Origin of the sequence: Micromonospora globbae, from assembly GCF_036184225.1 — a bacterium.
GTDB classification, from domain to species: domain Bacteria; phylum Actinomycetota; class Actinomycetes; order Mycobacteriales; family Micromonosporaceae; genus Micromonospora; species Micromonospora globbae.
The window spans coordinates 344071-574756 of record NZ_CP108084.1 but is presented as its reverse complement, the minus strand read 5'-3'; the positions used below and the strand labels follow the sequence as shown (position 1 = coordinate 574756).

Below are 230686 nucleotides of genomic sequence, written 5' to 3'. Positions count from 1 at the left end.
TACGTCGAGTCGGTGCCGACCACGATCTTGCCGTCCGCCTTGATCGCGTCCGGCACCTTGTCGGCCAGGGAGGTGTCCGCCGAGGCGCTGACCGTGGGCCCGGTGCCGGTCGCCTCGCCGCCCTCCTCCTCACCGCAGGCGGCGAGGGAGAGCAGCAGCGCGGCCGCCCCGGCGGCGCCGAGCACGGCCCGGCGCCGACCAGTGATGTTGAACATGTCGTGCACTCCTTGCGATGAGGGGTGGCGGCCGGTCAGGCGACGCCGAGGTAGGCGTCCTTGACCGACGGGTCGTGCAGGAGTTCCTGGCCGGTGCCGCTCTTGACGATCCGGCCGGTCTCCAGCACGTACGCCCGGTGCGCCCGGGCCAGTGCCTGCTGCGCGTTCTGCTCCACCAGCAGGATGGTGGTGCCCTGCTCGTTGATCTCCGTGATGATGTTGAAGATCTGCTGGATCAGCATCGGAGCCAGCCCCATCGATGGCTCATCCAGCAGCAGCAGCTTGGGACGGCTCATCAGCGCACGGCCGACGGCCAGCATCTGCTGCTCGCCGCCGGAGAGCGTACCGCCATGCTGCTTACGCCGTTCCGCCAGCCGCGGGAACAGGGTGAGCACCCGGTCGAGGTCCTGGGCGACACCCGCCCGGTCCCGGCGGGTGTAGGCCCCCATGTCCAGGTTCTCCAGCACCGTCATGCCCGGGAAGATGCCCCGGCCCTCGGGCGCCTGGCAGAGCCCCCGGCGCACCCGCAGGTCCGCCCGCAGCTTCGTGATGTCCTCACCGTCGAACCGGATCCGGCCGCTGGCGACCGGCCGGATGCCGGAGATCGCGCGCATCGTGGTCGTCTTGCCGGCGCCGTTCGCGCCGATCAGGGCCACGATCTCGCCCTCACCCACGGTCAGGCTGATGCCGTGCAGCGCCTGGATCCGCCCGTACAGCAGGCTCACGTCTTCGATCTCAAGCAGCATCGTCCGGCACCCCCAGGTACGCCGCGATCACCTTCGGGTCCTCCCGCACCTCGCCCGGCAGGCCCTCGGCGATCTTCTTTCCGAACTCCAGCACCACGATCCGGTCCGTGACGCCCATGACCAGGCGCATGTCGTGCTCGATCAGCAGGACGGTCACGCCCGTGTCCCGGATCTGCCGGATGAGCTGGAGCAGCTCCTCCTTCTCGGCCGGGTTGAAGCCCGCGGCCGGCTCGTCCAGGCACAGCAGCACCGGGTCGGTGGCCAGCGCCCGGGCGATCTCCAGCCGGCGCTGCTCGCCGTAGGAGAGGTTGCGGGCGAACTCGTGCATCCGGTGCCGGATGCCGACGAACTCCAGGAGGCGCTCGGCCTTCTCCCGGCCCTCGCGCTCCTCGCGCCAGTGCCGGGGCAGCCGCAGCAGCGCCGAGATCACGCTGGTCTTGTGGTGCGCGTCCGCGCCCACCAGCACGTTCTCCTGCGCGGTCATCTCGGGGAAGAGGCGGATGTTCTGGAACGTCCGCGCCATGCCCATCCGGGTGATCTGGTGGCGCTTCTTGCCACTGATCTTCTGCCCCCGGAACCGGATCTCCCCCTCGGTGGGCTGGTAGATGCCGGTCATCGCGTTGAAGCAGGTGGTCTTGCCGGCGCCGTTCGGGCCGATGAGACCGAGGATCTCCCCCTTGTACAGGGTGAAGTCCACCTGGTTGAGCGCGACCACGCCGCCGAAGCGCAGCGTGACGTTGTCCACCTCCAGCAGCGGCTCCCGCTCGGACACCGCCTCGACGGCCGGGGCGGGCGCCTGCGCCGGAACGGCCGGCTTCTGCTCCGTCTCACTCACCGACGGTCACCTCCTTGCGACGGTCCTTGAACTCCGCCGCCCGTCGCCGGTTCGGGATGAGGCCCTGCGGCCGGAAGATCATCATCACCACGAGGACCACGCCGAAGAAGAGGAACCGGAACTCGTACAGCTCGATGCCGAACAGCTCGATGCCGCGGAACCGCTCGATCATGTACGCCACGAGGCCGCCGCCGACGATCGCGCCGACGATGTTGCCCGAGCCGCCGAAGATGACCGCGGCAAGGATGATGATCGAGTTGAGCAGCTCGAAGTTCTGGGAGTTCACGAAGTTCTGCTTGCCCGCGAAGAGCGCACCGGCGAGACCCGCGATGGCCGCGCCCGCCGCGAACGCCCACAGCTTGAACTTGAACGTCGGCACACCCATCAGCTGGGCCGCGTCCTCGTCCTCGCGGATCGAGATCCAGGCCCGGCCGACCCGGCTGTGGGTCAGGTTCCGCACCCCGATGACGACCAGGATGATCAGCGTGAGCACCAGCCAGTAGTACGGGCGGGCGTCGAGCACACCGAAGACCGGCCGGCCGTCGGCGTACTGGCCCGGCGGGTGCGGGATCTGGTTGAAGCCCCGCTGCCCCTTCAGGAACTCCGAGCTGACCGCCGCGATCCGGATCATCTCGGCGAAGCCGAGGGTCACCAGCGCGAGGTAGTCACCGCGCAGCCGCAGCGTCGGCGTACCGAGCATGACGCCGGAGACCATGGTCAGCGCGATCGCGATCGGCACCACCACCAGCCACGGCCAGAGCGTCTTGATGTCGCTGCTCGGCGACGTCAGCACCGCCACGGTGTACGCGCCGACGGCGAAGAAGCCGAAGTAGCCCAGGTCGAGCAGGCCGGCGAAGCCGACCACGATGTTCAACCCGACCGCCATCAGCACGTAGATGGAGACGGTGAACAGCACCTGCGTGAAGTTCGCGCCGGGCGTCGGGATCGGCCCGAGGTACTGGTAGAACTCCTTGTTCGGCAGCGCGTAGAAGAACACGATCACCGCTGCCAGCAGCGCCCAGCGCACCCAGCGCGGCGCGTGGTGCCACCGCTCGGAGATCGCCTCGCGTCCGTGCCGCAGCCGCGTCGTGAACGCTTCCCGCTGCTCCGGGCTCGGCCCGTTAACGGTCGTCGTCATGCCCGTGCCCTCCCGAGCGACTCGCCCAGCAGGCCGGTGGGCCGGAACATCAGGAGCACCACCAGCACCGCGAAGGCGGCGAAGTCCTTCCACTGCGTGCCGAACAGGCCCGACGCGTAGTTCTCGATCACACCCAGCAGCAGACCACCCAGCAGCGCGCCGCGCAGGTTGCCGATGCCGCCGAGCACCGCGGCCGTGAAGGCCTTGAGGCCGAGCAGGAAGCCGACGCTGTAGGTCAGCGTCTGGATCCGTACGTCGTAGAGCAGGCCGGCCACGCCCGCCATGGCGCCACCCGCGATGAAGACCATCAGGATGATGCGGTCCTTGTTCACGCCCATCAGCGCGGCGGTGTTGGCGTCCTGGGCGACCGCCCGGATGCCGCGGCCGGTACGGCTGCGGTTGATGAACAGGTCCAGCGCGATCATCATGACCAGCGCGGCGCCGATGGTGAGCAGCTGCACCCCGTCGATGGGCACGCCCGCGATGTGGAACAGCGGCTTCGTGCCGACCAGGATCGGGGCGCCCTCGGGCAGGCGGCGGGTGTAGACGCCGAACGCCTCCGAGATGGCGATGGACGCGCCGATCGCGGTGATCAGGAACGCCAGCGGCGGCGCGTTGCGCTTACGCAGCGGCCGGTACGCCACCCGCTCGATGACGGTGGCCGTGCCGGCGGAGGCGATCGCCGCGACGATCATCGCCACCAACAGGTAGAACATGATCGATCCAACGCCGCTGACCTGCGAGTTCTGGTCGAGACCGAACCCGTTCCAGGTCCAGATCGCGGCGAACGCGCCGGCGATGAACACCTCGGAGTGGGCGAAGTTGATGAGTCGGAGCACGCCGTAGACCAGCGTGTACCCCAGCGCGACCAGGGCGTAGATAGAGCCCTGTGTCAGGCCGGTCGTGGTGAGTTCCCCGAAGTTGGAGAACAGGCCGTCGAAGTTCAAGGGTGGGACGCTCCATCGGGTCTGGAGAGATAAAAGGGGTGCGGCCGGGAGCGAGCTCCCGGCCGCACCCGCGATCACAACTCAATCGCTCTAGCAGCGACCGACGTCAGGCCTTCGGGATCTCCTGGTCCGGGACGACCTTGCCGCCCTGCACCTTGTAGGCCCAGATCTTGACCTGCGCCGGGTCCAGCTCGCCGCCCTCCACGAACTTGTAGCTGGCCGCGACACCCTCACCGCTGTAGCCCTTCACGAACTCCAGCAGGCCCTCGCGGGTGGTCTTGCCCGCCTTGATGCCGGCGAGCAGGATGTTGGCCGCGTCGTAGGCGGTGTCGCTGTACGTGCCCGGGTCGGTGCCGTTGAGCGCCTTGAACTCCTCGACGAACGTGCCGCGGGCCTCCGTGGCCGGCTGGCACGGGCAGGTGAGGATGGTGCCCTCGGCCGCCGCCGCACCCGCGGAGGTGATGTAGGCGGGGTCGTTGACGCCGTCACCGGCGACCAGCGGCGCGGTGACGCCGGCAGCGGTGAGCTGCTTACGGATCAGGCCGGCCTCCTGGTAGTAGCCGCCGTAGAAGATCGCCTTCACGTTGGCGGCCTTGACCTTGGTGACCACGGCGGAGAACTCGGTCTGCTTGCCCTCGCCCTGGACCTTGTCGGTGCCGACGACCGCCGGGCCGAGGATCTTCTTGACCTCGTCGGCCAGGCCGGCGCCGTACGCGGACTGGTCGTCGATGACGAAGACCCGGTCGGCCTTCATCACGTTCTTGATGTAGGTGCCGGCGGCCGGGCCCTGGCTGAGGTCGTTGCCGACCACGCGGAAGAACGTCTTCCAGCCCTGCTCGGCGAGGCTGGGACGGGTCGCGGAGGCGGTGATGGCCACCAGACCGGCCTCGTGGAACAGCGGGCCGGCGGCCTCCGACTCACCCGAGTAGGCCGGGCCGACGATGCCGAGGATCTTCGGGTCGTCGATGGCCTTCTGCGCCAGCTGCGGGGCCTGGTCCGGGCTGCCCTGCGAGTCCAGCTCGACCAGCTCGACCTTGCAGTCGGCGTTCTCCTTGTTGTACTTGTCGACGGCCAGCTTGACGCCGTTGTTCTCGTTGATGCCGAGCGCCGCCGAGCTGCCGGTCAGCGCGCCGAAGAACGCGATCTTGTTGCCGCACTTGTCGCCGCCGGACGCGGCGTCGTCACCGCCGCTGGAGCAAGCGGCGCCACCGGCGACGAGCGCCAGCATGGCGACTCCACCGAGCACACGCGTGAGCTTCTGCCTCAAGGCCCGAACCCTCCTCCGTCCCATGGTTCGAACCACCCGCTGGCCATTGGCCCTTGCGGAGCGTACGAACCAGACCGTCGTCTCCGGTCTGGGGCCGGACGTTATCCCACCGCTGAGGTGTGACGTAAGCCCCAAGCGACCGGGTTGACCGAACCGTTACACGCCGTGGCGGATCGGAAACGATCGCTGTAAGAAGCCTGGATCCGGAAGACTCTTTACGCCCGTCCGTTCGGTAACGAGCGACACCGGGATCGCCCGCTACCGATCGACCGCCGACACCGGCGCCCACCAGGCACGGGATCCTCGACCGTCGTCGGCGGACACCAGCAGACGCCCCCCATGGGCAACCACCGACACCGCCGCGTCACCCCTGTCCGGCACCTCGGCCGGCATGACCACCGGCGACCACGAACCACCCGAATCCGCCGAGCACCACAGTGCGTGACCCTCACCGTCAGCGACCGCCGCCACCAGGACCCGATCCACCCCCGCCAACCCGGCCACCGACGCCACCCCCGACCCCGCCGCCGGGAACCCACCGACCCGCCGCCAGGACCCCGCCGCCCCGGCCGCCACCGACGCCCGCCACGCCGCGAACCCGTCACCCACCGGACCCACCGCCATCACCGAGCCGGCCACCGCCACCACCCGCTGCGCCTGCCCCCGCCCGCCCGGCGCCGGCAGCTCCACCCGCCGCCACCCCACGCCGTCCGCCGACGTCCACGCCACCGGCGCCAGCACCGTCCCCCCGGCCGGCAGCACCGCACCCACCACCAACCACCCCGACCCCAGGGCCGACCCGTCGTACGCCGACGTCCGGCCGCGCCCGTCGCCGGCCAGCTCCGGCAGACCCTCGCGCAGCGTGAACCCACCACCGTCCACAGAGGTCCACACCGCCGCCCCGTCGGCCCGCGCGCCGACGATCAGCCAACCGGCCGGACCGCCCACCACCCGCGCCGCGCTCACCGCCCGCGGCCCACCGAACCGCTCGAACGGCGCCGGCACCTCCCGCAACGCGCCGCCCGACGCCTGGATCCAGCTGCTCGTCCGCGGATTCCCGTGCACGCCACCGGTCGCCGCCCCGAGCGCCGCCAACCGCGCCTCCCGGCACGCCGCCGCGTACAGCAGCTGCTGCCGACCGTAGAAGCTCGACGGTGACACCGGCAGCGCCGACCACACCAGCCCGTCACCGCTCGACCAGGCGGCCGGCCGGATCGCACCGGACCCGTCGGCCACCCCACCCACCAGATACCAGTGGCCGGCGCACACGGCCGCGTCGCGCACCATCGGGCGACCCGGGGCGCCGGGCGGCGCCGGCAGTGTCACCGATCGCCACGCCGGACGCACCGGCGGCGGATCGTCGCCGTCGACCGCCGTGCCGCGCCCACAGCCGGCCACCACCAGCACGGCGAGCACACCGCACACCGCGAGCACGCGCCGGACGGACACGGATCCGATGCTATCGATCGGCAGGCCCCCGACGGCTCCCCCGCACGGCCGACCGCCGATGTCCCCACGCCGCCCCGCGCGCGGTGCCCCACGGGCGGGCGAGCGCGCCCGGTCCCCCGGCCGCCGTCGCCGGCCCGTCACACTCCGGTCAGGAGGCGGGGCGCGGCGCCTCCCCGCCGGCGGTCTCCACGAGGATCCGCTCGGCGACCTCCTTCATGGTCATCCGGTGGTCCATAGCCGTCCGCTGGATCCACTTGAACGCCTGCGGCTCGGTCATCCCGTACGTCGTCATCAGCGCGCCCTTGGCGCGCTCCACCGTCTTGCGGACCTCCAGGCGGTCCGTCAGGCCGGCCACCTCCGCCTCCAGGGCGGCGATCTCCGAGTAGCGGGAGAGGGCGATCTCCACGGCCGGCACCAGGTCGCTCTTCTGGAAGGGCTTCACGAGGTACGCCATCGCCCCCGCCGCCCGGGCCCGCTCGACCAGGTCCCGCTGGCTGAACGCGGTCAGGATGATCACCGGGGCGATCCGGGCGCCGGCGATGCGCTCGGCGGCGGCCAGCCCGTCCATGATCGGCATCTTGATGTCGAGGATGACCAGGTCGGGCTTGAGCTCCTCGGCGAGCCGGACGGCGGTCTCACCGTCGCCGGCCTCCCCCACCACCTCGTAGCCCTCTTCGACCAGCATCTCGGCGAGGTCCAGCCGGATGAGCGCCTCGTCCTCGGCGATCAGCACCCGCCTGCGCTCGGTGTCCGTCTGCGTCTCCGCCACGAGCCCTACCCCCACCATTGATCTCGGCACGGTTACCACCCATGCTCTCGCATGAGCCTAGTCGGGTACAGTGAGCCACACCCCCTCCAGGGTGACGCCGGGATGATGGAATCGGCAGACATGAATGCCTCAAAAGCATTTGCCCGACAGGGCGTGCGGGTTCGAGTCCCGCTCCCGGCACTTTTGTCATACATGCGTTCGAAGATGCCTGCGTGCACTCCCTCGACATTCGCGCTCGCGCTCGTCGGCAGTACCTCGCCGGCAGCACGGTGGCGGAGGTAGCCCGCCAGTTCGGCCTTCCGTACCCGACCGTTCGCCACTGGTGCAGAGACCGCCCAGAGCCGAAGCAACTCGGCACGGAGTCGCGGTGCTTCCGATGCCGGAGCGACGTCGACAATCCGACAGACCCAGCCGCCTACGCCTACCTGGTCGGCCTCTACCTCGGTGACGGCCACCTGGTCACCAGTGCCCGGGTTCCGGTTCTGCGGATCTACTGCGCCGACGCCTGGCCAGGCCTCGTCGATGCCTGCGAGCAGGCCATGAAGGCCGTGCTGGCCCTATCGGTGCAACGGGTCCGGCACGAGGGCTGCGTCAAGGTGCAGAGCTACGGCAAGCACTGGCCGTGCCTGTTGCCTCAGCACGGGCCGGGCAGGAAGCACGAGCGCCCCATCGTCCTCGCCGACTGGCAGCGGGAGATCGTCAGCGCCCACCCCGGTGACTTCCTGCGCGGCCTGTTCCACTCCGACGGCTGCCGGGCGAGCAACCGGGTGACGGTCCGCGGCAGGGAGTACGTCTACCCGCGCTACCTGTTCACCAACGAGTCGGCCGACATCATGGGGCTCTGCCAGTGGGCGCTGGACCTGCTCGGCATCTCGTGGCGGATGAACCGGCGCAACTCGCTCTCGGTGGCCCGCCGGGCGGCAGTGGCGGCCCTGGACCGGCACGTCGGCCCGAAGTCGTGAGGCGGCCCGCCCCCGGTCCGGCGCGGGCCGGCCCGAGGCCGGGAAGGCCGCCCCCGGTCGGCCGGAGGTGGTCAGGCGATGCGGGCGAGCGCCTGGTCGAGGTCCGCGCGGAGGTCCTCCGGGTCCTCCAGGCCGACGGAGATCCGCAGCAGCCCGCCGGCGGGCTTCGCGTCGCCCTCGACGGGGCGGTGGGTGAGCGACGCCGGGTGCTGGATGAGGGTGTCCACCCCGCCGAGGGAGACGGCGTGGGTGATGAGGCGGCAGGCGCCGGCGACGGTCGCGGCGGCCGGGGCGCCGCCGCGTACCTCGACGGCGAGGAGGCTGCCGGTGCCGGTCATCTGCCGGCCGACGAGGCCGGCGGGGTCGTGCGCGGACGGGTGGTGCACGCGTACGACGGCGGGGTGGCCGGCGAGCCAGCCGGCGAGCTTCTCGGCGGTGGCCTGTTGGGCGCGGACCCGGACGGGCAGGGTCTGCAGGCCGCGGTGCAGGAGGTACGCCCCGAGTGGGTGCAGGATCGCGCCGGTGACGGCGCGGACCTGCCGGAGCCGGGCGGCCCAGTCGGTGTCGCAGGCGACGACCCCGGCGAGGACGTCGCCGTGCCCGCCGATGCTCTTGGTGGCGCTGTGCAGCACGAGGGCGGCGCCGTGGCGGGCCGGCTGCTGGAGCACCGGGGTGGCGACGGTGTTGTCGACGAGCAGCGGTACGGGCCCGGCCGCGTCGGCGAGGGCGGCGATGTCGACCAGTTCGAGGGTGGGGTTGGCGGGGGTCTCGACGACGACGAGTGCGGTGTCCGGCCGGACGGCGTCGGCGACCTGGTCGGGGCGGGCCCAGGTGACGGTGGTGCCGAGCAGGCCGGTGGCGAGGACGTGGTCCGTGCCGCCGTAGAGGGGCCGCACGGCGACGACGTGGCGGCGGCCGTCGCGGGTGGCGGCGAGGACGGTGGCGGTGAGGGCGGCCATGCCGCTGGCGAAGGCGACGGACGCGGCGGTGCCTTCGAGGTCGGCGAGGGCGTTCTCGAAGCGGGCGACGGTGGGGTTCCAGAGCCGCTGGTAGACGGCGCTGTCGCCGGGGGTGAGGGGGTTGCCGCCGGCGAGGTTCTCGTAGGCGTCGCCGCCGGCGTCGACCGAGGGCAGGGGGTTGGTGGTGGAGAGGTCGATGGGCGGCACGTGGACGCCGAGCGCGGTGAGGTCGTCGCGGCCGGCGTGCACCGCCCGGGTGTCCACGGACGTCGTCATGGGCCGAAGCGTCGAACATCAGGCCGGTATATGGCAATGGATCCGAAGATGATTCTGTGAAATGTCTTTGTGACTTCCTTGGATTCGGTGGAGGATGTGCGCATGGCCCCTCCCCCGAATGATGTGCGGCGCTTCGCGGCGCTGGACGACGTCGACCGCGCGATCCTCACGGAGCTGGCCGCGGACGGGCGGCTGCCGAACAACGCCCTCGCCGACCGGGTGGGTGTGGCGCCGTCGACGTGCCTGGCGCGGACGCGCGCGTTGCGGGAGAGCGGCGCGATCCGCGGGTTCCACGCGGAGATCGACCCGGCCGCGCTGGGGCTGCCGCTGCAGGCGCTGGTGTCGGTGCGGTTGAAGGCGCACGAGCGGCCGGCGGTGGACGCGTTCCGGGCGCGGTCGGTGCGGCTGCCCGGGGTGGTGTCGGTGTTCCACGTCGCGGGGGCGGACGACTACGTGCTGCACGTGCGGGCGGCCTCGGCGGACACGCTTCGGGACTTCGTGCTGGACCATCTCGCGGTGGACCCGGCGGTGCAGCACACGCAGACGAGTCTCATCTTCGAGCAGGCGCGGGGCGTGGGATGAATCGCGTCGGGGAACAAATCCGGCGCGTGCGGGGTTGGCGAGGCGTGTGATCGACGTACCGCTCTCCGTTCTCGACCTTGCCCCCGTCGCGGCCGGCGCCTCCGCCGGCGAGGCCCTGCGCCACACGACCGAGCTGGCCCGGCGTACCGAGGAGCTGGGCTACCACCGGTTCTGGGTGGCCGAGCACCACAACATGCCGGCGATCGCCAGTTCGGCGCCGGCCGTGCTCATCGCGCACCTGGCCGCGGCGACCTCGACGATCCGGCTCGGGTCGGGTGGCGTCATGCTGCCCAACCACGCGCCGCTGGTGGTGGCCGAGCAGTTCGGCACCCTGGAGGCGCTGCATCCGGGCCGGATCGACCTGGGCATCGGCCGGGCGCCGGGCACCGACCAGGTGACGGCGCTGGCGCTGCGCCGCACGATGGAGGGGTTGTCGGCCGAGGGTTTCCCCCGGGAGCTGGCCGACCTCATGAACTACTTCAGCGGCGAGCGGCCGGGGCCGATCACGGCCACTCCGGGTAGGGGCCTTCAGCCGGCGATCTGGTTGCTGGGGTCGAGCGGCTTCAGCGCCCAGCTCGCCGGTCTGCTCGGGTTGCCGTTCTCGTTCGCGCACCACTTCAGTGCGCAGAACACCCTGCCCGCGCTGACGCTGTACCGGCAGCACTTCCGGCCGTCGCGCTGGCTGGACGAGCCGTACGCCATGGTGGCGGTGAACGTCGTCTGCGCGGAGACCGACGAGCGGGCGCGGTGGCTGGCGGGGCCGAGCGGGTTGTCGTTCCTGCGGTTGCGCTCGGGGCGGCCGGAGCCGCTGGCCACGCCGGAGGAGGCGGCCGCGTACCCGTACACGGAGGTGGAGCGGGAGTTCGTGGCGGCGCGCTGGGAGGGGCAGGCGATCGGGTCGCCGGAGACGGTTCGCCGGCAGCTCGCCGACCTGCGGGAGCGCACCGGCGCGGACGAGCTGATGCTCACCACGATGGTGTACGACGTGGCCGACCGGGTCCGTTCGTTCGAGCTGGTGGCGGAGGAGGTCGCCGGCGGGTTGCGCCGGGACGCCTGAAACACGATCTTCACGCCGGCGTCACCCCCGCGACCCGGACGGCGCCTAGTTTGGAAGCCGGTGGTGGTACGGCGTTCCCGGTCGGGACGGGTCGGGGACGCCGCGGTGTGGCGCACCGGGCCGTGGCTGTGCGGATTCCGCGGTCACGGCCCGGTGCCTGCCTCCGGCGCCGGGGTCGTGATGCGGTTCCCCCTTGCCACCCGGCCGGTTTGTTGATCGACTCGACTCGTGGCTGAGCACATGGACCCCGAGGAGTTCCGGCGCGCCGGGTACGCCGTGGTGGACTGGATCGCCGACTACTGGTCGACGCTCGGGAAGCGTCCCGTGGTCTCGTCGGATCCGCCCGGCGCGGTGGCCGCCGCCCTGCCCGACGGCCCGACGGCGCAGGGCGAGCCCGTCGAGGCGGTCCTCGCCGACCTGGACGCGCTGGTCGCGCCTCGCCTCACGCACTGGCAGCACCCGGGCTTCTTCGGGTACTTCCCGGCCAACACGTCAGGGCCCAGCGTGCTGGGTGACCTGGTCAGCGCCGGTCTGGGCGTGCAGGGCATGCTCTGGGCCACCAGTCCCGCCTGCACGGAGCTGGAGACGGCGATGATGGACTGGCTCGCCGGGCTGCTCGACCTGCCGGAGAAGTTCCGGTCGCACACCCGCGGCGGCGGCGTCATCCAGGACTCGGCCTCCTCGGCGACGCTGGTGGCCACCCTCGCGGCGCTGCACCGGGCCGGTGGCGGCCGCTGGCGGGACGCCGGGGTGGACCGCCGGTACCGGGTGTACACGTCGACGCACGGGCACTCGTCGATCGAGAAGGCGGCGCGGATCGCGGGGCTGGGAGCCGACGGCGTCCGCGTGGTGGCGGTGGATCCGCGGACCCAGGCGATGCGTCCGGACGCGCTGCGGGCGGCGATCGAGGCGGACCGGGCCGCCGGGGACGTGCCGGCGATCGTCGTGGCCACCATCGGGACGACGTCCACCACGGCGGTCGACCCGGTGCCGGAGATCGGGGCGATCTGCGCCGAGTTCGGGGTCTGGCTGCACGTGGACGCCGCGTACGCCGGTTCGGCCGCCGTCTGCCCGGAGCTGCGCTGGTCGCACGCGGGGCTGGAGTACGCCGACTCGTACTGCTTCGACCCGCACAAGTGGCTGCTCACCGGCTTCGACTGCGACGCGTTCTGGGTGGCCGACCGGGGTGAGCTGGTCGAGGCGCTCACGGTGATGCCGGAGTACCTGCGCAACGCCGCCACCGAGTCCGACGCGGTGATCGACTATCGGGACTGGCAGGTGCCGCTGGGTCGCCGGTTCCGGGCGTTGAAGCTCTGGTTCGTGCTGCGCTGGTACGGCGTCGAGGGGTTGCGGGCGCACATCCGTCGCGGGGTGGCCCTCGCGGCCCGCTTCGCCGACCGGGTCGCCGCCGACGAGCGGTTCGAGGTGACCGCGCCGCACCCGTTCTCGCTGGTCTGCTTCCGGCTGCGGGCCGACGACGAGACCAACAGCGCGCTGCTGGCCCGGGTCAACGCCACCGGCCGGGTGCATCTCACGCACACGCGGGTCGACGGCCGCTACACGCTGCGGCTGGCGGTCGGTTCGCCGTACACGACCGAGGCGCACGTCGACGAGGCGTGGGACCTGCTCCGCGCGGCGGCCGACGAGCTCGGGGCCGGCTGAGGCCCGGACCGGCCGGCGGACGCCCGCGCCGGCGGGCGACCGGCGGGCGTCGCGGACCGGGCCGCGGTCGGTCAGGTCCAGGCGCGCGGGTCGGCCGCCAGCTCGGTGATCCGTGCGGGCAGGCTGCCGTTGGCCACGTCGGCGACCGTCACCAGTTCGAGGATCTCCCGCTCGCTGGCCCGCAGCGCGATCCAGACCTCCTGCAACGCGCGGGCCGCGCCGTGGTAGCCGAGCTGCTCGGGGCGCTGCCCCCGCACGTGGGCGAGAGGGCCGTCGATGATCCGGATGACCTCGGCGAGGGAGATCTCCTCGCCGGGGCGGGCCAGCCAGTAGCCGCCCTCCGGCCCCCGCTGCGCCTGCACGATGCCGCCGCGGCGCAGCTGGAGCAGGATGCTCTCCAGGAACTTGGGCGGGATCTCCTGGGCCCGGGCGATCTGGTCGGCGGTGACGGGCCGGCCCCGTCCGGGCCCGCTGGCCGTCGCCGCCAGCTCGGCCACCGCGCGGAGGGCGTAGTCGACCCGGGCGGAGAGACGCATGCCGGACAGGTTATCGGGCTGGTCGGCCGCCCGGCCCGCCGGCCCCGGGGCCGGTCAGGCCGTCACTCGCCGACGCGGCGCAGCAGGCCCTCCTGCACGGCGCTGGCGATCTGCCGGCCGTCCACGGTGAACATGCGGCCGGTGGCCAGGCCACGGGCGTCGGACGCCGACGGGCTCCAGCAGTCGTAGAGGAACCACTCGTCGGCGCGGAACGGCCGGTGGAACCACAGCGCGTGGTCGAGGCTCGCGCCGACCACGCCGCCGGGCCCCCACACCTCGCCGTGCACCGAGAGCACCGAGTCGAGGAGGGTCAGGTCCGAGGCGTACGTGAGCGCGCAGGCGTGCAACAGCGGGTCGTCCGGCAGCTTGCCGTCGATGCGCATCCAGACCCGCTGGTGGGGGTTGGCGGGCCGGTCGCCGGGGCGGACCCAGCCGGGCTCGCCGACGTAGCGGACGTCGATGGGGCGGGGGATCTGGGCCCAGATGCCGAGCCGCTCGGGATAGCGGGACAGGCGGTCGGTCATCGTGGGCACCTCGTCCGGCCCGGGCACGTCGGGCGGGGCCGGCGCCTGGTGGTCCAGCCCCTCCTCGGCCCGGTGGAACGACGCCGACATGAAGAAGATCGGCTTGTCGTGCTGGAGCGCGACCGAGCGGCGTACCGAGAAGGAGCGGCCGTCGCGGACGTCCTCCACCTGGTACTCGATCGGCTCGGTCGGGTCGCCGGGGCGGACGAAGTAGCCGTGCAGCGAGTGCACGAGCCGCTCCGGGTCGACCGTGCGTCCCGCGGCCACGAGGGCCTGGCCGGCGACCTGGCCGCCGTACACCCGCTGCGGCCCGACCGGCGGGCTCATGCCCCGGAAGGTCATGTCGCCGGTCTGCTCTAGGTCGAGGACCTCGAGCAGCTGGTCGACCGCGGCCTGGCCGACCGCGACCTGCGGGCCGGTCACTGCAGCGCCCGCGCGGACGCCGCGTCGACCAGCGAGCCGAGCTGGTGGACGCGCAGGGTGTTCGTGGAGCCGGGGGTGCCGGGCGGGCTGCCCGCCACGATCACCACGTAGTCGCCGGGGTTTGCCCGGTTGAGGCCGAGCAGCGCCTGGTCGACCTGGCGGAACATGTCGTCGGTGTGCTCGACGAACGGCATGAGGAACGTCTCGACGCCCCAGGAGAGGGCGAGCTGGTTGCGCACCTCGGGCACGGGCGTGAACGCCAGCAGCGGCAGGTCGCAGTGCAGGCGGCTGAGCCGCCGCACGGTGTCGCCGGTCTGGGAGAAGGCGACCAGCGCCTTCGCGCCGATCGCGCGGGCGATCGAGGAGGCGGCGATGGTGAGGGCGCCGCCGTGCGTACGCGGGTCGTGCTGGAGCCGGGGCACGGCGATGGAGCCGGACTCGGTCGTCGTCACGATCTTGGCCATGGTGCTGACCGTGAGCACCGGGTACTTGCCGACGCTCGTCTCGCCGGAGAGCATCACCGCGTCCGCGCCGTCGAGGACGGCGTTCGCCACGTCCGAGGCCTCCGCCCGGGTGGGGCGCGAGTTCTCGATCATCGAGTCGAGCATCTGGGTGGCCACGATGACCGGCTTGGCGTTCTCCCGGCAGAGCTGCACGGCGCGCTTCTGCACCAGCGGCACCTGGTCGAGCGGGAGTTCGACGCCGAGGTCGCCGCGGGCGACCATGACGCCGTCGAAGGCCAGCACGATGGCCTCCAGGTGGTCCACCGCCTCCGGCTTCTCGACCTTGGCGAGCACCGGCCGCTGCACCCCGACCTCGTTCATGACGGCGTGCACGAGCTTGATGTCGTCGGCCGAGCGGACGAACGACAGGGCGATCATGTCGACGCCCAGACCCAGGGCGAAGCGCAGGTCCTCGGCGTCCTTCTCGGAGAGGGCGGGGACGCTGACCGCCACGTTCGGCAGGGAGACGCCCTTGTTGTTGGAGACCGGGCCGCCCTCGGTGACGAGGACCCGGATGTCGTTGCCCTGCACGTCGGTGACCTCGACGGCGACCCGGCCGTCGTCGATCAGCAGCCGGTCGCCGGGCTTCACCTCCTGCGGGAGCTTGCGGTAGGTGCAGGAGACGCGGTCCTTGGTGCCGAGGACGTCGTCACCGGTGATCACGACGGAGTCGCCGGTGCGCCACTCGTAGGGGCCGTCCGCGAACTTGCCCAGGCGGATCTTGGGGCCCTGGAGGTCGGCGAGGACCGCCACGGGCCGGCCCGCCGCCTCGGCCGCCTCCCGGACCAGCCGGTAGACCGCCTCGTGGTCGGCGTGGCTGCCGTGACTGAAGTTGAGCCTCGCCACGTTCATCCCGGCCTCGACGAGGCCCCGGATGCGCTCCGGAGACGAGGTGGCGGGACCGAGTGTGCAGACGATCTTCGCGCGGCGTGTCACGCCCATCAGGCTAGTCCCTCCTCCGGGTCGGGCTGTCCGCCGACCCCTTGCGGGCTGCGGATCAATTGTCCACCGTCGTGCGGCGCCCGCATGAGGGGGCGGGCGCAACCGCACCGGGGCGGTGGTGGCTGGCGGGCAACGGCGACCGCGCGCCGGGAATCGTACGCCTCCCGTCCGCGCCGGCCGGCGCGGTCCTCCCGCAGCCCGAAGGCCGGACGGCGCCGGCCGGCGGCGCCCGCGCGGCGCGGGCGCGTCCGGGACGGCGGTCCGGCCGGTGGAGGTCGTGGCCGTGCCCCTCGGGTCCGGGCGGCGCGAGCCGGCACGGGCCGCGGGCGCCCGCACGGGCCGCGCGAGCATTGGACCGGTCGCGCGAGCCGGCACGGCAAGGTTCGCCCCGCACGCCCGCCGGCGGCTCAGCTCTGCGCCTTGGCCAGCGGAAACTCCAGCGAGCCGGCGGGGCACAGGAACGTCATGACGTCCACCCGGTAGAGCCCGGCCTGCACCGCCGGGTCGGCCTCCATCACGCTGCGCACGTCCTCGACCGAGCCGGTGCGGGCCAGCCCGAAGCCGATCGGCGGTGCCGGGTTGCGGGCCGGGCCGTCCACCGAACCGGCGACCAGGACGATGCCGCGGCGCTGCAACGCCTGCATGTGCTCGGCGTGCTCGGCCTGGAGCCGCTGGATCGTCTCGGCGGGCAGCGCCCGCCCGGCCGCACCGGGATACAGCACGATGCACTCGTACGTGTCGAGCGCGAAGTCCACCTGCGGCGCTCCCGCCATTGGCTGCCTCCTCCCGCCGTGGCGCCGCCGACCTGGGCGGGGTCGACGCCGCGGGCACGGGCCCAGCGTCGCACGGGCCGTGGCGGCGTATCCGACGCTCGGCCATTCCGGCGGGCCGTCCCGTTCCGACCCGGATCGGCGTCGCCCGCCCCGGCTGTCACCGTCTGGGCGGTAGCACTGGCGGTGGACGGCAGGCCGGGTGGGCCGGGCGCGGCGCGGGCCGGCGTATGGGGTGGGCCAGCGCGGCGCGGGCCGGCGCGCGGGTGGGCCGGCGTGGTGACCGGCCCACCCCGCCGGCTCACAGGGCGAGGCAGTTGGGCTGGACCGGGGCGCCGGCCAGCACGGCGCGGATCACCGTGTACGTCGTACCGTCGAGCACCAGGCCGAGGTGGCCCACGACGCGCAGCGGGCAGTACGCCTGGATCAGCACGTTCGTCGCCCCGTCGGCGAGCGTCGCGTTGTCCACCGGCCGGACGAGTTCGTCCTGGAGGGTGCGTACGGCCGTGTAGCGCACGGCGCCCGGGGTGTCGTCACCGGCGTTCAGGTCGGCCAGGAACGCCGATCCGATCGACATCTGCTGGCAGGCGACGACGCCCGCGCAGCTGCCGAGGCCGAGGAACTTCAGGATGTTGGCCACGTAGGTGCCGTACTGCGGGGTGCCGAGGCTGACGTAGCGGCCGACGGCGGCCGTCCCGCCCAGCCGCTTGAGGTAGTAGCGGGAGACGAGACCCCCCTCGGAGTGGCCGACCACGTCGACGGTGGCCGCTCCGGTCGCGGCCCGGACCTGGTCGACGTAGCCGGCGAACGAGCGGGCGGAGGCGGTGATGTCACCGAGGCCCAGCCCGGGCAGCTGGTAGATGAAGACGCGGTAGCCGTCGGCGCGCAGCCGGGCGGCGAGCGGTTCGTACGCGACGGCGACGCCGCTGAGCCCGCCGACGACGATGACCGGTCGCCCCGCGGTGGCGGCGACCGGTGCGCTGTGGACGGTGGCGGCGACCGGTGCGCTGTGGACGGTGGCGGCGGTCGTGCCGGCGGGGGCGCTCGCCGGCGATGCGGCGGTGCCCTGCGCGGCGGGCGTTGCGGCGGTGGCCCGTGCCGGCGGGGCGGGCGTTTCCGCGCTGGCGCGTGTCGGCGCGGCGGGCGTTTCCGCGTTGGCGCGTGTCGGCGCGGCGGGCGTTTCCGCGCTGGCGTGTTCCGGCGCGGCGCCGGCGGTGGCGGGTGCGAGGAGGACGGCGGCGGTCGTGAGCGCGAGGGTGAGCGCGGTCTTTCGGAGCAGCACGGCTGCACCTCCGGTGGGAGGCACCCGGCGAACCGGGAGAACGGATGGGGGGTGTCCGATCGACCGTGAGACGATGATGCGCGTAACAATTCAGAAACGTCAATGACAAGTTACGCGACGGTAACCTAATGTTCCGGCCGGCGCGCGATCCGGCAAATCGGATGGGTCGGCGGCACGGCCGGGCGGGCCCTCAGCCCGTCCGACAGGCCCCCGACGGTGGCAGGCCGCAGTCGGCGGCGCCGGCCCGATGAGCGGGCGCTCAGCCCGGGTCGGAGGCGCGCTCAGCCCGGGTCGGGGGCGCGGTCAGCCCGGGGCGCCTGGTCAGCCGGGGTCGGGCACGACGCCCCGGCGCGCGGTCAGCCCGGGCCGACACGCGGTCAGCCCGGGTCGGCAGGCCGGCGGGCCGGTGCGGCGGTCAGCCGATCGCGGGCGGGTAGCGCAACCCGTCGAGGGCGATGGCCAGGACCCGGTCCCGCTGACCCTCCTCGGGGAACTGGAACGCCACGATGCCGCTGATGAGGCGAAGCACGTCGTCGAAGCTCGCGTCCGAGCGGACGGCCGCGGCCTCCTGGGCGCGTCGCAGCATCGGCGCGCCCGCGGCGTAGATCTCGCTCCGGCAGCGGCGGAACACCTCGGAGTCGTGCGCCAGCTCCTCGGCGAGCGCCCGCTTCGTCGCGGCGTACGCCACGAAGCGGTTCAGCCAGGCGACCAGCGACTCCCACGGCGGCAGGTGCGCGAGGTCGCCGGCGGAGCGGCTGAGGGCCTGGACCTCGTCGACGTAGACCGCCTCGAACAGCTCCCGCCGGCTCGGGAAGTTCCGGTAGAGGGTGCCGATGCCCACCCCGGCGCGCCGGGCGATCTCCTCCAGCGAGGTGCTCACGCCGTTCTCCGCGAATGCCTCCCGGGCGGCGGCGACCAGCGCGTCGTAGTTCCGCTGCGCGTCGGCCCGCCGGGGACGCCTCGCGAGGTATTCCCCCAGCTGGTCCCCGCTGGCCATGACGGACGTCACCTCTCCTCGCTTGCAACCGGAGGCAGCCCTCCGCTAGCTTAGTGGAGGCACCCCTCCGGAACTGACCGGAGCCGCGCCTCCGGATAGCGTACTCCGGACCTTCCGACCGGTCCCACCGCGACCGGAAACACCAGACCTTCGGACCAGGAGCCCCGTCATGCCCGCAGTCCGGCTCGACACCGGGGGCTCCCACCGCCGCGGGACCGCCGCCCCGCCCGCGCGGGTCGCCGCCCGGTCCCCGCGAGCGGCCGCCGCGGTCCCCGCACCTCCCGGCGACTGACGTCGCCCACCCAGACATCCGCTCCACACGTCAATGGGAGTTCCCTTCCGATGACCCAGCCCATCCGACGCGGCTCGCGTCGGCTCACCTTCCTCGTCCTCGCGGCGGGCGCCGGCTTCTTCGCGATGCTCCAGTCGCTGATCACCCCGGTCCTGCCCACCATCCAGCACGACCTGCACACCTCGCAGAACACCGTGACCTGGGTCCTGACCGCCTACCTGCTCTCCGCGTCGATCTTCACGCCGATCCTCGGCCGGGTCGGCGACATGGTCGGCAAGGAGCGGATGCTGGTGGTCTCCCTCGTCGCGCTGGCGCTGGGCTGCCTGCTGGCGGCCGTCGCACCGAGCATCGGCGTACTCATCCTCGCCCGGGTCGTCCAGGGGATCGGCGGCGCCGTCTTCCCGCTGTCGTTCGGGATCATCCGCGACGAGTTCCCCGCCGCGCGGGTCAGCTCGGCCGTCGCCACCATCTCGGCGATCATCGCGGCCGGCGGCGGCCTCGGCGTCGTCCTGGCCGGTCCGATCGTGGCCGCCCTCGGCTACCGCTGGCTGTTCTGGATCCCGATGGCCGTCGTCGGCCTCACCGCGCTCGCCGCGCACCGGTTGGTGCCCGAGTCGCCGGTCCGTACGCCCGGACGGATCAACTGGGCCGCCACCGTGCTGCTCTCCGGCTGGCTCGTGGCGCTGCTGCTGCCCATCAGCAAGGGCGCGACCTGGGGCTGGACGTCCGGCCGGGTCCTCGGCCTGCTGGGGCTCGCCGTCGTGCTGCTGCTGGCCTGGCTGGTGGCCGAGGTGCGCTCCGCGAACCCGCTGATCGACATGCGGATGATGCGCCTGCCCGGGGTCTGGACGACCAACCTGGTCGCCCTGCTCTACGGCGGTTCGATGTTCGCGATCTACGCCTTCCTGCCGCAGTTCGTGCAGACCCCGACCAGCGCCGGCTACGGCTTCGGGGCGAGCGTCACCCAGGCCGGGCTGCTCATGCTCCCGATGCTCGTCGGCATGTTCGTGGCCGGCCTCGCGGCCGGCCGGCTGGAGGCCCGGTTCAGCGCCAAGGCGCAGCTCGCCACCGGGGCGGCGTTCAACGTCCTCGCCGCGGCCATGCTCACCGTCGCGCACGACACGCGCTGGCAGGTCGGCGTGGCCGGCGCCCTCGTGGGCGTCGGCATCGGGCTCGCGTTCGCCTCGATGGCCAACCTCATCGTGGCCACCGTGCCGCCGGGCCAGACCGGCGTGGCGACCGGCATGAACGCCAACATCCGCACGATCGGCGGCGCGATCGGCGCCGCGGTGGTCAGCAGCGTCGTCACCGCCCACCCGCAGGCCGGCGGCATTCCCCGCGAGGCCGGCTTCACGACCGGCTTCCTGCTGCTGACCGGCATCGCCGTGGCCGCCGCGCTGGCCGCCCTGCTCGTGCCCTCCGGGCGCCGGGCGGCGGGCCGTCGCGGGCGTGCGCGAGCGACCGGGGCGGAGCTCGCCACCGAGCTGGCGCCCGCGGCCCGCTGAGGCCGGCGCGGCCGCGGGGCGGGGAGCGTTCCCCACCCCGCGGTCGCGCGGCCGACCCGGACCCCCGGACCGGCCCCCGCCCGCCGCCGCGACGATCGCGGCGGGCGGGGGCGGCCGGCATGCCGTCTCCACCGGCCGGGCGGGGCCGGACGGCAGTGCCGTCCGCGCCGGCCGGGCGGGCCTCCCGGGACGACGCCCCGCGGCACTCCGCCCCGCCGACGCGGCACAACCTCCATCGGTTCCATTGATGTACATATTTCGATAGCATTACCGCCTGGTAACAACCCAGCCTGGCCACGCGCGCGGTCACGGATCCCACCACCCCTGCCCTGTGGAGGTCCGTCATGCCCCACCGCCCGCTGGCCCGCGCCCTCACGGCGCTGGCCGCCCTGCTCGCCACCACGATCGGGGCGGCGCTCGCCGTTCCCGGCGCCGCCCAGGCCGCCACTGTCAACTACGTCGCCCTCGGCGACTCGTACTCCTCCGGCGTGGGCGCCGGCCCGTACGACTGGTCCACCTGCCTGCGCAGCCAGAAGTCGTACGCCCCGCTGTGGGCCGCCGCGCACGGCGTGACCAGCTTCGCGTTCCCCGCCTGCGGCGGCGCGGTCACCGCCGACGTCATCAACAGCCAGGTCAACGCGCTCAGCGCCAGCACCACCATGGTCACGATCACGATCGGCGGCAACGACGCCGGTTTCGCCGACGTGATCACCAGCTGCCGGTTCGGGAGCACCTCGACCTGCACCGAGGCCGTCAACGAGTCACGGGCGTTCGCGACCAGCACGCTGCCCGGCCGGTTGGACGCCACGTACGCGGCCATCCGGAACCGGGCCCCCAACGCCCGCCTCATCGTGCTCGGCTACCCGCGCCTGTTCGAGCTGAACTCCTGCGGATGGCTCGCGATGAGCGTCTACAAGCGGACGATCCTCAACGACGCCGCCGACCTGCTCGCCACGGTCATCGCCGGGCGGGCCGCCGCGGCCGGCGCCACGTTCGTCGACACCCGGCCGTACTTCGCCGGGCACGGCGTCTGCGGCAGCGACCCGTGGATCAACGACATCAGCGGCATCGTCGAGGCGTACCACCCGGACGCCGACGGCTACCGCTACGGCTACCTGCCCGCGTTGACGGCCGTCACCGGCTGACGCCGACGGAGCCGGCGGTCCGGGCGGACCGCCGGCCGCCGTCGGGTACGGCGACCGGCACGGCGCCGGTCCCCACCGGCACGTCGGCGGCGCGGGGAGCCGGAACGACCGGACGGGCCGGCCGCGCCGGGGCGACCGGCTGCGCGGGGCGGGCCGCGGGACGCACGGCCCGGACCGCGGTCGACGCCGCCCGGCGCACCGGACGCCGCACCACCGGGACCGCCAGCGCGCCGGCCAGCCGGTGGCGCAGCACGCGACCCCGGAGGCCGTCCAGGGCGACGGCCGCCACGACGGTGGCGACGGCGGCCGTCGCGCCGGCCAGCACGAGGGTCTGCCGGGGGCCGGCGTGCTCGGAGAGCCAGCCGAGCAGCGGGGCGCCGACCGCCGCCGAGATCGACCCGGTGACCGCCAGCGCGGCCAGCACCCGGCCCCGCATGAGGTAGTCGGTGTCGAGCTGGGCGCGCGTACCGACGGTCGTGTCGACGACCACCGCGGCGGCGGCGATCGGCAGGATCACCGCGGCGAAGCTCAGGGTGCCCGGCGCCAGGCCGGCCACGATCTGCAACGCGCTGGCCAGCAGCCCGGCCCCGACCAGGACGCCGTAGCCCAGGTCGCGCCGGCGGGCCGCCACGAGCGCGCCGAGCACGGTGCCGACGGCGAAGACGGTGGACAGGAAGCCGTAGCCGCCGGCGCCCCCGCCGAGCGGTCCGTCGCTCATCGCCGCCATGGTGACCTGGTAGTTGCGGCCGAGGCTGCCGAGGACGAACGACAGCGCCAGCGCCACGAGCACGACCGGCTGGCGCAGCAGGTAGCGGAAGCCGGCCCGGACACCCCCGTCGGAGCGTTCCGCGCCCGCCGCCGGCTCGCCGGCGTACCGCTCGCGCTCGCGGACGAGCAGCAGCGCGGCCACCACCGCGACGAAGCTCACGGCGTTGCTGGCGAACAGCAGCGCCGGGCCGACGGCGGCGACCACGACGGCACCCACGCTCATGCCGAGGATCCGGCCGGCGGAGTTGGTGAGCGAGCCGAGCGCCAGCGCGTTGCCGAGGCTCTCCCGGTCCACCAGCGTGGAGGCCCAGCGCCCCATCACCGGCCCCTCGATCGCCGAGACCGCGCCGGCGACCAGGGAGATCGCGTAGACGGCCGGCAGGCCACCGGCCCCGGTGAGGGCCACCAGCGCGAGGCCGGCCGCCAACGCCGCGTGCGCCGCCTGCGCGGCGATCAGCAGCGGGCGGCCGGGCAGCCGGTCGGCCAGCGCGCCGCCCCAGACGCTGAGCAGCAGCGTGGGGAGGGCCTGGAGGAGCACGGCGAACCCCATCGACGTCGCCGAGCCGGTCCGCGCCAGGACGTACCAGTTGACGCCGAGGACCTGCATCCACGTGCCGATCACGGACACGAAGCCGGCGATCGCCCAGATCCGGTAGTTCCGGTGGCGCAACGCGGCGAACGTGGCACCGAAGGCCACGACAACCTCCCCGACCCGACGGTCATGACGACAGGGCCGGATCGCACGGCGGTTCGGCCGTCGCCAAGTGTGGCGACGGTTAGCCCGATTTGCCGGTCTTCGTGAGCGGGTTCACGCCGTCCCGGCCTCGTGCCAGGCCGGGGCGGCGGTGGCCGCGGGTCGGCGCGCCGCGAGCGGCGGGTCGCGGGTGGCCGGGAGCGGGCGCCCGCGACCCGCGCGTGGGTCAGCGCGCCGCGAGCGGCTGGGCGCCCGGGTCGACCGGCGCGGGCAGCGTCCCGCCGCCCCCGAGGTACGCGTGGATGGCGGCGGCCGCCGCCCGGCCCTCGGCGATCGCCCACACGATCAGGGAGGCGCCCCGGTGCATGTCGCCGGCCACGAACACCCCGTCGGTCTCGGTCTGCCAGTCCGGCCGGGCGTCCACCGCGCCGCGGGTGTTGCGCCGCACCCCGAGCTGGTCCAGCAGCGGCTGCTCCTCGGTGCCCTCGAAGCCGATGGCGAGCAGCACCAGGTCGGCCGGCAGCTCCCGCTCGGTGCCGGGCAGCGCCGTGACGATCCGCCGCCCGTCCCGCTTCTCCACGGTCACCTCGGCGATGCGGACGGCCCGCACGTTGCCGGCGCCGTCGTCGACGAACTCCTGCACGGCGACCGCGAAGACCCGCTCGCCGCCCTCCTCGTGCGCCGGGTAGCTGCGCAGGATCCACGGCCACGTCGGCCACGGGTCGCGGGCCTCGTCCCGGGCCAGCGGCGGCTGCGGGTAGAGGTCCAGCTGGTGTACGCCGGCGGCGCCCTGCCGGTGGGCCACCCCGAGGCAGTCCGCGGCGGTGTCACCGCCACCGATGATCACGACGTGCCTGCCGGCCGCGTCGATCGGCGTCCCGTCGGGGAGCACGGCCGGCGCCGGACGGCCGCCTCCGGCCGCCGCGACGGCCCGGTTCGCGGCCACCAGGTGCTCCATGGCCTGGTGCACCCCGCGCAGCCGCCGTCCCGGGGTCTGTGGGGTGTCCCGGCCGGCCAGGGCCCCGCAGGCCAGCAGCACCGCGTCGTGCCGGGCGCGCAGCTGCTCGGCGGTGACGTCGACGCCGACGTTCACCCCGGTGCGGAACTCGACGCCCTCGGCGGCGAGCTGGGCCAGCCGGCGGTCGATGTGGTGCTTCTCCAGCTTGAAGTCGGGGATGCCGTAGCGGAGCAGGCCGCCCGGCGCGTCGTCCCGCTCGTAGACGGTGACGGCGTGCCCCGCGCGGGCGAGCTGCTGCGCGGCGGCCAGGCCCGCGGGCCCGGAGCCCACGACGGCCACCGACCGGCCGGTCGGTGGCGGCACCGCGCGGGGCCGCAGTCCGCCCCGGGCCACGGCCGCGTCGGCGATCTCCACCTCGACCTGCTTGATCGTGACCGGGTCGCCCCCGCCGATGCCGAGCACGCACGCGGCCTCACACGGCGCTGGGCAGAGCCGGCCGGTGAACTCCGGGAAGTTGTTGGTGGCGTGCAGCGACGCCACGGCGGCGTCCCAGTTGCCGGTGCGGACCAGGTCGTTCCAGTCCGGGATCCGGTTGCCGAGCGGGCAACCGTCGTGGCAGAACGGGATGCCGCAGTCCATGCACCGGGTGGCCTGCTCGCGGATCAGCTCCTCGCCGGCCGGCGGGTAGACCTCCCGCCAGTCGGTGATCCGCACCGGCACCGGCCGCCGGGCCGGCAGCCGCCGCGGGTGACGCAGGAAACCGTTCGGGTCAGGCACGGGCCACCTCCTGGCTGGCCGCCCGCGGGGCGGGCGGCACCGGCACGGACGGGTCGGGCGACGCCGGGGCCGACGCCGGCGGTGCCGCCAGCGCCGCCATCACGGCCTCGTCGACGTCGCGGCCGGCGGCTTCGGCGGCGCGCATGATCTCCAGCACCCGGCGGTAGTCCCGGGGCACCACGGCGGTGAACTCCTCGACCGCCTCCGGCCAGCGCTTGAGCAGCTGGGCGGCGACCGCCGAGTCGGTCTCGGCGAAGTGCCGCTGCACTAGCTCGTGCAGCACGGCCTGCTCCTCCTCGCGCAGCGGCGCGAGGTCGACCAGTTCGGTGTTGACGCGGGCCCGGTCGAGCCGGTGGACGAACGCCGTGCCACCGGACATCCCGGCGGCGAAGTTGCGCCCGGTCGGCCCGAGCACGACGACCGTCCCTCCGGTCATGTACTCGCAGCCGTGGTCACCGACGCCCTCGACGACGGCCACGGCGCCGGAGTTGCGCACCGCGAACCGCTCGCCCACCCGGCCGCGCAGGAACAGCTCGCCGGCGGTGGCGCCGTACAGGATGGTGTTGCCGGCGATGATCTGGTCCTCGGCCCGCTGCCCGGGCACGGCGTCCGGGTCCACGAACGGCGCGGCCGGGTCGGGCCGGACGATGATCCGCCCGCCGGAGAGCCCCTTGCCGACGTAGTCGTTGGCGTCGCCGTGCAGGCGCAGGGTCACCCCGCGCGGCAGGAACGCGCCGAACGACTGCCCGGCCGTGCCGTGCAGCACGACCTCCACCGTGTCGGGGGGCAGGCCGTCGCCGCCGTGGCGGCGCACCACCTCGCCGCCCAGCATCGCACCGACGCTGCGGTGGTCGTTGCGGACGGCGAGTTCGATCCGGACCGGTGTCCCGCCCCGCAGCGCCGGCTCGGCGCGCGCGATCAGCTCGTTGTCCAGCGCCCGTTCCAGGCCGTGGTCCTGGGCCCGTACGCCGCGGCGCGCGGCGTCCGGCGCCAGCTCGGGCAGGTGCAGCACGGGCGTGAGGTCGAGACCCTGCGCCTTCCAGTGCGTCACCGCGGGGGCGACGTCGAGCAGCTCGGCGTGCCCGATCGCCTCCTCGATCGACCGGAAGCCCAGCTGGGCGAGATAGCCGCGGACCTCCTCGGCGAGGAAGAGGAAGAAGTTCTCCACGAACTCCGGGGTGCCGGTGAACCGCTCCCGCAGCACCGGGTTCTGGGTGGCGATGCCGACGGGACAGGTGTCCAGGTGACAGACGCGCATCATCACGCAGCCGGCGACGATGAGCGGCGCCGTGGCGAAGCCGAACTCCTCGGCGCCGAGCAGCGCCGCGACGAGCACGTCCCGCCCGGTCTTGAGCTGGCCGTCGACCTGCACGGTGACCCGGTCGCGGAGGTTGTTCAGCAGCAGCGTCTGCTGGGCCTCCGCGAGCCCCAGCTCCCAGGGCGTACCGGCGTGCTTGAGCGAGTTCAGCGGGGAGGCGCCGGTGCCGCCGTCGTGGCCGGAGATCAGGATGACGTCCGCCTTGAGCTTCGCCACGCCCGCCGCCACGGTGCCGACACCGACCTCGCTGACGAGCTTGACGTGCACCCGCGCGGCCGGGTTGACGCACTTCAGGTCGTGCACGAGCTGGGCGAGGTCCTCGATCGAGTAGATGTCGTGGTGCGGCGGCGGCGAGATCAGGCCCACGCCCGGGGTCGCGTGCCGGGTCCGGGCGATCCACGGCCACACCTTGTTGCCCGGCAGCTGGCCGCCCTCGCCGGGCTTCGCGCCCTGGGCCATCTTGATCTGGAGGTCGTCGGCGTTGACCAGGTACTCGGTGGTGACGCCGAACCGCCCGCTGGCGATCTGCTTCACCGCCGAGCGGCGGGCCGGGTCGTGCAGCCGCGCGACGTCCTCGCCGCCCTCGCCGGTGTTGGACTTGCCGCCGAGCCGGTTCATGGCGATCGCGAGGGTCTCGTGCGCCTCGGCCGAGATCGACCCGTACGACATGGCGCCGGTGGCGAACCTCTTGACGATCTCGGTGGCCGGCTCGACCTCCTCGATCGGCACCGGCGGGCGTACGCCGGTGCGCAGCGTGAACAGCCCGCGCAGCGAGCCCGCCCGCGCGGCCAGCTCGTCGACGGTGCGGGTGTAGCGCTTGAAGATCTCGTACTGCCGGCTGCGGGTGGCGTGCTGGAGCAGGAAGACCGTCTCCGGGTTGAACAGGTGCAGCTCGCCCTCGCGGCGCCACTGGTACTCGCCGCCGACCTCCAGCCGGTCGGTGCCGGGCGTGCCGGCCGGGGGCCACGCCCGGGCGTGCCGGGCCGCGACCTCGGCGTGGATGCCGGCCAGGCCGACCCCGCCGATCCGGCTGGGTGTGCCGCGGAAGTACCGCTCGACCAGGCGGGCGTCCAGGCCGACGGCCTCGAAGACCTGCGCGCCGCAGTACGACGAGACGGTCGAGATGCCCATCTTGGACATGATCTTCAGGACGCCCTTGCCGAGCGCCTTCACGTAGTTGCGCACGGCGGTGGCCGGCTCGACCCCGGTCAGCGCGCCCGTGGAGATCATGTCCTCCACCGACTCGAAGGCCAGGTACGGGTTGACGGCGGCCGCGCCGTAGCCGATGAGCACGGCCGCGTGGTGCACCTCGCGGCAGTCGCCCGACTCGACGACGAGCGCCACCTGGGTGCGGGTCTGCTCGCGGACGAGGTGCTGGTGCACCGCCGCGGTGAGCAGCAGCGACGGGATCGGGGCGAGGTCGGCGTTGGAGTCGCGGTCGGAGAGCACGAGGATGCGTACGCCGTCCTCGATGGCCTCCGACACGTGCCGGCAGATCTCGGTGAGCCGGGCCTTGATCCCGGCGGCGCCCTCGCGCACCCGGTAGAGACCGGACACCCGCACCGCCTTGAAGCCGGGCAGGTCGCCGTCCTCGTCGATCGAGAGGATCTTGGCAAGCTCGTCGTTGTCGATCACCGGGTACGGCAGCACGATCTGGCGGCAGCTCGCCGGGCCCGGGTCGAGCAGGTTGCCCTCCGGCCCGATGGTGGAGCTGAGGCTCGTCACCAGCTCCTCGCGGATCGCGTCCAGCGGCGGGTTGGTGACCTGGGCGAAGAGCTGGTGGAAGTAGTCGTACAGCAGCCGCGGCCGGGTGGACAGCGGCGCGATCGGCGTGTCGGTGCCCATCGAGCCGATCGGCTCGGCACCGGTGCGCGCCATCGGGGCCAGCAGGATCTTCAGCTCCTCCTCGGTGTAGCCGAAGGTCTGCTGGCGGCGGCGCACCGAGTCGTGGGTGTAGACGATGTGCTCGCGGGGCGGCAGGTCGGTGAGCTCGATCAGGCCGGCGTGCAGCCACTCGCCGTACGGCTCGGCGGCGGCCAGCTCGGCCTTGATCTCGTCGTCGTGCACGATCCGGCCGGCGGTCGTGTCGACGAGGAACATCCGGCCCGGCTGGAGCCGGCCCTTGGCGACCACGCGGGCCGGGTCGAGGTCGAGCACGCCCGCCTCGCTGCCGAGCACCACCAGCCCGTCGTCCGTACGCCACCAGCGCCCGGGGCGCAGCCCGTTGCGGTCCAGCACGGCGCCGACGATCTCCCCGTCGGTGAAGGCGACGGAGGCCGGCCCGTCCCACGGCTCCATGAGGCTCGCGTGGAAGCGGTAGAAGTCCCGCTTGTCCGGGCGCATGCCCGGGTCGTTCTCCCACGCCTCGGGGATCATCATGAGCACCGCGTGCGGCAGGCTCCGGCCGGCCAGGTGCAGGAGTTCCAGGACCTCGTCGAAGTTGGCCGAGTCCGAGGCGCCCGGCGTGCAGATCGGGAAGATCCGCCGGATGTTGCCGGGCACGTTCGGGCTGCGCAGCAGGGCCTCCCGGGCCTGCATCCAGTTCCGGTTGCCGCGGATGGTGTTGATCTCGCCGTTGTGGGCGATGAACCGGTACGGGTGGGCGAGCGGCCAGGACGGGAAGGTGTTGGTCGAGAAGCGGGAGTGCACGAGCGCGATGGCGCTGGCCACCCGCTCGTCGGTCAGCTCCGGGTAGAACGCGGGCAGCTGGTCGGGGGTGAGCATCCCCTTCCACACCATCGTGCGGGCCGACAGCGACGGGAAGTACGCGGGCGCGCCCCGCTCGGCGCTCTCCCGCTCGGCCTGCTTGCGCAGGCAGAACGCGACCCGGTCCAGGTCGATGCCCCGCAGCGGCGACCCCGCCGGGCCGGCCGGAGAGTCGGTCAGCCGGCGGGCGGCCAGGAAGAGCTGGCGGACGCGCGGCATCGCGGCGAGGGCCGTCTCGCCGAGCCCGCTCGGGTCCACGGGCACGTCCCGCCAGCCCAGCACCACGGCACCCTCGACGAGGGCGTACTTCTCGACGACCCGGCGGGCCACGGCCTCGGCCGCGTCGTCGTCGGGGAGGAAGACCAGGCCGGTGGCGTACTCGCCGGCGGGCGGCAGCGGGAAGTCCACGACCGTGCGCAGGAACGCATCCGGCACCTGGATCATGATGCCCGCGCCGTCGCCGGTGTTCGGCTCCGCGCCGCGGGCGCCCCGGTGGTCCAGCCGGCACAACGCGGCGAGACCGTTCGCGACGACCGTGTGCGAGCGGCGGCCGTGCAGGTCGGCGACGAAGGCCACGCCGCAGGCGTCGTGCTCGAAGGCGGGGTCGTAGAGCCCGGCCGAGGGCGCTGCGGGGCCGAACGGCGGGACCGGCTGCGGCTGCTGCGGGTACGGAAAGGCCACCGGGCCTCCTGTCGTCACTCAGGTTGGATCATGGTCGGGACGACGTCGGCCCTTGTGGGTTTATTGAGTCTACGTTAGGGCGCGGGCACCGGGGCCAGTCCGGATTGATCACACCTTCCAGACTCTGGGACAGGTAGTCTCGCGCGGTGGATCCCGCGCACAAGGACCTCTTCCGCCGGCTCGAGCGCTTCTACGACGCGGTGCCCCGGGACGCCGCCCGCGTCGAGGAGTACGGCGATCTGGTGCTCTTCGTCCGCGACGGGGCCGGATTCCCGTTCTACGCCCGGCCCCGGATCGGGGCGTCGCAGCCGCCGTCGCTGGCCGACCTCGGCGCGGTCCGCGAGCGGCAGCGGGAGCTGGGCCTCCCGGAGGCCTTCGAGTGGGTGCACGAGACGACACCGGGACTCCTCCCGGTGGCCCGGTCGGCGGGGCTGGCCGTGCTGGAGGCGCCGCTGATGGTGCTCGACCCCGAGGCGCTGCCCGACCCCGCGTCCCTCAGCGACGTGCCGGTCCGGGTGCTCGACCCCGACGCACCCGACTTCGCCGCCGCGGTGGCCGCCCGCCGGGCGGTCGCGGCGGTCGCGTTCGCGGCCGCGGGCACCGGGCGGGGCGAGGCCGGTCCGGCGGAGCGGGACGCGGCCGTGCGGGCGCTGGAGGCCGCCGCGCTCGACGAGGAGCGGGTCCGGGTCGTCGACGGCCGGCGGATCTCGGCGCTGGCCGCCACGCCGGCCGAGGGAGCGCTGGCCAGCGGGATGGCGATGCGGGTCGACGACGTGGCGGAGATCGCCGGGGTGGGGACGCTGCCCGTCGCCCGCCGCCGAGGGCTGGGGGCAGCCGTCACCGCGACCCTGGCCCGCGAGCTGCTCGCCGCCGGCACCGACCTCGTGTTCCTGTCGGCGGGCAGCGAGGAGATCGCCCGGGTGTACCTGCGCGTCGGCTTCCGCCGGGTCGGCACGGCCTGCATCGCCGAACCCACCCCTGTCATCCCCTGACCGCGGGCGCCATCCGCCGCCCACGCCGTCGATCATGGTGCCGGGCCGGTGCCGTTCCGCGGCCTTCGTCCGCATGGCCCTGGGGCGACCCGCGGGCCCGGTCGCCCCGGGGGGCAGCCGGGCGCGGAGCGTCAGGACGGAGGGCGCCACTGGGCGGCGGAGGCCGCCGCCGTGTTGAGCAGCCGGGGCGTGAGCGTGCCCAGCGCCGCGTCGCGGGCCCGCAGCGCCAACCGGCCCCGGGCCTGGAGCACCGCCGACATCCGGCGGGCCTGCCGCACCATCGTCGCCGCGCGGGGGCGGCGCACCCGGTCGTACGCGGTGACGGCGTCCGGCAGCCGTGACTCGCGCAGCAGCGCGGCGAGGGTGGCCGCGTCCTCGAACGCGAGGCAGGCGCCCTGCCCGAGGTGCGGCGGCATGGCGTGGGCCGCGTCGCCGAGGAGCACCACCCCGCCCGGCCCGGCCGGGTAGCCGTACGCGCGGGGCAGCGGCCGCAGCTCGCGGATCTCCTGCTGCACCAGGTCGGCCGGGTCGGTGGCGTCGAGCAGCTCGCCGATCGGGGCGGGCCAGCCCGCGTACCAGCGGCGGAGCAGGGCGAGCTGCGTTCGCGGCGGCTCGGGTCGGGCCGCCCCGGCCGCGGTGGCCACCCAGTAGATGCCGCCGCGCGCGGAGCCGCCCGCGGACCCGCGGTCGCCCAGCGAGGCGGAGACGAAGCGGTAGCCGGCGCCGAGGACCTCGCCGCCCACGGTCTGGCCGTCCGGCAGTTGCGGGGCCCGGTACCACGGGATGACGGCCCGCCACGCCGCCGAGCCGGAGCTGACCACGCTCGCCTCGGGCGCGAGCCGCCGGCGGATCCGGCTGTCGACGCCGTCCGCGGCGACCACGAGGTCGGCCTCGATGGTCTGCCGGCCGTCGCTCACCGCCGGCCGCTCCCCCGCCTCGGCGTGCACCGTCTCGACGGTCACCCCGGTACGCAGCTCGACCCGCTCGCCGAGCCCGGCGATCAGCGCGTCGTGCAGGTCCTCCCGGTGCACCACGACCGGCATCCGGTCGGCGGGCAGCGCACGGGGCTGCACGAGCCAGTGCCCGTCGGGACGGCGTACGCCGCCGTCGGGCAGCGGGGTCGCGATCGCCTCCAGCCCGGCGCCCAGCCCGAGCGCGCGCAGCGCGCGCACCCCGTTGGGCCACAGCACCACCGCGGTCGGCTCGGGACGCACCCGGTCGGCCCGCTCCAGCAGGGTCACCGCCCAGCCGGAACGGGCCAGCGCGCCGGCGACCGAGAGACCGGCGATGCCCGCGCCGACCACCACCGCGCTACGCATGGCGCCGGTCCCCCGTCAGCTCTCGCGGTCGGCCGTGCCGGTGCCGGTCGCACCCGCCCGGTCGTCCCGCGCCGGCTCGGTGTCGCCGCTCGCCGCGTCGGCGTCGGCCCGGTCGGCCGCCGCGGCGGTCTCCGGGGCGTCGGCGGCCGGCTCGGCGGGGAGCACACCGGTCTCGCGGTACGCGCGGAACTGCTCCTCGTCGACGACCCGGTAGCCCTCCGGCACGGCGGGGCGAGCCCCGGCCTCGCGGGCGGACAGGTCGACCTGGGACACGTCGGACTCGGCCGGGGCGGCCGGAGCGGCCGGGGCCTCGGCGGCCAGCGGGACCACGTACTCGCGGGGGCCGCGCACGCGCAGGAAGTAGACGAGCGCGCCGAGGAAGACCAGTCCGGCCGTCCACACGTTGAGCCGTACGCCGAGGATCGTGTTCGCCTCGTCGGTGCGCATCAGCTCGATCCAGAACCGGCCCGCCGTGTAGCCCATGACGTAGAGCGCGAAGGCCCGGCCCCGGCCGAAGCGCAGCTTACGGTCGAGCACGAAGACCAGCGCCGCGACGCCGATGTTCCACAGCGCCTCGTACGCGAACGTCGGGTGGTAGAGGCCCGGTTCGAGGATCGGCTGGCCGGTGTCGTCGCGCAGGGCGTGGCCCGGGTTGTCCGGGTCCATCCGGTGGATCTCCAGGCCCCACGGCAGGGTGGTCCGGCCGCCGAACAGCTCGTTGTTGAACCAGTTGCCCAGCCGGCCGATGGCCTGCGCGAGCGGCAGCCCCGGCGCCAGCGCGTCGGCCACCACCGTGAGCGGGATGCCGAGCTGCCGGGCGCCCAGCCACGCGCCGAGCGCGCCGCCGGCGACCGCGCCCCAGATGCCGAGACCGCCCTCCCAGATGGCGAACGCCTTCATCGGGTCGCCCCCGGTGCCGAAGTACTTCTCCGGTGAGGTGACCACGTGGTAGATCCGGGCGCCGATGATGCCGGCCGGCACCGCCCAGACGGCGAGGTCGAGGACCGCGCCGGGTGCGACCCCGCGCTGGCGCAGGCGGTACTCGGTCACCAGGCAGGCCACCACGATGCCGACGATGATGCAGATTGCGTACGCCCGGACCGGCAACGGCCCGAGCTGCCAGACGGCGGTGGTGGGACTGGGCAGGGCCGCCTGGGGGGACAGCGAGGCGAGAGTCACGGTTGCACACGCTACCGCCGACGGGCCGGTCGGCGGCACCCCGGCCCGGCGCGCGGGCCGGCGCGGTGACTTCTGGTTTGCACCGCCGTACGCTCTTTGTCCATGGGCGCGCTCACCTGGGCGGTGGCCGCGGTCGTCACCGACGACGCCGGCCGGGTGCTGCTCTGCCGGCAGGGCCGCGGCGAGCGCCGCTACGCGCTGCCCGGGGGCCGGCTGCGCCGGGCGGAGAGCCCGCTACCGGCCGCGCTGCGGGACATCCGCGCCGAGACCGGCTGGGAGGTCGAGGTCGTCGACCTGGTCGGCCTGTACCACCTGAGCGGTCCGGCGCCGGCGGCCGTGCCGCCGCCCGGGCGGGTCGGGCCGCTGCCCGACGTCCTGGTGCACGTCTTCCGGGCCCGGGCACACGGTTCTGCGCCGGCGGGGGCGCCGGTGGGCGGCTGCCGGCTCTCCTGGCACGACCCGGCCGCGCTGCCCGGCGCGCTCACGCCGACCACCCGGGCGGCCCTCGCCGACGCGCTGTCCGGCCGCTCGGGCGTGCTGCGCACCGTGGCGCCAAGTCCTCGCCCGCCGGAACAACGCGCCGACCCGCCCACCCCCCACAGCGCCCCGAAACCCTGACCCGCACCACAGTTCTCCGCGATCTTGCACTTTCCGCCCGGACGACTATGGGCAAAAGCCGCGTCTCGGGGGCCAGAAGTGCAAGATCGCGGGGGTGGGGGCCGGGGCGCGGGGGCCCGGGCGGGTCTAGGCCGGGGCGCGGGGGTCTGAGGGCCGGGCGCGGGGGTCTGGGGCCGGGGTGGGGGTCAGGGGCGGGGGGTGCGGACGCCCTCGGCCAGCTCCGCGCTCAGGGTGCGCAGGGCGGCCAGGCCGGCGGCCTCGTTCGGCGCGTCGAGCACGCAGCGGACGAGCGCACTGCCCACGATCACGCCGTCGGCGTACCCGCCGACCGTGCCGGCCTGCGCGCCGGTGCCGACGCCGAGCCCGACGCCGACCGGCAGGTCGGTGACCGCCCGGACCCGGGAGACCAGGACGGGGGCCGCGTCGGAGGTGCGCTCACGCGCCCCGGTGACGCCCATGATCGCGGTGGCGTAGACGAACCCCCGGCAGTGCTCGACGGTCATGGCCAGCCGCGCGTCGGTCGAGGACGGGGCGACCAGGAACGTCCGGTCCAGCCCGTACGCGTCCGAGGCGGCGAGCCACTCGTCGGCCTCCTCGGGGATGAGGTCGGGAGTGATGAGGCCGGTGCCCCCGGCGGCGTCCAGGTCACGCGCGAACGCGTCGACCCCGTACCGCTCGATCGGGTTCCAGTAGGTCATGGTGACCACCGGCGCGCCGGTGACCGCGACCGCCTCGATGATGCGCAGCGTGTCGGCCGTGCGGACGCCGCCGGCCAGCGCGATGTCGCTGGCCTTCTGGATGACCGGCCCGTCCATGACCGGGTCGGAGTACGGGATCTCCACCTCGATCACGTCGACCCCGGCCTCGACCATGGCGGTCATCGCCGCGATGCTGCCCTCGACCGTGGGGAAACCGGCCGGCATGCAGCCCACCAGCAGCGCCCGCCCCTCCGCGCGCGCCTTGTCGAAGGCGACCCCGATCCGGCTCATCACTGCTCCCTGTCGAGGATCCCGAAGTACCGGCCGGCGGTGTGCACGTCCTTGTCACCCCGGCCGGAGAGGTTGACGACGATGGTGGGCTCCCGACCCAGCTCGGCGGCGAGCTTCGGGGCGATCGCGGCGGCCCCGGCGAGCGCGTGGGAGCTCTCGATGGCCGGGATGATGCCCTCGGTGCGGCACAGCAGTTCGAACGCGGCCATCGCCTCGTCATCGGTGACCGGCAGGTACGTCGCCCGGCCGGTGTCGTGCAGCCAGGAGTGCTCCGGCCCGACGCCCGGATAGTCCAGGCCCGCGGAGATCGAGTGCGACTCGACCGTCTGCCCGTCGGCGTCCTGGAGCACGTACGTCCGGGTGCCGTGCAGCACGCCCACCGACCCGCCGGTGATGCTGGCCGCGTGCCGGCCCGTCGCCACGCCGTCGCCGCCGGCCTCGAAGCCGTACAGCCGCACGTCCGGGTCGCCGACGAAGGCGTGGAAGATGCCCAGCGCGTTGGAGCCGCCGCCGACGCACGCGGCCACGGCGTCGGGCAGGGCGCCGGTCAGGTCGAGGCACTGCTGGCGGGCCTCGTCGCCGATGCCCCGGACGAAGTCGCGCACCATGGCCGGGAACGGGTGCGGCCCGGCGGCGGTGCCGATCAGGTAGTGGGTGTCGCCGACGTTGGCGACCCAGTCCCGCATCGCCTCGTTCATGGCGTCCTTGAGCGTGCGGGAGCCGGTGGTCACCGGGACGACGGTGGCGCCCAGCATCCGCATGCGGGCCACGTTCAGCGCCTGCCGCTGCGTGTCCACCTCGCCCATGTACACCACGCACTCGAGGTCGAACAGCGCGGCCGCGGTGGCGGCGGCCACCCCGTGCTGCCCGGCGCCGGTCTCCGCGATGACCCGGGTCTTGCCCATCCGCTTGGTGAGCAGCGCCTGGCCGAGCACGTTGCGCACCTTGTGCGCGCCCGTGTGGTTCAGGTCCTCCCGCTTGAGCAGCACCCGCGCGCCGAGCTTCGCGGAGAGCCGCTGCGCCGGGTAGAGCATCGAGGGGGTGCCGGCGTAGTCGCGCAGCAGGGCCTCGAACTCGGCCCGGAACGACTCGTCGGCCATGGCGGTGCGGTGCGCCTCGGACAGCTCGTCGAGCGCGGCCACGAGCGCCTCGGGCACGAACCGCCCGCCGAAGCGGCCGAAGTGACCGGCGGCGTCGGGCTGGAGGCCGGTGGGGGCCGGCGCGTCGCTCATCGGGGAAGTCCTCTCGCTGCTGGCGGGCCGGCGCGGGGTCAGCGCACCGGACGGGGCGTCGCCGGGTGGTTGCCGGCGTTGACCAGCTCGGCCACCGCCTCCCGGGGACTCTTCTGGGTGACCAGTCCCTCGCCGACCAGGACCGCGTCGGCCCCGGCGGAGGCGTACCGGATGAGGTCGTGCGGGCCGCGCACGCCGGACTCGGCGATCTTCACGACGCTGCTGGGCAGGCCGGGCGCGATCCGCTCGAACACCGAGCGGTCGACCTCAAGGGTACGCAGGTCGCGGGCGTTGACGCCGATGACCTGGGCGCCGGCCTCCAGGGCCCGGTCGGCCTCCTCCTCGTCGTGCACCTCGACCAGCGCGGTCATGCCGAGCGACTCGATGCGCTCCAGCAGCCCGACGAGCGCGTTCTGCTCCAGCGCGGCGACGATCAGCAGCACCAGGTCGGCGCCGTGCGCCCGCGCCTCGTGGACCTGGTAGCTGGAGACCACGAAGTCCTTGCGCAGCACGGGCACCCGCACCGCGGCGCGCACCGCGGCCAGGTCGTCCAGCGACCCGCCGAACCAGCGCCCCTCGGTCAGTACGCTGATCGCCCGCGCGCCACCGGCCGCGTACTCGCCGGCCAGGTCGGCGGGGTCGGCGATCTCCGCGAGGCGGCCCTTCGACGGCGAGGAACGCTTCACCTCGGCGATCACCGCGACGCCGGGCCGGCGCAGGGCCGCGTACGCGTCCAGGGGCGGCGGCGCGGCGGCGGCCAGCTCCCGGATCCGCTCCAGCGGAACCTGCTCCTGCCGGCGGGCGACGTCCTCGCGCACCCCGGCCAGGATCTCGTCGAGCACGCTTGCGGGTGCCGCCGAAGCGGCCTCGTCCCCCTCCGCGTGCGCATGCTCAGCAGTCACCAACGGACTCCCCTCTCCGGGTGTCATGGGCCGATGCTAGGTGGCGCCACCCGACGCCAGGTGGTGGGGGTATGGCGCTGCTCACGAAACGGCCTGCGGCATAATGGCCGACCTGCCGTGAAGAGGACGTCACGCAGCGCCACCTCCCGCCCGGGCGGGCACCCGGCGAACCCGCCCGGACCGCACCGGCGTCGACCGCCGGAACACCTCCAATGATGCTCGTCGATGCTGTGAGCAAGCTCAAGGACTGACGGCCCTGCCCTGGTGCCGGCCGTCGCGGCAGCGTTGATGCGACGGACACCACGGCGAAACGTGAGTCGGCGAGCATCGACGTCGGGCAGACTCGATGACGCGCCTGCCCACCATCGCCAACCTCCTCGTGCGGAGTGAGCCATGAGCACAGCCGGTCCGAACCCGAGCATCGGCCTGACGACCATCTCGCGCACCGTCGCCTCCCTCGCCGTCGGCGTGGTGCACACGGTCGAGCGCGCGGTCGTCGGCGAGGCACGGATGCGCACGGCGCGCGGCAACGCCTGGGAGGCGGTCTGCGCCGACCGGGCCCGCGCCGACCGGCGCGCCGAGCTGGACCGCCTGGTCGCCGAACTCGCCGCGGCCCGGCGACAGCGGGAGCGGCAGCCGGTCAGCTGACCGTCGGGTCCTCGCCCCGGTCCAGCGCGTCCCACGCCTCGGTGGTGCGCCGGCCGTCCACCGGGCCGCCCGCGGGCTCCCCGGTGGGCGCCCCGGTCCGGGCCGGCCGCTCGTACCGCGCTCCCATCCCGGGCCAGCCGCGTCCCCGCAGCGCCGTCAGCAGCCCGCCCGCCGCGGCGAGCACGCCGCCGGCCAGGCACACCGCCGGCCACTGCCGGCTCACGGCGCCCCCGAAATCCGCCACGAGGCCGTAGCCGCCGCCGGCCGCCACCGCCAGCCCCAGCAGCGCGAGCAGCGCGCCGAGGACCTGGCGCACCCGCCCACGGGTGGCCAGCACCGCGCCGCCGCCGGCCAGGCCCACCAGGGCCAGCGCCGGCAGCCACGGCAGCAGGGCGGCGCCGCTGCGGGTCGTCCGCTCCGGGGGCAACGGCGCCGGGCGTACGGCCAGCTCCACCGACCAGCTCCGGGTCGCCGCCCAGAGCGCCAGGCCCGCGCCGGCGAGGCTGAGCAGCACGGCGTACGTCAACTGCCGCCGCCCCGCGACGGCCGGGCCCGCCTCCCGCTCGCCGCGGCGCGGCTCGGCGGCGCTGCGCTCCTCGCTCACCCCGCCCGCCTCTCGTCCGCGGCGGCGCGGCTCGCCTGCGCGCTCACCGGGCCGCCCTCAGCGTCTCGGCCGCGGCGATGGCCGCCAGCACCGCGGCGGCCTTGTTGCGGGTCTCCTGGTCCTCGGCGTGCGGGTCGGAGTCGGCCACCACCCCCGCTCCGGCCTGCACGTACGCCCGGCCCTCGCGGATCAGCGCGGTCCGGATGGCGATGGCCATGTCGAGGTCCCCGCCGAAGCCGAAGTAGCCCACCGTGCCGCCGTAGATGCCCCGCCGCACCGGCTCCAGCTCCTCGATGATCTCCATGGCGCGCACCTTCGGGGCGCCGGAGAGGGTGCCGGCCGGGAACGTCGCGGCCAGCGCGTCGAACGCGGTGCGGTCCTCCCGCAGCGTGCCGACCACCGTCGAGACGATGTGCATGACGTGGCTGTACCGCTCGATGGTGGCGAACTCCGGCACCTCGACGGTGCCCGGCCGGCAGACCCGGCCCAGGTCGTTGCGGCCCAGGTCGACGAGCATGACGTGCTCGGCGCGCTCCTTCGGGTCGGCCAGCAGTTCGGCCGCGAGGCGGGCGTCGGCCGCCGGGGTGCCGCCACGCGGGCGGGTGCCGGCGATGGGGTGCAGCAGCGCGCGCCGCCGGCCGTCCCCCTCGGTGGTCACCTTCAGGTGCGCCTCGGGCGAGGATCCGACGATGTCGAAGCCGTCGAACCGCAGCAGGTACATGTACGGGCTCGGGTTGGTGGTGCGCAGCACCCGGTAGACGTCCAGCGGGTCGGCGTGGGTGGGCCGCTCGAAGCGCTGGGACAGCACGATCTGGAAGCACTCGCCGGCCCGGATCGCCTCCTTGGCCGCCTCCACCGCCTTCGGGTAGCCCCCCTCCGGCGTACGCCCGACCACCTCGCCGGCCGGCGGCCGGTCCACCGTCGAGATCATCGGCGGGATGGGCCGGGACAACGCGGTGGTCATGGCGTCGAGCCGGCCGACCGCGTGGTGGTACGCGGCGGCGACGCGCGCGGCCCGGTCGGGCTCGTCGAGCGGAGGCAGGACGGCGTTGGCCACCAGGATCGCCGAGCCGTCGTAGTGGTCGAGCACCACCAGGTCGGTGGCGAGCATCATGCCCAGCTCGGGCACGCCGAGGTCGTCCTCGGTCAGCTCGGGCAGCCGCTCGAAACGGCGTACCAGGTCGTAGCCGAGGTAGCCGACCATGCCCCCGGTCAGCGGCGGCATCCCGCTGGCCGGATCCCAGGCCGGGCCGGCGAGGGCGGCCACCGTCTCACGCAGCGCCTCGACCGGGTCACCGCCGGTGGGCAGCCCGGCCGGGGGCTGCCCGAGCCAGGCGGCGGCGCCGTCCCGTTCGACGAGGGTGGCGCTGCTGCGGACGCCGATGAACGAGTAGCGCGACCACGCCATCCCGGTCGCCCCGGCGCCCTGCTCGGCCGACTCCAGCAGGAACGTGCCGGGGCCGCCGGCCAGCTTGCGGTAGACGCCGACCGGCGTCTCCGCGTCGGCGAGCAGCCGCCGCGTCACGGGCACCACCCGCCAGCGGCCGGCCAGCTCCGTGAAGGTCGCCGGGTCCGGGCTCACCGTGCCGTCGGTCATGACCACCCCCGCCGCGCGCTCACGGCGCGTCCGCGCCGGTGACCGGCAGCTCGTCGAAGAAGCAGGTGCGGTGGCCGGTGTGGCAGGCGGCGCCGACCTGGTCGACGCTCACGAGCACCGCGTCACCGTCGCAGTCCAGGGCGACCGAGCGGACGTACTGGTGGTGCCCCGAGGTGGCCCCCTTCACCCAGTACTCCTGCCGGCTGCGGGACCAGTAGGTGGCCCGGCCGGTGGTGAGCGTACGGTGCAGCGCCTCGTCGTCCATCCAGGCGACCATGAGCACCTCGCCGGAGTCGTGCTGGCGTACGACGGCCGCCACCAGGCCGTCGGCGGTGCGCCGCAACCGGGCCGCGATGGCCGGGTCGAGCCGGGACGGGCGGGCCGGGCCGGAGACCGGCGGCTCGCCCGCGGAGGTGGGGGCGCCGGTCATCGGCGCGTCAGGTACGGGCACAGTGAGCCATTCTCCCGCACGCGGTGCGGGCACCGGAGACGGCTCCCGCCGCGGGCCCGGTGGGGCGGTTGGCGGCCCGGCGAGCTGGGCGACGTAGCGGTCCAGCCGCCCGTCGAGCAGCGCCTCGGCCAGGTCTGACCCGGCGGTGCCGGCGACCTCGGCGGCGTACGGGCGGATGAGCGGCAGCGTGCCGGTGACCAGCCGCACGGCCGCGGCCCAGAGCTGGCCCGGGGCGCCGGGGCGCAGGCCGAGGCAGAGCAGCATGTCCTCCCGGTAGCCGGGCGGGGCGACCGGCAGGTTCAGCGCGGCGGCGAAGGCCGCCCGGCGGGAGGCCACCCGCACCGACGGGTTGGCCAGCCGCAGCACGGACGGGCACAGCCGGGCCAGGTCGGCGGCGGCGAGACGGACGCCGAGGTGGTCATCGGCCGCCCGCGCCCCGGCGGTCTTGCCGAGGGTGGCGATCAGCTCCTCCAGTTGCGGTTCGCCGGCCGGCTGGCAGAGCACCGGCAGGTCGATCCGCGGCCGCCAGTGCGCGTCGGCCCACAGCAGCCGGGCCGGCGCCAGGACGGGCAGACCGAACGCCCAGTCGGCCGGCTCGCCCAGGTGCGCCACCCACGAGTGGACGTCGCGGGCCGCCACCGACACGTGGGTCAGCCGGCCGGGGGTGCGGGCCAGGTACGCCCGCCGCGCCGCGTACGGCGCACCGCCCACCAGCACGTCGAGGTCCACGTCGCTGTGCGCGGTGGCGGCCCGGCGTGCGTGGCTGCCGCGCAGCATGATGCCGACGACGGGCCGGTCGGCGAACTCACGCAGCCGGGCGGCCCAGTCGTCGAGGAATCCGGCGTCCGGTAGCGGAGCGTGACTCACGACCCCATCGTGCCGTACGCCCCGATCAAGGGGCAATGTCCGATGATTGACCGACTGTCCGGTCAGCGGCTACTGCCCGAACCATCGCATTCGCCGCCCTCAGCACCGCGCTCCTGGCCCTCCGCTGTTGCGCCGGGGCGGAGAACTCAACTAGCGTTGAGTTCAACGGGTGTTGAGTTCGAGGAGGGGCGATGGACGACGCGATCGTGCTCCGCGACCTGGTCGTCGATCGGGGGCGGCGACGTGTGCTGCACGGCGTCAGCTGCGCCGTGCCGCGCGGCGTGGTCGCCGGGCTGCTCGGGCCCAGCGGCAGCGGCAAGACCACGCTCATGCGGGCCGTCGTCGGCGTGCAGACCGTCAACGGCGGCACGGTCACCGTGCTGGGTCGCCCGGCCGGCACGCCCGAGCTGCGCCGCCGGGTCGGCTACCTGACCCAGGCGCCCAGCGTCTACGCCGATCTCACCGTGCGGGAGAACGCGCGCTACTTCGCCGCCCTCCACGGACGCAGCCGGGCCGACGCCGACCGCGCGGTGGCCGACGTGGGGCTGCGCGAGGCGGCGGGGCAGCTCGTCGGCACCCTCTCCGGCGGCCAGCGCAGCCGCGCCTCGCTGGCCTGCGCGCTGGTCGGCGAGCCGGAGCTGATCGTGCTCGACGAGCCGACCGTGGGGCAGGACCCGGTGCTGCGGGCCGACCTGTGGGCCCGCTTCCACGAGCTGGCGGCGTCCGGTGCGACGCTGCTGGTGTCGAGCCACGTGATGGACGAGGCGGCCCGGTGCGACCGGCTCCTGCTCATCCGCGAGGGACGGCTCGTCGCCGACGACACCCCGGCCGCGATCCGCGCCGCCGCCGGGGTGGCCGACCTCGACGAGGCGTTCCTGCGCCTCATCCGGGCGAGCGAGACGGGCGGCGCGGTGGCGACCGGCACGGGCGGCCCGGCGGGCGCCGCCGGAGGGGAGACGTCGTGAACCCGAGGATCCTGGCGGTCACCACCGGCCGCATCCTGCGCCAGCTGCGGCACGACCGGCGCACCGTGGCCCTGCTGCTGGTGGTGCCCACGCTGCTGCTCACGCTGGTCTACTACATGTACGCCGACCAGCCCGCCCCGCCCGGCGGGCCGTCCACGTTCGACCGCATCGCGCTCGTGATGCTCGGCTTCTTCCCGTTCATCGTGATGTTCCTGGTCACCAGCATCGCGATGCTGCGCGAGCGCACCACCGGCACCCTGGAACGCCTGCTCACCACGCCGCTGGCCAAGGCCGACCTGCTGTTCGGGTACGGCATCGCGTTCGGACTGGCCGGCGCCGTGCAGGCCACCGTGGCGGCCGGCGTGGCGTACTGGGTCTTCGACCTGGACACGGCCGGCGGCAGCGGGCTCGTCATCCTGATCGCCGCGCTGAACGCCGTGCTGGCGGTCGCCCTCGGGCTGTTCTGCAGCGCCTTCGCCCGCACCGAGTTCCAGGCCGTACAGTTCATGCCGGTCGTGGTGGCCCCGCAACTGCTGCTCTGCGGGCTGTTCGTGCCCCGCGGCGAGATGGCCGGCTGGCTCCAGGCGGTCAGCGACGTGCTGCCGCTGTCGTACGCCGTCGAGGCGTTGCAGGAGGTCGGCGCGCACGCCGAGCCGACCGGCACGATGTGGCGCGACGTCGCGGTGGTCGCCGGGGCGGCGGTGCTCGCGCTGGTGCTCGCCGCGGCCACGCTGCGGCGACGCAGCGGCTGACCCGGACGGGGCCGGCCCGGATCGGAGACCGGGCCGGGACGGTGGAGCACGAGCGAAGGGCGGCGATGGCGCGGCGGACCGGCCGGCGACCCGGCAACCCGGGCACCCGGGAGGCGATCCTCGACGCGGCGCGGGCCGCGTTCGCCGAACGGGGGTTCGACGCCGCCTCCATCCGGGCCATCGCCGGGACGGCCGGCGTGGACCCGGCGCTGGTGCACCACTACTTCGGCAGCAAGGACCAGCTCTTCCTGGCGGCCATGCAGGCGCCCGTCGACCCCCGGGAGCTGCTGCCGACCGTGCTCGCCGGTGACCCCGGGGGCATCGGCGAACGGCTGGTCCGCACCTTCCTCGCGGTCTGGGACTCCCCCGCCGGCACGGCCGGTGTGGCGCTGCTGCGCTCGGCGGTCAGCAACGAGTGGACGGCCCGGCTGCTGCGCGAGTTCGTCGTGACCCAGGTGCTGCGCCGCGTGCTGAACCACCTCGACGTCGCCCCGGCCGAGCTGCCGCTCCGCGGTTCGCTCGTGGCCACCCAGCTGATCGGGCTGGCGATGATCCGGTACGTCGTCCGGCTGGAGCCGGTCGCCTCCGCCGCCCCGGAGACGCTGGTGGCGAGCGTGGGCCCGACGATCCAGCGGTACATCACGGGGGACCTGCCGCCGCAGCGTGATTCCGCCGGTTCCTGACGTCAGGCGGGACCGCCCGGGCCGGCGGCGGCGCGCGGGCAGATCATCGGGTGCAGCAGGCGGGCCAGCTCGGCGTGGTCGGCCACCGGGGCCGGGAAGGCCAGCCGGATCCGGCGCCGGGCGCCCGGCCGGCCGTACGCGACGACGAGGCCGTGCCGGTCGATCCGGACCACCCGCGGCGCGCCGGCGGGGTCGTCGCCGGTCAGGCCGAGCTGCCGGCGCAGGTAGGCGGTCACCTCGTCGCCGTGGTGGTCGGCGAGGTCGGCCAGCAGCGCCGGCTCCAGGGCGTGCAGCGGATCCGGCGCGGCCTCGGCGTACGCCTCGGGGTCGACGCGGCGGACGGTGTCGCCGCGTTCCCAGCGCGCCTCGACCACCTCGAAGCGGAACATCCGGAACCGGGTGCCGAGGTCGAGCAGGTCGCCGGTCGGGTCGACGGCCGCGAAGTCCTGCGCCGCCGCGCGGGCCTCGTCACCGCGCAGCTCGCCGGCCCAGCCGGAGACCCAGGCGCGGCCGAGGCTGGGCGCGCCGGCCGCGGGTGGGAGGTCGAGCACGTCGAGGACGACCGCCACGTCCTCCTCCCCCGGCCCGGGACGCAGCGCCGCGGCGAGGTCGCTGACCACCGGCACGAGCAGCAGCACCCGCCCGTCCGGGTCGGTGACGTGCCGCACGTGGTGCGGGCCGGGCCGGTGCGTCAGGTGGACGAGGCCGGGGAGCCGGCCCGCGACGAGGGTGCGGACGGTCTCCGCGGGGCTGGGTCGCATGGCACGACCTCCTCAGTAGGTTAGGCTTACCTAAGTAGCACCCTAGAGCACCGGAACGGAGAGGTCCACGTGAACCACGCCCGGCCCAAGGCCCGGCTCTCCCGCGCCCTCGGCATCCCACTGACCGCCAAGTGCGTGCGGTACGTCGAGCGCCGCCCCTACCCGCCGGGCGTGCACGGGCGGCAGCGCCGCAAGACGTCGGACTACCAGGTGCGGCTGCTGGAGAAGCAGCGCCTGCGCCACCAGTACAACGTCAGCGAGACCCAGCTCCGTCGCGCCTTCGACGAGGCGGCCCGGGGCACCGGCAAGACCGGCGAGCGCCTGGTCGCGCTCCTCGAACGGCGCCTCGACGCCGTGGTGCACCGCGCCGGCCTGGCCCGCAGCATCTACCAGGCCCGCCAGCTGGTCGCGCACGGCCACATCACGGTCGACGGGCGCAAGGTCGACCGGCCGTCGTACCGGCTGAGCCCCGGCCAGGTCGTCGGGGTGCGCGAGCGCAGCCGCGAACGGCTGCCCTTCCAGCTCGCCGCCGCCGGCGCCCAGCGGGGTGAGGGGCCCGGCCAGCCGTACCTGTCGGTCGACCTGACCGGCCTGCGCGCCACCCTGCTGCGCGAGCCGGCCCGCGACGAGGTGCCGGTCATCTGCGACGAGCAGCTCGTCGTGGAGTTCTACTCCCGCTGACGCCCCCGCGCGGAGCCGGCCTCCGCGCCGATCTTGCAGTTTGTGCCCTCGATTCGCGGCGTTCGGGGCTTTTGCCGGGGCACAAACTGCAAGATCGCGGGGGGGTCAGCGGGTCTGTTCCAGCCAGGACGCGTAGAGCAGGCCGTAGGTCGACTCCGGGTCGCGGACCAGTTCGTCGTGCGGCCCGCGCTGCACGATCCGGCCCCGGTCGACCACGATCACCTCTTCGGCGGCCTGGGCCGTGGAGAGCCGGTGGGCGATGGCCAGCGTCGTCCGGCCCCGGGTGACGGCGTCCAGGGTGCGTTGCAGGCGCACCTCGGTGGCCGGGTCGACCGCGCTGGTCGCCTCGTCGAGCACCAGCAGGTCCGGATCCGCCACGTACGCCCGCGCCAGCGCCACGAGCTGCCGCTCCCCCACGCTCAGCGCCTCGCCCCGCTCCCCCACCGGGGTGTCGAGCCCCGCGGGCAGCCCGTCGAGCCAGTCGGCGAGCCCCAGCTCGGTGAACGCCGTCACGAGCTGCTCGTCGGTCAGCTCCGGGCGGGCGAACCGGACGTTCTCCCCCACCGTGGCGTCGAACAGGAAGCCGTCCTGCGGCACCATCACCACCCGCGCGCGCAACGACGCGAAGCGGACCTGATCCAGCGGCACACCGGAGAGCAGCACCGTGCCGGCCGTCGGGTCCATGAGCCGGGTGAGCAGCTTCGCGAACGTCGTCTTGCCGCTGCCCGTCTCGCCGACCACCGCCACCCGGCTCTTCGCCGGGATCTCCACGTCGATGTCGTGCAGCACCGGCGGGCCACCCGGGTAGGCGAAGGTCACCCCGGCGAACCGGATGTCCAGCGGGCCGGGCGGCAGGTCCCGACCCTGCTCACCCGGGTCGGCCACGTCGGGCGCCACGTCCAGCACGTCCAGCACCCGGCGCCAGCCCGCGATGGCGTTCTGCGCCTCGTTGAGCACCTCGGTGGCGATCTGCACCGGCTGGATGAACAGGGTGACCAGGAAGAGGAACGCGGTCAGCTGGCCGATGCTGAGGGTCCCGTCGACACCGAGGACCACCCCGAGCACCACCACGCCGGCCAACGCCAGACCCGCCGCCAGCTCCCCCACCGAGCTGCCCATGATGCTGATGCGGATCGCCCGCTGCTGCGCCAGGCGCTGCCCGTCGATCGCCTCGTCGAGCCGCCGCGCCGTACGCCCCGCGATCCCGTACGCCCGGATCACCGGCGCGCCCACGACGCTCTCGGCGATCGCGCCGAGCAGGGCGCCGGTGCGCTGGCGGACCGCGCCGTAGGCCGCGCCGAGGCGGCGTTGCAGCCACCGGATCACGAACACGGCGGGCAGGAAGGCCGCGAAGACCATGAGCGTGAGCTGCCAGGAGTACGCGAGCATCACGAGCGTCGTGACGACCAGCTGGCCGAGGTTGACCAGCAGGATCACGCCGCCCCACTGGAGGAACTGGGTGATCTGGTCGACGTCGCTGGTCACCCGGGACACCAGCGAGCCCCGCCGCTCGGACTGCTGGTGCAGCATCGACAGGTCGTGCACGTGCCGGAACGCCCGGATGCGGACACCGGCCAGCGCCGTCTCGCTCACCGTGAACAGCCGGCGCATCATCAGGTAGCCGCAGAGCGTGGTCACCACGAGGATCGCCGCCGCGGCGGCCACCACCGTCCAGACCACGCCCAGGTCGAGGCCACCGACGATGCCGTTGTCGATGCCCTGCTGGACGGCGACCGGCACGGCCACCCGGCCGACCATGTAGACCAGCGCCAGGCCGAGCGTGCCGATGAGGCCGGTCCGCAGCTCCGGCGAGAGCGCGAGGCCGCGCCGCAGCGTCCGCCAGGTGCTCTCCGACTCCTCCGGTCGCGGCGTGTCCCGCTCCGCGGTCGCACTCACCGGTCCACCTCCATTTCGAGGCCCGAGTGCAGCGGATCCGCCTCGGCGTCGTACGGCTGTTCCTGGGCGCGTTCCACCTCGGCCTGCTCGTACGCGGTGACGAGGTCCGCGTAGCCGGGAACGGTGGCGAGCAGCTCCGCGTGGGTGCCCCGGGCCACCACGCGCCCCTGCTCGATGTAGATCACCTCGTCGGCCAGCGCGATGGTCGCCCGCCGGTACGCCACCACGAGGATCGACGCGGGCGGCGTGCCGGGCCGGTCGGCCGCGCGCAGGCCGGCCAGGATGGCGGCCTCCACCCGGGGGTCGACCGCGCTGGTCGCGTCGTCGAGCACCAGCAGCCGGGGCCGGCCGGCCAGCGCGCGGGCCAGCGTGAGCCGCTGCCGCTGCCCGCCGGAGAGGGAGGTGCCGCGCTCACCGACCATGGTGTCCAGCCCGTCGGGCAGGGCCGCCACGAAGCCGTCCGCCTCGGCCAGCCGCAGCGCCGCCCACACGTCGTCGTCGCTGATGCCCGGCCGGTCCAGGGTGATGTTGGCGCGGACGGTGTCGTCGAAGACGAACGGCACCTGGGCGACGAGGGCCGCCGTCCGGGCCAGCGAGGCGGCCGTCAGGTCGCGCACGTCCACCCCGTCGAGCGTCACCGTCCCCGAGCGCGGGTCGACGAGCCGGACGGCCAGGGACGCGATCGTCGACTTGCCGGCGCCGGTGGGCCCGACCAGCGCGACCGTCCGGCCCGCCGGCACCGTGAAGGAGACCTCGCCGAGCACCTCGGTGCCGGGCAGGTGCGCCTCCGCCGGCTCGTACGCGAAGCAGACGTCGCGGAAGGCGAGCGTGGCGGGGGTCGGCGTGGCCGGGTCGAGCTCCCGGTCTCCGTACGGCATCTCGCCGGTGGCGTCGAGCACCCGCCGGACCCGGTCCCAGCCGGCGACGCTGCGCGGCAGTTCGGCGAGCACCCAGCCGATCGCGCGCACCGGGAACGCCAGCACGGTGAACAGGAACGCCACGCTCACCAGGTCGGCGACGCCGATCGCGCCCTGCCGCAGCCGGAACGTGCCGACCACGAGCACGGCGAGCGTGCCGAGGCTCGGCAGGGTCTCCAGCATCGGGTCGAAGACGCCGCGCAGCCGCCCGACCGAGATGAGCGCGTCCCGCAGCTCACCGGCACGGCCGGCGAACCGGGCGGTCTCCTGCGCCTCCCGACCCATGGTCTTGACGACGAGCGCGCCGTCGAAGCTCTCGTGGGCGATGCCGCTGACCTCGGCCCGCAGCCGCTGGGCGCGGGCCTGCCGGGGCGCCATCCGGCGGGAGTAGACGACGTTCAGCGCGAACAGGGCCGGGAAGACGGCCAGCCCGACGAGCGCCAGCGCCCAGTCGGTGACGAAGAGCGAGGCGACGGCGCCGACCAGCATGACCAGCGTTCCGACCGCGAACGGCAGCGGCGCGATCGGGTACCAGGCGGCCTCCACGTCGGAGTTCGCGTTGGACAGCAGGGTGCCGGTGGCGTTGCGGTGGTGCCAGGCCAGCGGCAGCTCCAGGTAACGGCGGGTGACCCGCCGGCGGTACGCGGCCTGGAGCCGGTACTGCATGTAGCCGGCCCCGAGCCGGCGGCCGAAGATGCCGACCACCCGCAGCACGCTGATCCCGAACAGGGCCGTCGCGGCCAGCACGAGCGTGCCCGTCGCGACGGAGCCGCGTTCGATCGCGGGGACGACCACGTCGCCCACGACGGCGCCCACCACGTAGGCGCTCGCGATCACCATGAGCCCGAACAGCACGCTGCCGGTCACCGCGACCGCGAAGATGCGTGGCTGTTCCCGGATCGCCCGCCCGAGGACCGCCAACCCCCGACCGAGCACGTCCCGATTCGTTCCGCTCGCCACGCTCTCCCCCGCCGTAAGCGCAAATTATCTCCCCCATCCTTACCGGTCGGGGCCCGCCCCCGCCGTCCGGCGGCATATGTCGGCGGTCACGCGGACACCGCGGGCGGCGCGCGGGCCGCGTCCCCGCCGCGCCGGGCCTACCCTGGGGCCATGCCGCGGTACGCCCGAGCCGAGCGCGAGGCGCTGGCCGATCTCCTGCTGACCCTCGGACCGGACGCGCCGACCGTGGCGGAGGGCTGGTCGACCCGGGACCTGGCGGCGCACCTCGTGGTGCGGGAGCGCCGCCCGGACGCCGCCGGCGGCATCGTGCTCCCGCCGCTGCGCGGGTACGCCGAGCGCGTCCGCCGGCGGATCGCCGCCCGTCCGTTCGCCGATCTGGTCGCCCAGGTGCGCCGGCCGCCCGTGTGGAGCCCGGTGAGCAACCCGCTCACCGACGAGCTGGCCAACACGATGGAGTTCTTCGTCCACCACGAGGACGTCCGGCGGGGCCGGCCGGGCTGGTCGCCCCGGGACCTGGCCGCCGGGCTGCAGGCGGCGCTCTGGCGGCGGGCCGCCCCGCTGGCGCGGCTCGCGTTGCGCCGGTTCCCCGCCGACGTGTACGTGCAGGCGCCCGGGCACGGGCAGCTCTCCGTCGGCCGGGGCGGCGAGCCGCTGCGACTGGTCGCGGCACCCGGCGAACTCGTGCTGTTCCTCTCCGGCCGTCAGCGGGTAGCCCGCGTCCAGCTCGACGGGCCCGCGGCGTTGGCCCAACGGCTGCGCACCGCCGACCTGGGCCTATAACTGACTGTACGCAAACGGTCACTCAACGACCGTCCTGCATGTTGCACCCAGCGATTGGCACCGATCCCTTCTCCCGTACGCTTTCCCGGATCGTCCCGCACGGGAACGGCGCGACTGGGGGCACCATGCGGACCTTCGCGGTCTCGGCGCTGCGGGAACCCCCCTTCCCCGCACGACGCCACGACAGCACCGATCTGGTGGCAGGGGAGAGTACCGCCTGGGTGCAGGACTTCGGGCTGATCGGTTCCGGACACCGGTTGAGCCGGTTGCGCCGGGCCGACGCGGCGGGGCTCGCCGGACGCGCCATCCCGGACGGGCCGGTCGACCGCGTACGCCTGCTCGCCGACCTGATCTCGTGGCTGTTCGTGATGGACGACGCCTGCGACGACGACGGTCTGGGCGGCGCGCCGACCCGGCTGGCGCCCGTGGTGGCCGGCCTGCTCGACGTGCTGGACCGGCACGGCGAGGGCGCGTCCGCGCCGGAGTCCGGCGGGGCGCTCGGCGCCGCGCTGCACGACCTCTGCCGCCGGGTGCGGGCCCACGGGCGGTCGGCCCTGCTGCTGCGTTTCGTCAGCCGGGTGCGCGACTACCTGCTCGCCCTGCTGTGGGAGGCGACCAACCGGGAGCACGGCCGGGTGCCCGCGGTGGCCGAGTACGTCCAGATGCGCCGGCACACGGGGGCCGTGCACCCGAGCCTCGCCCTGACCGATCTGGCGCTGGACGGGCTGCCGGGCGCCGCGGTGCGGTCGGACCCAGCACTGCTCGCCGTGGACACGCTGGCGGCCGACCTCGTCTGCTGGTGCAACGACGTCTTCTCCTACGGCAAGGAGCGCGCGGCGCCGGACGGGCACAACCTGGTCACGGTGATCGCCCGGGAGTCCGGCCACGACGAGGACGCGGCGCTACGCGCGGCGGCCGACCGGTTCAACGACACGCTGTCGGCGTACCTGGTGGCCGAGCAGCGCCTGCTCGCCCTCGACGACCCGACGGCGCGGACCGTCGTCACCGCCCGGCGCAACTGGATCCGGGCGACCTACGACTGGTCGCTCGTCGCCGCGCGGTACGCCTGAGAGCGGGCCGATCCGGCACGCCGGACGGGCCCGTCGGACGATCACCGGGGGTAGCCGAGGCCCGATGGCAGGCAATACTCTTCGGTAACCACCATGACGTGACGACCGTCACGCCACACCCCCGAAGGCGGCACAGCGATGGCTCTCGATGTACCGTACCGTTCCATTCCCGACATGTTCCTCAAGCGCGTGGCGGCGACCCCCGACCGCCACGCTTTCGCCCACCCCGCGGCCGACGACTCGGGCCCCGTCTGGCTGACCTGGGCGCAGGTGGGCCGGCGGGCCAGGGCGATCGCCGCCGGGCTGCACGGCCTCGGCGTCGGTCTGGAGGACCGCGTGGCGATCCTGGCCAACACGCGGCTGGAGTGGGTGCTCGCGGACTTCGGCATCATGTGCGCCGGCGGCGCCACCACGACCGTCTACCCGACCACCGAGCCGGAGGACGCGACCTTCATCGTCGCCGACTCGGGCTCGCGGGTGCTCGTCGCGGAGAACCCCACCCAGGCCGCCAAGATCGCCGGCGCCGACCTGCCGGCGCTGACCCACGTGGTGCTCATGGACGGGGCCCCCGACCCGTCCGCCGCCGTCCCGCAGCTCACCCTCGCCGAGCTGGAGGAGCGCGGCGAGCGCGCGCTGGCCGCCGAGCCCGACCTCATCGACATGATCGTCGCCGGCATCGGCCCCGACCACCTGGCCACGCTCATCTACACCTCCGGCACCACCGGCCGCCCGAAGGGCGTCGAGCTGCTGCACGGCGGCTGGTGCTGGGAGGGCGTGGCGCAGGCCAACCTGGGGCTGCTGCGCGAGGACGACCTCCAGTACCTCTGGCTGCCCCTGTCGCACTCGTTCGGCAAGACGCTGCTCTGCGGCGCGACCCACGTGGGCCTGCCCACGTACGTCGACGGCCGGGTCGACAAGCTCGTCACCATGCTGAGCGTGATCCGGCCGACCCTGATGTGCGGGGCGCCCCGCATCTTCGAGAAGGTCTACAACGCCGCGGTGACCAACGCGCAGTCCGGTGGCGGCGCGAAGGCCAAGATCTTCGCCTGGGCCGTACGCGTCGGCAAGGAGAAGGTCGCCCTGGAGCAGGCCGGCAAGCCGGTCCCGGCCGGGCTGAGGTTGCGGTACCGGCTGGCCGAGAAGCTCGTGTTCAGCAAGCTCCAGGCGCGCCTCGGCGGCCGGATCCGGGTGCTCGTCTCCGGCGCGGCGCCGCTCAGCCCGGAGATCGCCACCTTCTTCGCGGCCGCGAACCTGCCGATCTCCGAGGGGTACGGGCTCACCGAGACGAGCGCCGGCAACTTCGTCAACCCGCCGGACGGGCTGCGCATCGGCACGGTCGGCAAGGCGATGGGCGACCTGGAGTGCCGGATCGACGCCGACGGCGAGATCCTGGTCCGCGGCCGGCCGGTCATGCGCGGCTACCACAACCTGCCCGAGGAGACGGCGGCGGCGTTCACCGAGGACGGCTTCTTCCGCACCGGTGACATCGGCACGCTCGACGAGCAGGGCTACCTGCGGATCACCGACCGGAAGAAGGACCTGGTCAAGACGTCCGGCGGCAAGTACATCGCGCCCTCGCACATCGAGGGCATGTTCAAGGCGATCTGCCCGTACACCTCGCAGGCGATCGTCATCGGCCAGGCCCGCAACTACTGCACGATGCTGGTCACCCTCGACCCGGACGCGATCAAGGGCTGGGCCGCCGGCACGGACCTGGAGGGCCGCGACTACGCCGAGATCGTGGCCTCGCCGCAGGCCCAGGCGATGGTCGAGGAGTACGTGGCCGAGCTCAACAGCCGGCTCAACCGGTGGGAGACGATCAAGAAGGTGACGATCCTGCCGCGCGACCTCGCCATCGAGCACGGCGAGATCACCCCTTCGCTGAAGATCAAGCGCCGCGGTGTGGAGACCAACTTCGCCGCCGAGATCGACAGGATGTACGAGGGGACGCTCGCCGAGCTCTGACGGCGTGCCGGGCGGGGACGGCCCCTCAGAGGTGCCGTCCCCGCCAGACGGTCTGCTCCACCTCGGAGGCCACCTGCTCCTCCAGCGCCACCTGACGGACGTGGCGGCGCAGCGGCGCGTCGACGACCGTCTGCACCACCGTGGCCGCCACCGTGGCCAGTGCCAGCAGGCCGAAGGTGACCAGCTCCGGGAGGCCGGCGGCGACCGGGATCAGGACGGCCAGCAGGCCGACCGCCCCGACCGACGGCCACCGGGTCCGGGCGAGCACCCGGCGCGACAGCGCGACGAGGCTGGCCAGGTAGAGCGCGACGCCGCCGTAGAGGGCGAGCAGGTCGAACCCGGGCAACGGCACCCGTTGTCGCGGCAGGGCCGGGTCGGTGCCCTCGGCGAGCAGGCCCTTCAGCCCGAGGGCGAACAGGATGATGCCGGCGACCAGCGGCAGGTGGAGATAGGTGTACGCGTCCCGCGCCAGCGTGAGGCGCGTCGCGCTCCCGCGTCCGGTGCAGCGTCTGCTCCATGGCCAGGGAGAGGGTGTCGAAGTACGTCCACCAGAGCCCGGCGACGACCGCGATGCCGAAGATCGCCGCCACGACGACCGACCAGGTCAGCGGCAGACCGGCGACGAAGCCGGGCCCGAGACCCAACGCGATGATCGACTCGCCGAGCGCCACCAGGACGATCAGCGCGTGCCGTTCGGCCCAGTGGCCGGCCGAGACCACGGTCCACCCGGTGCCCCGCAGCACGACGCCCAGCCCGTACTCGACGGCCAGCGCGGCGGTCCACAGCCCCAGCCGGACGCCGACCGTGACCTGGACGCCGAGGGCGTTCTGCGGCAGCAGCGCCGCCGCGATGATCAGCCCCGTGGCGACGACCACCGGAACGGCCAGCACCAGCCACCGGCGGCGCAGGGCCGGGTCGTGGCGGGACACCCAGCCGAAGATCCCGACCTGGGACGCGCGGACGAGGAAGTAGCACACGGCGAACACCAGCGGCCCCGACAGGCCACCGGGCCGGTCCACGAAGGCCTGCGGCAGGGCCACCGCGAGCAGGAACGCGGCGCCCACGGTCGCGAACCCGAGCAGCGGCACGACGCCCTGGTCGGTGCGGACGACGTTGCCGAGCGCCGCGAAGCCCGTCCAGCACCACCACAGGAGCGCGAGCACCACCAAGCACTGGGCCAGCCCGCGCGGGGTGGGGTTGCCCGCCGTCACCGTGGTGACGTTGAGGAACGCGAAGACGAAGACCAGGTCGTAGAAGAGCTCCAGGCGCGTGGCCCGGGAGCCGGGAGCGCTCGGCTGGATGGCACGCGACCACCGGGGCCCGCCCACGCTCTCCACGCCGGCAGTGTCCCAGCGAACCGGGTTCCGGCAGGCCGGAACCGGCCAACGCCGGCGGCCCGTACGCGATCAGGCGATGACCGCCGGCTCCCGCCACTGCGGCCGCGCGGCCCGGTCGAGGCCGTAGCGCACCGCCGCGATCCGGTCGACGGCCTCGACGAGGTCGGCGGCCGGCAGCGTGAAGGGCAGCCGGAGGAAGCGTTCGAGGGTGCCGTCGAGGCCGAACCGGGGTCCCGGCGCCAGCCGTACGCCGACCTCCTCGGCCGCCCGCGCGAGCGCGCTGGAGATCGGGCCGTCGAGTTCGGCCCAGAGCGTCACCCCGCCGCGGGGCACGCACACCCGCCAGTCGGGCAGCCGGGTGGCGAGCGCGCCGAGCAGGGCGTCGCGCTGCGCGGTGAGCTGGGCCCGGCGGTCCGCGACGATGGCCGGCGCCTCGGCCAGCAGGTGCACCGCCACGAGCTGGTCCAGCACGGGGCTGGACATGTCCACGCCGACGCGCGCCGCCGCGAGGCGCTGCACCTGCGGGGCGGAGGCGCGCACCCACCCGATCCGCAGGCCGCCCCAGTAGGGCTTGCTCATCCCGCCGATCGAGATCACCCGGGAGTGCCGGTCGAAGGACGCGACGGCCGGCGGCACCGGCGTGGCGTCCAGCGGCAGGTCGACGAAGGACTCGTCGACCACCAGGTCGGTGCCGGCGGCGTGGGCGGCGGCCACCACCCGCTCGCGCAGGTCGGCCGGCATGAGGTGGCCGGTGGGGTTCTGGAAGTCGGGGATCAGGTACGCGAGCTTCGGCCGGCCCTGGCGGATGCTGCCGAGCAGCAGCTCGGCGTCCCACCCGGCGCCGTCGAGGGCCAGGCCGTGGGTGGTGATGCGGGCACGGCGGGCGGCGAGTGCCGCGAGCGCGTTCGGGTAGGTCGGCGACTCGACCAGCACGCTGGCGCCGGGCGCCAGGGCCAGCCGGAGCACCAGGTCCAGTGCGTGCTGGGTGCCGCTGGTGACCATGATCTGGTCGGCCGAGGTGGGCAGGCCACGGGCGGTGTACGCCTCGGCCACCGCCTCGCGCAGCTCGACGATGCCGGTCGGGTGGTAGCCGGCGCCGCCCAGGTAGCGGGGCAGGTCCTCGGTGGCGGCGCGGGCGGCTGACAGCAGCTGCGGCGGCGCGGACAGGGCGGCCACACCGAGGTCGATCATGTCGAGGTCGTCGAGCGGGGTCCACAGCCCGGAGCTGGTCACCCGGTGGGTGCCGGGCAGCATGGTCCAGCTGCCCGCACCGCGGCGGCTGGCCAGGTGGCCGCTCTCGCGCAGCTGGCGGTACGCGGCCGTCACCGTGGTGCGGCTGATCCGCAGCGCCTGGGCCAGTTCCCGCTCGGCCGGCAGGCGTACGCCCAGGGGCAGGCGGCCGTCGGCCAGTAGCCCGCGGACCGCGGACGCGAGCGCCGCGTAGTCGGGGCTGCGCCGGCGACCCGGAAGTGAGTGCCACTGCCCGAGCAGCCGGGCCAATTGGGCTCCCCGCACCTGACTCGTCATGGCCACTCCCCCACGATTGGCTCTATTGCTTGACGAATTGGCCCCTAGGGTGGCATGCATGGCAGCCATTGGCAATCTCCGGCACCGGCCGGTCCGCAGGCTGACCCAGCTCTACCTGGGCCTGGCCCTCTACGGGATCAGCATGGCCCTGATGATCCGGTCCGGGCTGGGCCTCAACCCGTGGGACGTCTTCCACCAGGGCCTCTCCGAACGCACCGGCCTCTCCTTCGGCACGGTGACCATCGCCGTCGGCGCGGTCGTGCTGCTGCTCTGGATTCCGCTGCGGCAGCGGCCCGGCCTCGGCACGGTCAGCAACGTGGTGGTCATCGGCCTGGTCGTCGACGCGACGCTGGCGCTGCTGCCCGCCGGCGGTCCGCTCTGGGCCCGGGCCGGGCTGCTGGTCACCGGCATCCTGGCCAACGGCGCGGCCACCGGGCTCTACCTCGGCGCGGATCTCGGCCCCGGCCCGCGCGACGGGCTGATGACCGGGTACGTGGCCCGCCGCCCGCACCGCTCGATCCGGCTCGTCCGCACCGTGATCGAGGTCGGCGTCCTGGCCCTCGGCTGGCTGCTCGGCGGCACGGTCGGCGTCGGCACCGTGGCGTACGCGCTCGCCATCGGCCCCCTCGCCCAGCTGTTCGTGCCGATGTTCACCGTCGCACCGCCGGACGTCGCCGGCGGCGGACGGGTGGCGCCCCAGCCGGCCGGCTGACCCCCTCACCCACCGTCCGGGCGCCGCCACGGGCAGCCGACGGCGGCGGTGCGCCGGGGCGGCCGGTGTTCCCTTCCGCGATCCACCCCGGCATCATCACTGCATGGGGGAGAACGGATGGCGCTGGAGCGACGCCTGGATCTTCGTGTCGTTGGTCATCGCGAGCGGCGCCGGGCGGCACCGCCGGTCCCCGTCCAGCCGGCGCCCCGAGGGCGTACGCCTGGCCGACGTGCTCTCCACCGCCGACCACCTCAACCGGGCCATCCCGCAGCGGCAGGAGGTCGAGGCGGCGGTCCGCCGGTTGGTGGGAGCCGGGCTGGTGAGTGTGAGCGACGGCTGGTTCCGGATCACGGCCGAGGGTGAGCGGCTCTGGCGCAGCCGGCCCAGCGCCCGGATGTCGACAACGGTGGACACCGTGCAGGGCGTGCTGAGCCGGCGGCACACGCCCGGCACCGCCGACTGGACGCTCGACGAGGCCGACCACGCGGCGGCCGTGCAGGAGTACCTGGTCCGCTCGATTCCCAGCCCGCGCCGCTCTCCCGAGGGGCAGTCCGGTCGGGACTGAGGCGGCCGGGGCCGTCAGCGGACGGGGTGGCCCTCGCGGCGCAGGGCGTCCTTGACGTCGGCGACGGTCAGCTCACCGAAGTGGAAGACGCTCGCGGCGAGCACCGCGTCCGCGCCGGCGCCGATGGCCGGCGGGAAGTGCGCGACCTGCCCGGCGCCGCCGCTGGCCACCACCGGCACGTCCACCACCTCGCGGACCGCCCGGATCAGCTCCAGGTCGAACCCGGCCTTGGTGCCGTCGGCGTCCATGGAGTTGACCAGCAGCTCACCGGCGCCCAGCTCGGCGCCGCGGCGCGCCCACTCGACGGCGTCGATGCCGGTGCCCCGCCGGCCGCCGTGGGTGGTCACCTCGAAGCCGCTGGACGTCGTGCCGGCGGGCGCGCGGCGCACGTCCAGCGAGAGCACCAGCACCTGCCGGCCGAACCGGTCGGCGATCTCGGCGATCAGCTCCGGCCGGGCGATCGCCGCCGTGTTGACCCCGACCTTGTCGGCGCCCGCACGCAGCAGCGTGTCCACGTCGGCGACGCTGCGGACGCCGCCCCCGACGGTGAGCGGGATGAAGACCGACTCGGCGGTGCGCCGCACCACGTCGAGCATCGTCCCGCGGTCGCTGCTGGACGCGGTGACGTCGAGGAACGTCAGCTCGTCCGCGCCGGCCCGGTCGTACGCCGCGGCCAGCTCCACCGGGTCGCCGGCGTCGCGCAGGTCGAGGAAGTTGACGCCCTTGACCACGCGCCCCGCGTCCACGTCCAGGCAGGGGATCACCCGTACCGCCACCGTCATGCCGCCGAGCCTATCCCGCCGCTCGCGCCACCCGCCCCGCCGAGAGAGGGGTCACAGGCGGACGAGCATCTTGCCGAGGTTCTCGCCGCGGAGCAGGCCGAGGAACGCCGCCGGGGCGTTCTCGATGCCGTCCACCACGGTCTCGTCGTACGACACCCGCCCCTCGCGCAGCCAGCCCGACATCTCCCGGACGAACTCGCCCCGGAGCGCCTCGTGGTCGCCGACGAGGAAACCGCGCAGCGTGAGCCGCTTGCCGATCACGAGCGACAGGTTGCGCGGCGCGGCCGGCGGTGCGGTGTCGTTGTACTGGGCGATCATCCCGCAGACCGCCACCCGGCCGTGCGTGCGCATCGCCGAGAGGGCCGCCTCCAGGTGGTCGCCGCCCACGTTGTCGAAGTAGACGTCGATGCCGTCCGGCGCGGCGGCCTTCAGGGACTCGCGGACCGGGCCGTCGTGGTAGTCGAACGCCGCGTCGAAACCGAGCGCGGCCAACCGCGCCACCTTCGCCGGGGAGCCGGCGCTGCCGATCACGCGGGCGGCGCCCCGCAGCTTGGCGATCTGCCCGACGAGGCTGCCCACCGCACCGGCCGCCGCCGAGACGAAGACCGTCTCGCCCGGCCGCATCCCGGCCACGTCCAGCAACCCGGCGTACGCGGTCAGGCCGGTCATGCCGAGCACGTGCAGGTACGTGGTCACCGGCGCCAGGTCGGGGTCGACGATCCGGGCGGAGCGGGCCTCGACCAGCGCGTACTCCCGCCAGCCCAGCCCGTGCAGCACCACGTCGCCCGGGGCGAACCCGTCGGCCTCGCTGGCCACCACCTCGCCGACCGCTCCCCCGTCGAGCGGCGCGTCGAGCCGGAACGGCGGCGCGTACGACTTCACGTCGTCCATCCGTCCCCGCATGTACGGGTCCACCGACATGTACCGGTTGCGGACCAGGAGCTGCCCCGGGCCGGGCTTGGGCACCTCGGTCTCGACCAGCCGGAAGTTCTCCTCGGTCGGCCAGCCGTGCGGGCGCGACGCCAGGTGGATCTCCCGGTTCACCGGCGCGCCCATCACGCCGCCGTCCGGACGGTCGGCACGACGTCGATGTTGCCGCGGGTGGCGTTGGAGTACGGGCAGACCTGGTGCGCCTGCGCCACCAGCTGCTCGGCGGCGGCCCGCTCGACGGCGGGCAGGTCGACGACGAGCGTGACGGCCAGCGCGTAACCGCCGGCGCCGTTGGGGCCGATCCCGACCTGCGCCTCCACGACCGAGTCGGTCACGTCCGCTCCCGCCCGCCGTGCCACCACCCGCAGCGCCGAGTGGAAGCAGGCGGCGTACCCCGCGGCGAAGAGCTGCTCGGGGTTGGCCGCGCCGCCGTTGCCGCCCATCTCCTTGGGGACCGCCAGGTCGAGGTCCAGCGTGCCGTCGGAGGTCTGGACGTGGCCGTCGCGGCCGTCGCCGGTGGCCCGGGCGGACGCGGTGTAGAGCACCTGCATGGCGGTCACTGCTCCTTCTGTCGGTGGATCGTCTCGGTGACCCGGGTGAGCGTGTCGCGGAGGGCGACGAGGTCCGCCTCGGTGAGCCCGGTGGACACGGCGACACGCGCCGGCACGTCCGCCAGGCGGTCCCGCAGGGCCCGGCCGGCGTCGGTCAGCTCCACCTCGACCCGCCGCTCGTCGCGGGTCGAGCGCCGCCGGCGCACGAACCCGGCCTCCTCCAGCCGCTTGAGCAGCGGGGAGAGGGTGCCGGAGTCGAGGCGCAGCTCGGCGCCGATCTCGGAGACGGCGGGGGCGGCGCCGTCGCGCTCCCAGAGCACGAGCAGCACCAGGTACTGCGGGTAGGTGAGCCCCACGGCGTCGAGGAGGGGCCGGTAGACGTCCGTGAGGGCCCGCGACGCCGCGTAGAGCGCGAAGCACACCTGGCGGCGCAACACCAGGCCGTCGGTCACCCGAGAAAGGTAGCGCACAATTGAATTGCGCGCTACTCATCACCGAGGGAGCACGGTCACATGCGTCCGGCCACCGTACGGGCGATCTGCTCCAGGGGCTTCCGGTTCTCCGCCGGGTCGTTGAGCCGCACCAGGCGTACCGACACCCACCGGCCGGACCGGAGGATGAAGACGGCCTCGTGCGTCGCGTACGCCTCCTCGCCGAGGCCGGCCAGCGGGCGCAGCTCATGGCCGAGGTCGCGCTCGATGTCGAGGAACTTCTTCGCGCCGTCGCCCACGAAGACCTCCACCTGGCCGGTCGGCCCCGTGGGCGGCGCGGTGTAGGTGCACGCCTCGGGCGCCGGCACGGCGTCCTGCAACCGGGTGCCGGCGAGCTTCTCGGCCTCGTCCTTCGTCACCAGCGCGCAGGGGTCCACGGCGGCGGGCACCGCCGAGGTGGGCGGAGCCTCCTCGGTGGCCGGAGCGTCCTCGGCCGGCGCCTCCTCGGCGGGCGCCTCGACGGCGGCCGGCGGCGGGTCGTCCTGCCCGGACCCGCAGCCGGCCACCGGGCCGGCCAGCAGCGGGAGCAGGCCGGCGAGCAGCAGCGCGGCCCGGCGCGGGTGACGGCGGACGTGTCTCATGGGGACCTCCGAGAGCGGTCGGTCGTGGGTGGGCCGGTGGGAAGGGGCGGTCGGCACGCGGACGGGGCGGCGGTGTCCGGCGTCCCGGTGTCCGGTCACGGTCCGCCTCCCGGTCCCGTCACCGCCGGCGCGTCCGGCGCCGCGATCCACTCGGCCGGTCCCAGCCGGTCGACCCGCCAGCCGGCGGCGGCGGCCACCGCGGCCACCGTCTCCGCGTCGGGCCCCTCGACCAGCGCGAGGACCACGTCGTCCGCCGGGATCCGCAGGGCGCCGCGCAGGCGGGTGGTGCTCGTGGTGAGCCCGCCCACCGGGCTGTCCGCGCACTCCCCCGGAACGCGGTCGTAGCGTTCGAGGACGAAGAGTCGAGTGGACATGCGTCGACGCTAGGGCCGCCGGGCCGCCCGGTAATCGGGTGTTTCCCTATCCTTCGACGGCCGCCGCCGGACCGGCCCCGCGCGTGCCGGCCGCTACCCGTCGGCTCCCGCGCCGCGGGCCATCGCGGCGCCCAGCTCCGCGCGGCTGGTCACACCGAGCTTCCGGTAGACCCGGGCCAGGTTGGCCTCGACCGTCTTCGGGCTGATGAAGAGGGTGTCGGCGATGACCCGGTTGGTCCGGCCCGCCGCGGCGAGACGCGCCACCTCCAGCTCCGTGCCGGTGAGCTGGCGGGGCGCCGCACGCCCGCCCGTGCGCTCCGCCTCGGCGCGGGCCCGGGCCGCCAACGCCGCCGCCCCGAGCGCCTCGAACTCGCCGGCCGCGGCGGTCAGCGCGTCCCGCGCCTCGCGTCGCCGCCGCACCCGCCGGTACGCCAGGCCGGCCACGAGCAGGCACCGGGCCCGGTCCAGGGGAAGCACGTCGGCCGGCACCGCGGCCCGGGCGGCGTCCAGCTCGGCCAGGGCCTCGGACGGGTCCCGGCCGAGGGCGCCGGCGAGCAGCACCCGGCTGCGGGCCAGGGCCAACGTCGCCCACGGCCGCGGCAACCGCCGGTGCCGCGCCGCCAGCCGCTCCAGCACGGCCTCGGCCGTGGTCAGGTCACCGGCCCCGACGCAGGCCTCCAGCCAGTCCGGTTCGGTGCGCTGGGCGATCGGCTCGACCAGCCCCAGCCCGTCCATGGCCGCCGCCAGCACGCCGTAGTGGCGCGCCGCCTCCGGCATCCGGCCGGCCATCAGCGCCGCGTAGCCGGCGAGCTGGGTGTGGATCCGCAGCCGCCACGCGTCGTCCAGTTCGGCCGCCCGGCGCAGGCCGTCCTCGGCGATCCGGGTCGCCTCCGCCAGCCGCCCCCGGTGCGCGAACAGCAGCCCCTCCAGCCAGTCCACGCCGGCCGAGTCGGCCCCGTACTGCTCACCCAGCTCGCGGGCGGCGGCCAGGTGCGCGGCGGCGTCCGCCCAGCGTCCCGCGAGCAGCTCGGTCTCCCCGAGATGGCACAGCAGCTCGTGCTGGAACGGCTCGTCGCCGCGGACGACCGCCCGGTCGAGCATGCGGTGCAGCCGCTCGCGCGCCCGGCCGTGCTCGTCGAACGACTTCCACAGGATCGCCGGAACGGTGCCGGCCAGCCACGACGGCTCCTCACCCTCCAGGGCGAGCGCCCGCTCCAGCAGCTCGGCCCGAACCGGCAGCCCGGCCCGGACCTCGTGATAGAGCAGGAGCAGCAGCGCCCCGGCGAGCACCGGCCCGTCCTCCGGGCTCCCCGCGAGCAGCACGACCGCCCGCTCGGCGTGCCACCGGCCCGGGTCCGGCGCGTCCCGGAACATGCTCAGGTGGGCGTGGATCCGCCCGGCCAGCGCCGACCCGGCCGGCGCGGCGGCCAGCGCGCGTTCGGCGGTCGCCACGATCGTCTCCGCCGCCTCGTCGGCACTCCAGCCGACGACGGCCCGTAGCAGCAGCGCCTCGACGCGCGCCGGACCGGTCAGCTCCTCGGCCACCCGCTCGGCGGCGGCCCGCGCGGCCGGGTAGTCGCCGCTGTCGTACCGGCACTGCGCGGCGGCCAGCCGCCACCGCGCGTACTCCCCGGCGGCCTCGGGTGGTGCGAGACGCGCCGCCGTCTCGTACAGCCCGGCCGCGATCTCGGGGGCGCCGAGGGCCCGCTGCCGGGCCGCCGCCGCGGCGATCTCGGCGGCCGCCGCGGCGTCCGGCGCGTCCACGCAGCGGGCCAGCTGGCGGGCCCGCTCGTCCGGGTCGCGCGCGGTGTCGGCGAGGAGCCGGTGCAGCCGGCGGCGCACCCCGGGCGGCACGTCGCCGCGGACCGCGGCCGCGTACACCGGGTGCGCGAACGTCACCTCCTCGCCGGTGACCGCCACCAGACCGGCCTCCTCCGCGGCGTCGAGATCCTCCGGAGCGACGCCGGCACGGGCCAGCCCGGACAGGGTCGGTCCGCCGGAGAGCGCGGCGAGCCGGATGGCCTGGCGGGTCGCCGGCGGCAGGGCGGCCAGCCGCTCGGCGACCAGGTGCCGCAGCGACGGGGCGGCCGGCAGGTCGGCTCCGGGCGCCGGAAGCTGCGGGAGCCGCAGCACCGCCCGGGCCAGCTCGATGGCGAGCAGCGGGTTGCCGCCGGAGTCCTCGGCGATGCGGACCAGCAACGGGCGGGGCAGCGTCGCGCCGGTCTCCGCCCGCAGCACGTGGTGCAGCGCCCCCACGCCGAGCGGGCCGAGCGGCACCCGCTCCAGCAGCGCGCCCGTGGCGCCCTGGTCGAGGCCGAGCGGCGTCTCGCGCGGCCGATCGGACCGGGCCGTCACCAGCACGGCGACCCGCGGCACCACGCGACGCAGCGCGAACCGCAGCGCCCGCTCGCTGGGCGGGTCCAGCCACGGGGCGTCGTCCACCGCCACCAGCACCCGGGGCGTGTCGGCGACGGCCGCCTCCAGCACCGCGCGGGTCGCCGCCCCGACGGCCCGTTCGTCGACCGGCCCGGTCACCTCGCCGGTGAGCAGCACCCCGCCCAGCGCCGCGCGCTGCGGCGGCGAGAGCTGCGCCGCCCGGTCGGCCAGCGGCGCGAGCACGTCGGCGAGCGCCGCGAACGGCAGCGACTGCTCGATCTCCGTGGGGGCGCAGGCCAGCACCAGCCAACCGTCCCGGGCGGCGGCGTCCAGCAGCGTCCGGTGCACGGCCGTCTTGCCGATGCCGGCCGGCCCCTCCAGGAGCACCGGACGGCCCTCGTCCAGGCAGCACCGCGCCCGGTCCACCAGCGTGTCCCGACCGACGACCGCCACGCCCACGGAGTCAGTCTCGCAAGCACCGGCCGGGCCGGTCGAGAACCGTACGGCGGGTCGGCGCGCGCCGTACGGTCAGCCGCGCTCGGCGCGCCACCCCCGCCCGCGGGTGGGTCGTGTCGGCTTCTGTTCGCCGGCGTCAGGCCCGGGCGAGGGTCTCGAGCGCCTCGGCGACGGTGAACGCGCCCGCGTAGAGCGCCTTGCCGGCGATCACGCCCTCCACGCCGAGCGGCTCCAGCGCGGCCAGCGCCCGCAGGTCGTCCAGGGTGGACACCCCGCCGGAGGCGATGACCGGTGCCTCGGTACGGGCGCACACCTCGCGCAGCAGGTCCAGGTTCGGCCCGCGCATGGTGCCGTCCTTCGTGATGTCGGTGACCACGTACCGGGCGGCGCCCGCCTTGTCGAGCCGCTCCAGCACCTCGAACAGGTCACCGCCCTCACGGGTCCAGCCGCGGGCGGCCAGGGTACGGCCGCGCACGTCCAGCCCGATGGCGACCCGGTCGCCGTACTCGCCGACGATCCGGTCGCACCACACCGGGTCCTCCAGCGCGGCGGTGCCGATGTTCACGCGGGCCGCCCCCGTGCCGAGCGCGGCGAGCAGGGACTCGTCGTCCCGGATGCCGCCGGAGAGCTCGACGTTGACGTCGAGCTGCCGCACCACCTCGGCGAGCAGGTGCGCGTTGGTGCCGCGACCGAACGCGGCGTCGAGGTCGACGAGGTGGATCCACTCCGCGCCGTCCCGCTGCCAGGTCAGCGCCGCCTCCAGCGGGTCGCCGTAGCTGGTCTCGCTGCCGGCGGCGCCCTGCACGAGCCGGACGGCCCGTCCGTCGGCGACGTCCACGGCGGGTAACAGGGTGAGGCTCAACGTCTTCTCCTCGCGTCAGGTGCGGCGGTCCAGGGCGATCACCACGATCGCCGGCAGTACGAGCAGCAGGAGCACGACCAGCGCGATCCGCAGCGCCAGGTCGTCCACCAGCGACCAGATCAGGATCAGTGCCGCCACGGTGAGCAGCACGATGGCGGCCCGTTCGGTACGCGTGTGCCGGGCCAGCCGGCCGGTGCCGCGCCGGCGCCAGCGGGGCGTGAGACGGCGTACCAGCAGGCGGCGGCGTTCCCGGCGGGCCACCCGGCGGCGGCGCGCGGCGCGTTCCCGGGCCAGCTCGGCCTCGCGCGCCGCCCGGCGGCGGGCCCGTTCCTTGCTCACGCGGCCGCCTCGCGGCCGGCGCCGGCACGCCGGGCGGTCCGTGCCGCCGTCGCCGACCGGTCCCGCCCACCGCGCCCGGTGGCCCGCGCCCTCCGGCCGCCCGCCCCGGGGGCGACCGGCGTCCCCGCCGCGGTCACAGTGCGGCCAGCCAGTTGCGCAGCAACCGGGCGCCGGTGTCGGCCGACTTCTCGGGGTGGAACTGGGCGGCCGAGAGCGGGCCCCGCTCGACGGCGGCCACGAAGTCCGCGCCGTGGTGGGCGGTGGTGACCGTGGCGCCGGCGGCGGCCAGCGCCTCCGGGTCGGTGACCGCGTACGAGTGGACGAAGTAGAACCGGCTCGTGTCGGGCAGGCCGGCGAAGAGGACCGACGAGGACGGCGCCTGGACCGTGTTCCATCCCATGTGGGGCAGCCGCGTCGCAGGGAGGCGGGTGACGCCGCCCGGCAGCAGGCCCAGCCCCTTGGTGACGACGCCGTGCTCCTCGCCGTGCGCGAAGAGCACCTGCATGCCCACGCAGATGCCGAGCACGGGGCGACCGGCGGCCACCCGGTCGGCGATCACGGGGCCCGCCCCGAGGGCCTCGATCCCGGCCATGCACGCGGCGAACGCGCCGACGCCGGGCACCACGAGGCCGTCCGCCGTGGCGGCGGCCCTCAGGTCGTCGGTGACCCGCACGTCGGCGCCGGCGGCGGCGAGGGCCCGCTCGGCGGACCGCAGGTTGCCCGACCCGTAGTCGAGCACCACCACGTCGGGGCGGCTCATGACCCCGCCTCCGGGATCAGCCAGAGCACCCCGCCGACGGTGGCGAGGACCGCCAGCAGGGCGGTGACCAGCACCGCGCCGCGCGGCGCACCCTGCCGGTGCAGGGACAGCACACCGCCCACGAGCACGCCGGCGAGTACCAGCAGCAGGACCGGCAGCACCGCACCCATCACAGCGCTCCCTTCGTGCTGGGCACGGCGCCCGCGGCCCGCGGGTCGATGGCCGTGGCCTCGCGCAGCGCCCGGGCGACCGCCTTGAACTGCGCCTCCACGACGTGGTGGGCGTCGGGGTGACCGCCGGGGCGGGCCGCCCGCAGCACGTCCACGTGCAGGGTGATCCGGGCCGCCTGGCCGAAGGACTCCCAGATGTGCCGGGTCATGCTGGTCGGGTAGACCGGCCCGATGTACGGCGCGAGCGGCGGCTCGTCGTGCAGCACGTACGGCCGGCCGGAGAGGTCCACCGCGGCCCGGACCAGCACCTCGTCCATCGGCACGGTGGCCGAGCCGTACCGCCGGATGCCGGCCTTCTCCCCCAGCGCGCGGTCGAACGCGGCGCCCAGGGCGAGCGCCGTGTCCTCCATCGTGTGGTGGGCGTCGATCTCCAGGTCGCCGACGGTCTGCACGGTCAGGTCGAAGCCGCCGTGGCGGGCGATCTGGTGCAGCATGTGGTCGTAGAAGCCGACGCCGGTGCTGATGTCGGCGGCGCCGGTGCCGTCGAGGTCGATCTCGACGAGGACCTTGGTCTCCTTGGTGGTCCGCTCGACCCGTGCGGTGCGGCTCATTGCTCGCCTCTCGATCGCGGGGCTTGCGTGCCCGTCAGCTTGTCCATGGCGGTGAGGAAGGCGTCGGTCTCGGCGGGGGTGCCGGCGGTGACGCGCAGCCAGCCGGGCAGGCCGACGTCGCGGACCAGCACACCGGCGTCGAGAAGGGTGCGCCAGGCCGCGGACTGGTCGCCGCCGACCTCGAAGAGCACGAAGTTGGCGTCGCTGTCGGCGGCGCGCAGCCCGCGAGCGCGCAGCTCGGCGACGATCCGGTCGCGCTGCTCCTTGATGGCCGCGACGGTGCCGAGCAGGGCGTCCCGGTGCGCCAGCGCCGCGCGGGCGGCCGCCTGGGTGAGCGCCGACAGGTGGTACGGCAACCGGACGAGCTGCACGGCCTGCACCACCGCCGGGTCGGCGGCGAGGTAGCCCAGCCGCCCGCCGGCGAACCCGAACGCCTTGCTCATCGTGCGGGTCACCACGAGCCGGGGGTGGCCGGGCAGCACCGCGAGGGCGCTCACCGTGCCGGGCCGGGCGAACTCGGCGTACGCCTCGTCGACCACGACCATCCCCGGCGCCACGTCGAGCACGGCCGTGACCACGGCCGGGTCCAGCGCGGTGCCCGTGGGGTTGTTCGGCGAGCAGAGGAACACCACGTCGGGCCGGTGCTCGCGGACCTGGGCCACCGCCTCCTCGGCCGTCAGCCCGAAGTCGGCGCCGCGCCGGCCGGGCACCCACCGGGTGCAGGTGCCGAGCGCCAGCAGCGGATGCATCGAGTACGCCGGGACGAACCCGAGCGCGCTGCGCCCCGGGCCGCCGAACGCCTGGAGCAGCTGCTGCTGGACCTCGTTGGAGCCGTTGGCCGCCCACACCTGGTCCACGGTGAGCCCGTGGCCGAGGTAGCCGGCCAGGTCGGCGCGGAGCGCCACGGCGTCCCGGTCCGGGTAGCGGTTGAGGTCACGCAGCTCGGCGGCGAGGGCCTTGCCGATCGCCTCGACCACCGGCTCCGGCACCGGGTAGGAGTTCTCGTTGGTGTTGAGCCGCACCGGCACGTCCAGCTGCGGGGCGCCGTACGGCGTCCGGCCGCGCAGGTCGTCGCGGATCGGCAGGTCGTCGAGGGTGGTCATGCCGCCACCTCCGGCCGGCGTGCGCGTCCGGTCACGACGACGCCCCCGGGAAGCGCGCGCGGACCGCCTGGCCGTGCGCGGGCAGGTCCTCCACCCCGGCGAGGGTCACCACGTGGGGCGCCACCTCGCGCAGCGCGTCCTGCGTGTACTCCACCAGGTGGATGCCGCGCAGGAAGGTCTGCACCGACAGCCCGGAGGAGTGCCGGGCGCAGCCACCGGTGGGGAGCACGTGGTTGGAGCCGGCGCAGTAGTCGCCGAGCGACACCGGCGACCAGGCGCCCACGAAGACCGCGCCCGCGTTGCGGACCCGCAGCGCCCACTCGCGGGCGTCCCGGGTCTGGATCTCCAGGTGCTCGGCGGCGTACGCGTCGACGACCCGCAGCCCCGCCTCCAGGTCGTCCACCAGCACCACGCCGCTCTGCTCGCCGGTCAGGGCGGTGGTGACCCGCTCGGCGTGCTTGGTGGCGGGCACCTGCCGGGCCAGTTCCCGCTCGACCGCCTCGACCAGCGCCACCGAGGGGGTGACCAGCACGCTCGCCGCGAGCGGGTCGTGCTCGGCCTGGCTGATCAGGTCGGCCGCGACGTGCGCCGGGTCGGCGGTGTCGTCGGCCAGGATGGCGATCTCGGTCGGGCCGGCCTCGGCGTCGATGCCGACGACGCCGCGCAGCAGCCGCTTGGCGGCCGTGACCCAGATGTTGCCCGGTCCGGTGATCATGTCGACGGGGTCGCAGTGGTCCGTGCCCTCGGCGTCCACGGCGGCGCCGTACGCGAGCATGGCCACCGCCTGGGCGCCGCCCACGGCGTAGACCTCGTCCACGCCGAGCAGCGCGCACGCGGCGAGCACCCGCGGGTCGGGCAGGCCGCCGTTGTCCTTCTGCGGCGGGCTGACCACCACGAGCGAGCGGACGCCGGCCGCCTGGGCCGGCACGACGTTCATCACCACGGTCGACGGGTACATCGCCAGGCCGCCGGGGACGTAGAGACCGACCCGGTCGACCGGCACCCAGCGCTCGGTGACGGTGCCGCCCGGCACCACCTGCGTGGTGTGGTCGCTGCGCCGCTGGTCGGCGTGCACCCGCCGGGCCCGGCGGATCGACTCCGACAGCGCCGCGCGGACCTCCGGATCGAGGGTGCCCTCCGCCGCGGCGATCGCCTCGGCCGGCACGCGCAGCACCTCGGGGGACACGCCGTCGAACCGCTCGCTCGCCTCCCGGATCGCCGGGTAGCCATGCTCCCGCACCGCCTCCACGAGGGGGCGGATCCGCTCGACGGCCACCGACACGTCGAGCTGGGCACGGGGCAGCAGGCGGCGCGGGTCACGGACGCCACCGCGCAGGTCGATCCGGTTCAACACCCTTGCGAGTCTAGGCGGCCGGCCGGCGGGCCGGCCCGCGCCGCCCGCACGGCGGGACGGTGAGCCGGGACACGCCACGGTCGGCGGAGCGGACTAGGCTCGACGGCGTGACTGCGCGGTTGCCGGTGTTCCCGCTCGGAACGGTGCTCTTCCCCGGTCTGGTGCTGCCGCTGCACATCTTCGAGGAGCGCTACCGCGCCCTGGTCCGGCACCTGGTGGCGTTGCCCGAGGACGCCCCGCGCGAGTTCGGCGTGGTGGCCATCCAGGCGGGCTGGGAGGTGGCGCCCACCGGGCCCGGCGGCCGGCCGCTGCCCGGCGCCGGGGACGTGACCCTGCACGAGGTGGGCTGCACCGCGGAGCTGCGCCAGGTCACCGAGCTGGCCGACGGCGGCTTCGACATCGTCACGGTCGGCCGGCGCCGGTTCCGCATCGCGGAGGTGGACCGGCGCTCGGCCCCCTACCTCACGGCGGAGGTCGAGTGGCTGCCCGAGCCGGGCGGCACGGACGAGACCGCCGAGCTGCTCGCCGCCCGGGTGATCTCCGTGTTCCGGCAGTACCTCGGGCTGATCCGGCCGGACCCGCAGGACATCACCGAACAGCTGCCCGAGGATCCGACCGTGCTGTCGCACCTGGTCGCCGCCGCGGCGGCGCTCACGGTCGACGACCGGCAGCGGCTGCTCGCCATCGACGACACGGCGGCCCGGCTCCGGGCCGAGCTGCGGCTGCTCAACCGCGAGGCGGCTCTCCTGCGCCAGGTGCGGGCGGTTCCGGTGCCGCTGGCGGAGCTGGCGTCGCCACCGACGCCCAACTGAGACCGGGCGCGTCGGGCACCGGCTCGGGGCGCAGCGACGGCCAGCGGGACCAGCCCGCCAGCAGGGTGTACGTCACGGCGGCGCCGAACGCCGGCAGCAGCAGGTTGCCGTGCGGCACCGGCACCACGCCGAGGAGCCAGTCGATCCCGCCCGCGCGCAGGTCGGCCGGCTTCGTGAAGGCCTGCCCCTCCGGGGCGGTGGCGAGCAGCCGGTCGAACGTCCCCAGCCCGACCCGGCGGCCCACCTGCCAGGCCACCACGGCCGCCGCGAACGCCCCGAGCACGGCGGTGCCCAGCCCGACCGGGCCACGCCGCCGGCGCAGCAGGAACCAGACGGCGAGCGCGGCCAGCACACCGAAGCCGAGTCCCAGCAGGCTGAACCAGCCGTCCGCCGCGATCGGCTGCTCCGGTTGCGGCTCGGCGTAGACGGCGCCGGCGGCCGCCTTCACGACCGGGGTGTCCGGTGCGACGGCCGCCCAGAGCAGCCCGAGCGGCACGCCGAGCGCGGCCAGCGCCGCACCGGTGCCCACGGCGCCTCTCCAGGCCCGCCGCCGGTCGGCGCCGTCGACCAGGGGGTGAACGGGGCCGGGTGCCGGGTGCGCGGCCAGCGGGCCGTCGCCGGCCGCGGGACCGGAGCCCGGGGCGTCACCGGCGGTCGGGGCGAGGCTGGCGTCGCCGGCGTGGGGGCCGGGGTCCTGGGCGGGGCCGGCCGGGCCGGTGGTCCCGGCGGGGCCGGCGTCAGCGGCGGGCGACGCCGGTCCGGTGGCGTGTGCCGGCGGGGCGGTGCGGTCGGCCTCGCCGGAGCGGACGGGCCGGGCGGGGTCGGGGGTGTCCGGGCTCACCGGATGATCCTCTCAGGCCGACGGAGGAACGGGAGCGCCGGAGGCGGCACACCCCCTCACCGGGCGAACGGCTCCAGCATGACGGCGGCGGCACGCAACCAGGCCTGCCGTGTCTCCGGCTGGAGCTGGTGGTACTCGATCGAGGACCCGGTCTCCAGCGCCGGGTCGTACGGCACCACGGCCACGGCCCGGGTACGGCTCGCGAAGTGCCGCTCCAGGTCGTCCTGCAACGCCGACCGGCCGGGGGTGGGGCACGAGATCAGGGTGACCGCGTTCTCCGCCAGCTCACCCATGCCCACCTCGTGCAGCAGGTCGAGCATCCAGTCCGCGCTGAACGCGGCGTCCTCGCGCGGGACGGTGGTGACGACCAGCTGGTCGGCGGCCTGCATCACGGTGCGCCAGTTCGCGCTCTCCACGTTGTTGCCGGTGTCCACGCAGATCACCTCGTGGGTACGCCGCAGCAGCTCCAGCACCCGGCGGACGGTGAACTGGTCGAGCCGGTGGGCGAAGCGGGGGCTCTCCTCGCCGGCCAGCACGTCGTACGACCCGTCGGAGGCGTGCCGCAGGTAGTCGTCGAGGCGTTCGAGCAGCCGGCCGCCCTCGAGGATCTCGATCTGGGCGAGGTCGGTGATCAGGTGGCGGATCGTCCGGGCGTGCCGGGCGCTGCCGGCGCGCAGCCCCAGCGTGCCGCGCAGCTCGTTGTCGTCCCACGCGACCACGCCCCGGCCGCGGACGCTGCCGACGGTCGCCGCGGCGAGCACCGTGGCCGTGGTCTTGTGCACCCCGCCCTTGGGGTTGGCGAAGGCGAACACGCGCGGGCCGCCGAGTTCGCGGCGCAGCACGGAGGCGGCCCGCTCCAGTTCCGGGTCCGGCGGCGGCGGACGCCACTCGACGCGGGCCGGGTAGCCCCGGTCCGGGGCGACCGGTGGCGGCGCGACCGGTGGTGGTGGCGCGACCGGCGGGGGCGCGACCGGTGGTGGGGCCATCGGTGGGCCGGCGGCCACGGGCGGCGCCGCGTAGCCGGCCTCGGGTCGGTAGCCGTTGTCCAGCAGCGCGTAGCGGGACTCCACCGGAGGCGGCTCGTGCCGGTAGCCGTTGTCGAGCAGCGCGTACCGCGAGGCGGGCGGCTCCGGCGGCTCGGGCCGCCGCTGCTCCGGCACGCGGTACGCCGGCTCGCCCGGATAGCCGGGGTCGGTCCGGTACGCCGGGTCGACCCGGTAGGTGGCCTCCGCCCGGTATCCGGGATCGGGCCCGTACGGCGGCTCGCCGGGCGGGTGCACGGCCGCGGCCCGGCCCGCGTACCCGTTGGGCGTCGCGCGGCGCGGCAGCGGCTCGGGCGGGAGCGGCCCCGGCGGGGACAGCGGACGGGCCGGTGGCAGCGGCTCCTCGACGCGCCGGTCCGTCTCGGGCTGCTCGGCGCCCCGGCCGGCGTGGCGGGCACGGTCGAGCAGCGCCCGCCACCGCGGCGCCGGTTCGGCCGGCCGGCCCCAGCCGGTCTCGCTGCCCTCCACGGCTCGCCCTCCCCAGCGCGATCGATGTCCGCCTGACAGGCTACGGAGGAAACCCTATTCGGACCACACCACCCCGCGCACACCTCCCCGACCCGGAGCGCCACCGGCGGGCCGGCGGCCGGTTCAGTCGCGCAGGATCCGTAGGGCGCGTTCCAGGTCGTCCGGATAATCGCTGACGAAGCGGACCTCGTCACCGGTCCGGGGGTGCAGGAAGCTCAGCTCGCGGGCGTGCAGCCACTGCCGGTCCAGCCCGAGCCGGGCGGCCAGGGTCGGGTCCGCGCCGTAGGTGAGATCGCCCACGCACGGGTGACGCAACGTGGAGAAGTGCACCCGGATCTGATGGGTCCGCCCCGTCTCGAGGCGGACGTCGAGCAGGCTCGCGGCCGGGAACGCCTCGAGCGTGTCGTAGTGGGTGACGCTCGGCTTGCCGCCGGAGACCACCGCCCACCGGTAGTCGTGGGTGGGATGCCGGTCGATGGGGGCGTCGATGGTCCCCCGCAGCGGGTCCAGGTGGCCCTGCACCACGGCGTGGTAGCGCTTCTCCACCTCGCGGTACTTGAACGCCCGCTTCAACGCCGTGTACGCCTGCTCGCTCTTCGCCACCACCATGACGCCGGTGGTGCCCACGTCGAGCCGGTGCACCACGCCCTGCCGCTCCGCGGCCCCGCTCGTGGAGATGCGGTGGCCGATGGCGGCCAGCGCGCCGATGACGGTCGGGCCGGTCCAGCCGGGGCTGGGGTGGGCCGCCACCCCCACCGGCTTGTCCACCACCACGATGTCGTCGTCGGCGTAGATGACGCGCAGGCCGGGCACCGCCTGCGGGACCACGGTCGGCGGGGCGGCGGGCGCCGGCAGGGTCACCTCGAGCCACGACCCGGCCTTGACCCGGTGGGAGTTGGGGCGTACGGCGCCGTCGACCAGCGCGTCCCCGGCGTCGACCAGGGCCGCGGCGGCGGTGCGGGAGAGACCGAAGAGGCGGGACACCGCCTGGTCGAGCCGCATGCCGTCGAGGCCGTCGGGCACCGGCAGGGACCGGTGGTCGCCGCCCGTCGCGAACGCCGAGGTCACGTCCGCTCCCGCTGCTCGACGGGCACGGTCGCGGGGTCGTCGACCGGGCGGCCGTCGCGGCCCAGCCGCGACCCGTCGCGCTGGCGGCCGGTGAGTTCCAGCACGACGGCGAGCACCACGCCGCAGACCAGCGAGCTGTCGGCGAGGTTGAACACCGGGAAGTACTCGCCGAACGGGCCGAAGACGCTGATCATGTCGACCACGTGACCGACGAAGTGGCCGGGGGCCCGGAAGATGCGGTCCATCAGGTTGCCGAGCGCCCCGCCGAGCACGAGGCCGAGCGAGATCGCCCAGGGGATCGAGCGCAGCCGCAGCGTCATCCAGACGATCCACCCGATCACCGCGGTGGTGACCAGCGGGAAGACCCAGGTGTGGTCGGAGCCGATGCTCCACGCGGCCCCGCTGTTGCGGACGAGGTTCAGGTAGATGAGGCCGCCGAGCAGCCGCACCGGCTCGCGGTCGGTGAGGGCCGCGAGGGCAAGGTGCTTGGTGACCAGATCGATCAGGAGGGCGACCAGCGCGGTGCCGGCCAGGATCGCGACGGCCCTCGGTCGCGCTCGGCGGACGGCCGGCTCAGCGCTGCCGGATCCGGCGGGCGGTGCTGCGCTCATCTGCTCCCCATCGACACTCGGCGGTGATCGCTCACCGTCTTCCTCGCCGCCGGGGAGCGGACCTCAGCGCCGCTCCTCCAGCTGCTTGCAGGTCACGCAGAGGGTGGCCGACGGGAAGGCGGCGAGCCGCTCCACCGGGATCGGGTTGCCGCACCGCTCGCACCAGCCGTAGTTGCCCTCGTCGAGGCGCTCCAACGCCCGCTCGACCTGCGTGATCCGCTCCAGGATGCTGTTGGCGAGGGAGATCTCCTGCTCCCGCTCGAACGTCTTGGTGCCCGTGTCGGCCTGGTCGTCCCCGGCCGAGTCGGTCAGACGGTCGCGCTGAAGCTCGGTGATCTCGCTCAGCGTCTGATCGTACTCGGCGCGGAGTTCGTCCCGCCGCGCCGCCAGCGCCGCACGGATCTTCTCGGTCTCGGCCGCGCTGCGGGTCGGCTTCGCCACCGCCTTGCGGCCGGCGGTCCTGGTGTCGGCTGGCTTCGCCATCGTCGCTCCCTCGGCCGGAAAGCCGCGGCGGTCCGCGGCACCTGGACAGGGGGAGCCGAACACGGGCGTCCCCCAGGTACGAAAAGGGGCGCGCGGCGACGACCGCCGCGCACTCCAGAGGTTGGCAAGAATACGGAACGTACAGGCGTCCGACAACGTGCCGCACCGACGCACCGCTATTCAGCCCCAAGCCCCACCTAACTGGGGCAAAAGGAACGCTAGCAGATCAACCGTCCCGATCATCGCCGTACTCGCCAAACCACCGGGCCAGGCGGCCCCGCCGGCTGACCGCCCGCAACCGCCGCTCCGCCTCGTCGCGGGCGCCACCGGTGGCCACGATGAGCAGGTTGTCGCCGGTCTTCAGCCGGGTGTCCGGGCCCGGCACGAACCCGACCCCGTCGCGCAGCACCAGCGTGACCACCGCCCCCTGCGGCAGTCGCAGCTCGTCGACGTGCACCCCGGCCAGCCGGGACCCGGCCGGCACCTCGAGCTGGAGCAGGTCCGCCCGCATCCGCTCCAACGGCGCCGTCTCGACGTGCACCTCCGCGGCCTCGGCCGGCGCGGTCACGCCGAGCCGCCGGGCCACGGGCGCGAGCGTCGTCGTCTGGACCAGCGTGAAGATCACCACCAGTACGAACACCGCGTCGAAGAGCCGGTCGGCGCCGGGCACCCGCTCGGACAGCGGGATGGTGGCCAGCACGATCGGCACCGCGCCGCGCAGCCCGGCCCACGAGAGGAACGCCTGTTCCCGCGGGCCGACCGCGAACGGCAGCGCGGAGACCGCCACCGACAGGGGACGCGCCGCGAGCACGAGCGCCAACCCGGTCACCACCGCCGGGACGACCGCCGCGTCCAGCCGGCCGGGCGAGGCCAGCAGCCCGAGCAGCACGAACAGGCCGATCTGGGCCAGCCAGGCCAGCCCGTCGGCGAAACCGAGGATCGCGCGCCGGTGCGGCAGCCGCGCGTTGCCGAGCAGCACCCCGGCGACGTAGACCGCGAGGAAGCCCGAGGCGTGCAGCACGGCCCCGGCGGCGTACGCCAGCACGGTGAAGCCGACGACCGCGATCGGGTACAGCCCCGCCGACGGCAGCGCCGCCCGGCGCAGCGCCCAGCGGCCCGCGACGCCGGCGACGGCGCCGACCGCGGCGCCGAGCGTCAGTTCGTAGCCGACCAGCAGCACCTCGTACCACCACGGGTGCCCGGCGCCGTGCCGGGAGAGCAGCACGACGAGCAGCACCACGGGGGCGTCGTTCATGCCGGACTCGGCCTCCAGGGTGGCCACGAGCCGGGGCGGCAGGCGCAGCCGGCGGAGCGTGGCGAACACCGCCGCCGCGTCGGTCGACGAGAGCACCGCGCCGTACAGGAGGGCCAGCCGCCAGTCCAGGCCGAGCAGGAGGTGGACGGCGACGCCGACCACGACGATGCTCACCACCACGCCGACGGTGGCGAGCGCGGCCGAGAGCCCGAGCACCGGACGCAGCGTGCTCCACCGCGCCGTGAGCCCGCCCTCGGCGATGATCACGATGAGCGCGCAGAAGCCCAGCGTGCGGGTGAGGTCGGCGTCGTCGAAGTCGATTCCCAGCCCGGCCTCGCCGATCGCCACGCCGAGGGCCAGGTAGACGAGGAGGCTGGGCACGCCGAGCCGGGTCGAGAGCCGGACGGCGCCGACGGCCACCAGCAGCACGGCCGCGCCGACCAGCAGCGCGAGATCCAGCCCGGGCGTCATGGATGCCTGGCCCGGGCAGTCCTCACTCGCCGGATCCGTCGCGCAGCCGGCGCAGCGCCGCGGACACCTCGGGACCGGGCCGCTCGATGAGGAAGAGCTTGTCGCGGCTGGCGGCGCCGGACCGCAGGGAGACCGCGGCCGGCCGGACGCCGAGCGCGCCCGCGAGCGCCCGCCGGGCGGCCTCGGTGGCCCGCCCGTCGACGGCCGGCGCGTTCACGGCGACGACCAGCGCCGGCCCGTGCGGGCCGTCGAAGCGGCCACCGACCCGGGCCCGGGCGGAGCCCGGCTTCACCCGGACCGCCACCGTGAGTGTGTCGTCCGTGGACACCGCGACCCCGCTCAATCCGGGCGCGCGTCGGTGAGCAGGGCCGTGGCCGGCGCGCACCGCGCGCAGGGAGTGAAGCCCAACTCGACCGCCTCGGCCACCGGCAGTGGTTCGTGCTCCCGCCCCACGAGGTGGGGGCAGCTGGCCAGGTGGTAGCGGGGACGACCGTCCACCACCCGGACCTCGTCCGGCAGGTCGGCCACCCGCAGCGCCTCCGCGGGCGTCACCGACTGCGCGCCGGGCTCGTCGTCGTACGCCTCCGCGGCCCCTCCCGTCGACGGGGCCGACCCGTCGCCGGCGGGCGGACCCGACTCGTCCGCGGCCGACGGGGCGGGCGGTTGCCGCCACCCGCCACCGGTGCCGACGGTCGGTGGAACGTGCTGGACCGGGATGTCGGGCTCGGCCAACGGCGGGCCGTACGCGGCCCCGGCCGGGTCGGCGATGGGGACGTCGTCCGGCTTCCGCTGCCCGGGCCGGCCGGTGCCCGCCGTCGCCCGGCCGGCGGCCGCCTGGCGGGCGCCCACCACCAACGCGACGGCGGCCAGCAGACTGGCCGCGATGGAGATGACCAACATGAGGCTGGAGCCGCCGGCCAGGCCGAGCACCAGCAGCACCACGGCGACGAGGATGAGCAGGAGACTGGCGACTAGCACGGCTCACCCCCGCCGCGTCGGACCGTCCAGGGGGCGGTCGGCGACCGTCTGTCGAGCGACGGCCGCCGACCGGAGATCAGCGACCGGACTCGAGGGCGCCGGAGCGACCGCCACCGTAGGAGCCGGCGAGACCGGCGGTGGCCAGACCGTTGCCACCGGCGACCCGGCCGGCCTCGGACCGGCTCATCTCGGCCTCCAGGCCCTGGCCGCGGCCGTCGAGGTCGCGCAGCTGGCTCTCCAGGTACGCCTTGAGCCGGGTGCGGTACTCCCGCTCGAACTGCTTGAGCTCCTCGATGTGCTTCTGCAGCGCGGTGCGCTTGGCGTCGAGACCGCCCATGGCCTCCTGGTGCCGCTGCCGGGCGTCCCGCTCCAGCGCGTCGGCCTTCGCCCGCGCCTCGCGGGTGACCTCCTCGGCCTTGGAGCGGGCCTCGGCGAGCAGCTGGTCGGCCTCCCGCCGGGCGTCGGACACGTGGTCGTCGGCGGTGCGCTGGGCCATCATCAGCACCCGCAGCGCCTGCTGCTCGCCGTCACCGGCGACGGCGGCGCCACCGGCGGCGCGGACCTGCTCCAGCTCGGCCTGCATCGCGCGGGCGGCCTGCTCGGCCGCGGCCTTGTCGCGCTGGACCCGGTCGAGCTGGGCCTTGAGGTCGTTGAGCTCCGCCGCGAGGCGGGCGTCACCGCCGGGGCCGGCGGGGGCACCGCCACGGCCGCCGCGCTCCACCTGGGCGCGCAGCTCGTTGTTCTCCTCGATGAGACGGGCGAGCTCGCGCTCGACCTCGTCCAGGAAGGCGTCGACCTCCTCCTCGTCATACCCCCGCTTGCCGATCGGCGGCTTTTTGAAGGCGACGTTGTGGACGTCGGCCGGGGTCAGCGGCATCGAAACTCCTCGGGTCAGTTGCGGCCGCGAAAGCGCGCTGGTCAGGCAAAGGCCAGGATCAGGCGCCTAAACACGAACTCCATCAGCACGAACAGGATAACCAGGAGCACAAGCGAGGCCAGGTCGACGCTCACGGTACCAATTCGCAGTGGTGGGATCACACGCCTCAACGCGCGCAGGGGCGGATCAGTGACGCTCCACACGACTTCGAGTCCGGCCGAGGCGCCCCGCCCCGGTTGCCAGCGCCGACCGTAGGCCAGGACCGCGCTGAGGACAAATCGGGCCAGCAGGGCGAGCAGGAACACGTAGAGGACCAGGTAGACCACCTGGAGCACGATCGACAACACGACAGGCGACGTCCCTCGGTCGGGCGGGTCAACTCAGACTGAAAAAGCCGCCCTCAGCGATCTTGGCCTTGTCCTCCGCGGTGACCTGGACGTTGGCCGGTGAGAGCAGGAACACCCGATTGGTCACGCGCTCGATCGTACCCCGCAGCCCGAACGCCAGCCCGGCGGCGAAGTCGACAAGACGACGGGCGTCCGCCTCGTCCATCTCCGTGAGGTTGATGATCACCGGCACGCCGTCCCGGAAGTGCTCACCGATGGTCCGCGCCTCGCGGTACGTGGTCGGGTGCAGCGTCGTGATCTGGTAGCGCTGCTCCTCGTCGGCGGCGACCGTACGCTCCCGCGGCGGCGCCTGCGGCGCGAGGGCGAGGTTGTCGCGCGTGTGGTAGGTCAGCGCGCCCGACGGCTCACCGGTCGAACGGGTGATCGACCGGACGCTGGAGCGCTCCGTGCGCTCCGACCGCTCCGGCTCGGCCCGCTCCGTGTCCGCGGCGCGGCTGCTCGTACGCTCACCGAGCCGGCCGCGCTCCCCCAGCCGGGGCCGCGGCGCCGGCGCCTCCTCGGCGTCGTCCTCGTCGTCGGCGAACTCCTCGGCGTACCGGCTCTGCCGGTACCGCGAGTCCCGGTAGCCACCCTTGTCGTAGCCACCGTCCTCGTAGGCCCGCTCGTCGTCCTCTTCGACCAGACCGAGCCAGACCCCCGCCTTGCGCAGTGCACCCATCCCGCGCCCTTCCATCCGCCGTGCGGCACGCGCCCCCGTGAAGTGTCGCCTGTCGCGAGTGGACTCTTTCTGCCCACCGGACCGGAACGGCAATCCACCCGGCACGCGATTCGCGTCGCGCGCCACGACCCCCGACGCCGGGATGCCGTTCCTGAAACAACACCGATGTGATTCGCTTCTTCCGCGGTCAGGCTACCGCAGCGTGGGGCGCATTCCGAGCAACGCGCTACCGACGCGGACATGTGTCGCGCCGTATCTGATCGCGATCTCCAGATCGCCGCTCATTCCCGCGGAGAGCGCCGTCGCGTCGGGATGGGCGGCGCGGACCCGCGCGGCCATCTCGGCCAGCCGGGCGAAGGCCCGCTCCGGTTCCCAGCCCAGCGGCGCCACCGCCATGAGGCCCGCCAGCCGCAGCGCGGGCGCCGCCGCGACCGCCTCGGCCACCGGGTCCAGCCCCACGTCCGGATCGGACGAGTCGGGCAACGCACCGCCCCGCGCCGGGTCGCCGTCGATGCTCACCTGCACCAGCGCCGTGAGCGGCCGGTCCCGGCCGGCCGCCGCGGCGTCCAGGGCCCGCGCCAGACGGACGCTGTCCACCGAGTGCACGGCGTCGGCGTAGCGCACCACGGAACGGGCCTTGTTGCGCTGGAGGCGCCCGATGAAGTGCCAGCGCGGCGTCACCCCGGCCGCCGCCACCTCCGCGGCCTTCCCGGCCGCCTCCTGGTCGCGGTTCTCCCCCACGTCGGTCACACCGAGGTCGGCGAGCGCCACCACGTCGGAGGCCGGGTACGTCTTCGTGACCGCGATCATGGTGACCTCGGCGCGGTCCCGCCCGGCCGCGGCGCAGGCGTCCGCGATCCGGGCGCGGACCCGGGCCAGGCCCGCCGCGAGTTCGGCACGGCGGTCCGGCCGTACCGTGGTCGAGCTGTCGGTCATCGGCGGCGCTCAGGACCCGTTCTTGAGGAAGTCGGGCACGTCGACGTCGTCGAAGAGCACGCGCCGGGGCGACTGCTGCGGCGGCGGCATCGTCGCCGGCGGGGTGACCGGCGGGTTCTGCGGCGTCGGCTGGTTCTGGTTGGTCTTGCGCGCCGGCTCGGCCGCCTTGTACGCGGGCGCCCCGCCGTCGAAGCCCGCCGCGATCACCGTGACCCGCACCTCGTCGCCGAGTGCGTCGTCGATGACCGCGCCGAAGATGATGTTCGCGTCCGGGTGGGCCGCGTCGGTGACCAGCTGGGCCGCGTCGTTGATCTCGAACAGGCCGAGGTCCGATCCGCCGGCGATGGAGAGCAGCACGCCGCGCGCGCCGTCCATGCTCTGCTCCAGCAGGGGGCTGGAGATGGCCGCCTCGGCCGCCTCCACGGCGCGGTTCTCGCCCCGAGCGCTGCCGATGCCCATGAGCGCGCTGCCCGCCCCGCTCATGACGCTCTTCACGTCGGCGAAGTCCAGGTTGATCAGACCGGGCGTGGTGATCAGGTCGGTGATGCCCTGGACACCGGAGAGGAGCACCTGGTCGGCGGTGCGGAACGCGTCCATCATGCTGATGTTGCGGTCGCCGAGCGCCAGCAGCCGGTCGTTGGGGATGACGATCAGCGTGTCGCACTGGTTGCGCAGCTCGTCGATCCCGGCCTCCGCCTGCACCTGGCGGCGCTTGCCCTCGAACGAGAACGGCCGGGTCACCACACCGATGGTCAGCGCGCCGAGCTTGCGGGCGATGTTCGCCACCACGGGCGCGCCGCCGGTGCCGGTGCCGCCGCCCTCGCCGCAGGTCACGAAGACCATGTCGGCGCCCTTGAGCACCTCCTCGATCTCGTCGCGGTGGTCCTCGGCGGCGTTCTTGCCGACGTCCGGGTTGGCGCCGGCGCCGAGCCCGCGGGTCAGCTCCCGGCCGACGTCGAGCTTGACGTCGGCGTCGCTCATCAGCAGCGCCTGCGCATCGGTGTTGATCGCGATGAACTCGACGCCCTTGAGCCCAACCTCGATCATGCGGTTGACGGCGTTCACGCCGCCGCCACCGATGCCGACGACCTTGATGACCGCCAGGTAGTTGTGCGGAGGTGTCATCTGAAGGTCCTTTCCCCCTCGAGATTGGCATGGGCCGGCCCCACACGGCTTGGCCAGGTCAGCGGTCGACGTGGACTGTGTCCGCGAGGACGAGGGACGAACCCTCACCCTCTACTAGAGGCTTACAGTTATGTCAACCACTGATCCTCTTCGGGGCAACGTAAGCGCCGCCGCCCCATGAGCCAAGGACCTACCCGGCGTGTCGCCGCCCGGAGCGGGACGGCTCACGTCGCGCGGGCCGGCGACAGCGCCCCGTCACCGGAACGTCACGACGTCCGGGGCGCTCACGTCGATCGTCCTGGCCCGCTCCCCGAGCAGCGCCGTCGCCACCCGGGCCTTGTCCTCGCCCCGCGACGAGTCGCCCCAGACGACCGTCCGGTCACCACGCAGCCGCAGCTTGACCAGGGCCAGACTCTCCACGCTCACGTCGAGCAGGGCGGAACGCAGCTCCGGGGTGAGGGCGTCGAGCACCGCCACGGCGGCGCGGGTGCCCGGGTCGTCCGGGCCGGGCCGGTCCACCCGCACCAGCGGAAGGTCGTCCGGTCGCTGGTCCAGGGTGCGGAAGACGGTGCCGCTCGCGTCGATCACGACGAACTGCTCGCCCCGCGGCACGACGGCCACCGGCGTACGCTCCACCACCCGGACCACCAGCGCGTCCGGCCAGTCGCGCGTCACCGTGGCCCGCTCCACCGGCGCCAGCCGGCCGATCCGCCGGGCCGTGTCGGCCAGGTCCACCTTGGCCAGCGGGATCCCGTCCGGCACCCCGGCGGCGTCGCGCACCTCCACCGGCGTCACCAGCTCGGCGCCCTCCACCCGCACCTCGCGCACCCCGAACAGCCCGGTGCCCAGGACGACCCAGGCGACCAGCCCCGCGAGAACGAGGATCCCGGCCGCGACCGCCCAGGGCAGCGCGGCCCGCATCCGGCGCTGACGGGCCCGGCGCATGAACCGCCGGGTGGAGGCGGGCACCGCGTCGCTGCCCGCCCGGACCAGCTGCCAGCGGCGGGCGACCGGCCCGCGCCGGCCGGCCGCCTCGGCGCCGGTGGTCCGTCCGCGCGCGGGGCCCGGGCTCATCCGGCCGCGGGTGCCGTGCCGTCCGGGGTCACGGCGCCACCACCGGCCGGGACGCCGGCACCGGTGGCGCCCTCCGCCCGGGCCAGCAGGGCGTCGAGCAGTTGGTCACCCATCAGCGAGATCGGCGGAGCGCCCATCGTCACCACCACGTCGCCGGGCCGCGCCCGCCGGGCCACCTCCACGGGCGCCGCGTCCCAGGAGTCGACGAAGACCTTCCGGTCGGCGGGCAGCGGCACGGCCTCGACGAGCGCGGCCGAGCCCTCGCCGGGCTGGCGGAGCTCGCCCGGGCCGAAGACCTCCAGCAGCACCAGCTCGTCGGCGATCGCCAGCGCCTCCGCGATCTCCGCCTGCAGGTCCCGCGTGCGGTAGAGCCGGTAGGGCTGGAACACCACGATGAGCCGGCCGTCGCCGGCCACCTCGCGCAGCGTCCGCAGCGCGAGCGTCATCGAGGTCGGGTGGTAGGCGTACTCGTCGTAGACCAGCACGTCGTCGGCGACGCCCTTGCGCTCGAAGCGCCGGCGTACGCCGGGGAACGCGGCCAGCGCGGCCTCCGCCGCCTCCAGCGGCAGGTCCAGCAGGTACGCGGCGAGCACCGCCGAGGCGCTGTTGAGCCCCATGTGCCGCCCCGGCACCGGGAGGCGGAACTCGCCCAGCGACCGCCCGTCGATGGCGGCGAGGTACCGCACGCCCTGCGCCGACGAGGTGATCTCGGTGAGCCGCAGGTCGGCGTCGGCGGACTCGCCGTACGTGTGGACGCGGCGGCCCTCGGCCCGCAGCGTCTCGGCCAGCCGCCGCCCACCCGCGTCGTCGGCGCAGGTGATGATGAACCCGTCCGGGTCGGTGAGGCGGGCGAACTCGGCGAAGGTGGCCTCCAGGTTGGCCAGGTCGCCGTAGGTGTTGAGGTGGTCCGCCTCGATGTTCGTGATGATCGAGACGTAGGGGCGGTAGATCAGGAACGAGCGGTCGCTCTCGTCGGCCTCCACCACGAAGTACTCGCCGGTGCCGTGGTGGGCGCCCGAGCCGACCTCGGAGATCTCACCGCCGATCACGAACGACGGGTCGGTGCCGGCCTGCTGGAGCACCATGGTCACCATCGAGGTGGTCGTGGTCTTGCCGTGGGTGCCCGCGACCGCCACCGTCCGGCGGCCGGTCATCGCCGCGGCGAGTGCCTCGGAGCGGTGCAGCACCCGTAGGCCACGGCGGCGCGCCTCGACCATCTCCAGGTGGTCCTGCGGAATGGCCGACGAGTAGACCACGGTGTCCACGCCGTCGAGGTTGGTTGCCTCGTGGCTCATGTGGATCGTGCCGCCGAGCGCGCGCAGCCCGGCCAGCGACGGCCACTCGCGCAGCTCGCTGCCGGAGACCGGCAGGCCCCGCGTGAGGAAGAGGCGGGCGAGCCCGCTCATGCCGACGCCGCCCACCCCGATGAGGTGGATGGTGCCGAGGTCCTCGGCGGTGAGGGTGCCGGCCGGGGTGAACTGCGCGGTCATCGGGCCACCGCCTCGTAGACGAAGTTCAGCAGCGCCACGTCGCCGTCGCGCCGCCCGTACGCGGCCGCGGCCGCCCCCATGGCGGCCAGCCGGTGCGGGTCGCGGATGAGCGGGATGACGGTCTGTTCGACCCAGGCCGGGGTCAGCTCGGAGTCGTCGACGAGCAGCCCGCCACCGGCCTCCACGACGGGCAGCGCGTTGCGCTTCTGCTCCTGGTTGCTGTGCGGGTACGGCACGTAGATGGTGGGCAGCCCGATGGCGGCCACCTCGGCGCAGGTCATCGCGCCGCCCCGGCCGACCATGAGGTCCGCGGCGGCGTAGCCCAGCTCCATCTCGGACAGGTACGGCAGGGTCACGTACGGCACGGGCAGGTCGGTGGGGACCGGCACGGGCTCGTTGCGGGCGCCCATCACGTGCAGCACCTGCACGCCGTTGCGGGCCAGCTCCTTGGCCGCGCCGGCCACGGCGAGGTTGATGGAGCGGGCGCCCTGCGAGCCGCCGGCCACGAAGAGCACGGGCAGGTCGGGGCGGAGCCCGAAGCGGGCGCGGGCGGCGTCGCGCATCGCGGCCCGGTCGAGCCCGGCGATGCCGCGCCGCAGCGGCACGCCCACCACCCGGGCGTCGCGCAGCGCCTCGGCCTGCGTCGGCTGGTGCGGGAAGCCCACCGCCACGTGCTTGGTGAACTTCATCCCGAGCCGGTTCGCCACGCCCGGCGGCACGTTCACCTCGTGGATCACGATGGGCAGCTCCCGCCGCCACGCGGCGAGGTAGGCCGGCACCGAGACGTACCCCCCGAAGCCGACCACCACGTCGGCCCGCACCTCGTCGATCACCTTGCCGGCGGCGCGGGCCGCCGTCCACATCCGGCCCGGCGTGCGGATCAGGTTCATGTTGATCGAGCGGGGCAGCTGGTAGGCGGGGATCTGCCGCAGGTCGTAGCCCTGCGGCGGGATCAGCTCGTTCTCCAGCCCGCGGGGTGTGCCGAGACAGGTGATCCGGACGCCGGGGTCGTGTCGGCGCAGGCAGTCGGCGAAGGCGAGCAAAGGGTAGATGTGTCCCCCGGTGCCACCTCCCGCGAGCACCACCGAACGCAGCGGACCCATCAGCGTCTCCTCTCGCTCGCCGTCCCGCCCCGCGCCCGGGTCTGCCGGGCGCCGCGGGGTGCGGCCTGGCCGTCCTCCCGCCGCTCCCGCGCCCGGGGCACGGGGCCCTGGGCGCCCGCGGGCGCCGCCGCGCGGCGGCGCCGCCCGGGAAGCGGCGGCAACGGGGCCCAGAGTAGTCGGACCCACCGGGCCGGCGGACGGGCATGCAGCGCTCTGGCCGCATCGGGTTCGGCCCGCGCGAAGGAGGCCAGCATGCCGACCGCCGCGAGCGTGACGACCAGGGCGCTTCCGCCGTCGGAGATGAACGGCAGCGGCAGGCCGGTGATCGGCAGCAGGCCGACGACGCCACCGATGTTGATCACAGCCTGGCTGACGAGCCAGGTGGTCACGGCGGCGGCCGCGAGCCGGCGGAACGGGTCCTCGACCCGGCGGGCGATCCGCAGCCCGCTGTACGCGAGCACGGCGAACAGCGTGAGCACCACGGCGCAGCCGACCACCCCCAGCTCCTCGGCGATGATCGCGAAGATGAAGTCGTTGTGCGCCTCGGGCAGCCAGTTCCACTTGAGGCTGCTCTTGCCGAGCCCCACTCCGAACCAGCCCCCGTGCTCGATGGCCAGCCGCCCCTGGTAGAGCTGCCAGCAGGGATCACCGCACTGGTCGGGCGGCGACGGGTTCAGGAAGTTGGTGAGCCGGGCGAGTCGGTAGTTCTCCGCGTCCTTCTCGCCGGAGCCGGCGCCGATCGAGGCGACCGCGATGAGCAGGCCGATGCCGGCCAGCCCGGCGACCGAGAGCGCGCCGAACACCCGCATCCGCACGCCGGCCGCCCAGAGCAGCCCCACCACGAGCGCCAGCATGCAGATCATGGTGCCGAGGTCGTTGTAGCCGACCAGCACGAACAGCAGGCCGACCACGGGGAACAGCGGGGTCGCCAGCTCGCGCCACCAGCCGAGCGCCGCGCCCTTGCGGGCGATCACGTGGGCGCCCCACAGCACCAGCGCGAACTTGGCCAGCTCGGAGGGCTGCACCTGGATCCCGCCGATGAACAGCCACAGCAGCCGCGCCTCGACCGGCCCGATCCGCGCCGACTCCTCCCCGGTCACGCGGGCCCACGCCACCAGCAGGTTGAGCACGAGCAGCAGCGCGATGGCGACGAGCATCAGCGGCCGGCCCAGGGCCCGGTAGGTGCGGGCGGGCAGCCGCTGGCAGGCCCAGAACGCGATGACGCCGATCACCGCGAAGATCGCCTGCTTGACCACCGACGCGGTGGCGTCGCCGTCCTCGGCGTAGTCCCGCACGCTGGTCGCCGAGAAGACCATGGTGAGGCCGATCAGCAGCAGCAGGCCGGCGCTGGACAGCAGCAGGTAGTAGGAGGCCAGCGGGCGGTCCAGCAGGCCGCGCAGCGCCGCCAGCCCGCCGGCCGCGTCCAGACCGCGCAGCGGCGTCCCCGGCACGCCCGGATCGTCCGGCGCGCGCGGCGGCGCGCCCGCCTCGGGCGTACGACCACCGCCCGGCGTCCGCCGGGGCCGGGTCCGGATGGTGCCGTCGGTTCCTCGTCCCTCCCCCACCCGGACATCATGGCGGCTGCGCCGGCCGCCCGCCCCGGCAACCGCCCCCTCGGCGTGTCGCCGCCCCACACCCCGTCGATCTTGCACTTCCCGCCCCGACGAAACACCCGTACCAGGGCATACCGGGGGCCGAAAGTGCAAGATCGACGGGGCGACGGGGGGGGTCGGGTTAGGTGACGTTGGCGAGGAACTCGCTGTAGAAGAGGCCCAGGGCGATGGCGACGCCGATCCCCGCGATGATCCAGAACCGGACCACGATGTTGACCTCGCTCCACCCCGCGAGTTCGAAGTGGTGCTGCAACGGCGACATCCGGAAGACCCGCTTGCCGGTGGTCCGGAACGAAATGATCTGGATCACCACGGACATCGTGATGATCACGAAGAGACCGCCGATGATCGGCAGCAGCAGGATGGTCCGGGTGGACATCGCCATGCCGGCGATCAGGCCGCCGAGGCCGAGCGCTCCGGTGTCACCCATGAAGATCCGCGCCGGCGAGGTGTTCCACCACAGGAAGCCCACACAGGCGCCGGCCGCCGCACCGGCGATCAGCGCGATCTCCAACGGGTCCCGGACGGTGTAGCAGTAGGCCTGCGTGTAGTCCGGGTCGGCGCACCAGTGCCGGTACTGCCAGAAGGCGATCAGCGCGTACGCCGCGAGGACCATCACCGAGGCGCCGGTGGCCAGGCCGTCCAGACCGTCGGTGAGGTTCACGCCGTTGGTCGCGGCCATCACCACGAAGATGAAGAGGACCACCGCGCCGACCTTGGTGAGATCCAGCGCCGGGATGTCCCGGATGAAGCTCAGCGTGGTGCTGCCGACGGTCTCGGTGTTGGTCGCCTGCCCCTGCGCGTCGGTCATGGTGCTCGGGAAGTAGAGCGCGATGACGCCGAAGACCGCGCCGACCAGGATCTGGCCGAGCAGCTTGCCCCGCTTGTTGAGGCCGCCGCTGTGCCGCTTGCGCACCTTCAGGAAGTCGTCGATGAAGCCGACCGCGCCGGAGAACACCATGAGCCCCAGCAGCACCAGCGCCGTGATGGTCGGCTCGACCTGCGCGATCTGCTTGTCCGGCAGCGTGGTCAGGGCCAGGTGGCCGGCGACGTACGCGATGACCGTGGCGAGGATGAACACCACGCCGCCCATCGTCGGCGTGCCCTTCTTGCCCTGGTGCATGGCCGGGCCCTCGGCGCGGATGGGCTGACCGGCCTTGAGGCGCGTGAAGACCTTGATCGCGATCGGGGTGCAGAAGAGCGAGATGAGGAACGCCACCCCGACGGCGACGATCACCGCCCTCATGCGGCCCCGCCCTCGCTCGCCTCCGCACCGCCGTCCGCGCGCAGCGCGTCGGCCACCTCCCAGGTGCGGTAACGGGAGCCCTTGACCAGGACGACGTCGCCCGGCCGTAGCTCGCCCCGCAGCACCTCGACGGCTGCCGCCTGATCGGTGAGCAGCACCGATTCTCCTCCCCAGTTGCCTACCGCTGTCGCGCCCTCGTGGATGGGCGCGGCCGGCTCGCCCACCACGAGCAGCCGGTCGACGCCGAGTTCGGCGGCCAACCGGCCGACCTCGGCGTGCCCGTCGCGCTCGTACGGGCCCAGCTCGGCCATGTAGCCCAGCACGGCGACGGTACGCCGCCCCCGGCCGAGGGCGGCCAGCGCCTTCAGCGCGACGGCCATCGAGCCGGGGTTGGCGTTGTACGAGTCGTCGATGACGGTCACCCCGTCGGGGCGGTCGAAGACGTCCATCCGCCGCGTGGAGATCAGCCGCAGCTCACCCAGCGCCTCCGCCAGCTCGGCCAGCGGCATGCCCAGCTCCCGGGCGACCGCCGCCGCGGCGAGCGTGTTGGAGACCTGGTGGCGGCCGGTCAGCGCGAGCCGCACGGGCACGCGCCCCTCCGGGGTGACGAGGGTGTACGCGGGCCGCCCCCGCTCGTCGAGCGTCACGTCCTCGGCCCGCACGTCGGCGTCGGCCGCCTCGCCGTAGCGGACCACGCGGGCGGACGTGCGGGACGCCATGGCGGACACGAGGTCGTCGTCGGCGTTGAGCACCGCCAGCCCGTCGGGCGGCAGCGCCTCGACCAGCTCCCCCTTGGCCTGGGCGATCGCCTCCCGGGAGCCGAACTCGCCGATGTGCGAGGTCCCCACGTTGAGCACCACCGAGATCCGGGGCGGCACCAGCTCGCAGAGGTAGCGCACGTGCCCCACGCCGCGGGCGCCCTTCTCCATGACGAGGTAGCGGGTGTCCGGTCCGGCCTTCAACGCCGTGTACGGGTGCCCCAGCTCGTTGTTGAACGAGCCGGGCGGCGCGACCGTGGCCCCGAGCCGCGCGGTGAGCTGCGCGACGAGGTCCTTGGTGGTGGTCTTGCCCGACGATCCGGTGAGCCCGATGACGGTGAGCTGCGGCAGCCGGTCGACCACGGCGCGGGCCAGCCGGCCCATGGCGGCCCGGGCGTCGGCGACCAGCACCATGGGCACCCCGGGCACCTCCCGGCTGCCGAGCACGGCGACCGCGCCGGCCTCGACGGCGCCGGCCGCGTAGTCGTGCCCGTCGACCTTCTCCCCGGGGAAGGCCACGAAGAGGCCGCCGGCCTCGACCTTGCGCGAGTCGAACTCGACCGGGCCGGTGACGCGCGCGTCCGGATCGGCGCCGACGAGCCGGCCGTCGACGGCGGCGGCCACCTCGGCCAGCGTGAGCGGGATCACCGGTGACCCGCCAGGTCGCCGAAGCGTGCGCGCAGGGCGTCGGCCAATTCGGTGTGGTCGTCGAACGGCAGTACCTCGCCGGCCACCTCCTGCCCGCGTTCGTGTCCCTTGCCGAGGACCGCGATCACGTCGCCCGGCTCGGCGAGCCGTACCGCCTCGTCGATGGCCGCCCGCCGGCCGGCCACCTCCTCGATCCGGGCCGTCGTACCGGCCTGCCGCGCCCCGGCGAGCACCTCGGCGCGGATCGCGGCCGGGTCCTCGGTCCGCGGGTTGTCGTCGGTCACCAGCACCACGTCGGCTCCCTCCGCCGCGGCGGCGCCCATCACCGGCCGCTTGCCCCGGTCCCGGTCCCCGCCGGCGCCGATCACGCAGATCAGCCGGCCGGCGCTCAACTCGCGCAGCGCGGCCAGCGCGGCCACGATCGCGTCCGGCTTGTGCGCGTAGTCGACCACCCCGCGCACCGGGGCGTCCGCGGGGGTGACCAGCTCCAGCCGGCCCGGGACGCCGCCGCACGCGGCCACCCCGGCCACCGCGGTGCCGGGCTCCACCCCGACCGCCACGAGCGCGGCGATCGCGAGCAGCGCGTTGGCCACGTTGTGCCGGCCGGGCAGCGCCACGCTGCCGGGCACGACGAGACCGTCCGGGCCGTGCACGGTGAACCGCTGCGCGTACCCCTCGCCGCCGACGCCGTCGGCCCACCAGGTGGCCGCCGGGTCGCCGGCCGCCGAGTAGCTGACCGTGGCCGGCTTGAACAGCGGCCGCAGCGCCGGGTCGTCGTGGTTGAGCACCTCGACGGCGCAGCGCCCGTCGAACAGCCGGGCCTTCGCCGCGAAGTACTCGGCCGAGTCGGCGTGGAAGTCGAGGTGGTCGGAGCCGAAGTTGGTGTAGCCGCCGACGGTGAACCGGACGCCCCCGACCCGGCCCATCGCGAGCGCGTGGCTGGACACCTCCATGACCACCGCGGTCACCCCGCGCTCCCGCGCGGCCGCGAGCATGGCGTGCAGGTCGGTCGCCTCGGGCGTGGTCCGCACGCTGTCGATCGTCACGTCGCCGAGGCGGGTCTCCACGGTGCCGATCAACCCGGTCGTGTGGCCGGCGGCCCGCAGCCCGGACTCGATGAGGTAGGCGGTGGAGGTCTTGCCGGCGGTGCCGGTCACCCCGATGACGGTCAGGTCGGCGGTCGGGTCGCCGTACACCGCGGCGGCGAGCCCACCGAGGGCCTCCCGGGGGTCGGCCACGACGATCGCCGGCAGGCCGGCCGCGGCCACCAGCGGGGCGCCGGCCGGGTCGGTGAGGGCGGCCACCGCGCCGGCCCCGGCCGCCGCGGCGGCGAACTCGGCGCCGTGCCTGCGGGCGCCGGGCAGCGCCGCGTACAGGTCGCCGGGGCGGACCTCCTGACTCGCGTGGGTGACGCCGGTGACCAGCACGTCGGCGGCGTCGGCGGGCGGCTCGACGGCGAGCCGGGCCGCGAGGTCGCCGAGCCGGGTGCCGGTGACGGTACGGGGGCGAGGATTGCCGGGCACGGCGTCAGACCCTACCCGGTCGTCCGGCGCCGGCCGCACCGCCGCCCCGGTGGTTCGTCCGCACTCACCGATGATGTCCCGCCATGGCTGGTCAGCGCGGATAGACGACGAACTTGGGCGGTTTGCTCGTGGTCGACGGCGGCACCTTGTAGTGACGGAGAGTGAACTGCATCATCTCCTTGAACGCCGGATTGGCGATCGCGGCGCCCCCGCCCTGGGGCGCGTAGACGAAGACGGCGATCACGTAGCGGGGCTTCTCGGCCGGTGCCATCCCGATGAACGAGTTGACCTCGCCGGGCTGCTTCCTCCCGTCCACGAGCCGCCACCCCGTGCCGGTCTTGCCGGCGACCCGGAAGCCGGGAACGGCGGCGGTGGTGCCGGTGGCGCCCTCGACGGTGGTGACCGCCTCCAGCAGGGTGCGCAGCGCCGCCGCGTTCGCCGGGCTGAGCACCGGGCGGGTGACCGGGGGCTTGGCCGGCGTACGGGTGCCGTCCGGGCCGATCACCTCCTTGACGAGGTGCGGCTGGACGTACGTCCCGTCGTTGGCGATGGCGGCGTACGCGGCGGCCATCTGCAGCGGCGTGGCGTCCACGCTGTGCCCGATCGGCACCGACCCGTACGACGACTCGCTCCACTCCTCGGCGGGCAGCAGCCGGCCGCTGGCCTCGCCCGGCATGCCCTCCCCGGTGGGCTGGCCCAGCCCGAACCGGCGCTGGTAGTCGATCAGCCGGTCCTGGCCCAGCTCGTCGGCGATCTTGATGGTGCCGACGTTCGAGGAGTACGCGAGCATCCCCGCGACGCTCATCCTCCGCCCGTTGGCCGGGTGGGTGTCGGAGAACCAGGTGTCGCCCTTCTTGACGCTGTTCTCGATCGGCAGGGCGGTGTCCGGCGTGATGACCCCCTCCTGGAGCGCCGCGCCGAACGTGATCGCCTTGTGCACCGAGCCGGGGTCGACCACGAAGCTGGTGGCGGCGTCCTCCCGGGCCACGGGGTCGCTGGGGAGCGGCTTCGCCGCGTTGTACGTGGGGTGGCTGGCCTGGGCCAGCACCTCGCCGGTGGTCGGGTCCATCACGACGGCGGCGGCCGTGCCGCCCTTGGCCCGCGCCATGTGCCGGCTGAGGATCACCTGGGTCATGTACTGGAGGTCGCGGTCGATGGTGAGCTGCAACGAGCTGCCCGGCTTGGGCGGCGTCGTGCGGCTGTAGCCGCCGGGGATCGGGGCGGCCAGGTCGCCCTGGCCGGCCTCGTAGACCCGCTTGCCGTCCTCGCCGCGCAGCAGGTCGTCGTAGCGGGCCTCCAGCCCCTCCAGGCCGTTCATGTCCTCGCTCGTGAAGCCGATGAGGTTGGCGGCCAGGTCGTCGCCGGGCACCTCGCGCCGCTCGTCGCGGTGCACGCCGATGCCGGGCAGCTCCAGCGCCTGCACCTGCCGGGCCGTGGCGACCTCGACGCCCCGGGCGAGGTACTCGAAGCGCGACGGGTTGCCGTTCTCCAACCGGCGCGGCTGCATGAGCTTGGTCAGCTTGGACGCCGAGATGCCCAGCAGCGGGGAGAGCGCCCGCGCGGTGGCCGCCGGGTCCTCGATCAGCGTGGGGTCGGCGAAGACGTACCGGGCCTCCACGCTGTGCGCCAGCGGGGCACCGGTGCGGTCGTAGATCGCGCCGCGGGGCGCCGGCAGGTCCACCGTGCGGGTCCGGTCGGTCACCCCGCCACCGGCGTACGCGGGCGCGTCGACGGCCTGGAGGACGACCAGCCGGATGCCGATGGTGGCGAAGAGCGCCAGGGTGAGCACGGTGCCCAGGCGCAGCCGCCGCCGCGGGTCGGCGAGCTTCGGCGGCCGGGGCGGCTTGCGCGAGGGCCGGCGGGCCGCCGGCCGGTCCGACCGGCGCGGGGCGCGGGGGACGGTCCGGCGCCGCGGCCCGGGCGGCTCGTCCCCGGCACCGCCCGGCGTACGTGCCTGGACGGTCCGGACGACGCCGGAGCGGCCGGTGGCGGGCGCGCCGCGACGGGTGGCCCGGGTGGCGCCGGCGCGACCGCCGTCGAGGACCTGCAACGCGGGCCGGAACGGGTCACCCGAGCGGCTGCTGCGGGGGGTGCGCCGCTGCTCGGCGCCGCCGCGGGGCAGACCGGCGCGCTCCTCGCGGATCGTGCGCCCGCGCGGGGTGTACGCCCGGGCGCCGGAGATGCCTCCGACGCCCGGCTCGCCGGAGCCCCGGCCGGTGTTCTCCCGGGACGAGCCGCGCCGGGAGCCCGTGGCGTCCCGGCGCGGGTCCTCCGACCTCGGTGGCACGGTTCAGCGTCCCGCGCCCTGCTGGCTGGTCACCGACGGCTCGCCGGTGGCCGGCTGCGGCACGCCGATGGTCTGGCCGTCGGGCAGCCGGATGTACCCCGGCTCGCCCGACTCGACCAGCCCGAGCCGGCGGGCCTCGGCGACCAGGTTGCCCGGCGCCTCGGCCTTGGCGATCTGCTTGTTCAGCTGCTGCTGCTCCAGGTCCAGCCGGGCCTGCTGCTGCTCGAGCTTCTCCAGCTTGAACGCGTTCTCGTTGATCTTGGTGTTGACCAGCAGGATGCCGAGCACCCCGCCGACCACGAGCACCACGATCAGCGCCGCGAACGGCGCCCGCGGCACCTTCACCGGCGGCGGCGGCGCCACCCGCAGCCGCGGCGGGCGCGCGGCGGTGGCGCCACCCCGCTCGGCCGGCCGCAGCGCCGCGGTGCCCTGCACCGGGAACTCGCGCGCCCCCCGCGCGCGGGACTCCCCCTGCCGGTTCACCCGGTCGATGCGTGACGTACCGTTACCCGCGCGGGTGGCCCGCTCCACCGCGGTCCGGCCCCCCGACCGCGGTGCGCGCTGCCCGACGCCGGCGAAGTCCCGGCGCTCGCGCCTGTCAACGTTCATGTCCCTCCCCCTCTACGTCCGTCCCACTGTCGTCCTCCGGCGGCCGCCGATCCCCCACCGGTCCGCCGGACCCTGTGCCCGGTTGGTGCATCGCCCTGACCCGGCGGCGGGACCGTTCGCGGTCGGTCCGCCGCTGCCGTTCGGCATCCGGGTCGATGCGTTCCGCGGCCCGCAGCCGCACGGAGGCGGCGCGCGGGTTCGCGGCGACCTCGAGCTCCCCGGGCAGCTCCGCGCCCCGGCTCAACAGCCGGAACGTCGGGCCCGTGCCGGGCAGCTCGACCGGGAGGTCGATCGGGCCGGTGCTGCGCACCCGATCGGCGAGCGCCGCCTTGGTGAGCCGGTCCTCCAGCGAGTGGTAGGACAGGACCACCATGCGACCGCCGACGTTGAGCGCGTCGAGCGCGGCCGGCAGCGCCGTCTCCAGCGCGGCCAGTTCCCGATTTACCTCGATCCGCAAAGCCTGAAACGTTCTCTTTGCCGGGTGTCCCCCGGTTCGTCGGGCTGGTGCCGGAATGGCCTCCCGTACCAGCTCCGCGAGCCGGGCCGACGAGGTGATCCGGGCGCGTTCCCGCTCCCGGACGATCGCCGAGGCGATCCGCCCGGCGAACCTCTCCTCGCCGTACACCCGCAGCACCCGGGCCAGCTCCGGGTGGCTGTAGGTGTTGACCACCTCCTCGGCGGTCACCCCCCGGGTCTGGTCCATGCGCATGTCGAGCGGTGCGTCCTGCGCGTAGGCGAACCCGCGGTCGGGCGCGTCCAGTTGCAGCGACGAGACCCCCAGGTCGAAAAGGATCCCGTCCACGCCCGGGTAACCGAGCCGGTCGAGCACGTCGGGCAACTCGTCGTAGACCGCGTGCTCGAGGTGGATCCGGTCGGCGAAACGGGCCAGCCGCACCCGCGCGTGCGCGAGGGCCTCGGTGTCCCGGTCGAGCCCGACGAGGACCGTCCGCGGGTGCGCCTCGAGCACCGCCTCGGCGTGCCCGCCCAGGCCCAGCGTGGCGTCGACGTACACCGTCCGGTCGCCCCGGTCCAGCGCGGGGGCGAGCAGCTCGAGACACCTCTCGAGCAGCACCGGCACGTGCGTGCCGCGTAGCTCCCCCATGTCGACCCCCACTGCTGGTAACCGTTCGTCCGCTCTCGCGCCCCGCGTCGGACGGCGCCGTCGCCGTACCGCCAGATCCCCATCCGCTCCCGTCCGCCGCGAGGCCGCGGGCCCCCCGTGGATCGTGCGCCTGGCACCGGGGAAGGGGTGCCAGGAACTCGAAAGCGGCTGGAGATCTCGCAGTACGCCGAGCGCCGTTCCGCCCTACAGACCGCCGGGCAGCACCCCCTCCTCGATGTCGGCGAACTCGTCTTCGCTCTCGGCGAGGTAGGACTCCCAGGCGGCCTTGTCCCAGATCTCCACCCGCGTGCTCGCGCCGATCACGACCAGATCGCGGTCGAGCGCCGCGTACTCCCGCAGGTGGGCCGGGATCGTCACCCGGCCCTGCTTGTCCGGCACCTCGTCGTGCGCGCTGGCGAAGAAGACCCGGCTGTAGGCCCGGGCCGCCTTGCTCGTCATCGGTTGGGCGCGCAACTGCTCCGCGATCCGCTGGAACTCGGGCATCGGGAAGACGTAGAGGCAGCGCTCCTGCCCTTTCGTGATCACGACACCCCCCGCCAGCTCATCCCGGAACTTCGCCGGAAGGATCAACCGGCCTTTGTCGTCCAGGCGCGGAGTGTGGGTGCCGAGGAACACGGCCCAACCCCCTCGCCCTTGAGCGGCGTTCGCGGCGCCGCTGACCCCCCGGGCCGGTGGGCCCTCCCGGCCTCACCATTGGGCCCCACTCTACTCCACTTCCCTCCACCTGCAACCGGAAACGCCCGCGTGGCGCGCCCGATCTCCGCGCAAAACAGCACGTCACAGGGGGTGGAGCCGAGTGGAGGGCCGTGGCGCCCCGCCGGCGGCGTCCGTTTCCCGACATAGATCGACTCCGTCCGGCCGAGGCGAAACCGGCCACCCGCCCGGGCTCCCCGGCCGAACGGTTCGCCGTCGGCGGCGATCTGGCGGAGCCGAGGGTCCGGTAACCTCGCTCGCGTGACGGACGCGAAGATGCCCCTGCGGGCGAAGGTGGCCAGCTCCGTGTCCCGGACGGCCGCGGCGCTGTCGCGGGCCGCCGGCCGGGGTGACGGTTCGGTGATCGGCGGATGGATCGGCCTCAAGATCGACCCCGACCTGCTCGCGCACCTCGCCGCCGGACGCGCGATCGCGCTCATCTCCGGCACCAACGGCAAGACGACCACGACCCGGCTGGCCGCCGCCGCGGTCGGCGTGCTCGGCAAGGTCGCCACCAACTCGTTCGGCGCCAACATGCCCACCGGCCACACCTCGGCGCTGGCCAAGGCGGGCAGCACGCCGTACGCGGTGCTCGAGGTCGACGAGCACTACCTCGCCCAGGTCCTGGAGGCCACCGACCCGCACGTGGTGGCACTGCTCAACCTCTCCCGCGACCAGCTCGACCGCGCCAAGGAGGTCGCCATGATGGCGCAGCTCTGGCGCGCGGCGCTGGTGCGGCACCCCGACGTGCGGGTGGTCGCCAACGCCGACGACCCGATGGTCGTCTGGGCCGCGTCCCCCCCGCCCACCCACGACCACCGGATCAAGCCGCCCACGGTCACCTGGTTCAGCGCCGGCCAGCGGTGGCACGACGACTCCTGGGTGTGCCCCGAGTGCGGCTCCACCATCCAGCGCTCGGGCGACCAGTGGTGGTGCAGCGGGTGCCCGCTGCGCCGCCCGCAGCCGCACTGGGTCGTCGAGGACGACGGCGTGCTGGACCCGACCGGCGCGTGGCACAAGGTCTCCCTCCAACTGCCCGGCAAGGTCAACATCGGTAACGCGGCCACGGCGCTCGCGGTGGCCGCCGAGTTCGGCGTCCGACCGGTCGACGCGGTGTCGCGGCTCGCGAGCGTCACCTCGGTGGCCGGCCGCTACGCGCAGGTCGAGCGGGAGGGGCGCCTCATCCGGCTGCTGCTGGCCAAGAACCCGGCCAGCTGGCTGGAGGCGTTCGACATGGCCGATCTGGCGCCGACACTGTTGTCGATCAACGCGCGGGACCCGGACGGGCTGGACACGTCATGGCTCTTCGACGTGGACTTCGCCCCGCTGCGCGGCCGGCAGGTGCTCATCACCGGCGACCGGGCGTACGACCTCGCCGTCCGGCTCGACGTCAACGACGTGCCGTTCCAGCACGTCCGGACGTTCACCGACGCGATCCGCGCGGTGCCACCGGGGCGCCTCGAGGTCATCGCCAACTACACCGCGTTCCAGGACATCCGAGCGGAGTTGGACCGTGTCAACTGAGAGCCTGCGCATCGTCTGGGTCTACCCCGACCTGCTCTCCACGTACGGCGACCGGGGCAACGCCCTGATCCTGGCCCGGCGCGCGCGCCAGCGCGGGATGCCCGTCGAGGTGCTGGAGGTCCGCTCCGACCAGCGGCTGCCCGCCACGGCCGACATCTACCTCATCGGCGGCGGCGAGGACGGCCCGCAGGCGCTCGGCGCGCAGCGGTTGATCGCCGACGGCGGGCTGCACCGGGCCGTGGCCCAGGGCTCCGTGGTCTTCGGCGTCTGCGCCGGCTACCAGCTCCTCGGCAACTCCTTCTTCGCCAAGGGCACGAGGTACGCGGGGCTCGAACTGCTCGACATCACCTCCGACCGGGGCGAGAGCCGGGCCGTGGGCGAGCTGGCCGGCGACGTCGACGGGCGCCTGGGGCTGCCCCCGCTCAGCGGATTCGAGAACCACGGCGGGCGTACGCACCTCGGGCCCGGTGTGGCGCCGCTGGCCCGGGTCACCGCGGGCGTCGGCAACGACGGCGCCACCGAGGGCGCCTGGCGCGGGAAGCTGCTCGGCACGTACTCGCACGGCCCGGCGCTGGCCCGCAACCCCGCGCTGGCCGACCTGCTGCTGCGGTGGGCCACCGGGGTGCACCAGCTCCCGCCGGTGGACGACACCTGGCCCGAGCGGCTCCGCGCCGAGCGACGCGCCGCGGTGGCCGCCGCGCGCGGATGACGCCCGCCGTCCGGCGGCTGCTGCGCCAGCCGTCGGCCGTCCGGTTCGCGTTCCTGCTGCTCATCGTGGCGGCGTGTGGCGCGCTGCTGCTCGTGGTGCCCCTGCCGGACCCGTCCGAGCTGCCCCGGCTCGCCGACCGGCTCGGCGGGCTCGCACCGGTGGCGGCCGTCCTCGCCGGCGCGCTGCTGCTCGTCGCCCTGGTGCCGCGCACCTTCATCACCCTCGCCTCCGGGGCGATCTTCGGTCCGCTGGAGGGCGCCGGGTACGCGCTGACCGCCGCGCTCCTGGCCGCCGCGGTGGGGTTCGCGGTCGGCCGGCTGCTGGGCCGGCAGTTCGTCGCCGAGCGCGTCCGCGGCCGGCTGGCCCGCCTCGACGGCTGGTTCGCCCGGCAGAGCGTGCTCGGCGTCGTGACCGTCCGGCTCGTGCCCATCGCCGGGTACGGCCTGGTCAGCTACGGCTACGGCACCACCGGGGCGCGGCTGCTGCCGTTCCTCGCCGGCAGCGTGATCGCCGCCGTGCCGAGCGCGTTCGGGTACGCCGCGGTCGGCGCGGCGGTCACCTCGCCGGCCGACGTCAACTGGTTCGCCGTGGCTCCCGCCGGGCTCGGCCTCGTCGCGGGCGCCGTGCTGGTCCGTCGGCTGTGGCGGGCCGAGCGCCGCCGCCGCACCGCGCAGGGCTGACGGTGCCCGACGCCGAGGTGCGGGCCCCGGGCCCGCCGGAGCGCCTGCCCGGCGGGTTCGTCGCCGAGGTGGTCCGGGTCGGGGACACCGTCCGCCGCACGTCGCCGGCCCGCGACGCGTACGTGGCCGGGCTCCTGACCCACCTCCACCGCGTGGGCGCGGACCTCGCACCGCGCCACCTCGGCCGCGACGCTCACGGCCGGCAGGTGCTCAGCTACGTCGAGGGCCGGGTGCCGTGGCGGGACCGGGAGGATCCGGCCTACTTCGCCGACGCGGCGCTGATCGGGCTGGGCGGGCTGATCCGGCGGCTGCACGACGCGTGCGCCGGCAGCCCGCTGGCCGCCGGAGCCGAGACGGTCTGCCACGGTGACCTGTCGCCGAAGAACACGGTCTACCGGGACACGTCGGACGGGCTGCTGCCCGTCGCGTTCGTCGACTGGGACCGGGCCGCGCCCGGACGCCGGATCGAGGACGTGGCGTTCGCGTGCTGGCACTGGGCGGAGTCCGGTACGGGCGCGGACCCGGTCGAGTTCGCCCGCCGGTGCCGGCTCGTCTGCGACGGGTACGACGCGGCCGGGGCCGCAGCGCACGCGGCCGGCACCGCACCGCACCCGCCCGGGGCCCGGCCCCTCGCGGCCGGGACCGGCCCGCTCCCGGCCGGGCGCCGCTCCCCCGATCCGGTGACGCTCCCCCGCCGGGAACTCGTCGACGTGATGCTCGACCAGATGGAGGGCACCTGGCGCGGGATCGCGGCCGGCGCCGAGCGTGACGAGCCCGGCATGCGCCGCCTGCGGGCGGCCGGCGTCGTGGAGATGGTCCGCGGCTGGCACGCCTGGTTGCGACGGCACCGCCCGGCCGTGCGGGCGGCGCTCGCCGGCTGACCGGCCGCCCGGGCGGGCGGCCGGTCGGCCGTGGCGGTGGTCGTCAGACGACGACCGAGACCATCCGGCCCGCGACGACGATGACCTTGCGGGGCTCCCGGCCGCCCAGGTTGCCGGCGACCGCCTCCAGGGCGGCGGCCCGCACGGCCTCCTCGGACGCGTCGGCGGGCACCTCGACCCGGCCGCGGACCTTGCCGTTGACCTGCACGGGGTAGGTCACCGACTCGGCCACCAGCAGCGCCGGGTCGGCCGTCGGGAAGTCCGCGTACGTCAGGGACGTCCCGTGCCCCAGCCGCCGCCACAGCTCCTCGGCGATGTGCGGCGCGAACGGGGCCAGCATCAGCACCAGGGGCTCGGCCACCTCGCGCGGCGTGGTCGACAGCCGGGTCAGCGCGTTGGTCAGCTCGATCAGCTTGGCGATCGCCGTGTTGAACCGGATCGCCTCCATGTCGCCGCGGACGCCGTCGATCACCCGGTGCAGCAGCCGCCGGGTCGCCTCGTCGGCCGGGTCGTCGGTCACCCGCAGCTCGCCGGTCTGCTCGTCGACGACGGCCCGCCAGACCCGCTGCAGGAACCGGTACGAGCCGACCACGGCACGGGTCTCCCAGGGGCGGGACACCTCCAGCGGGCCCATCGACATCTCGTAGACCCGGAACGTGTCCGCGCCGTACGCCGCGCACATGTCGTCGGGCGTGACGACGTTCTTCAGGGACTTGCCCATCTTGCCGTACTCGCGGTTGACCTCGGTCTCGCCGTGGAAGTACCGGCCGCCGACCTCGACGACCTCCTCGGCCTGCACGTAGCTGCCCCGCGAGTCGGTGTACGCGTACGCCTGGATCATGCCCTGGTTGAACAGCTTGCGGAACGGCTCGAAGCTCGAGACGTGGCCCAGGTCGTACAGCACCTTGTGCCAGAACCGGGCGTACAGCAGGTGCAGCACGGCGTGCTCGGCGCCGCCGACGTACAGGTCGGTGCCGCCGCAGTCGCCCTCGCCGCGCGGCCCCATCCAGTACCGCTCGTTCTCCGCGTCCACGAACCGCTGCGCGTTGGTCGGGTCCAGGTAGCGCAGCTCGTACCAGCAGGAGCCGGCCCACTGCGGCATCACGTTGGTCTCCCGCGTGTACCGCTTCGGCCCGTCACCCAGGTCCAGCTCGACCTCCACCCAGTCGCGGGCCCGCGACAGCGGGGTCTCCGGGGTCGAGTCGGCGTCGTCGGGGTCGTACGTCTTCGGCGAGAAGTCGTCCACCTCCGGCAGCTCGACCGGCAGCATCTCCTCGGGCAGCGCGATCGCCGCGCCCGTCTCGTCGTAGACGATCGGGAACGGCTCGCCCCAGTAGCGCTGGCGGCTGAACAGCCAGTCCCGCAGCCGGTAGGTGACCGCGCCGCGGCCGTGCCCGTTGGCCTCCAGCCACTCGATGACGCGGGCCTTGGCGTCGGCGACGCCCAGGCCGTCCAGGTCCAGGCCGCGGTCGGGCGCGGCGCTGTTGATGGCCGGGCCGTCCCCGGTGTACGCCTTGCCGTCGAAGCCCTCGGCCGGCTGCACCGTCCGGACGATGGGCAGGTCGAAGACCTCGGCGAACTCCCAGTCCCGCTCGTCCTGGGCCGGCACCGCCATGATCGCGCCGGTGCCGTAGCCGGCCAGCACGTAGTCGGCGATGAAGATCGGGATCTGGGCGTCGTTGACCGGGTTGGTGGCGTACGCCCCGATGAAGACGCCGGTCTTCTCCTTCGTCTCGGCCTGCCGCTCGACGTCCGTCTTGGCCGCCGCCGCCTTGCGGTACGCCTCGACCGCCTCGCGGGGGCTGGCGTGCCCGCCCGTCCAGGCGTCCTTCGTCCCCTCCGGCCAGGCCGCCGGCACCAGCGCGTCGACCAGCTCGTGCTCCGGCGCCAGCACCATGTAGGTGGCCCCGAAGATCGTGTCCGGCCGGGTCGTGAACACCCGGATCGGCTCCGCGCCCGTCGGGAAGTCGATGTGGGCGCCCTGCGACCGGCCGATCCAGTTGCGCTGCATCAGCTTGATCGCCTCGGGCCAGTCCAGCTTGTCCAGGTCCTCCAGCAGCCGGTCACCGTACGCGGTGATCCGCATCATCCACTGCTTCAGGTTGCGCTTGAAGACCGGGAAGTTGCCCCGCTCGGAGCGGCCGTCGGCGGTGACCTCCTCGTTGGCCAGGACGGTGCCCAGCCCCGGGCACCAGTTCACCGGCGCCTCCGAGACGTACGCCAGCCGGTGGTCGTCGACGACGCGCCGGCGCTCGGCCACCGACAGCTCGGCCCAGGGGCGGCCGTCCGGGGTGGGCCGGGTGCCCCCCTCGAACTCGGCGATCAGCTCGGCGATCGGCCGGGCCCGGCGGGCGTCCGGGTCGTACCAGGAGTTGAAGATCTGCAGGAAGATCCACTGGGTCCAGCGGTAGAAGTCCGTGTCGATCGTGGCGACCGAGCGGCGCTCGTCGTGGGCCAGGCCCAGCCGGCGCAGCTGGGCGCGGTACCGCTCGATGTTCGCCTCGGTGGTCGTCCGCGGGTGCGTGCCGGTCTGCACCGCGTACTGCTCGGCGGGCAGGCCGAACGCGTCGAAGCCCATGGCGTGCAGCACGTTGCGGCCGGCCATCCGCTGGTAGCGGGCGAAGCAGTCGGTGCCGATGTAGCCCAGCGGGTGCCCGACGTGCAGGCCGGCACCGGACGGGTAGGGGAACATGTCCAGCACGTAGAGCTTCTCGGCGCCGGCCCGGGGGTGGTCGGGGTCGGCCAGCGGCCCGGTCGGGTTGGGGGCGTGGAAGGTGCCCTCGCGCTCCCAGTGGTCCTGCCAACGGTGCTCGATCTCGTTGGCCAGGGCCGCGGTGTACCGGAACGGGGGGATGTCGCCCGCCGGTGCGGCTGCCTCACTCATCGCGTCTCCTCGCGTCGCTCGGCGCGGTCGTCTCGTGGGGTCTGTGCTCACCCGGCTCGCCGTGCTCTCCGGCTCGGGCTCACCGGTGCTCGCGCCCGTCGCCGGCCGACGGGCGACGGGCACAAAAAAGCCCCTCGCGCAGGAGGGGCCGCCGTGCTGTCGCGCGTGTCAGCGCATCAGCACGGCCCGGTAAGAAGCAGGAAGACTCCGGCCATGACCGCAGTGTACCCCCAGTCCCCGACCGGCCGGTGGACCGCTACCACTGCTCGGGACGGTCCGCGCCGCTCAGCCCGCCCCCGCCGGGTACGGGTCGGGCGCGGCGAACCGCTCGGTGGTGGTGACGAACCCCCAGCACTGCTTGGCGTTGAAGATCACCGCGTCCTTGCAGTAGGCGGGGCTGGAGGTGGCCGTGGCGTCGGCGAGCAGGACGGCACCGTAGTCGCGGAAGTAGGCGTCCTCCATGGTCGTGCTGACGCACTGGTCGACGTTCACCCCGGCCAGGAAGAGCGTGCGGACCCCCTGCGTACGCAGCACCTGGTCGAGCTGGGTGCCGTGGAAGCCGTTCATGCGGAACTTCGGCACCCGGATGTCGTCCGCGTCGACCAGCTCCGCCAGCTCGTCGACGAGGCTGGCGCCCCACGACCCCTCGGTGAGCACCCGGCCCCGGTCCAGCTCCTCGCCGATGCCCGCCTGGTCCGTTCGGTGCTTGAAGGACCAGAGCGTGGGCGCGCCGAGGTTGCGCAGGTCGAGCCGGTTGTGCCAGTAGATCCAGATGACCCGCATGCCGTGCCGGCGGGCCGCCTCGACCGCCCGTACGGCCCCCGGGACGGCCGCCCGGCAGGCGGTGTGGTCCAGGCCGGAGCGGTCCGTCCAGCCGCCGGGGGAGCAGAAGTCGTTCTGCATGTCGATGACCGCCAGGGCGCAGGCGTCCAGGTCCTCGACGAACGGCAGCAGCTCGGCCTCGAAGCGGGCCAGCCGGCCGCCGGTGTGGTGCGGCGTGAGGTGCACGTGGTCGTCGTACAGGTGCCACCGCGCCGCCCCGCCGCCGAGCCGGACCCCGCCGTCGCCGGTGTCGCCGTACGTCTCCAGTACCACCCGCACCGCCCCCGCCCGCCGCCGTCGTGGGTCCGACCGGGTGAACTACCCCGTTCCGGCAGGCCCAGTCGTCCCCCGGTCCGGCGAATATTCCGGGCGTAAGCCGCCGACCGGCTGCGGGGGTCGGCGACGGCGAGAAACATGGTTAGCCTGAGAGGCCAGTGAGATGTGTGCGGCAGACGAGGCTCGGCGTCGCGAACCCAACGGCGGGTCCAGCTGCTCTTCACAGAGCTGCCGTTCCGGCGACGAGGAGGAGGCCCGTGACACAACAGACCTGGGACGAGGTGGGCGGTCTGCTGCCGCACGACGAGTTCCGCGCCGCCAGCGAGGCCATCGTGGCCAACATCGAGCAGGTCATCGAGGGCAAGACGGCCACCGTACGCCTCGCCCTGGCCGTCCTGCTCGCCGAGGGCCACCTCCTCATCGAGGACGTCCCCGGTGTCGGCAAGACGAAGCTCGCCAAGGCCCTCGCGCGGTCCATCGACTGTTCCGTCCGGCGCATCCAGTTCACGCCCGACCTGCTCCCCAGCGACGTCACGGGCGTCAGCGTCTACAACCAGGAGACGCACGACTTCGAGTTCCGGCCCGGCGCGGTCTTCGCCAACCTCGTCGTCGGCGACGAGATCAACCGGGCCTCGCCGAAGACCCAGTCGGCGCTGCTGGAGTGCATGGAGGAGCGGCAGGTCACCGTCGACGGCGTGACCTACCAGCTGCAGACCCCCTTCATGGTCATCGCCACGCAGAACCCGATCGAGATGGAGGGCACCTACCCGCTGCCCGAGGCCCAGCGCGACCGGTTCACCGCGCGCATCGCCATGGGCTACCCCGACGCGGGCGCCGAGCTCGCGATGCTCGACGGGCACGGCGCCACCGACCCGCTCGACGGCCTGCACCCCGTCTCCGACGCCGCCACGGTCCGGCAGCTCATCGCCACCGTGCGCCAGGTGCACGTGGCCGACGCCGTGAAGCAGTACGCCATCGACCTGGTCACCGCCACCCGTGAGGCTCCCGACCTGCGGCTGGGCGCGTCCCCCCGGGCCACCCTCCAGCTGCTGCGCACCGCCCGCGCGGTGGCCGCCCTCGAGGGTCGCGACTACGTCCTCCCCGACGACCTCCAGGTGCTGGCCGTGCCGGTGCTCGCGCACCGCATCATCCCGACCGCCGACGCGCAGCTGGCCCGGCGCACCACCGACGCGATCGTCTCCGAGCTGGTGCACCGCCTGCCGCTCCCGCACGACCGCAAGCGCTCGCCGTACGACACCCGACCGGCGGCGCCGGGCCAGGGCCGCGGGCCGTACGAGCCGCGGAGGCCGTGAGGTGCGCGAAGGGCTCCGCGGGCTGACCACCCGGGGCCGCTCGTTCCTGGCGGCCGCCGTGGCCGCGGCGATCTCGGCCGGGATCCTCGGCGAGAAGGACTTGCTCCGGGTGGCCGTGCTGCTGGCCGTGCTGCCGCTGCTCGCCGCCGCCTACGTGGGCCGCAGCCGGTACAAGCTGGCCTGCAACCGCTCGCTGGATCCGCACCGGGCGCCCGTCGGGGCCAGCTCGCGGGTGGTGCTGCGGCTGCAGAACCTGTCCCGCCTGCCCACCGGGACGCTGCTGCTGGAGGACCGCCTGCCGTACGCGCTGGGCAGCCGGCCGCGCGTGGTGCTGGAACGGTTGGGGGCGCACCAGGCCAGCTCGGTGGCGTACACGGTGCGGGCCGACGTGCGGGGCCGCTACGAGGTGGGCCCCCTCGTGGTGCGGCTGACCGACCCGTTCGGCCTGTGCGAACTCAGCCGCGCCTTCCCGAGCGTCGACCACCTCACGGTGATCCCGCAGGTCACTCCCCTGCCGCCGGTCCGGTTGCCGGGCGAGTACGCCGGCAGCGGCGACAGCCGGGCCCGTTCGGTGGCCGTGCACGGTGAGGACGACGCGGCCACGCGGGAGTACCGGATGGGCGACGACCTGCGCCGGGTGCACTGGAAGTCGACCGCCCGCACGGGCGAGCTGATGGTGCGCCGGGAGGAGCAGCCCTGGGAGAGCCGGGCGACCGTGGTGCTGGACACCCGGGCGTACGGCCACCGCGGCGAGGGCCCGACGGCCAGCTTCGAGTGGGCGGTCTCCGCCGCCGCGAGCATCGCCGTGCACCTGCGCCAGTCCGGCTACAAGCTGCGTCTCGTCACCGGCTCCGGCGCGGACGTGGACGCCTCCGAGGCGGCCGGCGACGGGCTGCTGCTCGACCAGCTCGCCGAGGTGCGCCTGGACCAGCGCGTCGAGGTGGGCGGGCTCGTGCAGCGGGTCCGGCAACGGTCCGACGGCGGGCTCATCATCGGCCTGTTCGGGTCGCTCAGCACCGCCGAGGCGGAACTGCTCGCCGGGCTGCGCGCCAACGGCGCGACCTGCGTCGGTTTCGTGATCAACAGCTCCACCTGGCTGAGCCTGCCGGAGAAGGCGCGGGCCGAGGCGGAGCGCACGCACGCGGCCGCCGCGCTGGCGCTGCTCCAGAGCGGGTGGCGCGTCATCGGCGTCGACCACGGCAGCCAGTTGCCGGGGCTGTGGCCGCAGGCGGCCCGGGGCTCGCAGGGGTTCGCGCTGCGCGCCGCGCTGGCCGAGACGGTGGCCGGAGGCATGCGGTGAGCCGGCGGGCGGGCCGGCGCGGAGGGCCGCAGGCATCGCGGAGCAACGGCATGAGGGGAGGGATGGCGTCATGACCGGCCGTCGGCACCTCGGCCTGGTGGCCGCCGGGGCGACCCTGCTCGCGGCGGCGCCGCTGTCGGCCATCTTCGAACGCTGGACCTGGCTCATCGACGCGGCCATCGCGGTCGCCGTGGTGGCCGGGGCGGCCGCGCTGGCCCGCGCGCTGCGGGCACCGCTCTGGGCGCAGGTGCTCGGCATGCTGGCCGGGCTGGCGCTCGCGCTGACCTGGCTCTTCCCCTCCGGCAGCGAGCTGCTCGCCATCGTCCCGACGCCGACCACGTTCGCGCACTTCGGCGAGCTGCTGGGCGGCTCGGTGCAGGACATGCGCTCGTACGGCGTGGAGGTGCCCGACACCGACCCGCTGCTGTTCATCACGACGCTCGGTGTCGGGTCGGTGGCCGTGGTCGTCGACCTGCTCGCCGTGGGCCTGCGCCGGCCGGCGCTCGCCGGCCTGCCGATGCTCGCCATCTACTCGGTCCCGGTCGCCGTCTACGTCGACAGCGTCCCGCCCGTGCCGTTCGTGATCGGTGCGGCCGGCTACCTGTGGCTGCTGGTCGCCGACAACGTCGACCGGGTCCGCCGGTTCGGCCGCCGGTTCACCGGCGACGGGCGCGACGTCGACGTGTGGGAGGCGTCTCCGCTGGCCGCCGCCGGCCGGCGGCTGGCGGTCCTCGGCGTGGCCGTGGCCGTGCTGCTGCCGCTCGTACCCGTCCCGGGTATGAACGGCAGTCTCCTCGACAACCTGGGTGGCGGCGGGGGCGGCGGCAACGGCAACGGACGGGCCGGCCAGGGCGGCAACCCCGGGCGGATCGACCTGTTCGCCGCGCTCAGCGGCCGGCTCAACGAGTCCGAGGTGGTCGACCTCGTCAAGGTCACCACGAACGAGCCCAGCCCTTTCTACCTGCGCTTCGGCGTGGCCGACGAGCTGCGGTCCGACGGCTTCCGGGTGACCAACCCGAGCGGGAAGCCGGTCCGTGACCTGCCCGACCCCGCGGAGCGGGTGGGCCCCGGCATCGAGCAACGCCGGTACCAGGCCACCGTCGAGACCAGCCGGGACCTCGCGATGCCGCTGCTGCCGTTCTACAGCGAGCCGGCGAACGTCGAGGACCTGAACGCGAACTGGTACTACGACAACGACCGGCAGATCGTCTTCTCCAACCGCGAGAACTCGCGCGGCAAGCGGTACTCATTCGAGTACGTCCGCTCGACGTACACGCCGGCGGCGCTGCGGAACTCCCGGAAACTGCCGGCCGACCACCCGCTGAAGCGTCGCCAGCAGACCGCGACCCCGCCGGTGCCCGAGGTGACCGAGCTGGTGACGCGGCTCATCCGCGGCAAGACCACCGAGTACGACAAGGTCCGCGCCATCTACGACTACTTCTCGGCGGACAACGGGTTCAGCTACCGGCTGAGCACCGAGACCGGCACCAGCGGGCAGGACATCGTCGACTTCCTCACCAACAAGGTCGGCTTCTGCCAGCAGTACGCGGCCGCCATGGCGTGGCTGGTCCGGGCGGCCAACATCCCGGCCCGGGTGGCGTTCGGCTTCACCAACGGCAGCAACCGCAACGGCGACACGTACACGCTCACCAACCGCAACCTGCACGCCTGGACGGAGGTCTACTTCGACGAGATCGGCTGGGTGCCCTTCGACGCCACCCCGGCGTACGGCGTGGCCGGCTCCACCCGTTCGGCCTGGGCGCCGGACACGGACGCGCCGGACCCGATCACCGAGAGCCCCGGCGGGGTGGACCCGCCGGTCGACCCGGACGCGTCCCCCGGCGCGGTGGGCTCGGACAAGGCCGACGAGGACACCGACACCGGTCTCTCCATCGGCTCGGACACCCCCACCGAGCAGGCTCCGGTCTGGCCCTGGTGGGCCGCCGGCGCGCTGGCCCTCCTGCTGCTGCTCGCCGTGCCGGCGCTGCGCCGCGTCGCGTTGCGCCGCCGCCGGGGCGGCCGGGCACCCGCCTCCGCCGCGGCCACCGTCGAGGACGTCGGCGTCGGCCCGGCGGGCGGCACCCGGATGGTCGTGGTGGGCGGGGACGCCGACCGCGCCCGGGCGGACGCGCACGCCGCCTGGGACGAGCTGCTCGACACGCTCGTGGACTACCGGGTGCGGATCGACCGGACGGAGACCCCGCGGGCGACGGCCGACCGCCTCGTGCAGGACGCGCTGAGCAGCCACGCCGAGGCGGTCACCGCGATGCGGCTGCTCGGCCGGGCCGAGGAACGGGCCCGGTACGCACGGGACCCGCTCACGGGCGAGCCGCTCGCCCCGGCGCTGCGGGCGGTCCGCGGCGCGCTGGCCGCGGACGCCGACCGGCGGACCCGCCTGCTCGCCGCCGTGCTGCCGCCGTCGGTGCTGCTGCGGTGGCGGATCGCCATGGCGGACACCTCGGCCCGTCTCGTGGCGGTCGTCGGGCAGGCCCGCCACCGGCTACTGCGGTGGAACCCCCGCCGCGTGATCGCCGGCCGAACGGCGCACTGACGCCACGGCGCGCGTGTGTCACCGGGGTGGCCCGAGAAAGGTCGCCCCGGTGACTCGGCGCCGGCTGACGACGAACGTGGGAACAGCCACGGCCCGCCGCGAACGGCGGTGGCCCGGCCCGCGTCGGCGGGACGGGTCGGTGTCCGCCCGGGGACGGGCGGGGCGGCGGCTCAGCGGCGGGCCGGCGTCAGCGGTGCCCCTCCGGGCGCTGGCGCCACCGGTCCTCCATGCGGTCGATGAACGACAGCCGTCGACCGGAGCGACCACGACCGCGGCGGCGGCTCGTCGTGCCGCCGACCACGTGGAGGTCGGGTGACTGGGCCCGGCGGTGCGACTGGACCGCCAAGGCGGCCGACGCCAGCATGACGACGAAACCCGCCACCGCCAGCGGTGGGGTATTGATCACCGCGCCATAGACCAGCAGGGCCAGGCCAGCGATGATGACGCCGGCAGCGACGAGCAGACGACGCCGCGCGTGGAAACGCGGATCGCTGGCGCGCACGGCCGAGGCGAATTTGGGGTCCTCGGCAAGCGACCGCTCGATCTGCTCGAACAGCCGCTGCTCGTGCTCCGAGAGCGGCACGGCACTCCTCCCCGGTCACGTTGGTCGGCCCGTTCGGGCCGACAGACCGTGGCAGCCAACCGGCTGCTTACCCGCCAGTCTACGAGGGGGGTCGCGCGTCGGAAAGCGGGACGACCTATGGCCGGGGTGGATTTTCGATTCGGTGCGGATCACGGTTGCCGAGCAGACTGGCCGGACCTATGACGGACCGCCCGAATCGGGCAGCAGCGGCGTCCGCGGCGGCTTCCGCCTCCCGCCAGCCCCGTTCCGGGGCACCGAGGGCGAGCTGGCGCGGCGTGTCGCCCGCGGCGGCGAGCCCCTCGGCCCGTACGCCGACCAGCCGGACCGGCTCGGCCGGCGCCAGCGCCGCGTAGAGCGCCCAGACCGTGTCGAACATCTCCCGGGCCGTGTCGGTGGGCACCGGCAGGGTGCGTGAGCGGGTGACCGTGCGGAAGTCGGCCAGCCGCACCTTCAGCGAGATCGTCCGACCCACCTGGCCGGCCCGGCGCAGCCGGGTGCCGACCTTGTCGGCCAGCCCGAGCAGGGCGCGGCGGATCTCCTCCGGCTCGGTCACGTCGACGTCGAAGGTGACCTCCGCCCCGATCGACTTCTCCACCTGCTCCGGGCTCACCGCCCGCGGGTCGCGCCCCCACGCCAGGTCGTGCAGGTGCGCGGCGGCGGCCTCGCCGAGCGCCTTGCGCAGCATCGCGTACGGCGCCTCGGCCAGGTCGCCGATGGTGGCCAGGCCGAGCCGGCGCAGCGTCTGCGCGGTGCGCTCCCCCACCCCCCACAGCGCGTCGACCGGCAGCGGGTGGAGGAAGTCGAGCACCCGGGCCGCCGGCACCACCAGCAGCCCGTCGGGCTTGGCCCGGGTCGAGCCGAGCTTGGCCACGAACTTGCTGGGCGCCACCCCCACCGAGCAGGTCAGGCCCTGCTCCCGCGCCACCCGGGCCCGGATCTGGCGGGCGATCGCGGCCGGTGACCCGAAGAGCCGGCGAGCGCCGGACACGTCGAGGAACGCCTCGTCGAGGGAGAGCGGCTCGACCAGCGGGGTGACGTCCCGGAAGATCTGCATCACCGCGCGGGAGGCGTCGCTGTAGGCGGTGAAGTCGGGCGGGAGGTAGACCGCGTGCGGGCAGAGCGCCCGCGCGCGCATCGTCGGCATGGCGCTGCGTACGCCGTAGCGGCGCGCCTCGTAGCTGGCCGAACTGACCACTCCGCGCGGGCCGAGGCCGCCCACCACGACGGGACGGCCCCGCAGCTCGGGCCGGCGCCGCACCTCCACCGAGGCGAAGAAGGCGTCCATGTCGACGTGCAGGACGGGGCAGCCGGAGTCGTCGGCGTCCGGCCCGAAGCGCGGATCACCGCCCCGGGGCAACGACTGGCTGCGGCCCATGTGCGCAGGCTAACGCCCGGGTACGACGGGGCGCCTCAGCCCCGCACCACCAGCAGCGGGATGGTCATCTCGGCGGCCGTGTCCGATCCGTGGTACGCCACGAGCCGCGACGCGAACGGGTTCTCCGACCGGGTGGCCAGCACCGCGTACGTGCCGTTGCAGGTCACCACCACGTCGCCGATGCGCGCCAGGTGCTCCTCGGGGACCGGGCCGAACCAGCCGGACGCGACCGCCTCCTCCCGCGTACGGACGCGGGCCGCGTCGCCGAGCACCGCCGACCAGGCGGCCACCACGTCGTCGACCGCCCCCGGCGTGACGTGCAGGTAGCGCACCCGGGGCTCGCCGGCGACGACCTCGATCCCGGCTCGGAGCCGCGGATCGGTGTCGAGGTCGAACCGGTGCGCCGCGGGCACGTCGAGCTGGCCGTGGTCGGCCGTGACGAGCAGCGCGCCGTCCGGCGGCAGGCCGTCGACGAGCCGGGCGAGCAACGCGTCCACCTCCGCCGCCGCGACCCGCCACGGCGCCGAGTCGACCCCGGTGAGGTGGCCGTGTCGGTCCAGGTCGGGGTGGTAGCCGGAGACCAGGGTGGGGCCGGTTCCGGCGGTCAGCGCGGCCAGCATCGTGGTGGCGAGCGCGTCGACCCCGGCCGCGCCCCGGTAGTCCCCGCCCCGGTTGGCGGCCACGGTCAGGCCGCTGCCACCGAACTCGGGGCGGCTCACCACGGTCACGGCCACCCCGGCCGCGCGGGCCCGCTCCAGCTGGGTCGGCACCGGCTGCCAGCGCATCGGATCCGGGTCGGCGGCCCACTCGATGTGGGTGAGCACCCGCTCCGTGCCGGGGACCCGCACCGTGAAGCCGAGCACACCGTGGGCGCCGGGCGCCGCACCGGTGCCGAGCGTCACCAGGCTCGTCGGGGTGGTCGAGGGGAAGCCGGAGGTCAGCGGCCGGCCCGCGGTGGCGGCGAGCCCGGCGAGCGTCGGCGCGTACGGGGCGGCCGTGGGGATCTGGTGCCAGCCGAGGCCGTCGACGAGCAGGACGGCGATGCGGCGTACGCCGGCCAGCCGCCCGCTCAGCCCGAGGCGGTCGGTCGCCCCGGGCACCCCGAGCACGGCGAGCGCGCTGGGCAGCACGTCGGCGAGGCTGCCGTCGCCGTACCGGGGCGTGACCCGGGCGAACGGGTCCCGCTCGGGCGGGATGCCGGCGTCGGGAGTGGCCGAACCCCGGGGGCGCGGCGTGGCGGCGTCCGTCATGCCGGCCGGCGGGCGAACAGGTGCAGCTGGGCGGCGAGGTCCCGGTAGGGCGGCCGGCCGGCCAGCGTCCGCTCCAACTCGACGAGGAGTCCCGGCTGGCCGTCGGCGACCGGGGCGGGCAGCAGGTCGGCGAGGACGCGTACGCCGTGGATCTCCTCGACCTCCAGCCCGGCGGCGCGCAGCAGCGCGGCGGCGCCGTCGGCGTCGTAGCGCCGGCGCAGCGTGTCGCGGGGGCCGGCGCTGCCGGCCGGGTCCGCCGCCAGGGTGGCCGCCACCTCCAGGTGGCCGGTCATCGCGCGGGCGAGCACGGCGGCGGCACGGCCGGCCACCAGCACGCTCGCCGCGCCGCCCGGCCGCAGCGCGGTGGCGAGCGCGGCCACCACCGGCGTCGGGTCGTCGACCACCTCGAGCACGGCGTGGCAGAGCACCAGGTCGGCGCTGGCCGGTTCGACGAGGCCGGCGAGGGCGTCGCCGTCGCCCTGGAGGGCGACCACCCGGTCGGCGACGCCGGCCTCGGCGGCGCGGCGGGTCAGCGCGGCGAGGGCGTCCGGGCTGGCGTCGACCACGGTCACCCGGTGCCCGGCCCGGGCCAGCGGCACGGCGAAGCCGCCGGTGCCGCCGCCCACGTCGAGCACGGTGAGTTCGGCGTCACCCCGCCGGTCCAGCTCGGCACGCAGCACCGACCAGATCACGGCGGTACGGGGGGTCAGCGGCGGCCCGGCGAACGGGCCTCGGGGGGTCTCCTCCACCCGGTCGAGCCTAGTCACGCCGTGCGGTGCCGGCAGTGGGCCCTCCGCCGCCGGAACGGTCGGCGCGCGCCCGCCCGCTCAGCCCTTGCGGCCGCCGGTGGCGATGCCCTCGATGAAGTGCCGCTGGGCGAGGAAGAACAGGATGATCATGGGTACGGTGGAGATGACGCTGCCGGCCAGCACCACCTCCCACTGCTGCTCGCCGCCGTAGCCGAACCGGTCGAGCACCACCTTGAGCCCCCGCGGCAGCGTGTAGAGGTGCTCGTCGCGCAGGTAGATGAGCGGCTTGAGCAGGTCGGTCCAGCTCGCCTTGAACTCGAAGACGAACGCCACGAGCAGGGCCGGGCGGATCAGCGGGAAGGCGAGCTTCCAGAACAGCTGCGGGTAGCTGGCCCCGTCCATCCGGGCCGCCTCGAAGTACTCGCGGGGCAGCGACAGCAGGAACTGCCGCAGCAGGAAGATGTAGAACGCCGAGCCGAACAGGTTGCCCGCCCAGAGCGGCACCTGGGTGTCGGTCAGCCGCAGCTCCGACCAGATCAGGTACGTCGGGATCATGGTGACCGCGAACGGCAGCATCATGGTGGCGAGCACCAGCCCGAAGAGCAGGTTCCGCCCGGGGAACCGGAAGTACGCGAAGCCGAACGCCACCCAGGCGCTGGAGAGGGTGACGGCCGCCGCGGCGGCCACCCCGACGACCAGGCTGTTGAGCAGCCACGTGACCAGGGGCACCGCCCGCCACGCCTCGGCGTAGTTCTCCGGCGCGAAGGGGACCGGCAGGAAGCCGGGGGCGAAGACGTACTCGCGGGGGCGCAGCGAGGCGCTGATCAGCCACACGAACGGCAGCATGAAGATCACCGCCGCGCCGACCAGTGCGGCCACGAAGAGCACCCGCTGCCACAGCGGCCGGCGCGCCTCCCGCTCCGCCGGCCGGCGGAGCGCCGCGCCGGCCGGCTCGACGCCGGCCGGTGCGACGACGCTCCGCTCGACCGCGGCGGTCACGACTCGGCCCCCGCCGCCGGGTCGCGCTCCACCCGGGAGCGCCGGGCGTTGGCGACCGGGCCGTCGGTCACCTCGTACTCGCGGGGCTCGGTGTGGTGCTCCGGCGCCCAGCCGGCCCCGAGCCGGATCCGCCGCGCGTTGGCCACGCCGTTGTGACCGTTCATCCCCGTCACTGGTCTTCTCCTTCGTAGTACACGAACCGTTTGCTGAGCTTCACCTGCACCAGCGTTATTCCCATGATGATCAGGAAGAGCAGCCAGGCCATCGCCGAGGCGTAGCCCATGTGCAGGAACTGGAACGCCTCCTGGAACAGGTGGATGACGTAGAAGGTCGCGGCGTCGCTGTTGAAGCTGGTCTGGGTCTGCCGGTTGCCGAAGTACATGGTGTAGACCTCGGTGAACATCTGCAGCGACGCGATCGTGTTGACGACCAGCGTGAAGAACAGCGCTCCCGAGATCATCGGCAACGTCACGTGCCGGAACCTGGCCCAGGCGCCCGCGCCGTCGATGCTCGCCGCCTCGTACAGGTCGCGAGGCACGTTCTGGAGTGCCGCCAGGTAGATGATCACCGTGGAGCCGAGGCTCCAGAGGCTCATCAGCACGATGCCGGGCATCACCCAGTCCGGGTCGGTGGTCCAGCTCGGGCCGTCGATCCCGACCAGCGCGAGGCCCCGGTTGATGAGGCCGTCCTGGGTGTTGAGCAGGAGCAGGAAGAGGATGCCGACGGCCACCGCCGGGGTCATGACCGGTAGGTAGAAGACGGTCCGGAAGAACCCCTGCAACCGGCCCACCCGCTTGAGCAGCAGCGCCAGGCCGAGCGAGATCAGCATCACCAGCGGTACGTGCAGCGCCGTGTAGTACACCGTGTTGCCGAGGCTGCGGGCGACCTGCGGGTCGGCCATCAGCTCCCGGTAGTTGTCCAGCCCGGTGTACTCCGGCGGGTTGATCACGTCGTACTCGGTGAGGCTCAGCCACGCGCTCGCGATCATCGGGCCGGCCTGGAACGCCAGGAACCCGACGATCCACGGCGCCAGGAACAGCCAGGCCCAGCGGGCCTCGCGCCGGGCCAGCGGCGTACGACGCCGCCGGCCCGGGACGGCGGCGCCCGGCGCGGGAGGGCTGACGGTGGTGGTGGCCATCAGCGGCCTACTTCGCGGCCTTGTCCAGCGCGGCGGTCGCCTCCCGCTGGGCGCGCGCCAGGGCCGGCGCCGGCTGCTCCTGGCCGGCGAGCACCCGGTTCACGGCGTCGTACCAGGCCTTGTCGAACTCCGCGCCGGCCGGCGACGCCGGCATGGCGAACGCCACGTCCTGCGCGGCGCGGATGGTCGCCACGGCGTCGTCGAACCGCTTGTTGCCGGTCGGCTGGTACAGCTCGTCGAAGATCTTCTTGTCGGCGTTCAGGTTGCCCGTCCACACCCCCGTGAAGGGCTGGCCGGCGGCCTTGCGGGCGTCGGCGCGCGCCTTCGCGGCCGCGAACCAGGTGTCGGTGGCCGTCATCTGCTTCACGAAGGCGCAGGCGGCGTCCGGGTTCTTGGCGCCCTTGGTGATGACCCAGGCCTGCCCGGAGGACATGGTCAGCGGCTTGCCCTGCCGGTCGACGAACGGCTTGACCACCAGCTCCGCCTTCGGGCTGTTCTTGGCCGCCTGGTTGAGGAACCACTCCTCCATGGGCCAGGCGACGATCTGGTTCTTCACCAGAGGGTTCTGCGCGCCGAAGAAGTCGAAGGTGTCGCGGAACGACTTGAACCGGCCGAACCCGCCCTGGTCCTGGATCAGCCTGAGGCCGGTGGTCAGCGCCTCGACGACCCGCGGGTCGTCGAGCTTCGCCGTCCGCCCGTCCGGACTGATCATGTCCACGCCGTTGGCCTTGGCCCACATCGGAAGGAACTCGGGGATCTTCGGGTCGATTCCGATCCGGGTGAGCTTCCCGCCGGAGACCTTGGCGAGCTTCGCGTTGAGCGCCGGCAGCCCGGCCCAGTCGGCGAGGTCGACGTCGTCGGCGGTCATCCCGGCCTGCTTCAGCAGCGCCTCGTTGAGGTAGAGCACGCGCACCTGGGAGAACTCGGGGATCCCGTAGACCGTGCCGTCCAGGGTGACCTGGTCCCGGGCGGCCTGCCGGTACTGCCCCATGTCGATGCCCTGCTCGTCGACGCAGTCGGTGAGCGGCTGGATGGAACCCCGCGTGGCGTACGTGCCGATGAGCTTGCGGTCCATGTAGACCAGGTCCGGCGGGTTGCCGGCGGCCACCGCGGACAGGAACTGCTGCTCGTCGAAGGCGCCCTCGGTGATCTTCAGCTCCACGTCGGGGTGGTCCCGCTTGAAGGCGTCCACCCGGGTCGTGGCGATCTCGTCGGAGAGGCCGAAGCCCATCGTGGTGAGCGTCCCCCTGGTGGCGGTGCCACCGGCTTCGTCGTCGCCGCCGCCGACTCCCCCGCAGCCGCTGACGGCCAGGGCGAGCACCCCGGCGAGCGCGGTCGCCCGCAGTTTCCGTGACATGGCATCCTCCCGAGATCGCGCGTGCCACCCTGCCCGCGCGGACCAGCACTTCTCCGGTTCCCCGGAATTTCAAACCCCGCCCCCGGGAGACCGGGCCGGAGAGGCGGTGTGGCGGGGCTCTCATCGGACACGGGAGGCTGCCGCACCCGCCGGCGGCGTCGTCAGGCTCGACGGGTGACCCTGCTGCTCGCCGCGTTCGGCATCGTGCTGCTCGGCGCCGTCGCCCAGGCGGTCAGCGGCTTCGGCTTCGCGCTGGTGACCGTCCCGTTGCTGGCCGCGCTCATCGACCCGCGGGGCGCCGTGGTGGTCTCCGCGCTGACCGGCTTCGGACTCACCGTGGTCGCCGCCGTCCGGGAACGCGCGTACGCCCGCTGGCCGGTGGCGGCGGCGCTGGCCGGGACCGCGCTGCTCGGCCTGCCGATCGGTCTGCTGGTGCTCGCCCGGGCGCCGGAGCGGGCGCTCAACGCGACGATCGCCGTGGTGGTGCTCGGCTGCGTCGCCCTGGTCTGGTCCGGCGCGCGGATCCGCACCGGCCGCGTCGGGCTCGGCGCCGTCGGCGTGCTCGTCGGGGTGCTGACCGCCGCCACCGGCACGAACGGGCCGCCGCTGGTCGCCGCGTTCCACTCGCTCGGGTACGACCCGCGCACCTTCCGGGCCACCCACGCCGCGACGTTCGCCGGCACAGGCGTCATGGGGCTGGTCGGGTTCGCGGCGACCGGCCAGGTGCACGTCGACACGGTGCGGACCGCCCTGGTCGCGCTGCCGGCCGTACCCCTGGGCTGGTGGCTGGGCAACCGGCTGTTCCACCGCGTCGACCCGGCCGTGTTCCGGCGGATCGTGCTGGTCGGGCTGCTCGGCAGCGCCGGCACGGCGCTCGCCGGCCTGGCGAGCTGAGCCGGCCGGACCGGGGTGCGCCCGGCGGCGCGGGGGTCGCTCGGCCGCGCGGGCCGGGGCGGGGTAGCCCGGCGGCGCGGGGTGCGGCCGGGGCGGGTAGCCGGCGGCGCGCGGGATGCGCCCGCGATGCGCCCGGGCGGCGCGGACCGGGTCAGCGGAAGTCGCGGGAGGCCGGGCTGACCGGCGGCTCGATCGCGTCGAGCCGGTCGGCCACCAGGGTGACCACCCCCTCGTGCCGTTGCAGCCGGCCCCGGACCACCAGCCCGGCGCTCGTGCGGGCCACCTGCTGGTAGCGCTGCCACAGCCCCGGTGAGCAGGTCACGTTGAGCATGCCGGTCTCGTCCTCCAGGTTGAGGAACGTGACCCCGCCGGCGGTCGCCGGCCGCTGCCGGTGGGTGACGATGCCGCCGACCCGGATCCGCTGGCCGGGCTCCACCCGGCCGAGCCGGGCGATCGGCACGGCGCCCAGTTCGTCGAGGCGGGGCCGGATGAACCGGGCCGGATGGCTCTCCGGCGACAGCCCGGTGGCCCAGACGTCGGCCACCAGCCGGTCGACCGCCTCCATGCCGGGCAGGGTCGGGGCGCTCGCGCCGGTCACCGTGCCGGGCAGCCGGCCCGGCCGGTCCTGCGCCGCCGCGCCGGCGGCCCAGAGGGCCTGCCGCCGGGTCAGCCCGAAGCAGGCGAACGCGTCCGCGGTGGCCAACGCCTCCAGCTGCGCGGCCGTGAGGCCGACCCGCCGGGCCAGGTCCGGCATGTCCCGGTACGGCCCGTTGGCCGTCCGCTCGGCCTCGATGCGCTCGGCCACCTCGTCGCCGAGGGTACGCACGCTGGACAGCCCGAGCCGGACGGCCGGGCCGCCCAGCCCCCAGGCGTGCGGCGGCTCCCCCGGCACGCTGCCCCAGCGGGTGTCCGGGGTGGACTCCAGCACCGCCAGGGCGCCGCTGGCGTTGACGTCCGGCCGGCGTACCTCCACCCCGTGCCGGCGGGCGTCGTCGACCAGGGTCTGCGGCGAGTAGAAGCCCATCGGCTGGGCGTTGAGCAGCGCGGCGAGGAACGGCCCCGGGTGGTAGCGCTTGAGCCACGAGCTGGCGTAGACCAGGTAGGCGAAGCTCATGGCGTGGCTCTCGGGGAAGCCGTAGCTGGCGAACGCGGTGAGCTTGCGGTAGACGTCGTCGGCCAGCTCGCCGGTGATGCCCCGCTCGGCCATGCCGGCGTAGAGCCGGTCGGCGATGCGGGCCATCCGCTCGACCGAGCGCTTGGCGCCCATCGCCCGGCGCAGCTGGTCGGCCTCGGCCGCGTCGAAGCCGGCCAGGTCGATGGCGAGCTGCATGAGCTGCTCCTGGAACAGCGGCACGCCGAGGGTCTTCTCCAGCGCGTTGCGCATCAGCGGGTGCGGGTAGGTCACCGGTTCCTGGCCGTTGCGGCGCCGGATGTACGGATGCACCGAGCCGCCCTGGATCGGGCCGGGCCGGATCAGCGCCACCTCGACCACCAGGTCGTAGAACTCGCGGGGCTTGAGCCGGGGCAGGGTGGCCATCTGCGCCCGGCTCTCCACCTGGAACACCCCGACCGAGTCGGCCCGGCAGAGCATGTCGTAGACCTCCGGGTCGTCCAGCGTCATGTCGCCGAGGTCCAGGCTCATCCCGATCATGTCGTAGCCGTAGTGCAGCGCGGAGAGCATGCCGAGGCCGAGCAGGTCGAACTTGACCAGGCCGACGGCGGCGCAGTCGTCCTTGTCCCACTGGAGCACGCTGCGGCCGGGCATCCGGCCCCACTCCACCGGGCAGACCTCGATCACCGGCCGGTCGCAGATCACCATCCCGCCGGAGTGGATGCCCAGGTGCCGGGGGAACGTCTGCAGCTCGTTGGCGTACTCGACGACCTGCTCGGGGATGTCCTCGACGTCGACCGTCGCGACCGCGCCCCACCGGTCGATCTGCTTGCTCCAGGCGTCCTGCTGCCCGGGCGAGTAGCCGAACGCCTTGGCCACGTCCCGCACCGCCGAGCGCGGCCGGTACGAGATGACGTTGGCCACCTGCGCGGTGTGTTCCCGGCCGTAGCGGGCGTAGACGTGCTGGATCACCTCCTCCCGGCGGTCGGACTCGATGTCCACGTCGATGTCGGGCGGGCCGTCCCGCTCCGGCGCGAGGAACCGCTCGAAGAGCAGCCGGTGCCGCACCGCGTCGACGTTCGTGATGCGCAGCGCGTAGCAGACCGCCGAGTTCGCCGCCGAACCCCGGCCCTGGCAGTAGATGTCCTGCTCACGGCAGAACGTGACGATGTCGTAGACCACCAGGAAGTAGCCCGGGAAGCCCAACGTCTCGATCATGTCGAGCTCGTGGTCGAGCTGCGCGTACGCCGTCGGGTGCGCCTCCGGGGGGCCGTAGCGTTCCCGCGCCCCGTCGTAGGTCAGCTTCCGCAGCCAGCTCATCTCGGTGTGCCCGGGCGGCACCGGGTACGCCGGCAGCTGCGGCGCGACGAGCTGGAGGTCGAAGGCGAGCTCGGCGCCGAACTCGGCGGCCCGGGCCACCGCGCCCGGGTACGCGGCGAACCGGGCGGCCATCTCCTCCCCGCTGCGCAGGTGGGCCGTGGCGGCGGCGGGCAGCCACCCGTCGATCTCGTCCAGGCTGCGCCGGGCCCGGACGGCCGCGACCGTGGTGGCGAGCCGGCGCCGCCCCGGCGTCGCGTAGTGCACGTTGTTGGTGGCCACCGTGGGCAGGCCGGCGGCGGCCGCCAGGTCGGCGAGCGCGTCGTTGCGGTCGGCGTCGACCGGGTGCCCGTGGTCGGTGAGCTCCACGGCGACCGTCTCCGCGCCGAACAGCGCGGTCAACCGGTCCAGCTCGCGGGCCGCCGCGTCGACCCCCTCGGTGAGCAGGGCCGCCGGCACGTGCCCCTTGCGGCAGCCGGTGAGCACCAGCACGTGGTCACGCAGTTGCTCGGCGACCTCCTCCAACTCGCCGTAGACCGGGCGGCCCTTCTCCCCGCCCCGCAGTTGGGCCCGGGAGATGGTCGAGGCGAGCCGGGCGTACCCCTCGTGGCCGTGGGCCAGCACCAGCAGGTGCCGCCCGAGCGGATCCGGCTCGCCGTTCTGCGGGCCGGGCAGCCCGAGGGACAGCTCGGCGCCGAAGATGGTGGGCAGGTGCAGCGCCCGGGCCGCCTCGGCGAAGCGCACCACGCCGTAGAAGCCGTCGTGGTCGGTGACGGCGAGCGCCGTGAGCCCCAGCCGGGCCGCCTCCTCGGCCAGCTCCTCGGGATGGCTGGCCCCGTCGAGGAAGCTGAAGTTGGTGTGCGCGTGCAGCTCCGCGTACGGGACCGCACCCTCGGTACGCGCCATCGCGGGCGGCTGGTACTGCTCCCGCTTGCGGCTCCAGGCGGGGCTGTCCCCGCCGTCGGCGTCCACCGCGAGCGGGTCGACCACGTGCAGGTGCCGCTCGTCGCGGGAGCGCCCCCGCCCGGACGCGCCGCCGGCGGGCCGGCCGGACAGCACCCGCTCCAGCTCCGACCAGGGCATCTTCGGGTTGTGGAAGCTCATCCGGCCGTCCACCACCCGGGTGCCGCCCACTCAGTCATAGATCGCCTCCACCAGCCACTGCCCGGCCTCCACGGCGAGCAGCAGGGCGCTGCCGTCGGCGAGGCCGACCTGGAACCGGGCACGACGGCGGGCCTCCGCCGGCGCCCACCAGCGTTCGTCGACCGGCCACGGGCCGGCCCACCCGGTGATCTCCATCGGTTGGGCGGCGCCGACCGTCAACCGGACGGGGGCGGCGCTCAGCCGCAACCGCGCGCTGACCACCACGGGTTCGCCGTCGGCGTCGTGCACGGTCGCGGCGAGCGGGGTGGGCAGCACCACGGCCGGCGCGGGTGGCGGCAGCCGGCCGGGCCACGGTGGCTCCCCCGGCCGCGCCGGCTCGCCGGGGCGTGGCGGCTCGCCGGGGCGGGCCGGCAGCCGCTCGTCCCCCCACGGCACCAGGCGCACCTCGTCGGCCGGCGAGCGCCCGCCGCCGAGCACCGCGGTGAGCACCGCCTCCGGGCCGAGGATGCCCTGCACCCGGCTCAACGCCCGGTGAGCCCGCTCCCGTTCCTCGCCGGTCTCCCCCCACAGGCCCGGTTGCAGGCCGGCCTGGGCGATCACCCCGTCGGGGATGAGCCGCAGCCGGATGATCCCCGCGGTGGGGCGGGACCGGCCCACCCCACCGCGCCCGCTGCTCCCGGTCAGCCAGCCGTCGAGCTGCCAGCGGACCCGGTCGGCGATGGCCGCCGCGGTGAGCAGGCCGTCGTGCCGCCACACCCGGTGCAGCTCCTGGCCGTGCGCGGTGACCGCCTCGATGCCGAGCCGGGTGCAGGCCAGCCCGTGCCCCGCGAGCCGGTCGTGCAGCTGCTCGGCCAGCGCCCGGGCGGCGAACGCCGCCGCGTCGACCCGGTCGACCGGCTCGTCGTACTCGGCGGTCACCGTCAGGTCGGCCGGAGGCTGGCGGACGGCGAGCGGGCGGTGGTCCCGCCCGGCGGCCAGCCGGTGGGCCAGCGCGCCGTCGAACCCGAACCGGGCCAGCACGTCGCCGGCGGGCAGCGCCGCGAAGTCACCGAGGGTGCGTACGCCGAGCCGGCGCAGCAGGTCGGCCAGGGCCGGGCGGCCCAGCGCCTCGACCGGCAGCCCGGCGAGGAACGCCGGGGTCCCGCCCGGCGGGACGATCCGGCCGGCGCGGGCGGCCAGCCCGGCGGCGAAGACCCCGTCGGCGATGCCGACCTGGCTCTCCACCGCGCAGGTCTGGGCGACGTGTTCGATGATCCGCTCGGCGGCCGCCTCCTCCCCGCCGAGGTAGCGGCTCGGACCCCGGGCGGCCAGCGCGCAGGCGCCGGGGCGGACCACCTCCACGCCGGCGACCAGGTCCTCCACGGCGGCGACCACCGGCTCGAACGCCCGGGCGTCGCGCCCCGGGTCGTACTCGACGACGGTCAGCTGGGGGCAGCGCCCCTGCGCCTCCCGTTTGCGCAGGCCCCGCCGCACCCCCTCGGCGCGGGCCCGCTCGGAGCAGGCCACCACGCGGTTGGCGTGCAGGACGGCGACCGGGCCGGTGGCGGGCACCCCGTCGACGATCTCGGCGGCGATGACCGGCCAGTCCGGGCACCAGAGCAGCAGGGTGCGTACCGGCGCCGTCATGCCCGACCGACCAGGGTGAGCGCGCCACGGCGGGAGACCCCGGCGACGGTGCGGCCGGGCGAGGCCACCGGGTGGAGCCGACCCGCGGCGGGACGGCCGGCGCCCGGTGCCACGGTGCGGGGGATCACCCGGGTCAGCTCGTCGCCGGGCAACCAGACCTTGATCTCCTTGGGGCGGGCGGCCGCCCCGCGCCCCCGCGCCGAGACGGTGACCTCCCGGCGGCGCAGCCGGCCCCGGCCCGGCCCGAGGCCCTCCCACACCCCGCGGACCACCTGCAGCGTCACGTCCGCGCCCTCCCACCGGCCGTACGGGACGAGCACGCTGCCGCGCTGGCGGGCCCGGGCGGCGAGCCGGTTGGCCACCGAGGCGGAGACCGTGGCGGGCACCGCGGTGACCACCACGTCCACGCCGTCGATCAGCGCGGCGATGACGGTGGCCCACTCGGGCCCGGGGTGCGGCACCAGGGCGAGCCGGTCCAGGGCGATTCCCAGCTCGGCGGCGGCGCCCGCCCCGAACGTGGGCACCCCCACCACGGCGCACCACGAGCCGGCCCGGGACGCCTCGGCGAGCAGCGCCAGCACCAGCGAGGTGCCGCCGCTGCGCCGCGGCTGGCCGGTGGCGACGGCGATCGTGCTGCCACGACGCAGGCCCCGGTTGGGCAGCAGCCCGGTCAGCTCGGGGGCCACCGGTAGCACGCGGTGGCCGCCCGCCGGGTCCGGCGCGCTCGCCGGACGGACCAGACCGGCCAGTGCGGCGGAACCGACCACCATGCGGCCCGCCATCGGACCAACCCCCCGTCGTTGCTGCTGGATCAGGTGTTGCTGCCGGCTGCCGGCTGCCGGTCGCCGGCTGCCGGCTGCCGGCTGCCGGCTCGGGTCACGTCCGGGATGAGCGGCGGGTCGCCTCCCCTCCCTTCCGCGGCCTCGTGGTCGACGGCCGGTGCCCGGCCGCCCGGCTCCCCCCGCCGGACGGTCGGCCACCACGCCCGGCCGGACGCGCCAAGGCACCCGGCCTCCGGCCCGCACCGGGCGGGCGAATGCTCCCGGCCGGCACGGGCCGGCGGGCGCGGTGGTCGGTGGATCAGGCGGCGAGGCCGTCGAGGGACGGCTGGCGGGCCACGCCGAGCGCGGTCTCCACCACCGAGACGAACTCCCCGGCCGCGCGGAGCAGGTCGTCGGCCTCCCGGGCGCTGACCACCCGGGGTATGCCGGCCTCGGCGGCGGCCCGCTTGCCGGCCCCGGCCGCGAAGTAGCGGGCCCACTCGTCGAGCTCGGGAGCGACGGTCGAGAGCAGGACCCAGACGCTGGTGATCCGGTTGCGGCGGGTGGGCGCGGGTCGGGCGCGGGCGGCGAGCAGGGCCGCGGCCGCGCGCAGCGCGGCCAGGTGGGCGGCCGCGTAGCGGAGGCCGTCTGGACGGGTCTGGCCGGCCTCGGCCAGACCCTGCCGGGCCACCGCGAGAAGCTGGGCGGGGGTGCGGTGCGGCAGCACGTGCGCCGGCACCGTCGGTGGCTGAGCCGGGTTGGTCGGCATCGGACTGTCTCCTCCACTGGCCGAGGCGGCGGCCGGCGGGACGTGCCGCCGGCGGACTCCGGGTCGTGTGGTGCGGAGGAAGACGCACCGGTTGTGGGGCCGGCCGGGTGTGGACGCTTCCCCACACCACACCCGGCCGGCGCACCGGCGGGTTCGTCGCCCGCCGCCCGGGGGTCGTGGGCGGCGGGCGACGCTCCTGCCTGACGGGACCGGGCTCGCGACTGCCCGGAACCCAGGTGCGGCCCGCGGTGCCGCACCGCCCGGAGCAGTGCCGCGAAACACCGCTTCCGGGAAGGTTGGAACGAACGTTCGAGGCAATCGAACACTCGTTCTAACTACTGCTGACAGTACACCTTCCCTCCGACGAAAATGCAACGTGTGGCGCGCCGGCACCTGCCGACGCGGGCGGCCCGCGGCGGGACACGGTGGCCGGGACACGGCGTGGCCGGGCGGACCGGCGCGGAAGCCACCGGGAAGAATGACCCCATGCAGCCACACCCGAACGTTCAGGCGGTGCAGGACGCGTTGGCCGGCGCCGACGCCCGGGACGCCTCCGGGACCCCCAGCGCCGTCCGCCTGCTGCCCGACGCGGTGCACACCGCGGCCGCCGCGGCCGAGGCCCTCGGCGTCGAGGTCGGTCAGATCGCCAACTCGCTCGTCTTCGAGGCCGACGGCGAGCCGCTGCTCGTGCTCACCTCCGGCGCGCACCGGGTGGACACCGCCGGCCTGGCCGCGTCGATCGGGGTCACCCGACTGCGCCGGGCCACCCCGGAGTTCGTCAAGCAGCACACCGGTCAGGTGATCGGCGGCGTCGCCCCGGTGGGCCACCCCAAGCCGCTGCGCACCCTCGTGGACACGGCGCTCGCCGCGTACCCGGAGATCTGGGCGGCCGGCGGCGTGCCCCGGGCGGTCTTCCCGACCACGTACACCGAGTTGCTCCGGGTCACCGGCGGCACCCCGACCGAGGTGGCGTGAGCGAGCGCAGCGAGCGAACCGTCGGGCACAGCGCGCACGAGCCTCACGACGGCGCCGACCGGAGGGAGGCGACGGCGTGAGCGAGCGCAGCGAGCGAACCGTCGGGCACAGCACGCACGTTCCCGACCTGGTCACGCTGCACGTGTGGCGCACCGCCCCTGCCGCGCTGCCGCGGGCGTTGACCCGGATGGCGCGCGATCCGCGCCGGCTGCGCGCCACCCCGGGCGTACGGTTCGGCAAGCTGCTCGGCACCGGGTCGGGCACCGACTTCGGGCCGGGCAGCGTCGACCCGACGCGGTGGGCGGCGCTGGCCGTCTGGGACTCCCCCGCCGCGGCGGCCGGCTTCGACCGCAGCCCGGTCGGCCGGGCCTGGGCCCGGATCGCCCGCGCCGCCGTCCGGGTCGACCTGCGCCCGCTGACCAGCCGGGGCGAGTGGTCCCGCCGCCGCCCGTTCGGCGAGCCGTCCGGCGGCGACGTCGACGGTCCGGTGCTCGCGCTGACCCGCGCCCGGCTGCGGGCGCGGCGGGCGGTCACCTTCTGGCGGGCGGTGCCGCCGGTGGCCGCCGCCCTGCGCACCGCGCCCGGGCTGCTGGCCCGGTTCGGCATCGGTGAGGCCCCGCTGGGCTGGCAGGGCACGGTCAGCGTGTGGCGCCGCCCGGCGGACCTGGTGGCGTTCGCGTACCGTCACCCGGAGCACCGTGCGGCGATCACGCGCACCCCCACCGAGGGGTGGTACGCGGAGGAGCTGTTCGCGCGGTTCGAGGTACGCGACGTGATCGGTGACCGCACGGTCCTGGGCTGGGCCGCGACCGACGACGTGGACACGAGAGGTGGGTGGGCATGAGGTTGGTGCGGTGGACCCCGGACGATCTCGTCCGACGGCTGGACGACGTGGTGGCCGTCTACGGCGAGGCGATGGGCTACCGCACCGACCTGCTGGAGGCCCGGCGCGGCTACATCGCCACCCACGTACGCCGGCCCGGCTTCCGTGCCGTGGCCAGCCTGACCACCGAGGGGCACCTCGCCGGGTTCGGCTACGGCTACCTCGGCGCGCCCGGGCAGTGGTGGCACGACCAGGTGCTGCGGGCACTGGACCCGGCGGCCCGGCAGCGCTGGCTCACCGACTGCTTCGAGGTGGTCGAGCTGCACGTCCGGCCGGCCGCGCAGGGGCACGGCCTGGGCGCCGGGCAGCTGCGCGCGCTGCTCACCATGGCGGAGGGGGCCACGACCCTGCTGTCCACCCCGGAGGCCGACGAGCGGACGTCCCGCGCGTGGCGGCTCTACCGCCGGTTCGGCTTCGTGGACATCCTGCGTGACTTCCACTTCCCCGGCGACGAGCGGCCGTTCGGTGTGCTGGGCCGGGACCTGCCGCTCGAGCCACCCGCGACATGATCCGGCGGCGGCTGCCCTGGGCGCTGCTGGCCGTCCTGGTGCTCGCCCAGATCTGCTACCCGCTGACCGCCGGGACGGCGCGGGCCCGGCTGACCGTGGCCACCGTCGTCCTCGGCTACCTGCTCTCGGTCGGCCACGCCCTGCTCAGCCGGGGACCGCGGACGGCGGCGGCGCTGGTCGCGGTGGCCACCGGCGGCGGGTTCGCCGTCGAGGCCGTCGGGGTGGCCACCGGGGTGCCGTTCGGCAGCTACGACTACTCCGGCGAGCTGGGGCCGCGGCTGGCCGGCGTACCGCTGGTCATCCCGCTGGCCTGGACCTGGATGGCCTGGCCGGCGTGGCTGGCGGCGGTGCGGCTGACCACGCCGCGCGGCGCGCCCACCGACCGCGCGACGGCCGCCGCCGGTCCGCCGGACCGGGGCACCGGCCGGCTCGCGGTCCGCCGGGTCGCGCTGGCCACGGTGGGGCTGGCCACCTGGGACCTGTTCCTCGACCCGCAGATGGTGGCCGAGGGCTACTGGCGCTGGCGCGACGCCACGCCGGCCCTGCCCGGCCTGCCCGGCGTGCCGGTCAGCAACTACCTGGGGTGGCTGCTCTTCGCGGTGCTGCTGATGGTCGCGCTGCGTCCGCTGGCCGGGCCGGCGGCGGCCACCGCCGGCGCCGACGCGCCGATGGTCGCGCTCTACCTGTGGACGTACGCCTCCAGCGTGCTGGCCCACGCGGTCTTCCTGGACCTGCCCGCCTCGGCGCTCTGGGGCGCGGCCGGCATGGGGCTGACGGCCGTGCCGCTGGCGGTGACGCTGCTGCGCGCCCCGCGACGCCCCGACGGCCGGCCGCGGCCGCGTTCCCGCGAGATCGACGCGGTCGCATGACCGCCCTGGCCGTGCTCGCCGTCGCCGTGGCCGTGCTGACCGGCCACACCCTCGTCAACGCGACCCGCTGGCTGCGCCGCCCGGCCGTACCGCGCGCCGACGTCACCGAGCCGGTGGCCGTGCTGCTCCCGCTGCGCGACGAGGCCACGCGGGTGGGCCCCTGCCTGCGGGCGCTGCTCGGCCAGCGGGGCGTGCCGGGGCTGCGGATCGTGGTGCTCGACGACGGCTCCACCGACGGCACCGTCGAGGTGGTGCGCGAGATCGCCGGCGACGACCCCCGGGTCACCCTGCTCACCGGTGCGCCACCGCCGCCGGGCTGGCTGGGCAAGCCGTACGCCTGCTGGCAGCTGGCCACCCGCGCCGACCCGGCGGCCACGGCGCTGGTCTTCGTCGACGCCGACGTGGTGCTCGCCCCGGACGCCGTGGCCGCGGCGGTGGCCGAGCTGCGCGCGGCGGGCGTGACGCTGCTGTCGCCGTACCCCCGGATCGTGGCCGCGACGGTGGCCGACCGGCTGATCCAGCCGCTGCTGCAGTGGTTGTGGCTGACCTTCCTGCCCCTGCGGGCGATGGAGCGCTCCCGCCGGCCGTCGCTGGCCGCGGCCGGCGGACAGTTCCTCGTCGTGGACCGGGCCGGCTACCTGCGGGCGGGCGGGCACGCCTCGGTCGCCGACCGGATCCTGGAGGACATCGAGCTGGCCCGGGCGGTCAAGCGGGCCGGCGGCCGGATCTCACTCGTGGACGGCTCGCGGTTGGCGACCTGCCGGATGTACGCGGACTGGCCGCAGCTGCGCGACGGCTACACGAAGTCGCTCTGGGCCACCTTCGGGAACCCGGCCGCCGCGGCCGCCGTGCTGACCCTGCTGCTCCTGCTCTACGCGGCGCCGCCGCTGCTGGCGGTGGCCGCGCTCGCCGCCGGGGCGGTCCCCGCGGCGCTGGTGGCAGTGGTCGCGTACCTGCTCGGCGCGGCCGGACGGGTCGTCACCGCGCGCGCCACCGGCGGCCGATGGTGGCCCGACGCGCTGACACACCCCGTGTCGGTCGTGGTCCTCGGTTGGCTGACCCTGCGGTCGTACCATCTGCGGAAGCGGCGGCGGCTGTCCTGGCGGGGCCGCCCGGTCAGCTAGCTAGGAGGCGCGGATGGCGCGGGTCGTGGTCGTCGGCGCCGGGGTGGGCGGGCTGGCCACGGCCGCCCGGCTGGCCGCCACGGGGCACGAGGTGACCGTCTTCGAACGGGCCGACACGGTCGGCGGCAAGCTGGGCCGCCACGTGCACGACACCCCGGCCGGCCCGTTCCACTTCGACACGGGCCCGAGCCTGCTCACCCTGCCGGACGTCTTCACCGACCTGTTCGAGGCGACCGGGGCGAAGCTCGACGAGTACCTGGACCTCGTCCCGCTGGACCCGATCGTCCGGCACGTCTTCCCCGACGGGACGACACTGGACTCCTGCGCCGACCCGGCCGGGTTCGCCGCCCGGATCGGCGCGGCCCTCGGCGACCGGGCGGCGGCCGACTGGCAGCGGCTCTGGCGCCGGGCCGCCCGGGTGTGGGCGGCCTCCCACCGGGACGTCCTGCGCCGGCCGGTCGGCTCGCCCCGGGACCTCGCGACGCTGGCCTGGCGCCTCGGCGACCTGGCCGCCATCGCGCCGGGGCGCACCCTCCGGGGGCTGGGCCGCCGGCACCTCGCCGACCCGCGGCTGCGGATGCTGCTCGACCGGTACGCCACCTACACCGGCGCCGACCCGCGCCGCGCCCCGGCCGCGCTGGTCGCCGTCCCGTACGCCGAGCTGGCGTTCGGCGGCTGGTACCTGCGGGGCGGGCTGGGCACGCTCGCCGACGCCCTGCTGTCGCGCTGCCTGGACCTCGGCGTGGTCGTGCAGACCGGCGCCGCGGTCACCCGGATCGACGCGGCGGGCGGCCGGGTCCACGGCGTACGCCTCGACGGCGTCGCCGCGCCGGTCCCCGCCGACGTGGTGGTGGCCAACTGCGACGCGCTCACCCTCTACCGGGACCTGCTGCCCAGCCCGCGCCGGCTGGCCGGGCTCACCGACCGCAGCCTCGCCGGGTTCGTGCTGCTGCTCGGGGTGACCGGCTCGTCCGGGCTGCCCCACCACACCGTCTTCTTCCCCGCCGACTACGACGCCGAGTTCGACGCCGTCTTCGGCGATCCGGGCCGGGGCGTACGCGCCCGTCCGGCGCCCGACCCGGCGGTGTTCGTCACGGTCGCCGACGACCCGCTGGTGCGGCCCGACGGGCACGAGGCGTGGTTCGTGCTGGTCAACGCGGCCCGCCACGGCACCTCCGCGGGTGCCGTCGACTGGCGCCGGCCGGGGCTCGCCGAGGCGTACGCCGACCGGATCCTGGACGTGCTCGCGGCGCGCGGCGTCGACGTGCGCGACCGGCTGCTGTTCCGCGAGATCCGCACCCCGGCCGACCTGGACACGGCGACCGGCGCGCCGGGCGGGGCCATCCACGGCACGGCCGGCGGCCTGCTCCGCCCGGCGAACCGGGGCCCGGTGCACGGGCTGTGGCTGGTCGGCGGGTCCGGTCACCCGGGTGGCGGCCTGCCGATGGTGACCCTCTCCGCCGAGATCGTCGCCAACGAGATCGGCGTCGCGTAACCCCTCCCCCGCCCCTGCCCCCTGTTCCCCGCGATCTTGCAGTTTCGGCCCGCGGATCGTGGCTTTTGAGGGGTTATGCCGGGGCACGAAGTGCAAGATCGCGGGGGTCAGGGCGCTTCGAGGAGGGCGCGGCGCACGGCGGCCAGGAGTTGGCCCAGCCCGAAGCCGGCGAGCAGCACCCAGACCGCGGTCGCCATGGTGATGGTGCCGGCCGCGAGATCCGGGTCGATCAGCCCCGCGAGCCCGGCCACCAGCAACCCGCCCAGCGCCACCAGGACGCGCGTCGGGCGCTCCCCGACCGTCACGGCGCCGATCTCCCGCATGCCGGCGGAGACCGCCCGCGCCCGCACGTACTCGTGCAGCCAGGAGAGCGCACCGGCCGCCGCCGCGAGCGCGCCCGGCGCACCGACCAGCCAGAACGCGACCACCCAGGCGGCCTCACCGAACCGGTCGGCCAGCGAGTCGTAGACGTAGCCGAGCCGGGTGGTACGGCCGGTGGCCACCGCCACGGCACCGTCGACGCTGTCCGCCACGCCGGCGAGCAGCACGAACAGCGCTCCGAGGAAGGGACCGTCGCCCGGGCGCACCGAGAACACCGGCACGCACACGCACAGCAGCACACCCACCACGGTGACCGCGGTGGGACCGACCCGGAGCCGGCCCAGGACGTACCCGACGTGATAGGCGAACCGCAGCCAGGCGCGCACCGCGGGGGCGGCCGAGCGGGGATCGAAGCCCCCGTGCAGCCGCGCCCACGCCGTGGCGTAGTCGTCCCACTTCAGCTGTGTGCCCACCACGGATCAACCGTCGCAGCCGCGTTCAGGTGTCGCGGGGCTCAGGCCCGCGCGTCCACGCGGAGGTTCTGCCAGACCTCACGGGTGGCCGTGGAGCGGTTGAGGGTGATGAAGTGGATCCCCGGCACGCCCTCGTCGAGCAGCCGGCGGCACATCTCGCTGGCCTGCTCGATGCCGAGCCGTCGTACGGCCTCGGGGTCGTCGGCGACCTTCTCGAACCGCTCGGCCAGCGCGCGCGGGAAGGGCGCCCCGGAGAGCTGGACCGACCGCTCGATGGTGGCCATCCGGGTCACCGGCATCACGCCGGCGAGGATCGGGGTGTCGCAGCCGGCGGCGGCCACCCGGTCCCGCAGGCGCAGGTAGTCGTCGGCATCGAAGAACATCTGCGTGATCGCGAACTCGGCGCCGGCCCGGCACTTGCGGACGAAGTACCGGGTGTCGCTGGCCACGTCGGGCGAGCGGGGGTGCTTGTAGGGGAAGGCGGCCACGCCCACGCTGAAGTCCCCCGCGTCGCGGACCAGCCGGACCAGGTCCTCGGCGTAGACCACGCCCTCGGGGTGCGGGACCCATTCGCCGCCCGGGTTGCCCGGCGGGTCGCCGCGCACGGCGAGCACGTTGCGCACCCCGACCCCGGCCAGCCGGCCGATCACGTGCCGCAGCTCGGCGACCGAGTGGTTGACCGCGGTGAGGTGGGCCATCGGCAGCAGGGTGGTCTCGGTGGCGATGCGTTCGGTGACCGCGACGGTCGTGTCCCGCGTCGATCCGCCCGCGCCGTAGGTGATGGACACGAACGACGGCCGCAGCGACTCCAGCTCCCGGATGGCCTGCCAGAGCAGGCGCTCGCCCTCGGGTGTCTTTGGCGGGAAGAACTCGAACGAGAAGGTCGGCTGCCGCTCACGGATCAGCTCCCCGATCGCCGGCTGCGAGTTCGGGAGGACGGAGGGGAGACCGAGCGCCACGACCCGACTCTAGCGGGCGACGCCCGCCGGACCCATGACCTTCCCAGCCGGTGGCGACGACCGGGTCGGTGGGGGCCGGGGCGTACGGCGGCGGCCTCCGTCGGGCGGGAAAGCGTCGTACCCGTGGGATATCCAATGGGCAGCGCGGGCGGGGACGGCCGGTGGCCGGGTCCCGCCGGGGGCCGCGCGGGGGTCGCCACCAGAGCGGTGGCGCGGTCGTCCGGCAGGGGCGGCCGGCGCCCGCCGCGCCGCGCCCGTTCCGGAGGGACCGATGACCCCGACCTCGCCTTTCGGCCCGCCGCTGCTCGGGCCGCTGCTCATCCACCTGCGGCTGGCCCGGGGCTGGAGCCAGCGGCGCACCGCGGCCGAGCTCTGCGCCGCCGCCGGCGTGCCGACGCTGAGTCGGCACGAGGTGTCCCGGTGGGAACGGCAGGTGCGGGTGCCCGGCGACTTCTGGCTGCGCTGGCTCGCCGTGGTCCTCGCCGTGCCCGTCGAACTGCTCACCGACGCGGCGGCCCGCGCCCGCCGGCTCACCCCGTCCCCGCCGGGCGCGGGCGCCCGGTCCCGCGCCGCGCTGCTCGCCCTGGCCCGGAGCTGGCTCGCCGACCCGCTCACCGAGCCGCTGCTCGGCGGGCCCGACCGGTCCACCGACCTGCTGAACGCCCACTCCGACCGGCACACCGGCATGCTGGGGGCCGGGTCCGCGCCCGACCCGCCGAACGCCGGACCCGACCGGCCCACCGGCCCGCTGGGCGCCGGGTCCGCGCCCGACCCGCCGAACGCCGGACCCGGCCCGCTGGGCGCCGGGTCCGCTCCCGGTCCGCCGCCGTCCGCGCCCGGCGGTCCGCGCCACCAACCCGGGCCGCCGGCGTACGCCCTCGACCTGGCCGGCCTGCGGCGGCTGGACGATCTGGCCGGCGGGGCCGACCTCGCCCCGCTCGGCGCGCACGGGCTGCGCCGGGCGGTGCGGGCGCTGCCCCGTTCCGGTCCGGCCGGGCGCCGGCGGCTGCTGCCGCTGCTCGCCGAGTCCGCGCAGCTCGCCGGCTGGCTCGCCGCGGACGCCGGCGACCCGGCGGCCGCCCTGGACGCGTACCGCCTCGGGGTGCGCGCCGCCACGGCGGCCGGCGATCCGGCCCTCGCCGGGCACGTGCTCGGCTCGGCCAGCCACCTGCTCGCCGGCGCCGGGGATCCGCGCGGCGCCCTGACGCTGGCCCGCGTGGCGTACGCGGGCAGCCGGCGGTGGGCCAGCCCGGGCCTGCGCGCCCTGCTGCTGCACCGGGTGGCACTCGCCGCCGCCCTCGACGGGCGGCCGGACACCGGGGCCCGGGCGCTCCGCGCCGCCGAGCGGGCCGCCACGGCGTCCGACCCGGGGCACGAGCCGCCCTGGCTCTACTGGCTCGACGATGCGGAGCTCGCGGCCATGACGGGGCGCACGCTCGTCGCCCTGGGGCGGGCCCGGCCCGCCGAGGCCCTGCTGGCCGCCGCCGCGCGGGAGCCCGGACGGCCCCGCCGCGCGGCGGTCTACGGCGGCTGGCTGGCCCGCGGGTACCTCGAACTCGGCGAGGTGGAACGGGCCTGCGAGGCGGCCGGCGCCGCGTTGATCGACGCGGTCCGCGCCGGGTCGCCGCGGGCCGTGGCCCAGCTCACCGAGGTACGCCGACGGCTGGCCGGCCGTTCACGGGTGCCGGCGGTCCGGCGGTACGCGACGCTGCTCACGACCGCGCGCCCGTACCTGCCCCGGCCGCCCTCCCCCGGGCGCGAGGCGCTGGTCACGACGACCCGCCGACCCCCGTCCCGGCCGCTCGCCCCCGGCGCGAGCGCGGTAGGACACCGGTCACGAAGTCCGCCCCGGCCGCGCAGTGGGCCGGCCCTCAGCCCGTACCGGCGGGTACCACAGGCGCCGCCGGACCGGCTAGCGTTTCGGCCGTGACCGACGCTGCTCCCGTCTCCCCCGTCGACCGTGCCGGCCTCCGCCAGCGGATCGACAAGGCCCTCACCGAGTTCCTCGCCAACCAGCGCACCTGGATGGCCGGTGTCGACGACGCGTTGACACCGCTCGCGGAGGTGATCGAGACGTTCGTGCTGGGCGGCGGCAAGCGTCTGCGGCCGGCCTTCGCCTACTGGGGCTACCGGGGCGCCGGCGGCGTCGACAGCGACCAGGTGCTGGCCGCTCTCGCCGCGCTAGAACTGGTGCAGGCCAGCGCCCTGATCCACGACGACCTCATGGACCGCTCGGACACCCGCCGTGGCGAGCCCGCCGTGCACCGGCGGTTCGCCGCCCGGCACCGCCACTCCGGCTGGGGCGGTGACCCGGACGGGTTCGGCGACGCCGCGGCGATCCTGCTCGGTGACCTCTGCCTGGTCTGGTCCGACGAGCTGCTGCACTCCGCCGGGCTGGACCCGCGCATGGTGGCCCGGGCCCGCCCGGTCTTCGACGAGATGCGCACCGAGGTGACCGTCGGGCAGTACCTCGACGTCCTCGCCCAGGTGACCCGGGACACCTCCGTGGAACGGGCCGGCAAGGTGGCCCGCTACAAGTCGGCGAAGTACACGGTCGAGCGGCCGCTGCTGCTCGGCGGCGCGCTGGCCGACGCGCCCGCGGACGTCCTGGCCGCGTACTCGGCGTACGGGCTGCCGCTCGGCGAGGCGTTCCAGCTCCGCGACGACGTGCTGGGGGTCTTCGGCGACCCGGCGCAGACCGGCAAGCCGGCCGGGGACGACCTGCGCGAAGGGAAGCGGACCTACCTGGTGGCGGCCGCCCTGGAGACGCTCGACGCCTCCGGCCGGGAGCAGCTCCTGGCCGGGCTCGGTGACCCGGAGCTGGACGAGGAGGGCGTCACCCGGCTGCGGGGGCTCATCACGACGAGCGGCGCCGTGGCCCGTACCGAGGAGCGGATCACCCGGCTGACCGACACGGCGCTGGCCGCGCTGGCCACCGTCGACCTCGAGACCGAGGCCCGCCAGGCGCTGGTCGACCTGGCCATCGCCGCCACCCGCCGCACCGACTGACCCCACCCCCGCCCACCCGCCGCCGCAGCGTCGATCATGAAGTTGTTGCCACGACACGCCGGTACGGATGACAACAACTTCATGATCACCGCGCCGAAACAGCGGGCGGGGGCAGGCACGGGGCCGGGCGCGGGGTGGGTCAGAAGCCGAGGGCCTGGGCGCGGCGCTTGACCTCGCGGGCCTGGTCGCCGCCGAGGGCGGCCGCCGGCGTGCCGGGCAGGGTGTCGTCCGGCTCGTACAGCCAGCGCAGCGCGGCCTCGTCGTCGTAGCCGGCGTCGGCCAGCAGGTTGAGGACGCCCGGCAGGTGCTTGAGCACCTGGCGGTTGGCCACCAGGTCCGCCGGCACCCGGCGGACGCCGTCACGGCGTACGGCGAGCAGCTCCCGGTCGCGGATCATCTGGTGCACCTTGCTGATCGACACGTCGAGACGCTCGGCGACGTCGGGCAGGGTCAGCCAGCCGGCCGGGTCGGCGGGGCCGGCCTGCTCGGGGGCGGCTGCGGCCCCGTCGGCGGGTACGGAATCGGTCACCCGACCACCCTGCCACGCGGCGGCCGGCGCGCACCAACGGCACCCCCGCGTGCCGCCCGCCGACACCCGCCGCCGACCGTGTCGTCAGCTGAACCCGGTGGGGTCGGACAGCATCCGGCGGCGGTGGTCCGGCCTGGTGGACGCACGTCCGACGGGCGACGGACCGCAGGTCGGAGGGGCTGGTCGAGCACGCCGGGACGCACGTCGGAGGGGCTGGTCGAGCGCGGCGGATCGGGCTGGTCGGACCCCGGCTGTAGCATCCTGTTCTACCTTCACCCCCTGGACACATAGACTCCCTGCCGATGGACACACAGGTCGCCGACACGTTGCTGGGCTCGCTGATCGACGGGCGCTACCGCATCCGCGGTCGCGTGGCTCGTGGCGGCATGGCGACCGTGTACACCGCCACCGACGAGCGTCTCGAGCGCACCGTGGCGGTCAAGATCATTCATCCGACCCAGGCCTCCGAGGCCCAGACGCGGCTCGCCGGGTTCGTGGCGCGGTTCACCGAAGAGGCGAAGACCATCGCCCGGCTCACGCACCCGAACGTCGTGGCGGTCTACGACCAGGGCACCCACGCCGGCCTGCCGTACCTCGTCATGGAGTACGTCCGCGGCCGCACGCTGCGCGAGGTGCTCACCGAGCGGCGCCGGCTCAACCCCGACGAGGCGTTGGCGATCTTCGAGCAGATGCTCGCGGCGATCGCCGCCGCGCACCGGTCCGGCGTCGTGCATCGCGACGTGAAGCCCGAGAACGTCCTGGTCGCCGAGGCGCCGACGGGTGGCATGGCCAACCTCGTCGACAGCGTGGTCAAGGTGGCCGACTTCGGGCTGGCCCGCGCCGTCGAGGCCAGCGCCGACGAGGAGAACGGCAACCAGCTGATGGCCACGGTGGCGTACGTCGCCCCCGAACTGGTCACGCAGGGCCACGCCGACGCCCGCACCGACGTCTACTCGGCCGGCATCGTGCTCTTCGAGATGCTCACCGGCCGGGTGCCCTACGACGGCGGCCGCCCCATCGACATCGCCTGGCAGCACGTCGACCGGGACGTGCCGGCCCCGTCGACGCTGGTCCCCGGCCTGCCCCCGGTCCTCGACGATCTCGTGGCCCGGGCCACCCGGCGCGACCCGGGCGCCCGGCCCACCGACGCCGGCGCCCTGCTCGCCGAGGTGCAGGTGGCCCGCGACGACCTGGGCAACCCCAACACGCGTACGGCCGTGCTGCGCCGGATCGCCGACGAGCCGCCGGTGGCGCAGCCGACCATGGTGGTCGCGGCGGTCCGGCCGGCGGAGCGGCCGGCGTGGGCCCGGCTGCCCGAGGGCGCCCAGCGGAGCGGCCGCCGCCGGGCCGCGCCGGAGGGTGGCGGTGACCTGCGGTCGCGGCTCGGCGAGCTGTACGACCGGCTGCTGGGCGAGCGCCGGGGACGACTGCCGTTGATCGCCGCCGTGGTGGCGCTCGTCCTCCTCGCCGGGGTCGGCGCCTGGTACTTCACGCTGGGCCGCTACACGGTCGCGCCGCAGCTGGTCAGCCTGAGCAAGGCCGACGCGGAGGCGCGGGCCGCCCGCGCCGGCCTCACCCTGGTGTACGCCGAGCCCCGCTACGACGAGAAGGTGCCGAAGGACAGCGTCCTCCTCCAGGATCCGGCCTCGGCGGCCCGGATCGTCAAGGGCGGCACGATCACCCTGACCCTCTCCCTCGGCCCGGAGCAGTTCCCGGTGCCGGACGTGGTCGGCAAGGAGTTCGAGCTGGCCGAGGCGGACCTGACCAACGCGAGTCTCGTGGTGGTCAAGGGCAACGCCCGATACGACGACAACCTGCCCGCCGGGGTGGTGGTGGCCACCAACCCGAAGGTGGGCACCGAGGTCAAGCCGGGCACCAAGATCACGGTGATCCTCAGCAAGGGCAAGGCCCCGGTCAGCGTCCCCAACCTCGTCGGCAAGAACCTCAACGAGGCCCGGACGATCCTGTCCCAGCTGGGCCTGGTCGCCGTCGAGAACTACAAGGACTCGGACAAGCCGAAGGACGAGATCCTCGGGCAGAGCCCGGCCGACGGCACCGGCGTGGAGAAGGGCACCGAGGTCAAGCTGGAGATCAGCAAGGGCCCGCCGCTCGTGGTCGTGCCCCGGGTGGTCGACCTGCCCTGCCAGCAGGCCAAGCAGCTGCTGGAGAGCCAGGGCTTCCCGGTGGCGGTCCAGTTCAACCCGAACGCCGTCGTCCGGTTCCAGAACCCGGGCGAGAACTCGCAGGTGCCCCCGGGCACCCAGGTGACGATCGGATGCTTCTGATGTCCGCGACCGCGTCCCGTCCGGTCGGCGCGCACACGCCGACCTCTGGCGGGCTGGCCAGGGCGGCCCTGCCCTACCTCGACGCGACCGGCGCCGAGGTGGTCCAGGTCTACGTGTCGAACTCCCGCGGGTGGGCGCTGCCGCCGGGTGACCCGGCGCAGGACGCCCTGTTCCGCGCCGGGTGCGACGAGCGGGACGTCCCGGTCTTCATCCACGCGTCCCTGCTCGTGAACCTCGGCTCACCGACCCCGGCCACGGTCGAGCGGTCGGCGCTGACCCTGGCGCACGCCCTGCGCCGGGGCGAGGCCATCGGCGCGCGGGGTGTGGTGTTCCACGCGGGCAGCGCGGTGGACGCCGGGCACGCCGAGGCCGCCATGCGGCAGGTCCGCGAGGCGCTGCTGCCGCTGCTGGACTCGGCCGCCGCGTCCGGCGGCCCGATGCTGCTGGTCGAGCCGAGCGCGGGCGGTGGCCGTTCGCTCGCCTCCCGGGTGGAGCAGCTCGGCCCCTACCTGGACGCGGTCGACCGGCACCCCTGGCTCGGTGTCTGCTTCGACACCTGCCATGCCTGGGCGGCCGGGCACGACCTGGCGGCCGAGGGCGGGATGACCGCGACCCTCGACACGCTGGTCGCCACGGTCGGGGCGGACCGGTTGAAGCTGGTGCACGCCAACGACTCGAAGGACCTGTGCGGCTCGACCCGTGACCGGCACGAGAGCATCGGCAAGGGCACGATCGGCGAGCCCGCGTTCGCGGAACTCATGGCCCACCCGGCCACGGCGGGTGTGCCGGTCGTCGTGGAGACCCCGTCGGAGAAGAGCGTGGGTCACGCCGCCGACATCTCCACCCTCAAGCGGCTGCGCCCCTGACCGCTCCCGGCTCTCGCTCCTCCGGCTCTCGCCGGTGATCATGAAGTTGTTGCCGCGACACGCCGGCGTGCCGCGGCAATAACCTCATGATCGACGGGGCGGCGGGCGGACGGTGGCGGGCGGCGGGGCGGGCGGGGTTAGCGGCGCAGGACGCGGGTGAGGATGTCCACGGCCCGGTCGACGGCGGCGTCGTCGACGTCCATGTGGGTGACGAGCCGCGCCGTCCGCGGGCCGAGCACCGAGATCAGCAGCCCCTCGTCCCGCGCGGCGGCGGCCAGCGCGTGCGCGTCGAGGGGGGACTTGGTGAGGTCCAGCGGCACGATGTTGGTGCGCGCCGGGGTGGCCAGCACCCCGAACGGGGCGACCGCCTCCGCGAGCCGGGCGGCCTTCGCGTGGTCCTCGGCGAGCCGCTCGACGTGGTGGGCCAGCGCGTACCGGCCGGCGGCGGCCAGGACCCCGACCTGCCGCATCCCGCCGCCCATCCGCTTGCGGATGAACCGCGCGCGCTCGATCTTCTCCGCGCTGCCGACGACCAGCGACCCGACGGGCGCGCCGAGGCCCTTGGAGAGGCAGACCGACATCGTGTCGAACAGCCGGCCGTACTCGACCAACGGCACCCCGTCGGCGACGTGGGCGTGCCAGATGCGGGCGCCGTCGCAGTGCAGCGCGAGCTGCGCCTCGTCGGCGACCCGGCGCAGCTCCCGGAGGGTGGCCAGCGGGATCACGCCACCGCCGCCCCGGTTGTGGGTCTGCTCGACGGCGATCGCGCGGGTCGGCACGGCGAAGTAGCCGTCGGGCCGGACCATGGCGGCCACCACGTCGGGGTCGATGTCCGCGCCGACCGCGGGCCACGTCCGCGACGAGATCCCGCCGTACGCGGCGGCGGCGCCGATCTCGTACGTCACGACGTGCGCGTCGGCGTCGCAGAGCAGCTCGTGCGCGGGCGGCACGACCAGTTGCAGGGCGATCTGGTTGGCCATCGACCCGCTCGGGGCGAACAGCGCCGCCTCGTGCCCGAAGAGCGCGGCGACCTCGGCCTCCAGGGCCGTGACGGTCGGATCCTCGCCGTAGACGTCGTCACCGACCTCGGCCGTGGCCATCGCCTCCCGCATGCCCGGCGTGGGTCGGGTGACGGTGTCCGAACGCAGGTCGATGAGGCTGTCAGGCATGTCGTCTAGTCCTTTCGGCTGCCGGCGGAGGGGGTCGCAAGGTCAGCCACGGAGCATCTCCGCCACCAGGAAGGCGAGCTCCAGCGACTGCTGGGTGTTCAGCCGCGGGTCGCAGGCGGTTTCGTACCGGTCGGGCAGGTCGAGGTCCTCGATGCCCTGGGCGCCGCCGAGACACTCGGTGACGTCCTCGCCGGTGAGTTCCACGTGCAGGCCACCGGGGTGGGTCTCCAGGCTCCGGTGCACCTCGAAGTAGCCGAGCACCTCGTCCACGATGCGGTCGAAGTGCCGGGTCTTGTAGCCGTTGGACGACTCGTGCGTGTTGCCGTGCATCGGGTCGCACTGCCAGACGACCTTGGCGCCCGCCGCCGTGACCTTGGCGACGATCGGCGGCAGGACGTCGCGTACCCGGTGGTTGCCCATGCGGCTGATCAGGGTGAGCCGGCCCGGGACGTTGTCGGGGTTGAGCTTCTCGCACAGCTCGATCGCCTCGTCCGGCGTGGTGGTCGGCCCGAGCTTGACGCCGATGGGGTTGGCGATACGGGAGATGAAGTCGATGTGCGCGCCGTCGATCTGCCGGGTGCGCTCGCCGATCCAGAGGAAGTGCCCCGACAGGCCGTACGCCCGGCCCCCGGAGACCCGGGTCAGCGCCCGGTCGTACTCGAGGGCGAGCGCCTCGTGGGAGCAGTAGAGGGTGACCGTGCGCAGCGCCTCGTCGTCGGTCAGGCCGCAGGCCCGGATGAAGGCGAGCGCCCGGTCGATCTCCCGGGCGATCGCCTCGTAGCGCTCGCCGGCCGGGGAGTTCTTCACGAACCCCTTGTTCCAGTCGTGCACGGCGTGCAGGTCGGCCAGCCCACCGGCCAGGTACGCCCGGAGCATGTTCATGGCGGCGGCCGAGTTGGCGTACGCCCGGATCATGCGCTGCGGGTCGGCGACCCGCGCCTCCGGCGTGGCCTCCAGCGAGTTGATCATGTCGCCGCGGTACGCGGGCAGGCCGCGCGCGTCCGTCGGCAGCGACCTCGGCTTCGTGTACTGCCCCGCCACCCGGGCGACCTTCACCACCGGCAGGGAGGCGCCGTAGGTCAGCACGATCGCCATCTGGAGCAGGGTGCGGGCGTTGGCCAGCAGGTGGCTCTCGGTGTTGTCGGCGAAGGTCTCCGCGCAGTCACCGCCCTGGAGCAGGAACGCCTTGCCCTCGCAGACCAGCGCGAGCCGCTGCCGGAGCTGGTCGACCTCGTACGGGGCGACCACCGACGGCACCGTGTCCAGCACCTTGCAGACCTCGGCGACCTTGGCCGGGTCCGGCCACGGCGGCGTCTGCGCGCGGGGCAGGTCCCGCCAGCGGTCCAGGCCGAGGGCCGCGTCCTCGGCGGAGTCCACGGTCGGACGGCTGGTCTGCAGCCCCGGGCTGCCCACCGCGGGATGGCTCAGCTGATGCCACTCATGGCGCATGACAGAAAGCGTACGGCGACCGCCGGGCGGGCCGGTCGGCGAGGGGGACGGTTCCGGCAGCTGGGAGGTCACCGGCCGGAAGCGGCATCGATCCTGGTCAGGACGCCGGGGTGGGGGCCGCGCTGGGGGCCGCGCTGGGGTCGCCCGGCGCCTCGCCCGCGATGCACCAGTCGGCGCCGTCCCGCGTGACGGTGAACACCAACGACCGGGTGGCCTTGCGTGTGCCGGCGGCGACCGAGACCGAGACGTCGACCTCCTGGCCCCGGGGGCCGGGGCGGATGTCGGTGATGGCCGCCTGCGACACCTCGAAGTGGTCGGCGAAGTCGCCGTTCGGGCCGGTGGCCGCCCCGTCGAAGGCCTCGTGCAGCGGCGCGCAGAGCTGGCTGCGCCCGGCGGCCACGTCCTTGGCGACCATGGCGTCGAGGTACGCCTGCACCCGCTCCCGGGACTTCGCGGACGCCTCCTCCGCCGGGGCCTGGTCGGGCTTCGCGGGCTCCTCGGCGTCCCCGACGAGGCCGCAGCCGGCGAGCGCGGGCGGCAGGACGGCGAGCGCGGCGGCGACACCCGCCAGTCTCCGGTACGTCACGCCCATCAACCCCTCCCCTCGCCCGCGAACGGTCCAGACCTGCCGAGCGGCGAGTCTGTCACATGGAGCTGAGCGGCGGACAGGGGTGCCCCGCGACACCCCGACGCGACACGCCGGGCGGGGAGGGACGGTGCGTGTCCCTCCCCGCCGTGTGGGTGGTGCGTCGGCCTACGGCTCAGCCGAGACCGCCCTTGATGGCGCCGATCAGCTCGCCGTTGCCGGTGTCACCGGAGAGCTCCCAGAAGAAGGCGCCACCGAGGCCCTGGTTCTTCGCGTACGTCATCTTGCCGTTGATCGTGGCGGGGGTGTCGTAGCTCCACCAGTTGCTGCCGCACTTGGCGTACGCCGTACCGCCGACCGTGCCGGTGGTCGGGCAGCTGTTCTTGAGGACCTTGTAGTCCTCGATGCCCGCCTCGTAGGTGCCCGGGGCGGCTCCGGTGGCGCTGCCGCCCGGGGCGGCCTGGGTCACGCCGGTCCACCCCCGGCCGTAGAAGCCGACGCCGAGCAGCAGCTTGTTCGCCGGGATGCCCTTGCTCTTGAGCTTCTGGATCGCCGCGTCGGACCAGAAGCCCTGCTGCGGGATGCCCGGGTACGAGTAGAGCGGCGAGTGCGGGGCGGTGGGGCCCTGCGGGTTGAAGGCGCCGAAGTAGTCGTACGTCATGGGCATGATCCAGTTGAGGTGCTGCGCGGCGCCCGCGTAGTCGGTGGCGTCGATCTTGCCGCCGTTGCTGCCGTCCGCCGTGATGGCGGCGGTGACCAGGGCGTTGGCCCCGAACTTGGCGCGCAGCGCGGCCACGACGTTCTTGAAGGCGTTCGGGCCGCTGCTGTCACAGGTGAGACCGCAGGCGTTGGGGTACTCCCAGTCGACGTCGATGCCGTCGAAGACGTCCGCCCAGCGCGGGTCCTCCACGAGGTTGTAGCAGCTCTCGGCGAAGGCGGTCGGGTTCTGCGCGGCCTGGGTGAAGCCGCCCGACCACGTCCAGCCGCCGAAGGACCAGATCACCTTCAGGTGCGGGTACATCCGCTTGAGCTTGCGCAGCTGGTTGAAGCTGCCGCGCAGCGGCTGGTCCCAGGTGTCCGCGACGCCGTCGACGCTGTCCGCCGCGGTGTACGCCTTCTCGTAGTCGGCGTAGCTGTCACCGATCGAGCAGCGGCCGCCGGTGGTGTTGCCGAACGCGTAGAGGATGTGGGTCAGCTTCGACGCCGAGCCGCTGGTGTGGATGTTCTTCACGTGGTAGTTGCGGGCGTACACGCCCCACTCGGCGAAGTAGCCGACGACCTTCTTCCCGTTCGGGTCCGGCGGCGGGGTGGTCGGCGGGGTCGTGGTCGGCGGCGTGGTGGTGGGTGGGGTCGTCGTGGGCGGAGTCGTGGTGGGCGGGGTGCCGCCACCGCAGGACGCGCCGTTGATGGTGCAGTTCAGCGGCGCCGCGTACGGGCCGCTGCCGTTGAAGCCCCAGCTGAAGGAGGCGCCGGGTGCGAGCGACCCGGCCCAGCTCTTCTTCACGGCCACGTAGTGGTTGCCGGTGCGGGTCACGTCGGCGTCCCAGAAGCTCGTGATGGCGGAGCCCGACGGCAGGTCGAACTCGATGCGCCACGTGCTGACCGTGGCGTCCGAGCCGTTGGTGATGGTCACCCGGCCCTCGTGGCCGGTCCCCCAGTCCTGCACCTTCGTGAACGTGGTCGTCACGCTACCGGCGCCGAACGCGGTGGCGACGGGCGCCAGGGTGGCGGTCAGCGCGACCACGGCGCCGGCCCAGAGGGCCCGGCGGAGTGATCTCTTCATGGCGTCTCCCTAAACAGTTAGGAAACTTTCCAAAATGTTGGTGAGACGCTACTCACGGCGTCATCGCCAAGTCAAGATGTGCATGTTTCGATTTCTCGCGCCACCCGCCGACCCTCCCCGTTGATCATGAGGTTGGCGGGGGCTTTGATCTCCGCCGCGCCCGTCAACCTCATGATCGACGGGGTCGGGAGGCGGGGAGGCGGGGAGGTGGGGAGAGTAGCCTCGGGGCCGTGACCGTCTTTGACATTTCGATCGATGCCCTGGGCGGCGGCCCCGCCGACCTCGCCCAGTACCGGGGACGCGCGCTGCTGGTGGTCAACGTGGCGTCGCGCTGCGGCCTCACCCCGCAGTACGCCGGCCTGCAGGCCCTCGCCGAGGAGTACGCCGACCGCGGGCTGGTGGTGCTCGGGGTGCCGTGCAACCAGTTCGCCGGTCAGGAGCCGGGCACCGCCGCGGAGATCAGCGACTTCTGCCAGGTGAACTACGGCGTCACCTTCCCGCTCACCGAGAAGGTCGAGGTCAACGGCCCGGGACGGCACCCGCTCTACGCCGCCCTCGTGGACACCCCGGACGCCGACGGCCACACCGGTGACGTGCGGTGGAACTTCGAGAAGTTCCTCGTCGCCCCCGACGGCACGGTGGCCGCCCGGTTCGCCCCCACCGTGGAACCCGGCTCCGCCGAGCTGCGCGCCGCCGTCGAGAAGGTGCTCCCGGCCTGACGGCGCCACCCCCGACGGGGGCAGAACTCCGGACCGCCCGCCCCGCCACCGGCCACGGCAGTACGGTGTGCGGGGCGGCGGACGGCGTGGCCGGGCGGCGCCCCAGCCGGCCGCGACCCGGTGGGCCGTCCGCGACCCGGTGGGCCGTCCGCGACCCGGTGGGTCGCCCGCGACCCGACGACGCGACGCCGGTCCGCCCGGAGATCGGCCGCAGGAGACGGAGTTGGCGCGAGACATGACGACGGTGGGACTGATCGGCAGCGGCCACATCGGCGGCACGGTGGCCCGGCTGGCGGTGGCCGCCGGGTACGACGTGGTGCTCAGCAACTCGCGCGGCCCGGAGACGCTGCGCGACCTGGTCGAGGAGCTGGGCCCGCGGGCCCGCGCGGCGACGCCGCCGGAGGCGGCGCAGGCGGGCGAACTCGTGGTGGTCAGCGTCCCGCTGAAGGCCTACCGCGACGCGCCGGTCGAGCCGCTGGCGGGCAAGGTCGTGCTCGACACCAACAACTACTACCCGCAGCGCGACGGGGAGATCGCCGAGCTGGACTCGGGCGCGACCACGAGCAGCGAACTGCTCCAGCGCCACCTGCCGCAGGCTCGGGTCGTCAAGGTCTTCAACAACATCAACTTCCGGCACCTGCGGACCCTGCCCCGGCCGGCCGGCGCGCCCGACCGCACCGCACTGCCCATCGCCGGCGACGACGCCGACGCGAAGGCGGCGGCCCGCGCGTTCCTGGACCGGATCGGGTACGACGCGGTCGACGCGGGCGCGCTCGCCGACGGCCGCCGCTACCAGCCCGGCACACCGGCGTACGGGGTCATCTACCTCGCCGACCCGTCCGACATGGAGCACGCGGCGTCGGCCGGGGCGGACACCGTCCGCGAGGCGCTCGCCGCCTTCGACGCCGCCGCCTGAGTCCCGCCGCCCACCCACCGCAGCCGCGGGGGTTCGTCGCGCTCGCTCTCCGCCCGGTTCTCCTCCCGCCAGGACGACTCGCCCGCCATGAACCGCCGCTCGCGCCGATCTCGTTGTCGCACATGCGCAACCCGAGGTCCCACGCCCGCGCCGCGAGTCGACGTGCGCGGCCCGGTCCGCCGACGAGGGCGCGCCTCCCTTCGACGGACACCGCCCCTGGTGGACACCGCTCGTCAGCGATCGATCGGCGTGTCGGCCCGGTGAAAGTTGCGCGATAGTCCCGCCGACGGGACGCTAGCCGCCGGACGCATCCACCGGACGCACCCCCGGAGGCCACATGCACCTGCTCCGCACCGCGCCGCGCCGCCTGCTCGCCGGAGCCGGGGCGCTCCTGCTCGGCACCGGGCTCGTACTCGCGGCCGGGCTCCTCACCGGCACGGCCACGCCCGTGCACGCCGCCACCCCTGCCGCCGCGGCGGGCCCGGATACCGGCGTCGGCTACGTCCGGCTCGCCCACCTCTCCCCCGACACCCCGAGCGTCGACGTCTACCTGGCCGCCCGCGGCGCGGCCGAGCCGCGCGTCTTCCCGGGCGTCGGCTACGGCGTGCTCTCCGACTACCTGCCGCTGCCGGCCGGGCGGTACGCGGTCGCGATGCGCGAGGCGGGCGCACCGGCCGGTGATCCGCCCGTGCTCACCACCGAGGTCGCCGTGGTCAGCGGTGAGGCGTACACGGTGGCCGGTGTGGGCCGCTACGCCGACCTGGGCCTGCGCGTGCTGCACGACGACCTGAGCGCGCCGGACGGCGGCCGGGCCAAGGTCCGCGTGGTGCAGGCCTCGGTGCGCGCGCCCGTGCTCGACGTGGCCTGCGCCGACGGCCCGACGCTCGCCACCGGGGTGCAGTTCGCCACGACGACCGACTACCGGCTCGTGGAGCCGGGCACCTGGCGGCTGAGGCTCTCCCCCGGCGGCGGCCGGGCCACCGAGGCCGAGATCCGGTTGAGCGGCGGCGCCGTCTACTCGCTGCTGGTGCTCGACGCCGAGGACGGCGGACTCACCACCGAGCTGCGACGCGACGCGCAGGGCGGCACGGTGGTGCCGTCCGGCGGGGTGGACGCCGGGGCCGGCGGCACCGCCGGGGGCGGGGCGCGTCCGGGGATCGCCGTCGGGCTCGCCGGCATCGCGCTGCTCGGCGGTCTCGTGCTGCTGCGCCGGGCGCGTACCACCTGGTGAGCGGGGGTCGCGGGCCGGCGGTCCGGCGGCACCGCCGGCCCCGGCCGCCGGCCACCGCGCTCGTCGCGTTCGGCACGGCGATCTGCCTGGTGGCCGGATCGGGGGTCGGGCTGGCCACCACCGCGCGACCGCCGGTCGACCCCCCGGCGGCGACCGCCTCCGCACCGTCGCCGCTGGCCGCCGGCCGGCCACCGGGCTGCGCCGGGGAATGCCCGCCGGCCGCCCGCTCCGCGCCGCGCGGGCAGCCCACCCGGGTACGCGTACCCCGCATCGGCCTCGACGCCCCGCTCGCGGTGCTCGGGTTGGACCGTTCCGGCGCGCTCGTGCCGCCGGCCGACTTCGACGTGGCCGGCTGGTACGGCGGCGGCCCGGCCCCGGGTGACCCCGGCCCGGCGGTGCTCGCCGGGCACCTCGACTCCCGCCAGGGTCCGGCCGTGTTCGCCCGTCTCGGCGAGCTGCGCGCGGGCGACACCGTCGAGGTGCGGCGCGGCGGTCGGTGGCTGGCGTTCCGGGTGACGGGCGCGTTGCGTACGCCCAAGGACCGCTTCCCGACCGCCGCGGTGTACGGCCCGACGCCCGGCCCGGAGCTGCGCCTGGTCACCTGCGGGGGCGACTTCGACCGGCGGCGCGGCCACTACCGCGACAACGTGGTGGTCTTCGCGGTCGCCGAGCCGGCCGCCTGACGCCCCCCGGGGGCGCGGGGCGGACGCCCCGACGCGGGCGGCACGCGGTCAGCGGTCGGCGGCCGCCACGGACGGGCGCCGCGGGCGCCGGGCGAGGGCGGTGTGCGCGGCGACCAGCAGGCCGGACAGCGCGCCGAGCAGCCACACCAGCGGGCGGGGCAGCTCCACGAGCCGTCCGACGAGCCCCTCGACCCGGGGCGGGTCGCCGACCAGGTACTCCCCCTCGTCGCCGGCGCAGGTGACGGTCCACCGCCCCGGCGCGGGCAACCGGAACGTGCCCACCCACCGGTAGCTGACGCCGTCGCCGTAGCGCACGGTGCCGGGCACGGGCGTGAGCCCGACCCGCCGGCTGTCGGCCGCCACGGCCCGGCAGTCGCGGACCGCGCCCAGCCCCACGGCGAAGACGGCCAGCCGACCCGGCCGCGGCACCACCACCTCCACCGGGCTGCCCACGGGCGCGCTGACCCCGGTGCCCGTGGTGACTGCGCTGGTCGCCTGCCGCACACCGTTCCCGATGGCGGCGGGGATCAGCACGAGGCCGGCGACGACGAGTGCGGCCGCGACCGCGTACCGGCTGCGCCCCGGCGGCGCGCCCCGTTCCGCCGCCGGGTCGCCGGCACCCTCCGATCCGGACGGATCCGCGCCGGTCCCCTCGGGCGCCGCCCGCCGGACGGCCAGCGCCGCCATCACCGCCACCAGCACGGTGACGGTGAGGCTGAGCCCGGCCGGCCAGTGCCGGTAGGTCCACGCGACGCACTCCGACGGCGCCAGGCTCACGCAGCCGGGCAGGTCGTGCGGCTGCGCCGAGCCGACGAGCCACAGCCGGACGGCGGCCAGCGGGCCGGGCACCGCGGTCCCGGCGAGCGCCACCTGGCCGCCGACGAGCAGCACACCGAGCGCCAGCAGCAGCACCGGGCGGCGCAGCAGCGCGCCGAGGGCCACGCCGAAGGCGCCGGCCAGCACCGCGAGCGCGACGCCGCGCACCGGCAGGCCGCGGAGGGCGCCGTCGACCTCCAGCGGTACGACGAGACGGAAGTACAGCAGCGTGGCACCCACGTACGCGCCGGCGAGGAGACCGCCGCCGATCGTGGCGACGGCGAACCGCTCGGGAAGGCGTCCGGTGGGACGCGTGCCGTACCGGGCCGCGAGCAGGAGCGCGCCGGCCGAGGCCACCACCACCGAGGCCATGGTGAGCGTCCGCAGGTCCGCCCGCCAGCCCGCGTACCGGCCGGCGCCGAGGGCGGGCAGGGTGAGCAGCAGGACGGCGGCCGCGGCGGCCAGGATCCGACCGGGGTACGGCAGCCAGTCCCGGACCGCGTGGCGTACCTCCCGGCCGGTCACACCGGGCGGCGGCCGGCGAAACCGCACTCGACGCGGTGGTACCAGCCCACGTCGGTGTCCCCTTCCAGCCAGCACCAGAGCACGGGCCGGCCGTCGCGCTCTCCGGGGAAGTCGAGCAGCACGGGGGCGATGCCCTTGACCTGGACGTCCACCTGGTGCAGGTCCTCGATCACGGCGTGCAGCCGGGCCTCCAGCGCCTTGACCTCGGCCCGGCCGCCCAACGGGCTGACACCCGGTCCGGCCAGGTCGGCGCGCAGCTCGGCCAGGTCGGCGCGGAGCCGGATCAGCTCGTCGACGCGCGGGCGCAGGGTGGCCATCAGGTGCCGGGCCTGGGCGAGAGTGAACACGCGGCCAGTATGGCCGCTCCGGGCCGCCGACGGGCACCGCTGCGGCCCGCCGACGGGCACCGCCCCGGCCGCCGACGGGCACCGCCCCGGGCCGCCGACGGGCGCCGCTCCGGGGCCGCCGCGGGACCGCCCCGCCGGCCCCGTCATGTAGCTAACCTTCCTTGACGGGGCATTGAGATGTAGCTAAGTTTCGACGCAACCGACGGGAGGTGGACCGTGGAACGCAGACGATTCCTGGCCGGCGCGGGTGCGGTGACCGCGGGAGCGGTGGCCGCGGCGGCGCCCGGATCGCCCGGCGCGGCGGCGCCCGGCATCCGGCGCGTGCAGACCGGCCTCGACGTTCTGGTCCGGTCCCGCTTCGCGGAACTCTCCGGGCAGCGGGTCGGCGTGATCTCCAACCCGACCGGCGTCGACTCGGCGTACCGACACCTGGTCGACCTCATGCACGCCTCGGGCGCGGTCCGCATCGCCGCGGCGTTCGGCCCCGAGCACGGCTTCCGCGGCTCCGCGCAGGCCGGGGGCAGCGAGGGCACCGGGATCGACGCCCGCACGGGCATCACCGTCTACGACGCGTACGGCGCCTCCCAGGCGAAGTGGGAGAGCATGTACGCCGAGGCCGGCGTCGACACGGTGGTCTTCGACATCCAGGACGTGGGCGCCCGCTTCTACACGTACATCTGGACGATGTACACCTCGATGGCCGCCGCCGCGCGGACCGGCAAGCGGTACGTGGTGCTGGACCGGCCGAACCCGATCGGCGGGACGGCACGCGGCCCGATGATGACCCCCGCGTACACCTCCGGGGTCGGTCTCAAGGAGATCGTCCAGCAGCACGGGATGACCGTCGGCGAGCTGGCCCGGTTCTTCAACGCGGAGTTCCTGCCCGCCGAGGTGGGCCGCTCCGTCGACCTGCACGTCGTCGCGTGCCGGCACTGGAAGCGCACGGCGCTGGCCGCGGACACCGACCTGCCGTGGGTGATGCCGAGCCCCAACATGCCCACGCCGGACACCGCCCTCGTCTACCCGGGCACCGGCCTGTTCGAGGGGGTCGCCTCGATCACGGAGGGTCGGGGCACCTGCCGGCCGTTCGAGCTGATCGGCGGCCTGGCCGACGACTTCGACTACCACTGGTGCGACCGGCTCAACGCCCGCGAGCTGCCGGGCGTCGAGTTCCGCGAGGCGTACTTCACGCCGACGTCGGCCGGGCAGAAGCCCGCGCTGCTGAACAAGCTCTGTGCCGGCGTCGAGGTGAAGGTGGTCGACCGGGCCGCGTACGACCCGATCCGGACGGCGGTCGCCATGCTGGTCGAGGCGCGGAAGTACCCGGCGTTCGCCTGGCGGCAGGACTCGTGGGACGCCGCGCGACCGTACTGGGTGGACAAGCTCACCGGCTCTCCCCGCCTGCGCACGATGATCGACGCCGGGGCCGACGTGGACGACGTGGTCGGCGCCTGGGCCGACGAGCTGGCGGCGTTCGAGCGGCGACGCCGGCCGTACCTGCTCTACTAGGGACGGACGGAGGGGTCACTGTCGACGCTCGACGTCGGTCGGGGGCCCCTCCGCTCCCGCGTTCGGCTGACCCGCCACTCAGCCGACGGGCGAGGTCGGCCGCCGGTCCGGTCGATGGACCGGAAAACGGCTCGCGTCGGTGGACGGATCGATAGTCTCGGCTGCGGAACCTTCGATAGGAGCCGTCATGCCCGGAACATCCCGATCTCCGGTCCTCCACCTCGTCGTCTGCGACACCGAACCGACCTCCGAACTCGCACCGTTCATCGCGGCCTGCCAGGAGCTGACCTGGGAGGTCCACGTCGTCAGCACGCCCGACGCGCTCGACGCGGCGGGCCGTACGCGCCTCGCCGACCTCACCCACCACCCCGTGCGGGAGGACGACGGCACGGAGGCGCTCGACCCGCTGCCGCCGGCCGACGCCTTCGCCGTCGCGCCGGCCAGCTTCGACCTGGTCAACAAATGGGCGTACGGCCTCAACGACAACCTCGCCCTGCGCCTGCTCAACGAGGCGACGGGCATCGGCCTGCCGGTGGTCGTCGTACCCGCACCCGACCCCGGCCTGGCCCGGCACCCGGCCTTCCGGGAGAGCCTGGACCGCCTGCGGCACTGGGGCGTGACCGTCACCCGGCCCGCCGACGAGGGTGACCGGGTGCCGTGGCAGGCCGCCGCGCAGGTCGTCGCGGCCTGGACGCGGTTCGCCCGCGTCCCCGCGCAACCCACCGCCGACCGGTCCCGCGACGACGAGCTGGTGACCCAGTCCGGCTGAGAGCCGGAGGCGCGCACGAGATCGTGCTCGATCCCGGATGTAGTGGTGTCGAAGCGCCGCCGAGGCCACTGCATCCAGGATCGAGCGTGATCATGGAAGCCGGCCGGCCCGCCGGTGGGTGGCTCAGTCGTTCTGGGAGGCCAGCTCGCGGGCGCGGTCCCGGGCGGCCTCCAGCGCCGCGAGCAGCGCCGCCCGTACGCCGTGCTTCTCCAGCTCGCGTACGGCGGAGATGGTCGTGCCGGCCGGCGAGGTGACCGCCTCGCGCAGCTTCACCGGGTGCTCGCCGGAGTCGCGCAGCATGACGGCCGAGCCGATGGCCGTCTGCACGATCAGCTCGTGGGCCACCTGCCGCGGCAGCCCGAGCAGGATGCCGGCGTCGATCATCGCCTCGACCAGCAGGTAGAAGTACGCCGGGCCGGAGCCGGAGAGGGCGGTGACGGCGTCCTGCTGCGACTCGGGCACCCGGATGGTGGCGCCGAGCGGCTTGAACATCTCCTCGGCGAGCGCCAGGTGCGCACCGGTCGCGTGCGCGCCGGCCGAGATGGCGGTCATCGCCTCGTCGACCAGGGCCGGGGTGTTGGTCATGACCCGCACCACCGGGGTGCCCTCGGGCAGCCGGCGGTTGAAGAACGTGGTGGGCAGGCCGGCGCAGAGCGAGATCAACAGCTTGTCGGCCGGCACCTTGGGCCCGATCTCCTCCAGCAGCGCGGCGGCGTCCTGCGGCTTGACGGCGATGGCCAGCACCTCGGCCTCGTCCACCGCCACGAGGTTGTCCACCACCCGTACGCCGTAGCGGGTGGCCAGTTCCTCCGCGCGGGCGGGGCGGCGAGCGGTGGCCAGCAGGCGGTCGGCCGGCCAGCCGGAGCGCAGCAGGCCGGAGAGCATCAGCTCACCGATCTTGCCGGCGCCGATCACCGCGACGGTGTGCACCCGGGCTGCCATCCCCCGCCGTACCCCCTTCTCGCCCGCCGGCGTCGCGGCCCGCCGGGTGGCCGGCCGCGACGCCGTGGTGGTCGATCAGCTGCCGAAGAAGACCTCGGCCTCGGCGTACCGCTCCAGCGGCACGGTCTTGAGTTCCCGGGTGGCCTCGGCCAGCGGAACCCGGACGATGTCCGTGCTCTGCATGGCGACCATCTTGCCCCAGTCGCCCTCGTGCGCGGCGTCGATCGCCTGCAGGCCGAGGCGGGTGGCGAGGACCCGGTCGAAGGCGGTCGGCGTGCCGCCGCGCTGGATGTGGCCCAGCACGACCGTGCGGGCCTCCTTGCCGGTCTTCGCCTCCAGCTGCTCGGCGAGCCACTGGCCGATGCCGCCGAGGCGGACGTGGCCGAACGCGTCCAGCTCCTGGTTCTGCAGGACCATCTGGCCCTCCAGCGGCTGGGCGCCCTCGGCGACCACCACGATGGGGGCGTACTGGTGCTGGAAGCGCTTCTCCACGTAGCCGGCGACCTGCTCGACGTCGAACGGCCGCTCGGGCAGCAGGATGACGTTGGCGCCGCCCGCGAGGCCCGCGTGCAGGGCGATCCAGCCGGCGTGGCGGCCCATCACCTCGACGACCAGCGTGCGGTGGTGGCTCTCGGCGGTGGTGTGCAGCCGGTCGATCGCCTCCATGGCGATGTTGACGGCGGTGTCGAACCCGAACGTGTAGTCGGTGGCGCCGAGGTCGTTGTCGATGGTCTTCGGGACGCCGACCACGTTGACGCCCAGCTCGTGCAGCTTGGTGGCGACACCGAGGGTGTCCTCGCCGCCGATCGCGATCAGCGCGTCCACGCCCTGGGCGGCGAGGTTCTCCTTGATCCGCTCGACCCCGTTCTCGATCTTGAACGGGTTGGTGCGGGACGAGCCGAGAATCGTGCCGCCGCGCGGCAGGATGCCACGGACCTCCGCGATGCCCAGCGGCTTGGACAGGCCCTCCAGTGGGCCCTTCCAGCCGTCCTGGAAGCCCACGAACTCGTGACCGTACGTGGCCACGCCCTTGCGGACCACCGCGCGGATGACCGCGTTGAGGCCAGGGCAGTCTCCGCCACCGGTGAGCACGCCGATACGCATGATCTGCTCATCCTCCTGGAGCAATCAGGTGAAGCCCGGTAAGCCCCAGGATATGTGTCACGATCAGACATCGGCGCCGTTGCCGGCCCGGGGCGGGCCGTCACTGCGCACTGTAGTCCGCCCGGCGGGGCGGGGACACCGCGGGCCGGGCAGTCTGTCCGTTTCGGGCGCGGTCAGTACCGGACCTCACGATTCTCCCCCGGCCGCGGAGGCCGACCGGTGACCGCCGCCCGGGCGGGGCCGAGCAGGCTCACGGCGCCGCCGTCGGGCGAGTCCCAGTACTCCACCGAGCTGACGTGCACCTTGACCAGCGTGAGACCGGGGGTGCCGGGCCCGTCCGGGAACCAGGTCGCCAGGAGCGGGTGCCACCACCGCTCCGCCCGCCGCGGGTCGTAACCCTCCGTGGCGGTACCGGAGATCGACACCCACGTGGGGCGCCGCCCGTCGGAGAAGGCGACGCCGACCTCCGGGTTGACCCGGATCTGCCGGACCTTCGCGGAGTCGGCGTGGGTGAAGAACCACAGGTCGCCGTCGAACTCGGCCTCCTGCAGCGCCATCGGCCGGCTCACCAGCCGGCCGTCGACACCGATCGTGGTCAGCAGGCAGACCCGCGCCTCCCGGATCAGCTCGGTGACCCGACGGCGGGCGATGCTCGAATCCTGGCTCATGGCGCTCCTCCTCGCGATCCGTCCGAGGCGGTGCCCCGGACCGAACCGGTCAAACCTGCGGAACGCACCTCTTTTCCGGCAGTCGCCCGCCGAGCGCCGCCGGGCGAGCCCCGAGCACCGGCATCCATCCCCGGCGCGGGGGCCGCGCCCCGACAGCGAGGCCGGCCGGACCGGTCAGCGGGCCGTCATGGCGCGCCAGCGGGCCAGGTTGTGCCGGGCGTCGACGAGGGCGTCGTGCCGGGCCGCCTCGGCCTCCGGCAGCGGCGGGCGGCCCCGGTCGTCCCAGAGCTGCCGCAGCTCCTTGGTGAACCGCGGGATCTCCCGGGGCAGCGCCGGCATGGCTCCCCACAGCTGCGCCAGCACCACGTGGTCGTACGCGGCGTACCAGGCCCACAGCTCGAGCTGCTCGCTCCGGCCGCGGATCGGCTCGACGAGGAAGTCGTACAGCTCCTCGCGGATGCGCTCCCGCGAGCGCCAGGCCCGGTCGGCCGGCGAGGGCAGCTTGTCGAGCACGTTGCGGCGCACCCACGGGCCGGCCCGGGAGTCGTCGAACTCGGTGGAGACCGCGTAGAACTCGCGGCCGTACTCATCCACCACGCCGATGGAGACGAGGTCGATGACCAGGCCGTCCTCGATGAACTCGCAGTCGTAGAAGTAGCGGTAGACCATCGCTGTCATCCTCGCCCACGGCCGCTCCGGCGCGCTCCCCGGGGCCGGCTCCGCACCGCCCCCGGCCCCACCGTCCGGGACCGCCCCGCCACGGCGCCGGTCACCGCAGGTCGGGGGTGTCACGGAAGTGATTTGAGGGGTGTACAGCAAGCGACAGGACCGTCATGATCTGATGTGTACCGCTACCGGACGCCGAACCGTTGTCAGTTCGCCTACGTCAGGGGCCCGTCAGGTTCACCGGTGCGAGTTGGTGGTCCTTGACCGGGGAGGGGTTGGGCCGTGGAGGTTCGCCTGCCGGAGCCGGGTGACGCGCTCACGGGTGTGGAGATGTTCGCCGGGCTCGAACCGGAGGTGCGGCAGCGTGTGATCGCCGCCGCCGTGCCGCGTACGTACCGCAAGGGCCAGTTGCTCTTCGTGGAGAACGACCCGGGCGAGTCGCTCATCGTGCTGCGGCGCGGGGCCGTGGCGGTCTTCCGCACCTCACCGACCGGAGAGCGCGCCGTGCTGTCGGTGATCCGCCCGCCGGACGTGCTCGGTGAGGTCTCCCTGCTGGACGCCTCCACCCGTTCGGCGTCGGCCGAGGCGATCGAGGACTGCAGCGCCCTCGCGCTGTCCCGCGGCGCCTTCATGGAGCTGGTGCACTCCAACCCGCGCATCCTCGACGCGGTGATGCGCTCCCTGGGTGCGCTGATCCGCCGCCTCACCGAGCAGAACGCCGACCACGTCTTCCTCGACCTGCCCGGCCGGGTCGCCAAGACCCTGGTCCGGCTCGCCGGCGAGAGCCAGGCTCCGATGATCACCATCGAACTCAACCAGAGCCAATTGGCGGAGATGGCCGGTGGTTCCCGGCAGAGCGTCAACCAGGCGATCGGGTCGTTCGCCAACCGGGGCTGGCTGCGCACGGAGGGGCGCCGCATCGTGGTGACCGACGTGGCGGCGCTGCGCCGCCGCGCCGGCATGAACGACCGCTGAGCGCGCCGGCACGAACGACCGCTGAGCGGGCAGGCACGAACGACCGCTGAGCGGGCGGGCACGAACGACCGCTGACGCCGGGCCGTCGGGCCGGGGCAGCGCACCGCGCAGCGGCCCCACGGCGCCCGGCGCGACCCGGGCAGCGCACCGCGCAGCGGCCCCGCGGCGGCCGGCGCGACCCGGGCGGCAGCGCACCGCGCAGCGGCCCCACGGCGCCCGGCGGGACCCGGGCCTGCCGGCCGGGGCGACCGTCCCCACCGGACGGTGCGGCCCCGCTCGGGTTCACGGCGGCACCCGGCCGGTGACGCCACCCGGAACCGGCCGCGGTCGCGCCCGGGACCGACCGCGGTCGCGGTGGTGGCAGGACGACGGACGGGGCCGGCGGGCGTGTGCCCACCGGCCCCGTCCGGCCTGCTCAGTTGCCCGTGTCGTCGGCCGGCGGGGCGCCGGGCCCCGGGCCGATCTTCGTGGGGTCGGTCGGCTTGGTCGTCGTGCTCGGCGAAGTCGTGGTCTCCCCCGACCCGCTCGCCTGGCCCTCGGGCTCTTCCACCATGCCCTGCTCCTCCAGCTCGGCGAGAATGACCGCGTCGACGTCGACCGTGTCCCCGGGAACCCACTCCCTGCCAGCCGGATCGGTCCACGGGGCGGACAGTCGCACCTGCACGGCACTCTCCCTGACGTGAAACTTTCTGGTACGGAAGACTAGCCCCGGCCGATCGGTCGTGATGCCCGTCCGCACGTCGGGTACCCGACTTCCACCGGCCGCGGCGATACTGGGCTCTCTCGCGTACGGAGCTGGACCATCGACCTGACGTGTGGGCACTGCGCGCGCGCAGCCGGACCCGACGACCGCTTCTGCGGCGGGTGCGGTCGGCCGCTCGCGGTCAGCTGCCCGCAGTGCGGGCACGGCAACAGCACCGAGGCCAACTTCTGCACCGGCTGCGGCCACCCGCTGCGCGACCAGGTGGTGATCCAGGAGGACCGCCGGCAGGTCAGCGTCCTGTTCGTGGACATCGTGGACTTCACGGCGTACGCCGAGGGGGCCGACCCCGAGCAGGCCCGCAGCCTGCAGCAGGCCTACTTCGCCACCGTGCGCCGGGTCGTGCACCAGTACGGCGGTGTGGTCGAGAAGTACATCGGGGACGCCGTCATGGCGCTGTTCGGCGCGCCCGTCGCCACCGACAACGACGCGCTGCGGTGCGTCCGGGCCGGGCTGGAACTGCAACGCAGCCTGGCCCGCCAGCCCGCCGGCCCGGAGCAGCCGCTCCGCTTCCGGGTCGGCGTCGCGACCGGCGAGGCCCTGGTCGACCTGTCCGCGGCCCGCGACGGCGGGCAGGCCTTCGTGACCGGCGACGTGGTCAACACGGCCTCGCGGTTGCAGTCGTTCGCCCCGCCCGGCGGCGTCGTCGTGGACGAGAGCACGTGGTCGGCCACCTGTCACGAGCTGGAGTACGCCGACCAGCCGCCGGTCACGCTGCGCGGCCGCTCCGCGGTGAGCCGGATCTGGCTGGCCCTGCGGGCCCGCCCGCACCGGGACCAGCGGGCCGCCGAGCTGACGCCCATGGTGGACCGGGAGCACGAGCGCGGCCTGCTGCTCAACGCGCTGCACCGGCTCGTGAACGAACGCACCTCGCAGCTCGTGACGGTGTTCGGCCCGGCCGGCGTGGGCAAGAGCCGGCTGCTGCGGGAACTCTCCCGGCACGCCGCCAGCCTGCCCGGCCCGCCGGTCACCTGGCTGGTCGGCCAGTGCCCGCCGTTCGGCGAGAACGTCACCTGGGCGGCGCTGGCCGACATCGTGCGCGGCTGGGTGGGCGTGCCCGACGTGGACGATCCGGCGGCCCTGCGCGACCGGCTGCGGACGCGGCTGGCCCAGCTCGCCGACCCGCACGCGGCGCGGCTGGCCGAGGCGCTCGGCCCGCTCATCGGCGTGCCCGGCGAGCGGCTCGCGCCGGGCGAGACCGAGGCCGCGTGGCGCCGGTTCCTCCTCGCGCTCGCCGCGTCCGGCCCGACGGTGCTGGTGTTCGAGGACATGCACTGGGCGGACGAGGCCATGCTCGCCTTCGTCGAGCAGCTCGGCGCGACGGCCCGCGGCGTACCGCTGCTGGTGGTCGCGACCGCCCGGCCGGAGCTGCGGGAGCGCCACCCCGCGTGGACGGGCACGATCAGCGGCGCCATGTCCATCTCGGTGCCGCCGATGCACGACTCCGACATCGACACCCTCTACTCGCTGCTGCTCGGGAAGGCGACCCTGCCGGCCGCGCAGCGCGTCCCGCTCATCGAGTTCGCCGACGGCAACCCGCTCTACGCCCAGGAGTACGCGCGCATGCTCCTCGACGGCGGCCTGCTCGACCGGGTGGCCGGGCGCGCCGACCCGGCCGCCGGCACGGAGATGCCCCGGACGGTGCAGGCGGTCATCGCCAACCGGCTCGACCTGCTCGACCCGGCCGACCGCGCGGTGCTCCAGGCCGCCGCCGTGGTCGGCGTGCAGTTCTGGGCGGCGCCGGTGGCGACCGCCCTCGGGCGGCCGGTGGAGTGGGTGGAACGCGCGCTGGACCGGTTGCAGCGGCGCGACCTGGTGTACGAGCAGTCCACCTCGACGATGCCCGGCCAGCCCGAGTACCGCTTCCGGCACGTCCTGGTGCGCGACGTCTGCTACCAGCGGCTGCCGCGGGCCGAGCGGGTGGCGCGGCACCAGCGCACCGCCGACTGGCTGGAGCAGCTCGCCGACGGCCGGCAGCACGACCTGGCCGAGGTGCTGGCCAACCACCGCTGGGCGGCGCACGAGATCGCGCGGACCATCGGCATGGACACCGCCCCGTACGCCCCGGCGGCGCGCGACGCGCTGCACCGGGCGGCCCGCCGGGCGTACGAGCTGCACGCGCTGGACACCGCGGCCACGCTGGTGGGGCGGGCGCTCGCCCTGGGCGTCGGGCCGGACCCGGCGCTGGAGCTGTTCGACGCCGAGCTGGCGTTCTACCGGGACCGGGACGCGTTCCTCGTGGGCGGCGGCACCGACACGCTCACCCGGCTGGCCGAGCGGCTCACCGAGACCGGTGACCGGACGGGCGCGGCGCGGGCGTGGACGCTGCTGGCCACGGCCGCCTGGAGCCGGGCGGACCGTCCGACCACCCTGCACCACCTGGACCGGGCCATCGGCATCTACGAGGAGCTGCCCGACAGCCAGGAGAAGGTGGGCGCGCTGCTGGAACTGGCGCGCGTACGCATGCTCAACGCGGAGACCGACCCGGCGTGCGCGGCGGCCGGGAGCGCGGCGGCGCTGGCCCAGCGGCTCCAGTTGCGGGAGGCGCAGGCGAACGCCCGGATCACCCTCGCGGTGGCGCGGTACATGGCCGGCTCCGCGGAGGCGTTCGCGGAGCTGGCCGACGTGACCGAGCACTGCCGGGTGGAGCGGCTGTCCAGCCGCCGGCGGGCCGTGCAGAACCTGGCCTGGGCGTTGCAGGAGGAGGGTGACCTGGCCGGGTCCGCCCGGCTGGTCGACGAGCAGCGCAGCCTGGACCTGGGCGGCGAGCACAGCCTCGCCACCAGCTTCGCCGACCAGTGGGCCCGGGCGTACTACGCAGGCGAGTGGGTGTCGGCGCTGGCCATGGCCGCCGAGTCGACCCGCCGGCCGACGGCGGAGTGGGACCTGCACATCGTGGCGGTGTCGGGCTGGATGCGCGGGCTGCGTACGGCCCGGCCGGTCGACGCGTCGGAGCCGGCAGCCGGGGACGGCCCGGACCTGGTCGAGCGGGCGGTGGTGGCGGCCCGCCGCAGCGGGTTCCACCGGGTGCTGCGGTCGACGCTGGCGCACGCCGCGCTGTGCCGGGCCGTGCAGGGCCGGCGGGACGAGGCGATGGCGCTGCTGACCGAGCTGGACGAGGACTGGCGGCGTACCCGCATGATCCCGTTCGCCGAGTGGGTGCCGGCCGTCGGTCACGTCGCCGGGGTGCTCGGCGCCGAGGCGGCCGGGCTGGTGCGCGAGCTGCTGGCGCGGGCGCCGCGGATGACCCCGTGGGCCCGGGCCGCGGGGCAGGTGGCGGACGGCGTGCTGGCGGCGCACGCCGGGGACGACGGGACGGCGGCCGAGCTGCTGCTGGCCGCGGCGGACAGCTACGCGCGGATGACGGACGTGACCGACGAGATCATCACGAGAGCCCTGTCGGTGCGCCCGCTCGCCGCGACCGACCCGGCCGCGGCGGCGGCCGTGCGGGACCGGCTGCGCGAGTTCGCCATCCGCAACGACGCCGCAGGCCTGCTGCGCCTAGCCCACCCCTGACCCCGACCCCGACCCCACCGTCCCTGACCCCACCCCCCACCCCCGTCCCCCCTCCCCCACCCCCGCGATCTTGCACTTTCCGCCCCGGCAAAAGCCGCGAATACCGCGTTCCGGGGGCCGAAAGTGCAAGATCGCGGGTGGGAGGGGAGGGGGTGGGATCACGCGGGGACGGGATTCTTGATCTTCTGCGCGTACACGTCGACGTACTCGCGGCCGGAGAGCTCCATGAGCTCGTACATGATCTCGTCGGTGACCGCGCGCTCGACGAACCGGTCGCCGGCCATGCCCCGGTACCGGGAGAAGTCCATCGGCGCGCCGAACCGGATCCGCACCCGGGCGATCTTCGGGATCAGCTTGCCGGGCGGCTGGATCTCGTCGGCGTTGAGCATCACCACCGGCACGACCGGCGCGCCGCTCTCCAGGGCCAGCCGGGCCACCCCGGTCTTGCCCCGGTAGAGCCGCCCGTCCGGCGACCGGGTGCCCTCCGGGTAGATGCCGGCGATCCCGCCGCGCCGCAGCACCTCCAGCTGGGTGTCGAGCGCGGCGCGGGCGGCGCGCCCGCCCGAGCGGTCGACCGGGATGGTGCCGGTGCTCACGAAGAACATCCTGGTCAGCCAGCCCTTGATCCCCTTGCCGGTGAAGTACTCGGCCTTGGCCACGAAGGTGACCCGCCGCCTGACCATCAACGGTGTGAAGATCGAGTCGGAGAACGACAGGTGGTTGCTGGCCAGGATGACGGGGCCGCTGTCCGGTACGTGGTGCAGCCCCTCGACCTGCGGACGGAACAGCACCCGCAGCAGCGGGCCGAGGAGGACGTACTTCATCAGCCAGTAGAACACCGGCGTCCCTTCCCTTGGTCGGCTCGGTTCACGATTGTCGGGCTGTCGTGCGCGCCGGGACACCCCGACCGGTGGTCGAGTCGATCACCCGCCGGGCGGGCGCCCGTCCTTCCGGGCCAGCTCCTGACGTCTTCCGCACAAACGGACATACGGCCCCGTCCACGACCAGCGGGACGGCCGTCGAGTTCGAAGACGCGACACAACGCACTCCCGCAACCGGCCCGTGACGTGTCACGATTCAAGGCACGGCGTGCGGGGGCGCGCCGAGGGGCTGGGGCGGCCGCGCGTAGGCGCGTTGAGGAGGGTGTCCGGTGTCAGCGGGTGGGGCCCGCCGGGGGCGGCGGGACAACGGGCTCGACGCGAGCGAGTACGCCGTAGCGGGCGACGTCGATCCGCGCGTCGGTGAACACCTGCTGGACGTGCTGGCCGCCGGCGGCATCGCCGCGTACCTCCAGCCGTCGGCCGACCTCAACCCGGTCACCCGCACCACCACGGTGCCGGCACGGCCGGTCGACCGCCTCTACGTGGACCGTTCCCACCTGACCACGGCCCGCGACTACCTCAACCAGCTGGCCGACGAGATCGCTCCGGAGCCGGCGCGGCCCGACGAGCCGGACATCGACGCCGAGTGGGCCCGGATCGTGGCGGGATTCCACGCCACGCCCACCACCGGTGAGAACCCCTGGCCCGCCGCCGAGGACATCGACGACCCGACCGAGCCGGCCGCCGGCCCGCGCACCCTGGTCGACGAGGCCGGGCCGACCGTCACCGACGTGCGCCGGCTGCCGTACGCGGCCGACGTGTCCGGCGTGTCGGTCGGCCGCACCGACCGGCAGGACGAGCCGTCGCTGCTCGACGGGCTGGACACCTTCGGCGCCGACCTGCCCGACGACGAGGAGGAGGGCTACACCCCGCCTCCGCCCCCGCCGCTGCCGCGCATCTCGAAGTACGCGGTGGTCGGCGTGCTGGCCGTCGTGGTCGGCTTCGTGCTCTTCCTGTTCCCGTCCCTGCTGCCGGTGGACCGCTCGGTGGTCACGCTCCTCGGGTTCACGGGCATCCTCGCCGGTTTCGTGACGCTCATCTGGCGGCTACGGCCCGGCGGTGACGACGACGACCGCGGCCCCGACGACGGCGCCGTCGTCTGACGGCACGGCCGACCCGGTGATGGGGCGGTCACCGACCGCATCGCGGGACGGCGGAGGCCCGTCGCGCGGGTGACAGTGGTGTAACTTACGGTCAGTGGGAAAACCGCTGTACGTCACGTCCTCCGCTGACTGACCGGTTGTTCCTTGCTCGCGGCGGTCAGTCCTCTGCTGATCGGAATGCCCGAGATGCGACAGAGTTCCCTGGTGGTGGTGGCCAACCGCCTGCCCATCGACGACAGCATCGCGCCGGACGGGGCCTGCGAGTGGCGGCGCAGTCCCGGCGGCCTGGTGAGCGCCCTGCATCCCCTCCTGCGGCACGCCCCCGCCACCTGGGTCGGCTGGGCCGGCGGCACCGGTCCCGCCCCGGCCCTGCCGGACGTGGACGGCGTACGGCTGTGCGCCGTGCCGCTCACGGCCGACGACCTGCGCGACCACTACGAGGGGTTCGCCAACGCGACCCTCTGGCCGCTCTACCACGACGCCGTGGAGCAGCCGCAGCACCACCGGCGCTGGTGGGAGGCGTACCAGCGGGTCAACCGCCGGTTCGCCGAGGCCGCCGCGGCGGTCGCCGAGCCGGGGGCGGTCGTCTGGGTGCAGGACTACCACCTGCACCTGGTGCCCGGCATGCTGCGGGACCTCCGGCCCGACCTGCGCATCGGCTTCTTCCTGCACGTGCCGTTCCCGCCGCCGGAGCTGTTCATGCAACTGCCCCGCCGGGCCGAACTGCTGCGCGGCATGCTCGGCGCCGACCTGGTCGGATTCCAGCGCGTCCAGGCGGCGCACAACTTCGCCCAGCTCGTGGTGAAGGTGCTGGGCCTGCCCGCCACCGACCGGCGCATCGGCGTGGGCGACCGGGTGGTCCGCATCGGCGCGTTCCCGGTCTCCATCGACACCGCCGAGATGGCCGCGCTCGCCGCACGGCCCGACGTGGCCGCGCGGGCCCAGCGGCTGCGGCAGGACCTCGGCCGCCCCGAGCGGGTGATCCTCAGCGTCGACCGCATGGACTACACCAAGGGCATCGAGCAGCGGCTCAAGGCGTACAGCGAGCTGCTCGCCGCCGGGCACGTCAAGGTCCGCGACACGGTGCTCGTGCAGGTGGCGGTGCCGAGCCGCGAGCGGGTCGGGCAGTACCAGGTCCTGCGCGAGCGCGTCGAACGCGAGGTCGGCCGGATCAACGGCGAGTTCGGGCGGGTCGGTGAACCCGCCATCCACTACCTCACCCAACCCTTCGACCGGGCCGAGCTGGCCGCCCTCTACCGTGTCGCCGACGTGATGGCGGTGACCCCGCTGCGCGACGGGATGAACCTCGTCGCCAAGGAGTACGTGGCCGCCCGGGTCGACGACACCGGCGCGCTGCTGCTCAGCGAGTTCGCCGGCGCCGCCGCCGAACTGCCGCAGGCGTACCTCGTGAACCCGCACGACCTCGAAGGGCTGAAGGAGGGGCTGCTCGCCGCGCTGCGCGCCGCACCGGCGGACGTCGCCGAGCGGATGCGGGCCATGCGCGCCCACCTGCACACGCACGACATCCGGGCGTGGGCCCGCTCGTACCTCACCGCGCTGAACGACACGGGAGCGCTGGTGGAGCGGCTGACCAGCGGGGGCGAGAGCGCCCGGCTGCCCGCGCAACCGGGCCGCTCCGCCGCGCGGGCCGACCACCGCGGCTGACCCCGGCCCCCGCGTCGGGGTGGCCGGGCATCCCGCAGCCGCCGGCACTGCTGCCGACCGCGCCGGTTCAGCGCGCCGCGGGCTCCTTCTCCAGCCAGTCCAGCAGGGCGTCGATCGGCTCCCGCCACCGCACGTCCAGCATCAGGTCGTGCCCCATCCCGGGGAAGAGCAGCGGCGCGGACCCGTAGCGGCGGGCCACCCGGTTCAGCGCCCCGGCCGGCACCACCCGGTCGTCCGGGCTGCCCAGCACCAGCACCGGCGGGTCACCCACCGCCGGCTCCAGCGCGGGCCGCGAGAGCAGCTGCCACTGGGCCCGCCTTCCCGCGCCGCCCAGCGCCGAGACGTACCGGCGCGCCTCCGCGTCCGGCAGCTCCCGGCTGAACAGCTGGGCACGGCGGAGCCGCAGGCGCCCGCCCACGACCGCCGGCAGGGTGCCCGCCGGGTTGCGGCGCAGCGCCGCGCCGACCGTCGCCCAGCCGCCGAAGACCGGCGCGACCAGCACGGCCGCCCGGGCCGGGTAGCGGGCCAGGGCGTGCGCCACCACCAGCGCCCCGGCACCGTGCCCCACCAGCACCGCCTGGCGCGGCAGGCTCGCGGCCACCTGGACCACGTCGTGGACGTACGCGCGCAGCGACGCCCGCGGCGCCGGCTCGCTGGCGCCGTGCCCGCGCAGGCTCAGCGCGTGCGCGGGGAAGCCCCGGGACGCCGCGTGCCCCAGCCAGTGCTCGGCGAACGCCCACGCCCCGTGCCCGAAACCCGGCACGAACAGCAGCGGCGGGCGCCCCTCGTCCGGCTCCGGTGCGACGCTGACCACCTCGCGCCGGGCCGGCCGGACCGGGCGCGCCCACTCCCGACTCCGGATGATGCGGACCGCGCTCACCGGTCCCGCCCTTCGTTCACCGATCCTCCAGGGAGTCGAGGGCGCGCTGGACGGCGCGCAGGTAGTCGACGTGCCCGACCTCGAACCAGTGCCGGGTGCTGTCCTTGACCGGGCCGGAGTACCGCTCCCCCGCCCGGGCCTGCACGGTCGCCGCGAACGCGGCGGCGCGCTCCGGCCGTACGAGGCGCTGCCGGAGCAGCCGGGCGAACAGCACGGCCTGCCAGTGGGCCAGGGTGAACACACCCGAGTCCGGCTGGAGCAGGCCGACGACCGCCAGCGTCGGGTAGCCGGGCGCGAACGCGTTCAGCCAGAGGGTCGGGCGGCCGGTGCCCGCGTCGTCGCCGAGCACCTTCGGGTCGAGGAACTCGAAGCGCGGCAGGTAGCCGGTGGCGAAGACGACCAGCTCCGGGTCGATCCGCCGACCGTCGGTGAGTTCCACCCCGTACGCGTCGAAGCGCGCCACCTCCGGCACCGGGGTGATCGCGCCGTGCCCGACGTGGTAGACGAGCTGGCTGTTCGCGATCGGGTGGGTCTCGTACACCCGGTGGTCCGGCTTCGGCAGCCCGAACCGGGTCAGGTCGCCGACGGTCAGCCGCAGGGTCCAGTGGTAGAGCCACTGCCGCACCCGCAGCGGCACCCGCAGCGCGAGCAGCATGTCGTTGACCTGGTCGGCCGGGCGGCCGAGGACGTACTTCGGGGCGTACCAGTACCCGCGCCGGGTCGAGTGCCAGCAGTGCGACGCCTGCTGGGCGGCCTCGACGGCGATGTCGCAGCCGGTGTTGCCCGCGCCGACCACGAGGACCCGCTTGCCCCGCAGCTGGGCCGGGTCCTTGTACGACGAGGCGTGCATGACCTCGCCGCGGAACTCCTCCAACCCCTCGTAGCGGGGCAGCTTCGGCGACCAGTTGTGGCCGTTGGCGACCACCACGGCCGCGTAGCGGGAGGTGCGTTCCGGGCCGTAGCCGCCCGTGCTGCGGGTCGTGACGTCCCAGCGGTCCCCCTCGACCGGCTCGACGCGGATCACCTCGGTGCCGAACCAGATGTGCGAGCGCAGGTCGAAGTGGTCGGCGTACCGCTCGAAGTAGCTCAGCAGCTGGCTGTGGTGGGGGTAGTCCGGCCAGGTGTCCGGCATCGGGAAGTCGGGGAACTGGGTGAACGGCCGCGACGAGATGAGGTGCGTGCTCGCGTAGACGGGGCTGCGGTCGTGCCGCCAGTTCCAGGCGCCGCCCACACCGGTCTCCCGCTCGTAGCAGTCGACGCCGAAGCCGTGCTCCTTGAGGTTCTTCACGGCGGTCAGGCCGCTGGCGCCGGCGCCGATGACGCAGACCGTGTCGCCCCGGTCGGAGACGGGACGGCCGTCGCTGCCGCGGGCAAGCGTGGTCGCCGCCGGTTCGGGCCGGTCGGTGGAGGTGGACACCGAATTTCTCCTTCGTGCGGCACGGGTGCCGGTTCGCCGCGAAATCCTCTCCACATCGGAGCCGGTTGTCCAGCCCCGACCTGGCTCACTCGGGACGCGGCAGCAGCAGGTCGACCAGCACCGGGAAGTGGTCGCTGGCGCGGCGGGTCAGCGGGGTGTCCACCACGTCGTAGTCGACCACCGTGATCCGCGGATCCACGAACAGCGCGTCGATGCGGCGGCGTGGGGCGGCGCACGGGTAGGTGAGCCGGTCCGCCCGCCCGGCCGCGTCCGCCGCGTCGGTCAGCCCCCGGGCCACGGTGGCCCAGGCCGGGCCGTCCGGTCCCTCGTTGAGGTCCGCGCCCGCCACGACGGGCGCACCCGCGGCGTCGAGTTCCCGCTTGAGGAGCGCGGCCTGCGCGGGACGTTCGGCCGGGTCGGTGGACAGGTGGGAGCCGGCCACGGTGAACCGGGCGCCGCCCGCGACCACGCAGTCGGCGTACGCGGCGCCGCGCAGGTGCCGGCCGGGGGTGAGCGGGAAGCGCTGGCACCGGGTGGCCAGCACCCGCACCCGCAGGCTGGTCAGCAGCAGGTTGCCCAGCGCCGGCAGCCCGCCGCCGGCCACCACGAGGCCGAACGACTCGGCGAGCGCAGCGGACTTGCGCCGCCACCGGAACCGCCGTGGGCCCTCCTGGACGATCACCACGTCCGGTGCGGCGTCCCGGACGACGGCGGCCAGCGCGGCCGTGTCGTCCCGCTGGCCGTGGATGTTGTACGACACCACCCGGAGCGGCACACCGGAGCCTCGCGCCACGCCGCCCGCCTCTACAGCCGGCGCGCCAGGTCGGCCGCGCCGATGACCCCGGCTCGGTTGCCGAGTTCGGCCGGGCGGATCTCGGCGACCGGGAGCCGGTCCCGCTGGGCCAGCGACTGGGCGTAGGACCGCCGGGTCGGCCCCATCAGCAGCTCACCGGCGTCGATGACGCCGCCGCCCACGACGAGCACCTGGGGGTCGAGGATCTGGGCCATGTCCGCGAGGCTGGTGCCCAGCCAGCGGCCGACCTGGGCGAACGCCTCGGTGGAGACGGGGTCGCCGCTCTTGGCGGCCGCCGTCACCATCGGCCCCGTGATCGCCTCGGCCTCGCCGCCGGCCAGCTCCAGCAGCCCGGCGGCCCGGTGCGGGCTCTGCCGGGCGGCGGCGCGGGCGAACCGGACCAGGGCGCTGCCGCTCGCGTACTGCTCGATGCAGCCGAGCCGGCCGCAGCCGCACTGGTGGCCGTCCGGCACGGTCAGCATGTGGCCCAGCTCCGCGGCGATGCCGTGCGCGCCGCGCAGCAGCTCACCGCCGAGCACGATGCCGCCGCCGACCCCGGTGCCGATCGTGAACATGACCATCGAGTCGTCGGCGTCCCGGGCCGCGCCGTACCGGAACTCGGCCCAGGCCGCCACGTTGGCGTCGTTCTCCACGATCACCGGCAGGCCGACCTTGTTGCTCACATACTCGCGCAGCGGCTCGTCCCGCCAGGCCAGGTTCGGCGCGAACAGCACGGTGGAGCGGCTGGCGTCGATCCAGCCCGCCGCGCCGATGCCCACGCCCTGCACGGGCCGGCCCGCGGCCAGCTCACCGACCAGCTCGGTGATGACGTCCCGGGTCTTCGCGACGTCGTCGGCGGGGGTGTCCCGTCGGGCCTGCACGAGCACCGTGCCGGTGTCGTCGACGACACCGCCGGCCACCTTCGTGCCACCGACGTCGACTCCGATGGTCAGCGTCACCGCTGCCGCTCCCCTCTGCTGTGCGGTCCCGCGCCCACCGGCGCGCCGGTGCCGCGGGACGTCCGTTCTCAGGCGTCGTCGCCCGGTACGTCCGCGCCCGTGTCGCCGGGCGTACGCGCGGCCGGCACCACGGGGCGCCCGGCCGGTGCCGGGTCGTCCTCCGGCGTGGCCGGCCCGGCCCCGTCGACGGGCGGCGCGGTGGCGGCCGGGGCGTACCCGTCCGCACGGGTGGCGGCGGACCACACGTCCCCGTCCGACGCCGGCTGAGAATCATGCCCGCTCCGGGTGGCCTCGCGCCACACGCGGTCGTCGTCCGGCCCGGCGCCGGCCGGGTCGGTGGCCGGGTGGGCGGACTCGGCGGGCGGGGTCGCGGAGGCGAACGCGCGCATCAGGCTGGCGATTCCGGCCGCGAGATCCCCCGCCCCGGTCGCCAGGCGCTCGGCGAACTCGGGACTCGGGTCCCGCAACGCGGCGATTCCACGGCAGATCGGGCAGACGCAGCACTCGGCGCTGCCGGTGGCGAAACCGCCCCCACCGGAGCGGGACCCCTCGGCCGAGCCCGTGTGACCGAGGACACCGGCCACGATCCCGCCCAACGGTCCCCAGGGCCCCGCGGTCGGGCTGGCGGCGGCCAGCCGCGCGGCCCCCAGCAGCGTGGCGACGAGTCGCTCCGCCTCCTCCCGGGCCGAGCCCGGATCCGTTGCCACCATGGTCGGCTCCTCTACCGTGGCGGCCGGGCCGCCGGACGCGTCACTGCGCGGCACCGGGTGCTTCTACCCGGCGCTTGAGCTGCTTCAACGCGGTATCCATGATCATTTTTTCGGCCTTGCGGCGGAACATCCCGAGCATCGCGACGGAGAGTTCCACCTCCAGCGTGTACGTCACCGTGGTGCCGCCGTCCGGGTTCGCGACCAGGTCGTACGACCCCCGCTGCGCCTTCTGCATCTTCGACGGCGCCACCAGGTGCCACTCGATGCGGGTCAGGTCCTCGGCGTAGGCGTACGCGAGGACGTACTCGTCGGCCAGCACACCGGCGTCGATGGTGAACCGGACCTGGCTGGCGTAGCCGTCCTCGTACTCCTCGACCACCTCCACCCGGCGCACCGCCTCGGTCCACTCCGGGTAGCGCGTGAAGTCGCAGATGACCGCCGCCACCCGCTCCGGGGGCGCGTCGATGACGATCGACTGGGTCGAGGAGTCCGCCATGGGGGGAGGCTACCCGGCGCGGCGCCCGGCCGGGCCCGCACGCCCCCCGCCACGCCCCGACCACAACCTGCCTGCCGCGGGCCGGGGGCCGGCCGGGTAGGTTTCGACAGAGCCGACCCGAGGTGGCGGCCCCCAACCGGCCACTGCGAGCACGAGGGAGTGCAGGTGCGCGAGTTCTCCGTCCCGCCGATCGTCACCGTCGGCGACTCGGCCAACCTCACCGACCCCGTCTGGGAGAACGCCGAGGTCGCGCCCGACACCGTGCAGTTCGTCCGCCCCACCGGGGCCGCCGACGGCCCGGCCTGGGAGGACGTCACCTGCCGACAGTTCCGCGACGAGGTGGTCGCGGTGGCCCGCGGGCTGGTCGCGGCCGGGGTGCGGCCGGGCGACCGGGTCGGGCTCATGAGCCGCACCCGCTACGAGTGGACCCTCGTCGACTACGCCATCTGGGCCGCGGGCGGCGTCACCGTGCCGATCTACGAGACCTCCAGCGCCGAGCAGGCCGCCTGGATCCTCGCCGACTCCGGCGCGGTGGCCTGCGTCGTGGAGAGCACGGCGCACGCCACCCTGCTGGCCGGCGTACGGGACCGCCTGCCCGACCTGGGCCGGGTCTGGCAGCTCGACCTCGGCGCCGTGGACGACCTCGTGGCCGAGGGCGCGTCGGTCGACCCCGCGGAGATCGACCGGCGGCGGGCGGCGGTGGGCGCCGGTGACGTGGCCACGATCATCTACACCAGCGGCACCACCGGCCGCCCCAAGGGCTGCGTGCTCACCCACCGGAACATCTACGCCGACATCGCCAACGCGGTGCCCGTGCTGCCGAACCTGTTCAACGCCGGCGCCTCCACGCTGCTCTTCCTGCCCCTGGCGCACGCGTTCGCCCGGCTCATCCAGGTCGGCGTGGTGTACGCCCGGGCCACCATGCGGCACTGCGCCGACACCAGGAACCTCGTGGCGGAGCTCCAGGAGTTCCGCCCCACCTTCGTGCTCTCCGTCCCGCGGGTGTTCGAGAAGGTCTACAACGCGGCCAAGCAGAAGGCCGAGAGCGACGGCAAGGGCGGCATCTTCGCCCGCGCCGAGCAGGTCGCCATCGCGTACAGCGAGGCGCTGGAGACCCCGCGCGGGCCGGGACTGGCGCTGCGGGCCCAGCACGCGATGTTCGACCGGCTGGTCTACCGCAAGCTGCGGGCCGCGCTCGGCGGCCGGTGCCGCGACGCGATCTCCGGCGGCGCCCCGCTCGGCGCCCGGCTCGGCCACTTCTTCCGCGGGGTCGGGGTGACGGTCCTGGAGGGGTACGGCCTCACCGAGACCGCGCCGGCGGCCGCCGCCAACCTGCCGTCGGCCACCCGGATCGGCACGGTCGGCCGGCCGCTGCCCGGGGTGAGCATCCGCATCGACGACGACGGCGAGATCCTCATCTCCGGTGAGCTGATCTTCCAGGGGTACTGGCACAACGAGGCGGCCACCGCCGAGGTGCTCACCGGCGACGGCTGGTTCCGCACCGGCGACCTGGGCCAGCTCGACAACGAGGGCTACCTCACGATCACGGGCCGCAAGAAGGAGATCATCGTGACGGCCGGCGGCAAGAACGTCGCCCCGGCCGTGCTGGAGGACCAGGTCCGCGCCCACCCGCTGGTCAGCCAGTGCGTCGTGGTCGGCGACGGGAAGCCGTTCGTCGCGGCCCTCGTCACCATCGACGAGGAGGCGCTGCCCCGGTGGCTGGAGTCGGCCGGGCTGCCCGCCGACACGCCGGTGAGCGAGGTGCGCCAGCACGAGGGGCTGCGCGCCGAGGTCCAGAAGGCCGTCGACCTCGCCAACGCCGCCGTGTCGAAGGCCGAGGCGATCAAGGTCTTCCGGATCCTGCCCCGGGACTTCACCGAGGCCACCGGCGAGCTGACCCCGTCGCTGAAGGTCAAGCGGCAGGTCGTGCACAAGACGTACGCGTCGGAGATCGCCGAGATCTACCGCAGCTGACTACGATCCGTCACGTGCCCGCCTCGACACCCGCAGGGTTCCACCCGCATCCCCTCGCCGCGGTCGCCCGCCTGGTGATGCTGGCGCTCGTCGCCGTCCTCACCCTGTTCGCCACGCGCGACCCGGCCCAGCTCTGGTGGATCGCGCTGCTCGCGGTGGCCGGGGCGCCCGCCCTGCTGGCGCCACAGCACCCGCGCGTCGCCCCGCTCAGCCGGGTGGCCGAGGTGGTGGTGCTGGGGCTGGCGGCGAGCCAGGTGGCGGCCGTGTCGCTGGTCGGCGGATCGGTCGACGGGCTGGGCGCGTCCGCGGTGCTGCCCTACCTCGCGGTGCCGGTGACGGTCACCGCGCTGCGCCGCCGGTTCCGCGAGGGCGCCGTGCTGCTCGGGATCGCCGCGGCCACCCTGCTCGTCGGCGGCGCGCTCACGCGGGTCGACGGAGCGCCGCAGCTCACCCAGCCCGGCTACCTGGCGGTCTGCGCCCAGTGGCTGATCCTCGCGGTGCTCGGGCTCTACGCGGCGCGCACGCTGCACCGCATCATGCAGGTGCGCGGCGAGAGCCGGCCCCAGCCGTACGCCGAGGCGACCCGCCTGCTCACCCAACTGCGGACGGTCGCCCGGCAGCTGCCCGGCGCCACGCTCGACCCCGGCGGGATCTCCGAGCACCTGCTGGAGGAGCTGCGCAACGTGGCCCCGAGCGACCGGGCGGCCGTGCTGTCCGCGAGCGGCGGCGGCCGGCTCGTGGTGCTCGCCCAGGTGGGCGTGGACCGGGTCGACTGGGAGACCACGCTCGACGCGGACTCGGCCATCGCCGACGCCTGGGCCAGCCAGCAGCCGCAGACGGCCGCCCGCTCGCAGGCGCGGTCGCACCCCGGCGGGGACGTCTCCGCGCTGATCGTGCCGCTGGTCGCCGGCGTGCGTACGGTCGGTCTGGTGGTGCTGGAGGCCGACGCGGCGCACGCCTACCCCCCGGAGGTCGTGTCCCGGGTGACGGCGGTGACCGGCCCGGCCGCGCTGCGGCTGGAGGCCGCCCTGCTCTTCGACGAGGTCCGCTCGCTGGCCACCAACGAGGAGCGGCAGCGCCTCGCCCGGGAGATCCACGACGGCGTCGCCCAGGAGCTGGTGATGGTCGGCTACGGCATCGACAACGCCCTGGCCACCGTCTACGACGACGCCGAGGAGACCGCCGAGGCGCTGCGTACCCTGCGCGGCGAGGTGACCCGGGTGATCACCGAGCTGCGGCTGAGCCTGTTCGAGCTGCGCAGCGAGGTGGACCGGCACGGTGGGCTGGCCGCGGCCATCGCCGAGTACGCCCGCACGGTCGGCGCGTCCGGCGGGCTGCGGGTGCACCTGTCGCTGGACGAGTCGACGGCCCGGCTCCCCGCCGCCACGGAGGCGGAGTTGCTCCGCATCGCGCAGGAGGCCGTGACCAACGCCCGCAAGCACGCGGGGGCGTCCAATCTCTGGGTCACCTGTGAGGTGGACCCGCCGTACGCCCAGATCGAAGTGTCGGATGACGGTCACGGGATGGCTGACCAGCGGCCCGACGGGCGGTACGGTCTTGCGATCATGGCCGAGAGGGCGGAACGTATCCGGGGCCGGTTGGAGATCCGACCCCGGCAACCAAGCGGCACGACCGTGGCGGTGGTTCTCGGCACCTCGCCCCGGCGCGATAACGTGCGCGGTAGCGCAGCAGCAGAAGGGGAGTAACCCGAGGATGACCACAAGTCCGACACCGGCCACCCGTACCAAGGTCCTCCTTGTCGACGATCACGACCTCATCCGCAAGGGCCTGCGGCACGCCTTCGAGCGGGACCGCCAGTTCGAGGTCGTCGGCGAGGCCGCCACGGCGGCGGAGGGTGTCCGGCAGGCCGGGGCGCTGCAGCCGGACGTGGTGATCATGGATCTCCGGCTGCCCGACGGCAGTGGCCTCGAGGCCACCCGGGCACTCCGCAAGTCCAGCGCCTCCATGGGCATCGTGGTGCTCACCATGTACGCCGGTGACGACCAGCTCTTCGGTGCCCTGGAGGCCGGCGCCAGCGCCTTCGTGCCGAAGACCGCGCCGGCCGACGAGGTGGTGGCCGCGGCCCGGCACGCCGCGTCGTCGCCCAGCGCCTTCACCGCCGCCGACCTGGCCGAGGCCATGAAGCGCCGGCTGGCCCCGTCCGGCCCCCAGCTCTCCCCGCGCGAGGGGCAGGTCCTGCGGCTGCTCGCCGACGGCATGAGCGTGGCGGGCATCGCCAAGCAGCTCTTCGTCAGCGAGTCCACCGCCAAGACCCACATCTCGAAGCTCTACGAGAAGCTCGGCGCGGCCAACCGGGCGCAGGCGCTCATGACGGCGCTGCGGCTGGGCCTGCTCGAGGCTCCGGACGCCCCGAAGTTCTGACCTCCCCGCCCGCGCGGGCGGTGCACGTGAGATCCGCGTCGGCCCCACGGCCGGCGCGGATCTCACGTATCGACCGGTGTCGGGGCATTGTGCCGCTCGCTATGGTCACCCGGGCCCTCGCGGGGGCAGAATACCGCGGTGGCCCGTGGGCAACGGCGCCCGCGACGCCGACGGTGAGAGGTGGGTCATGCAGCGGCCGGACTGGGCACCCGAGACGATCGACATCGAGCGCCCGAGCGTGGCCCGCATGTACGACTACTACCTCGGCGGCTCGCACAACTTCGCCGCCGACCGGGCTGCCGCCCAGGCCATGGTGGCCGCGGTGCCCGACGCGCCGCTGATGGCCCAGGCGAACCGGGCATTCCTCCGGCGGGCCGTGCAGTTCCTGACCGACGCGGGCGTGCGGCAGTTCCTGGACATCGGCTCGGGCATCCCCACCGTCGGCAACGTGCACGAGATCGCCCAGCGGGGCGCGCCGGAGTCGCGCGTCGTCTACGTCGACGTCGACCCGGTGGCCGTCGCGCACAGCCGGGAGATCCTCGCCGGCAACGACCGGGCCGCCGTCGTGCAGGAGGACCTGCGCCACCCCGAGCGGATCCTGGCCCACCCGGACGTGCGCCGGCTGCTCGACTTCGACCAGCCGGTCGCCGTGATGATCGTGGCGGTGCTGCACTTCATCTCCGACGACGACCGGCCGGCGCGGATCCTGCGTACCCTGCGCGAGGCGCTGGCACCCGGCAGCTACCTGGTCCTCTCCCAGGCCAGCGACGACGGGCGCACCGAGGAGGAGCGGGCCGAGGCGGAGCGGGTCTACCGGCGTACGGACAACCCGCTCTGGGTGCGTAACCGGGCCGAGCTGACCGCGTTCTTCGACGGGTTCGCGCTCGTCGAGCCCGGCGTGGTGTGGGTGCCCGAGTGGCGCCCGGACTCCCCGGAGAGCGCGGAGGACGCCGAGCGGGCCGTCTTCATGGGCGGCGTCGGGCGCCTCGGTGGCTGAGGCGGCGACCGTGGCGGCGCCGGCCCGTCCCGGCGCCTTCGCCCGGGCCTGGGCCAAGGCGGTGTCCGGCACCAGCTTCCTGCCCATGACCCAGGCGCAGCTCGAGGCGCTGCTGCAACGGCTCACCGACCAGCTGGCCGACGCGCTGCTGGCCGAACCGTTCGACCTGCGTCCCGGGCACCGCGTCGGCACCGAACTGGTCGCCAACCACATCGCCTCCGCCGAGGGGCTCGGTCGTACCGTCGAGGTCCTCCAGCTGCGGCTGATCCGGGACCTCGGCCTCGTGGGCGACGACGTGGAGGACCGGATGGCCCGGCTGCTCGCCGCGATCGCCACCGGGTACGCCCGGGCGTTGCGCGACCGTACCCTCGACGAGCAGGAGTCGATCCGGCGGGCCGTCATGACGGCCCGCGCCCAGGCGGAGCGCGCGCTGCGCGACAGCGAGGCGCGCTTCCGGCACCAGGCCACCCACGACCCGCTCACCGACCTGCCCAACCGGGCGCTCTTCACCGAACGGCTCACGGCGGCGCTCAACGAGCCCGGCCGGGGCGCGGAGCGGATCGGGCTCTGCTTCCTCGACCTGGACCGGTTCAAGGTCGTCAACGACACCCTGGGCCACCAGGCCGGCGACCGGCTGCTCATCACCGTCGCCAACCGGCTCCGCCGGGCCCTCGACGGGCACCTCGTGGCCCGCCTCGGCGGCGACGAGTTCGTCGTCCTCGTCGAGCGGACGGGCGGCACCGACGACGTGGTCGCGGTCGCCGACACCGCCCTGGCCGCCGTCCGGGAACCGGCCATCGTGGACGGCACCGAGCTGACGGTCACGGCGAGCCTCGGCATCGTGGAGCGGCAGATCGCCGGGACCACCCCGGGCCACCTGCTGCGGGCGGCCGACAGCACGATGCACTGGGCCAAGGCCGCCGGCGGCGCCCGGTGGGAGGTCTTCGACGCCGAACGCAACCGGCGGGAGCTGGCCCGGCACGCGCTCTCCGCGGCGATCCCCGCCGCCCTGGAGCGCGGCGAGTTCTACCTGGACTACCAGCCGCTGACCTCGCTGCGGGACGGCAGCCTCCTCGGCGTGGAGGCGCTCGTGCGGTGGCGACACCCCGAGCTGGGGGTGCTGCACCCGGGCAGCTTCATCGGGCTGGCCGAGGAGACCGGGCTGATCGTGCCGCTCGGCGGCTGGGTGCTCGCCGAGGCGTGCCGGGAGGCGGAACGCTGGTCCGCGCGGGGCGGCCGGGCGCCGTTCGTGAGCGTGAACCTCGCGGTGCGGCAGGTGCACCGGCCGGGGCTCGTGCAGGAGGTACGCGGGCTGCTGCAGCGCACCGGACTGCCGCCGGAACGACTCCAACTGGAGATCACCGAGAGCACCATGATGAGCACCACCGAGGAGCCGGTGCGTGCCCTGCGCGTCCTCGCCGACCTCGGAGTCCGGATCGCCATAGACGACTTCGGCACCGGCTACAGCAACCTCGCGTACCTGCGGGACCTCCCGGTGACCGAGCTGAAGGTGGCCGGGGAGTTCGTGGCCGGGCTGCGGGCGCCGGCCGCGGAGCCGGCCAGCCGCACCGACGAGCGGATCCTCGCCTCGCTCGTGTCGCTCGCGCACGCACTGGACCTCACGGTCACGGCCGAGGGCGTGGAGACCGCCGGGCAGGCCGACCGGCTGCGGGCGATCGGCTGCGACGCCGGCCAGGGCTGGCACTTCGGCCGCCCCGCGCCCGCCGACCGGATCCTGGAGCGCGTCGGCTGACGGCGTAGACATTGTCTACGCGCCTCTGGTAGACAGTGTCCATGGCGGATGCGGAGTCGGACGTCCGCACGCGGCTGATCACCGCGGGCGTCGAGCTGGTGCAGCGTGAGGGCCACGCGGCGGTGTCCCTGCGGGAGATCGCCCGCCGGGCCGGTGTCTCGCACGGCGCGCCGCGACGGTACTTCCCCACCCACCTCGACCTGCTCTCCGCGATCGCCCGCCAGGGGTACGCCGACCTCGCCGACCGGATCGCGCGGACCGTCCGCGACACCGGGCCCGACCCGCGCCAACGGCTCCTCGCCCTCGGCCGCGCCTACCTCGACCACGCCGCCGCGAACCGCGGCATGTTCGAGCTGATGTTCCGGCACGACCTGCTCAACAGCGGCCGGCTCGGCCTGCGCGACGCCAGCCTGCCGCTGTTCACCCTGGTCGTCGACCTCGTGGCGGAGGCGCGCCGGCCCACCGACCGCGCCGCCACCGTCATCGCCGGGGCGCTCTGGGCCAACCTGCACGGCCTCGCCCAGCTCTGGGCGTGGGGCAGCCTCCAACTGGCGACCGGCGAGACGGACGACGACGCCCTGCTGCGGGCCGCGCTGGACGCGCACCTCGGCCCCGCACCCGAGTGACCGTGGAGGAACGGTGCCGCTGCTGTACGACCTCGCCAAACTGACCGCCGGCAACGCCCTGCGGCTCGGCTGGCGTCCCCGCGTGGAAGGGCTGGAACACCTGCACCGCCACGGCGGCGCCATCCTCGCCGGCAACCACCTGTCGGTCGCCGACGAGCTGTTCCTGGCCGCCGTCACGCCCCGGCACATCGCCTTCTGGGCCAAGGCGGAGTACTTCTCCGGCCGCGGCGTACGCGGCTGGGTCAGCCGCCGGATCGTCAGCGGCATGGGCGCCATCCGCGTCGAGCGCGGCGGTGGCCGGGCCGCCCTCACGGCGTTCGACGCGGCCGTGCCCGTCCTGCGTGCCGGCGGCCTGGTCGCCGTCTACCCGGAGGGCACCCGCTCGCCGGACGGGCGGCTGCACCGCGGCCGGACCGGCGTGGTCCGGCTGGCCCGGGACGCCGGCGTGCCGATCGTCCCGGTCGGTGTGCTCGGCACCGCCGAGGTGCTCCCCGTCGACGCCCGCCTGCCCCGCCGGCACCCGGTCACGCTCCGGTTCGGCCCACCGATCCCGGTGGCCGGCCGCATCCACGGCCCGCGCGACATCCGCCTCCTCACCGACGAGGTGATGGCGGCGATCCAGCGGCTGACCGGCCAGGAGTACGTCCCCCGGTACGCACCGAGACGCGAGACCCTGGCCGCCTGACCCGCGCACGCATACGCCCCGCGTCCCCGTGCGGGTCGGCGGTCGCCGGGTCGGGGTGATCGTGCTCGTTCCTGGATGTAGTGGCCTCGGCGTCTCCAGGAGGCCACTACAACCAGGATCGAGCGTGATCTCCCCGTCGCGACGGCGCGCCTGCGACGGGCTGCGACGGGCTCGCGCCCAGCGGGCACGCGCCCGGCGGGCTCGCGCCCCGGCCGGCGGCCTCAGCCGGCGAGCAGGTCCGCCATCCGTCGGGCCTGGGCCTCCCAGCGCCACTCGCGCTCCACCCAGGCGCGACCGGCGGCGCCGAACTGGCGGGCCAGGTCCCGGTCGGCGAGCAGGCGGGACACCCGGTCGGCGAGCTGGGCGACGTCGCGGCCGCTCACCACGTACCCCGTCTCCCCCTCGCGGACGGCGTCCGGAGCGCCGCCGGAGTCCCCGGCGACCACCGGCAGGCCGGTCGCGGACGCCTCCAGGTACACGATGCCGAGCCCTTCCACGTCGAGGCCGCGGTTGCGGGTGCGGCACGGCATGGCGTACACGTCGCCGGCCGCGTAGTGCGCCGGCAGCTCGGCCGCGGGCACCGACCCGGTGAACACGACGTCGCGGTCCACGCCCGTCTGCCGGGCCAGCTTCTCCAGCGCGGCCCGGTACGGCCCGCCGCCCACGATGAGCAGGGCCGCGTCGGGCACGCGGCGGCGGATCTCCGGCATGGCGCGGATGAGCATGTCCTGACCCTTGCGGGGCACCAGCCGGGACACGCACACGACCACCGGCCGGTCGGAGAGCCCCAGCCGGGTACGCACCGCTTCCCCGTCGACGTCGGGGTGGTAGGCGTCCACGTCCACGCCGGGCGCGAGCCGGTGCAGCTCGGTGAGCCCGTGCAGCACGCGGGCGAGCCGGGTGCGGGTGTACTCGCCGAGGTACGTCGTCACGTCCACCCCGCGCCCGATCCGGCGCAGCGCGGCACGGGCACCCGGAAGCGCGGCCCAGCCGACCTCGTGCCCGTGCGTCTGGGCGACGACCCGGCGGATGCCCGCCCGGCGCCGCAGCCCGGCGGCGAGGAGCCCGAGCGGCGCCGCCGCGCCGAACCACACGGTGTCGCAGTCGTACGCGCGGGCGAGCCGGGCGGCCCGCCGGGCCACCAGCGGGGTGGGCAGCAGCACCCGGGTGCGTTCCCGGATCACCTCGAACGGCTGGTCGGCGTCGAACTTGTCAGCTCCCCGCCAGCTCGACGCGTACACGACCACGGACCCGCTGGGCTGGCGCACGGCGAGGTTGTGCACGAAGGACTGGATGCCGCCGGGACGGGGCGGGAAGTCGTTGGTGATCAGCAGCGTCCGGCTCATCTGCCGGCCTCCCTGGCGTAGGCGCGGGCGGCGGCCATCCGCTCGACCGTGGACGGGTGGGTGGCGGAGTACAGGTACTCCCAGCGCGGCGGGTCCGGGTCGGAGAGGTTCACCGAGGACAGCCGGCGCTGCATCGACTCGAACGCGGCCGGGTCGTGGGTGAGCGCCAGCGCGTGCGCGTCGGCCCGCGCCTCGACGCGGCGGGAGATGAGCGCCTGGACCGGCGCGGCCACCAGCCCGACGACCGTCACCAGGGCGACCAGCAGCGGGAACGCGCGCGGTTGGGCGACCGAGTCGACGCCGGCGAGCCGCAGCAGCGGCCCCCACGAGCCGATCAGGTAGAGCACCACCACGGCCGCCGCGGCGCCGAGCGCGCCGGTCAGCGTGCCGACCGTGACGTCCCGGTCGCGGGCGTGCCCCAGCTCGTGCGCCACCACGGCGGTCACCTCCTCGGGCGGGGCCTCGCGCAGCAGGGTGTCGTAGACCACCACGCGCCGGGTCGGTCCGATGCCCGAGACGTACGCGTTGACCGCCCGGGTGCGCCGCGAGGCGTCGGCGACCAGCACGTCCCGCACCGGTACGCCGTCACGGGCGGCCATCGCCATCAGTTCGGTGCGCAGCGGCCCCTGCTCCATCGGCGTGAACCGGTTGAACACCGGCTCCACGAGCACCGGCAGCACGAACGAGAGCAGCACCACGAGGCCGGCGGCCCCGGCCGCGCCGAACGCCCACCACCAGCGCGGCGCGAGGCGGATCACCGTGTAGAAGCCCAGCAGCGCCACGGCGCCGATCACGGCGCTCACCGCGTACGACTTGAGCAGGTCGACCGCCCAGCCGCCCCAGCCGTTGGTGCTCAGCCCGTAGCGGGTGAGGACGGCCTGGCGCCAGGCGGCGAACGGGAGGGTGACCAGGTCGGCGACGAGCACCACGGCGAGCCCGCCGAGCACGGCCTGCGCGATCCAGTGCCCGCCGAAGGGGCGCCCGACGAGTTCGACGAGGCGGCTGCCCAGCGGGGTGAGCCCGAGCGCGAGAGCGACCAGCAGGCCGACGGCCAGGCTCGCGTACGTGCCGGGACGGAGCGCGCCCCGGAACTCGCGCCCGCGGGCCACCTGGTCGGTGGGAAGGTCGCGCAGGGCGGCGAGCTGGTCGGCCCGCGGGGCAGGCGGCCGGTGCCAGGGGATCAGCAGCGCCACGGTGACCACCAGGGCGAGGGCGAGCCCGGCCAGGGTCACCACCGCCCAGGCACGGGGGCTCATCCCGGCACCCCTTCCCGCGGGTGCCTGCCCCCGCCCCGCGATACCCGCGTCATCCGCGCTCCTCCCGCTGTGACCGCCCATCCTAGGGCTCGCGGCCCGACACAGCGCGGTCCGGACCACCCGACGGTCGATCCGACCGACCGCTGCGCCCTCCCGGGCAAGCCGGCACGCCACGCCCCGCCCCGGCCGGCCACCAGCCGCCCCCTCCCCGACCGGGCCGGCACGCCGCACCTCGCCCCGACAGGCCGGCACGCCGCACCTCGCCCCGACAGGCCGGCACGCCGCACCTCGGCCCCGACAGGCCGGCACGCCGCACCTCGCCGCGACGGGGCCGGCACGCCCGCCTCGGCAAGCCGGCCGGCACGCCCCGCCTCAACCAGGCCGGCACATCGCGGCCCGGCCGGCACACCGCGCCCGGGCGGACCGGTCAGGCGATCCGGCGGCGGCGCATCGGGCGGGGCCGCGCGGCACGGGGACGCGGTGCGGACAGCACCTCCACCTCGAAGCCGGCCCGGGCGAACACCTCGATCGCCCGGTGCTCGGCGGCGCCGAGGTCGGCGGCCGGGGACCGGTCGTCGAACAGGGCGGTCACCAGGCAGCCGGAACAGCCGTCGCCCCGGATGTCGCACCGGTCGCAGTCGATGAGCATGAAGCCTCCTGACGGGCTGCGGCGGCCGGACGACGATCCGCCGCCCGACCACCGTCGGTCACGCCGACCCTACGGCGGGGGTACGACAGAACCGGACAACCGGCATCCACTCGCCCCGAACCCGATCAAGCCACCCCGGGGCGACCCACGCTTCGTCGGGGCGGCGCGGCGGGAGCCACCCCACGAGTGGGACGGACACGAACCCGGCCCACGAGCGGGGCGGAAGCTGCCCCGGCACGCGAGCGGTCGGGAGCTGCCCCGGCCCGCCTCACGACGGTTGGGAGCGGGTCAGGAGCGGGCCAGGCGCCGCAGCAGCGAATCGGCCCCGAGCGGGTACGCGCCGTGGCGGCGTACCCCGTCGGCGACCTCGCGGTCGGAGGAGATCACCACGACCGGGCGGCCCGGCGGTTCGGCGCGGACGAGACGGCGGATCAGCTCGTCGGCGGTCTCCCCCTTGCGCGAGAAGAGCACCCGTACGCCGCGCGGGGCGGGCGGCAGGCCGGGTATCCGTTCCGCGCCGTCGAAGACCACCGTCACCTCGTCGCCGGTCTGCGCGGCGATCCCGCCCAGGCCGGAGATGAGGCGTTTGCGCTGTTGCTCCAGGGACATCTCGCCGAAGCCGCGCTTGGTGACGTTGTAGCCGTCCACCACGAGGTGCGCCCGAGGCAGTGCGAGCAGCTGGTCCAGGCGGGCGGGATCGTCGGTGTCGCGGGCGCGGGTGGCGACGCCCGCCGTGACGCCCGGCTGGTCGGCGGACGTGGCGGCCACGACGTCGGCCGGCAGCAACTCGACGGGGTCGAGCGCCAGCTCGCGGCGGAGCCCGACGGCGGCCTGGCTGATCGTCTCCAGCAGCAGCCAGAGCCGGGCCTCGTCGACCGTACGCGCCTCCTTGGCGCTGGCCCGGGCCGCACCCGCGGCCGCCTCGGCCTCGGCCAGCCGTGCGCGGGCCCGGCGCAGCTCCGCCTCCGCGTCGGCGGCCGCCCGGGCCGCGCGGCCCCGTTCGGTGGCCAGCAGTTCGTTGGCGCGCCGCTCCCGGGCCTGCGTCTCGCGCAGCGAACGGGCCAGTTGCCGGGACTCCTCGCGGAGCTGGCCGAGTTCCTCGCGGACCCGGGCCAACTCGTCGCGGAGCTTCTCCGCCTCGACCCGGGCGACCGCCCGGTCGTGCTCGGCGCGGGTGGCCCGCTGCTCGGCCTCGCGGACCAGCTCGGCGACGACGGCGCTGTCCGCCTCGGCGCGGACCGCGGCGCCGCTCGCCTCGATGAGGTCGCGCCAGCCGCGGGGGCGGGCGAGGTACGCGAGCGCGCCCACCTCGACCGGGTCGGCGGCGGCCGGGGCGGTGCCCTCCACGACGGCGGCCCCGAGGTCGCCGGCGTCGGCCAGCACCCGGGCGCTGACGCGCTGCCGGAAGAGTGGATCGGAGGTGAGCTGGGCGGCGATGGCCGGGGCACCGAGGCGGGCCCGCCGGTTGGGCGCGAACTTCGCCACCCGGCGCAGCGGCACCGGCACCTCGTCGGAGGGGAGGGTGGGCAGCACCGCGGCGGTGAGTGTCACGATCCGCTGGCGCACGGGCTCGGGCAGGACCGGCTCCGGCTCCGGCGCTCCCCCGTCGTCGGCCGGGTCGCTGTCGGCCGAACCGCCGCCCGCGCCGCCCACGTCGACCGGATCCGCGGCGTCAACCTGACCGGCGGCATCGCCGGAAACGGCCCCGTCGGCGGAGCCCGCCGCACCGCCGAAACCCGCCGCGTCAGCGGAACCGGCGGTATCGGGGAAACCAGCCGCACCGCCAGGACCGGTGGCACCGCGGGAACCGGGCGCGTCGCCCGGGCCGGCGGACGCCGACGCGCCCGCGGAAGCCTCGCCGACCTCACCGGCGCCCGACGCAGCGGCGGACCGGTCCTCCGGTGGGAGGTGGTCGTCGTACGGCTCGGTGAGGGGCATGTGGCAAGTCTCCCACCGCGACGGGGCCCACCGCCCGGCGAGTGAGCTGATCTCTCATCCTAGCCCCGGCGTGAGCACCGGGACGGCCGGGACGCTTGTGCACGGAGTGTCGGACGGGGACGCTAGCGTGCCGGCCGATGACACAGGCGGAGTACGTCCAGCAGACGCTGGCCGGTCTCGACCCCTCCCCGGACGGCGGGATCGATCCGGCCCTGCCGCTGTACGCGACCACCTTCGTGGTGCTCGACCTGGAGACGACGGGGGGCGCCCCGGACGGGGGCGGGATCACCGAGATCGGCGCGGTGAAGGTGCGCGGCGGCGAGGAGCTGGGCGTGCTCGCCACCCTCGTCAACCCCGGGCAGCCCATCCCGCCGTTCATCACCGTGCTGACCGGCATCACCGAGGCCATGGTGGTGCCGGCGCCGCCGATCGAGCAGGTGCTGCCGAGCCTCCTCGAGTTCCTCTCCGACGCGGTGCTGGTGGCGCACAACGCGCCCTACGACGTCGGTTTCCTCAAGGCGGCCTGCGCCCGGCACGGCTACCGCTGGCCCAATCCCCGGGTGCTGGACACCGCCGCCCTGGCCCGGCGGGTGCTGACCCGTGACGAGGTGCCCAACCGGAAGCTGGGCACCCTGGCGGCCTACTTCCGCACGCGCACGCAGCCGAGCCACCGGGCGCTGGACGACGCGAAGGCCACCGTCGACGTGCTGCACGCGCTGATCGGCCGGCTCGGTGGGCACCGGGTCGAGACGATCGGCGACGCCATCGAGTTCGCCAAGGCGGTGACCCCGACGCAGCGCCGGAAGCGGCACCTGGCCGAGGGGCTGCCGAAGGCTCCCGGGGTGTACATCTTCCGGGCGGCCGACGACCGGCCGCTCTACGTCGGCACCTCCGGCGACATCGCCACCCGGGTCCGCAGCTACTTCACGGCCGCGGAGAAGCGCGCGCGGATCTCCGAGATGCTGGCCGCCGCCGAACGGGTCGAGGCGGTGGAGTGCGCGCACTCGCTGGAGGCGGAGGTCCGCGAGCTGCGGCTGATCGCCGCGCACGCGCCCCCGTACAACCGCCGGTCGAAGTTTCCGGAGCGGATGCTCTGGCTCAAGCTGACCGACGAGCACTACCCGAGGCTGTCGGTGGTCCGCGACCTCTCCCCCGCGGACCAGGCGTACCTCGGGCCGTTCAGCTCCCGCCGCACGGCGGAGCTGGCCGCCGCCGGCTTCTACGACGCCGTGCCGCTGCGCCAGTGCACCCACCGGCTCTCGCTGCGGACCGTCACGCCGGCGTGCGCGCTGGCCGAGCTGGGCCGCTGCCCGGCGCCGTGCGAGCACCGGATCACCCCGGAGGAGTACGACCGGCGCGCCGCCGCCCCGTTCCGCGCCGCCACGGCCGACGACCCGCAGGTGGTGGTGGACGCGCTGCTGGCCCGGATCGAGGCGCTCGCCCGGGACCAGCGCTACGAGGAGGCGGCCGTGGTCCGCTCCCGGCTGGTCGCGGTGCTGCGCGCCGCCGTACGCATGCAGCGGCTCACGGCGCTCACGGGCATCGCCGAGCTGGCGGCGGCGCGACCGGCCGCGCGCGGCGGGTGGGAGCTGGCGCTGGTCCGGCACGGCCGGCTGGCCGGGGCGGGCGTGTCGCCGCCCGGCGTCCACCCGCGACCGACGTTGGCCGCCATCCGGGCGACCGCCGAGACCGTCCCGCCCGGGCACGGGCCGGTGCCCCGCGCCACGGCCGAGGAGACCGAGCGCATCCTGTCCTGGTTGGAACGGCCGGAGACGCGGTTGGTGGAGATGTCCTCCGGTTGGTCGTCCCCGGTGCGGGGCGCGGCACGGTTCCGCGACCTCCTGGCCAAGGCGGAAGCCGCGGCGTCCCACCAACTATCGACCGAACGCTCATGACCAACTGACCGATCGGACTACGTCGACTCCCTTAGGCTGTTAGAGAAGTGCAGTCCTGCCCGTTTCGTGGGCCTGCTCCCGGTTGCCGGTCCCCGGCGGCCGTGGGGCCGGGGTGAGGAGGTGTCCCTCGTGGACGTCGACGCCGGACACGGCGCCGCCCTGGGGGGCGCGCTTCCGACCCAGCCGGGCGAGCTGCCACTGACCCGTCGACTCCGGTCGTTGCTCGCCTGGCCGGGCGCCGAGACGGACCCGGTGAGTCATCTGGTCCGCACCCACCGGGGCATCCATTCGGGAGCCGACCCCGCGGTCCTGCGCCGGGCGTACACGATCGCGGAGACCATGCACCGGGGGCAGTTCCGCAAGAGCGGCGAGCCCTACATCACCCACCCGCTGGCGGTCGCCCAGATCTGTGCCGACCTGGGGATGGACACGACCACCCTGGTCGCGGCGCTGCTGCACGACACGGTGGAGGACACGCGCTACACGCTCCAGGCCCTCGCCGACGACTTCGGGCCGGAGGTGGCCCACCTGGTCGACGGGGTCACCAAGTTCGACAAGGCGTTCTACGGCAAGGCCGCCGAGGCCGAGACGATCCGCAAGATGATCATCGCGGCCGGCAAGGACGTCCGCGTCCTGATCATCAAGCTGGCGGACCGGCTGCACAACATGCGCACCCTCGGCGTCCGGTCGGCCGCCTCCCGGGAACGCATCGCGCGCAAGACCGAGGAGGTTCTCATCCCGCTCTGCGACCGGCTGGGCATCCAGACGCTCAAGCGGGAGCTGGACGACGTGGTGCTGCTGCACCTGCACCCGGAGGAGCACGCCCGCATCGCCCGGCACGTGCACGACCGCCCCGGCTGGGACGCGTACCTCGCGGAGGTCGTCGCGCAGGCCCGGGTGGCGCTGCGCCGCAGCCGGGTGGACGCGGCGGTGAGCCCCCGCCCCCGGCACCTCTACTCGATCTGGAAGGACACCGTCGCGGGCGGCCACAGCGCCCCGTACGACCTGCCCCGCATCGCCGTGGTCGTGGACGGGCCGGCCACCGACTGCTATGCGGCGCTGGGCGCGATCCACGGGCTGTGGCGACCCGTGCCGGGCCGGTTCAAGGACTACATCGCCTCCCCGAAGAACAACCTCTACCGGTCCCTGCACACCAGCGTCTGCGGGCCGAAGAACCGCACGGTCGAGGTGCTCATCCGCACCGAGGAGATGCACCGGTCGGCCGAGTACGGCATCGCCGCGAACTACCGCTTCCCCCGGGCTGGCGGCGACGCGGCGGCCCGCGCCGAACAGCTGGCCTGGCTGCACCGGGTGCTCGACTGGGAGCAGGACGCCGCCGACCCGGCGCAGTTCCTCCAGTCGCTGCGCTCCGACCTGGCCGAGGCGCAGATCCAGGTCTTCGCCGACGGACGGCAGGTCGTGCTGCCGGCCGGCGCCACCCCGGTCGACCTCGCGTACGAGCTGGGCACGGAACGCGGCGACCACTGCCTCGCCGCCCGGATCAACGGCCGCCTCGCCCCGCTGTCGTCGGAGCTGGAGGACGGCGACGTGGTGGAGATCTTCACGGAGAACGACGCCGACAACGGCTTCGAGGCGGAGGCCGCGCCGCGCGGCCCGCGCAAGGAGTGGCTCCGCTTCGTGAAGTCGCCGCACGCCCAGATGCAGATCAACCGCTGGTTCGCCGAGCACACCGAGCCCGGCATCTCGATCAGCGACAAGGTGCGGCTGGGGCGGGCCACCATCGGCCTCGCCCTGCGCCAGCACAACCGGGGGCTCGCGAGCGACCTGCCGCTGCTGCGGCTCGCCGAGGAGCTGGGCTACCCGGACCTGGAAACGCTGCTGGTGGCCGTGTTCGACCGGGTGATCGCGCCGGACGAGGTGGTCCGGCAGCTCATCGACCTCGTCGACCACCGCCAGTGACGGCCGGGCCCCGCCGGGCACGAGCGGCATTCGCGGCCACTAGCCTGGAGCCATGATCCCCCGCTCGCGCGCCACCGGACGCGCCGTGGCCTACCAGGTCTTCTACCGGCTGCCGCTGCCGCTGCGCCGCCGCCTGGTCCGGCTCGCCGTGCCGAAGTACATCGTCGGCGCGGTGACCCTGGTACGCGACGCCGAGGCCGAGGCCGAGGGCGCGGGCCGGCTGCTGCTGCTCCGGCAGCCGCCCGGCCACAGCTGGACGCTCCCGGCCGGGCTGCTGCAACGCGGCGAGGCCCCGATCGTGGGCGCCGCCCGCGAACTGTACGAGGAGTCCGGCATCCGCCTTGCCCCGGCGCGGCTGCGCCCGGCCGTGCCGAACGCCGTGGTGCACGCCAAGGGCTGGGTGGACGTGGTGTTCGAGACGGAGGTGCCGGCGTCCACCACGGAACTCCGGGTCGACGGCGCCGAGGTCTTCGAGGCCGCCTGGCACCCGCTGGACGACCTGCCCCGCCTCAGCTGGCCGACCGCGCGGCTGCTCGCGTACTACGGCATCGGCCCGCTCGCGGGCCAGTTCCCGCCCCCGGTGCCCGGCGCGGAGGAGTGAGCGTGCCCGCGGCCGGCGCGGACGGCCTCTGCGCCGTGGTGCTCGCCGCCGGCGAGGGGACCCGGTTGCGGCCGCTGACCGAGCGGCTGCCCAAGGCGCTCTGCCCGGTCGGCAACGTGCCGCTGCTGGACCGGGCCCTGGCCCGGCTCGCGGGGCTCGGTCTGGCCGGGCCGGACCGGGTCGCCGTGAACGCGTGCTACCTGGCCGGGCAGGTGGTCGCGCACGTCGGGGACCGCGCGCACCTGTCCGTCGAGCCGGGCGACCCGCTCGGGACCGCCGGCGGGGTGGCGAACCTCAGGGACTGGATCGCGGGCCGGCCCGTGCTGGTCGGCAACGCGGACGCCTACCTGGCCGACCCGGCCGCCCCGCCGGGCCCCGACATCGCCGCGCTGCTCGCGGACTGGGACGGCCACGAGGTACGCCTGCTCGGCCAGCCGGCCGCCGACCCGGCGGCTCCCGGGACGTTCAGCGGGCACGCCTTCACCGGGTTCTCCCTGCTGCCGTGGCGGTTCGTACGCGACCTTCCGGTGGGGTTCGGCGACCTCGTGCGCGCCGTGTGGCGCCCGGCCGAGGCGGCCGGCGCGCTGCGGGTGGTCCCCTACCGGGGCACGTTCTACGACACCGGCACCCCGGCCGACTACCTGGCCGCCAACCTGCACGCGGCCGGCGGCGACGCCCTGGTCGACCCGACCGCCACGGTCACCGGCGACTGCCGGGGCTCGGTGGTCGGCGCGGGCGCCGTCGTGCACGGCGACGTGGTCCGCTCCGTCGTGTGGCCCGGCGCGCGCGTACGGGCCGGGGAGCGGCTGTACGAGGTGATCCGGGCCGGGGACGACCTCACCGTGCCGGTGGCCGGGTCTAGCATGAGCGACGACGCCGACGAACGGAGAAGTGCCCCGTGATCACCGCGATCGTCCTGATCGACTGCGCCACCGACTCCATCCCGGAGGTGGCCGAGACCCTGGCCAACCTTCCCGGCGTCAGCGAGGTCTACTCGGTCGCCGGGCACGTCGACCTGATCGCCATGGTCCGGGTACGCGAATTCGACCAGATCGCCCAGGTGATCGCCGGCAGCATCTCCAAGGTGCCCGGGGTGCTGAACACGGAGTCGCACATCGCGTTCCGCGCGTACTCCCAGCACGACCTGGAGGAGGCGTTCGCCATCGGCCTGGCCAACGCCGACTGAGCACGGCGGCGCCGGAGCCCGCAGCGCAGGCCACGGCGGCGCCGGAGCCCACCGCGCGGGCAGACGCGGCCGACGGCCGGCCCATCCCGTGGATGGACCGGCCGCCGCGCTGTCCCGGGTCAGCTGACGCCCGGAGCCGGGTTCTCGGTGGTGCCACCGCCCGGGGCCGGCGCCTCGGTCTCCGTGCCACCCGGAGCCGGCGACTCGGTCTCGGTGCCGCCCGGAGCCGGCGACTCGGTCCCGGTGCCGCCCGGAGCCGGCGACTCGGTGGTGGCGCCGGGGCTCGGCGTACCGCTGGCGCTGGCCTGCGGCACCGGGATGCCCAGCTGCTCGGCGATCTGGACCAGCTCGTCGTAGTGGGCCTGGAGGGTCGGCAGCGCGGTCTGCGCCAGCTGGATCACCGACTGCTCGGAGCCCTGCGAGATCTCGGTCTGCGTGGCCTGGATGGCCTGGAGGTGACCGGCCAGCTGCGCCGTCACCCACTCCCGGTCGAAGTTCCCGCCACTGGCGTTGTTCAGCCGGTCGATCACGGACTGCTGGTCCGCGGTGGGCCCGTTGGGCAGCTTCACGTTGAGCTGGGAGGCGGTCTGCTGCACCGTCTGGTCCAACTGCGTGTGGTCGGTCACGAACATCTTGCCCAGGTCCTTGACCCGCTGGTTCTGGCCCTTCTGCTGGGCCAGTTCACCCGTGGTGATCTCGAACAGGTTGACCTGGTGGATCGCCTGCAGGTACTGCGTGTCCTGCGACGACGGCTGGGCCGCGGCCTGCGCCGCGGCTGCCGGGGCGACCCCGACCAGCACCAGCGCGGCCAGCAGGCCGAGACGTTTGATACCCAACATGCTTCCCCCCCTTGAGACGTTGGACCGCACGGATACCCGGCTCACCGGGGTTATTCCTGCGATGCCCGCGCGCGAGGGGACGGCCCGGTCGGCCCCGTCGTCCGGCTCCGGGGCTCCCGGGCCCGGCCGGCCCGAGCGGGGCGGAAACGGACGTGGCGCCCGCCGGGGGATCCGGCGGACGCCACGTCGAGGCGGGTCGGGGTCAGCGGCGCGGCTCTCCGCTGCTGATCTCCTCGCGCTCCGGTCGGGGCTCGACCGGCGGGTGCCCCGGCGAGACCGGCGCCTCCACCGGCTTCTCGATCGGGTAGAAGAAGCCCCGGACCGCCGGGCCGAGGGCCCCGAGCCGGTTCATCTTCTTGGGCACGACCCAGCCGGTGTACTCGAGCGCACCGTGGCCGTCGCCGTGCTCCTGCGCCGCGCTGAGCGGCTGGTGCACCTCGACGAACCGGCCGTCCGGCAGTCGCCGGATGATGCCGGTCTCCACGCCGTGCGCCAGCACCTCCCGGTCGTGCTGCTGCAGACCGAGGCAGAGCCGGTAGGTGACGTAGTACGCGATCGGCGGCGCGATGAGCAGGCCGATCCGGCCGGCCCAGGTCATCGCGTTCAGGCTGATCTGGAACTTGTCCGCGATGACGTCGTTCGCCCCGGAGAGCGTCAGCACCAGGTAGAACGCCACGGCCATGGCGCCCACCGCGGTACGCGCCGGCACGTCACGGGGACGCTGGAGCAGGTTGTGGCTCTTGTAGTCCTTGAGGTGGCGTGCCTCCAGGAACGGGTAGAGCGTGGAGAGCCCGACCAGGATGCCGGGTAGCACGACCGTCGGCCAGAACAGCGGCGGGATGACGTACCCGTCGCCGATCGGGATGTTGATCTGCCAGGCCGGCATGAGGCGGGTCGAGCCGTCCAGGAACATGACGTACCAGTCCGGCTGGCTGGCGGCCGAGACCACCCACGCCTCGTACGGGCCGAAGAGCCAGATCGGGTTGATCTGGAACAGACCGCCCATCAGCGCGATCACGCCGAAGACGATCATGAAGAAGCCGCCCTGCTTGATGGCGTACCGCGGGAACATCCGCTCGCCGACCACGTTGCCGTTGGTCCGGCCCGGGCCGGGCCACTGGGTGTGCTTCTGCTTGAAGACCAGGCCCAGGTGAACGCTGATCAGGGCGACCAGCAGAGCCGGGATCAGCAGCACGTGGGCGATGAAGAACCGGCTGATGATGATCGTGCCCGGGAACTCCCCGCCGAAGATCGACGAGGTGACCCAGGAGCCGATCACCGGGATGGAGAGCATGATCGCCGAGGCGATCCGCAGACCGGTGCCGGACAGGCCGTCGTCCGGCAGCGAGTAGCCGGTGAAGCCGGCCAGGAAGCCGACCCAGAACAGCAGCGAACCGATGATCCAGTTCGTCTCACGCGGCTTGCGGAACGCGCCGGTGAAGAACACCCGCAGCATGTGCACGACGATCGCCGCCATGAACAGCAGCGCCGCCCAGTGGTGCATCTGCCGCATGATCAGACCGCCGCGGACCTCGAAGGAGATGTCGAGGCTCGAGGCGTACGCGGCGGACATCGGCGTGCCCCGCAGCGGGGCGTAGCTGCCGTTGTAGATCACCTCGGTCATCGACGGCTCGAAGAAGAAGGTCAGGAAGACCCCGGTGAGCAGCAGCACGATGAACGAGAACAGCGCGATCTCGCCGAGCAGGAAGGACCAGTGGTCCGGGAAGACCTTGTTCAGCAGCCGGCGCAGCGGGGTCGCCACCTGGAAGCGGTCGTCCACCCCCGCCGCCGCCTTGCCCGGCGCCGCCGCCAGGTCGAACTTACGACGCTTCATGGCCGCTCCCAGAAGTCTGGCCCGACGGTCTCCGTGAAGTCGGACTTCGCCACGAAGAAGCCCTCGGAGTCCACCTCGATCGGCAGCTGCGGCAGCCGACGGCTGGCGGGGCCGAAGACGGGCCGGGCGTTGTCGGTGATGAGGAACTGCGACTGGTGGCACGGGCAGAGCAGACGGTTGGTCTGCTGCTCGTACAGGCTGGCCGGGCAGCCCGCGTGCGTGCAGATCTTGGAGTACGCCGCGTAGTTGCCCCACATGTAGTCGCCGTGGCCGACCCGCTCGTTGGCCTGGCGCGACTTCTGCGCGTCCTCGTCCCGCAGGTGGATCAGCAGGGTCGGCGAGTCCGCGTGGCGGTTGCTGATGCCGTGCTCGATGCCCGGGAAGACGGTCAGCTGACCGCCGGCGCTGATGTCCGACGGGCGCACGGGGCGGCCGTCCTCCCGCACGAGGCGCACCTTCTGGCCGCCCTCGGCCGGGGCGAACCCGGTGGTGAACATCTGGTTGTTCTTGTGCGGGTTCGAGATCAGGCCGCCGACCAGCGGCGCCGCGGCCACCGCGCCGACCGGCGCGAGGCCGGCCAGCAGCGAGATGCCGAGCAGCGGGCGGCGCTTCACGCCCAGCTCGTCGGCCATGTAGAGCATCGTCTGCCCGGTGATGCTCCGGTCGTCCGGGGAGACCGCGCCCTCGTGCCGGTCCTGGATCGACACCTCCTTCGGCAGCAGCTTCTTGCCCCAGGTCAGGATGCCGAAGCCGATGCCGAGCAGGGACAGGCCGAGGGTGAGGCCGAGCAGCGGGGTGTACCACTTGTCGCTGCCGCGGCCCGGCGCGTACTCCCACGGCCACCAGATGTAGACGACCAGGAAGGCGGTCGCCGCCAGACCGGAGAGCAGGAAGAGCCACGCGACCAGGCGGACGAGGCGGCGCTCGGCCTTGCTGCCGGAGACCACCTGCGGCTCGTAGTGGACGATCTCGATGTCGTCCCGCCGGGCGCCCTCACGGACGATGTCGAAACGGGTAAGCCCGGGGGTGTTCACGTCGAGCGGTTCCCGACCCTGCTGGGCCTGGTGCTCGGTGTGCGTGCTCATGCCGTCACCTCGTTACGGGCGGTGCCGAGCGGCGGCACCACAGCACTGAATCGAATGGTCCGCCCGGTCACGACTTGCCCGCAATCCACAGGCTCGCGAAGACCAGCGCGACGATGCCGACCAGGAAGATCGCCAGACCCTCGGTGGAGGGGCCGTACCGGCCGAGGTTGAAACCACCCGGGTCCTGGTCGTGCTTCAGGGTCTCCTGGATGTAGGCGATGATGTCGGCCTTCTGCTCCGGACGGAGCTGGTTGTCGCCGAACACCGGCATGTTCTGCGGCCCGCTCAGCATCGCGGCGTAGATCTGCCGGTCGGTCGCCGGGCGCAGGCTCGGGGCGAACTTGCCCGAGGAGAGCGCGCCGCCGCCACCGCCGAACGCGTGGCACTGCGAGCAGTTGATCCGGAACAGCTCGCCACCGGCGGCGACGTTGCCGTTCTCGTGCAGGTTCTCACCGTTCGGCAGCTCCGGGCCGCCGCCCAGCTCCTGGATGTACTGGGCCAGCTGGCGGGTCTGCTCGTCGGTGAAGAGCGGGGGCTTGCGGTGCGCCTGCGCCTCCTGGCGGGCCAGCGGCATCCGGCCGGTGCTGACCTGGAACTCCACCGAGGCCGCGCCCACGCCGATGAGGCTCGGCCCGCGCCCCTCGACGCCCTGCGCGTTGCGACCGTGGCAGGTAACGCAGCTCACGTCGAACAGCGCCTTGCCGTCGGCGGCGGCGCTGCTGAGCGTCTGGTTGTCCTGCGCCTGCGCGCCGGGGGCGAAGACGGTGTAGGCGCCGCCGGCCAGCGTCAGCGCGGCGAGCAGCCGGACCGCGGCACCCAGCCGGCGGCGGCCCCTGCTGCGCGCCGCGGGCCGCCCGCGCAGCCGCGCGAGCAGACCGCGTCGGCGGTCGTTCTCAGAAGTCATGACCTGTGTCCTTAACCGGTTTGGACCTTACTCAGGGGACGGGGCAACGGCGTGATTCGTGACGCGCCAAGATCACTGGAGCCAGTAGATCATGCCGTAGAGGCCGATCCACACGACGTCGACGAAGTGCCAGTAGTACGACACGACGATCGCCGAGGTCGCCTGCGCCGGGGTGAACCGGCCCATCGTGGTGCGGATCATGAAGATGATGAAGGCGACCAGACCGCCGGTCACGTGCAGACCGTGGAAGCCGGTGGTCAGGTAGAACATCGACCCGTAACCGTCTTCGTTGATCTTCACACCCTCGTGCACCAGCGTGCGGTACTCGTTCAGCTGACCGAGCACGAAGATCAGGCCCATCACGAAGGTGATCGTGAACCAGCGCCGCAGCGCGTGGACGTCACCCCGCTCGGCCGCGAAGACGCCGAGCTGGCACGTGACCGAGGACAACACCAGGATCACCGTGAAGGTGGTCGCGTAGGGGATGTTGAGGACCTCGGTGTGCTCCGCCCACTGCTCCGGCGCCGCCGCGCGGATGGAGAAGTACATCGCGAACAGAGCCGCGAAGAACATGAGTTCGCTGGAGAGCCACACGATCGTCCCGACGCTGACCATGTTGGGTCGGGTCAGGGAGTGGATCCGGCTCTTGTCAATGGCTGGGGCCGCAGTCACGCGGTCATTATTGCCCCTGACCGGCGTCGGCGATCAGCGGGGTGCCAAACCGGTGGTCCAGGTGGCCCGATCGTGGTGGTCCGGTTCGCCTGGCCTAGCCTGAAAAGCGTGCTGCACGTCGATCCGATCTTCGCCGCCACCTCGGCCCTCCCGTCCGGCGCGGCCGCGCCGGCCGTGGCCGCCGGCCCGGAGACCCTCCCGCCGCCGTTCACGATCAGCGCGCTGGTGACCGAGACCCGGCTGGACAGCTGGCTGGCGCTCGGCCTGGTGCTCGCCGCCGGCCTCTACCTGTACGGCGTGCACCGGCTGCGGGCACGCGGCGACAGGTGGCCGGTGACCCGGACGATCTTCTTCCTGGGCCCCGGCCTCGGCGGCATCGCGCTCGTCACGGTCACCGGGCTGCACGCGTACGACACGGCGCTGCTGAGCGTGCACATGGTCCAGCACATGGTGCTGTCGATGGTGGCGCCGATCTTCCTGGCCCTGGGCGCGCCCATGACGCTGGCCCTGCGGACCCTGCCCCAGCGGCCCCGCAAGCGGCTGCTGGCGATCGTGCACAGCCGGATCGCGCGCGTCTACAGCTTCCCGCTGGTGGCGTTCGCCATCTTCGTGGTGAACCCGTTCGTGCTCTACTTCACCGACCTGTACCGGTACACGCTGGAGCACGCCTGGGCCCACGAACTGGTGCACGCCCACTTCATCATGACCGGCTGCGTGTTCTTCTGGCCGCTGCTCGGCCTCGACCCGCTGCCGGGGCGCTGGCCGTACCCGGCCCGGGCCCTGCTGATGCTCCTGTCGGTGCCGTTCCACACCGTGCTGGGGCTCACGATCATGCAGAGCAGCACGCTCTTCGGCGGCGACTGGTACCCGTCGCTGCGGCTCGGCTGGGCCGACCCGTGGGACGACCAGGTGCTCGCCGGCGGCATCCTCTGGGCCGGCGGCGAGTTCGTGAGCGTGACCATGCTCGCCGTGCTCGTCGCGCAGTGGGTCCGGCAGTCCGAGCGGGAGGCCCGCCGCATCGACCGCGAGCTGGACCGCCAGGAGGCCCGCGAGCGCGCCGCGGAGTCCCCCGCCTGAGCCGCCCCAGGGGCACGCCGCCGGCGGGCCGGGCGGGATGTCGGCTGTGTCACGCCGACCGGTACGATCGGCGGGCAGCAACGAGGTGGAAGCCAGTCGAGCCATGAGCGAGCGCAGCGAGCGCCTGTCCGGGCGCAGCGCGAAGAGGTCTCATGGCGGCACGGAGCGAAGCGGAGTGTCGGCATGAGTGATCGTCAGTGCACCGTCCTGCTCTACAGCGACGACCCGCAGGTCCGCGACCGGATGCGGCTGGCCGTCGGCACCCGGCCCGCGCCCGACCTGCGGATCGAGTTCGTCGACGCCGCCAGCTACGACGAGGTCGTCCGGCTCGTCGACGACTACGAGATCGACCTGCTGATGCTCGACGGTGAGGCGTCCCCCGGCGGCGGCCTCGGCATCGCCCGCCAGATCAAGGACGAGCGGGACGACGCTCCCCCGACCTGCGTGGTGATCGCCCGCGCGGCGGACCGATGGCTCGCGGCGTACGCCGAGGTCGACGCCACCCTCATGCACCCGCTCGACCCGGTGACCACCGGCACGACGGTGGCCGAGCTGCTGCGGACGCACGCACCCGCCTGACGTCCCCCGCTCCGGCACCGCCACGGCGCCGGACCGACCGGCGCCGGTTCACCCCACCCGCATCCGCACGCTCGGGAGGCCCGCGATGGGCGATCGGACCTGGCCGCACCTGCTCAACGCGCTGCTGCGCGGCGAGGAGCTCTCCACCGCCGACACCGCCTGGGCGATGGGCGAGATCATGAGCGGCTCGGCGAGCGCCGCGCAGATCGCCGGTTTCGCCGTCGGGCTGCGGGCCAAGGGTGAGACCTCGGCCGAACTCGCCGGTCTGGTCGAGGCCATGCTCGGTCGCGCGGTTCCGGTCGCGATCTCCGACGACCTGCGGGCCCGGGCCCTCGACGTGGTCGGCACCGGCGGTGACCTCGCCCACACGGTCAACATCTCCACGATGGCCGCCATCGTGGTGGCCGGCGCCGGCGTACGGGTGGTCAAGCACGGCAACCGGGCCGCCTCGTCCTCGTGCGGCACGGCCGACCTGCTGGAGTTCCTCGGCGTACCGCTGGATCTCGGCCCGGAGGGGGTCGCCCGCTGCGTCGAGGAGGCCGGGATCGCCTTCTGCTTCGCGGCGCGCTTCCACCCCGGGATGCGGCACACCGGCCCGGTCCGGCGCGAACTGGGTGTGCCCACCGTTTTCAACTTCCTCGGCCCGCTCACCAACCCGGCGCGTCCCCGCGCGGGCGCGGTCGGCTGCTTCGACCCGCGGATGGCCCCCGTGATGGCCGGCGTGTTCGCCGCCCGGGGCGACTCGGTGCTCGTGATGCGCGGCGAGGACGGGCTCGACGAGTTCACCACGGCCGCGCCGACGCGGGTGTGGGTCGCGCAGGGCGGCGCCGTACGCGAGGCCGTGCTGGACGCGGCCGCCCTCGGCGTGGCCCGGTCCACGATCGGCGACCTGCGCGGCGGGGACGCCGCCTTCAACGCCGACGTGGCGCGCCGCGTGCTGGCCGGGGAGGCCGGCCCGGTACGCGACGCCGTCCTCGTCAACGCGGCGGCGGCGCTGGCCACCCAGGGCCCGCTCGACGGCGACCTGACCGAGGCGCTGCGCGCCGGCATGACGCGCGCCGCCGAGTCGATCGACTCCGGCGCGGCCGCCGCCACCCTGGAGCGCTGGGTCGAGGTCGCCCGCGCGCTCTGAGTGCGGAGCGCGGGCGCTCCGAGCGCGGAGCGCGGGCGGCCCCGGATCGTGTCGGAGGGGCGTGCCAAACTACACCGGAGTGATTCACCCGGTGGTGCGCCACCGGCGGCCGGAGCGAAAGGAGACGCCCGTGTCGGCCCGCGAACTCCACTGCGACGTCTGCGAGGGTGTGCAGCCGTTCGAGGCGCCACCGTGTGCCGACGGCCACGGCGCCGACTGCCCCGAGCTGATCTGCACCCGCTGTGGCACGGCCCTGCTGATCGCCACGTTCGCCTTCCCCGCGCCCCGGCTCGCCGCCACCACCCGCCCGCGCCCGCCGGCCCGTCGCGCCGCCTGAAAGGCCCTCCGACCGGCCCGCCGGCCAACCCCTCGCGCCGCTGAACGGCCCTCCGACCGGGCCCGCCCGCCGGCTCCGTCCCGCAGCCCGAACGAACCTCCTGAACGGCCCTCCGACCGGCCCCAGCGCCGCCGAACGGCCGCCGTGGACGGTCACCGCCACGTCGGGCGTGGACGGCGGTCGGACCGCGCCGGCGCGCGCCGGGACCACCGGTCGGCGGGCTCCCGACGAGCCCCGACACACGAAGGCCCGCCTCCTCGCGGAGGCGGGCCTTGGTGGTGGTCCGCGGTGTCGCGCCGGGCTCAGTGCTCGGCGGTGCGCCGGGTGCCCGTGTAGTACTCGAACAAGAGCCCGCTGGCGGCGAAGATGCAGGCCAGCAGGCCCGCGCCCAGCAGCCAGAACTGCCAGAACGCCAGGCCGACGCCGGCGGTCGTGGCGGCGAGCGCCAGGCCGAACGGCCAGTAGCTGCCCGGGCTGAAGAAGCCGACCTCACCCGCGCCGTCGGCGATCTCCGCGTCCGGCCGGTCCTCCGGGCGGAGGTCGATGCGGCGGGAGACGAACCAGAAGAAGCCGCCGCACATCGAGCAGAGCAGGAACGACAGGGCCAGTGCGACCGTGCCCACCCACTCGACCCGGCCGCTCTCACCGGCGGTCCAGGCCGCGTACAGGATGGTCGCGCCGAACAGGAACGTCGCGATGACCAGGAAGATACGCCACTCGGTCTTCATGCCCGCTTCCTCAGCTCCCCGCGCCGGCCGGCACGTCGTCCGGGTTGAAGTTGTTCTGCGTACGCCGCGTCTCGAACGGCCGGGTGGTCTCCGCGTACGGGTCCTCACCGATCGCGGACAGCGCCTCCTGCGTGGTCTTGCCGTCCTGCTTGGCCGCGAGGAACTGGTCGTACTTCTCCGGCGAGACGACCCGCAGCTCGAAGTTCATGAACGCGTGGTAGGTGCCGCAGAGTTCGGCGCACCGTCCGACGTAGGCGCCCTCGGTCTCCAGGCTGGAGACCTCGAACACGTTACGGATCTTGCCGGGCATGACGTCCCGCTTGAACAGCAGCTCCGGCACCCAGAAGGAGTGGATGACGTCCCGGCTGGTCTCCTCGAACCGGATGGACCGGTTGGTCGGCAGGACGAGGATCGGGATGACCTCGCTGGTGCCGAGCGTCGAGGCGATGGTGTTGGCGTCCGGGCCCTGCCCGTCGCGGTAGTTGAACTGCCAGTTCCACTTGAACGCGACGACCTCGACGGTGACGTCGGGGTTCCGCGTCACCTTGTTCACGTCGGTCTGCACGATCGCCGTGTAGTAGAAGAGCACGGAGACGACGAGGATCGGCGCGATGGTGTAGAGGAACTCCATCGGCATGTTGTAGCGGGTCTGCACCGGCAGGTCGTTGCCGCGCTTCCGGTAGCGCACGATGCACCAGAAGATCAGGCCCCAGACGAAGACGCCGACGGCGAGCGCCGCGATGCACGACGCGATCCACAGGTCGTACATGCGCCGGGACTCGGCCGAGATGCCGCCCTGCGGCCAGCCGAAGCCGTCGAACGTCCTGCCGACGTCACAGCCCGTGAGCAGGACCAGCAGCGCCACGCCGCCGAGACCGAGCCCGGCGAGCCGACCAGCACCACGCCGCCGGCGTCCGCCGGCTCCCGGAGAAGCGCTGTGCCGTACGGCCGACGGCCGTACCTCCGAACTCCTTGCGACCACCTGGTCCTGCCTCCCTAGCGCGCCGCGGTGTCTGTTCTGTCCTGCCGGCCTCCGGCCAGCGGAGCGACAGCACCGGCGGCAAAGGCGTCACCGACGGTCGCAGATTACTCGACCATGACCGGCTGGACCGTGTTGGGGTGGCTGTCGGCCCCCATCGGGGGATCTTGACCCGTCCGGCGCGATAGCGTAGGCAGTCGTGAGCGCTACCCCGGTCTATCTGGACGCCGCCACGGCCACGCCGCTGCACCCGGTCGCCCGGCAGGCGCTGCTGGCCGCCTTCGAGGACGGCTGGGCCGACCCGGGCAAGCTCTACACGCAGGCCCGCCGGGCACGCCAGCTGCTCGACGCGGCGCGGGCCGCGGCCGCCGAGGTCCTGGGCGTACGCCCCGACGAGCTCTCCTTCACCCCCAGCGGCACGATGGCCGCGCACGCCGCCGTGCTCGGCGGTCTGGCCGGGCGCCGCCGCGCGGGCCGGACCCTGGTGCACTCGGCCATCGAGCACTCCGCGGTGCTGCACGCCGCCGAGCGGCACGTGGCCGACGGCGGTGACGCGGTGTCGGTGCCGGTGGACCGGCTCGGCCGGCTGGACGTCGACGCCTGGTCCGCCGCCGTCCGCGCCCCGGGCGTGGCGTTCGCCGCGCTGATCTCCGCGAGCCACGAGGTGGGCACCGTCCAGCCGGTGGCCGAGGCGGCCGCCGCGTGCGCCGACGCCGGGGTGCCGCTCCACGTCGACGCGGCCCAGTCGGTGGGCCGGGTCCCGGTCCCGGCGGGCTGGTCGGTGCTCACGGCGAGCGCCCACAAGTGGGGCGGCCCGGCGGGGGTGGGGCTGCTGGTGGTCCGCAAGGGCACCCGCTGGGAGTCGCCGTACCCGGCGGACGAGCGCGAGTCGGGGCGTACGCCCGGGGCGCTGAACCTGCCCGCGGTGGTCGCCGCGGCGGCGAGCCTGCGCGCGGTGGCGGCCGACGCCGCCGCGGAGGCGGCCCGGCTGGCGCCGCTGGTCGACCGGATCCGAGCGCGGGTGGCGGCCGAGGTGCCGGACGTGGAGGTGGTGGGCGACCCGGAGCGCCGCCTGCCGCACCTCGTGACCTTCTCCTGTCTGTACGTCGACGGGGAGGCGCTGCTGCACGCGCTGGACCGGCGCGGGTTCGCGGTCTCCTCCGGTTCCTCCTGCACCTCCTCCACGCTCCGCCCGTCGCACGTGCTGGAGGCGATGGGGGTGCTGTCGCACGGGAACGTCCGCGTGTCGCTGCACCGTGAGACCTCGGAGGCGGACGTGGAGCGCTTCCTCGCCGAGCTGCCCGGGATCGTCGCCGACCTGCGCGCCGAGGCGGGGGTGGTGGGGCTGTGACGATGCCGGACGAGGTGCTCGACTGCCGGGGCCAGCGCTGCCCGCTCCCAGTGATCGCCGTGGCCCGGCGCCTGCCGGAGCTGCCGGTCGGCACGGTGGTGCGGGTGCTCGCCGACGACCCGGCGGCGGCCGTGGACATCCCCGCCTGGTGCCGGATGCGGGGCCAGGAGTTCGTGGGTCAGATCACCGGCCCGGACGGCCCCGCGTACGACGTCCGCCGCCGCCACTGACCCCCCTCCCCCGCGATCTTGCACTTTGTGCCCCGGCGAATCGGGGCGAAGGCCGCGGAACGGGGGCCGGAAGTGCAAGATCGACGAGCGAGGGGCGGCGGGTGGCGCGGGTCAGGGGAGCAGGTGGGGGCGGACCTCGTCGGCGGCCACGTCGCCGTACGACTCCCCGAGCCGCTTGACGAACAGGTCACGGCGTACCTGGTACTCCTGCGTGCCCACGGTCTCCAGCACGAGCGTGGCCAGCAGGGAGCCGACCTGGGCGGCCCGCTCCAGGCCGAGGCCCCACGAGAGCGCCGTGAAGAAGCCCGCCCGGAAACCGTCGCCGACGCCCGTCGGGTCGACCGCCCGGATCTCCCGGGCGATCGGCACGTGGATCGTCTCGAAGTCCCGCCCGGCGATCTCCACGCCGTGCTTGCCGAGCGTGGTGACCCGGATCTTGACCCGCTCGAGCAGCTGCTCGTCGCTGAGCCCCGCCTTGCTCTGCAGCAGCGACTTCTCGTAGTCGTTGGTCATGAGGTAGTCGGCGCCGTCGATCAGGGCGATCACGTCCTCGCCCGGCATCCGGGCGAGCTGCTGCGAGGGGTCGGCGGCGAACGGGAAGCCACGCTCCCGGCACTCGGCGGAGTGACGCAGCATCGCCTCGGGGTCGTTCGCGCCGACCAGGACCAGGTCGAGCCCGCCGAGCCGCTCGGCGACCGGCGCGAGCTCGATGTTGCGCGCCTCGCTCATCGCCCCCGCGTAGAACGACGCGATCTGGCACATGTCGAGGTCGGTGGTGCAGACGAAGCGGGCCGTGTGGGCCACCTCGCTCACGTGCACCGAGTCGCAGTCGACGCCGTGCCGCTCCAGCCAGGAGCGGTAGTCGGCGAAGTCGGCGCCGACCGCGCCGACCAGCACCGGTCGCAGCCCGAGCTGACCCATGCCGAAGGCGATGTTCGCGGCCACGCCACCGCGGCGCAGGACCAGGTCGTCCACGAGGAACGAGAGCGACACCTTGTGCAGCTGGTCGGCGATGAGCTGGTCGGCGAAGCGGCCGGGGAAGCTCATCAGGTGGTCGGTGGCGATCGAGCCGGTCACCGCGATCTTCATGTCAACCCTCGGGGTCGGGAGCAGGGCGCGGTCAGACTACCGGGCGGGTGGACGCCAGGTGTCCGGTCGGTCCGACGGCCGACATCCGCCGGACACCGGGACGCCTACTTCGGCCGACAGGTGACGCATCCGCCGGACAGCGGGACGCGGACCCCGGGACGCGGACTCCGGACACCGGGACGCGGACGCCACCGGGGCCGCAGACGACGACGGGGCCGCCCTTCGTGGGCGGCCCCGTCGTGACGACGCGGAGGTCGACTCAGCTGAACGAGTCACCGCAGGCGCAGGAGTTGCCCGCGTTCGGGTTGTCGATGGTGAAGCCCTGGGCGTCGATCCGGTCGGCGAAGTCGATGGTGGCGCCGGCCAGGTAGGGGGCGCTCATGCGGTCGACGACGACCTCGACACCGTCGTAGTCGGTGACGATGTCACCGTCGAGGGAGCGCTCGTCGAAGAACAGCTGGTACCGCAGGCCGGAGCAGCCACCCGGCTGCACCGCGACGCGGAGCCGCAGGTCGTCGCGGCCCTCCTGCTCGATCAGGGCCTTGACCTTCTGCGCCGCGACGTCGGTGAGGACGACGGTGGTAGGGGCCTTGGCCTCGGTCGACTCGGTCTGCGCTGGCGTGGTCACGTGGAATTCTCCCTGCGCGCTCGTGGTGTGGTCGTCCCGACCAACGTCACCCGCCGGTCAGCGATTCCCACTGTGGTCCAGTTTTCGATTGTAGGCCCGTCCGGGCCTCGCCGACCCCTCGACGTGACTCCGGGATGCCCGCACGCGGCGCGGGTCACACCCCGCGTCACCGGCTCCACTGCCGCGCCAGCCGGGCGCCCAGCTCGCGCAGCCCCTCGGCGGGACGGCTGAGCGCGGCCTCCAGCCCGCGCTCGCCGTCACCGAAGTGTTCCACCAGGCTGTACGCGTCGGTCACCCCGGCCGCGGCGGCCTCCCGCCGGCCGGTGCTCACCTGCCCGGCCACCACCACGCAGGGCAGCCCCCGGTCGCGGGCGGCACCGGCCACCCCGGCGACGACCTTGCCCCGCAGCGACTGGTGGTCGAAGGAGCCCTCCCCCGTGATCACCAGGTCGACGTCGTCCAGCGCGGCGTCGAGCCCGGTGGCGCGCGTGACGAGGCCGATGCCCGACTCGCAGCGCCCGCCGAGGGCGAGGATCGCCGCGCCGATGCCGCCGGCGGCCCCGCCACCGGGCAGCGCGCCCAGGGCCGCCGGGCAGCCCGGCAGGTCCCGTTCCAGCACCGCGGCGAAGCGTTCCAGCGCGGCGTCCAGCAGCAGCACGTCGGCGCGGTCGGCGCCCTTCTGCGGGCCGAACACGTTGCTCGCCCCGTGCAGGCCGAGCAGCGGGTTGTCCACGTCGGTGGCGGCGACCAGCTCCGCGCCGCGCAGGCGGGGCGCCCCGTCGAGCGCGGCGGTCCCGGCGAGCGCGGCGCCGCCGTACGGCAGGGCCTGCCCGGCCTCGTCGAGCGGCGTGACCCCGAGCGCGGTGAGCATCCCCGCGCCCGCGTCGTTGGTGGCCGAGCCGCCCAGCCCGATCACCACGGTGCGGGCGCCGCGCTCGACGGCCGCCGCGACCAGCAGCCCGAGGCCGAACGACGTGGTCGCCTTCGGGTCCCGCTCGTGCGGGGCGAGCAGGTGCAGCCCGCACGCCTGCGCGCTCTCGACGTACGCCGTCCCGTCGCCGGTGAGGAGGATCTCACCGGTGGCCGGACGGCCGAGCGGATCGACGGTCGGCACCGGTACGCGGCTCGCGTCGAGCGCCTCGGCGAGCACGTCGAGGAACCCAGGCCCGCCGTCGGCGAGCGGCCGGATCAGCAGTTCGTCACCGTCGGTCACCTCGCGCCAACCGGCGGCGACGGCGGCGGCCACCTCCGGGGCGGGCAGGGTGCCGGCGAACTTGTCCGGGCAGAGCAGCACGCGCATGCCGAGCAGTGTGGCAGCACACACCGCGGACGGCTGCGCCGCGTTCGCGCTGTGGGACCATGGAGGACGTGACTTCGACCTGGGTAGAACCCTCCAACACGGCCACGGCACTGCTGCTGCTCGGGCGGGGAAGCGACCCGGCCACCGAGCGCGGGGTGGAGTGCCCGGGTGACCTCCCGGCGCCCAGCGACCCCGATCTGGTGGCTCGCGCGGCGGCGGCGAAGGCGGCGTTGGGCAGCAAGGTGTTCGTGCTGGGCCACCACTACCAGCGCGACGAGGTGATCCAATTCGCCGACGTGACCGGCGACTCGTTCAAGCTGGCCCGGGAGGCGGCGGCCCGGCCGGACGCGGAGTACATCGTCTTCTGCGGCGTGCACTTCATGGCCGAGAGCGCCGACATCCTCACCTCGGACAGCCAGAAGGTGATCCTGCCGGACCTGGCGGCCGGCTGTTCGATGGCGGACATGGCGGTCCTGGGCCAGGTCGAGGCCGCCTGGGAGGTGCTCGCCGACCTGGGCGTCGCCGAGCAGACCGTCCCGGTGACGTACATGAACTCGTCGGCCGACATCAAGGGCTTCGTGGGCCGGCACGGCGGCGTGGTCTGCACCTCGTCGAACGCCAAGCGCGCGCTGGACTGGGCGTTCGCGCAGGGCTCGAAGGTGCTCTTCCTGCCCGACCAGCACCTGGGCCGCAACACGGCCGTGCTGGAGATGGGCTACTCGCTCGACGACTGTGTGCTCTACGACCCGCACAAGCCGAACGGCGGGCTCACCCCGCAGCAGCTGCGCGACGCGAAGATGATCCTCTGGCGCGGGCACTGCTCGGTGCACGGCCGGTTCACCCTCGACAGCGTGAACGACGTCCGGGAACGGGTGCCCGGCGTGAACGTCCTCGTCCACCCGGAGTGCCGGCACGAGGTGGTCACCGCGGCCGACTTCGTCGGCTCGACGGAGTACATCATCAAGACCATCGAGGCGGCCCCGGCCGGCTCGGCGTGGGCGGTCGGCACCGAGCTGAACCTCGTACGGCGGCTCGCGATGGCCCACCCGGACAAGCAGATCATGTTCCTGGACCGGGCCGTCTGCTACTGCTCGACGATGAACCGCATCGACCTGCCGCACCTGGTCTGGGCGCTGGAGGAGCTGGTGGCCGGGCGGGTGGTGAACCAGATCACCGTCGATCCGGACACCGCCCACCACGCGCGCGTCGCACTAGACCAGATGCTCGCGCTTCCCGGCGCCACGACCCCGCCGGCGACGGCCGGCTGATCACCGTACGTAGCGCCCTTGATACCCAATAGTTCCGGATCACCGAATTAACACTCTGCGGGTGGTGTGACCGGTTCCATTCTCGCCGCCGAGGACTATGCTGCCGGAGCAACGACGCAGGCGGCCTGTTTCGACCCGGCCGCATCCGGGGTAGCGGTGAGCATCGTGGGCCCCACCATCAACACGGCAGCACCGACGCTCTGGAGGTTGCGTTGACCGACGACGTCCTGATCGTGCACGGAGGCACCCCGCTCGAGGGGCGGATCCGCGTGCGCGGCGCGAAGAACCTGGTCTCCAAGGCGATGGTCGCCGCGCTGCTCGGCGACAGTCCGAGCCGGCTGTTCGACGTGCCGAAGATCCGTGACGTCGAGGTGGTCCGGGGTCTGCTCGGGCTGCACGGGGTCAAGGTGAGCGACGGCGAGGAGGACGGCGAGCTCGTCTTCGACCCGGCCAACGTGGAGAGCGCCAGCACCGACCAGATCAACGTGCACGCGGGGTCGAGCCGGATCCCGATCCTGTTCTGCGGGCCGCTGCTGCACCGGCTCGGTCACGCGTTCATCCCCGACCTCGGCGGCTGCCACATCGGGCCGCGCCCCATCGACTTCCACCTCCAGGCGCTGCGCGAGTTCGGCGCGACGGTCGACAAGCGGCCCGAGGGCCTGCACCTGTCGGCGCCGAACGGCCTGCGGGGCACGAAGTTCGCCCTGCCGTACCCGAGCGTCGGCGCCACCGAGCAGGTGCTGCTCACCGCCGTGATGGCCGAGGGCGTCACCGAGCTGCGCAACGCCGCCGTGGAGCCGGAGATCATCGACCTGATCTGCGTCCTGCAGAAGATGGGCGCGATCATCAAGGTCCACACCGACCGGGTCATCGAGATCCAGGGCGTGCCCAAGCTGCACGGCTACACCCACCGGCCGATCCCGGACCGGATCGAGGCGGCCAGCTGGGCGGCGGCCGCGCTCGCCACCCGCGGTCACGTCGAGGTGCTCGGCGCGCAGCAGGCCGACATGATGACGTTCCTGAACATCTTCCGGTCCGTCGGCGGCGAGTACGAGGTCACCGACCTGCGTCCGCCGCGCCACGGCGACCCGGGCCAGGAGGGCGGCATCCGGTTCTGGCACCCGGGTGGGGAGCTCAAGTCGGTCGCGCTGGAGACCGACGTGCACCCGGGCTTCATGACCGACTGGCAGCAGCCCCTCGTGGTGGCGCTCACCCAGGCCCGGGGCCTGTCGATCGTGCACGAGACGGTGTATGAGCAGCGGCTCGGCTACACCGAGGCCCTGAACTCGATGGGCGCGAACATCCAGGTCTACCGCGACTGCCTGGGCGGCACCCCGTGCCGTTTCGGCCGGCGCAACTTCAAGCACTCCGCGGTGATCGCGGGCCCCAGCAAGCTGCACGCGGCGGACCTGGTGATCCCGGACCTGCGGGCCGGGTTCAGCCACCTGATCGCGGCGCTGGCCGCCGAGGGCACCTCCCGGGTGTACGGCGTCGACCTGATCAACCGCGGCTACGAGGACTTCGAGGCGAAGCTCGCCGACCTGGGCGCGCACGTCGAGCGTCCGTAGCGTCACTTCCTCCTCGTTCGCGCCCGGTGCACCGCGATGTGCACCGGGCGCCGTCGTTTGGCTACCCTTGCCGCGTGCCGTCGCTGTTCCGCCGCAAGTCCGCCGACCTCGTCGAGGAAGCCGTCACCGAGGTGACGCCCGACGAGGCGACCCAGTCCGCCCGCCCCCGGGGCTACACCCCGGGCAAGGGACGCGAGACGCCGAAGCGCCCGAGCGCCGGGCGGCGTCCCGGTGGTGGCGCCCCCACCAAGCCGCTCACCAAGGCGGAGGCGCGGGAGCGCCGCCGGCAGATGCGCGCCGAGGCGGCGGCCGAGTTCCGCCGGGAGGGCGGCCCGCGCGACCGCGGGCCGGAGCGCCTGCTGGCCCGCAACGTGGTGGACTCCCGGCGCAACGTGGGCACCTGGTTCTTCGGCGGCGCGCTCATCGTGCTGATCGGGTCGAACGCCGCGATGCCGCCGGTCGTCCGGCTGGTCTCCAACCTGCTCTGGGGCGCGCTGGCGCTCGGCGTGGTGGTCGACTCGATCCTCATCTCGCGGAAGATCCGCAAGCTGGTCCGCGAGCGCTACCCCAACAGCGGGCAGCGGATGGGCTCCCTCTACCTGTACGCGATCATGCGGTCGATCACCTTCCGCCGGATGCGTGCCCCGGTCCCCCGGGTCGAGATCGGCGACAAGGTCTGACGAGGGGTCACGGCCGGCGCTGGAGCGCGACCGGCCTGACCGCAGGCCGCGGACGGTCCGCGGTCAGTCGCGGGTCAGGGCACGCCCAGCAGGCGCAGCAGCGCGGTGGTGGCCGCCGCCGCGGCCACGACGAGGACGAACGGCGCCCGCCGCCAGGCCAGCAGCACGCCGACCAGCACCCCGGCCGGGCGGGCCCAGCCCGCGAACCGGCCGGCCTCGGTGAGCGCGGCGGTGGCAGCCAGCGCGGCGAGCAGCGCCGCGGCGGCGACGGGCAGCGCCTGCCGGGCCCAGTCGGGCAGATCGAGCCGGTCCCGTAGCAGCACCCCGGCGGCCCGAAACCCGAAGGTGCCCGCCGCCAGGGCCAGGATCGCCGCGATCAGCACGTCTCCCCCTCGTTCCGCTCCGGTCCGGCCCCGGCCGGGACGCTCACCCGCCCGCGCGGGTGCGCCGGCCCACCGGCCGACCCGTGCGGGCCGTCACCCGTGTCTCCACCCACCGCTCCACCGGCCGGCCCGCCGCCACCGACCCGTCCACCGGCCGGCTCCGGCGGAGCGTCGGCGCCGCCCCGCGGCCCATCCGCCGGGTCGGCGCCCCGGGACCCGGTCCGCGCGCGCAGCGCCAGCAGCACCGGCCCGGCGAGGGCGAGCAGCACCGGCGCCCCGGCGGGCAGCACCGGGGTCGCGAGAACCGCGAGGACCGCGCCGGCCACCGCGGCGCGGCGGGTGTCCCGGTCGCGCATGGTCGGCATGAGCATGGCGATCAGCCCGGCGGGGAAGGCCGCGTCCAGCCCCAGCGTGGCCGGGTCGCCGACCGCCCCGCCGGCCAGCACGCCGAGCAGGGTGCCCAGGTTCCACGTCACGAAGAACAGCGTCCCGGCCAGCCAGAACGCCCGCCGCCGGTCCGGGCCGGCCGGACGGGCCAGCGCGAAGGCGGTGGTCTCGTCGGTCATGAGGTGAGCGCCCAGCAGCCGGTGCCAGAGGCGGGGGCCGAAGCTGTCGCCGAGGGTCAGCCCGAACGGCAGGTGCCGGGCGTTGAGCAGCAGCCCGGCCAGCACGGCCGCGAGCGGGCTGCCGGCGGCCAGCAGTCCCACCGCCATGAACTGCGCGCCGCCGGCGTACAGCAGGACGGACATCGCGACGGTGGCCCACACGGGCAGCCCGGCCGCCACGGCGACCGCGCCGAAGGACGCGCCCACGGCGACCATGGCGGCACCGATGGCGGCGATGTCGCGGAGCATCCCCGTGGCGGCCGTTCGTTGTACCGTACGCATGGTCCATCATGATGAACGCCGTAGCCCCGTTCGTCAAAACGAACAAACAGACCGATGGAGTGAACAATGGCCACCGAGCCGGCTGCCCCACTGGCCACCATCGCCGCCGCCCTGCGGCGGGAGCGGGAACGGGCCGGCATCTCGCTCACCGAGCTGGCCCGCCGGGCCGGGATCGCGAAGTCGACGCTCTCCCAGTTGGAGGCGGGCACCGGCAACCCGAGCGTCGAGACCCTCTGGGCGCTCGGCGTCGCCCTCGACGTGCCGTTCGCCCGGCTGGTCGAACCGCCGACCCCGGCCGTACGGGTGATCCGGGCCGGGCACGGTCCCCGCATCCGGTCCGAGCAGGCCGACTTCTCCGGCACGCTGCTCAGCGCCGGTCCGCCCCACGTCCGGCGCGACGTGTACCTCATCGAGCTGGAGCCGGGGGCCGTCCGCACGGCGGAGGCGCACACCCCGCGCAGCGTGGAGCACGTGGTCGTGGCCGCCGGGCGGCTACGGGTCGGCCCGGAGGCGGACCTCGTCGAGCTGGGGCCGGGTGACTACGCGACGTTCCCCGGCGACGCGCCGCACCGGTACGAGGCGCTGGCCCCCGGCACGTTCGCGGTGCTGGTGATGGAGCACCCCTGACCGGCGCTCAGGGCGCCGGAACGGCGGCGGGGGCCGGGGCGCCGTAGAGCCGGGCCACGACCTCCTCGATGTCCGGCTCCACCACCGCGACGTCCCGCAGGCTGGCCACGCCCGCCAGGCCGGAGACCACCTCGGCGACTCCCGCCGACTCCAGCGCGTACACCAGCCGGCGGCCGTCCGCCGCCACCTCGCGCAGCGGCGCGCCGGGCAGGACCGGCGGCTCCGGCAGCGGGGCGTCCAGGTCGGCGACCACGAGCCGCCGGGAGCCGTAGCGCCGGTGGAGGTCGGCGATCGAGCCGTCGTGCACCACCCGTCCCTGGTCGACCACGACGAGCCGCCGGCAGAGGCGCTCGATGTCGGCCAGGTCGTGCGTGGTCAGCACGAGCGTGGTGTCACCGGTGCTGCCGAGTTCCGCGAGGAACCCCCGGACCGCCTGGCGGCTGACCACGTCCAGGCCGATGGTCGGCTCGTCCAGGAACAGCACCTCCGGGCCGTGCAGCAGCGCCGCCGTCAGCTCGCCGCGCATCCGCTGTCCCAGGGAGAGCTGCCGGACCGGCACGTCGAGGAAGCCGTCCAGGTCCAGCAGGTCGCGGCACCGGCGCAGCCGGGCGGCGTGCTCGGCGGCCGGCACCCGGTAGACGTGCCGGAGCAGGTCGAACGAGTCCCGCAGCGGCAGGTCCCACCACAGCTGCGACCGCTGGCCGAAGACCACCCCGATCCGCAGCGCGAGACGGGTGCGCTGGGCCACCGGGCGCAGCCCGCAGACCCGCACCTCGCCGGCCGTGGGCGTCAGCACGCCGGTGAACATCTTCAACGTGGTGGACTTGCCCGCGCCGTTCGGTCCGATGTAGCCGAGCATCTCGCCCCGCTCCACCCGCAGGTCGAGCCCGTCGACCGCGGCGCGGACCCGCCTGGCGCGGCGGATCCGGCCGGTCTTGACGTGCACGGTGAACTCCTTGCGCAGACCGCGCGCGGTGATGACCTCTGTCATGACCCCGTACTCCGGTAGTGGCGGATGCCGACCCGCCAGGCCGCGGCGGCGAGCGCGGCGGCGACCACCGCGACGCCCGGCGCGGCCCAGCCCACCCAGGCCGGCAGGCCGAGCGGGTCGGCGCGGCCCAGCAGGGCCAGCGCCGGGTGGTAGGACACGAAGGCGAACCCCAGGCCGTACGCGAACAGCGCCCGGAACCACCCGCCGTAGACGGTGACGGGGTACGAGGTGAAGTCGCGCCCGCCGTAGGTCAACGAGTTCGCGAGTTGGCCCGACTCGACCCAGTAGAACGACACCGTGGCGGTGGCCACGAAGATCGAGCCGAAGAAGACCACGGCGGCGAGCGGGGCCAGCACGACCAGCAGCGCCCTCCCCGGCGTCCAGTCGATGCCGGCGGACGCGACCGCCGTGACCCAGACGGCGAGCCCGAACACGGCCCGCGAGACCTTGCGCAACGGCAGGTCCATGAGCAGCAGCTGGGGCAGCGCGCCGAGCGGCCGCACCAGGACGGCGTCCAGCAGGCCGGTGCGCACGTACTGCGGGATACGCTCGATGTTGCCGACGAGCAGGTCGGCGGTGGCGAAGGCGCACGCCGAGAGGCCGACGACGACCAGCGTCTCGCGCAGGGTGAACCCGCCCAGCTCCCGCGTCACGCCGAAGAGCACCAGCACGGTGAGCACGTCGAAGGCCGTGGCGCCGACGTTGCCCACCAGGTCCACGGCGAACGAGGTGCGGTACGCCGTCTGCGACCGCGCCTGCGCCCCGAGCAGCGCCCGGTACGCCCTCAGCGTCCCGCCGCGACCGTCAGCCACCCTGCACCGCCAGGCGGCGCTCCGCGCGGCGCTGCACCCACCGGCAGGCGGCCAGGAGCACGACGACCCAGCCGGCCTGGACGGCGACCAGCGCCACCTGCACCGGGGCGGGGTCCCGTTCCACGAGCACGTCGAGCGGGGTCTGGAGCAGGCTCGGGAACGGGGTGGCGATCCACAGTGCCTGGTAGAGCCACTCCGGCAGGAACCGCAGCGGGAAGTACAGGCCGCAGAGCACGCCGGAGCCGAGCGTCCAGAGGACGAGCGGCCCCCGCACGTCGGCCAGCCAGTACGCGGTGGCGTTGACCAGGTAGCGGCAGGCGAAGCAGATGACCACGGCCGCGGTGGCCGAACCGGCGAACAGGAGCACGGTCGGCCAGCGGGTGGGCAGGTACAACTCGAAGAAGAACGGCGCCACGACCACCGGTGGCAGCAGCCGGGCCAGCGCGGCGTGCCCGGCGCGGCCCAGGTCGGTGGCGAGGTACGCGGTCACCGGGTGCACGGGCCGCAGCAGGTCCGCCGTCACGTCCCCGGTGCGGATCCGGTCGGCCAGCTCCGTCCAGCCCCAGAGCAGGACCACGGTGAGCAGCCCCTGTCCGACCCAGACGAATGTGGCGAGCTGCGGGCGGTCGTACCCGCCGGCCGTCCCGGCCGCGCCGGCCACCGCGAGGAGGACGTAGCAGCGCAGGAAACCGAAGACGGTGTTGGTCACGATCCCGGCGACGGTCGCCTGCCGGTAGGTGGAGTATCGTCGGAAACCAGATGCGGCTAAAGCCCAAAATGTCCGGAACCATGGGATAACGTTTGAGGTGGTGAACGGTGCCACAGTGGCGTTCAGCGAACCCACGCCGCTACCCTCCATCCGCAGCCACGCCCTGCCGGACCGGGCGACTCTACCGGTAGGTCGGGTGCTCAGCGCGACAATTGGCAACGAGGTGACAACGCCGTGAGCGAGCGGACGCGAGCCGGCCACCGGAGCGCGGCCCCCGGCGGTCCGGCGCCCGGCGGTCACCCGGCCGCGGTCGCGAGCCGACGGTGCCGGTACGCCGGCACACGCCCCGGGTCCGGCGACGGGCACCTCGGATGAGCAGCCGATACTCCGATCGGTGGCAGGATCCGGCCGAACCGTCCTGGATGGTCGAGCCGACCCACGAATGGCACCCGCAGTTCCCCGGGCAGCGCTACCCGGGAGACATCGGCGTGCAGCACGCGCCTCCGCCCCGCGGCCGGGCCAGCGTCGTGGGCCGTGTCGACGTGCCGCCGCTCGCCCCGACCCGGCCCGACGGGACGTACCTGGGCCGCTCCTGGTCCGACGAGCCGCCGCCGGAGGAGGAGCCGTACGCCCGGGACCGCCGCCGCGACGGCACCGACGCGCGCCGCTACGGGGACGAGTCCTACCGCCGGCCGCAGGCCGAACCCGCCTGGCCCGACGAGCGGCCACCGGCCCGCCAGCCCCGGTCCGACGGCCGGACCGAGTGGACCGACCGCGGCGCGCGCCGCGAGGAACGCGCGGGGCGGGAGAACGGCTGGCACGGTGAACCGGCCGGGGACCCACGTCGCGGCTCGTACCCTCCGCCGGTCTCCCACCCGGAGCCGGGCTGGATGCCCGAGCCCGGTGAGGATTCCCCGCCGCGCCGCCGCCCCGCCGGACCGCCGGCCGACGGGTACGAGCGGCACCCCGCCGAAGGCGGCCGGCGCCCCCGTTACCCGTGGGGCCGGGCCGCCGAGCGGGACCGCCACCCCGACGACCTCCGGCACGACGCGCCGCGCCGCGACGGGCCGGCCCGCCACGTCGACGATCCGCGAGGGCCGCACGCCGACCGGTCACGCCACGACGACCGCCCCCGCTACGACGACCGCCCCCGGTACGACGAGGAGCACCCGCGCCGCGTCGAGCACGACCGGCACGCGCGCCCCCGCTACGAGGACGACCGCGCGTACCGCCCCGACCGCCACCCCGGGCCGGACCAGGAGCGGTACCGGCCGCCGCGGGAGATGGTCGGCCGTGCCGAGCCGTACGCCGACCGGAGGGAGGAGGCGTACCGGGAGCCGTGGCCGCACCCCGACCGCGAGGCGGGCGGGCCCCGGCCGCCGCACCCCGGCCGGGATCCGGGCCGGGATCCGGGCCGGGATCCGGGCCGCCGCGCCGAAGCGCGGCCGGAGCAGCGCCGCCCGTTCGACGCCGACATGCCGCCCCGCGAGGCCGCCCGGCGGGACGCGCCGCGGTACGACGAGCCGTACCGGCGTCCCTACCCGCCGCCCGCCGCGGACACGCCGATCTCCGGCCCGCCCGTCTCCCCCGGGCCGGCGCCGGGTCGACCGGTGTCGCCCGCACCGGCCCCCGGCCAGCCGCGCCCACCGACGGCGGCCCCCGGCCGACCCGTCTCACCCGGACCGGCCCCGGGTCGACCGGTGTCGCCCGGCCCCGTGCCCGGTCAACCGGTGTCGCCCGGGCCAGCCCCCGGCCGTCCCGTCTCGCCGGGACCGGCCCCCGGCCAACCGCGCCCGCCCGCGACGGCCCCCGGCCGACCCGTCTCCCCCGGACCGGCGCCGGGTCGACCGGTGTCGCCCGGTCCCGCCCCCGGTCAACCGGTGTCGCCCGCACCGGCCCCCGGCCGGCCCGTCTCCTCTGCTCCCGCGGCTGGTCGACCGGTTCCACCGGCGCAGCCGGCTCCGCCCGCGCACCGTGTGCCGCCCTCGGGCCCCGCGGGCCATCCCACCTGGCCGGCGGACGCCGAGCCGGGGAACCGGCCGCGTACGCCGGAGCCGCCGCGCGAGGCACCGGTCCCGCCTGCCCCGGTCTCGCCGGCACCGGGCCGACCGGTCTCGCCGGCACCGGTGCCTCCGGCGGCCGGACCGGCCATCCCGCCCGGCCGCCCCGTCTCCCCGGCGCCCACGTATCCCCCCGCCCCGCCCGGCCCACCGCCGGCGGCCCGACCGACCACAGCGGCACCCCCGTCCTCGGCGACGGGCCCCGGCTCGCCGGCGGCCGTCCGACCCTCGACGCCGGCCTCCGGCCCGGCGCACCGTCCCTCCGGGACGCCCGTGTCGGGACCGCCCGGGGCCGGCACGCCGGGACCGGCGCGTCCCGTACCACCGTTCGACCCGGCCCGCCCGGCGGAACCGACGGCCGCCCCGCCGCCCTACGCCGGGCCACGCGCCGGCGACCGGGTCGCTCCGCCGACGGCGGACCGCCCGCCGGCGGGCCGTACCCCGGTCGACGCGTACGGGTACCAGCGGCCGGCCGACGGCGAGCGCGCCGCCGACCGCCAGGACGTGGTGCCCGGACACCCGCCCGCCGCGTCCGCGTCGGGGGCGACGACGGTCGAACCGTCGCTTCCGCCCGCTCCCGGCGTTCCCCGGGTCTACGTCCCGCCGCCCCCGTCCGAGCCGTCGGCGCACACCACCGCGCCGGAGCCCAGCGGCGGGGCGGACGCCTGGTTCCGCCCGGCCCGGCCCGTGCCGGCGGAACCGACCACGCCCGAGGCCGAGCCGGCCACGCCCGAGGCCGACAGCCGCGCCGAGCCGACCACGACCGACGCCGAGCCCACGACGGACGACGGCCCGACCACGGCCGACATCGACCCGACGACGGCCGGCGGCGAATCGGCTGGGCCGGACGCCGGAGCCGAGCAGACCACGGTCGGCCCCGAGGCGTCCCCGGTCGCGCCCGAGCCGACCGCGACCGGGCCCATGGCAGAGGTCGGCACCGGATCCACCGCCGGGGCGGCACCGACGACCGCCGACACCGAGGCGGCGGCCTGGCCCGCAGCCGCGCCGGCCACCGTCGAGGCCGACGCTCTCTCAATCGCGGCTGGCGGCCCGGTCGAGCCGAGCGCGGACCGCGACGGAGCCCCGCGCACCGTGTCCGACGCCGACCCGACCCCGGTCCGGACCGGAGTCGACGTGACCGTCGCCAGGACCGCAGCCGAACCGACGACAGCCGGCAGCGATCCGACTGCGGCGCAGCCCGCGGCCGAACCCGCCACGCGTCCCACCGAACCGGGATCCGCCGTGACCGGGGACGGGCTCGCAGCCGACCCGACACCGACCGGCGCCGAGCCGCGCGAACTCCAGCTCGGACCGGTGCAGGCCGACATCGCGCCACGGTTCCCGACGGCCGAGGCAGGGCTCGCCGCCGAGCCGACCACGACCCACCCCGAATCGGCCGCGCCCCACCTCGGACCGACGCCGGCCGACACCGAGCCACGGTTGACGGCCGAGGCCGGGCTGGCGGCCGAGCCGACAGCAACCCGCACCGAGCCGGCCACGCCCGAGCCCCAACTCCCGGCGGTAGACACACACCTCGCGCCGACCGAGCCCGAAGCCCGACTCGACGCCGACCCGACCACGACCCACCCCGAACCGGCCACGCCCGAGGCCCCGGCCGGACCGGCGACGATCGACCCCGAGCCGGTCGGCACCGGATCGACGCCGGTCGACTCCGACCCGGTGGCCTTCGCCGACCAGGCCGCCACCGCGGCACCTCGGGCGTCGCGGGACACGGTGACGGCCGACGACCACGTCGACACCGCCCTTGCCGAGGCCGCCGACGCGCCGGCCGCCGACGGGCTGGACGACTGGGACACCGGTCTCCCCTCTGCCGCCGTGGCCTGGGCGTCGCCCGCCGTCGACGCCGGGACGCCCGGTCCGGAGCCGGCGCGGCCGGAGCCGGCACCCGACGCCGTGCCGCCCACCGACGCCGTCGAGCCGACCACCGTCGACCCGGCCACCTCCGCAGCGCTGGCCGACGCCGACAGCACCGCCGACACCGGGGGCGCCACCGCCGTCGAGGGCAGCGCGATGGCCGTACGGCCCGAGGCGGGCGAGCGGCCGGACGCCCCCACTGGCGCTGACGGCCCCACGCCTGGGTCGCCGGTCAGAGAGGCGGTACCGGGTCAGCGCGAGGCCGTCGAGGCACGCGTGGACGGCGGGGCGGAGGCTCCCTCGGCACCCGTGACGAGCGCCTCCCCGCCGGACGGGCCGGACCAGACCTCGCCGCCGCCCGCGTACCCGGCCCGCCCGGACGCCGTACGGGACGCGGCACCGCCGCACTCCGCGCCCCCGGCCGCACCGGAGGCATCGGCCGCAACGACAGCAGCGGAAGCAACGGAAGCACCAGCCGGCGCCACCGAGGCGACGGCCGTACCCGACGGGTCGCCGGCGGCCACCGCAGACGCCGCCCCGGTCCCGGCGCCCGTCTCCGCGCCGCCCGACGAGCCGGTCCCGGCACCCGCCTCCGCACCGCCTGCCGACCCGGTCCCGGCAGCCGTCTCCGCACCACCCGCCGACCCGGCGCCCGTCTCCGGAGCACCCGCCGGACCCGTCCCGGCTCCGCCGACCACGGCCGAGCGGGATCCGTCCCCGCCGCCGGGCGCACCGGTGTCCGCCGTGCCGGCGGCGTCCGTCTCCGCACCGCCGGCTGCGCCGAACCGCGCCCTGCAGGGGGATCCCGAGCAACTGCTGGCGCGCTACCGCTGGCGGCTCGACCCGGCGACGCTGCGCGAGGTGGCGGACGACCCGGACGAGCTGCGGACGATCCGGCGGCGGCTGACCGAGAAGCTGGCGTCGGCCGCCGACAACCGCGCCCGGGCCCGGCTGCTCAGCCTGCGTGCCGTGGTGTCCCGCGTCCTCAACGAGCTGGACGACGCGTTGGCGGACGCGCGGCTCGCGCTCACGTACGCCGAGGCTACCGGTGAGCTGCGCCGGATCGCGCTCGCCCAGGCGCGGCTCGCGCACGTGCTGCGGTGGCGCGGGGAGTTCACCGAGGCCGACCAGCTGTTCGCCCTGGCCACCTCGCCCGAGCTGCCCGACCGGCTGCAGGCCGCGCTGCACGAGCACGCCGGGCGGTCCTGCTACGACCAGGGTCGGTTCATGGAGGCGTGCCAGCACTTCGAGCGGGCGCTCGACCTGCGCGGCGCCGGGGACGCCGACCTGCTCGCCCGGGTCCGGACCGCGCTCGACGCGGTCGCCGAGCGGGTCGTGACGGAGGGCTTCGGCCCGTACCCCCGCAGCCGGGACGAGGTGCTGGAGCGCATCCAGCCCCCGGTGCCCGCGCGCGACGGCGCGCTCTGGGGTTACGCCGACCCGGAGGGCGAGCTGGTCATCCCGGCCCGGTACGCGGACGCCCAGCCGTTCCGGGAGGGCCTGGCCTGGGTGCGGCGGCCGGACACCGACCGCTGGTCGCTGATCGCGCTCACCGGCACGACCGTGATCCCCCCGTCGTTCCTCGCGGTCCGCTCCTTCTCCGACGGACTGGCCTGGGTGGTCCGCGACGGCGCCGAGGGCTGGTCGGCCATCGACCCCACGGGTGACGTGGTGATCCCGCCGGGCTTCGCCGACGTACGCCCGTTCCGGCGCGGCGTGGCCGCGGTCCGCCGCGAGGGCTGGGGCGCCGTGGACCGGACCGGCCGGATCGTGGTGCCGACCCGGTACCACAGCCTCCGCACCCCCCTGGCCGACGGCCGGTACGTCGACGGCTTCACCGACGAGGGCCTGGCCGTGGCGGAGCTGGCCGGCCGGCACGGCGTGGTGGACCACACGGGCGCCGTGGTCGTCCCGCCGGTGCACCCGGCGCTCATCGTCCATCCGGTCGCCTTCCTCGTGGGCACGGCCGGCGGCCGGTGGGGCGCCCTCGACCGGCGGGGGAACCCGCTCATCGACCCGGTGCACCGCAGCACCGAGGACGTGCTCGACGAGATCGAACGGCTGCTCGCCGACACCAACCCGGTGCTGTGACGGCCGGGCCGCCCGGCTGACGCGACCGCCCGGCTGACGATCACCACACACCCGCGGGTCGCCCGGCCGGGCCCGCCGGTGACCGGAGTTAGGGTCAGGCCATGGAATTCCGTCACCTAGGCCGCTCCGGCCTGATGGTCAGCGAGATCTCGTACGGCAACTGGATCACCCACGGGTCCCAGGTGGAGGAGGACGCCGCCTTCGCCTGCGTACGGGCCGCCCTCGACGCCGGCATCACCACCTTCGACACCGCCGACGTGTACGCCGGCACCCGGGCCGAGGACGTGCTCGGCCGCGCGCTCGAAAACGAGCGCCGGGAAGGGCTGGAGATCTTCACCAAGGTGTACTGGCCGACCGGCCCGGGTCGCAACGACCGGAGCCTGTCCCGCAAGCACATCATGGAGTCGATCAACGGCTCGCTGCGCCGGCTGCGCACCGACTACGTCGACCTCTACCAGGCCCACCGCTACGACTACAGCACGCCGCTGGAGGAGACGATGGAGGCCTTCGCCGACGTCGTACGCTCCGGCAAGGCCCTCTACATCGGCGTCTCCGAGTGGAAGGCGTCGCAGATCCGCGAGGCCCACAAGCTGGCCCGCGAGCTGCACATCCCGCTCGTCTCCAACCAGCCGCAGTACTCGATGCTGTGGCGGGTCATCGAGAGCGAGGTCGTGCCCACCAGCGAGGAGCTGGGCGTCGGCCAGATCGTCTGGTCGCCGATGGCGCAGGGCGTGCTCTCCGGCAAGTACCTCCCGGGCCAGCCGCCGCCGGCCGGCTCCCGGGCCACCGACGAGAAGTCGGGCGCGAACTTCATCGCCCGGTTCCTCACCGACGAGGTGCTGACCCGGGTGCAGCAGCTCCGGCCGCTGGCCGAGCAGGCCGGGCTCACCATGGCCCAGCTCGCCATCGCCTGGGTGCTCCAGAACCCGAACGTCTCCTCGGCGATCGTCGGCGCGACCCGCCCCGAGCAGGTGCAGGACAACGTCAAGGCGGCCGGCGTGAAGCTCGACGCCGACCTGCTCAAGGCGATCGACGAGATCGTCGACCCGATCACCGAGCGCGACCCGGCGAAGACCGAGAGCCCGGCGCAGCGTCCGTGACGCCCCCCGGTCCGGCCGGCGCGCGAGCCCGGCCGGACCGGACCCGACGCGGGCCAGACCAGACGCCCGTCAGCGGCCAACCTGAGACCCGACGCCGGACCCGACGGGAAGGCCGTCAGCCGCGCCAGAAGCGGACGAGGTCGAGCCCCGTGCCGTAGAGCCAGGCCGGCAGGCCGAGCACGTCGCCGGCCGTGAAGACCACGTCGAAGAACCAGCCGTTGATCCGCGGGTTCCACAGCAGCGCGAAGAGCAGGATGAAGCCGTACGGGGCGAACAGGTCGTACATCCGGCGCCACTGCGGGTTCAGCCAGGGCTGGATCATGTTGCCGCCGTCGAGGCCGGGTACCGGGAGCAGGTTCAGCACGCTCGCGGTGAGCTGGAGGAACGCCAGCAGCGCCAGGCCCGCCCAGAACTCGACGGACCCGCCCGCACCCGTGCCGACCCGCAGGGCCAGCACGAGCACCAGCGTGAAGAGCACGTTGGTGGCCGGCCCGGCCAGGCTGACGAGGGTGTGCCGCAGCCGCCCCGGGATGAGGTGCCGGTCCACCCACACCGCGCCGCCGGGCAGGCCGATGCCGCCGAGCAGCACCACGAGCACCGGCAGCGCGATCGACAGCAGCGGGTGGCTGTACCTGAGCGGGTTGAGGGTCAGGTAGCCGCGGTGGGCCACCCCCCGGTCGCCGGCCCGGAACGCGACGATCGCGTGCGCGTACTCGTGCAGGCAGAGCGACACGAGCCAGCCGGACACCACGAACCCGAACACGCTCAGCCGGACGTTGCCGGAGCCGTTCCAGGCCAGCACGCCCGTGGTCACGAACAGCGCGACCAGGGCGACGAAGACGGGGCTCGGCCGGAACGCCGCCCGGGGCACTCCGAGCACGAGCCGCTCCCCGCCCGGGCGGTCGTACGCCGTCATTCGGCCGGGGGCAGCAGGCTCATCCGGTACTCGACGCGGTCGTCCTCGACGAGCGCGACCGAGGTGACGCCGGACGCCGCGAGCTCGCGCCAGGTCTGGCCGATCCAGGATTCGGCGTCGGCCTGGCTGCCGAACGACTCCGCCGGACCCTGCACCGGCTGACCGTCCGTGCCCTCGTACCGCCAGCTCCACGCCATGCCGCGTCTCCCCTCGCCGCCCTCGGTCCCGTGGGACGGGACCCCCGCCAGCGTAGTCGGCCCGGCGCGCGCCGGCCGCTCGACGACCGCACGGCGTCGATCACCGTGTCCGCGCCGGCCGGTACGGTGGCCCGGTGCTGACTCGGGGAGTGGTGCTCAGCGACCGGTACCGGCTGGGCGATCGTGTGGCGACGGGCGGGATGGGCGCGGTCTGGCGGTGCACGGACCTGCTGCTGGAACGCGAGGTGGCGGTGAAGGTGCTGCTGCCGACGCTGGTCGCCGACCAGGACTTCACCACGCGGTTCCGGGCCGAGGCGCGGATGCTGGCCGCCCTGCGCCACCCCGGCGTCGTGGCCGTGCACGACGTGGGGCAGGCCACGCTCGCCGACGGCAGCCGGGTGGACTACCTGGTGATGGAGTTCGTCGACGGGCAGCCGCTGTCCGCGTGGGTCGGCCGGGCCGGCCGGCTCGACCCGGCGTCGACGATGTCGGTGGTCGCGCAGGCGGCCGACGCCCTGCACGCCGCCCACGCCGCCGGCATCGTCCACCGCGACGTGAAGCCGGGCAACCTGCTGGTCAAGCAGGACGGCCGGGTGGTGCTCGTCGACTTCGGCATCGCCCGCTCCCGCGCCCTTTCCGGGCTCACGGCCGCCAACATGGTGCTCGGCACCGCCTCGTACATGTCGCCGGAGCAGGCCACCGGCCAGCCGGTCTCCGCGGCGAGCGACGTGTACGCGCTCGGCGCCGTGGCGTACTACTGCCTGGCCGGCCAGCCGCCGTTCGTCGGCGAGAACCCGTTCGAGGTGGCGCTGCGCCACCAGCAGGACGAGCCGGCTCCGCTGCCGCCGGGCACCCCGCCGGCGGTGGTCGAGCTGGTGGGCCGGGCGATGGCCAAGCGCCCGGCCGACCGGTTCGCCGACGCCGCCGAGCTGGCCCGGGCCGCCGCGGAGGCGCGGGACGCCACCCTGGCGACCATCCCGGTCTCCGCCCGCCCGCCGTGGGCGCTGTCGGCCCCGGCCGCCCCGGTGGCCCCGCTTCCCCAACCGGCCCCACCGGGTGATGAGTCCGACGGCCCGCAGCCCGCCGCCGCGCCGCCGCCGGCACCGCGGCACGGGCCGTCCACCGGCCCGGAGCCGGCCGCGCCGCCCCGGCCGTCGCCGCCGGCCCCGTCGGGGCCGGGCGTCCCGGCCGGTACGCCGTCCGGCGCCCACCCGCCGGCCGTCCCCACCGGCCACACGCCTCCCGCCGGTTCCGCCGCCGTCCCGCCCTTCGGCGCGGACGCCACACCCACCCCGCCGCCGGCTGCCGTCCCGCCCTTCGGCGCGGACGCCACACCCACCCCGCCGTCGGGTGCCGCCCCGGCCGGCGCCGCACCACCGGCCTTCGCCTGGCCCACCCCCGCCGCCGCGCCGATCCCCACCGGGCAACCCGGCGCCGCGCCGCCTCCCGCCGGGCGGCCCGGCCCGGGCGGGTGGCAGACCGGCGTGGCCGCGGTGCCACCCCGCCCCGCGGACACCCGCGAGGACCCGCTGGACTCCCGTCCCGGCGGCCGCCGGGGGCTGCTGGTCGGGGCCGCCGCGGCGGTGTCCGTGGCGCTCGTGGCCACCGTCGTCGTGATCGCCCTGCGTGGCGGCGGGCACACCGGCGAGGACGCCCCGCCCGCGCTGATCGCCGAGTCGGCACCGGCGCCGCAGGACCAGGGCGCGCAGCCCGAGACCAGCCCGACCGCCACCGCGAGCCGGCCCGCCCGCACGCCCGGCGCCAGCCGGTCGGCGACCCCCAGCGCCACCACCGCGCAGCCAGACCGGCCGAGCGCCCCCGCGGGTGGCGGCGGGAGCACCGCGCCCACGGGCGGCACCAGCGCGCGACCGAGCCCCGGCACGAGCAGCGCGAAACCGGAACGGCCCAACCCGTACACGGCGACGCAGGTATGCGGCTCGGGCTACCAGGTGATCGACCAGGCGACGCTGAGCAGTGGTGGACGGCGCACGGGCCGCGTCTACCTGCTCTACAACGCGGGCAACGGCTACAACTGCGTGGTCACCCTCAAGGACACCGCGGTCGGCACGGCGACGGCCGCCTCGGCGTTCCTCGAGGTGAAGGGCCAGTCCCGCAAGACCGACAGCGGCTCGTTCGACTACTACGCCGGCCCGGTCCGGGCCAGCGCCGCCGGAACGTGCGTGCGGTGGGGCGGATCGACCGGCGGGGCGAGCTACACCAGCCCGTTCGAGCACTGCGACTGACCGCCCGGCGGGCACCGGCGCGGGAGACGGCTTTAAGGTACGGGCATGTCGGTTGACGGGTGGAACACGGTCCTGGTGCTCGGCGGCACCCGGTCCGGCAAGTCCGAGTTCGCCGAGTCCCTGGTCAGCGACGCGCCGGTGGTCCGGTACGTGGCCACGGCGCCGGAAGGGGACCCGCAGGACACCGAGTGGGCCGCCCGCCTGGCCGCCCACCGCGCACGGCGGCCGGGCAGCTGGACCACCGAGGAGACGGCGGGCGACCCGCGCCGGCTCGCGGACGTCATCGCCGCCGCGGAACCGAACGAGACGCTGCTCGTCGACGACCTCGGCGGCTGGGTGACGGTGCTCCTCGACCCGGCGCACCAGCCCGCCGACGACACCGAGACGATCGCCGAGCTGGCGACGGCGGTGCGCGGCTGCCTGGCCCGGCTCGTGCTGGTCAGCCCCGAGGTGGGCCTGTCCCTCGTGCCGACCACGCCGGTGGGGCGGGCGTTCACCGACGCGCTGGGCGCCACCAACCGCGCCGTCGCCGACGCCTGCGACGCGGTGGTCCTGGTCATCGCCGGGCAGCCGGCGTGGCTCAAGGCCCCGGACGCGGCCGTGACCGCCGCGCCGGCCGCCACCGCCCCGGTCGCCGCGCCGCCCGCCGTGAACGGCGCCGCGCCCGAGCCGACACCGGAACTCGTCGATTTCTCGGCCGCGGCGGATCCCGCGGCCGCGCCGCCCCTGCCCGTCGAGACCGCGACCGACTGGACGGCGCCGACGACGGCGCTGCCGATGGTCGCCACCGGGCTGGTCATCCAGCCCGGCATGGACCTGCCGATGCCCGACGAGTACGCCGGCCCGCAGGCCGTCGAACGCCTCGCCACCCTCGACGTGCCCGGCGCCGGGCTCGGCGTGCTGGATCGACTCGTCGGGTTCGCCGCCGCCACCCAGGGCACCGTGACGCCGGCCGCCTGGAACTCCGTACGCGTGCTGCTGCTCAACGGCGACCACGAGGGTGGCGCCGCCGCCGGCACCCGGCCCGGCGAGTCGGCGCGCCGGGCCGGGCAGGCCCGCGCCGGCCGGGGCGCGCTGGCCCGGCTCGCCGCCGAGTGCGGCGCGAGCCTCCAGGTGGTGGACGCCGTGACGGCCGGCCCCATGGAGCACGAGCCGGCGCTCACCGGCGAGCAGGTGGAGTCCGCGCTGCGCTACGGCTGGCGGCTGGCCGAGGAGGCCGCCGAGGCCGGCGTACAACTGCTGGTGCTCGCGGCGTGCGGTGCCGGCACCGAGGCGGCGGCCGCCGCGGTGCTCGCCGCCACGGCCGGTGCGGAACCGCCGGCCGTGCTCGGACGGGTGGTCACCGAGAACGGCGAGATCGACGACGCGGCCTGGATGCGCCGCTGCGCCGCGGTACGCGACGCGCTGCACCGCACCCGCACCTCGCCCCGCGGGGCGAAGGAGGTGCTGGCCGAACTCGGCGGCGGCGACGTGGCGATCGCGACCGGCGTTCTGCTGGGCGCCACGGCCCGCCGGATCCCCGTGATGCTCGACGGCCCGGTCGGCGTCGCCGCCGGCCTCGTGAGCCGGGACCTGGCCGGGCAGGCGCGGCACTGGTGCCTGCTCGCCGACCACGGCGGCGACCCGGCCGTGAAGCTGGCCGCCGACATCCTCGGCCTCACGCCGCTGCTCGACCTCCGGCTGGACCTGGGCGAGGGCGCCAACGCGCTGGTCGCGCTGCCGATGCTGCGCTCGGTGCTGGCGCTGGCCGCCGCGCTGCCCACCCACCCGTCGCTCGGCGGCGGGGACGTGCCGGGCGAGGACGCCGACGGGGACGAGCCGGACTTCGCCGAGCCGGAGCCCGCCGGCCCCGGTCCCACCAGCACCGAGCCGCAGGAGCCGGACTTCGCCGAGCCGGAGCCCGCCGGCCCGGGGCCGGCCAGCACCGAGCCGGAGGAGCAGCCGGCGTCGGGTCCGCGTGCCGGCTGACGGGCGGTTCCCCGCCGGCGCCCGGCTGGCGCTCACCACGTTCACCACGCTGCCGGTGCGGGCCGGCCGGATCGACCGGGAGGTGGCGGGCGTCGCCATGGCGCTCGCCCCGGCGGTCGGGATGCTGCTCGGGGCGCTGCTCGCCGGGGTGCTGCTGCTCCTGGCCGCGGTCGCTCCCCCGCTGGTCGCGGCCGCCGTGACGGTCGGGGCCGCGGCGCTGCTCACCCGCGGCCTGCACCTCGACGGGCTGGCCGACACCGTGGACGCGCTCGGCTCGTACCGCCGGGGGCCGGCCGCGCTGGAGATCATGAAGAAGCCGGACGTCGGTCCGTTCGGGGTGGTCGCCCTGGTGGTCGTACTCCTGGTGCAGGTCGCCGCGCTCGCGGAGCTGGCCGGGCGGTCGTGGCCGGCGGGCGCCGCGGCGGTGGTCGCCGCCACCGCGGCCGGCCGGCTCGGCGTGACGCTGGCCTGCCGGCGCGGCGTGCCGGCGGCCCGGCCGGAGGGGCTCGGCGCGCTGGTCGCCGGCACCGTCGGTCCCCTCGCGCCGGCCGTCGGCGCGGTCGCCGTCGCGCTGGTGGCCGTCGCCGCCGTGCCGGGCCGGCCGTGGCAGGGGCCGCTCGCCGTCGCGGCCGCCCTCGCCGTCGCGGCGGGGCTGCTGGCCCACGTGGTACGCCGCCTGGGCGGCATCACGGGGGACGTGCTGGGCGCGACCGTCGAGGTGGTGACCACGCTGGTCTACCTGGGGCTGGTGCTGTCCGCCTGAACGCGGCACCGCGCGCCGGGTAGCGTTCGGCTCGACAGCACCGGCACCGCCAACCGGGGGACACGAATGCTCATCACGGACGACTTCCTGCCCGTACCGGTTCCGGAGTCGCTCAGCGCCACCTACCTGGTGCCCGTCAAGGGTCTCCCGCGGGTCGGCACGAAGAGCGCCGTGGCGGCGCTCGCCGGGCGGATCGCCGATCCGGTGCACGGGCTGGCGCGGCAGATGCTGGACAGCCCCCTGATGAGCGTGGACACCCGCCCCATCGGCGAGTTCCCGCAACTGCCGCCGGACCTGCTCGCCGCGTTCGGGGCCAGCGAGACGCAGCTGGACCGGCTCGCCGCGGCGACCCACCTGGTCGTGGTGCAGGCCGAGTACCGGCCCGGGTGGCCGCCCGCCCACGAGTGGGCCGCGCGGGCGGTGGCCGCCGCCGTGGCCGACTCGGTCGACGGCGACGTGGTGGACGTGTTCGGGTTGCAGTTCCTGGACCCGGCCACGGCGCTGCGTTCACTCCCCGACGACCACGGCCGGATCCGGCTGGTCGACTGGGTGCTCGTCCCCTACTCGTCCGACGCCGAGGGGCTCTGGTTCACCACGAAGGGGCTGCGCCGCTTCGGGCTGCTGGAGTTGCAGACCCAGGGCGTGCCGGACCACCTCACCCGCGCCTGGGGTGCGGTGATGACCGGAGCCGCGCGCCGGCTGCTGCGGGAGTGGGTCGACGGGCTGTCCGGCGACGACGTGCCGGCGTTCGTGCCGCTGCCGGTGCTGGCCACGGTGACCGGGCACGACATCGCGGTGGCGTACGGCAATCCGGAGCAGCACGGGGCGACGGCGCCGGTGCTGCTCCGGCTGGAGCTGGACCCGGCCACCGACCCGGAGGCGGAGTCGTTCCTCACCCTGCGGCCGCCCGCGGGCCACCCCGGCCCGGACGGCCGGTACTACGCCGCGGCCTGCGCCACCCTCTTCGCCGGCATACAGCCGGACGTGCGCTACGCGCGTCCCGGTGACGCGATGAGCAAGGCGATCGCCACCGCCCGGGCCGCGCTCGGCGACATCCGCGCCCGGTTCGTGGCCGGGCAGCTGCCGCGCGAGTCGCAGCTCGTGGTGAAGTACGGGCTACCCGGTGAGGACGGCCCGGAGTACGTCTGGGCGGGCGTCACCTCGTGGGACGTCCCGGAGCGGATCGTCGGGGTGAGCGCCAGCGACGCCGCCTCCGACCCGAGCGTGCGGATCGGCTCCCCGGTCGTCGTGGAGGCCGCCGACGTGGTCGACTGGGCCCTGCTGGACGGCACCGGCGTCATCGAGGGCGGCTGGACCCAGGCAGTCCTCGACGCCGGCGAACGCCCGTCCTGACCCCGCTGATCATGAGGTTGGCGGCGTCTTCGATCTCGGATTCCGCCGCCAACCTCATGATCAACTGCAATCCGGGCGGGGTTACTTCACGCTGGGCTGGACGAACGGGGGGCGGGTCACGCGCATCTGGGCGCGGCGGCCCCGGACGTCGACCTCGACCAGGTCGCCGTCGGCGAGGTTCGCACCCGTGTCCAGCAGCGCGAGCGCGATGCCCTTCTTCAGCGTCGGCGAGAAGGTGCCGCTCGTGACCGTCCCGACGGTCGATCCGCCCGCGTACACGGTCATGCCGGGACGCGGGATCGCCCGGTCGACGGCCTCCAGGCCGCGCAGCGTACGCCGGGGGCCCGCCGCCTTCTCCGCGCGCAGCGCGTCCCGGCCCCAGAACGCCGGCTTGTCCCAGCCGACGGCCCAGCCCGAGCGGGCCTGCACCGGCGTGATGTCCAGGGACAGGTCCTGCCCGTGCAGCGGGTACCCCATCTCGGTGCGCAGCGTGTCGCGCGCCGCCAGGCCGCAGGGCCGCAGCTCGTACGCGGCGTCGGCGGCGAACAGCGCGTCCCAGACGGCGGTGGCGTGCTCGGCCGACACGACCAGCTCGTAGCCCAGCTCGCCCGTGTAGCCGGTCCGGCAGACGGTCAGCTCGACCGGGACGCCGGCGGCGTCCAGTGTGGCGGTCGAGAAGCTCATGTACCCGTGGTCGGTCGGCAGCCCCAGCGAGGCGAGCAGCTCGGCCGAGCGCGGACCCTGCACGGCGAGCACCGCGTACGCCTCGTGCTCGTCGGTGACCGTGACCGAGGGCGGCGCGGCCGCGCGCAGCCGCCGGACCACCTCGGCGGTGTTGGCCGCGTTGGGGATCAGGAAGACGTGGTCGTCGGCGTGCAGGTAGACGATGATGTCGTCCACCACACCGCCGCTCGCGTCGTCGCAGCAGAGGGTGTACTGCGCCCGGCCGGGGCCGATGCGGCCCAGGTCGTTGGTGAGGCAGGCGTTGACGAAGTCCGCCGCACAGGGGCCGGTGACCCGGGCCTTCCCCAGGTGCGAGACGTCGAAGACGCCCACCGCGGTACGCACCGCCGTGTGTTCCCGGAGCACGCCGCCGCCGGCGTACTCCAGCGGCATCTCCCAGCCCCCGAAGGGGGCGAACTTGGCGCCCGCGGCGGTGTGCCGCTCGTGCAGCGGGGAACGACGCAGCCGGGTCTCGGCGACGTCGGTGGTCACGTCGGTCATGGGTGGCAACTTACCGGGACCACGGCCGCTGGTTAGCATCGGCGGGACCCGCCGGTGCCGTCGGCGGGACAGCCCACACGTCCGGCGGGTAGGTTGCCGCCGGAGACCTTCACCGCCGGTACGCGTCGTCGCGGCCGGCCCGGCCCGCCCGGAGTAGCTTCAGTGACATCGCCCCGCACCACACTCAGCCTGGTCGACACCGACCCCGCGGAGCTCGCCGTCGACGCCATCGTGATCGGCGTGCACAGCCAGACCGGAGAGCAGGACGCCACGAGCGGCCTCGCCGGCAGCCTGCTGCTCGCCAGCGGCGCGGAGAGCATCGCCGCGGCCTTCGACGGGAAGCTCACCGAGACGCTGGCGCTGCTCGGCGCGACCGGCGGGCCGGGCGAGGTGATCAAGCTGGCCACCCTGGGCACGATCACCGCGCCGGTGGTCGCCGCCGTCGGCCTCGGCCCGGAGCCGTCCGGCGCCGCCCCGGAGCCGGAGACGCTGCGGCGGGCCGCCGGTTCGGCCGTCCGCGCCCTCGCCGGCGCGTCGCGCGTGGCGATGGCCCTGCCGCTGCCGGACGACGCCGACGCCCCGGCCGCGCTGCGCGCGGTCGCCGAGGGCGCGCTGCTCGGCGCGTACCGCTTCGCCGGCTACAAGACCCGGCCCCAGCCGAACCGCCGGGAGCCGGTGGCCGAGGTGCTGGTGGCCGTGCCGGACGCCGGCGAGCGCACCGCGCAGGCCGAGATCGCCCGGGCCACGGCCGTGGCCGGTGCCGTGTTCACCAGCCGGGACTGGGTCAACACCGCGCCGAACGAGCTGCGCCCGCCGGCCTTCGCCGAAGCGGTGGCGAACGCCGCCCGTGCGGCCGGCCTCGGCGTGGAGGTGCTCGACGAGGCCGCGCTGCGCGAGGGCGGCTACGGCGGCATCATCGCCGTCGGGCAGGGCTCGGAGGCCCCGCCGCGGCTGGTGAAGCTCACGTACACCCCCGAGGGTGGCGGCAGCGGCAAGCGGGTGGCGCTGGTCGGCAAGGGCATCACCTTCGACACCGGCGGCATCTCGATCAAGCCGGCGCAGGGCATGTGGGAGATGAAGTCCGACATGGCCGGCGCCGCCGCGGTGGGCGCCGCCATGCTCGCGGTGGCCGCGCTCAAGCCGTCCGTCGCGGTGACCGGCTACCTGCCGATGGCCGAGAACATGCCGTCGGGCACGTCGTACCGGCCGGGTGACGTCATCAGCATGTACAACGGCAAGAAGGTCGAGGTGCTCAACACCGACGCCGAGGGCCGGATGATCCTGGCCGACGCCATCGCCCGCGCCTGCGAGGACGGCTGCGACTACCTCTTCGAGACGTCCACGCTCACCGGCGGCCAGGTGATCTCGCTGGGCAAGCGGGTCGCCGGTGTGATGGGCACGCCGGAGCTCTGCGAGCGGGTCCGCGCCGCGGGCGACGCGGTGGGCGAGCCGGCCTGGCCGATGCCGCTGCCGGACGACGTGCGCAAGGGCATGGACTCGGACGTCGCCGACATCTCCCAGGTCAACGCCGGCATGGACCGGGCCGGGCACATGCTCCAGGGCGGCGTGTTCCTGCGCGAGTTCGTGGCCGAGGACGTGGCCTGGGCGCACATCGACATCGCCGGCCCCGGCTACCACTCCGGCGAGCCGACCGGCTACTGGAGCAAGGGCGGCACGGGCGTGCCGGTCCGCACCCTCGTGCACCTGGTCGAGGACGTCGCCGCGAACGGCTGACCGTGCGAGGAGGGGCCCCCGGTCGACGCCGCCGCGCGTCGCTGGGGGCCCTTCCGCATCCGGGGCGGGCAGCGGCGGGCCGAGGGCAGCCGGCGGCTCGTTCAGTACAGCTCGGGGCGGCGCTTGCGCCGCTCGTTGAAGTCGCGCATCCGCTGGGGGTAGCCCATGAGGCGTACGTCGTAGACGGGAATCGCCATCCGGTGGGCGAAGCGGCGCGCGCCGTCGGGGCCGTCGATCCGCCGGCGGGTCCACTCGCCGTCGTCGGCGATGAGCATGACGGTGGTCTCGGTGACGGTGGTGCGGGGTTCGATGTACGCCTCGACGCCCCGCCGGGTGCGGACGAAGTTCTCAAGATGCTCCAGATCGGCGCGGTCGACCGGCCGATCATGGCTCACCGCGCGCGTCTGCCTGCGGCGCCGGAACAACCCCACGGACCTCTCCCCCACAATCCGTCATCGACAACGGTGCCAAGCCTACGTGTCGGGGACGTGTCGTTGGGCACCTCACTACGCGCCCTGTGCCCGGTGGTGACAAGATGACCGAGGTGGGCTCTGCCCCGTGCCGGCCCACCGTGACCCCCGATGCAGCGACGCGACCTGGGAGTTGGACGTGAGCGAGCCGAACGACGCAACCTTCGACATCGTCATCCTCGGAGGTGGCAGCGGCGGCTACGCGGCGGCGCTGCGGGCCGCCCAGCTGGACCTCTCCGTCGCCCTGATCGAGAAGGGGAAGCTCGGCGGGACCTGCCTGCACAACGGCTGCATCCCGACCAAGGCCCTGCTGCACGCGGCCGAGATCGCCGACCAGACCCGCGAGGCGGAGCAGTTCGGCGTGAAGGCCGAGCTGGTCGGCATCGACATGGCGGCGGTCAACTCGTACAAGGACGGCGTCATCTCCCGCCTCTACAAGGGCCTGCAGGGCCTGGTGGGCAGCGCCAAGAACATCACGTTCGTGGCGGGCGCCGGCCGGCTGGTGGCGCCGAACGCCGTCGAGGTCGACGGCAGGCGCTACACCGGGCGCAACATCGTGCTGGCCTCCGGCTCGTACGCGAAGAGCCTGCCCGGCCTGGAGGTCGACGGGGAGCGGATCATCACGAGCGACCACGCCCTGTTCCTGGACCGGGTGCCGTCCTCGGCGATCGTGCTCGGCGGCGGCGTGATCGGCGTCGAGTTCGCCAGCGTGTGGAAGTCCTTCGGCGTGGACGTGACGATCATCGAGGCGCTGCCCCGGCTGGTCGCCGCGGAGGACGAGGAGTCCTCGAAGGCGCTGGAGCGGGCCTTCCGCAAGCGGAAGATCAACTTCAAGGTCGGCAAGCCGTTCGAGAAGGTCGAGAAGACCGACAACGGTGTGAAGGTGACCATCGCCGGCGGCGAGGTCGTCGAGGCCGAGGTGCTGCTGGTCGCCGTGGGCCGCGGCCCGAACACGGCCGACCTCGGCTACGAGGAGCAGGGCGTGCGGATGGACCGCGGCTACGTGCTGACCGACGAGCGGCTGCGCACCAGCGTGCCGAACGTCTACGCGGTCGGCGACATCGTGCCCGGCCTCCAGCTCGCGCACCGCGGCTTCCAGCAGGGCATCTTCGTGGCCGAGGAGATCGCCGGCCAGAACCCGGCCGTCATCGACGAGGCCGGCATCCCGCGGGTGACCTACTGCGAGCCGCAGCTCGCGTCGGTCGGCCTCACGGAGGCGAAGGCCAAGGAGCAGTACGGCGCCGACAAGGTCAAGACCTACAACTACAACCTGGGCGGCAACGGCAAGAGCCAGATCCTCAAGACGACCGGCTTCGTGAAGCTGGTGCGGGTCGAGGACGGCCCCGTGGTCGGCGTCCACATGGTGGGTGCCCGGGTCGGTGAGCTGATCGGTGAGGCGCAGCTCATCTACAACTGGGAGGCGTACCCGGCCGAGGTGGCGCAGCTCGTGCACGCCCACCCGACGCAGAACGAGGCCCTGGGCGAGGCGCACCTGGCCCTCGCCGGCAAGCCGCTGCACGCGCACGCCTGATCGAACGTATTCCGCGGCGTCCGGCGGCAGACGGGCGAGATCGCACCAGGGGAATGAAGGAGTCTGGAGAACATGCCGGTATCGGTCACCATGCCTCGGCTCGGCGAGAGCGTCACCGAGGGCACCGTCACCCGCTGGCTCAAGCAGGAGGGCGACACCGTCGAGGTCGACGAGCCCCTGCTGGAGGTCTCCACCGACAAGGTGGACACCGAGATCCCGTCGCCGGCGGCGGGCGTGCTGACCCGGATCGTGGTCGGGGAGGACGAGACCGCCGAGGTCGGCAGCGAGCTGGCCGTCATCTCCGGCGAGGGTGAGGAGGCCGGCGGCGCCGCGCCGCAGCAGCAGGCGCCGGCCGAGCAGGCCGCTCCCGCCCCGCAGCCGACGGCCGCCGCCGAGGGCACGGCGCCCGAGCCCGAGCCGGCCCCGCAGGCCGCCCCGGCCCCGCAGGCCGCGCAGGCCGCGCCGTCGGGCGGGGGCACGCCGGTCACCATGCCGGCCCTCGGCGAGAGCGTCACCGAGGGTACGGTCACCCGCTGGTTGAAGCAGGTCGGTGACACCGTCGAGGTCGACGAGCCCCTGCTGGAGGTCTCCACCGACAAGGTGGACACCGAGATCCCGTCCCCGGTCGCCGGCACCGTGCTGGAGATCAAGGTGGCCGAGGACGAGACCGCCGAGGTCGGCGCCGAACTGGCCGTCATCGGCGCCGCGGGCGCCGCCCCGGCCGAGGCGAAGCCCGCCCCGGCTCCCGCGCCCGAGGCGAAGCCGGCTCCCGCGCCGCAGCCCGAGGCGAAGCCGGCCCCGCAGCCGGAGGCGAAGCCGACTCCCGCCGCGACGCCCGGCCTGTCGTACAACGAGCCGGCGGCCGAGGCGGAGACCGCCGCGCAGCCGGCGCAGGCCGAGCAGCGTGCGGTGCCGCCGGCCCCGGCCCCGCAGGCTCCGGCCACTCCCGCCCAGGGCGGCGGGGAGGCTCCCGGCTACGTGACCCCGCTGGTGCGCAAGCTCGCCAGCGAGCACGGCGTGGACCTGTCCACGGTCAACGGCACCGGCGTCGGCGGGCGGATCCGCAAGCAGGACGTGCTGGACGCCGCGGAGCGGGCCCGGGCCGCCAAGGCCGCCCCGGCTCCGGCCGCACCCCAGCCGGCCGCCGCGGCGCCGGCCCAGCCGGCCGCCAAGCCGCAGCCGAGCGCGAAGCGGGGCACGACCGAGAAGCTGCCCCGGATCCGCGCGGCCATCGCCAAGCGGATGCACCAGTCGCTGCACGAGATGGCGCAGCTCACCACCGTCATCGAGGTGGACGTCACCAAGATCGCGAAGCTGCGGGCCCAGGCGAAGGACTCGTTCCTCGCCCGGCACGGCGTGAAGCTGTCCTTCCTGCCGTTCTTCGCCCTGGCGGCGATCGAGGCGTTGCAGCGCTACCCGATCGTCAACGCCCGGATGGACCTCGAGGCGGGGACGATCACCTACCCGGAGGCGGAGCACCTCGGCATCGCCGTGGACACCGAGCGCGGCCTGCTCGTGCCGGTCATCCACAACGCCGGTGACCTGAACCTGGGCGGCATCGCGAAGCGCGTCGCCGACCTGGCGGAGCGGACCCGGGCCAACAAGATCACGCCGGACGAGATCGCGGGCGCCACGTTCACGCTCACGAACACCGGCAGCCGGGGCGCGCTCTTCGACACCCCGATCGTGCCGTCGCCGCAGTCGGCGATGCTCGGCACCGGTGCCGTCGTGAAGCGCCCGGTCGTGGTCAACGACCCGGAGCTGGGCGAGGTCATCGCCGTCCGGTCGATGATCTACCTGGCCCTCTCGTACGACCACCGCCTGATCGACGGCGCCGACGCCGCCCGCTTCCTGACGGCGATCAAGGAGCGGCTGGAGGCCGGCAACTTCGAGGCGGAGCTGGGTCTCTGAGTCGCTAACGCGACCGCGCAGGGGCGCCCCGGGCAACCGGGGCGCCCCTTTCGCGTGTCCGGGCCGTCCGGGTCGGGCGCCGACGCGCGCCGGGTCCAGGCCGTCGTCCCCGCCGGGCGGCCGGAGCGGCGGCAGCCGCCCGAGCGGCGGTGGCTGCCCGCACGAGCCGCCCGCACGACCCGCGCGCCGACATGACGGTCACCGCCCGCGTCGGCCGGTGACGGGCGCCCCGGCACCGCCGGCGCCACGCGACGCCGGCCGCAGGCGTACGGCGACGAGACCGGTCCCCCGGGCCCGCCGGCCGGACGAGTCGACCCAACGCCCGACGCGGCCCGCCGGACGAGTCGACGCAACGCCCGACGCGGCCCCGCCGGACGAGTCCACGCAACGCCGACGCGCCCCCGCCGGACGTACCGACGCCCGCCCGACGCGGCCCGCCGGAAGATCCCGCT

General features: G+C 74.8%; 204 protein-coding genes, 1 tRNA gene and 3 pseudogenes (1 of these 208 cut by a window edge). 79 read left to right on the top strand and 129 right to left on the bottom strand.

Features of this window, described 5'->3' with window-relative positions:
* From OG994_RS02615 to OG994_RS02580, 8 genes are all read right to left on the bottom strand, one after another.
* A protein-coding gene (locus tag OG994_RS02615) for an ABC transporter substrate-binding protein (protein ID WP_120327323.1) crosses the window boundary here: on the bottom strand, nucleotides 1–215 show its 5' portion. It extends 691 nt beyond the left edge of the window; only the first 215 of its 906 coding nucleotides appear in the window; the start codon lies at nucleotides 213–215; the stop codon falls past the left edge of the window.
* A 35-nt stretch (nucleotides 216–250) separates the two neighbouring features.
* The gene (locus OG994_RS02610; protein ID WP_120327322.1) at nucleotides 251–961 is read right to left on the bottom strand and encodes an ABC transporter ATP-binding protein; all 711 of its coding nucleotides are present in this window, start codon (nucleotides 959–961) and stop codon (nucleotides 251–253) included.
* Nucleotides 951–1796 carry an ABC transporter ATP-binding protein gene (locus OG994_RS02605; protein ID WP_120327321.1) on the bottom strand — a complete coding sequence of 282 codons (846 nt, stop codon included), beginning with the start codon at nucleotides 1794–1796 and terminating at the stop codon, nucleotides 951–953. The genes OG994_RS02610 and OG994_RS02605 overlap by 11 nt, the downstream gene beginning before the upstream one ends.
* The gene (locus OG994_RS02600; protein WP_120327320.1) at nucleotides 1789–2934 is read right to left on the bottom strand and encodes a branched-chain amino acid ABC transporter permease; all 1146 of its coding nucleotides are present in this window, start codon (nucleotides 2932–2934) and stop codon (nucleotides 1789–1791) included. Before OG994_RS02600 ends, OG994_RS02605 begins: the two co-directional genes overlap by 8 nt.
* Complete coding sequence (locus OG994_RS02595) at nucleotides 2931–3881, bottom strand: branched-chain amino acid ABC transporter permease (protein WP_120327319.1); 951 nt, start codon at nucleotides 3879–3881, stop codon at nucleotides 2931–2933. The genes OG994_RS02600 and OG994_RS02595 overlap by 4 nt, the downstream gene beginning before the upstream one ends.
* Nucleotides 3882–3987: 106 nt before the next feature.
* On the bottom strand, nucleotides 3988–5148 hold the full coding sequence (locus OG994_RS02590; RefSeq protein ID WP_328852080.1) for a branched-chain amino acid ABC transporter substrate-binding protein: 1161 nt from the start codon (nucleotides 5146–5148) through the stop codon (nucleotides 3988–3990).
* 258 nt (nucleotides 5149–5406) lie between these two features.
* Nucleotides 5407–6597 (bottom strand): hypothetical protein, encoded by a 1191-nt coding sequence (locus OG994_RS02585; RefSeq protein WP_328852079.1) that lies wholly within the window; start codon nucleotides 6595–6597, stop codon nucleotides 5407–5409.
* A gap of 148 nt (nucleotides 6598–6745) precedes the next feature.
* Nucleotides 6746–7366: an ANTAR domain-containing response regulator gene (locus tag OG994_RS02580; RefSeq protein WP_120327316.1), complete on the bottom strand. Its 621-nt coding sequence runs from the start codon at nucleotides 7364–7366 to the stop codon at nucleotides 6746–6748.
* 96 nt (nucleotides 7367–7462) lie between these two features.
* Here OG994_RS02580 and OG994_RS02575 point away from each other — a divergent pair.
* Both OG994_RS02575 and OG994_RS02570 read left to right on the top strand, forming a co-directional pair.
* Nucleotides 7463–7546 (top strand) — tRNA-Leu (locus tag OG994_RS02575).
* A 359-nt stretch (nucleotides 7547–7905) separates the two neighbouring features.
* The gene (locus OG994_RS02570) at nucleotides 7906–8328 is read left to right on the top strand and encodes a hypothetical protein (protein WP_240032809.1); all 423 of its coding nucleotides are present in this window, start codon (nucleotides 7906–7908) and stop codon (nucleotides 8326–8328) included.
* A gap of 71 nt (nucleotides 8329–8399) precedes the next feature.
* On the opposite strand, the gene OG994_RS02565 is transcribed toward OG994_RS02570, so the two are convergent.
* Nucleotides 8400–9563 carry a trans-sulfuration enzyme family protein gene (locus OG994_RS02565; RefSeq protein WP_328852078.1) on the bottom strand — a complete coding sequence of 388 codons (1164 nt, stop codon included), beginning with the start codon at nucleotides 9561–9563 and terminating at the stop codon, nucleotides 8400–8402.
* 102 nt (nucleotides 9564–9665) lie between these two features.
* Between OG994_RS02565 and OG994_RS02560 the strand changes: the two genes are divergently transcribed.
* The 3 genes from OG994_RS02560 (at nucleotide 9666) to OG994_RS02550 (ending at nucleotide 12864) form a co-directional block, all read left to right on the top strand.
* Nucleotides 9666–10145 (top strand): Lrp/AsnC family transcriptional regulator, encoded by a 480-nt coding sequence (locus OG994_RS02560; protein WP_328852077.1) that lies wholly within the window; start codon nucleotides 9666–9668, stop codon nucleotides 10143–10145.
* Between the two features lie 46 nt (nucleotides 10146–10191).
* Complete coding sequence (locus OG994_RS02555; protein WP_328852076.1) at nucleotides 10192–11202, top strand: LLM class flavin-dependent oxidoreductase; 1011 nt, start codon at nucleotides 10192–10194, stop codon at nucleotides 11200–11202.
* Between the two features lie 228 nt (nucleotides 11203–11430).
* On the top strand, nucleotides 11431–12864 hold the full coding sequence (locus tag OG994_RS02550; protein WP_328852075.1) for a pyridoxal-dependent decarboxylase: 1434 nt from the start codon (nucleotides 11431–11433) through the stop codon (nucleotides 12862–12864).
* A 71-nt stretch (nucleotides 12865–12935) separates the two neighbouring features.
* Here the strand turns inward: OG994_RS02550 and OG994_RS02545 are convergent, their stop codons facing one another.
* The 6 genes from OG994_RS02545 to OG994_RS02520 all read right to left on the bottom strand — a co-directional run bounded on the left by OG994_RS02545 (nucleotide 12936) and on the right by OG994_RS02520 (nucleotide 18841).
* Nucleotides 12936–13400, bottom strand: coding sequence for an RrF2 family transcriptional regulator (locus tag OG994_RS02545; RefSeq protein ID WP_120327310.1), 465 nt, complete (start codon nucleotides 13398–13400; stop codon nucleotides 12936–12938).
* 62 nt (nucleotides 13401–13462) lie between these two features.
* On the bottom strand, nucleotides 13463–14347 hold the full coding sequence (locus OG994_RS02540) for an acyl-CoA thioesterase (protein WP_120327309.1): 885 nt from the start codon (nucleotides 14345–14347) through the stop codon (nucleotides 13463–13465).
* A complete protein-coding gene (gene pyk, locus OG994_RS02535; protein WP_120327308.1) occupies nucleotides 14344–15792 on the bottom strand; it encodes a pyruvate kinase in 1449 nt (482 codons plus the stop codon). The genes OG994_RS02540 and pyk overlap by 4 nt, the downstream gene beginning before the upstream one ends.
* A gap of 407 nt (nucleotides 15793–16199) precedes the next feature.
* Nucleotides 16200–16565 (bottom strand): YciI family protein, encoded by a 366-nt coding sequence (locus OG994_RS02530; protein WP_120327307.1) that lies wholly within the window; start codon nucleotides 16563–16565, stop codon nucleotides 16200–16202.
* A 298-nt stretch (nucleotides 16566–16863) separates the two neighbouring features.
* On the bottom strand, nucleotides 16864–17844 hold the full coding sequence (locus OG994_RS02525) for an esterase/lipase family protein (RefSeq protein WP_328852074.1): 981 nt from the start codon (nucleotides 17842–17844) through the stop codon (nucleotides 16864–16866).
* Between the two features lie 415 nt (nucleotides 17845–18259).
* Entirely contained in the window at nucleotides 18260–18841 is a 582-nt protein-coding gene (locus OG994_RS02520; RefSeq protein ID WP_192902072.1) for a TetR/AcrR family transcriptional regulator, read from the bottom strand.
* A gap of 342 nt (nucleotides 18842–19183) precedes the next feature.
* Here OG994_RS02520 and OG994_RS02515 point away from each other — a divergent pair, with 342 nt between their 5' ends.
* Both OG994_RS02515 and OG994_RS02510 read left to right on the top strand, forming a co-directional pair.
* Nucleotides 19184–20638 (top strand): MFS transporter, encoded by a 1455-nt coding sequence (locus tag OG994_RS02515; protein ID WP_328852073.1) that lies wholly within the window; start codon nucleotides 19184–19186, stop codon nucleotides 20636–20638.
* Nucleotides 20639–20982: 344 nt separating this feature from the next.
* Nucleotides 20983–21783, top strand: coding sequence for an SGNH/GDSL hydrolase family protein (locus OG994_RS02510; protein WP_328852072.1), 801 nt, complete (start codon nucleotides 20983–20985; stop codon nucleotides 21781–21783).
* Here OG994_RS02510 and OG994_RS02505 read toward each other — a convergent pair.
* The 3 genes from OG994_RS02505 to gltB all read right to left on the bottom strand — a co-directional run bounded on the left by OG994_RS02505 (nucleotide 21773) and on the right by gltB (nucleotide 29685).
* On the bottom strand, nucleotides 21773–23248 hold the full coding sequence (locus tag OG994_RS02505) for an MFS transporter (protein WP_328852071.1): 1476 nt from the start codon (nucleotides 23246–23248) through the stop codon (nucleotides 21773–21775). The two genes, OG994_RS02510 and OG994_RS02505, sit on opposite strands and share 11 nt — an antisense overlap.
* A 223-nt stretch (nucleotides 23249–23471) precedes the next feature.
* Nucleotides 23472–24980, bottom strand: coding sequence for a glutamate synthase subunit beta (locus OG994_RS02500; RefSeq protein ID WP_328852070.1), 1509 nt, complete (start codon nucleotides 24978–24980; stop codon nucleotides 23472–23474).
* Nucleotides 24973–29685, bottom strand: coding sequence for a glutamate synthase large subunit (gene gltB / locus OG994_RS02495; protein WP_328852069.1), 4713 nt, complete (start codon nucleotides 29683–29685; stop codon nucleotides 24973–24975). Before gltB ends, OG994_RS02500 begins: the two co-directional genes overlap by 8 nt.
* Before the next feature lie 146 nt (nucleotides 29686–29831).
* On the opposite strand from gltB, the gene OG994_RS02490 reads away from it, so the two are divergent.
* Nucleotides 29832–30677, top strand: coding sequence for a GNAT family N-acetyltransferase (locus OG994_RS02490; RefSeq protein WP_328852068.1), 846 nt, complete (start codon nucleotides 29832–29834; stop codon nucleotides 30675–30677).
* Nucleotides 30678–30808: 131 nt separating this feature from the next.
* Here the strand turns inward: OG994_RS02490 and OG994_RS02485 are convergent, their stop codons facing one another.
* Together OG994_RS02485 and lgt are read right to left on the bottom strand one after the other, a co-directional pair.
* Nucleotides 30809–31996, bottom strand: coding sequence for an FAD-dependent oxidoreductase (locus OG994_RS02485; RefSeq protein WP_328852067.1), 1188 nt, complete (start codon nucleotides 31994–31996; stop codon nucleotides 30809–30811).
* A gap of 15 nt (nucleotides 31997–32011) precedes the next feature.
* Nucleotides 32012–33175, bottom strand: coding sequence for a prolipoprotein diacylglyceryl transferase (gene lgt / locus OG994_RS02480; protein WP_328852066.1), 1164 nt, complete (start codon nucleotides 33173–33175; stop codon nucleotides 32012–32014).
* A gap of 102 nt (nucleotides 33176–33277) precedes the next feature.
* On the opposite strand from lgt, the gene OG994_RS02475 reads away from it, so the two are divergent.
* Entirely contained in the window at nucleotides 33278–33793 is a 516-nt protein-coding gene (locus OG994_RS02475; RefSeq protein WP_328852065.1) for an NUDIX hydrolase, read from the top strand.
* A 185-nt stretch (nucleotides 33794–33978) separates the two neighbouring features.
* On the opposite strand, the gene trpA is transcribed toward OG994_RS02475, so the two are convergent.
* From trpA to trpC, 3 genes are read right to left on the bottom strand one after another with little or no spacing between them, the layout of a single operon-like run.
* Complete coding sequence (trpA, locus tag OG994_RS02470; protein WP_328852064.1) at nucleotides 33979–34782, bottom strand: tryptophan synthase subunit alpha; 804 nt, start codon at nucleotides 34780–34782, stop codon at nucleotides 33979–33981.
* A complete protein-coding gene (gene trpB, locus OG994_RS02465; RefSeq protein WP_120327294.1) occupies nucleotides 34782–36014 on the bottom strand; it encodes a tryptophan synthase subunit beta in 1233 nt (410 codons plus the stop codon). The genes trpA and trpB overlap by 1 nt, the downstream gene beginning before the upstream one ends.
* Before the next feature lie 38 nt (nucleotides 36015–36052).
* The gene (gene trpC, locus OG994_RS02460) at nucleotides 36053–36856 is read right to left on the bottom strand and encodes an indole-3-glycerol phosphate synthase TrpC (protein WP_192902079.1); all 804 of its coding nucleotides are present in this window, start codon (nucleotides 36854–36856) and stop codon (nucleotides 36053–36055) included.
* A 453-nt stretch (nucleotides 36857–37309) separates the two neighbouring features.
* Between trpC and OG994_RS02455 the strand changes: the two genes are divergently transcribed.
* On the top strand, nucleotides 37310–37564 hold the full coding sequence (locus OG994_RS02455; RefSeq protein ID WP_120327292.1) for a hypothetical protein: 255 nt from the start codon (nucleotides 37310–37312) through the stop codon (nucleotides 37562–37564).
* Here OG994_RS02455 and OG994_RS02450 read toward each other — a convergent pair.
* From OG994_RS02450 to OG994_RS02435, 4 genes and pseudogenes are all read right to left on the bottom strand, one after another.
* A complete protein-coding gene (locus OG994_RS02450) occupies nucleotides 37557–38090 on the bottom strand; it encodes a Trp biosynthesis-associated membrane protein (protein WP_328853643.1) in 534 nt (177 codons plus the stop codon). The genes OG994_RS02455 and OG994_RS02450 overlap by 8 nt on opposite strands.
* A 121-nt stretch (nucleotides 38091–38211) precedes the next feature.
* A complete protein-coding gene (locus tag OG994_RS02445) occupies nucleotides 38212–39765 on the bottom strand; it encodes an anthranilate synthase component I (RefSeq protein ID WP_120327290.1) in 1554 nt (517 codons plus the stop codon).
* A 19-nt stretch (nucleotides 39766–39784) separates the two neighbouring features.
* Entirely contained in the window at nucleotides 39785–40216 is a 432-nt protein-coding gene (gene hisI, locus OG994_RS02440; RefSeq protein ID WP_120327425.1) for a phosphoribosyl-AMP cyclohydrolase, read from the bottom strand.
* Nucleotides 40217–40396: 180 nt separating this feature from the next.
* Nucleotides 40397–40993: pseudogene (locus tag OG994_RS02435) on the bottom strand (phosphoribosyl-AMP cyclohydrolase); the annotation flags it as partial.
* Between the two features lie 281 nt (nucleotides 40994–41274).
* On the opposite strand from OG994_RS02435, the gene OG994_RS02430 reads away from it, so the two are divergent.
* The 3 genes from OG994_RS02430 to OG994_RS02420 all read left to right on the top strand — a co-directional run bounded on the left by OG994_RS02430 (nucleotide 41275) and on the right by OG994_RS02420 (nucleotide 43483).
* The gene (locus tag OG994_RS02430) at nucleotides 41275–42048 is read left to right on the top strand and encodes an ABC transporter ATP-binding protein (protein WP_120327289.1); all 774 of its coding nucleotides are present in this window, start codon (nucleotides 41275–41277) and stop codon (nucleotides 42046–42048) included.
* Nucleotides 42045–42800: an ABC transporter permease gene (locus OG994_RS02425; protein ID WP_120327288.1), complete on the top strand. Its 756-nt coding sequence runs from the start codon at nucleotides 42045–42047 to the stop codon at nucleotides 42798–42800. The genes OG994_RS02430 and OG994_RS02425 overlap by 4 nt, the downstream gene beginning before the upstream one ends.
* Nucleotides 42801–42865: 65 nt before the next feature.
* On the top strand, nucleotides 42866–43483 hold the full coding sequence (locus tag OG994_RS02420; protein WP_120327287.1) for a TetR/AcrR family transcriptional regulator: 618 nt from the start codon (nucleotides 42866–42868) through the stop codon (nucleotides 43481–43483).
* Nucleotides 43484–43485: 2 nt separating this feature from the next.
* Here OG994_RS02420 and OG994_RS02415 read toward each other — a convergent pair whose 3' ends face one another.
* Nucleotides 43486–44244, bottom strand: coding sequence for a DUF2470 domain-containing protein (locus OG994_RS02415; RefSeq protein WP_328852063.1), 759 nt, complete (start codon nucleotides 44242–44244; stop codon nucleotides 43486–43488).
* Nucleotides 44245–44313: 69 nt separating this feature from the next.
* On the opposite strand from OG994_RS02415, the gene rpsD reads away from it, so the two are divergent.
* Complete coding sequence (gene rpsD, locus OG994_RS02410) at nucleotides 44314–44925, top strand: 30S ribosomal protein S4 (protein ID WP_120327285.1); 612 nt, start codon at nucleotides 44314–44316, stop codon at nucleotides 44923–44925.
* A gap of 105 nt (nucleotides 44926–45030) precedes the next feature.
* On the opposite strand, the gene OG994_RS02405 is transcribed toward rpsD, so the two are convergent.
* Together OG994_RS02405 and OG994_RS02400 are read right to left on the bottom strand one after the other, a co-directional pair.
* Nucleotides 45031–46821: an ABC transporter ATP-binding protein gene (locus OG994_RS02405; RefSeq protein WP_328852062.1), complete on the bottom strand. Its 1791-nt coding sequence runs from the start codon at nucleotides 46819–46821 to the stop codon at nucleotides 45031–45033.
* Entirely contained in the window at nucleotides 46818–48698 is a 1881-nt protein-coding gene (locus tag OG994_RS02400) for an ABC transporter ATP-binding protein (RefSeq protein WP_120327283.1), read from the bottom strand. Before OG994_RS02400 ends, OG994_RS02405 begins: the two co-directional genes overlap by 4 nt.
* 150 nt (nucleotides 48699–48848) lie before the next feature.
* Between OG994_RS02400 and OG994_RS02395 the strand changes: the two genes are divergently transcribed.
* The 3 genes from OG994_RS02395 to OG994_RS02385 all read left to right on the top strand — a co-directional run bounded on the left by OG994_RS02395 (nucleotide 48849) and on the right by OG994_RS02385 (nucleotide 52513).
* Nucleotides 48849–49478 carry a TIGR03085 family metal-binding protein gene (locus OG994_RS02395; protein ID WP_120327282.1) on the top strand — a complete coding sequence of 210 codons (630 nt, stop codon included), beginning with the start codon at nucleotides 48849–48851 and terminating at the stop codon, nucleotides 49476–49478.
* 197 nt (nucleotides 49479–49675) lie between these two features.
* The gene (locus OG994_RS02390) at nucleotides 49676–50548 is read left to right on the top strand and encodes a terpene synthase family protein (protein ID WP_240032807.1); all 873 of its coding nucleotides are present in this window, start codon (nucleotides 49676–49678) and stop codon (nucleotides 50546–50548) included.
* Between the two features lie 138 nt (nucleotides 50549–50686).
* Nucleotides 50687–52513: an AMP-dependent synthetase/ligase gene (locus tag OG994_RS02385; RefSeq protein ID WP_328852061.1), complete on the top strand. Its 1827-nt coding sequence runs from the start codon at nucleotides 50687–50689 to the stop codon at nucleotides 52511–52513.
* 25 nt (nucleotides 52514–52538) lie between these two features.
* On the opposite strand, the pseudogene OG994_RS02380 reads toward OG994_RS02385, so the two are convergent.
* Together OG994_RS02380 and yczR are read right to left on the bottom strand one after the other, a co-directional pair.
* Nucleotides 52539–53850 (bottom strand): annotated as a pseudogene (locus tag OG994_RS02380) (low temperature requirement protein A).
* Between the two features lie 69 nt (nucleotides 53851–53919).
* On the bottom strand, nucleotides 53920–55377 hold the full coding sequence (gene yczR, locus OG994_RS02375; RefSeq protein ID WP_328852060.1) for a MocR-like transcription factor YczR: 1458 nt from the start codon (nucleotides 55375–55377) through the stop codon (nucleotides 53920–53922).
* Nucleotides 55378–55435: 58 nt separating this feature from the next.
* On the opposite strand from yczR, the gene yczE reads away from it, so the two are divergent.
* Both yczE and OG994_RS02365 read left to right on the top strand, forming a co-directional pair.
* A complete protein-coding gene (gene yczE, locus OG994_RS02370; RefSeq protein ID WP_328852059.1) occupies nucleotides 55436–56089 on the top strand; it encodes a membrane protein YczE in 654 nt (217 codons plus the stop codon).
* A gap of 103 nt (nucleotides 56090–56192) precedes the next feature.
* Nucleotides 56193–56654 (top strand): hypothetical protein, encoded by a 462-nt coding sequence (locus OG994_RS02365; RefSeq protein WP_120327277.1) that lies wholly within the window; start codon nucleotides 56193–56195, stop codon nucleotides 56652–56654.
* Nucleotides 56655–56668: 14 nt separating this feature from the next.
* Here the strand turns inward: OG994_RS02365 and hisF are convergent, their stop codons facing one another.
* The 14 genes from hisF to hisD form a co-directional block, all read right to left on the bottom strand.
* The gene (gene hisF / locus OG994_RS02360) at nucleotides 56669–57436 is read right to left on the bottom strand and encodes an imidazole glycerol phosphate synthase subunit HisF (protein ID WP_120327276.1); all 768 of its coding nucleotides are present in this window, start codon (nucleotides 57434–57436) and stop codon (nucleotides 56669–56671) included.
* 51 nt (nucleotides 57437–57487) lie between these two features.
* Complete coding sequence (locus OG994_RS02355) at nucleotides 57488–58492, bottom strand: NADP-dependent oxidoreductase (RefSeq protein ID WP_328852058.1); 1005 nt, start codon at nucleotides 58490–58492, stop codon at nucleotides 57488–57490.
* Nucleotides 58492–58917 carry an organic hydroperoxide resistance protein gene (locus OG994_RS02350; RefSeq protein ID WP_120327423.1) on the bottom strand — a complete coding sequence of 142 codons (426 nt, stop codon included), beginning with the start codon at nucleotides 58915–58917 and terminating at the stop codon, nucleotides 58492–58494. The genes OG994_RS02355 and OG994_RS02350 overlap by 1 nt, the downstream gene beginning before the upstream one ends.
* 5 nt (nucleotides 58918–58922) lie before the next feature.
* Nucleotides 58923–59369, bottom strand: a complete 447-nt coding sequence (locus OG994_RS02345; protein WP_328852057.1) for a MarR family winged helix-turn-helix transcriptional regulator — start codon at nucleotides 59367–59369, stop codon at nucleotides 58923–58925.
* 56 nt (nucleotides 59370–59425) lie between these two features.
* Nucleotides 59426–59989: a DUF3558 family protein gene (locus OG994_RS02340; RefSeq protein WP_328852056.1), complete on the bottom strand. Its 564-nt coding sequence runs from the start codon at nucleotides 59987–59989 to the stop codon at nucleotides 59426–59428.
* Nucleotides 59990–60084: 95 nt separating this feature from the next.
* Nucleotides 60085–60363 carry a hypothetical protein gene (locus OG994_RS02335; protein WP_120327272.1) on the bottom strand — a complete coding sequence of 93 codons (279 nt, stop codon included), beginning with the start codon at nucleotides 60361–60363 and terminating at the stop codon, nucleotides 60085–60087.
* Nucleotides 60364–60456: 93 nt separating this feature from the next.
* A complete protein-coding gene (locus OG994_RS02330; protein ID WP_328852055.1) occupies nucleotides 60457–63198 on the bottom strand; it encodes a helix-turn-helix transcriptional regulator in 2742 nt (913 codons plus the stop codon).
* 133 nt (nucleotides 63199–63331) lie between these two features.
* Complete coding sequence (gene priA, locus OG994_RS02325; RefSeq protein WP_120327270.1) at nucleotides 63332–64057, bottom strand: bifunctional 1-(5-phosphoribosyl)-5-((5-phosphoribosylamino)methylideneamino)imidazole-4-carboxamide isomerase/phosphoribosylanthranilate isomerase PriA; 726 nt, start codon at nucleotides 64055–64057, stop codon at nucleotides 63332–63334.
* Nucleotides 64058–64072: 15 nt separating this feature from the next.
* Nucleotides 64073–64396 (bottom strand): hypothetical protein, encoded by a 324-nt coding sequence (locus tag OG994_RS02320; RefSeq protein WP_120327269.1) that lies wholly within the window; start codon nucleotides 64394–64396, stop codon nucleotides 64073–64075.
* A gap of 133 nt (nucleotides 64397–64529) precedes the next feature.
* Nucleotides 64530–65156, bottom strand: a complete 627-nt coding sequence (gene hisH / locus OG994_RS02315) for an imidazole glycerol phosphate synthase subunit HisH (protein ID WP_328852054.1) — start codon at nucleotides 65154–65156, stop codon at nucleotides 64530–64532.
* A complete protein-coding gene (locus OG994_RS02310) occupies nucleotides 65153–65326 on the bottom strand; it encodes a hypothetical protein (protein WP_192902071.1) in 174 nt (57 codons plus the stop codon). Before OG994_RS02310 ends, hisH begins: the two co-directional genes overlap by 4 nt.
* The gene (gene hisB, locus OG994_RS02305; protein WP_120327267.1) at nucleotides 65326–65937 is read right to left on the bottom strand and encodes an imidazoleglycerol-phosphate dehydratase HisB; all 612 of its coding nucleotides are present in this window, start codon (nucleotides 65935–65937) and stop codon (nucleotides 65326–65328) included. Before hisB ends, OG994_RS02310 begins: the two co-directional genes overlap by 1 nt.
* Nucleotides 65934–67040 carry a histidinol-phosphate transaminase gene (locus OG994_RS02300; protein ID WP_328852053.1) on the bottom strand — a complete coding sequence of 369 codons (1107 nt, stop codon included), beginning with the start codon at nucleotides 67038–67040 and terminating at the stop codon, nucleotides 65934–65936. Before OG994_RS02300 ends, hisB begins: the two co-directional genes overlap by 4 nt.
* Nucleotides 67041–67071: 31 nt before the next feature.
* Nucleotides 67072–68394, bottom strand: coding sequence for a histidinol dehydrogenase (gene hisD / locus OG994_RS02295; RefSeq protein ID WP_120327265.1), 1323 nt, complete (start codon nucleotides 68392–68394; stop codon nucleotides 67072–67074).
* A 107-nt stretch (nucleotides 68395–68501) separates the two neighbouring features.
* Here hisD and OG994_RS02290 point away from each other — a divergent pair, with 107 nt between their 5' ends.
* Nucleotides 68502–69206, top strand: a complete 705-nt coding sequence (locus tag OG994_RS02290; protein WP_328852052.1) for an LON peptidase substrate-binding domain-containing protein — start codon at nucleotides 68502–68504, stop codon at nucleotides 69204–69206.
* Here OG994_RS02290 and OG994_RS02285 read toward each other — a convergent pair.
* The 24 genes from OG994_RS02285 to mraZ all read right to left on the bottom strand — a co-directional run bounded on the left by OG994_RS02285 (nucleotide 69121) and on the right by mraZ (nucleotide 94516).
* Nucleotides 69121–70047, bottom strand: a complete 927-nt coding sequence (locus OG994_RS02285) for a DUF2567 domain-containing protein (RefSeq protein WP_328852051.1) — start codon at nucleotides 70045–70047, stop codon at nucleotides 69121–69123. The two genes, OG994_RS02290 and OG994_RS02285, sit on opposite strands and share 86 nt — an antisense overlap.
* Before the next feature lie 56 nt (nucleotides 70048–70103).
* Nucleotides 70104–71558, bottom strand: coding sequence for a MinD/ParA family ATP-binding protein (locus OG994_RS02280; RefSeq protein ID WP_328852050.1), 1455 nt, complete (start codon nucleotides 71556–71558; stop codon nucleotides 70104–70106).
* Nucleotides 71559–71681: 123 nt separating this feature from the next.
* A complete protein-coding gene (locus OG994_RS02275; protein WP_120327261.1) occupies nucleotides 71682–72626 on the bottom strand; it encodes an RluA family pseudouridine synthase in 945 nt (314 codons plus the stop codon).
* A complete protein-coding gene (gene lspA / locus OG994_RS02270; protein ID WP_120327260.1) occupies nucleotides 72623–73237 on the bottom strand; it encodes a signal peptidase II in 615 nt (204 codons plus the stop codon). Before lspA ends, OG994_RS02275 begins: the two co-directional genes overlap by 4 nt.
* A 63-nt stretch (nucleotides 73238–73300) precedes the next feature.
* Nucleotides 73301–73720, bottom strand: a complete 420-nt coding sequence (locus OG994_RS02265) for a TraR/DksA family transcriptional regulator (protein ID WP_120327259.1) — start codon at nucleotides 73718–73720, stop codon at nucleotides 73301–73303.
* A 226-nt stretch (nucleotides 73721–73946) separates the two neighbouring features.
* Complete coding sequence (locus tag OG994_RS02260; protein WP_120327258.1) at nucleotides 73947–75446, bottom strand: potassium/proton antiporter; 1500 nt, start codon at nucleotides 75444–75446, stop codon at nucleotides 73947–73949.
* 22 nt (nucleotides 75447–75468) lie between these two features.
* A complete protein-coding gene (locus OG994_RS02255) occupies nucleotides 75469–75774 on the bottom strand; it encodes a DUF167 domain-containing protein (protein WP_120327257.1) in 306 nt (101 codons plus the stop codon).
* Nucleotides 75775–75785: 11 nt separating this feature from the next.
* Complete coding sequence (locus OG994_RS02250; protein ID WP_328852049.1) at nucleotides 75786–76424, bottom strand: hypothetical protein; 639 nt, start codon at nucleotides 76422–76424, stop codon at nucleotides 75786–75788.
* A gap of 76 nt (nucleotides 76425–76500) precedes the next feature.
* A complete protein-coding gene (locus OG994_RS02245; RefSeq protein ID WP_120327255.1) occupies nucleotides 76501–77301 on the bottom strand; it encodes a DivIVA domain-containing protein in 801 nt (266 codons plus the stop codon).
* 41 nt (nucleotides 77302–77342) lie between these two features.
* A complete protein-coding gene (locus OG994_RS02240; RefSeq protein ID WP_120327254.1) occupies nucleotides 77343–77648 on the bottom strand; it encodes a YggT family protein in 306 nt (101 codons plus the stop codon).
* Nucleotides 77649–77676: 28 nt separating this feature from the next.
* Entirely contained in the window at nucleotides 77677–78366 is a 690-nt protein-coding gene (locus OG994_RS02235; protein ID WP_328852048.1) for a cell division protein SepF, read from the bottom strand.
* A gap of 192 nt (nucleotides 78367–78558) precedes the next feature.
* A complete protein-coding gene (locus OG994_RS02230) occupies nucleotides 78559–79302 on the bottom strand; it encodes a YggS family pyridoxal phosphate-dependent enzyme (RefSeq protein ID WP_328852047.1) in 744 nt (247 codons plus the stop codon).
* Between the two features lie 9 nt (nucleotides 79303–79311).
* Complete coding sequence (gene ftsZ / locus OG994_RS02225; protein ID WP_120327251.1) at nucleotides 79312–80427, bottom strand: cell division protein FtsZ; 1116 nt, start codon at nucleotides 80425–80427, stop codon at nucleotides 79312–79314.
* Nucleotides 80428–80682: 255 nt separating this feature from the next.
* Nucleotides 80683–81501 (bottom strand): cell division protein FtsQ/DivIB, encoded by an 819-nt coding sequence (locus OG994_RS02220; protein ID WP_328852046.1) that lies wholly within the window; start codon nucleotides 81499–81501, stop codon nucleotides 80683–80685.
* The gene (murC, locus tag OG994_RS02215) at nucleotides 81498–82991 is read right to left on the bottom strand and encodes a UDP-N-acetylmuramate--L-alanine ligase (RefSeq protein WP_120327249.1); all 1494 of its coding nucleotides are present in this window, start codon (nucleotides 82989–82991) and stop codon (nucleotides 81498–81500) included. Before murC ends, OG994_RS02220 begins: the two co-directional genes overlap by 4 nt.
* Complete coding sequence (gene murG / locus OG994_RS02210) at nucleotides 82988–84094, bottom strand: undecaprenyldiphospho-muramoylpentapeptide beta-N-acetylglucosaminyltransferase (protein WP_120327248.1); 1107 nt, start codon at nucleotides 84092–84094, stop codon at nucleotides 82988–82990. Before murG ends, murC begins: the two co-directional genes overlap by 4 nt.
* The gene (locus tag OG994_RS02205) at nucleotides 84094–85545 is read right to left on the bottom strand and encodes an FtsW/RodA/SpoVE family cell cycle protein (protein WP_120327247.1); all 1452 of its coding nucleotides are present in this window, start codon (nucleotides 85543–85545) and stop codon (nucleotides 84094–84096) included. The genes murG and OG994_RS02205 overlap by 1 nt, the downstream gene beginning before the upstream one ends.
* A gap of 283 nt (nucleotides 85546–85828) precedes the next feature.
* On the bottom strand, nucleotides 85829–86953 hold the full coding sequence (gene mraY / locus OG994_RS02200) for a phospho-N-acetylmuramoyl-pentapeptide-transferase (RefSeq protein WP_120327246.1): 1125 nt from the start codon (nucleotides 86951–86953) through the stop codon (nucleotides 85829–85831).
* Nucleotides 86950–88359 carry a UDP-N-acetylmuramoyl-tripeptide--D-alanyl-D-alanine ligase gene (locus OG994_RS02195; RefSeq protein ID WP_120327245.1) on the bottom strand — a complete coding sequence of 470 codons (1410 nt, stop codon included), beginning with the start codon at nucleotides 88357–88359 and terminating at the stop codon, nucleotides 86950–86952. Before OG994_RS02195 ends, mraY begins: the two co-directional genes overlap by 4 nt.
* Nucleotides 88356–89921, bottom strand: coding sequence for a UDP-N-acetylmuramoyl-L-alanyl-D-glutamate--2,6-diaminopimelate ligase (locus OG994_RS02190; RefSeq protein ID WP_120327244.1), 1566 nt, complete (start codon nucleotides 89919–89921; stop codon nucleotides 88356–88358). The genes OG994_RS02195 and OG994_RS02190 overlap by 4 nt, the downstream gene beginning before the upstream one ends.
* 52 nt (nucleotides 89922–89973) lie before the next feature.
* Entirely contained in the window at nucleotides 89974–92169 is a 2196-nt protein-coding gene (locus tag OG994_RS02185) for a peptidoglycan D,D-transpeptidase FtsI family protein (RefSeq protein WP_328852045.1), read from the bottom strand.
* Nucleotides 92170–92172: 3 nt separating this feature from the next.
* Complete coding sequence (locus tag OG994_RS02180) at nucleotides 92173–92778, bottom strand: hypothetical protein (RefSeq protein WP_328852044.1); 606 nt, start codon at nucleotides 92776–92778, stop codon at nucleotides 92173–92175.
* Nucleotides 92768–93880 (bottom strand): 16S rRNA (cytosine(1402)-N(4))-methyltransferase RsmH, encoded by a 1113-nt coding sequence (gene rsmH, locus OG994_RS02175; RefSeq protein WP_120327422.1) that lies wholly within the window; start codon nucleotides 93878–93880, stop codon nucleotides 92768–92770. Before rsmH ends, OG994_RS02180 begins: the two co-directional genes overlap by 11 nt.
* A 204-nt stretch (nucleotides 93881–94084) precedes the next feature.
* Complete coding sequence (mraZ, locus tag OG994_RS02170; protein WP_120327241.1) at nucleotides 94085–94516, bottom strand: division/cell wall cluster transcriptional repressor MraZ; 432 nt, start codon at nucleotides 94514–94516, stop codon at nucleotides 94085–94087.
* A 354-nt stretch (nucleotides 94517–94870) separates the two neighbouring features.
* Here mraZ and OG994_RS02165 point away from each other — a divergent pair, with 354 nt between their 5' ends.
* The 4 genes from OG994_RS02165 to OG994_RS02150 are packed head-to-tail and all read left to right on the top strand — an operon-like array spanning nucleotide 94871 to nucleotide 98388.
* Nucleotides 94871–96118, top strand: coding sequence for a MurT ligase domain-containing protein (locus OG994_RS02165; RefSeq protein ID WP_120327421.1), 1248 nt, complete (start codon nucleotides 94871–94873; stop codon nucleotides 96116–96118).
* On the top strand, nucleotides 96108–96827 hold the full coding sequence (locus OG994_RS02160) for a type 1 glutamine amidotransferase (RefSeq protein WP_120327240.1): 720 nt from the start codon (nucleotides 96108–96110) through the stop codon (nucleotides 96825–96827). Before OG994_RS02165 ends, OG994_RS02160 begins: the two co-directional genes overlap by 11 nt.
* The gene (locus tag OG994_RS02155) at nucleotides 96824–97507 is read left to right on the top strand and encodes a TVP38/TMEM64 family protein (protein ID WP_120327239.1); all 684 of its coding nucleotides are present in this window, start codon (nucleotides 96824–96826) and stop codon (nucleotides 97505–97507) included. The genes OG994_RS02160 and OG994_RS02155 overlap by 4 nt, the downstream gene beginning before the upstream one ends.
* 2 nt (nucleotides 97508–97509) lie before the next feature.
* Nucleotides 97510–98388 (top strand): phosphotransferase family protein, encoded by an 879-nt coding sequence (locus tag OG994_RS02150; protein WP_328852043.1) that lies wholly within the window; start codon nucleotides 97510–97512, stop codon nucleotides 98386–98388.
* A gap of 43 nt (nucleotides 98389–98431) precedes the next feature.
* Here OG994_RS02150 and leuS read toward each other — a convergent pair whose 3' ends face one another.
* Both leuS and OG994_RS02140 read right to left on the bottom strand, forming a co-directional pair.
* The gene (leuS, locus tag OG994_RS02145) at nucleotides 98432–101272 is read right to left on the bottom strand and encodes a leucine--tRNA ligase (RefSeq protein ID WP_328852042.1); all 2841 of its coding nucleotides are present in this window, start codon (nucleotides 101270–101272) and stop codon (nucleotides 98432–98434) included.
* 285 nt (nucleotides 101273–101557) lie between these two features.
* On the bottom strand, nucleotides 101558–102373 hold the full coding sequence (locus tag OG994_RS02140) for a cysteine hydrolase family protein (protein WP_328852041.1): 816 nt from the start codon (nucleotides 102371–102373) through the stop codon (nucleotides 101558–101560).
* A gap of 254 nt (nucleotides 102374–102627) precedes the next feature.
* Here OG994_RS02140 and OG994_RS02135 point away from each other — a divergent pair, with 254 nt between their 5' ends.
* The 3 genes from OG994_RS02135 (at nucleotide 102628) to OG994_RS02125 (ending at nucleotide 107534) form a co-directional block, all read left to right on the top strand.
* A complete protein-coding gene (locus OG994_RS02135; RefSeq protein ID WP_120327235.1) occupies nucleotides 102628–103683 on the top strand; it encodes an AAA family ATPase in 1056 nt (351 codons plus the stop codon).
* Between the two features lies 1 nt (nucleotide 103684).
* Nucleotides 103685–104983, top strand: coding sequence for a DUF58 domain-containing protein (locus tag OG994_RS02130; protein ID WP_120327234.1), 1299 nt, complete (start codon nucleotides 103685–103687; stop codon nucleotides 104981–104983).
* A 70-nt stretch (nucleotides 104984–105053) separates the two neighbouring features.
* Complete coding sequence (locus tag OG994_RS02125) at nucleotides 105054–107534, top strand: transglutaminase TgpA family protein (protein WP_328852040.1); 2481 nt, start codon at nucleotides 105054–105056, stop codon at nucleotides 107532–107534.
* Between the two features lie 187 nt (nucleotides 107535–107721).
* Here the strand turns inward: OG994_RS02125 and OG994_RS02120 are convergent, their stop codons facing one another.
* The 8 genes from OG994_RS02120 to OG994_RS02085 form a co-directional block, all read right to left on the bottom strand.
* Nucleotides 107722–108117 (bottom strand): DUF3040 domain-containing protein, encoded by a 396-nt coding sequence (locus OG994_RS02120; protein ID WP_328852039.1) that lies wholly within the window; start codon nucleotides 108115–108117, stop codon nucleotides 107722–107724.
* A 115-nt stretch (nucleotides 108118–108232) separates the two neighbouring features.
* Nucleotides 108233–109492, bottom strand: a complete 1260-nt coding sequence (locus OG994_RS02115; RefSeq protein WP_328852038.1) for a DNA polymerase IV — start codon at nucleotides 109490–109492, stop codon at nucleotides 108233–108235.
* 35 nt (nucleotides 109493–109527) lie between these two features.
* A complete protein-coding gene (locus OG994_RS02110) occupies nucleotides 109528–110742 on the bottom strand; it encodes an alkaline phosphatase family protein (protein WP_328852037.1) in 1215 nt (404 codons plus the stop codon).
* The gene (locus OG994_RS02105; protein WP_120327229.1) at nucleotides 110739–111509 is read right to left on the bottom strand and encodes a methyltransferase domain-containing protein; all 771 of its coding nucleotides are present in this window, start codon (nucleotides 111507–111509) and stop codon (nucleotides 110739–110741) included. Before OG994_RS02105 ends, OG994_RS02110 begins: the two co-directional genes overlap by 4 nt.
* A 60-nt stretch (nucleotides 111510–111569) precedes the next feature.
* Nucleotides 111570–112490, bottom strand: a complete 921-nt coding sequence (locus OG994_RS02100) for a carbohydrate ABC transporter permease (RefSeq protein WP_328852036.1) — start codon at nucleotides 112488–112490, stop codon at nucleotides 111570–111572.
* Nucleotides 112487–112663, bottom strand: coding sequence for a hypothetical protein (locus OG994_RS02095; protein WP_158610072.1), 177 nt, complete (start codon nucleotides 112661–112663; stop codon nucleotides 112487–112489). The genes OG994_RS02100 and OG994_RS02095 overlap by 4 nt, the downstream gene beginning before the upstream one ends.
* The gene (locus tag OG994_RS02090) at nucleotides 112660–113628 is read right to left on the bottom strand and encodes a carbohydrate ABC transporter permease (protein WP_120327228.1); all 969 of its coding nucleotides are present in this window, start codon (nucleotides 113626–113628) and stop codon (nucleotides 112660–112662) included. Before OG994_RS02090 ends, OG994_RS02095 begins: the two co-directional genes overlap by 4 nt.
* 7 nt (nucleotides 113629–113635) lie before the next feature.
* Complete coding sequence (locus OG994_RS02085) at nucleotides 113636–114985, bottom strand: extracellular solute-binding protein (RefSeq protein WP_328852035.1); 1350 nt, start codon at nucleotides 114983–114985, stop codon at nucleotides 113636–113638.
* 174 nt (nucleotides 114986–115159) lie between these two features.
* Between OG994_RS02085 and OG994_RS02080 the strand changes: the two genes are divergently transcribed.
* On the top strand, nucleotides 115160–115879 hold the full coding sequence (locus tag OG994_RS02080; RefSeq protein ID WP_328852034.1) for a sulfite exporter TauE/SafE family protein: 720 nt from the start codon (nucleotides 115160–115162) through the stop codon (nucleotides 115877–115879).
* A gap of 151 nt (nucleotides 115880–116030) precedes the next feature.
* On the opposite strand, the gene OG994_RS02075 is transcribed toward OG994_RS02080, so the two are convergent.
* From OG994_RS02075 to OG994_RS02060, 4 genes are all read right to left on the bottom strand, one after another.
* Entirely contained in the window at nucleotides 116031–119411 is a 3381-nt protein-coding gene (locus tag OG994_RS02075; RefSeq protein WP_328853642.1) for an error-prone DNA polymerase, read from the bottom strand.
* Nucleotides 119412–119441: 30 nt separating this feature from the next.
* Complete coding sequence (locus tag OG994_RS02070) at nucleotides 119442–121037, bottom strand: DNA polymerase Y family protein (RefSeq protein ID WP_328852033.1); 1596 nt, start codon at nucleotides 121035–121037, stop codon at nucleotides 119442–119444.
* Complete coding sequence (locus tag OG994_RS02065; protein ID WP_328852032.1) at nucleotides 121034–121819, bottom strand: hypothetical protein; 786 nt, start codon at nucleotides 121817–121819, stop codon at nucleotides 121034–121036. Before OG994_RS02065 ends, OG994_RS02070 begins: the two co-directional genes overlap by 4 nt.
* Nucleotides 121820–122117: 298 nt before the next feature.
* Nucleotides 122118–122567 carry an SAV_6107 family HEPN domain-containing protein gene (locus OG994_RS02060; protein WP_120327223.1) on the bottom strand — a complete coding sequence of 150 codons (450 nt, stop codon included), beginning with the start codon at nucleotides 122565–122567 and terminating at the stop codon, nucleotides 122118–122120.
* Nucleotides 122568–123053: 486 nt separating this feature from the next.
* Here OG994_RS02060 and OG994_RS02055 point away from each other — a divergent pair, with 486 nt between their 5' ends.
* The 6 genes from OG994_RS02055 (at nucleotide 123054) to OG994_RS02030 (ending at nucleotide 128422) form a co-directional block, all read left to right on the top strand.
* Entirely contained in the window at nucleotides 123054–123542 is a 489-nt protein-coding gene (locus tag OG994_RS02055; RefSeq protein WP_120327418.1) for a YbaK/EbsC family protein, read from the top strand.
* A gap of 76 nt (nucleotides 123543–123618) precedes the next feature.
* Entirely contained in the window at nucleotides 123619–124386 is a 768-nt protein-coding gene (locus tag OG994_RS02050) for a monooxygenase (protein ID WP_328852031.1), read from the top strand.
* On the top strand, nucleotides 124383–124934 hold the full coding sequence (locus OG994_RS02045) for a GNAT family N-acetyltransferase (protein WP_328852030.1): 552 nt from the start codon (nucleotides 124383–124385) through the stop codon (nucleotides 124932–124934). Before OG994_RS02050 ends, OG994_RS02045 begins: the two co-directional genes overlap by 4 nt.
* Entirely contained in the window at nucleotides 124931–125803 is an 873-nt protein-coding gene (locus tag OG994_RS02040) for a carotenoid biosynthesis protein (RefSeq protein WP_120327221.1), read from the top strand. Before OG994_RS02045 ends, OG994_RS02040 begins: the two co-directional genes overlap by 4 nt.
* On the top strand, nucleotides 125800–126927 hold the full coding sequence (locus OG994_RS02035) for a glycosyltransferase (RefSeq protein ID WP_328852029.1): 1128 nt from the start codon (nucleotides 125800–125802) through the stop codon (nucleotides 126925–126927). Before OG994_RS02040 ends, OG994_RS02035 begins: the two co-directional genes overlap by 4 nt.
* Nucleotides 126928–126940: 13 nt before the next feature.
* A complete protein-coding gene (locus OG994_RS02030; protein WP_328852028.1) occupies nucleotides 126941–128422 on the top strand; it encodes a phytoene desaturase family protein in 1482 nt (493 codons plus the stop codon).
* 107 nt (nucleotides 128423–128529) lie between these two features.
* Here the strand turns inward: OG994_RS02030 and OG994_RS02025 are convergent, their stop codons facing one another.
* Together OG994_RS02025 and metF are read right to left on the bottom strand one after the other, a co-directional pair.
* Entirely contained in the window at nucleotides 128530–129219 is a 690-nt protein-coding gene (locus OG994_RS02025; protein WP_328852027.1) for a CDP-alcohol phosphatidyltransferase family protein, read from the bottom strand.
* A gap of 38 nt (nucleotides 129220–129257) precedes the next feature.
* On the bottom strand, nucleotides 129258–130175 hold the full coding sequence (gene metF, locus OG994_RS02020; protein WP_328852026.1) for a methylenetetrahydrofolate reductase [NAD(P)H]: 918 nt from the start codon (nucleotides 130173–130175) through the stop codon (nucleotides 129258–129260).
* Between the two features lie 271 nt (nucleotides 130176–130446).
* On the opposite strand from metF, the gene OG994_RS02015 reads away from it, so the two are divergent.
* On the top strand, nucleotides 130447–132105 hold the full coding sequence (locus OG994_RS02015; RefSeq protein WP_328852025.1) for a helix-turn-helix transcriptional regulator: 1659 nt from the start codon (nucleotides 130447–130449) through the stop codon (nucleotides 132103–132105).
* The gene (locus tag OG994_RS02010) at nucleotides 132102–133184 is read left to right on the top strand and encodes a polyprenyl synthetase family protein (protein ID WP_328852024.1); all 1083 of its coding nucleotides are present in this window, start codon (nucleotides 132102–132104) and stop codon (nucleotides 133182–133184) included. The genes OG994_RS02015 and OG994_RS02010 overlap by 4 nt, the downstream gene beginning before the upstream one ends.
* A gap of 139 nt (nucleotides 133185–133323) precedes the next feature.
* On the opposite strand, the gene OG994_RS02005 is transcribed toward OG994_RS02010, so the two are convergent.
* On the bottom strand, nucleotides 133324–133713 hold the full coding sequence (locus tag OG994_RS02005; protein ID WP_120327215.1) for an Rv2175c family DNA-binding protein: 390 nt from the start codon (nucleotides 133711–133713) through the stop codon (nucleotides 133324–133326).
* Nucleotides 133714–134015: 302 nt separating this feature from the next.
* Between OG994_RS02005 and pknB the strand changes: the two genes are divergently transcribed.
* Entirely contained in the window at nucleotides 134016–135998 is a 1983-nt protein-coding gene (pknB, locus tag OG994_RS02000) for a Stk1 family PASTA domain-containing Ser/Thr kinase (RefSeq protein ID WP_328852023.1), read from the top strand.
* Nucleotides 135998–136864, top strand: coding sequence for a deoxyribonuclease IV (locus OG994_RS01995; protein WP_328852022.1), 867 nt, complete (start codon nucleotides 135998–136000; stop codon nucleotides 136862–136864). The genes pknB and OG994_RS01995 overlap by 1 nt, the downstream gene beginning before the upstream one ends.
* A gap of 137 nt (nucleotides 136865–137001) precedes the next feature.
* On the opposite strand, the gene OG994_RS01990 is transcribed toward OG994_RS01995, so the two are convergent.
* The 4 genes from OG994_RS01990 to OG994_RS01975 form a co-directional block, all read right to left on the bottom strand.
* Nucleotides 137002–138033: a threonine aldolase family protein gene (locus OG994_RS01990; protein WP_328852021.1), complete on the bottom strand. Its 1032-nt coding sequence runs from the start codon at nucleotides 138031–138033 to the stop codon at nucleotides 137002–137004.
* A 42-nt stretch (nucleotides 138034–138075) separates the two neighbouring features.
* Nucleotides 138076–139482: a class II 3-deoxy-7-phosphoheptulonate synthase gene (locus OG994_RS01985; protein ID WP_120327211.1), complete on the bottom strand. Its 1407-nt coding sequence runs from the start codon at nucleotides 139480–139482 to the stop codon at nucleotides 138076–138078.
* A gap of 97 nt (nucleotides 139483–139579) precedes the next feature.
* Nucleotides 139580–140074, bottom strand: coding sequence for a hypothetical protein (locus OG994_RS01980; protein ID WP_328852020.1), 495 nt, complete (start codon nucleotides 140072–140074; stop codon nucleotides 139580–139582).
* Nucleotides 140075–140243: 169 nt separating this feature from the next.
* The gene (locus OG994_RS01975) at nucleotides 140244–141851 is read right to left on the bottom strand and encodes a glycosyl hydrolase family 18 protein (protein ID WP_120327209.1); all 1608 of its coding nucleotides are present in this window, start codon (nucleotides 141849–141851) and stop codon (nucleotides 140244–140246) included.
* Nucleotides 141852–142081: 230 nt separating this feature from the next.
* Between OG994_RS01975 and OG994_RS01970 the strand changes: the two genes are divergently transcribed.
* The 4 genes from OG994_RS01970 (at nucleotide 142082) to OG994_RS01955 (ending at nucleotide 145400) form a co-directional block, all read left to right on the top strand.
* Nucleotides 142082–142570, top strand: a complete 489-nt coding sequence (locus tag OG994_RS01970; RefSeq protein WP_120327208.1) for a glutathione peroxidase — start codon at nucleotides 142082–142084, stop codon at nucleotides 142568–142570.
* A 235-nt stretch (nucleotides 142571–142805) separates the two neighbouring features.
* Nucleotides 142806–143486: an NADPH-dependent F420 reductase gene (locus OG994_RS01965; RefSeq protein WP_328852019.1), complete on the top strand. Its 681-nt coding sequence runs from the start codon at nucleotides 142806–142808 to the stop codon at nucleotides 143484–143486.
* Nucleotides 143487–143823: 337 nt separating this feature from the next.
* Entirely contained in the window at nucleotides 143824–144717 is an 894-nt protein-coding gene (locus OG994_RS01960) for a DUF4397 domain-containing protein (RefSeq protein ID WP_328852018.1), read from the top strand.
* Nucleotides 144714–145400, top strand: coding sequence for a class F sortase (locus tag OG994_RS01955; RefSeq protein WP_328852017.1), 687 nt, complete (start codon nucleotides 144714–144716; stop codon nucleotides 145398–145400). Before OG994_RS01960 ends, OG994_RS01955 begins: the two co-directional genes overlap by 4 nt.
* Nucleotides 145401–145448: 48 nt before the next feature.
* Here the strand turns inward: OG994_RS01955 and OG994_RS01950 are convergent, their stop codons facing one another.
* Both OG994_RS01950 and OG994_RS01945 read right to left on the bottom strand, forming a co-directional pair.
* Nucleotides 145449–146768 carry a hypothetical protein gene (locus OG994_RS01950; protein ID WP_328852016.1) on the bottom strand — a complete coding sequence of 440 codons (1320 nt, stop codon included), beginning with the start codon at nucleotides 146766–146768 and terminating at the stop codon, nucleotides 145449–145451.
* A complete protein-coding gene (locus OG994_RS01945) occupies nucleotides 146738–147088 on the bottom strand; it encodes a DUF2203 domain-containing protein (protein WP_120327415.1) in 351 nt (116 codons plus the stop codon). The genes OG994_RS01950 and OG994_RS01945 overlap by 31 nt, the downstream gene beginning before the upstream one ends.
* A gap of 216 nt (nucleotides 147089–147304) precedes the next feature.
* Here OG994_RS01945 and OG994_RS01940 point away from each other — a divergent pair, with 216 nt between their 5' ends.
* Nucleotides 147305–148597 carry an exo-beta-N-acetylmuramidase NamZ family protein gene (locus OG994_RS01940; protein WP_328852015.1) on the top strand — a complete coding sequence of 431 codons (1293 nt, stop codon included), beginning with the start codon at nucleotides 147305–147307 and terminating at the stop codon, nucleotides 148595–148597.
* 187 nt (nucleotides 148598–148784) lie between these two features.
* On the top strand, nucleotides 148785–149366 hold the full coding sequence (locus OG994_RS01935; protein ID WP_120327203.1) for a flavoprotein: 582 nt from the start codon (nucleotides 148785–148787) through the stop codon (nucleotides 149364–149366).
* Nucleotides 149367–149489: 123 nt separating this feature from the next.
* Here the strand turns inward: OG994_RS01935 and proC are convergent, their stop codons facing one another.
* From proC to OG994_RS01915, 4 genes are all read right to left on the bottom strand, one after another.
* Nucleotides 149490–150308, bottom strand: a complete 819-nt coding sequence (gene proC, locus OG994_RS01930; protein ID WP_328852014.1) for a pyrroline-5-carboxylate reductase — start codon at nucleotides 150306–150308, stop codon at nucleotides 149490–149492.
* A 75-nt stretch (nucleotides 150309–150383) separates the two neighbouring features.
* Entirely contained in the window at nucleotides 150384–151412 is a 1029-nt protein-coding gene (locus OG994_RS01925; RefSeq protein WP_120327201.1) for a 6-phosphofructokinase, read from the bottom strand.
* 173 nt (nucleotides 151413–151585) lie between these two features.
* Nucleotides 151586–152080: a pyridoxamine 5'-phosphate oxidase family protein gene (locus tag OG994_RS01920; protein WP_120327200.1), complete on the bottom strand. Its 495-nt coding sequence runs from the start codon at nucleotides 152078–152080 to the stop codon at nucleotides 151586–151588.
* A gap of 174 nt (nucleotides 152081–152254) precedes the next feature.
* Nucleotides 152255–152749, bottom strand: a complete 495-nt coding sequence (locus tag OG994_RS01915; protein ID WP_120327199.1) for a polyadenylate-specific 3'-exoribonuclease AS — start codon at nucleotides 152747–152749, stop codon at nucleotides 152255–152257.
* Between the two features lie 279 nt (nucleotides 152750–153028).
* Here OG994_RS01915 and OG994_RS01910 point away from each other — a divergent pair, with 279 nt between their 5' ends.
* The gene (locus OG994_RS01910; RefSeq protein WP_120327198.1) at nucleotides 153029–153721 is read left to right on the top strand and encodes a Crp/Fnr family transcriptional regulator; all 693 of its coding nucleotides are present in this window, start codon (nucleotides 153029–153031) and stop codon (nucleotides 153719–153721) included.
* 415 nt (nucleotides 153722–154136) lie between these two features.
* Here OG994_RS01910 and OG994_RS01905 read toward each other — a convergent pair whose 3' ends face one another.
* A complete protein-coding gene (locus OG994_RS01905) occupies nucleotides 154137–154385 on the bottom strand; it encodes a hypothetical protein (RefSeq protein WP_120327414.1) in 249 nt (82 codons plus the stop codon).
* 51 nt (nucleotides 154386–154436) lie between these two features.
* Here OG994_RS01905 and OG994_RS01900 point away from each other — a divergent pair, with 51 nt between their 5' ends.
* Nucleotides 154437–157997, top strand: a complete 3561-nt coding sequence (locus OG994_RS01900) for an AAA family ATPase (RefSeq protein WP_328853641.1) — start codon at nucleotides 154437–154439, stop codon at nucleotides 157995–157997.
* A gap of 158 nt (nucleotides 157998–158155) precedes the next feature.
* Here the strand turns inward: OG994_RS01900 and OG994_RS01895 are convergent, their stop codons facing one another.
* Nucleotides 158156–158836 (bottom strand): lysophospholipid acyltransferase family protein, encoded by a 681-nt coding sequence (locus OG994_RS01895; RefSeq protein ID WP_120327196.1) that lies wholly within the window; start codon nucleotides 158834–158836, stop codon nucleotides 158156–158158.
* A 311-nt stretch (nucleotides 158837–159147) separates the two neighbouring features.
* Here OG994_RS01895 and OG994_RS01890 point away from each other — a divergent pair, with 311 nt between their 5' ends.
* Together OG994_RS01890 and OG994_RS01885 are read left to right on the top strand one after the other, a co-directional pair.
* A complete protein-coding gene (locus OG994_RS01890) occupies nucleotides 159148–159981 on the top strand; it encodes a DUF308 domain-containing protein (protein ID WP_120327195.1) in 834 nt (277 codons plus the stop codon).
* A 186-nt stretch (nucleotides 159982–160167) separates the two neighbouring features.
* A complete protein-coding gene (locus OG994_RS01885) occupies nucleotides 160168–161646 on the top strand; it encodes an alpha,alpha-trehalose-phosphate synthase (UDP-forming) (RefSeq protein ID WP_120327413.1) in 1479 nt (492 codons plus the stop codon).
* Between the two features lie 67 nt (nucleotides 161647–161713).
* Here OG994_RS01885 and OG994_RS01880 read toward each other — a convergent pair whose 3' ends face one another.
* The 6 genes from OG994_RS01880 to OG994_RS01855 all read right to left on the bottom strand — a co-directional run bounded on the left by OG994_RS01880 (nucleotide 161714) and on the right by OG994_RS01855 (nucleotide 166901).
* Entirely contained in the window at nucleotides 161714–162526 is an 813-nt protein-coding gene (locus OG994_RS01880) for an alpha/beta hydrolase (RefSeq protein WP_328852013.1), read from the bottom strand.
* Between the two features lie 16 nt (nucleotides 162527–162542).
* The gene (locus tag OG994_RS01875) at nucleotides 162543–163943 is read right to left on the bottom strand and encodes a flavin-containing monooxygenase (RefSeq protein ID WP_328852012.1); all 1401 of its coding nucleotides are present in this window, start codon (nucleotides 163941–163943) and stop codon (nucleotides 162543–162545) included.
* Between the two features lie 85 nt (nucleotides 163944–164028).
* On the bottom strand, nucleotides 164029–164736 hold the full coding sequence (locus OG994_RS01870; RefSeq protein WP_120327192.1) for an endonuclease/exonuclease/phosphatase family protein: 708 nt from the start codon (nucleotides 164734–164736) through the stop codon (nucleotides 164029–164031).
* 11 nt (nucleotides 164737–164747) lie between these two features.
* Complete coding sequence (locus OG994_RS01865; protein ID WP_120327191.1) at nucleotides 164748–165695, bottom strand: ROK family glucokinase; 948 nt, start codon at nucleotides 165693–165695, stop codon at nucleotides 164748–164750.
* 68 nt (nucleotides 165696–165763) lie between these two features.
* Complete coding sequence (locus tag OG994_RS01860; protein ID WP_328852011.1) at nucleotides 165764–166405, bottom strand: hypothetical protein; 642 nt, start codon at nucleotides 166403–166405, stop codon at nucleotides 165764–165766.
* Between the two features lie 40 nt (nucleotides 166406–166445).
* The gene (locus OG994_RS01855) at nucleotides 166446–166901 is read right to left on the bottom strand and encodes an SRPBCC family protein (RefSeq protein WP_120327189.1); all 456 of its coding nucleotides are present in this window, start codon (nucleotides 166899–166901) and stop codon (nucleotides 166446–166448) included.
* A 165-nt stretch (nucleotides 166902–167066) separates the two neighbouring features.
* Between OG994_RS01855 and OG994_RS01850 the strand changes: the two genes are divergently transcribed.
* From OG994_RS01850 to OG994_RS01820, 7 genes are all read left to right on the top strand, one after another.
* Nucleotides 167067–168875 carry an AMP-dependent synthetase/ligase gene (locus tag OG994_RS01850; protein ID WP_328852010.1) on the top strand — a complete coding sequence of 603 codons (1809 nt, stop codon included), beginning with the start codon at nucleotides 167067–167069 and terminating at the stop codon, nucleotides 168873–168875.
* 71 nt (nucleotides 168876–168946) lie between these two features.
* Nucleotides 168947–170581, top strand: coding sequence for a sensor histidine kinase (locus OG994_RS01845; protein ID WP_192902076.1), 1635 nt, complete (start codon nucleotides 168947–168949; stop codon nucleotides 170579–170581).
* Between the two features lie 7 nt (nucleotides 170582–170588).
* Complete coding sequence (locus OG994_RS01840) at nucleotides 170589–171257, top strand: response regulator transcription factor (RefSeq protein WP_007072219.1); 669 nt, start codon at nucleotides 170589–170591, stop codon at nucleotides 171255–171257.
* Nucleotides 171258–171444: 187 nt separating this feature from the next.
* Nucleotides 171445–172254 carry an SAM-dependent methyltransferase gene (locus OG994_RS01835; protein ID WP_328852009.1) on the top strand — a complete coding sequence of 270 codons (810 nt, stop codon included), beginning with the start codon at nucleotides 171445–171447 and terminating at the stop codon, nucleotides 172252–172254.
* A gap of 85 nt (nucleotides 172255–172339) precedes the next feature.
* Nucleotides 172340–174007, top strand: a complete 1668-nt coding sequence (locus tag OG994_RS01830; protein ID WP_328853640.1) for a putative bifunctional diguanylate cyclase/phosphodiesterase — start codon at nucleotides 172340–172342, stop codon at nucleotides 174005–174007.
* A gap of 41 nt (nucleotides 174008–174048) precedes the next feature.
* Nucleotides 174049–174633: a TetR/AcrR family transcriptional regulator gene (locus tag OG994_RS01825; protein WP_120327187.1), complete on the top strand. Its 585-nt coding sequence runs from the start codon at nucleotides 174049–174051 to the stop codon at nucleotides 174631–174633.
* A gap of 13 nt (nucleotides 174634–174646) precedes the next feature.
* Nucleotides 174647–175318, top strand: a complete 672-nt coding sequence (locus tag OG994_RS01820) for a lysophospholipid acyltransferase family protein (protein WP_328852008.1) — start codon at nucleotides 174647–174649, stop codon at nucleotides 175316–175318.
* Nucleotides 175319–175539: 221 nt separating this feature from the next.
* Here OG994_RS01820 and OG994_RS01815 read toward each other — a convergent pair whose 3' ends face one another.
* The 4 genes from OG994_RS01815 to OG994_RS01800 all read right to left on the bottom strand — a co-directional run bounded on the left by OG994_RS01815 (nucleotide 175540) and on the right by OG994_RS01800 (nucleotide 180507).
* Nucleotides 175540–176664: a glycosyltransferase family 4 protein gene (locus OG994_RS01815; protein ID WP_328852007.1), complete on the bottom strand. Its 1125-nt coding sequence runs from the start codon at nucleotides 176662–176664 to the stop codon at nucleotides 175540–175542.
* Nucleotides 176661–177920 carry a M48 family metallopeptidase gene (locus OG994_RS01810; protein WP_328852006.1) on the bottom strand — a complete coding sequence of 420 codons (1260 nt, stop codon included), beginning with the start codon at nucleotides 177918–177920 and terminating at the stop codon, nucleotides 176661–176663. The genes OG994_RS01815 and OG994_RS01810 overlap by 4 nt, the downstream gene beginning before the upstream one ends.
* Before the next feature lie 427 nt (nucleotides 177921–178347).
* Entirely contained in the window at nucleotides 178348–178569 is a 222-nt protein-coding gene (locus tag OG994_RS01805; RefSeq protein ID WP_328852005.1) for a hypothetical protein, read from the bottom strand.
* A 288-nt stretch (nucleotides 178570–178857) separates the two neighbouring features.
* On the bottom strand, nucleotides 178858–180507 hold the full coding sequence (locus tag OG994_RS01800) for an NYN domain-containing protein (protein ID WP_328852004.1): 1650 nt from the start codon (nucleotides 180505–180507) through the stop codon (nucleotides 178858–178860).
* A gap of 137 nt (nucleotides 180508–180644) precedes the next feature.
* Here OG994_RS01800 and OG994_RS01795 point away from each other — a divergent pair, with 137 nt between their 5' ends.
* The 5 genes from OG994_RS01795 (at nucleotide 180645) to OG994_RS01775 (ending at nucleotide 186109) form a co-directional block, all read left to right on the top strand.
* Nucleotides 180645–182402: a DEDD exonuclease domain-containing protein gene (locus OG994_RS01795; protein WP_328852003.1), complete on the top strand. Its 1758-nt coding sequence runs from the start codon at nucleotides 180645–180647 to the stop codon at nucleotides 182400–182402.
* Nucleotides 182403–182531: 129 nt separating this feature from the next.
* Nucleotides 182532–184322 (top strand): RelA/SpoT family protein, encoded by a 1791-nt coding sequence (locus tag OG994_RS01790; protein ID WP_328853639.1) that lies wholly within the window; start codon nucleotides 182532–182534, stop codon nucleotides 184320–184322.
* A gap of 52 nt (nucleotides 184323–184374) precedes the next feature.
* Entirely contained in the window at nucleotides 184375–184923 is a 549-nt protein-coding gene (locus tag OG994_RS01785; RefSeq protein WP_328852002.1) for an NUDIX hydrolase, read from the top strand.
* A complete protein-coding gene (locus OG994_RS01780) occupies nucleotides 184920–185825 on the top strand; it encodes a nucleotidyltransferase family protein (RefSeq protein ID WP_328852001.1) in 906 nt (301 codons plus the stop codon). The genes OG994_RS01785 and OG994_RS01780 overlap by 4 nt, the downstream gene beginning before the upstream one ends.
* The gene (locus tag OG994_RS01775) at nucleotides 185822–186109 is read left to right on the top strand and encodes an Lrp/AsnC family transcriptional regulator (RefSeq protein ID WP_120327177.1); all 288 of its coding nucleotides are present in this window, start codon (nucleotides 185822–185824) and stop codon (nucleotides 186107–186109) included. Before OG994_RS01780 ends, OG994_RS01775 begins: the two co-directional genes overlap by 4 nt.
* 119 nt (nucleotides 186110–186228) lie before the next feature.
* On the opposite strand, the gene OG994_RS01770 is transcribed toward OG994_RS01775, so the two are convergent.
* The 5 genes from OG994_RS01770 to ctaE form a co-directional block, all read right to left on the bottom strand.
* Nucleotides 186229–186948, bottom strand: coding sequence for a DUF4142 domain-containing protein (locus tag OG994_RS01770; RefSeq protein WP_120327176.1), 720 nt, complete (start codon nucleotides 186946–186948; stop codon nucleotides 186229–186231).
* A 202-nt stretch (nucleotides 186949–187150) separates the two neighbouring features.
* Complete coding sequence (qcrB, locus tag OG994_RS01765; RefSeq protein ID WP_120327175.1) at nucleotides 187151–188782, bottom strand: cytochrome bc1 complex cytochrome b subunit; 1632 nt, start codon at nucleotides 188780–188782, stop codon at nucleotides 187151–187153.
* Complete coding sequence (gene qcrA, locus OG994_RS01760; protein WP_120327174.1) at nucleotides 188779–189867, bottom strand: cytochrome bc1 complex Rieske iron-sulfur subunit; 1089 nt, start codon at nucleotides 189865–189867, stop codon at nucleotides 188779–188781. Before qcrA ends, qcrB begins: the two co-directional genes overlap by 4 nt.
* Before the next feature lie 67 nt (nucleotides 189868–189934).
* Entirely contained in the window at nucleotides 189935–190771 is an 837-nt protein-coding gene (qcrC, locus tag OG994_RS01755; protein WP_120327173.1) for a cytochrome bc1 complex diheme cytochrome c subunit, read from the bottom strand.
* Between the two features lie 72 nt (nucleotides 190772–190843).
* Nucleotides 190844–191443, bottom strand: a complete 600-nt coding sequence (ctaE, locus tag OG994_RS01750; protein ID WP_120327172.1) for an aa3-type cytochrome oxidase subunit III — start codon at nucleotides 191441–191443, stop codon at nucleotides 190844–190846.
* 108 nt (nucleotides 191444–191551) lie between these two features.
* Here ctaE and OG994_RS01745 point away from each other — a divergent pair, with 108 nt between their 5' ends.
* The 4 genes from OG994_RS01745 (at nucleotide 191552) to OG994_RS01730 (ending at nucleotide 194568) form a co-directional block, all read left to right on the top strand.
* Entirely contained in the window at nucleotides 191552–192520 is a 969-nt protein-coding gene (locus tag OG994_RS01745; protein ID WP_328852000.1) for a cytochrome c oxidase assembly protein, read from the top strand.
* 183 nt (nucleotides 192521–192703) lie between these two features.
* The gene (locus tag OG994_RS01740) at nucleotides 192704–193099 is read left to right on the top strand and encodes a hypothetical protein (RefSeq protein WP_120327170.1); all 396 of its coding nucleotides are present in this window, start codon (nucleotides 192704–192706) and stop codon (nucleotides 193097–193099) included.
* Nucleotides 193100–193184: 85 nt separating this feature from the next.
* Nucleotides 193185–194231, top strand: a complete 1047-nt coding sequence (trpD, locus tag OG994_RS01735) for an anthranilate phosphoribosyltransferase (protein WP_328851999.1) — start codon at nucleotides 193185–193187, stop codon at nucleotides 194229–194231.
* 130 nt (nucleotides 194232–194361) lie between these two features.
* Nucleotides 194362–194568 (top strand): hypothetical protein, encoded by a 207-nt coding sequence (locus tag OG994_RS01730; protein ID WP_120327168.1) that lies wholly within the window; start codon nucleotides 194362–194364, stop codon nucleotides 194566–194568.
* A 302-nt stretch (nucleotides 194569–194870) separates the two neighbouring features.
* Here OG994_RS01730 and OG994_RS01725 read toward each other — a convergent pair whose 3' ends face one another.
* Both OG994_RS01725 and ctaC read right to left on the bottom strand, forming a co-directional pair.
* A complete protein-coding gene (locus tag OG994_RS01725) occupies nucleotides 194871–195296 on the bottom strand; it encodes a cytochrome c oxidase subunit 4 (RefSeq protein ID WP_120327167.1) in 426 nt (141 codons plus the stop codon).
* 10 nt (nucleotides 195297–195306) lie between these two features.
* Nucleotides 195307–196278: an aa3-type cytochrome oxidase subunit II gene (gene ctaC, locus OG994_RS01720; RefSeq protein WP_120327166.1), complete on the bottom strand. Its 972-nt coding sequence runs from the start codon at nucleotides 196276–196278 to the stop codon at nucleotides 195307–195309.
* A gap of 196 nt (nucleotides 196279–196474) precedes the next feature.
* On the opposite strand from ctaC, the gene OG994_RS01715 reads away from it, so the two are divergent.
* Complete coding sequence (locus tag OG994_RS01715; RefSeq protein ID WP_328851998.1) at nucleotides 196475–197626, top strand: cysteine desulfurase family protein; 1152 nt, start codon at nucleotides 196475–196477, stop codon at nucleotides 197624–197626.
* On the top strand, nucleotides 197623–197856 hold the full coding sequence (locus OG994_RS01710) for a sulfurtransferase TusA family protein (protein WP_120327164.1): 234 nt from the start codon (nucleotides 197623–197625) through the stop codon (nucleotides 197854–197856). Before OG994_RS01715 ends, OG994_RS01710 begins: the two co-directional genes overlap by 4 nt.
* A gap of 111 nt (nucleotides 197857–197967) precedes the next feature.
* Here the strand turns inward: OG994_RS01710 and OG994_RS01705 are convergent, their stop codons facing one another.
* The 3 genes from OG994_RS01705 to OG994_RS01695 all read right to left on the bottom strand — a co-directional run bounded on the left by OG994_RS01705 (nucleotide 197968) and on the right by OG994_RS01695 (nucleotide 200873).
* Nucleotides 197968–198945: a carbohydrate kinase family protein gene (locus tag OG994_RS01705; protein ID WP_120327163.1), complete on the bottom strand. Its 978-nt coding sequence runs from the start codon at nucleotides 198943–198945 to the stop codon at nucleotides 197968–197970.
* A 259-nt stretch (nucleotides 198946–199204) separates the two neighbouring features.
* Nucleotides 199205–199573 (bottom strand): iron-sulfur cluster insertion protein ErpA, encoded by a 369-nt coding sequence (erpA, locus tag OG994_RS01700; RefSeq protein ID WP_120327162.1) that lies wholly within the window; start codon nucleotides 199571–199573, stop codon nucleotides 199205–199207.
* Nucleotides 199574–199739: 166 nt separating this feature from the next.
* The gene (locus OG994_RS01695; RefSeq protein ID WP_328851997.1) at nucleotides 199740–200873 is read right to left on the bottom strand and encodes a glycerate kinase family protein; all 1134 of its coding nucleotides are present in this window, start codon (nucleotides 200871–200873) and stop codon (nucleotides 199740–199742) included.
* Nucleotides 200874–200941: 68 nt separating this feature from the next.
* Between OG994_RS01695 and nadA the strand changes: the two genes are divergently transcribed.
* The 3 genes from nadA to OG994_RS01680 all read left to right on the top strand — a co-directional run bounded on the left by nadA (nucleotide 200942) and on the right by OG994_RS01680 (nucleotide 204389).
* Entirely contained in the window at nucleotides 200942–202141 is a 1200-nt protein-coding gene (gene nadA, locus OG994_RS01690) for a quinolinate synthase NadA (RefSeq protein ID WP_120327409.1), read from the top strand.
* Nucleotides 202142–202353: 212 nt separating this feature from the next.
* Nucleotides 202354–203709 carry a UDP-N-acetylglucosamine 1-carboxyvinyltransferase gene (gene murA / locus OG994_RS01685; protein ID WP_328851996.1) on the top strand — a complete coding sequence of 452 codons (1356 nt, stop codon included), beginning with the start codon at nucleotides 202354–202356 and terminating at the stop codon, nucleotides 203707–203709.
* Between the two features lie 74 nt (nucleotides 203710–203783).
* Nucleotides 203784–204389 carry a DUF3043 domain-containing protein gene (locus OG994_RS01680; RefSeq protein ID WP_120327159.1) on the top strand — a complete coding sequence of 202 codons (606 nt, stop codon included), beginning with the start codon at nucleotides 203784–203786 and terminating at the stop codon, nucleotides 204387–204389.
* A gap of 74 nt (nucleotides 204390–204463) precedes the next feature.
* Here OG994_RS01680 and OG994_RS01675 read toward each other — a convergent pair whose 3' ends face one another.
* A complete protein-coding gene (locus OG994_RS01675) occupies nucleotides 204464–204772 on the bottom strand; it encodes an AzlD domain-containing protein (protein WP_328851995.1) in 309 nt (102 codons plus the stop codon).
* Nucleotides 204766–205659: an AzlC family ABC transporter permease gene (locus tag OG994_RS01670; protein ID WP_328851994.1), complete on the bottom strand. Its 894-nt coding sequence runs from the start codon at nucleotides 205657–205659 to the stop codon at nucleotides 204766–204768. The genes OG994_RS01675 and OG994_RS01670 overlap by 7 nt, the downstream gene beginning before the upstream one ends.
* 66 nt (nucleotides 205660–205725) lie before the next feature.
* On the opposite strand from OG994_RS01670, the gene OG994_RS01665 reads away from it, so the two are divergent.
* On the top strand, nucleotides 205726–206286 hold the full coding sequence (locus OG994_RS01665) for a helix-turn-helix domain-containing protein (RefSeq protein ID WP_120327157.1): 561 nt from the start codon (nucleotides 205726–205728) through the stop codon (nucleotides 206284–206286).
* A 7-nt stretch (nucleotides 206287–206293) separates the two neighbouring features.
* On the opposite strand, the gene OG994_RS01660 is transcribed toward OG994_RS01665, so the two are convergent.
* The 4 genes from OG994_RS01660 to OG994_RS01645 all read right to left on the bottom strand — a co-directional run bounded on the left by OG994_RS01660 (nucleotide 206294) and on the right by OG994_RS01645 (nucleotide 210183).
* Complete coding sequence (locus tag OG994_RS01660; RefSeq protein WP_328851993.1) at nucleotides 206294–207277, bottom strand: ABC transporter ATP-binding protein; 984 nt, start codon at nucleotides 207275–207277, stop codon at nucleotides 206294–206296.
* On the bottom strand, nucleotides 207274–208089 hold the full coding sequence (locus tag OG994_RS01655; protein WP_328851992.1) for an ABC transporter permease: 816 nt from the start codon (nucleotides 208087–208089) through the stop codon (nucleotides 207274–207276). The genes OG994_RS01660 and OG994_RS01655 overlap by 4 nt, the downstream gene beginning before the upstream one ends.
* Entirely contained in the window at nucleotides 208082–208933 is an 852-nt protein-coding gene (locus tag OG994_RS01650; RefSeq protein WP_407942559.1) for an ABC transporter permease, read from the bottom strand. The genes OG994_RS01655 and OG994_RS01650 overlap by 8 nt, the downstream gene beginning before the upstream one ends.
* A 977-nt stretch (nucleotides 208934–209910) precedes the next feature.
* Entirely contained in the window at nucleotides 209911–210183 is a 273-nt protein-coding gene (locus tag OG994_RS01645) for a hypothetical protein (protein ID WP_328851990.1), read from the bottom strand.
* Nucleotides 210184–211131: 948 nt separating this feature from the next.
* On the opposite strand from OG994_RS01645, the gene OG994_RS01640 reads away from it, so the two are divergent.
* Both OG994_RS01640 and OG994_RS01635 read left to right on the top strand, forming a co-directional pair.
* On the top strand, nucleotides 211132–214824 hold the full coding sequence (locus OG994_RS01640) for a WG repeat-containing protein (protein WP_328851989.1): 3693 nt from the start codon (nucleotides 211132–211134) through the stop codon (nucleotides 214822–214824).
* A gap of 101 nt (nucleotides 214825–214925) precedes the next feature.
* Nucleotides 214926–215924 (top strand): aldo/keto reductase family protein, encoded by a 999-nt coding sequence (locus tag OG994_RS01635; protein ID WP_328851988.1) that lies wholly within the window; start codon nucleotides 214926–214928, stop codon nucleotides 215922–215924.
* A gap of 115 nt (nucleotides 215925–216039) precedes the next feature.
* Here OG994_RS01635 and OG994_RS01630 read toward each other — a convergent pair whose 3' ends face one another.
* Complete coding sequence (locus tag OG994_RS01630; RefSeq protein ID WP_328851987.1) at nucleotides 216040–216840, bottom strand: site-2 protease family protein; 801 nt, start codon at nucleotides 216838–216840, stop codon at nucleotides 216040–216042.
* Nucleotides 216837–217037: a hypothetical protein gene (locus OG994_RS01625; protein WP_120327152.1), complete on the bottom strand. Its 201-nt coding sequence runs from the start codon at nucleotides 217035–217037 to the stop codon at nucleotides 216837–216839. The genes OG994_RS01630 and OG994_RS01625 overlap by 4 nt, the downstream gene beginning before the upstream one ends.
* A 134-nt stretch (nucleotides 217038–217171) precedes the next feature.
* Between OG994_RS01625 and OG994_RS31510 the strand changes: the two are divergent.
* The 4 genes and pseudogenes from OG994_RS31510 to OG994_RS01605 all read left to right on the top strand — a co-directional run.
* Nucleotides 217172–218566 (top strand): annotated as a pseudogene (locus OG994_RS31510) (serine/threonine-protein kinase); the annotation flags it as partial.
* 759 nt (nucleotides 218567–219325) lie between these two features.
* Nucleotides 219326–221248, top strand: coding sequence for a bifunctional adenosylcobinamide kinase/adenosylcobinamide-phosphate guanylyltransferase (locus OG994_RS01615; RefSeq protein ID WP_328851986.1), 1923 nt, complete (start codon nucleotides 219326–219328; stop codon nucleotides 221246–221248).
* Entirely contained in the window at nucleotides 221238–222011 is a 774-nt protein-coding gene (gene cobS, locus OG994_RS01610) for an adenosylcobinamide-GDP ribazoletransferase (protein ID WP_328851985.1), read from the top strand. Before OG994_RS01615 ends, cobS begins: the two co-directional genes overlap by 11 nt.
* Before the next feature lie 66 nt (nucleotides 222012–222077).
* Complete coding sequence (locus tag OG994_RS01605; protein WP_120327149.1) at nucleotides 222078–223364, top strand: DUF2314 domain-containing protein; 1287 nt, start codon at nucleotides 222078–222080, stop codon at nucleotides 223362–223364.
* Between the two features lie 81 nt (nucleotides 223365–223445).
* Here OG994_RS01605 and gcvT read toward each other — a convergent pair whose 3' ends face one another.
* On the bottom strand, nucleotides 223446–224588 hold the full coding sequence (gcvT, locus tag OG994_RS01600) for a glycine cleavage system aminomethyltransferase GcvT (protein WP_328851984.1): 1143 nt from the start codon (nucleotides 224586–224588) through the stop codon (nucleotides 223446–223448).
* Between the two features lie 162 nt (nucleotides 224589–224750).
* Here gcvT and OG994_RS01595 point away from each other — a divergent pair, with 162 nt between their 5' ends.
* Nucleotides 224751–226322 (top strand): leucyl aminopeptidase, encoded by a 1572-nt coding sequence (locus OG994_RS01595; RefSeq protein WP_328851983.1) that lies wholly within the window; start codon nucleotides 224751–224753, stop codon nucleotides 226320–226322.
* A 101-nt stretch (nucleotides 226323–226423) separates the two neighbouring features.
* Here OG994_RS01595 and OG994_RS01590 read toward each other — a convergent pair whose 3' ends face one another.
* Nucleotides 226424–226753, bottom strand: coding sequence for a hypothetical protein (locus OG994_RS01590; protein ID WP_120327146.1), 330 nt, complete (start codon nucleotides 226751–226753; stop codon nucleotides 226424–226426).
* Nucleotides 226754–226931: 178 nt separating this feature from the next.
* Here OG994_RS01590 and lpdA point away from each other — a divergent pair, with 178 nt between their 5' ends.
* Both lpdA and sucB read left to right on the top strand, forming a co-directional pair.
* Nucleotides 226932–228323 carry a dihydrolipoyl dehydrogenase gene (lpdA, locus tag OG994_RS01585; RefSeq protein ID WP_328851982.1) on the top strand — a complete coding sequence of 464 codons (1392 nt, stop codon included), beginning with the start codon at nucleotides 226932–226934 and terminating at the stop codon, nucleotides 228321–228323.
* Nucleotides 228324–228395: 72 nt separating this feature from the next.
* Nucleotides 228396–230234 (top strand): 2-oxoglutarate dehydrogenase, E2 component, dihydrolipoamide succinyltransferase, encoded by a 1839-nt coding sequence (gene sucB, locus OG994_RS01580; RefSeq protein ID WP_328851981.1) that lies wholly within the window; start codon nucleotides 228396–228398, stop codon nucleotides 230232–230234.
* Nucleotides 230235–230686: the final 452 nt, after the last annotated feature.

Bases quoted from the DNA above. Each gene is read 5' to 3' on its own strand.
- OG994_RS02415 (WP_328852063.1), bottom strand. From the start codon at position 44,244: ATGCGACCCAGCCCCGCGGAGACCGTCCGCACCCTCGTCGCGGGCCGG.
- hisF (WP_120327276.1), bottom strand. From the start codon at position 57,436: ATGACGGTGGCGGTACGGGTGATCCCCTGCCTGGACGTGGACGCGGGG.
- hisB (WP_120327267.1), bottom strand. From the start codon at position 65,937: ATGAGCCGCACCGCACGGGTCGAGCGGACCACCAAGGAGACCAAGGTC.
- trpD (WP_328851999.1), top strand. From the start codon at position 193,185: ATGGGCGATCGGACCTGGCCGCACCTGCTCAACGCGCTGCTGCGCGGC.
- OG994_RS01960 (WP_328852018.1), top strand. From the start codon at position 143,824: ATGCACCTGCTCCGCACCGCGCCGCGCCGCCTGCTCGCCGGAGCCGGG.
- OG994_RS02075 (WP_328853642.1), bottom strand. From the start codon at position 119,411: ATGAGCTTCCACAACCCGAAGATGCCCTGGTCGGAGCTGGAGCGGGTG.
- OG994_RS01855 (WP_120327189.1), bottom strand. From the start codon at position 166,901: ATGGCGGACTCCTCGACCCAGTCGATCGTCATCGACGCGCCCCCGGAG.
- OG994_RS02015 (WP_328852025.1), top strand. From the start codon at position 130,447: ATGACCCCGACCTCGCCTTTCGGCCCGCCGCTGCTCGGGCCGCTGCTC.
- OG994_RS02220 (WP_328852046.1), bottom strand. From the start codon at position 81,501: ATGAGCCCGGGCCCCGCGCGCGGACGGACCACCGGCGCCGAGGCGGCC.
- qcrB (WP_120327175.1), bottom strand. From the start codon at position 188,782: ATGAAGCGTCGTAAGTTCGACCTGGCGGCGGCGCCGGGCAAGGCGGCG.
- OG994_RS01795 (WP_328852003.1), top strand. From the start codon at position 180,645: ATGACACAGGCGGAGTACGTCCAGCAGACGCTGGCCGGTCTCGACCCC.
- OG994_RS01965 (WP_328852019.1), top strand. From the start codon at position 142,806: ATGACGACGGTGGGACTGATCGGCAGCGGCCACATCGGCGGCACGGTG.
- OG994_RS01605 (WP_120327149.1), top strand. From the start codon at position 222,078: ATGCTCATCACGGACGACTTCCTGCCCGTACCGGTTCCGGAGTCGCTC.
- OG994_RS01985 (WP_120327211.1), bottom strand. From the start codon at position 139,482: ATGCGCCATGAGTGGCATCAGCTGAGCCATCCCGCGGTGGGCAGCCCG.
- mraY (WP_120327246.1), bottom strand. From the start codon at position 86,953: ATGAGGGCGGTGATCGTCGCCGTCGGGGTGGCGTTCCTCATCTCGCTC.
- OG994_RS01815 (WP_328852007.1), bottom strand. From the start codon at position 176,664: ATGAGCCGGACGCTGCTGATCACCAACGACTTCCCGCCCCGTCCCGGC.
- OG994_RS02310 (WP_192902071.1), bottom strand. From the start codon at position 65,326: ATGGGTGCGGTGCTGCCGGTCCTGCTGCTGGTACTCGCCGGCGTGCTC.
- OG994_RS02065 (WP_328852032.1), bottom strand. From the start codon at position 121,819: ATGGCGGGCCGCATGGTGGTCGGTTCCGCCGCACTGGCCGGTCTGGTC.
- OG994_RS02610 (WP_120327322.1), bottom strand. From the start codon at position 961: ATGCTGCTTGAGATCGAAGACGTGAGCCTGCTGTACGGGCGGATCCAG.
- OG994_RS02365 (WP_120327277.1), top strand. From the start codon at position 56,193: ATGGGGGAGAACGGATGGCGCTGGAGCGACGCCTGGATCTTCGTGTCG.
- OG994_RS02235 (WP_328852048.1), bottom strand. From the start codon at position 78,366: ATGGGTGCACTGCGCAAGGCGGGGGTCTGGCTCGGTCTGGTCGAAGAG.
- trpA (WP_328852064.1), bottom strand. From the start codon at position 34,782: ATGAGCCGGATCGGGGTCGCCTTCGACAAGGCGCGCGCGGAGGGGCGG.
- OG994_RS02045 (WP_328852030.1), top strand. From the start codon at position 124,383: ATGAGGTTGGTGCGGTGGACCCCGGACGATCTCGTCCGACGGCTGGAC.
- OG994_RS02340 (WP_328852056.1), bottom strand. From the start codon at position 59,989: ATGAGACACGTCCGCCGTCACCCGCGCCGGGCCGCGCTGCTGCTCGCC.
- qcrA (WP_120327174.1), bottom strand. From the start codon at position 189,867: ATGAGCACGCACACCGAGCACCAGGCCCAGCAGGGTCGGGAACCGCTC.
- hisH (WP_328852054.1), bottom strand. From the start codon at position 65,156: ATGAGCCGCCCCGACGTGGTGGTGCTCGACTACGGGTCGGGCAACCTG.
- OG994_RS02115 (WP_328852038.1), bottom strand. From the start codon at position 109,492: ATGGGCCGCAGCCAGTCGTTGCCCCGGGGCGGTGATCCGCGCTTCGGG.
- leuS (WP_328852042.1), bottom strand. From the start codon at position 101,272: ATGAGTGAGGCAGCCGCACCGGCGGGCGACATCCCCCCGTTCCGGTAC.
- OG994_RS01995 (WP_328852022.1), top strand. From the start codon at position 135,998: ATGTCCGCGACCGCGTCCCGTCCGGTCGGCGCGCACACGCCGACCTCT.
- OG994_RS02565 (WP_328852078.1), bottom strand. From the start codon at position 9,563: ATGACGACGTCCGTGGACACCCGGGCGGTGCACGCCGGCCGCGACGAC.
- OG994_RS02165 (WP_120327421.1), top strand. From the start codon at position 94,871: ATGCCCCTGCGGGCGAAGGTGGCCAGCTCCGTGTCCCGGACGGCCGCG.
- OG994_RS02030 (WP_328852028.1), top strand. From the start codon at position 126,941: ATGGCGCGGGTCGTGGTCGTCGGCGCCGGGGTGGGCGGGCTGGCCACG.
- OG994_RS02445 (WP_120327290.1), bottom strand. From the start codon at position 39,765: ATGACCGACGGCACGGTGAGCCCGGACCCGGCGACCTTCACGGAGCTG.
- OG994_RS01920 (WP_120327200.1), bottom strand. From the start codon at position 152,080: ATGAGCCAGGATTCGAGCATCGCCCGCCGTCGGGTCACCGAGCTGATC.
- OG994_RS02430 (WP_120327289.1), top strand. From the start codon at position 41,275: ATGGACGACGCGATCGTGCTCCGCGACCTGGTCGTCGATCGGGGGCGG.
- OG994_RS01800 (WP_328852004.1), bottom strand. From the start codon at position 180,507: ATGCCCCTCACCGAGCCGTACGACGACCACCTCCCACCGGAGGACCGG.
- OG994_RS02350 (WP_120327423.1), bottom strand. From the start codon at position 58,917: ATGCAGGTGCTCTACACCGCGTCCGCCCGGGCCACCGGCGACGGCCGC.
- OG994_RS01785 (WP_328852002.1), top strand. From the start codon at position 184,375: ATGATCCCCCGCTCGCGCGCCACCGGACGCGCCGTGGCCTACCAGGTC.
- OG994_RS02300 (WP_328852053.1), bottom strand. From the start codon at position 67,040: ATGACCACCCTCGACGACCTGCCGATCCGCGACGACCTGCGCGGCCGG.
- sucB (WP_328851981.1), top strand. From the start codon at position 228,396: ATGCCGGTATCGGTCACCATGCCTCGGCTCGGCGAGAGCGTCACCGAG.
- OG994_RS02570 (WP_240032809.1), top strand. From the start codon at position 7,906: ATGAAGGCCGTGCTGGCCCTATCGGTGCAACGGGTCCGGCACGAGGGC.
- ftsZ (WP_120327251.1), bottom strand. From the start codon at position 80,427: ATGACACCTCCGCACAACTACCTGGCGGTCATCAAGGTCGTCGGCATC.
- OG994_RS02335 (WP_120327272.1), bottom strand. From the start codon at position 60,363: ATGTCCACTCGACTCTTCGTCCTCGAACGCTACGACCGCGTTCCGGGG.
- OG994_RS02600 (WP_120327320.1), bottom strand. From the start codon at position 2,934: ATGACGACGACCGTTAACGGGCCGAGCCCGGAGCAGCGGGAAGCGTTC.
- yczR (WP_328852060.1), bottom strand. From the start codon at position 55,377: ATGACGAGTCAGGTGCGGGGAGCCCAATTGGCCCGGCTGCTCGGGCAG.
- OG994_RS02090 (WP_120327228.1), bottom strand. From the start codon at position 113,628: ATGGCCACCACCACCGTCAGCCCTCCCGCGCCGGGCGCCGCCGTCCCG.
- OG994_RS02040 (WP_120327221.1), top strand. From the start codon at position 124,931: ATGATCCGGCGGCGGCTGCCCTGGGCGCTGCTGGCCGTCCTGGTGCTC.
- OG994_RS02385 (WP_328852061.1), top strand. From the start codon at position 50,687: ATGGCTCTCGATGTACCGTACCGTTCCATTCCCGACATGTTCCTCAAG.
- OG994_RS01825 (WP_120327187.1), top strand. From the start codon at position 174,049: ATGGCGGATGCGGAGTCGGACGTCCGCACGCGGCTGATCACCGCGGGC.
- OG994_RS01975 (WP_120327209.1), bottom strand. From the start codon at position 141,851: ATGAAGAGATCACTCCGCCGGGCCCTCTGGGCCGGCGCCGTGGTCGCG.
- OG994_RS02420 (WP_120327287.1), top strand. From the start codon at position 42,866: ATGGCGCGGCGGACCGGCCGGCGACCCGGCAACCCGGGCACCCGGGAG.
- lspA (WP_120327260.1), bottom strand. From the start codon at position 73,237: ATGAGCGCAGCACCGCCCGCCGGATCCGGCAGCGCTGAGCCGGCCGTC.
- OG994_RS01740 (WP_120327170.1), top strand. From the start codon at position 192,704: ATGAGTGATCGTCAGTGCACCGTCCTGCTCTACAGCGACGACCCGCAG.
- OG994_RS01660 (WP_328851993.1), bottom strand. From the start codon at position 207,277: ATGACAGAGGTCATCACCGCGCGCGGTCTGCGCAAGGAGTTCACCGTG.
- yczE (WP_328852059.1), top strand. From the start codon at position 55,436: ATGGCAGCCATTGGCAATCTCCGGCACCGGCCGGTCCGCAGGCTGACC.
- murC (WP_120327249.1), bottom strand. From the start codon at position 82,991: ATGACCGCGCAGTTCACCCCGGCCGGCACCCTCACCGCCGAGGACCTC.
- OG994_RS02070 (WP_328852033.1), bottom strand. From the start codon at position 121,037: ATGACGGCGCCGGTACGCACCCTGCTGCTCTGGTGCCCGGACTGGCCG.
- OG994_RS01615 (WP_328851986.1), top strand. From the start codon at position 219,326: ATGTCGGTTGACGGGTGGAACACGGTCCTGGTGCTCGGCGGCACCCGG.
- OG994_RS02230 (WP_328852047.1), bottom strand. From the start codon at position 79,302: ATGACCGACAGCTCGACCACGGTACGGCCGGACCGCCGTGCCGAACTC.
- OG994_RS02520 (WP_192902072.1), bottom strand. From the start codon at position 18,841: ATGGCCAGCGGGGACCAGCTGGGGGAATACCTCGCGAGGCGTCCCCGG.
- OG994_RS01705 (WP_120327163.1), bottom strand. From the start codon at position 198,945: ATGAAGATCGCGGTGACCGGCTCGATCGCCACCGACCACCTGATGAGC.
- OG994_RS02515 (WP_328852073.1), top strand. From the start codon at position 19,184: ATGACCCAGCCCATCCGACGCGGCTCGCGTCGGCTCACCTTCCTCGTC.
- OG994_RS02355 (WP_328852058.1), bottom strand. From the start codon at position 58,492: ATGGGCGCGCCGGTGAACCGGGAGATCCACCTGGCGTCGCGCCCGCAC.
- OG994_RS01670 (WP_328851994.1), bottom strand. From the start codon at position 205,659: ATGCGTACGGTACAACGAACGGCCGCCACGGGGATGCTCCGCGACATC.
- OG994_RS02245 (WP_120327255.1), bottom strand. From the start codon at position 77,301: ATGCCGCTGACCCCGGCCGACGTCCACAACGTCGCCTTCAAAAAGCCG.
- OG994_RS01915 (WP_120327199.1), bottom strand. From the start codon at position 152,749: ATGGTCTACCGCTACTTCTACGACTGCGAGTTCATCGAGGACGGCCTG.
- OG994_RS02475 (WP_328852065.1), top strand. From the start codon at position 33,278: ATGGGCGCGCTCACCTGGGCGGTGGCCGCGGTCGTCACCGACGACGCC.
- OG994_RS01770 (WP_120327176.1), bottom strand. From the start codon at position 186,948: ATGTTGGGTATCAAACGTCTCGGCCTGCTGGCCGCGCTGGTGCTGGTC.
- OG994_RS01840 (WP_007072219.1), top strand. From the start codon at position 170,589: ATGACCACAAGTCCGACACCGGCCACCCGTACCAAGGTCCTCCTTGTC.
- OG994_RS02260 (WP_120327258.1), bottom strand. From the start codon at position 75,446: ATGACGCCCGGGCTGGATCTCGCGCTGCTGGTCGGCGCGGCCGTGCTG.
- OG994_RS01980 (WP_328852020.1), bottom strand. From the start codon at position 140,074: ATGGGCGTGACGTACCGGAGACTGGCGGGTGTCGCCGCCGCGCTCGCC.
- OG994_RS02560 (WP_328852077.1), top strand. From the start codon at position 9,666: ATGGCCCCTCCCCCGAATGATGTGCGGCGCTTCGCGGCGCTGGACGAC.
- OG994_RS01835 (WP_328852009.1), top strand. From the start codon at position 171,445: ATGCAGCGGCCGGACTGGGCACCCGAGACGATCGACATCGAGCGCCCG.
- OG994_RS02455 (WP_120327292.1), top strand. From the start codon at position 37,310: ATGAGCACAGCCGGTCCGAACCCGAGCATCGGCCTGACGACCATCTCG.
- gcvT (WP_328851984.1), bottom strand. From the start codon at position 224,588: ATGACCGACGTGACCACCGACGTCGCCGAGACCCGGCTGCGTCGTTCC.
- OG994_RS01635 (WP_328851988.1), top strand. From the start codon at position 214,926: ATGGAATTCCGTCACCTAGGCCGCTCCGGCCTGATGGTCAGCGAGATC.
- OG994_RS02265 (WP_120327259.1), bottom strand. From the start codon at position 73,720: ATGGCGAAGCCAGCCGACACCAGGACCGCCGGCCGCAAGGCGGTGGCG.
- OG994_RS02085 (WP_328852035.1), bottom strand. From the start codon at position 114,985: ATGTCACGGAAACTGCGGGCGACCGCGCTCGCCGGGGTGCTCGCCCTG.
- OG994_RS02110 (WP_328852037.1), bottom strand. From the start codon at position 110,742: ATGACGGACGCCGCCACGCCGCGCCCCCGGGGTTCGGCCACTCCCGAC.
- OG994_RS01810 (WP_328852006.1), bottom strand. From the start codon at position 177,920: ATGAGCCCCCGTGCCTGGGCGGTGGTGACCCTGGCCGGGCTCGCCCTC.
- OG994_RS02180 (WP_328852044.1), bottom strand. From the start codon at position 92,778: ATGAACGTTGACAGGCGCGAGCGCCGGGACTTCGCCGGCGTCGGGCAG.
- OG994_RS02055 (WP_120327418.1), top strand. From the start codon at position 123,054: ATGCAGCCACACCCGAACGTTCAGGCGGTGCAGGACGCGTTGGCCGGC.
- trpB (WP_120327294.1), bottom strand. From the start codon at position 36,014: ATGAGCGACGCGCCGGCCCCCACCGGCCTCCAGCCCGACGCCGCCGGT.
- OG994_RS02060 (WP_120327223.1), bottom strand. From the start codon at position 122,567: ATGCCGACCAACCCGGCTCAGCCACCGACGGTGCCGGCGCACGTGCTG.
- OG994_RS01630 (WP_328851987.1), bottom strand. From the start codon at position 216,840: ATGACGGCGTACGACCGCCCGGGCGGGGAGCGGCTCGTGCTCGGAGTG.
- OG994_RS02545 (WP_120327310.1), bottom strand. From the start codon at position 13,400: ATGCGTCTCTCCGCCCGGGTCGACTACGCCCTCCGCGCGGTGGCCGAG.
- OG994_RS01860 (WP_328852011.1), bottom strand. From the start codon at position 166,405: ATGGTGGCAACGGATCCGGGCTCGGCCCGGGAGGAGGCGGAGCGACTC.
- proC (WP_328852014.1), bottom strand. From the start codon at position 150,308: ATGGCAGCCCGGGTGCACACCGTCGCGGTGATCGGCGCCGGCAAGATC.
- OG994_RS01665 (WP_120327157.1), top strand. From the start codon at position 205,726: ATGGCCACCGAGCCGGCTGCCCCACTGGCCACCATCGCCGCCGCCCTG.
- OG994_RS01885 (WP_120327413.1), top strand. From the start codon at position 160,168: ATGCGACAGAGTTCCCTGGTGGTGGTGGCCAACCGCCTGCCCATCGAC.
- rsmH (WP_120327422.1), bottom strand. From the start codon at position 93,880: ATGGGGGAGCTACGCGGCACGCACGTGCCGGTGCTGCTCGAGAGGTGT.
- OG994_RS02485 (WP_328852067.1), bottom strand. From the start codon at position 31,996: ATGCGTAGCGCGGTGGTGGTCGGCGCGGGCATCGCCGGTCTCTCGGTC.
- OG994_RS01990 (WP_328852021.1), bottom strand. From the start codon at position 138,033: ATGCCTGACAGCCTCATCGACCTGCGTTCGGACACCGTCACCCGACCC.
- OG994_RS01625 (WP_120327152.1), bottom strand. From the start codon at position 217,037: ATGGCGTGGAGCTGGCGGTACGAGGGCACGGACGGTCAGCCGGTGCAG.
- OG994_RS02155 (WP_120327239.1), top strand. From the start codon at position 96,824: ATGACGCCCGCCGTCCGGCGGCTGCTGCGCCAGCCGTCGGCCGTCCGG.
- OG994_RS01830 (WP_328853640.1), top strand. From the start codon at position 172,340: ATGACCCAGGCGCAGCTCGAGGCGCTGCTGCAACGGCTCACCGACCAG.
- pknB (WP_328852023.1), top strand. From the start codon at position 134,016: ATGGACACACAGGTCGCCGACACGTTGCTGGGCTCGCTGATCGACGGG.
- OG994_RS02125 (WP_328852040.1), top strand. From the start codon at position 105,054: ATGACCGGCCGTCGGCACCTCGGCCTGGTGGCCGCCGGGGCGACCCTG.
- OG994_RS02395 (WP_120327282.1), top strand. From the start codon at position 48,849: ATGCCGCGGTACGCCCGAGCCGAGCGCGAGGCGCTGGCCGATCTCCTG.
- OG994_RS01695 (WP_328851997.1), bottom strand. From the start codon at position 200,873: ATGCGCGTGCTGCTCTGCCCGGACAAGTTCGCCGGCACCCTGCCCGCC.
- OG994_RS02530 (WP_120327307.1), bottom strand. From the start codon at position 16,565: ATGGCGGGAGCGCCGCAGGTGGACTTCGCGCTCGACACGTACGAGTGC.
- OG994_RS01725 (WP_120327167.1), bottom strand. From the start codon at position 195,296: ATGAAGACCGAGTGGCGTATCTTCCTGGTCATCGCGACGTTCCTGTTC.
- pyk (WP_120327308.1), bottom strand. From the start codon at position 15,792: ATGGGCGTGACACGCCGCGCGAAGATCGTCTGCACACTCGGTCCCGCC.
- OG994_RS01935 (WP_120327203.1), top strand. From the start codon at position 148,785: ATGCCCGGAACATCCCGATCTCCGGTCCTCCACCTCGTCGTCTGCGAC.
- OG994_RS01805 (WP_328852005.1), bottom strand. From the start codon at position 178,569: ATGCTCATCGACTGCGACCGGTGCGACATCCGGGGCGACGGCTGTTCC.
- OG994_RS01925 (WP_120327201.1), bottom strand. From the start codon at position 151,412: ATGCGTATCGGCGTGCTCACCGGTGGCGGAGACTGCCCTGGCCTCAAC.
- OG994_RS02510 (WP_328852072.1), top strand. From the start codon at position 20,983: ATGCCCCACCGCCCGCTGGCCCGCGCCCTCACGGCGCTGGCCGCCCTG.
- OG994_RS02035 (WP_328852029.1), top strand. From the start codon at position 125,800: ATGACCGCCCTGGCCGTGCTCGCCGTCGCCGTGGCCGTGCTGACCGGC.
- qcrC (WP_120327173.1), bottom strand. From the start codon at position 190,771: ATGACTTCTGAGAACGACCGCCGACGCGGTCTGCTCGCGCGGCTGCGC.
- murG (WP_120327248.1), bottom strand. From the start codon at position 84,094: ATGGGTCCGCTGCGTTCGGTGGTGCTCGCGGGAGGTGGCACCGGGGGA.